This is a genomic window from Sphingomonas sp. NFR04 (assembly GCF_900114095.1).
GTDB lineage: Bacteria > Pseudomonadota > Alphaproteobacteria > Sphingomonadales > Sphingomonadaceae > Sphingomonas.
Map to the genome: position 1 here is coordinate 57,672 of NZ_FORV01000007.1, position 206,807 is coordinate 264,478.

197 protein-coding genes, 2 tRNA genes, 1 other RNA gene and 1 pseudogene (1 of these 201 only partly in view) are annotated in these 206,807 nt (G+C 67.0%); 89 read left to right on the plus strand and 112 right to left on the minus strand.

What is annotated here, in order from left to right; translation table 11 throughout:
* Positions 1 to 601 carry the 3' portion of an ATP-dependent chaperone ClpB gene (gene clpB / locus BM009_RS17935; protein ID WP_093298301.1) on the plus strand. 1,979 nt of this gene lie to the left of the window's left edge, so only the last 601 of its 2,580 coding nucleotides appear in the window; its start codon lies off the left edge, out of view; its stop codon occupies positions 599 to 601.
* On the opposite strand, the gene BM009_RS17940 is transcribed toward clpB, so the two are convergent.
* Positions 602 to 2,044 (minus strand): tetratricopeptide repeat-containing sulfotransferase family protein, encoded by a 1,443-nt coding sequence (locus tag BM009_RS17940; RefSeq protein WP_093298302.1) that lies wholly within the window; start codon positions 2,042 to 2,044, stop codon positions 602 to 604.
* Positions 2,045 to 2,113: 69 nt separating this feature from the next.
* Positions 2,114 to 5,269, minus strand: a complete 3,156-nt coding sequence (locus BM009_RS17945) for a TonB-dependent receptor (protein ID WP_093298304.1) — start codon at positions 5,267 to 5,269, stop codon at positions 2,114 to 2,116.
* 1,177 nt (positions 5,270 to 6,446) lie between these two features.
* Between BM009_RS17945 and BM009_RS17950 the strand changes: the two genes are divergently transcribed.
* Positions 6,447 to 9,338, plus strand: a complete 2,892-nt coding sequence (locus BM009_RS17950) for a TonB-dependent receptor domain-containing protein (RefSeq protein WP_254772347.1) — start codon at positions 6,447 to 6,449, stop codon at positions 9,336 to 9,338.
* 65 nt (positions 9,339 to 9,403) lie between these two features.
* Here BM009_RS17950 and BM009_RS17955 read toward each other — a convergent pair whose 3' ends face one another.
* The 3 genes from BM009_RS17955 to xseA are packed head-to-tail and all read right to left on the minus strand — an operon-like array spanning position 9,404 to position 11,989.
* Positions 9,404 to 10,243: a M23 family metallopeptidase gene (locus tag BM009_RS17955; protein WP_093298306.1), complete on the minus strand. Its 840-nt coding sequence runs from the start codon at positions 10,241 to 10,243 to the stop codon at positions 9,404 to 9,406.
* Positions 10,240 to 10,440, minus strand: a complete 201-nt coding sequence (locus BM009_RS17960) for a DUF2093 domain-containing protein (protein ID WP_066721469.1) — start codon at positions 10,438 to 10,440, stop codon at positions 10,240 to 10,242. The genes BM009_RS17955 and BM009_RS17960 overlap by 4 nt, the downstream gene beginning before the upstream one ends.
* A 40-nt stretch (positions 10,441 to 10,480) precedes the next feature.
* Positions 10,481 to 11,989 carry an exodeoxyribonuclease VII large subunit gene (xseA, locus tag BM009_RS17965; protein WP_093298308.1) on the minus strand — a complete coding sequence of 503 codons (1,509 nt, stop codon included), beginning with the start codon at positions 11,987 to 11,989 and terminating at the stop codon, positions 10,481 to 10,483.
* On the opposite strand from xseA, the gene purD reads away from it, so the two are divergent.
* On the plus strand, positions 11,988 to 13,253 hold the full coding sequence (gene purD / locus BM009_RS17970) for a phosphoribosylamine--glycine ligase (protein ID WP_093298310.1): 1,266 nt from the start codon (positions 11,988 to 11,990) through the stop codon (positions 13,251 to 13,253). The two genes, xseA and purD, sit on opposite strands and share 2 nt — an antisense overlap.
* A 55-nt stretch (positions 13,254 to 13,308) precedes the next feature.
* Here the strand turns inward: purD and BM009_RS17975 are convergent, their stop codons facing one another.
* The 9 genes from BM009_RS17975 to rpmI form a co-directional block, all read right to left on the minus strand.
* The gene (locus BM009_RS17975; RefSeq protein ID WP_093298312.1) at positions 13,309 to 15,015 is read right to left on the minus strand and encodes a hypothetical protein; all 1,707 of its coding nucleotides are present in this window, start codon (positions 15,013 to 15,015) and stop codon (positions 13,309 to 13,311) included.
* A 136-nt stretch (positions 15,016 to 15,151) separates the two neighbouring features.
* A tRNA-Arg gene (locus BM009_RS17980) sits at positions 15,152 to 15,228 on the minus strand.
* 63 nt (positions 15,229 to 15,291) lie between these two features.
* Positions 15,292 to 15,708 carry a hypothetical protein gene (locus BM009_RS17985; RefSeq protein ID WP_093298314.1) on the minus strand — a complete coding sequence of 139 codons (417 nt, stop codon included), beginning with the start codon at positions 15,706 to 15,708 and terminating at the stop codon, positions 15,292 to 15,294.
* 4 nt (positions 15,709 to 15,712) lie between these two features.
* Positions 15,713 to 18,136: a phenylalanine--tRNA ligase subunit beta gene (gene pheT, locus BM009_RS17990; protein ID WP_093298316.1), complete on the minus strand. Its 2,424-nt coding sequence runs from the start codon at positions 18,134 to 18,136 to the stop codon at positions 15,713 to 15,715.
* Entirely contained in the window at positions 18,133 to 19,209 is a 1,077-nt protein-coding gene (gene pheS / locus BM009_RS17995; RefSeq protein ID WP_093298563.1) for a phenylalanine--tRNA ligase subunit alpha, read from the minus strand. The genes pheT and pheS overlap by 4 nt, the downstream gene beginning before the upstream one ends.
* 12 nt (positions 19,210 to 19,221) lie before the next feature.
* A complete protein-coding gene (locus tag BM009_RS18000) occupies positions 19,222 to 19,569 on the minus strand; it encodes a GIY-YIG nuclease family protein (RefSeq protein ID WP_093298318.1) in 348 nt (115 codons plus the stop codon).
* Positions 19,570 to 19,705: 136 nt separating this feature from the next.
* Positions 19,706 to 20,329, minus strand: coding sequence for a LysE family translocator (locus BM009_RS18005; RefSeq protein WP_175488109.1), 624 nt, complete (start codon positions 20,327 to 20,329; stop codon positions 19,706 to 19,708).
* 86 nt (positions 20,330 to 20,415) lie between these two features.
* Positions 20,416 to 20,781, minus strand: coding sequence for a 50S ribosomal protein L20 (gene rplT, locus BM009_RS18010; RefSeq protein WP_093298322.1), 366 nt, complete (start codon positions 20,779 to 20,781; stop codon positions 20,416 to 20,418).
* Positions 20,782 to 20,795: 14 nt separating this feature from the next.
* The gene (gene rpmI, locus BM009_RS18015; RefSeq protein WP_093298324.1) at positions 20,796 to 20,999 is read right to left on the minus strand and encodes a 50S ribosomal protein L35; all 204 of its coding nucleotides are present in this window, start codon (positions 20,997 to 20,999) and stop codon (positions 20,796 to 20,798) included.
* 152 nt (positions 21,000 to 21,151) lie between these two features.
* Between rpmI and BM009_RS18020 the strand changes: the two genes are divergently transcribed.
* Both BM009_RS18020 and BM009_RS18025 read left to right on the plus strand, forming a co-directional pair.
* Positions 21,152 to 23,287: an AsmA family protein gene (locus BM009_RS18020; RefSeq protein ID WP_093298326.1), complete on the plus strand. Its 2,136-nt coding sequence runs from the start codon at positions 21,152 to 21,154 to the stop codon at positions 23,285 to 23,287.
* 44 nt (positions 23,288 to 23,331) lie between these two features.
* Complete coding sequence (locus BM009_RS18025) at positions 23,332 to 24,447, plus strand: SGNH/GDSL hydrolase family protein (RefSeq protein ID WP_093298328.1); 1,116 nt, start codon at positions 23,332 to 23,334, stop codon at positions 24,445 to 24,447.
* Between the two features lie 6 nt (positions 24,448 to 24,453).
* Here the strand turns inward: BM009_RS18025 and hisN are convergent, their stop codons facing one another.
* Positions 24,454 to 25,236, minus strand: coding sequence for a histidinol-phosphatase (gene hisN, locus BM009_RS18030; protein WP_093298330.1), 783 nt, complete (start codon positions 25,234 to 25,236; stop codon positions 24,454 to 24,456).
* A gap of 64 nt (positions 25,237 to 25,300) precedes the next feature.
* Here hisN and BM009_RS18035 point away from each other — a divergent pair, with 64 nt between their 5' ends.
* The 5 genes from BM009_RS18035 (at position 25,301) to BM009_RS18050 (ending at position 29,646) form a co-directional block, all read left to right on the plus strand.
* Positions 25,301 to 26,368 (plus strand): phospholipase A, encoded by a 1,068-nt coding sequence (locus tag BM009_RS18035; protein ID WP_254772349.1) that lies wholly within the window; start codon positions 25,301 to 25,303, stop codon positions 26,366 to 26,368.
* A 54-nt stretch (positions 26,369 to 26,422) separates the two neighbouring features.
* Positions 26,423 to 26,974, plus strand: coding sequence for a peroxiredoxin (locus BM009_RS18040; protein ID WP_093298331.1), 552 nt, complete (start codon positions 26,423 to 26,425; stop codon positions 26,972 to 26,974).
* A 257-nt stretch (positions 26,975 to 27,231) separates the two neighbouring features.
* Positions 27,232 to 28,293, plus strand: coding sequence for a GGDEF domain-containing protein (locus BM009_RS18045; RefSeq protein WP_093298333.1), 1,062 nt, complete (start codon positions 27,232 to 27,234; stop codon positions 28,291 to 28,293).
* A 270-nt stretch (positions 28,294 to 28,563) separates the two neighbouring features.
* Entirely contained in the window at positions 28,564 to 28,692 is a 129-nt protein-coding gene (locus BM009_RS23190) for a hypothetical protein (RefSeq protein ID WP_302847373.1), read from the plus strand.
* A gap of 96 nt (positions 28,693 to 28,788) precedes the next feature.
* Positions 28,789 to 29,646, plus strand: a complete 858-nt coding sequence (locus BM009_RS18050; RefSeq protein ID WP_093298566.1) for an SDR family oxidoreductase — start codon at positions 28,789 to 28,791, stop codon at positions 29,644 to 29,646.
* Positions 29,647 to 29,664: 18 nt separating this feature from the next.
* Here the strand turns inward: BM009_RS18050 and BM009_RS18055 are convergent, their stop codons facing one another.
* Entirely contained in the window at positions 29,665 to 30,276 is a 612-nt protein-coding gene (locus BM009_RS18055; protein ID WP_093298334.1) for a YbhB/YbcL family Raf kinase inhibitor-like protein, read from the minus strand.
* 56 nt (positions 30,277 to 30,332) lie between these two features.
* Positions 30,333 to 31,004 (minus strand): glutathione S-transferase family protein, encoded by a 672-nt coding sequence (locus tag BM009_RS18060; RefSeq protein WP_093298336.1) that lies wholly within the window; start codon positions 31,002 to 31,004, stop codon positions 30,333 to 30,335.
* Between the two features lie 99 nt (positions 31,005 to 31,103).
* Here BM009_RS18060 and BM009_RS18065 point away from each other — a divergent pair, with 99 nt between their 5' ends.
* Both BM009_RS18065 and BM009_RS18070 read left to right on the plus strand, forming a co-directional pair.
* Positions 31,104 to 31,376 (plus strand): type II toxin-antitoxin system VapB family antitoxin, encoded by a 273-nt coding sequence (locus BM009_RS18065; protein ID WP_093298337.1) that lies wholly within the window; start codon positions 31,104 to 31,106, stop codon positions 31,374 to 31,376.
* Complete coding sequence (locus BM009_RS18070; RefSeq protein WP_093298339.1) at positions 31,373 to 31,762, plus strand: type II toxin-antitoxin system VapC family toxin; 390 nt, start codon at positions 31,373 to 31,375, stop codon at positions 31,760 to 31,762. The genes BM009_RS18065 and BM009_RS18070 overlap by 4 nt, the downstream gene beginning before the upstream one ends.
* Positions 31,763 to 31,766: 4 nt before the next feature.
* Here the strand turns inward: BM009_RS18070 and gltB are convergent, their stop codons facing one another.
* The 5 genes from gltB to BM009_RS18095 form a co-directional block, all read right to left on the minus strand.
* Positions 31,767 to 36,284 carry a glutamate synthase large subunit gene (gene gltB, locus BM009_RS18075; protein ID WP_093298567.1) on the minus strand — a complete coding sequence of 1,506 codons (4,518 nt, stop codon included), beginning with the start codon at positions 36,282 to 36,284 and terminating at the stop codon, positions 31,767 to 31,769.
* Entirely contained in the window at positions 36,284 to 36,856 is a 573-nt protein-coding gene (locus BM009_RS18080) for a DUF2059 domain-containing protein (protein ID WP_093298340.1), read from the minus strand. The genes gltB and BM009_RS18080 overlap by 1 nt, the downstream gene beginning before the upstream one ends.
* The gene (locus tag BM009_RS18085; protein WP_093298342.1) at positions 36,853 to 38,313 is read right to left on the minus strand and encodes an NAD(P)-dependent oxidoreductase; all 1,461 of its coding nucleotides are present in this window, start codon (positions 38,311 to 38,313) and stop codon (positions 36,853 to 36,855) included. Before BM009_RS18085 ends, BM009_RS18080 begins: the two co-directional genes overlap by 4 nt.
* A gap of 122 nt (positions 38,314 to 38,435) precedes the next feature.
* Positions 38,436 to 39,242 (minus strand): undecaprenyl-diphosphate phosphatase, encoded by an 807-nt coding sequence (locus tag BM009_RS18090; protein WP_093298344.1) that lies wholly within the window; start codon positions 39,240 to 39,242, stop codon positions 38,436 to 38,438.
* A 68-nt stretch (positions 39,243 to 39,310) separates the two neighbouring features.
* Positions 39,311 to 40,246, minus strand: coding sequence for a complex I NDUFA9 subunit family protein (locus tag BM009_RS18095; RefSeq protein WP_093298345.1), 936 nt, complete (start codon positions 40,244 to 40,246; stop codon positions 39,311 to 39,313).
* Positions 40,247 to 40,393: 147 nt separating this feature from the next.
* Between BM009_RS18095 and BM009_RS18100 the strand changes: the two genes are divergently transcribed.
* Positions 40,394 to 40,480: transfer RNA gene (locus BM009_RS18100), tRNA-Leu, on the plus strand.
* A 147-nt stretch (positions 40,481 to 40,627) separates the two neighbouring features.
* Here the strand turns inward: BM009_RS18100 and BM009_RS22700 are convergent.
* Positions 40,628 to 41,272: a hypothetical protein gene (locus BM009_RS22700; protein WP_175488110.1), complete on the minus strand. Its 645-nt coding sequence runs from the start codon at positions 41,270 to 41,272 to the stop codon at positions 40,628 to 40,630.
* A gap of 111 nt (positions 41,273 to 41,383) precedes the next feature.
* Here BM009_RS22700 and BM009_RS18115 point away from each other — a divergent pair, with 111 nt between their 5' ends.
* Both BM009_RS18115 and BM009_RS18120 read left to right on the plus strand, forming a co-directional pair.
* Positions 41,384 to 42,055: a response regulator gene (locus BM009_RS18115; protein ID WP_093298348.1), complete on the plus strand. Its 672-nt coding sequence runs from the start codon at positions 41,384 to 41,386 to the stop codon at positions 42,053 to 42,055.
* Entirely contained in the window at positions 42,052 to 43,356 is a 1,305-nt protein-coding gene (locus BM009_RS18120) for a sensor histidine kinase (protein ID WP_093298350.1), read from the plus strand. The genes BM009_RS18115 and BM009_RS18120 overlap by 4 nt, the downstream gene beginning before the upstream one ends.
* Before the next feature lie 4 nt (positions 43,357 to 43,360).
* Here BM009_RS18120 and BM009_RS18125 read toward each other — a convergent pair whose 3' ends face one another.
* Positions 43,361 to 44,398 carry a LacI family DNA-binding transcriptional regulator gene (locus BM009_RS18125; RefSeq protein ID WP_093298351.1) on the minus strand — a complete coding sequence of 346 codons (1,038 nt, stop codon included), beginning with the start codon at positions 44,396 to 44,398 and terminating at the stop codon, positions 43,361 to 43,363.
* Positions 44,399 to 44,528: 130 nt separating this feature from the next.
* On the opposite strand from BM009_RS18125, the gene BM009_RS18130 reads away from it, so the two are divergent.
* The gene (locus BM009_RS18130) at positions 44,529 to 44,873 is read left to right on the plus strand and encodes an L-rhamnose mutarotase (protein ID WP_093298353.1); all 345 of its coding nucleotides are present in this window, start codon (positions 44,529 to 44,531) and stop codon (positions 44,871 to 44,873) included.
* Between the two features lie 19 nt (positions 44,874 to 44,892).
* Here BM009_RS18130 and BM009_RS18135 read toward each other — a convergent pair whose 3' ends face one another.
* Complete coding sequence (locus BM009_RS18135; protein ID WP_093298569.1) at positions 44,893 to 45,900, minus strand: zinc-binding alcohol dehydrogenase family protein; 1,008 nt, start codon at positions 45,898 to 45,900, stop codon at positions 44,893 to 44,895.
* Positions 45,901 to 45,960: 60 nt separating this feature from the next.
* Positions 45,961 to 46,791: an amidohydrolase family protein gene (locus BM009_RS18140; protein WP_093298570.1), complete on the minus strand. Its 831-nt coding sequence runs from the start codon at positions 46,789 to 46,791 to the stop codon at positions 45,961 to 45,963.
* Positions 46,792 to 46,940: 149 nt separating this feature from the next.
* Here BM009_RS18140 and BM009_RS18145 point away from each other — a divergent pair, with 149 nt between their 5' ends.
* Positions 46,941 to 47,927 carry an SDR family oxidoreductase gene (locus tag BM009_RS18145; RefSeq protein ID WP_093298354.1) on the plus strand — a complete coding sequence of 329 codons (987 nt, stop codon included), beginning with the start codon at positions 46,941 to 46,943 and terminating at the stop codon, positions 47,925 to 47,927.
* 32 nt (positions 47,928 to 47,959) lie between these two features.
* Entirely contained in the window at positions 47,960 to 48,184 is a 225-nt protein-coding gene (locus BM009_RS18150) for a hypothetical protein (protein WP_093298356.1), read from the plus strand.
* Between the two features lie 127 nt (positions 48,185 to 48,311).
* Here the strand turns inward: BM009_RS18150 and BM009_RS18155 are convergent, their stop codons facing one another.
* Both BM009_RS18155 and BM009_RS18160 read right to left on the minus strand, forming a co-directional pair.
* Complete coding sequence (locus tag BM009_RS18155) at positions 48,312 to 49,571, minus strand: DUF445 domain-containing protein (protein ID WP_093298357.1); 1,260 nt, start codon at positions 49,569 to 49,571, stop codon at positions 48,312 to 48,314.
* Between the two features lie 37 nt (positions 49,572 to 49,608).
* Positions 49,609 to 50,343, minus strand: coding sequence for an SDR family NAD(P)-dependent oxidoreductase (locus BM009_RS18160; RefSeq protein WP_093298359.1), 735 nt, complete (start codon positions 50,341 to 50,343; stop codon positions 49,609 to 49,611).
* Positions 50,344 to 50,505: 162 nt separating this feature from the next.
* On the opposite strand from BM009_RS18160, the gene BM009_RS18165 reads away from it, so the two are divergent.
* Together BM009_RS18165 and BM009_RS18170 are read left to right on the plus strand one after the other, a co-directional pair.
* Positions 50,506 to 50,793 carry a DUF1488 family protein gene (locus BM009_RS18165; RefSeq protein WP_093298360.1) on the plus strand — a complete coding sequence of 96 codons (288 nt, stop codon included), beginning with the start codon at positions 50,506 to 50,508 and terminating at the stop codon, positions 50,791 to 50,793.
* A complete protein-coding gene (locus BM009_RS18170) occupies positions 50,790 to 51,059 on the plus strand; it encodes a hypothetical protein (RefSeq protein ID WP_093298362.1) in 270 nt (89 codons plus the stop codon). Before BM009_RS18165 ends, BM009_RS18170 begins: the two co-directional genes overlap by 4 nt.
* Positions 51,060 to 51,265: 206 nt before the next feature.
* On the opposite strand, the gene gyrB is transcribed toward BM009_RS18170, so the two are convergent.
* The gene (gyrB, locus tag BM009_RS18175; RefSeq protein ID WP_093298572.1) at positions 51,266 to 53,758 is read right to left on the minus strand and encodes a DNA topoisomerase (ATP-hydrolyzing) subunit B; all 2,493 of its coding nucleotides are present in this window, start codon (positions 53,756 to 53,758) and stop codon (positions 51,266 to 51,268) included.
* 49 nt (positions 53,759 to 53,807) lie between these two features.
* The gene (locus BM009_RS22705) at positions 53,808 to 53,981 is read right to left on the minus strand and encodes a hypothetical protein (RefSeq protein ID WP_175488111.1); all 174 of its coding nucleotides are present in this window, start codon (positions 53,979 to 53,981) and stop codon (positions 53,808 to 53,810) included.
* 76 nt (positions 53,982 to 54,057) lie between these two features.
* Between BM009_RS22705 and BM009_RS18180 the strand changes: the two genes are divergently transcribed.
* The 3 genes from BM009_RS18180 (at position 54,058) to BM009_RS18190 (ending at position 56,328) form a co-directional block, all read left to right on the plus strand.
* A complete protein-coding gene (locus BM009_RS18180; protein ID WP_093298363.1) occupies positions 54,058 to 55,053 on the plus strand; it encodes a ligase-associated DNA damage response exonuclease in 996 nt (331 codons plus the stop codon).
* Between the two features lie 13 nt (positions 55,054 to 55,066).
* Entirely contained in the window at positions 55,067 to 55,672 is a 606-nt protein-coding gene (locus BM009_RS18185) for an SOUL family heme-binding protein (RefSeq protein WP_093298365.1), read from the plus strand.
* 188 nt (positions 55,673 to 55,860) lie between these two features.
* On the plus strand, positions 55,861 to 56,328 hold the full coding sequence (locus BM009_RS18190; protein ID WP_093298366.1) for a hypothetical protein: 468 nt from the start codon (positions 55,861 to 55,863) through the stop codon (positions 56,326 to 56,328).
* A 6-nt stretch (positions 56,329 to 56,334) separates the two neighbouring features.
* On the opposite strand, the gene BM009_RS18195 is transcribed toward BM009_RS18190, so the two are convergent.
* The 6 genes from BM009_RS18195 to BM009_RS18220 form a co-directional block, all read right to left on the minus strand.
* A complete protein-coding gene (locus BM009_RS18195; RefSeq protein ID WP_093298368.1) occupies positions 56,335 to 57,174 on the minus strand; it encodes an endonuclease/exonuclease/phosphatase family protein in 840 nt (279 codons plus the stop codon).
* 2 nt (positions 57,175 to 57,176) lie between these two features.
* Positions 57,177 to 58,685: an RNA polymerase factor sigma-54 gene (rpoN, locus tag BM009_RS18200; protein WP_093298369.1), complete on the minus strand. Its 1,509-nt coding sequence runs from the start codon at positions 58,683 to 58,685 to the stop codon at positions 57,177 to 57,179.
* A gap of 5 nt (positions 58,686 to 58,690) precedes the next feature.
* Positions 58,691 to 59,473 (minus strand): LPS export ABC transporter ATP-binding protein, encoded by a 783-nt coding sequence (lptB, locus tag BM009_RS18205; protein WP_093298371.1) that lies wholly within the window; start codon positions 59,471 to 59,473, stop codon positions 58,691 to 58,693.
* 125 nt (positions 59,474 to 59,598) lie between these two features.
* The gene (locus BM009_RS18210; RefSeq protein WP_093298372.1) at positions 59,599 to 60,141 is read right to left on the minus strand and encodes an LptA/OstA family protein; all 543 of its coding nucleotides are present in this window, start codon (positions 60,139 to 60,141) and stop codon (positions 59,599 to 59,601) included.
* The gene (gene lptC, locus BM009_RS18215) at positions 60,141 to 60,785 is read right to left on the minus strand and encodes an LPS export ABC transporter periplasmic protein LptC (RefSeq protein ID WP_093298374.1); all 645 of its coding nucleotides are present in this window, start codon (positions 60,783 to 60,785) and stop codon (positions 60,141 to 60,143) included. Before lptC ends, BM009_RS18210 begins: the two co-directional genes overlap by 1 nt.
* A 71-nt stretch (positions 60,786 to 60,856) precedes the next feature.
* Positions 60,857 to 61,477: a ribonuclease D gene (locus tag BM009_RS18220; RefSeq protein WP_093298376.1), complete on the minus strand. Its 621-nt coding sequence runs from the start codon at positions 61,475 to 61,477 to the stop codon at positions 60,857 to 60,859.
* Between the two features lie 344 nt (positions 61,478 to 61,821).
* Here BM009_RS18220 and BM009_RS23195 point away from each other — a divergent pair, with 344 nt between their 5' ends.
* Both BM009_RS23195 and BM009_RS18230 read left to right on the plus strand, forming a co-directional pair.
* Positions 61,822 to 62,646, plus strand: a complete 825-nt coding sequence (locus BM009_RS23195) for a cold-shock protein (RefSeq protein WP_093298377.1) — start codon at positions 61,822 to 61,824, stop codon at positions 62,644 to 62,646.
* Between the two features lie 87 nt (positions 62,647 to 62,733).
* Positions 62,734 to 63,369 (plus strand): DJ-1/PfpI family protein, encoded by a 636-nt coding sequence (locus BM009_RS18230; RefSeq protein WP_093298379.1) that lies wholly within the window; start codon positions 62,734 to 62,736, stop codon positions 63,367 to 63,369.
* Here the strand turns inward: BM009_RS18230 and BM009_RS18235 are convergent.
* The 4 genes from BM009_RS18235 to BM009_RS18250 form a co-directional block, all read right to left on the minus strand.
* The gene (locus BM009_RS18235) at positions 63,366 to 64,517 is read right to left on the minus strand and encodes a sensor histidine kinase (protein ID WP_093298380.1); all 1,152 of its coding nucleotides are present in this window, start codon (positions 64,515 to 64,517) and stop codon (positions 63,366 to 63,368) included. The genes BM009_RS18230 and BM009_RS18235 overlap by 4 nt on opposite strands.
* 114 nt (positions 64,518 to 64,631) lie before the next feature.
* Positions 64,632 to 65,420, minus strand: coding sequence for a helix-turn-helix domain-containing protein (locus tag BM009_RS18240; protein WP_093298573.1), 789 nt, complete (start codon positions 65,418 to 65,420; stop codon positions 64,632 to 64,634).
* Positions 65,421 to 65,494: 74 nt separating this feature from the next.
* Positions 65,495 to 67,072 carry a cisplatin damage response ATP-dependent DNA ligase gene (locus BM009_RS18245; RefSeq protein ID WP_093298382.1) on the minus strand — a complete coding sequence of 526 codons (1,578 nt, stop codon included), beginning with the start codon at positions 67,070 to 67,072 and terminating at the stop codon, positions 65,495 to 65,497.
* Between the two features lie 33 nt (positions 67,073 to 67,105).
* Positions 67,106 to 67,831: an aspartate/glutamate racemase family protein gene (locus BM009_RS18250; RefSeq protein WP_093298575.1), complete on the minus strand. Its 726-nt coding sequence runs from the start codon at positions 67,829 to 67,831 to the stop codon at positions 67,106 to 67,108.
* 94 nt (positions 67,832 to 67,925) lie between these two features.
* On the opposite strand from BM009_RS18250, the gene BM009_RS18255 reads away from it, so the two are divergent.
* Positions 67,926 to 68,762, plus strand: coding sequence for a metallophosphoesterase (locus tag BM009_RS18255; protein ID WP_093298383.1), 837 nt, complete (start codon positions 67,926 to 67,928; stop codon positions 68,760 to 68,762).
* A gap of 80 nt (positions 68,763 to 68,842) precedes the next feature.
* Positions 68,843 to 69,154 (plus strand): hypothetical protein, encoded by a 312-nt coding sequence (locus tag BM009_RS18260; protein ID WP_093298385.1) that lies wholly within the window; start codon positions 68,843 to 68,845, stop codon positions 69,152 to 69,154.
* A 48-nt stretch (positions 69,155 to 69,202) separates the two neighbouring features.
* On the opposite strand, the gene BM009_RS18265 is transcribed toward BM009_RS18260, so the two are convergent.
* Positions 69,203 to 69,697: a Dps family protein gene (locus tag BM009_RS18265; protein ID WP_093298386.1), complete on the minus strand. Its 495-nt coding sequence runs from the start codon at positions 69,695 to 69,697 to the stop codon at positions 69,203 to 69,205.
* A gap of 252 nt (positions 69,698 to 69,949) precedes the next feature.
* Here BM009_RS18265 and rpmG point away from each other — a divergent pair, with 252 nt between their 5' ends.
* Positions 69,950 to 70,117: a 50S ribosomal protein L33 gene (gene rpmG / locus BM009_RS18270; protein ID WP_010125625.1), complete on the plus strand. Its 168-nt coding sequence runs from the start codon at positions 69,950 to 69,952 to the stop codon at positions 70,115 to 70,117.
* An 88-nt stretch (positions 70,118 to 70,205) separates the two neighbouring features.
* Here the strand turns inward: rpmG and BM009_RS18275 are convergent, their stop codons facing one another.
* Positions 70,206 to 70,583, minus strand: coding sequence for a response regulator (locus tag BM009_RS18275; RefSeq protein ID WP_093298388.1), 378 nt, complete (start codon positions 70,581 to 70,583; stop codon positions 70,206 to 70,208).
* Positions 70,584 to 70,617: 34 nt separating this feature from the next.
* On the opposite strand from BM009_RS18275, the gene BM009_RS18280 reads away from it, so the two are divergent.
* The 4 genes from BM009_RS18280 (at position 70,618) to BM009_RS18295 (ending at position 73,020) form a co-directional block, all read left to right on the plus strand.
* Complete coding sequence (locus tag BM009_RS18280) at positions 70,618 to 70,884, plus strand: DUF3572 family protein (RefSeq protein WP_093298389.1); 267 nt, start codon at positions 70,618 to 70,620, stop codon at positions 70,882 to 70,884.
* Positions 70,881 to 71,492, plus strand: a complete 612-nt coding sequence (locus BM009_RS18285; RefSeq protein WP_093298391.1) for a hypothetical protein — start codon at positions 70,881 to 70,883, stop codon at positions 71,490 to 71,492. Before BM009_RS18280 ends, BM009_RS18285 begins: the two co-directional genes overlap by 4 nt.
* Before the next feature lie 42 nt (positions 71,493 to 71,534).
* Positions 71,535 to 71,999, plus strand: a complete 465-nt coding sequence (locus tag BM009_RS18290) for a RidA family protein (RefSeq protein WP_093298392.1) — start codon at positions 71,535 to 71,537, stop codon at positions 71,997 to 71,999.
* 232 nt (positions 72,000 to 72,231) lie between these two features.
* Positions 72,232 to 73,020 carry a TorF family putative porin gene (locus tag BM009_RS18295; RefSeq protein WP_093298394.1) on the plus strand — a complete coding sequence of 263 codons (789 nt, stop codon included), beginning with the start codon at positions 72,232 to 72,234 and terminating at the stop codon, positions 73,018 to 73,020.
* Positions 73,021 to 73,303: 283 nt separating this feature from the next.
* On the opposite strand, the gene BM009_RS18300 is transcribed toward BM009_RS18295, so the two are convergent.
* The 7 genes from BM009_RS18300 to BM009_RS18330 all read right to left on the minus strand — a co-directional run bounded on the left by BM009_RS18300 (position 73,304) and on the right by BM009_RS18330 (position 82,777).
* Entirely contained in the window at positions 73,304 to 73,717 is a 414-nt protein-coding gene (locus BM009_RS18300) for a DUF3035 domain-containing protein (protein ID WP_093298395.1), read from the minus strand.
* On the minus strand, positions 73,710 to 74,231 hold the full coding sequence (gene lspA, locus BM009_RS18305; RefSeq protein ID WP_093298397.1) for a signal peptidase II: 522 nt from the start codon (positions 74,229 to 74,231) through the stop codon (positions 73,710 to 73,712). The genes BM009_RS18300 and lspA overlap by 8 nt, the downstream gene beginning before the upstream one ends.
* The gene (gene ileS, locus BM009_RS18310) at positions 74,231 to 77,143 is read right to left on the minus strand and encodes an isoleucine--tRNA ligase (RefSeq protein WP_093298398.1); all 2,913 of its coding nucleotides are present in this window, start codon (positions 77,141 to 77,143) and stop codon (positions 74,231 to 74,233) included. Before ileS ends, lspA begins: the two co-directional genes overlap by 1 nt.
* A 194-nt stretch (positions 77,144 to 77,337) precedes the next feature.
* Entirely contained in the window at positions 77,338 to 78,105 is a 768-nt protein-coding gene (locus BM009_RS18315) for a class I SAM-dependent methyltransferase (RefSeq protein WP_093298400.1), read from the minus strand.
* A 2-nt stretch (positions 78,106 to 78,107) separates the two neighbouring features.
* On the minus strand, positions 78,108 to 79,235 hold the full coding sequence (gene prfB / locus BM009_RS18320) for a peptide chain release factor 2 (protein WP_093298401.1): 1,128 nt from the start codon (positions 79,233 to 79,235) through the stop codon (positions 78,108 to 78,110).
* A gap of 81 nt (positions 79,236 to 79,316) precedes the next feature.
* A complete protein-coding gene (locus BM009_RS18325) occupies positions 79,317 to 81,818 on the minus strand; it encodes a penicillin-binding protein 1A (RefSeq protein ID WP_093298403.1) in 2,502 nt (833 codons plus the stop codon).
* A 65-nt stretch (positions 81,819 to 81,883) separates the two neighbouring features.
* Positions 81,884 to 82,777 carry an N-acetylmuramoyl-L-alanine amidase family protein gene (locus tag BM009_RS18330; protein ID WP_254772356.1) on the minus strand — a complete coding sequence of 298 codons (894 nt, stop codon included), beginning with the start codon at positions 82,775 to 82,777 and terminating at the stop codon, positions 81,884 to 81,886.
* Positions 82,778 to 83,279: 502 nt separating this feature from the next.
* Here BM009_RS18330 and BM009_RS18335 point away from each other — a divergent pair.
* The 5 genes from BM009_RS18335 (at position 83,280) to BM009_RS18355 (ending at position 90,165) form a co-directional block, all read left to right on the plus strand.
* On the plus strand, positions 83,280 to 85,955 hold the full coding sequence (locus BM009_RS18335; RefSeq protein ID WP_217644218.1) for an Rne/Rng family ribonuclease: 2,676 nt from the start codon (positions 83,280 to 83,282) through the stop codon (positions 85,953 to 85,955).
* A gap of 105 nt (positions 85,956 to 86,060) precedes the next feature.
* Positions 86,061 to 87,440 (plus strand): M48 family metalloprotease, encoded by a 1,380-nt coding sequence (locus BM009_RS18340; RefSeq protein ID WP_093298406.1) that lies wholly within the window; start codon positions 86,061 to 86,063, stop codon positions 87,438 to 87,440.
* Positions 87,440 to 88,204, plus strand: a complete 765-nt coding sequence (locus BM009_RS18345; protein ID WP_093298407.1) for a DsbA family protein — start codon at positions 87,440 to 87,442, stop codon at positions 88,202 to 88,204. The genes BM009_RS18340 and BM009_RS18345 overlap by 1 nt, the downstream gene beginning before the upstream one ends.
* Positions 88,205 to 88,471: 267 nt before the next feature.
* Complete coding sequence (locus BM009_RS18350) at positions 88,472 to 89,398, plus strand: ABC transporter ATP-binding protein (RefSeq protein ID WP_093298408.1); 927 nt, start codon at positions 88,472 to 88,474, stop codon at positions 89,396 to 89,398.
* Positions 89,395 to 90,165, plus strand: coding sequence for an ABC transporter permease (locus BM009_RS18355; RefSeq protein ID WP_010543114.1), 771 nt, complete (start codon positions 89,395 to 89,397; stop codon positions 90,163 to 90,165). Before BM009_RS18350 ends, BM009_RS18355 begins: the two co-directional genes overlap by 4 nt.
* Before the next feature lie 134 nt (positions 90,166 to 90,299).
* Here BM009_RS18355 and BM009_RS18360 read toward each other — a convergent pair whose 3' ends face one another.
* On the minus strand, positions 90,300 to 92,147 hold the full coding sequence (locus tag BM009_RS18360; protein ID WP_093298410.1) for a CocE/NonD family hydrolase: 1,848 nt from the start codon (positions 92,145 to 92,147) through the stop codon (positions 90,300 to 90,302).
* A gap of 83 nt (positions 92,148 to 92,230) precedes the next feature.
* Positions 92,231 to 93,199, minus strand: coding sequence for a class II fructose-bisphosphatase (gene glpX / locus BM009_RS18365; protein ID WP_093298411.1), 969 nt, complete (start codon positions 93,197 to 93,199; stop codon positions 92,231 to 92,233).
* A 157-nt stretch (positions 93,200 to 93,356) separates the two neighbouring features.
* On the opposite strand from glpX, the gene BM009_RS18370 reads away from it, so the two are divergent.
* A complete protein-coding gene (locus BM009_RS18370) occupies positions 93,357 to 93,713 on the plus strand; it encodes a hypothetical protein (protein ID WP_254772350.1) in 357 nt (118 codons plus the stop codon).
* 79 nt (positions 93,714 to 93,792) lie between these two features.
* The gene (locus tag BM009_RS18375) at positions 93,793 to 94,122 is read left to right on the plus strand and encodes a hypothetical protein (RefSeq protein WP_093298413.1); all 330 of its coding nucleotides are present in this window, start codon (positions 93,793 to 93,795) and stop codon (positions 94,120 to 94,122) included.
* 16 nt (positions 94,123 to 94,138) lie between these two features.
* Here the strand turns inward: BM009_RS18375 and BM009_RS18380 are convergent, their stop codons facing one another.
* The 3 genes from BM009_RS18380 to BM009_RS18390 all read right to left on the minus strand — a co-directional run bounded on the left by BM009_RS18380 (position 94,139) and on the right by BM009_RS18390 (position 97,100).
* Positions 94,139 to 95,431 carry a homoserine dehydrogenase gene (locus BM009_RS18380; protein ID WP_093298414.1) on the minus strand — a complete coding sequence of 431 codons (1,293 nt, stop codon included), beginning with the start codon at positions 95,429 to 95,431 and terminating at the stop codon, positions 94,139 to 94,141.
* A 133-nt stretch (positions 95,432 to 95,564) separates the two neighbouring features.
* Positions 95,565 to 96,515, minus strand: a complete 951-nt coding sequence (locus BM009_RS18385; RefSeq protein ID WP_093298416.1) for an isopenicillin N synthase family dioxygenase — start codon at positions 96,513 to 96,515, stop codon at positions 95,565 to 95,567.
* Positions 96,516 to 96,614: 99 nt separating this feature from the next.
* On the minus strand, positions 96,615 to 97,100 hold the full coding sequence (locus BM009_RS18390; RefSeq protein WP_093298418.1) for a hypothetical protein: 486 nt from the start codon (positions 97,098 to 97,100) through the stop codon (positions 96,615 to 96,617).
* A gap of 104 nt (positions 97,101 to 97,204) precedes the next feature.
* Between BM009_RS18390 and BM009_RS18395 the strand changes: the two genes are divergently transcribed.
* The 4 genes from BM009_RS18395 to BM009_RS18410 all read left to right on the plus strand — a co-directional run bounded on the left by BM009_RS18395 (position 97,205) and on the right by BM009_RS18410 (position 100,064).
* On the plus strand, positions 97,205 to 98,440 hold the full coding sequence (locus BM009_RS18395) for a multidrug effflux MFS transporter (RefSeq protein WP_093298419.1): 1,236 nt from the start codon (positions 97,205 to 97,207) through the stop codon (positions 98,438 to 98,440).
* 79 nt (positions 98,441 to 98,519) lie between these two features.
* On the plus strand, positions 98,520 to 98,861 hold the full coding sequence (locus BM009_RS18400; RefSeq protein WP_093298421.1) for a DNA primase: 342 nt from the start codon (positions 98,520 to 98,522) through the stop codon (positions 98,859 to 98,861).
* A 110-nt stretch (positions 98,862 to 98,971) separates the two neighbouring features.
* On the plus strand, positions 98,972 to 99,376 hold the full coding sequence (locus BM009_RS18405; protein WP_093298422.1) for an ExbD/TolR family protein: 405 nt from the start codon (positions 98,972 to 98,974) through the stop codon (positions 99,374 to 99,376).
* A 55-nt stretch (positions 99,377 to 99,431) separates the two neighbouring features.
* Entirely contained in the window at positions 99,432 to 100,064 is a 633-nt protein-coding gene (locus BM009_RS18410; RefSeq protein WP_093298424.1) for a hypothetical protein, read from the plus strand.
* Here the strand turns inward: BM009_RS18410 and BM009_RS18415 are convergent, their stop codons facing one another.
* Positions 100,065 to 100,271 (minus strand): hypothetical protein, encoded by a 207-nt coding sequence (locus BM009_RS18415; protein WP_093298425.1) that lies wholly within the window; start codon positions 100,269 to 100,271, stop codon positions 100,065 to 100,067.
* A 69-nt stretch (positions 100,272 to 100,340) separates the two neighbouring features.
* Between BM009_RS18415 and BM009_RS18420 the strand changes: the two genes are divergently transcribed.
* The 5 genes from BM009_RS18420 to BM009_RS18440 all read left to right on the plus strand — a co-directional run bounded on the left by BM009_RS18420 (position 100,341) and on the right by BM009_RS18440 (position 104,412).
* Complete coding sequence (locus tag BM009_RS18420) at positions 100,341 to 100,742, plus strand: acyl-CoA thioesterase (RefSeq protein WP_093298427.1); 402 nt, start codon at positions 100,341 to 100,343, stop codon at positions 100,740 to 100,742.
* Positions 100,743 to 100,810: 68 nt separating this feature from the next.
* On the plus strand, positions 100,811 to 101,506 hold the full coding sequence (locus BM009_RS18425; protein WP_093298428.1) for an extensin family protein: 696 nt from the start codon (positions 100,811 to 100,813) through the stop codon (positions 101,504 to 101,506).
* A gap of 39 nt (positions 101,507 to 101,545) precedes the next feature.
* A complete protein-coding gene (locus tag BM009_RS18430; protein WP_093298430.1) occupies positions 101,546 to 102,418 on the plus strand; it encodes an LOG family protein in 873 nt (290 codons plus the stop codon).
* Positions 102,419 to 102,603: 185 nt separating this feature from the next.
* Positions 102,604 to 103,413: an ATP-binding protein gene (locus BM009_RS18435; RefSeq protein ID WP_093298431.1), complete on the plus strand. Its 810-nt coding sequence runs from the start codon at positions 102,604 to 102,606 to the stop codon at positions 103,411 to 103,413.
* Between the two features lie 372 nt (positions 103,414 to 103,785).
* Entirely contained in the window at positions 103,786 to 104,412 is a 627-nt protein-coding gene (locus BM009_RS18440) for a PEPxxWA-CTERM sorting domain-containing protein (RefSeq protein WP_139216674.1), read from the plus strand.
* Between the two features lie 90 nt (positions 104,413 to 104,502).
* Here the strand turns inward: BM009_RS18440 and BM009_RS18445 are convergent, their stop codons facing one another.
* Genes BM009_RS18445 through BM009_RS18465 form a run of 5 tightly spaced genes read right to left on the minus strand, consistent with a single transcriptional unit; the run spans position 104,503 to position 107,734 of the window.
* Complete coding sequence (locus tag BM009_RS18445) at positions 104,503 to 105,036, minus strand: NUDIX hydrolase (RefSeq protein ID WP_093298434.1); 534 nt, start codon at positions 105,034 to 105,036, stop codon at positions 104,503 to 104,505.
* A gap of 10 nt (positions 105,037 to 105,046) precedes the next feature.
* Entirely contained in the window at positions 105,047 to 105,718 is a 672-nt protein-coding gene (locus tag BM009_RS18450) for a TPM domain-containing protein (RefSeq protein WP_093298436.1), read from the minus strand.
* 2 nt (positions 105,719 to 105,720) lie between these two features.
* Positions 105,721 to 106,617, minus strand: a complete 897-nt coding sequence (locus BM009_RS18455) for a TPM domain-containing protein (protein WP_093298437.1) — start codon at positions 106,615 to 106,617, stop codon at positions 105,721 to 105,723.
* Positions 106,617 to 107,117, minus strand: coding sequence for a TPM domain-containing protein (locus BM009_RS18460; RefSeq protein WP_175488113.1), 501 nt, complete (start codon positions 107,115 to 107,117; stop codon positions 106,617 to 106,619). The genes BM009_RS18455 and BM009_RS18460 overlap by 1 nt, the downstream gene beginning before the upstream one ends.
* Positions 107,118 to 107,143: 26 nt before the next feature.
* Positions 107,144 to 107,734 carry a LemA family protein gene (locus tag BM009_RS18465; RefSeq protein ID WP_093298440.1) on the minus strand — a complete coding sequence of 197 codons (591 nt, stop codon included), beginning with the start codon at positions 107,732 to 107,734 and terminating at the stop codon, positions 107,144 to 107,146.
* 146 nt (positions 107,735 to 107,880) lie between these two features.
* Between BM009_RS18465 and mscL the strand changes: the two genes are divergently transcribed.
* Positions 107,881 to 108,339, plus strand: coding sequence for a large conductance mechanosensitive channel protein MscL (gene mscL / locus BM009_RS18470; protein WP_093298441.1), 459 nt, complete (start codon positions 107,881 to 107,883; stop codon positions 108,337 to 108,339).
* Positions 108,340 to 108,533: 194 nt separating this feature from the next.
* Here the strand turns inward: mscL and BM009_RS18475 are convergent, their stop codons facing one another.
* Positions 108,534 to 108,965, minus strand: coding sequence for an RrF2 family transcriptional regulator (locus BM009_RS18475; protein ID WP_066721336.1), 432 nt, complete (start codon positions 108,963 to 108,965; stop codon positions 108,534 to 108,536).
* 59 nt (positions 108,966 to 109,024) lie between these two features.
* On the opposite strand from BM009_RS18475, the gene ssrA reads away from it, so the two are divergent.
* Positions 109,025 to 109,372: a transfer-messenger RNA gene (ssrA, locus tag BM009_RS18480) on the plus strand.
* A 63-nt stretch (positions 109,373 to 109,435) separates the two neighbouring features.
* Here ssrA and mnmA read toward each other — a convergent pair.
* A complete protein-coding gene (gene mnmA, locus BM009_RS18485; protein WP_093298443.1) occupies positions 109,436 to 110,548 on the minus strand; it encodes a tRNA 2-thiouridine(34) synthase MnmA in 1,113 nt (370 codons plus the stop codon).
* A gap of 156 nt (positions 110,549 to 110,704) precedes the next feature.
* Here mnmA and BM009_RS18490 point away from each other — a divergent pair, with 156 nt between their 5' ends.
* The 3 genes from BM009_RS18490 to BM009_RS18500 all read left to right on the plus strand — a co-directional run bounded on the left by BM009_RS18490 (position 110,705) and on the right by BM009_RS18500 (position 111,717).
* The gene (locus BM009_RS18490; protein ID WP_254772351.1) at positions 110,705 to 110,932 is read left to right on the plus strand and encodes a hypothetical protein; all 228 of its coding nucleotides are present in this window, start codon (positions 110,705 to 110,707) and stop codon (positions 110,930 to 110,932) included.
* Between the two features lie 104 nt (positions 110,933 to 111,036).
* Positions 111,037 to 111,336: a CtrA inhibitor SciP gene (locus tag BM009_RS18495; RefSeq protein ID WP_066721323.1), complete on the plus strand. Its 300-nt coding sequence runs from the start codon at positions 111,037 to 111,039 to the stop codon at positions 111,334 to 111,336.
* Between the two features lie 123 nt (positions 111,337 to 111,459).
* Positions 111,460 to 111,717, plus strand: coding sequence for a GlsB/YeaQ/YmgE family stress response membrane protein (locus tag BM009_RS18500; protein ID WP_093298446.1), 258 nt, complete (start codon positions 111,460 to 111,462; stop codon positions 111,715 to 111,717).
* A gap of 70 nt (positions 111,718 to 111,787) precedes the next feature.
* Here BM009_RS18500 and BM009_RS18505 read toward each other — a convergent pair whose 3' ends face one another.
* Positions 111,788 to 112,513 (minus strand): SIMPL domain-containing protein, encoded by a 726-nt coding sequence (locus BM009_RS18505; RefSeq protein WP_093298447.1) that lies wholly within the window; start codon positions 112,511 to 112,513, stop codon positions 111,788 to 111,790.
* On the opposite strand from BM009_RS18505, the gene BM009_RS22710 reads away from it, so the two are divergent.
* From BM009_RS22710 to BM009_RS18520, 4 genes are all read left to right on the plus strand, one after another.
* Positions 112,512 to 112,736 (plus strand): hypothetical protein, encoded by a 225-nt coding sequence (locus BM009_RS22710; RefSeq protein WP_175488114.1) that lies wholly within the window; start codon positions 112,512 to 112,514, stop codon positions 112,734 to 112,736. The genes BM009_RS18505 and BM009_RS22710 overlap by 2 nt on opposite strands.
* Before the next feature lie 46 nt (positions 112,737 to 112,782).
* Positions 112,783 to 113,964: an efflux RND transporter periplasmic adaptor subunit gene (locus BM009_RS18510; protein ID WP_093298449.1), complete on the plus strand. Its 1,182-nt coding sequence runs from the start codon at positions 112,783 to 112,785 to the stop codon at positions 113,962 to 113,964.
* Between the two features lie 12 nt (positions 113,965 to 113,976).
* On the plus strand, positions 113,977 to 117,144 hold the full coding sequence (locus BM009_RS18515) for an efflux RND transporter permease subunit (protein WP_093298450.1): 3,168 nt from the start codon (positions 113,977 to 113,979) through the stop codon (positions 117,142 to 117,144).
* Between the two features lie 207 nt (positions 117,145 to 117,351).
* Positions 117,352 to 118,350: an LLM class flavin-dependent oxidoreductase gene (locus BM009_RS18520; protein WP_093298451.1), complete on the plus strand. Its 999-nt coding sequence runs from the start codon at positions 117,352 to 117,354 to the stop codon at positions 118,348 to 118,350.
* Between the two features lie 44 nt (positions 118,351 to 118,394).
* Here the strand turns inward: BM009_RS18520 and BM009_RS18525 are convergent, their stop codons facing one another.
* The 4 genes from BM009_RS18525 to BM009_RS18540 form a co-directional block, all read right to left on the minus strand.
* Positions 118,395 to 118,949, minus strand: a complete 555-nt coding sequence (locus BM009_RS18525) for a hypothetical protein (protein WP_093298453.1) — start codon at positions 118,947 to 118,949, stop codon at positions 118,395 to 118,397.
* 169 nt (positions 118,950 to 119,118) lie between these two features.
* Positions 119,119 to 120,492, minus strand: coding sequence for a sensor histidine kinase (locus BM009_RS18530; protein ID WP_093298579.1), 1,374 nt, complete (start codon positions 120,490 to 120,492; stop codon positions 119,119 to 119,121).
* 55 nt (positions 120,493 to 120,547) lie between these two features.
* The gene (locus tag BM009_RS18535) at positions 120,548 to 121,216 is read right to left on the minus strand and encodes a response regulator transcription factor (RefSeq protein WP_064310484.1); all 669 of its coding nucleotides are present in this window, start codon (positions 121,214 to 121,216) and stop codon (positions 120,548 to 120,550) included.
* Positions 121,217 to 121,244: 28 nt separating this feature from the next.
* The gene (locus BM009_RS18540) at positions 121,245 to 121,589 is read right to left on the minus strand and encodes a hypothetical protein (protein ID WP_093298581.1); all 345 of its coding nucleotides are present in this window, start codon (positions 121,587 to 121,589) and stop codon (positions 121,245 to 121,247) included.
* A gap of 117 nt (positions 121,590 to 121,706) precedes the next feature.
* On the opposite strand from BM009_RS18540, the gene BM009_RS18545 reads away from it, so the two are divergent.
* Entirely contained in the window at positions 121,707 to 123,491 is a 1,785-nt protein-coding gene (locus BM009_RS18545; protein WP_093298454.1) for an ABC-F family ATP-binding cassette domain-containing protein, read from the plus strand.
* A gap of 66 nt (positions 123,492 to 123,557) precedes the next feature.
* Here BM009_RS18545 and BM009_RS18550 read toward each other — a convergent pair whose 3' ends face one another.
* A complete protein-coding gene (locus tag BM009_RS18550) occupies positions 123,558 to 123,839 on the minus strand; it encodes an ETC complex I subunit (RefSeq protein ID WP_066721348.1) in 282 nt (93 codons plus the stop codon).
* Between the two features lie 11 nt (positions 123,840 to 123,850).
* On the minus strand, positions 123,851 to 126,412 hold the full coding sequence (gene hrpB, locus BM009_RS18555; RefSeq protein WP_093298456.1) for an ATP-dependent helicase HrpB: 2,562 nt from the start codon (positions 126,410 to 126,412) through the stop codon (positions 123,851 to 123,853).
* Between the two features lie 60 nt (positions 126,413 to 126,472).
* Here hrpB and BM009_RS18560 point away from each other — a divergent pair, with 60 nt between their 5' ends.
* A complete protein-coding gene (locus BM009_RS18560; RefSeq protein WP_093298457.1) occupies positions 126,473 to 126,691 on the plus strand; it encodes a hypothetical protein in 219 nt (72 codons plus the stop codon).
* A 16-nt stretch (positions 126,692 to 126,707) separates the two neighbouring features.
* Here BM009_RS18560 and BM009_RS18565 read toward each other — a convergent pair whose 3' ends face one another.
* Positions 126,708 to 127,721 carry a polyprenyl synthetase family protein gene (locus BM009_RS18565; protein WP_093298459.1) on the minus strand — a complete coding sequence of 338 codons (1,014 nt, stop codon included), beginning with the start codon at positions 127,719 to 127,721 and terminating at the stop codon, positions 126,708 to 126,710.
* 82 nt (positions 127,722 to 127,803) lie between these two features.
* Between BM009_RS18565 and BM009_RS18570 the strand changes: the two genes are divergently transcribed.
* The 4 genes from BM009_RS18570 to BM009_RS18585 all read left to right on the plus strand — a co-directional run bounded on the left by BM009_RS18570 (position 127,804) and on the right by BM009_RS18585 (position 132,243).
* A complete protein-coding gene (locus BM009_RS18570) occupies positions 127,804 to 128,100 on the plus strand; it encodes a chorismate mutase (protein ID WP_093298460.1) in 297 nt (98 codons plus the stop codon).
* A gap of 37 nt (positions 128,101 to 128,137) precedes the next feature.
* Positions 128,138 to 129,253 carry a glycoside hydrolase family 130 protein gene (locus BM009_RS18575; RefSeq protein WP_093298462.1) on the plus strand — a complete coding sequence of 372 codons (1,116 nt, stop codon included), beginning with the start codon at positions 128,138 to 128,140 and terminating at the stop codon, positions 129,251 to 129,253.
* 190 nt (positions 129,254 to 129,443) lie between these two features.
* A complete protein-coding gene (locus BM009_RS18580; protein WP_254772352.1) occupies positions 129,444 to 131,123 on the plus strand; it encodes an alpha-amylase family glycosyl hydrolase in 1,680 nt (559 codons plus the stop codon).
* A gap of 109 nt (positions 131,124 to 131,232) precedes the next feature.
* A complete protein-coding gene (locus BM009_RS18585) occupies positions 131,233 to 132,243 on the plus strand; it encodes a glycosyltransferase family 4 protein (RefSeq protein ID WP_093298463.1) in 1,011 nt (336 codons plus the stop codon).
* Here BM009_RS18585 and BM009_RS18590 read toward each other — a convergent pair.
* Entirely contained in the window at positions 132,229 to 133,116 is an 888-nt protein-coding gene (locus tag BM009_RS18590; RefSeq protein WP_093298464.1) for a helix-turn-helix domain-containing protein, read from the minus strand. The genes BM009_RS18585 and BM009_RS18590 overlap by 15 nt on opposite strands.
* 110 nt (positions 133,117 to 133,226) lie before the next feature.
* On the opposite strand from BM009_RS18590, the gene pobA reads away from it, so the two are divergent.
* Together pobA and BM009_RS18600 are read left to right on the plus strand one after the other, a co-directional pair.
* Positions 133,227 to 134,396: a 4-hydroxybenzoate 3-monooxygenase gene (pobA, locus tag BM009_RS18595; protein ID WP_093298466.1), complete on the plus strand. Its 1,170-nt coding sequence runs from the start codon at positions 133,227 to 133,229 to the stop codon at positions 134,394 to 134,396.
* Between the two features lie 2 nt (positions 134,397 to 134,398).
* Positions 134,399 to 135,409 carry an aldo/keto reductase gene (locus BM009_RS18600; protein WP_093298467.1) on the plus strand — a complete coding sequence of 337 codons (1,011 nt, stop codon included), beginning with the start codon at positions 134,399 to 134,401 and terminating at the stop codon, positions 135,407 to 135,409.
* A 187-nt stretch (positions 135,410 to 135,596) separates the two neighbouring features.
* On the opposite strand, the gene BM009_RS18605 is transcribed toward BM009_RS18600, so the two are convergent.
* On the minus strand, positions 135,597 to 136,286 hold the full coding sequence (locus BM009_RS18605) for a GntR family transcriptional regulator (RefSeq protein ID WP_093298469.1): 690 nt from the start codon (positions 136,284 to 136,286) through the stop codon (positions 135,597 to 135,599).
* A 41-nt stretch (positions 136,287 to 136,327) separates the two neighbouring features.
* Positions 136,328 to 137,425 (minus strand): aromatic ring-hydroxylating oxygenase subunit alpha, encoded by a 1,098-nt coding sequence (locus tag BM009_RS18610; RefSeq protein WP_093298470.1) that lies wholly within the window; start codon positions 137,423 to 137,425, stop codon positions 136,328 to 136,330.
* Between the two features lie 681 nt (positions 137,426 to 138,106).
* Here BM009_RS18610 and BM009_RS18615 point away from each other — a divergent pair.
* Positions 138,107 to 138,889, plus strand: coding sequence for an aldolase/citrate lyase family protein (locus BM009_RS18615; protein ID WP_093298471.1), 783 nt, complete (start codon positions 138,107 to 138,109; stop codon positions 138,887 to 138,889).
* A gap of 120 nt (positions 138,890 to 139,009) precedes the next feature.
* Here the strand turns inward: BM009_RS18615 and BM009_RS18620 are convergent, their stop codons facing one another.
* The 14 genes from BM009_RS18620 to BM009_RS18685 all read right to left on the minus strand — a co-directional run bounded on the left by BM009_RS18620 (position 139,010) and on the right by BM009_RS18685 (position 156,370).
* Positions 139,010 to 140,647 (minus strand): glycosyltransferase family 39 protein, encoded by a 1,638-nt coding sequence (locus BM009_RS18620; RefSeq protein ID WP_093298473.1) that lies wholly within the window; start codon positions 140,645 to 140,647, stop codon positions 139,010 to 139,012.
* Complete coding sequence (locus BM009_RS18625; protein WP_093298474.1) at positions 140,644 to 142,302, minus strand: hypothetical protein; 1,659 nt, start codon at positions 142,300 to 142,302, stop codon at positions 140,644 to 140,646. Before BM009_RS18625 ends, BM009_RS18620 begins: the two co-directional genes overlap by 4 nt.
* Complete coding sequence (locus tag BM009_RS18630; RefSeq protein WP_093298476.1) at positions 142,299 to 143,684, minus strand: hypothetical protein; 1,386 nt, start codon at positions 143,682 to 143,684, stop codon at positions 142,299 to 142,301. Before BM009_RS18630 ends, BM009_RS18625 begins: the two co-directional genes overlap by 4 nt.
* Positions 143,681 to 144,058 (minus strand): GtrA family protein, encoded by a 378-nt coding sequence (locus tag BM009_RS18635; protein WP_175488116.1) that lies wholly within the window; start codon positions 144,056 to 144,058, stop codon positions 143,681 to 143,683. The genes BM009_RS18630 and BM009_RS18635 overlap by 4 nt, the downstream gene beginning before the upstream one ends.
* An 8-nt stretch (positions 144,059 to 144,066) precedes the next feature.
* A complete protein-coding gene (locus BM009_RS18640) occupies positions 144,067 to 145,017 on the minus strand; it encodes a glycosyltransferase family 2 protein (RefSeq protein ID WP_093298479.1) in 951 nt (316 codons plus the stop codon).
* A 2-nt stretch (positions 145,018 to 145,019) separates the two neighbouring features.
* On the minus strand, positions 145,020 to 146,108 hold the full coding sequence (locus BM009_RS18645; RefSeq protein WP_175488117.1) for a GumC domain-containing protein: 1,089 nt from the start codon (positions 146,106 to 146,108) through the stop codon (positions 145,020 to 145,022).
* Complete coding sequence (locus BM009_RS18650) at positions 146,105 to 148,072, minus strand: SLBB domain-containing protein (RefSeq protein WP_093298482.1); 1,968 nt, start codon at positions 148,070 to 148,072, stop codon at positions 146,105 to 146,107. The genes BM009_RS18645 and BM009_RS18650 overlap by 4 nt, the downstream gene beginning before the upstream one ends.
* A 51-nt stretch (positions 148,073 to 148,123) precedes the next feature.
* The gene (locus BM009_RS18655) at positions 148,124 to 149,101 is read right to left on the minus strand and encodes an NAD-dependent epimerase/dehydratase family protein (protein ID WP_175488118.1); all 978 of its coding nucleotides are present in this window, start codon (positions 149,099 to 149,101) and stop codon (positions 148,124 to 148,126) included.
* Positions 149,094 to 149,756: an HAD family hydrolase gene (locus BM009_RS18660; RefSeq protein ID WP_175488119.1), complete on the minus strand. Its 663-nt coding sequence runs from the start codon at positions 149,754 to 149,756 to the stop codon at positions 149,094 to 149,096. The genes BM009_RS18655 and BM009_RS18660 overlap by 8 nt, the downstream gene beginning before the upstream one ends.
* Complete coding sequence (locus tag BM009_RS18665; protein WP_093298486.1) at positions 149,753 to 151,597, minus strand: thiamine pyrophosphate-binding protein; 1,845 nt, start codon at positions 151,595 to 151,597, stop codon at positions 149,753 to 149,755. Before BM009_RS18665 ends, BM009_RS18660 begins: the two co-directional genes overlap by 4 nt.
* A gap of 180 nt (positions 151,598 to 151,777) precedes the next feature.
* On the minus strand, positions 151,778 to 153,139 hold the full coding sequence (gene rfbH / locus BM009_RS18670) for a lipopolysaccharide biosynthesis protein RfbH (protein ID WP_093298488.1): 1,362 nt from the start codon (positions 153,137 to 153,139) through the stop codon (positions 151,778 to 151,780).
* Positions 153,140 to 153,143: 4 nt separating this feature from the next.
* Positions 153,144 to 154,214, minus strand: coding sequence for a CDP-glucose 4,6-dehydratase (gene rfbG, locus BM009_RS18675; RefSeq protein ID WP_254772353.1), 1,071 nt, complete (start codon positions 154,212 to 154,214; stop codon positions 153,144 to 153,146).
* Entirely contained in the window at positions 154,211 to 154,984 is a 774-nt protein-coding gene (rfbF, locus tag BM009_RS18680; RefSeq protein ID WP_093298491.1) for a glucose-1-phosphate cytidylyltransferase, read from the minus strand. Before rfbF ends, rfbG begins: the two co-directional genes overlap by 4 nt.
* Positions 154,985 to 155,290: 306 nt before the next feature.
* The gene (locus BM009_RS18685; protein WP_175488120.1) at positions 155,291 to 156,370 is read right to left on the minus strand and encodes a T6SS phospholipase effector Tle1-like catalytic domain-containing protein; all 1,080 of its coding nucleotides are present in this window, start codon (positions 156,368 to 156,370) and stop codon (positions 155,291 to 155,293) included.
* Positions 156,371 to 156,519: 149 nt separating this feature from the next.
* Between BM009_RS18685 and BM009_RS18690 the strand changes: the two genes are divergently transcribed.
* Together BM009_RS18690 and BM009_RS18695 are read left to right on the plus strand one after the other, a co-directional pair.
* Entirely contained in the window at positions 156,520 to 158,979 is a 2,460-nt protein-coding gene (locus BM009_RS18690; protein ID WP_093298494.1) for a hypothetical protein, read from the plus strand.
* Complete coding sequence (locus BM009_RS18695; RefSeq protein WP_093298496.1) at positions 158,976 to 160,769, plus strand: GMC family oxidoreductase; 1,794 nt, start codon at positions 158,976 to 158,978, stop codon at positions 160,767 to 160,769. The genes BM009_RS18690 and BM009_RS18695 overlap by 4 nt, the downstream gene beginning before the upstream one ends.
* A gap of 4 nt (positions 160,770 to 160,773) precedes the next feature.
* Here the strand turns inward: BM009_RS18695 and BM009_RS18700 are convergent, their stop codons facing one another.
* From BM009_RS18700 to BM009_RS18710, 3 genes are read right to left on the minus strand one after another with little or no spacing between them, the layout of a single operon-like run.
* Positions 160,774 to 162,201 (minus strand): Dyp-type peroxidase, encoded by a 1,428-nt coding sequence (locus BM009_RS18700; RefSeq protein WP_093298498.1) that lies wholly within the window; start codon positions 162,199 to 162,201, stop codon positions 160,774 to 160,776.
* Between the two features lie 4 nt (positions 162,202 to 162,205).
* On the minus strand, positions 162,206 to 163,474 hold the full coding sequence (locus tag BM009_RS18705; protein ID WP_093298499.1) for a hypothetical protein: 1,269 nt from the start codon (positions 163,472 to 163,474) through the stop codon (positions 162,206 to 162,208).
* Positions 163,475 to 163,484: 10 nt separating this feature from the next.
* Positions 163,485 to 163,916, minus strand: a complete 432-nt coding sequence (locus BM009_RS18710) for a hypothetical protein (protein ID WP_093298501.1) — start codon at positions 163,914 to 163,916, stop codon at positions 163,485 to 163,487.
* A 158-nt stretch (positions 163,917 to 164,074) separates the two neighbouring features.
* Between BM009_RS18710 and BM009_RS18715 the strand changes: the two genes are divergently transcribed.
* The 4 genes and pseudogenes from BM009_RS18715 to BM009_RS18730 all read left to right on the plus strand — a co-directional run bounded on the left by BM009_RS18715 (position 164,075) and on the right by BM009_RS18730 (position 167,888).
* Positions 164,075 to 165,253: a catalase family protein gene (locus BM009_RS18715; protein WP_217644219.1), complete on the plus strand. Its 1,179-nt coding sequence runs from the start codon at positions 164,075 to 164,077 to the stop codon at positions 165,251 to 165,253.
* Complete coding sequence (locus BM009_RS18720) at positions 165,250 to 165,717, plus strand: hypothetical protein (RefSeq protein WP_093298504.1); 468 nt, start codon at positions 165,250 to 165,252, stop codon at positions 165,715 to 165,717. The genes BM009_RS18715 and BM009_RS18720 overlap by 4 nt, the downstream gene beginning before the upstream one ends.
* Before the next feature lie 171 nt (positions 165,718 to 165,888).
* Positions 165,889 to 166,913: pseudogene (locus tag BM009_RS18725) on the plus strand (family 43 glycosylhydrolase); the annotation flags it as partial.
* Between the two features lie 84 nt (positions 166,914 to 166,997).
* A complete protein-coding gene (locus BM009_RS18730; RefSeq protein ID WP_368085943.1) occupies positions 166,998 to 167,888 on the plus strand; it encodes an arabinan endo-1,5-alpha-L-arabinosidase in 891 nt (296 codons plus the stop codon).
* Position 167,889: 1 nt separating this feature from the next.
* Here the strand turns inward: BM009_RS18730 and BM009_RS18735 are convergent, their stop codons facing one another.
* The 4 genes from BM009_RS18735 to BM009_RS18750 are packed head-to-tail and all read right to left on the minus strand — an operon-like array spanning position 167,890 to position 172,277.
* Positions 167,890 to 168,873 (minus strand): glycoside hydrolase family 43 protein, encoded by a 984-nt coding sequence (locus BM009_RS18735; RefSeq protein ID WP_093298507.1) that lies wholly within the window; start codon positions 168,871 to 168,873, stop codon positions 167,890 to 167,892.
* Positions 168,870 to 169,892: a glycoside hydrolase family protein gene (locus tag BM009_RS18740; protein ID WP_093298508.1), complete on the minus strand. Its 1,023-nt coding sequence runs from the start codon at positions 169,890 to 169,892 to the stop codon at positions 168,870 to 168,872. Before BM009_RS18740 ends, BM009_RS18735 begins: the two co-directional genes overlap by 4 nt.
* Before the next feature lie 58 nt (positions 169,893 to 169,950).
* Positions 169,951 to 171,093, minus strand: coding sequence for a cellulase family glycosylhydrolase (locus BM009_RS18745; protein WP_093298584.1), 1,143 nt, complete (start codon positions 171,091 to 171,093; stop codon positions 169,951 to 169,953).
* Between the two features lie 26 nt (positions 171,094 to 171,119).
* Positions 171,120 to 172,277 carry an aldose epimerase family protein gene (locus BM009_RS18750; RefSeq protein WP_217644222.1) on the minus strand — a complete coding sequence of 386 codons (1,158 nt, stop codon included), beginning with the start codon at positions 172,275 to 172,277 and terminating at the stop codon, positions 171,120 to 171,122.
* 160 nt (positions 172,278 to 172,437) lie between these two features.
* Between BM009_RS18750 and BM009_RS18755 the strand changes: the two genes are divergently transcribed.
* Positions 172,438 to 175,218, plus strand: a complete 2,781-nt coding sequence (locus BM009_RS18755; RefSeq protein WP_093298511.1) for a TonB-dependent receptor — start codon at positions 172,438 to 172,440, stop codon at positions 175,216 to 175,218.
* Between the two features lie 71 nt (positions 175,219 to 175,289).
* Entirely contained in the window at positions 175,290 to 176,255 is a 966-nt protein-coding gene (locus tag BM009_RS18760) for a family 43 glycosylhydrolase (protein ID WP_093298512.1), read from the plus strand.
* Between the two features lie 278 nt (positions 176,256 to 176,533).
* Here the strand turns inward: BM009_RS18760 and BM009_RS18765 are convergent, their stop codons facing one another.
* The gene (locus tag BM009_RS18765; RefSeq protein WP_093298514.1) at positions 176,534 to 178,012 is read right to left on the minus strand and encodes a lipopolysaccharide biosynthesis protein; all 1,479 of its coding nucleotides are present in this window, start codon (positions 178,010 to 178,012) and stop codon (positions 176,534 to 176,536) included.
* Positions 178,009 to 179,016 carry an MlaA family lipoprotein gene (locus BM009_RS18770; RefSeq protein WP_175488121.1) on the minus strand — a complete coding sequence of 336 codons (1,008 nt, stop codon included), beginning with the start codon at positions 179,014 to 179,016 and terminating at the stop codon, positions 178,009 to 178,011. Before BM009_RS18770 ends, BM009_RS18765 begins: the two co-directional genes overlap by 4 nt.
* Before the next feature lie 304 nt (positions 179,017 to 179,320).
* Here BM009_RS18770 and BM009_RS18775 point away from each other — a divergent pair, with 304 nt between their 5' ends.
* From BM009_RS18775 to BM009_RS18785, 3 genes are read left to right on the plus strand one after another with little or no spacing between them, the layout of a single operon-like run.
* On the plus strand, positions 179,321 to 180,169 hold the full coding sequence (locus tag BM009_RS18775) for a CDP-alcohol phosphatidyltransferase family protein (RefSeq protein ID WP_093298517.1): 849 nt from the start codon (positions 179,321 to 179,323) through the stop codon (positions 180,167 to 180,169).
* A 6-nt stretch (positions 180,170 to 180,175) separates the two neighbouring features.
* Positions 180,176 to 181,273: an inositol-3-phosphate synthase gene (locus BM009_RS18780; RefSeq protein WP_093298518.1), complete on the plus strand. Its 1,098-nt coding sequence runs from the start codon at positions 180,176 to 180,178 to the stop codon at positions 181,271 to 181,273.
* Positions 181,270 to 181,992 carry a phosphocholine cytidylyltransferase family protein gene (locus BM009_RS18785; protein WP_093298519.1) on the plus strand — a complete coding sequence of 241 codons (723 nt, stop codon included), beginning with the start codon at positions 181,270 to 181,272 and terminating at the stop codon, positions 181,990 to 181,992. Before BM009_RS18780 ends, BM009_RS18785 begins: the two co-directional genes overlap by 4 nt.
* 230 nt (positions 181,993 to 182,222) lie before the next feature.
* Here BM009_RS18785 and BM009_RS18790 read toward each other — a convergent pair whose 3' ends face one another.
* Complete coding sequence (locus BM009_RS18790) at positions 182,223 to 183,122, minus strand: LysR family transcriptional regulator (protein ID WP_093298521.1); 900 nt, start codon at positions 183,120 to 183,122, stop codon at positions 182,223 to 182,225.
* A 119-nt stretch (positions 183,123 to 183,241) separates the two neighbouring features.
* On the opposite strand from BM009_RS18790, the gene BM009_RS18795 reads away from it, so the two are divergent.
* Positions 183,242 to 184,036: a type 1 glutamine amidotransferase domain-containing protein gene (locus tag BM009_RS18795; RefSeq protein ID WP_093298522.1), complete on the plus strand. Its 795-nt coding sequence runs from the start codon at positions 183,242 to 183,244 to the stop codon at positions 184,034 to 184,036.
* A 71-nt stretch (positions 184,037 to 184,107) separates the two neighbouring features.
* Positions 184,108 to 184,404, plus strand: coding sequence for a putative quinol monooxygenase (locus BM009_RS18800; protein WP_093298523.1), 297 nt, complete (start codon positions 184,108 to 184,110; stop codon positions 184,402 to 184,404).
* A 90-nt stretch (positions 184,405 to 184,494) separates the two neighbouring features.
* Here the strand turns inward: BM009_RS18800 and BM009_RS18805 are convergent, their stop codons facing one another.
* A complete protein-coding gene (locus tag BM009_RS18805) occupies positions 184,495 to 185,220 on the minus strand; it encodes an SDR family oxidoreductase (RefSeq protein ID WP_093298585.1) in 726 nt (241 codons plus the stop codon).
* A gap of 118 nt (positions 185,221 to 185,338) precedes the next feature.
* On the opposite strand from BM009_RS18805, the gene BM009_RS18810 reads away from it, so the two are divergent.
* Complete coding sequence (locus tag BM009_RS18810; protein WP_093298524.1) at positions 185,339 to 186,262, plus strand: LysR family transcriptional regulator; 924 nt, start codon at positions 185,339 to 185,341, stop codon at positions 186,260 to 186,262.
* A 15-nt stretch (positions 186,263 to 186,277) separates the two neighbouring features.
* On the opposite strand, the gene BM009_RS18815 is transcribed toward BM009_RS18810, so the two are convergent.
* Together BM009_RS18815 and BM009_RS18820 are read right to left on the minus strand one after the other, a co-directional pair.
* Positions 186,278 to 187,102, minus strand: coding sequence for a SirB1 family protein (locus BM009_RS18815; RefSeq protein WP_254772354.1), 825 nt, complete (start codon positions 187,100 to 187,102; stop codon positions 186,278 to 186,280).
* A 43-nt stretch (positions 187,103 to 187,145) separates the two neighbouring features.
* Positions 187,146 to 187,811 carry an HAD family hydrolase gene (locus BM009_RS18820; protein WP_093298526.1) on the minus strand — a complete coding sequence of 222 codons (666 nt, stop codon included), beginning with the start codon at positions 187,809 to 187,811 and terminating at the stop codon, positions 187,146 to 187,148.
* A gap of 1,000 nt (positions 187,812 to 188,811) precedes the next feature.
* On the opposite strand from BM009_RS18820, the gene BM009_RS18825 reads away from it, so the two are divergent.
* From BM009_RS18825 to BM009_RS18835, 3 genes are all read left to right on the plus strand, one after another.
* Positions 188,812 to 189,183, plus strand: coding sequence for a hypothetical protein (locus BM009_RS18825; protein WP_093298528.1), 372 nt, complete (start codon positions 188,812 to 188,814; stop codon positions 189,181 to 189,183).
* 76 nt (positions 189,184 to 189,259) lie between these two features.
* On the plus strand, positions 189,260 to 189,589 hold the full coding sequence (locus BM009_RS18830; RefSeq protein WP_093298529.1) for a hypothetical protein: 330 nt from the start codon (positions 189,260 to 189,262) through the stop codon (positions 189,587 to 189,589).
* A complete protein-coding gene (locus tag BM009_RS18835) occupies positions 189,586 to 190,689 on the plus strand; it encodes an ImmA/IrrE family metallo-endopeptidase (RefSeq protein WP_093298531.1) in 1,104 nt (367 codons plus the stop codon). The genes BM009_RS18830 and BM009_RS18835 overlap by 4 nt, the downstream gene beginning before the upstream one ends.
* A gap of 17 nt (positions 190,690 to 190,706) precedes the next feature.
* On the opposite strand, the gene BM009_RS18840 is transcribed toward BM009_RS18835, so the two are convergent.
* Together BM009_RS18840 and BM009_RS18845 are read right to left on the minus strand one after the other, a co-directional pair.
* The gene (locus BM009_RS18840) at positions 190,707 to 191,621 is read right to left on the minus strand and encodes an alpha-glutamyl/putrescinyl thymine pyrophosphorylase clade 3 protein (RefSeq protein ID WP_093298532.1); all 915 of its coding nucleotides are present in this window, start codon (positions 191,619 to 191,621) and stop codon (positions 190,707 to 190,709) included.
* 14 nt (positions 191,622 to 191,635) lie between these two features.
* A complete protein-coding gene (locus BM009_RS18845) occupies positions 191,636 to 192,439 on the minus strand; it encodes a thymidylate synthase (protein ID WP_217644220.1) in 804 nt (267 codons plus the stop codon).
* A gap of 1,211 nt (positions 192,440 to 193,650) precedes the next feature.
* On the opposite strand from BM009_RS18845, the gene BM009_RS18850 reads away from it, so the two are divergent.
* Entirely contained in the window at positions 193,651 to 195,261 is a 1,611-nt protein-coding gene (locus BM009_RS18850) for a RelA/SpoT domain-containing protein (RefSeq protein WP_175488122.1), read from the plus strand.
* A gap of 219 nt (positions 195,262 to 195,480) precedes the next feature.
* Here the strand turns inward: BM009_RS18850 and BM009_RS23245 are convergent, their stop codons facing one another.
* From BM009_RS23245 to BM009_RS18865, 3 genes are all read right to left on the minus strand, one after another.
* Positions 195,481 to 195,621: a helix-turn-helix transcriptional regulator gene (locus tag BM009_RS23245; protein ID WP_093298537.1), complete on the minus strand. Its 141-nt coding sequence runs from the start codon at positions 195,619 to 195,621 to the stop codon at positions 195,481 to 195,483.
* A gap of 182 nt (positions 195,622 to 195,803) precedes the next feature.
* Positions 195,804 to 196,127, minus strand: coding sequence for a HigA family addiction module antitoxin (locus BM009_RS18860; RefSeq protein WP_093298538.1), 324 nt, complete (start codon positions 196,125 to 196,127; stop codon positions 195,804 to 195,806).
* 9 nt (positions 196,128 to 196,136) lie between these two features.
* Positions 196,137 to 196,361: a hypothetical protein gene (locus tag BM009_RS18865; RefSeq protein ID WP_139216677.1), complete on the minus strand. Its 225-nt coding sequence runs from the start codon at positions 196,359 to 196,361 to the stop codon at positions 196,137 to 196,139.
* Positions 196,362 to 196,509: 148 nt separating this feature from the next.
* Here BM009_RS18865 and BM009_RS18870 point away from each other — a divergent pair, with 148 nt between their 5' ends.
* The 3 genes from BM009_RS18870 to BM009_RS18890 all read left to right on the plus strand — a co-directional run bounded on the left by BM009_RS18870 (position 196,510) and on the right by BM009_RS18890 (position 199,520).
* Positions 196,510 to 196,809 carry a hypothetical protein gene (locus BM009_RS18870; RefSeq protein WP_175488123.1) on the plus strand — a complete coding sequence of 100 codons (300 nt, stop codon included), beginning with the start codon at positions 196,510 to 196,512 and terminating at the stop codon, positions 196,807 to 196,809.
* Between the two features lie 1,120 nt (positions 196,810 to 197,929).
* Positions 197,930 to 198,865 (plus strand): hypothetical protein, encoded by a 936-nt coding sequence (locus BM009_RS18885; RefSeq protein WP_093298544.1) that lies wholly within the window; start codon positions 197,930 to 197,932, stop codon positions 198,863 to 198,865.
* Positions 198,858 to 199,520, plus strand: coding sequence for a 30S ribosomal protein S6 (locus tag BM009_RS18890; protein WP_139216678.1), 663 nt, complete (start codon positions 198,858 to 198,860; stop codon positions 199,518 to 199,520). Before BM009_RS18885 ends, BM009_RS18890 begins: the two co-directional genes overlap by 8 nt.
* A gap of 94 nt (positions 199,521 to 199,614) precedes the next feature.
* On the opposite strand, the gene BM009_RS18895 is transcribed toward BM009_RS18890, so the two are convergent.
* Together BM009_RS18895 and traA are read right to left on the minus strand one after the other, a co-directional pair.
* A complete protein-coding gene (locus BM009_RS18895; protein ID WP_093298547.1) occupies positions 199,615 to 200,319 on the minus strand; it encodes a DUF6118 family protein in 705 nt (234 codons plus the stop codon).
* Positions 200,320 to 200,321: 2 nt separating this feature from the next.
* Positions 200,322 to 203,345 (minus strand): Ti-type conjugative transfer relaxase TraA, encoded by a 3,024-nt coding sequence (gene traA / locus BM009_RS18900; RefSeq protein WP_093298549.1) that lies wholly within the window; start codon positions 203,343 to 203,345, stop codon positions 200,322 to 200,324.
* 171 nt (positions 203,346 to 203,516) lie between these two features.
* Here traA and BM009_RS18905 point away from each other — a divergent pair, with 171 nt between their 5' ends.
* Both BM009_RS18905 and BM009_RS18910 read left to right on the plus strand, forming a co-directional pair.
* Entirely contained in the window at positions 203,517 to 203,840 is a 324-nt protein-coding gene (locus tag BM009_RS18905) for a conjugal transfer protein TraD (RefSeq protein WP_093298550.1), read from the plus strand.
* Between the two features lie 13 nt (positions 203,841 to 203,853).
* Positions 203,854 to 204,072 (plus strand): conjugal transfer protein TraD, encoded by a 219-nt coding sequence (locus BM009_RS18910; protein WP_254772355.1) that lies wholly within the window; start codon positions 203,854 to 203,856, stop codon positions 204,070 to 204,072.
* On the opposite strand, the gene BM009_RS18915 is transcribed toward BM009_RS18910, so the two are convergent.
* The 5 genes from BM009_RS18915 to BM009_RS18935 form a co-directional block, all read right to left on the minus strand.
* Positions 204,067 to 204,534, minus strand: coding sequence for a YbaK/EbsC family protein (locus BM009_RS18915; protein WP_093298552.1), 468 nt, complete (start codon positions 204,532 to 204,534; stop codon positions 204,067 to 204,069). The genes BM009_RS18910 and BM009_RS18915 overlap by 6 nt on opposite strands.
* Positions 204,534 to 204,809 (minus strand): HU family DNA-binding protein, encoded by a 276-nt coding sequence (locus BM009_RS18920; RefSeq protein ID WP_093298554.1) that lies wholly within the window; start codon positions 204,807 to 204,809, stop codon positions 204,534 to 204,536. Before BM009_RS18920 ends, BM009_RS18915 begins: the two co-directional genes overlap by 1 nt.
* A 73-nt stretch (positions 204,810 to 204,882) precedes the next feature.
* Positions 204,883 to 205,806: a HEPN domain-containing protein gene (locus tag BM009_RS18925; protein ID WP_093298555.1), complete on the minus strand. Its 924-nt coding sequence runs from the start codon at positions 205,804 to 205,806 to the stop codon at positions 204,883 to 204,885.
* Between the two features lie 75 nt (positions 205,807 to 205,881).
* Positions 205,882 to 206,085 carry a sigma factor-like helix-turn-helix DNA-binding protein gene (locus BM009_RS18930; RefSeq protein WP_093298557.1) on the minus strand — a complete coding sequence of 68 codons (204 nt, stop codon included), beginning with the start codon at positions 206,083 to 206,085 and terminating at the stop codon, positions 205,882 to 205,884.
* On the minus strand, positions 206,082 to 206,807 hold a 726-nt coding region (locus BM009_RS18935), incomplete at its 5' end, for an ArdC family protein (protein WP_139216679.1). The genes BM009_RS18935 and BM009_RS18930, both read right to left, overlap by 4 nt.

Here is a 206,807-nt window from a genome sequence, read left to right on the forward strand (position 1 = left end):
CGGCGTGCTCACCGAAGCGGTGCGTCGGCGCCCCTATCAGGTGGTGCTGTTCGACGAGGTGGAGAAGGCGCACAACGACGTGTTCAACATCCTCCTCCAGGCGCTCGACGACGGTCGCCTGACCGACGGCCAGGGTCGCACGGTGGACTTTTCGAACACGATCGTGATCCTCACCTCGAACCTGGGCAGCCAGTTCCTCACCAACCTGCCGGACGGCCATCCGGTGGAGGAAGTGGAGCCGCAGGTGATGGACGTGGTGCGGGCGCATTTCCGCCCCGAGTTCCTCAACCGGCTGGACGAGATCATCCTGTTCCATCGGCTTGCCGCGGATCACATGGCGCCGATCGTCGACATCCAGGTCGGCCGGGTGGCCAAGCTGCTCAAGGACCGCAAGGTGGCGATCGACCTCACCCCGGCGGCGCGCGACTGGCTGGGCCGGGTGGGCTATGACCCCGTGTACGGCGCGCGCCCGCTGAAGCGCGCGGTGCAGCGCTACCTGCAGGATCCGCTGGCCGACCTGATCCTGCGCGGCGCGGTGAAGGACGGGTCGACCGTGCATGTCGACGAGGGCGATGGCGCGCTGACGCTCAGCGTCGGCTGATCACAGGGCGGCGTCGCCGAGCCCGAGCGAGCGGCGCGCCGCCTGATAGGATCGAAGGAAGGGGTCGAGCACCGCCCGATGGGGGGCGCTCGACCCCAGCGCCCGCGTGTAGATGGGTTCGCGCACCTGGCGCACGCTCGAGGTCGTCACCGCACGCTTGACGGTATGCGATTGCGCCATCTGCGGCTCGAACGTCATCCCGCAATGGCTGGCGATCCGCGGGATCCAACTCGCCGGATCTTGGACCAGCGCGGCATAAGAGACCGACAGGATGCGATCCGGGTAGAGCTGCAGCCAATGGTCGCGCAGCATATCTTCCAGCGCGAAGTGGATGCCCATGTCCTCCAGGCTGAAGCTCCACCCCATCTCCACCGAGAATGGCGTCTTGAAGCAGGACCAGGCGACGTCCAGCACGTCGCGCTTCAGCCAGAGGATCGGTGCCTGGGGCAGCGCCGTCGCGACGATGCCGGTGAAGCGACTGGTATTGAGCGATTTGTCGATGACACGTCCTGCCGCTCCGTACCGCTCGGCAAGCAGGTGGTGATAGAGCGCCGCAAAGGCTGAAGCGGTCGTCGCATGCAGGTCGCCAGGCACCATCGGCCCGCCCACTGCGCGCGACGCGATCCCCAGCAGGTTGAGCTCGCCGCCGCCCGCTACGGTCGAGTGGCTCGCAAGGATCTGCTCGACGAGCGTCGTACCGGAGCGCGGGAGTCCGGTGACGAAGATCGAACGGCTCGGCGCCGTCTCGATCGTATCGCTCCTGCGCGGGAAGCGCTGGATCAAGGCGCGGGCAAAACGGCCGTCGTCGTCCGCCGAATAGCTGCGCGTCTCGCGCATCCGCGCCGCCGCTTCGACATAGAGCGATTCGGCAGCGTCGCCATCGCCGTCATCTTCGCGCGCCTTGGCCAACGCATAGAGCAAGGTCGCGAAATCCGACCTGTGGTCCCGCCTTGCGGCGTCGACTGCCCGAACCAGCCGCGCCACCGCCTCGGGGCGGCCGCGGCAGCCGCCGGCATGGACCCAGCTCAGCCAGGATGTGGCCGTCGCCTCGGGCATGGCGAGTACCCGGTCGAAACAGGCCAGCGCCGCTTCCGCCTCGTCGAGCTGGCTGAGCAGCGTGCCGAGAAAATGCCAAACCTCCGCCGATGCGGGATGTTCGGCGGCGATGCGCTCAACCCATTCCCGGGCTGCATCGAACCGCCCGGCGCGCACCAGGAGATCGGCAAGGAAAAGGCCGCTTTCCAGCCCCGGAGCCGCCGTGCAAAACCGCCGCGCCGCATCGAGCGCCAGCGACCATTCGGCGGTTGCCGCGCAGAAGCGTGCGACCGCCCCCCATTGGGTGCCGAGCGGGGCAGCCGAGACCAGCAGATCGCGCACGATCGTCAATGCCGTATCCGGCTTGCCCTGATTCAGCGCCGCCACGAAATCGCGTATCGAAGCCATCGTACCTGCTAGACCAATAAAAAGGGGGACCAGCACGCTGGTCCCCCAACCCTTTCCGAGGATGCAGGCTTAGAAGCCGACCGCCAACTGGAAACGGAAGTAGCGCGGCTGCTGATAGCCCCGTGGCGTGCCGTAGTCGCCACGCGGACGGCCATTGCCCTGCGTGCCGGTTTCGTTCAGGTCGGTGACGCCCTTCTGGTTGAACAGGTTGAACACGTCGACGCGGAAGCTGGCGTCGAAGGCCTTGGTCGGCACCTTCGCGGTCATCGTCACGTTGGTGAAGATCGTCCAGTCCGACTCGAGCTGGCTACCGCGCGGCGTGACGCTCAGCGAGGTGGTCGTGGTGTTGTTGGCGAAGCCCGCATAGGCCGGGTCGGTGATCACCTTCCCCGAACTGTCGAGGTTGCAGTAGAAGCCCGCCGCACCATAGGAGCCGGCAAAGGCATCGCGCTTCACCGGCACGCGGCCGATGCACCCGAACTTGCGCGGCGACAGCGCCTGGAACTGCGTGCCGAAGGTCAGCCATTCGGTGATCGCATAGGAGCCGAAGACCTTGATGTTGTGCCGCGCATGGCCCGGCAGATAGCCATAGGCACCGTCGGTGAGGCCGGGCTGGTCGAACGCGGTGGTGAGGCCCGAATCGTCCTGACCATTGTCCGAGCGGACGCCGCCTTCGATGTTCCCCTTGAGTTCGGACCAGGTGTAGGACCCGTCGAGGCTCCACTTGCCGTCAAAGTCGCGCGAGACCTTCGCCGTGATCGCCTTGTAGGTCCGCTTCGCCTTCGGGTAGCCGAGATCGCTCGCGCTGAAATCGACCGTCCGCAGCGTCGTTTCGCCGTTGATCGGCTCCGACAGCGTGATCCGCGACGCTGCACCCGGGTTGACCAGGGCATATTGGTGGAAGCCGGTCCACAGGTCGTCGCAGCCCGCGATCTTCTGCTGGCTGCAATAGTTGAGCACCGCGGCGTCGATCGCGACGTCTTCCAGCGATTCGTTCAGCTTGCGATACTGGCCGAACAGGCTGACCGTGATGCGGCCGCCCAGGCTGCGTTCAATGCCGAAGGTATATTCGTCGACCGACTGCGGCTTGAGGTTCTTCGCCACCGTCGCCTCGGTCGGCGTTGCCCGGCCGTCCGAAGTGATGTCGCAGTTGAGAACGCCCGTGTCGGGGCAGGCCTGCGCATCGGCGAAGCCGAGCACCGGCGCGCCGAGCTTCGGCGTATTGTCCGAGTTGACGCCCTGGACCAGGAAGTAGCGGGTATAATCGAGTTCCGCGCCGGCCAGGCGGATGTTCGTGTTCGCCACCACCGGGATGAAATAGCGGCCGAACGAACCCCAGATCTTCGTCTTGCTGTCACCCCAGGGATCGAGCGCGAACGCCAGACGCGGCCCCCACTGGTTGCCCGACTTGTAGAAGGTCTTGCCGTCGACGTTCTTGTTCTCGAAGCGATCGTTGCGGATGCCGAGGTTGAGGTTCAGGCGATCGTTGAGCAGCGACCACGAATCCTGCAGGTAGAAGGCATCGTTCTTCGACTTGAACGTACCGCCGTTCACGAACGTGCGGCCGGTGACGTAGAGCGTGTTCGGCGTGGTGACGTAAACGTCCCCGCCCACGCCCGAGTTGACGTAGGTCCAGGCGACGCCGCCGGTGTACGAGGTCGTGTTCCGGGTCGTCAGGTTTTCACGGTCATAGCCGAACTTGAAGTGATGCTTGCCGAAGAGGTTGGCATACACGTCCACGTCGCCGCGATAGAACTCCCGCTGGTCGGAGCTCGCATCGATCGTGTTCAGCGAGTTTCCGGAAAGGGCCGGCGAGAAGTTGCCGCTGGTATCCGAGATGAACGGATAGTCGTTGCGGGTCGAGCCCGAAATGTCCTTGCTGCGGTTCTTGCCATAGGCACCCGACACCGTCAGCCAGTTGGTGAACTGGCCGGTGTAGCGCCCGACATAATTCTCGCCGCCCTCTTCGAGCACCGACGTGCTCAGATAGGCGCCGGTACGCGGACCGTCCTTGTCGACGCGCGTATCATAGCCGCCGCCACTCGCATCGGTGATGCCATAGCTCGCGATGCTGGTGGTCTTGCTCGAATCGAAATAGGTGAATTCGAGTCGCTGACCGTCGAAGGGGATGACGTCGATCTTGCCGCCCCAATAGGGCGAGGTGCTGCTCCGCTCCTCGCGGCGCAGGCCGGTGCTGTAGGGTGCCACCGCGACCCCACCCACGATGGTGTTCGGGTTCACCGTCAGCAGCGTGTCACCCTGCTTGATGTTGTTGGTCTGGTAGAAGCCGTAGAAGAAGATGTGGTCCTTCATGATCGGACCGGACAGCGAGACCAGCGTCTGCGTCGTCTCGCGCGTATCCTGCGAATTCTCGTCGACCAGCGTGTTCGGGCGCGTCTCGTAGAGGCCGTTCGGGATATAGTTGAACAGCACCTTGCCGTGGAACTCGTTGCCGCCCGAGCGGGTGGTCGCATTCACGAAGCCGCCGGTGAATCGGCCGAACTCGGCCGGGATGCTGCCGGTCTTCACTTCGATGGTGTTGTAGAGTTCGAACGGCACCTCGACCGAGCCCAACCCCTTGCGGAAATCGGTGATGTTGAGGCCGTTGATGAAATAGGTGTTTTCGGAAACCGAACCGCCGGCGATCGCCGGCAGGCTGCCGAACGCGGAATCCCCCAGGGTCGTGCCCGGGGCAAGCAGCACCACCGACGTAAGGTCGCGCGCCACCGGCACGCGGTCTTCGATCTCGGCGATGTTGATCACGGCGCCGGTGGTGGTGCGGTCGAAGTCGGAGACGCGCACGCGGCTTCCGGTCACGATGATCTCGCTGCCCGCAGCCGCGATGTCCGCATTCGACACCAGCTGGAAGCTGTTGCCGCCGCTCGCCTGCGTCAGGTCGACATTGTCGTCGCGGAAGGAACCGAAGCCGGTGGCCGAGATTTCGAAGGTATAGGCGCCCTGCGGGAGCAGCGGGATCCGATAGCTGCCGCTGCCATCGGTCTCTACCGATCGTTTGAAGCCCTGTGTGTTCGAGGTCACGCTGACCGTGGCGCCGGGGATCGGCTTGCCGTTCTTGTCGACGACGCGACCGGACGCGGTCACGTTGGTGAAGTCTTGTGCCGCCGCGGGCGCCGAAACGGCCACGGATGCGCATACGGTACCACCCAGCAGGGCGAGCACCGACAAAGCGGAGCCGCCCCGCAGCTTGATCTGCGTCTTCTTCATCGATTTCCCTCGGTTTGCCCCGACCGAGTTCCCCAAGCCGGGGCCGTCTCCCAACTCCCTCCCGGCATAGCCCCATGCGCACCGGGAAGAGCTGCAACGAAGGAAGCAACGAACCCGGTCGGCTGTAAAGCTGTCATTCAGGTTCGGTATACACTTTCCCGAAGGTGTCTCCGCGCTGCAACACTACCGACGTAATATGTCTCAAACGCAACAATCTGCGATATTAAATGTTGGCGCACGGGGCATCCTGCCCAAACATGAGGCAGATTTCCACATATTGTCGCTTGCTATTCGAAGCCACGTGACAAGCTGCCGATGACCGCTGCCACCCCAGCAGACATGTCCAGCCGGATGATCCGAGCGTTCGAGCAGACCGCTGCCCCCGCAGAATTCGCGCGGTAGCTGTTTCCGCCGCAGCCGATCCGCGACGACGGGCGATGTTGCCTGCCGACTCGCCCACGCAGGGGAGCGACAAACACCCACGCGGCGCAAGCGGCTTGATCGGAGGCATATCGACCGCGTCCTGCGGGTCCCGCTTGTCGAGCGCCACCGCTCCACATCAACCATGTTGCCTTGCCACAACCAGACCGCCGCAACTCCTTGCAACGCTGTTGCGACAGTTCCGCGTCCTTCACGATTGGGGGGTTTCGCCGCCGCAAACCAGACACATGATGCTGCGCACGCGTAGCAGCAACGGGCAACGTGGTCGCAATTCTCATCACCTGTCGCCTCCATGTCACAGGTGCGTAACTATATTTCTCACCAATCGTCTCAAAAGACACTAAATTCGGCAGTTGCGATCAGCACTGCGCATCAAAGCAGCATCTGGGCCGAGAACGCCTTGTTGCGGTGCAACATTTATTCGCGTACCCCGCTCTTATCATTCTGTTTCGAACGCAAACTGTGTCCTTCGCGACACAGTTTGATACGAAATGGTAAGCATATACCTTGGCTTCCGCTTTACACCCCCACGTGAGAGCTTCATCCTTTTTGCAAGCTTCGCGACGGATTCAGGCAGCCGTTCGGCGAAGCGGGGAGACACCCCGCCCGGTCTTCGGGCTGCGCGGGTGAAACAAGGGAAAATCGACACGTGAGAATGACACGACTTGCAAGTGGTCTTCGCGCCGGTACCGCGTTGGCGGGCTTGGGTGCGGTTGCGCTGTTTGCCGCACCGGCCATGGCACAGGATCAGAATGCCGGCGCGCAGGCGCCCACCACGCAGCAGGAGCCGCAGGGCGAAATCGTCGTGACGGGGTCGCTCTTCCGCCGCACCGACACGGAAACCACTTCGCCGGTGACCACGCTCACCACCGAAACCCTGCAGCGCGCAGGCACGACGACGATCTCGGATGCGATCCGCAGCGTTTCGGCCGATGGCGCCGGCTCGATCCCGACCGGCTTCCAGGGCGGCTTCTCTGCCGGTGGCGCTGCGGTCTCGCTGCGCGGCCTCGGCGTTTCGTCGACGCTCGTCCTGATCGACGGCCTGCGCACCACCAACTTCCCGCTCAACGACGACGGCCACAACGCCTATGTCGATCTGAACTCGATCCCGTTCAGCTTCGTCGAGCGCGTCGACGTGCTGAAGGACGGCGCATCGTCGACCTATGGCGCCGAGGCAATCGGCGGCGTGGTCAACATCATCCTGAAGAAGCACATCACCGGTATCCAGGGCAGCGTCGAGGCCGGTGCGGCAGGGAAGGGCTATGGCTCGCGCGTCCGCAGCTACCTGACCGCAGGCTATGGCGACTATGAGTCGACCGGTTGGAACGTGTTCGTCAACGGCGAATATCAGCGCGATGGCCGCATCTCGGCGCACGACCTTGGCTTCCCGTTCAACACCACCGACCTGAGCTCGATCGGCCTGGCCGACCAGAACTCGGCCGACAACGCGCTGAACGTGAATACGCCGAACGCCATTGTCCGCCGCGTCACCGGCAGCGACCCGAACAATCCCTTCGCCGGCGGCGCGACCGGTGCGAGCACCTACCAGCTGCTCAACCCGGCGCTGTGCAGCCGCACCTTTACCGTGGCCGGCGCTGCCGGCGGCACCGGCTGCGCGCATGACCTGACCGATGAGTACACGCAGGTCCAGCCGTTCCAGGAGCGCTTCTCGGTCAATGGTCGTCTGAGCATCCGCCTCAACGACAATATCGAAGGCTATGTGACCGGCAGCTATTCGCACAGCCAGGTCAACATCCTCACTGCCCCGTCGGCAATCCGTCAGCGCCAGCCTTATGGCGCTTCGCCGACCACCGCGTCGAACAACCCGGGCATCGCGCTGCCGGTCTATATCTGCTCGTCCGGCACCAATTGCTCGACGGCAGCCGACCGCCAGCTCAACCCGAACAACCCCTATGCCGCCGCCTTCGCGGCCGATCCGGCCAACGGCGCGGCCCGCATCTTCTATTCGTTCGGCGACATCGCGACGGGCACCCAGCGCGGCAACGAAGTCATTCGCGGCACCTTCGGCCTGAACGGCCAGTTCGGCGATGACTGGAACTGGCGAGCCGAGGCGGTCGGCGCGCGCGACAACATCAAGATGGCATCGTTCGGCACCATCAGCATCGACGGCCTTCGCCAGGCGGTGGCGACCGGCGCCTATAACTTCGTCAACCCGAGCCAGAACACCGATGCGACCCGCCAGCTCGTCGCCCCGGACATCATCGCCCGCGGCTCCAGCTCGCTGGCCTCGCTCGATGCCTCGATCTCGCACTCCTTCCTCACCCTGCCGGGTGGTGACCTGCAGGTCGCGGTCGGTGGCCAGATCCGCCGCGAGACGCTCGACTATCCGGGCCTGAACCCGAACAAGACGAACTATGCCAATACCGCGGCGGCGTTCGGCAAGCGCACCGTGACCGCGGCCTATTTCGAAGTCAGCGCGCCGATCCTCAAGGAAGTCGAGCTCAGCGGTTCGGGCCGCTACGACCATTACTCCGAAGGCTTCAGCCGCTTCTCCCCGAAGGTCGGCATCAAGCTGAAGCCGGTCAAGGAGCTGATGCTCCGCGGCACCTATTCGGAAGGCTTCCGCGCTCCGACCTTCGCGGAAAGCAATCCGCGCTCCAGCTTCCCGGGCTTCGTGACCTATCAGCCGCCGTGCAGCTTCGTGCTGGCCCATGGCGGTACCGCGACGGCCACCGGCTGCACGACGACCAATCCGTATGCGCAGTCGTACAGCGTCGGTGGCGGCTTCTCGGGCAACCCGAACCTCAAGCCCGAAACTTCGCGCAGCTTCACCGGCGGCGCCGTGTTCCAGCCGATCCGCGAGCTGAGCTTCACGATCGACTATTACAATGTGAAGAAGAAGAACGTGATCGTTGCCGGTCCGAACGCCGGTACCGCGCGCGCCAACTACTTCGCCGGTCTGCCGCTGCCCGCCGGTTACTCGGTCGGCGCCGTCGACGCGCCCGATCCGCTGTACCCGAACGCGCTGCCGCGCGTGCTGGTGATCAACGGCCCGTACGTGAACGCCGGTTACTTCAAGACCCAGGGTCTCGATTTCGGCGCCTCGGCGGAGTTCGGCATCGCACCGGGCGTGAAGTTCTACAGCCGCCTCGACGTGAACAAGATCCTGAAGTTCGACGTCGACTTCGGTGATGGCGTGGTCCGCAAATATGTCGGCACCGTCGGTCCGTACGAACTGTCGTCGGGCGCGGGCACGCCGGAATGGCGCGGAAACTGGCAGAACACGCTCGAGGTCGGCAAGTTCTCGCTCTCTGCTACCGCCTATTACGTTTCGCGGATCAAGCAGGTGGCTGCGGACGAAGAATCGCCGAGCGCGAGCGGCAACATCGATCTGTCGTGCGGTGCGGCGGCCGGGAACCTGTATCCCTATCCGGATGACGCAGCGCTCAACAAGTTCTGCTACGTTCGTCGCTTCATCTATGCCGATCTGAATGCCCAGGTGCAGGTCAACGACGATTTCACCTTCTTCATGAACGTCGGCAACTTCACCAACGAACGCGCTCCGATTGCGACCTCGTCCTATTCGGGCACGAACTACCTGCCGACCTGGCACTGGGCCGGCGTCGTCGGCCGCACGTTCAGCGCCGGCGCACGGTTCAAGTTCTGATCCCATCCCTTACGGGGAAGATCGACCTGGGAGCGGCACTCTTCGGAGTGCCGCTCTTTTTTTGTCTAGTCTGCGGCACTCATTGCACCAGCAACCAGCAGCGGATCGATCCGCGCGCCGCGCCACATGATGCCCCAGTGCAGGTGCGGACCGGTTGCACGACCCGTCGCACCGACGGCGCCGATGGGTTGCCCTTGGCGCACCGCCTCGCCCTCATGCACGTCGATCCGCGAGAGGTGCAGGAACGCACTCGACAGGCCCATGCCATGGTCGAGCATCAGCAGATTGCCCTCCAGCGTGAAGGGCGCCTCGGCAGCGAGGATCACCACGCCGTCGGCCGGCGCGCGCACCGGGGTGCCGGTGGGCAGCGCGATGTCGATGCCCGAATGATAGGCCCCCGGCTCGCCGGCATAGATACGCTGCGAACCGAACAGCGTGGAGATGCGGCCGGTGGCCGGCCAGGCGAAGCGCTGGCGCCAGCCTTCCGCCGGGGTTTGCAGCGCACGCGCGGCCTTGATGCGCGCAAGCTCGGCCGGACGCCTCGCCTCGAACTCTGCGCTGGGCACCGGGTACTTCGGCAGCTGGTCGAGCCGCGAGATGTTCCACTCGCGGGGCGCGATCTGCAGGTCCTCGCGCACCGTTCGGCCGTCCTTGCCCTTCGCTTCCAGCGCGGCGGCCGGCACCGCATCGCGGTCGAAGGCGATCAGGAAGCGGCGATCGGCGGCGAAGGGGATCGGCTGGCCATTGAACTGCAGCTCGGTGGTGCCGGGCGGCACCTGCCCGCGGGCGATGCCGCCCTGCTCGAAGCTGCCGTCGAGCGCGAAGGCGTCCCCGCCCGCGCGTGCGGTCCGCGCCACCAGCGTCGTCGCCAGCATCGCCGCGGCGAAGCGCCGCCGGTCGATCATGCCTCGAGCAGCGCCTTGGTGGCCGCCTCGGGCGTGGCATAGGCTTCCTGCCGCGCCACGCTCCAGTAGCGGAGCGAATCCACGGGGATGCGCTCGCCGGTGACCGCGCACAGCACATGGTCGCCGGGCGAGAGGACGCGGAAGCCATTGGCCATATAATGCAGCTTGGCGACGCGGGCGGTGTTGGACATCAGCATGGGCGGCGCCATTCCTGCTCTTGAAGGTGGTGGGTGCGCCCTAGAGCAGCGTCGGCTGTTCGGGCTTGGGCGGAGCATAGGCCTTGCCCGCGCCGCGCTCAACCCGGGCATCCACCGAACCATCGGCGAAATGCAGCGTCACGGCCTGTGCCGCGCGCGCATTCTCGGCCGAGGCGACCACCTTGCCGGTGCCGCGCCCCTCCACCCAGGCATACCCCTTTTTCAACGGCAGTTCGGGATCCAGAAGTTCGAGATGCCGGCCCATCGCCGTCAGTCGCTCCGACGCGGTGGCGAAGCGGCGCTCCAGGCTTGCGAGCTTCAGCGCCTCGGCCGGGCGCGCGAAGCGCTGGCGGAGGGCTGCCAGCTCGCGATCGGCGGCGCGGTCGAGCGCGACGCCGCCCAGCCGCTGCCGCGCGGTCGCCAGTCGCTGTTCGAGTGTCGCCGGGCGCAGCGCCGCGCCCGCACGATCGAGCTGCCCGCGCGCCACCGTCACCCGGCGTTCGAGCGCGAGCCCAAGTCGAGCGCCGACATCGTCGAGCCGCTGGCGCTGGGGCCCGAGCAACGCATCGCGGCGCGGCAGCACGCGGACCAGCGCCGCCAGCCGCTCGCCGGCGCGCTCGTGATAGCGGCGGACACAGCGTTCGGTGCGGTGCGACAGCGTGGCGATGCCGTGACGGACTTCGGAGAGCACCGGCACCGCGATTTCCGCGGCAGCCGTGGGCGTGGGCGCACGGAGATCGGCGGCGAAATCGCACAGGGTCGTGTCGGTCTCGTGGCCGACCGCCGAGATGATCGGGATGGCGCATTCGGCCACGGCGCGGACAACGACTTCCTCGTTGAACGACCAGAGATCCTCGATCGAGCCGCCGCCGCGCGCGACGATCAGCAGGTCCGGGCGCGGCACCGCGCCGCCGGGGGCGATCGCGTCGAAGCCGCGCACCGCCCGCGCGATTTCCTGTGCCGAGCCGTCGCCCTGCACCTTGACCGGCCAGACGAGGACATGGGTGGGGAAGCGATCCTCCAGCCGGTGAAGGATGTCGCGGATCACCGCCCCGGTGGGCGAGGTGACCACGCCGATCACCCTGGGCATGAAGGGCAGCGGCTTCTTGGCGCGGGCGTCGAACAGCCCCTCCCCCGCCAGCTTGGCCTTGAGCTTTTCGAGCAGCGCCATCAGCGCGCCCTCGCCGGCCAGCTCCATCCGCTCGATGACGATCTGATATTTGGAGCGCCCCGCATAGATGGTGAGCTTGCCGGTGGCGATCACCTCCAGCCCGTCCTGCGGCTGGAAGGGCAGCGCCGAGGCGGCACCACGCCAGATGACTCCGTCGATCACCGCGTCCATGTCCTTGAGCGCGAGATAGGCGTGCCCCGAGGCGGCGCGCTTCCAGCCTGAAATCTCGCCGCGCAGGCGGACATGGCCGAACTCGCCCTCCACCATCCGCTTCAGCCGGCCGGAGAGTTCGCTGACGCTCATCGGCGCCGCGTTGTCCCCGGGCACCGCCTCGGCTACGAGCCGCGTCGATGAAGTCTCGAAAAGGGGGTCGGCCATGAACGTCCTGCTACTGGGTTCGGGGGGGCGCGAACATGCGCTTGCCTGGAAGCTCGCGCAATCGCCGCTGCTGACGCAGCTCTTCGCCGCACCGGGCAATCCGGGCATAGCGGCGCATGCCACGCTCGTCGACCTTGTGCCGACCGATCCGGCGGCGGTGCTTGCGTTTGCGCAGGCGAACGGCATCGGCTTGGTGATCGTCGGTCCCGAAGCGCCGCTGGTGGCGGGCGTCGGCGACATGCTGCGTGAGGCCGGCATTCCGGTGTTCGGGCCCAACCGCCTGCCGGCACAGCTGGAGGGATCGAAGGGCTTCACCAAGGATCTCTGCGCGCGGGCGAACATCCCCACGGCGGGCTATGTCCGCGTCCACGGGCTCGATGAGGCGCTGGCGGCGCTGGAGCCGTTCGGCCTGCCGGTGGTGGTGAAGGCCGACGGGCTCGCGGCCGGCAAGGGCGTCACCGTTGCGATGACCCGCGACGAGGCGATCGGCGCCCTCACCGCGATCTTCGCCGATGCGGGCGCCAGCGCGGTAATCGAGGAATTCCTCGACGGCGAGGAAGCCAGCCTGTTCGTCATCACCGACGGCACCGATGCCGTACTCTTCGGATCGGCGCAGGACCACAAGCGCGTCGGCGAAGGCGATGTCGGCCCCAATACCGGCGGCATGGGCGCCTATAGCCCCGCCCCGGTGCTCACCCCTGCGCTGGAGCGCGAGGCGATGGAGCGCATCGTCGCGCCGACCATTGCCGCGCTTGCGGCCGAGGACATCCCCTATTCGGGCGTGCTCTATGCCGGGCTGATGCTCACCAAGCATGGGCCCAAGCTGATCGAGTATAATGCCCGCTTCGGCGATCCCGAATGCCAGGTGCTGATGCTCCGGCTGGAGGACGACCTGCTCGACCTGCTGCTCGCGACCGCACGCGGCGAACTCGCCGGCCGCCCAGCGCCCCGCTTCCGCGCCGACACGGCGCTGACGGTGGTAATGGCGGCGCGCGGCTATCCCGGCACGCCGGAGATCGGCGGCAGCATCGAAGGGATCGACGCGGCCGAGGCCGGCGGGGTGCAGGTGTTCCACGCGGGTACCCGGCGCCAGGGCGATTCGCTGGTGGCGAGCGGCGGCCGCGTGCTCAACGTGACGGCCATGGGGCCGGACATCGCGACGGCGCAGGCCGCGGCCTATCGGGGCGTGGACGCGATCGACTTCCCCACCGGCTTCTGCCGGCGCGACATCGGCTGGCGCGAGTTGGCCCGCACGCGCGGCTGATCCTGGCGCGGCGCGGCTGCACCAGCAGCCGCGCCCTGCCTCCTACCACATGCACTCACGGCTTGGCGTTTGCGGTTTCGACCTCGTAGACGGGTGCCAATGCATCGATCACCTCGCGCGCTGCGATCGCTCGCGTGGCGAACGCCTCATAACCGGGCGGCGGGCCTTCCGGACCGAATCGGATCACGCGCAAATTGACGATATAACCGGATGCTATGGGACGGCCGAATCCCATATAGCCGTACATCGAGCTACGCCCGACGGCATCCTTGTCGAGCAGCGCAAATCGATCCTTTCCGGCGGCCAGCGCTTCTTCCGCGGCTTTGAGAAGCGCCAGTTCCTCCACCACAGCCTCTGACGCGTTCATCCCTTCGAAGCTTACCAGTTGAACGACGCCGTCCATGTCGAGGATGAAGCCGTTGCCGCTGTCACCCAGAAGCGCCTTGGACGACGCGTATTTGGGGACACGCCCCCGCGTTTCGGGCGCCGGCGCGATACGATATAGCTGGTCGACGGTGAGCGGAATCGGGTCGCGGTCATGCCGCGCCTTCGCTTCCGTCAGGGTAGCTTCGAGCGCATCGAGCGCAGCATTGCTGGCCTTGGCCTCTCGAAGGGCGCGCAGCATCGCCAGGCCGCGGCCGTTGTGCGGAACGGACCTCCGCTCGGCTTCCTTCAGGAAAGCCTGAGTGTCTCCCCGTCGGGCGAGCTCCATCAACGTGGCATCCGCGCGCGCGGCAGCAAGTTGCTGCTTCAGCTCATAGTGATACGCCTGAAGATAGCGGTGCGCATCGCGCTGGACGCGGGGCTGCTTGCTGCCGTTTGGCTGAAGGGGAAGATCCGCCTTCAGCGGCTCCAGGCGCTGCGCCAGTGCGTTCAGCAAGGCCCGGCTGTCTGCATCCCGCCCTTGCGCCGCGAGTGCGAAGCTCGTCAGCGTGTCGAACCGGAAGCGATCTACGAAAAGGCGTGCTAGAACCAGCGGATAGTCCTCCATCAGGAAGCCCGCCTGGTGCTGCTTGGGTGGGGTGAAATCGAGCTGCGCCCGGGTCTCGATTACCTTGGCCCAATCGAGCCGATCGGCAGCCGCTTCGAGCGGCACCCGGCGCATGTTCGGATTGAGCGTGGCATCGGCATCCAGCGCCGCATAGCGGGCGTCGGGGTTGCGCTCCGCATTGAACAGCATGACGTTTGCCAGCCGCTGGATGGCGCCGGAATAGGGACGCGCCTTGGCAGTCTCGCGGGTCAGCGTGGCAGCCCGCTCCGCCTGCCCTTCCGAAAGCACGAAATAGGCGCGGAGCAGCTGATTGCCGAGCCCCATCGAGCGCAGATAGAAGCGATCGCTCTCGATCGCACCCTCGGCATCGGCCGCGTCGAGATCCGCCTGCGCGCCCCGCTTGTCATTGGTTCCGAACCGATGAATCGCCCGCGCCCGCAACAGGCTCGCGCGCCGAATATGATATTGCGGCAGCAACCTCTCCGTGTTGGCGAGTGCATCGGTACAGGCCTCGATACCAAAGGCCGAGACCGTCATTCCGCGCAACCCGGTGTCGCCCGACTTCGGCTCCGGAATGAAAATTCCCAGAAACCCGGAAGCGGCCTTGGTGATGCCGTCCCCATTCCCGTTGGGCGCGCCATAGCCATCGCACGTCTGGAAATTCTGTGCTGCACCCGGCTTGAGAACGGGTCCCTGCGCCTGAGCGTACCCCGACGACGCGTGCAACACCGCGGCGGCGACGCCGCTCGCTTGAACGAACCATTTCAGCATTTTTTGGCAAGCCCCCCTGCGTGGGGGACAGGTCATAGCAAAACCGTGATCGCCGTCTACCCGGCGATCACGATGGATTGCGCGCGCGACCCGCGGCGGAGCAGCCGCGTACCTAGACAGCGAGGGTGAGAGAAATTGGCGCGCCCGGAACGATTCGAACGTCCGACCCTCAGATTCGTAGTCTGATGCTCTATCCAGCTGAGCTACGGGCGCGCGGTGAGGTGCGGCGCCTAACCGAGGTTTGCAGGTAGCGCAACCCCTTTTTGCATGCGTCCCTCAATTATCGCGATAGGGCAGCATGTCCTCGTCGAACGAGCGCGGCTCGCTGCAGTGCCAGGTCGCGCCGTCCCAGCGGTCCTCGCGGTCGTCATACTGGATCAGCGTGCCCACCGAGCAGCCCAGCGACGCCAGCTCGTCGCGACAGAAGGCAAGGCCACGCTCGAGATCGACGAGATCGACATCGAGGATCGCGCAGGCCGGGCGCCACTGGCCGGCATCGTCGAGTGTCTCGATCAGCGTGCCGCCGCCGCAGGTGCCGAGCCCGGCGATGCGCAGCTCGGCATCGAGGAACACGCCGTAGCGGCCCTCGCGCTCATGCGGATCCATGTCGCCGGGAAAGGCGACCGACACCGAATGCGTGTCGAGCGGCTCTGCCAGAAGGGCGTCGAGCCCGGGAAGGAACCGCTCGATCATCGCATCATCCTCGCAGGGTCGCCCCAAGCTTCGCCGCCGCCGCGACGACCTTGTCGGCCACTGCCTTGAGGTCCGCGTCGGTGAAGCTCTTTTCGCCCGGTTGGAGCGTGACTTCAATGGCCAACGACTTCTGCCCCTCCGGCACGCCCTGGCCGGTGAACCGGTCGAACAGCCGCGCGTCGACGATGGTCCCCTTGTCGGCCCCCTTCACGGCGCGGATGAGATCGCCGGCCGCCAGCGCGGTCGGCACCAGGAAGGCGAAGTCGCGGGTCACCGCCTGCAGCGCCGGCGGCGTGAAGGCCGGACGGGTGAAGCCGGCGGCCTTCTTGGCGGGCAGCGCGTCGAGGTGGATCTCCACCGCCGCCACCGCGCCGTCGAGGTCGAACGCCTTGAGCACGCTCGGGTGGACCATGCCGAAGCTGGCGAGCACGGTCTTGGGCCCCAGCCGCAGCGTCGCCGACTGGCCGGGATGATAGGCAGCACCCGCCTCGCCCATCACCTGCAGATTGGCGACCGGCGCGCCGGCGGCCTCGAGCAGTGCCAGCGCTTCGGCCTTGGCGTCGAACGCGTCGAAGGGCTGGGCCTTGCCGGCCTGCCAGCCGCGCGCCGTCTTGTGACCCGCCAGCACCACGCCAAGCGTCAGCCGCTCCTTGTCCGCCAGATAGCGGCGGCCGACCTCGAACAGGCGGACGCTGGTGGCGCCGCGCTTGAGGTTGCGCTCCGCCGCCGCCAGCAGCCCGGGCAGCAGCGAGGGGCGCATGACCTTCATGTCCTCGCTGATCGGGTTGGCGAGCGTCCAGGCGCCGCCGCCGAACACTTCGGCCTGCGACTCGGGGAGGAAGCTCCAGGTGATCGCCTCGTTCAGCCCGCGTGCGGCAGCGGTGCGGCGCATCCGGCGCTCGAGCTTCTGCTCGGGCGTGGCGGTGGGCGTCGCGACGCCGGGGGTGCGGGGCAGCGGGACCGACGGCACATTGTCGATACCGGCGATGCGGATCACTTCCTCGACGATGTCGGCCGGGCCGTCGATGTCGCGGCGCCAGCTCGGCGCGGTGACGCGGAACGCCTCAAAGCCGCCGTCGAGCGCCACGGGATCGCCATTGCCGTCGAGCGGCTGCACGACGAAGCCGAGGCTTTCGAGGATCTCGACCTGCTGCTCAGCAGGAACGGCGAGGCCACCCAGCGTTTCCGCCAGGTTCGGATCATAGCCGACGACCGCGCCCACCTTGGGCGGCGTGCCGCTGCGCGTAACCTCGCTGGGCGTACCGCCGCACAGCGCCAGCACCAGCCGGGTGGCGATCGTCAGCCCCTCGTCGAGGAACTCGGGATCGACACCGCGCTCGAAGCGGGTGCGGGCATCGCTGGTCAGCAGCAGCTTCTGGCCGGTGCGGGCGATATGCTCGGGATCGAAATAGGCGCATTCGATCAGCACGTCGGTGGTGTCGTCCGAACAGCCCGAATGCTCGCCGCCCATGATGCCGCCGATGTCGTGGACCGCCACGTCGTCGGCGATCACGGTCATGCTGTCGGTGAGCGTGTAGCTCTTGCCGTTCAGCGCCAGCACGGTCTCGCCGTCCTTCGCCTTGCGCGCGACCAGCCCGCCCGAGAGCTTGGCCATGTCATAGACATGGAGCGGACGCCCCAGCCCGAACATCACGAAGTTGGTGATGTCGACCAGCGCGGAAATGGGCTTCTGCCCCACCGCCTTCAGGCGCTGCTGCAGCCAGTCCGGCGACGGCCCGTTCTTCACGCCGCGCACCACCTGGCCGTAGAAGGCCGGGCAGCCTGCGGTGTCGTCGGTGCGCACGTCGGGGCCCGCGCCCTGCGGCGCAATCGTCGGCAGACCGGCGACCACGGCATCGAGCGACTTGAGCGTGCCAAGGCCCGCTGCGGCGAGGTCGCGCGCGATGCCGCGCACGCCCATGCAGTCCTGGCGGTTCGGCGTAATCGACACGTCGATGACGGGATCGTCGAGACCCGCATAATCGGCATAGGCCGTGCCCACCGGCGCGTCTTCGGGCAGCTCGATGATGCCGTCATGGTCCTCGCCGAGCTCCAGCTCCATCGTCGAGCACATCATGCCGTTCGATTCGACGCCGCGAATCGCCGAGACCTTGAGCTGCATGCCGTTGGCCGGCACCACCGCGCCGGGCAGGCCGAGCACGCCGACGAGGCCCGCCCGCGCGTTCGGCGCACCGCAGACGACCTGCAGCACGCCGTCGCCGGTCTCGACGCTCAGCACCTGCAGCTTGTCGGCCTGCGGATGGCGCTCGGCGGTCAGCACGCGGGCGACGCGGAAGCCGGACAATCGCTCGGCGGGATTCTCGACGTCCTCGACTTCGAGGCCGACACGCGTCAGCGCCTCGAGGATCTCGGGCAGCGAGGCCTCCGTCTCCAGATGCTCCTTGAGCCAGCTAAGGGTGAACTTCATGCGCCGACTCCCCCGCTCAGCGTGGGCACGTCGAGGGCCGAGAAGCCGTAATGCTTGAGCCAGCGCAGATCGCCGTCGAAGAAGGGGCGCAAGTCGTCCATCCCATATTTGAGCATCGCCAGCCGGTCGACGCCGGTGCCGAAGGCGAAGCCCTGCCATTCGTCCGGATCGAGCCCACAGGCCTCGATCACCCGCCGGTGCACCATGCCGCTGCCCAGCACTTCCATCCAGCCGCCGCCGGGCGCGTCGCCGCTGCCGCCAATCACGCGCTTGCCGTCCTTCCAGGTGAAGCCGACATCGACTTCGGCCGAAGGCTCGGTGAAGGGGAAATAGCTGGGACGCAGGCGCAGCACGATGTCGTCGCGCTCGAAGAACGCCTTGAGGAAGGTCTCCAGCGTCCATTTCAGGTGGCCGAGGGTGATGCCCTTGTCGATCACCAGGCCTTCGATCTGGTGGAACATCGGCGTGTGCGTCGCATCCGAATCCGAACGATAGACGCGGCCCGGCGCGATGATGCGGATCGGCGGCTTGCTGCTCGTCATCGTGCGGATCTGCACGGGGCTGGTGTGCGTGCGCAGCACCATCGGGCGCTCATGCTCGCCGGCGATGTAGAAAGTGTCGTGCATGGCGCGCGCCGGATGCGTCTCCGGAATGTTGAGCGCGGTGAAATTGTGCCAGTCGTCCTCGACCTCGGGGCCGGTGGCGACCGCGAAGCCCAGATCGGCGAAGATCTCGGCCAGCTCGTCCATCACCTGGCTGACCGGGTGGACCGAGCCCGGCGCGACGCCGTCGACCGGCAGCGTCATGTCCACCGTCTCGCTGGCAAGACGCGCATCGAGCACGGCCTGCTCGAGAGCGGCCTTGCGCGTGGCGATCGCTTCGGTGACCGCCTCCCGGCGCGCATGGATCGCCGGAGCGACGGCCTGTCGCTCCTCCGGACTCAGCTTGCCCAGCGTCTTCAGCTCGGCGGTGATGACGCCCGCCTTGCCGAGCATCTCGACGCGGATGTCTTCCAGCGCGGCAAGCGTGTCGCACTGCCGGATACGGTCCAGGATCGCTTCTTGCGGGTCCAGCTCTGCCACAGTCTACTCCGTCATCCCCGCGGAGGCGGGGATCCATTTTCCAGTCGGTTGCCGGGGCTCGAACCCTAGTCCGATCGCGAGGTCAACCCATTGCGGGTTGCTGCGCTCGATCAGGGAAAGCTTCCAGTCCCGATTCCACTTCTTGATCCGCTTTTCCCGAAGGATGGCGGCGCTCATGTCTTCATGCACTTCGAACCAGACGAGGCGGGCGATCTCGTGCTCGGCGGTGAAGCCTTGGGTGACCTTCTCGCGGTGCTGGTAGAGGCGGCCCAGCAGGTTGGAGGTTACCCCGGTGTAGAGGGTCCCGTGCCGACGACTGGCGAGGATGTATACACACGGTTGCTTGTCCACGCCCTCTCCCCCACCCCCTCGTCATCCTCGCGAAGGCGGGGATCCATTGCCCGTGCCGATCCAGCAGGAGCCGCACCCGCTGAGTCAATGGATTCCCGCCTTCGCGGGAATGACGACTGGGGGGTGTTGGGCTTGACTACACCCGGCTGCCTAGCAGCGCCGCACCGAACGCTACAAACACGCCGCCCGTCACCCGGTTGAACATCCGTTGCCGCGCCGCGGGTGCCAGCCAGGCTGCGAGCGAGCGACCGCCCAGCGCGTAAACCGAGAACCAGAAGGCCTCGATCACCGCGAAGGTCGCGATCAGGATCGCCAGCTGCGGCAGGAACGGGCGGTGCACGTCCAGGAACTGCGGGAACAGCGCCGCGGCGAAGACGATCAGCTTGGGGTTGGACAGCCCCGTGCCGAGTCCGGTCAGATAGCGCGCACGCGCCGACTGGCGCACCGGCACCGGTGCGTCGGCATGGGCCTCCTCCACCGGCGCGCGCCAGGCCTTGATGCCCAGCCACAGCAGATAGGCGACCCCGGCATAGCGCAGCACGTCGTACAGCCCCGGCGACGCCTTGAGCAGCGCCCCCAGCCCCGCCGCCGAGGCGATCAGGCAGAACATATTCGCGCTCATCAGCCCCGCGGTGGTCGGCAGCACGCTGCGTGCGCCCTCGCGGATGCTCTGCACCATCACGTGGAGCATGTTCGGCCCCGGCGTCATCGACACGAAAAACACGGCGGTGACGTAGAGCCACCAGGTCTTCATCGCCACGGGATCGCCTCCCCCCGGGTTGGAATGAAAAAGGGCGCCGAAGCCGCAGCCTCGACGCCCCTATATCAGCTTGCGCGCAGGTCCGCTCAGGCGGCCTGGGGCAGTGCCGCCTTCGCCTGCGCGATGATGGCGCTAAATGCGTCACCTTCGTGCATCGCGATGTCGGCCAGGACCTTCCGGTCCAGTTCGACACCCGCCAGCTTCAGGCCGTGCATGAACTGCGAATAGGTCAGGCCTTCGGCGCGCACACCAGCGTTGATGCGCTGGATCCACAGGGCGCGGAAGCTGCGCTTCTTTACCTTGCGATCGCGATAGGCGTACTGGCCGGCCTTTTCGACAGCCTGGCGCGCGATGCGGATGGTGTTCTTGCGACGGCCATAATAGCCCTTCGCCTGATCCAAAATCCGCTTATGCTTCGCCTTGGTGGTCGTGCCACGCTTCACTCGTGCCATTTTTCAGGACTCCCTTACTTCAGGCCGTACGGCGCCCACGCGACAACGCGCGCGACGTCTGCATCGGCCAGCACGGAAGTGCCGCGATTGGTACGGATATACTTGGAATTGTGCGAAATCAGGCGGTGGCGCTTGCCGGCGACGCCATGCTTCACCTTGCCGGTGGCGGTGAACTTGAAGCGCTTCTTCACACCGCTCTTGGTCTTGAGCTTGGGCATTTTCGTCTCCTTATGGTTCGACGATTGCAGACAGCCGCGGCAGCCCTATTAGCCGGACGGTCCCTCGATCGCGGAAAGCGGGGCCCTTAGCGGATGGTTCGGCGATATGCAACCACCGGGGAACCGCGGGAGCCCCGAGGATTTGGAAGATCATGGCCGATCTGGACACGCCCGTTCTCGCCGCCGAGCAGGCGCCCCCGCCGCCCCGGCCGGCGCGCGCGATGGGGACGCCGCTCGCCGCGACGATCGCCGTCGTCACCAGCTTCGTGGGCCTCGTGGTGCTGGCCTGGGCGATCCTGTTCGTCACCAAGGGTCGGTTCCTCAAGGGCACGTTCGAATCGATCGCCAGTTCGAGCACGCACCGCAAGGTGCGGGTGGCTGGCGACTTCCAGCTCTATTTCGCGCCGTTCAACCTGAAGTTCGTGGCCGAGGGGCTCAACGTCGAGAACCCCAACTGGGCCGGCACCAGCCCCTTCTTCAGCGCCGCCCGAATCGATGCGCGAATCGCCACCTTCTCGCTGCTGGCGGACCAGAAGCGCTTTCAGTGGCTCGGCCTCACCGACGGCCGAATCGACCTGCAATGGGATCGCGACGGCAAGCAGAACACATGGACCTTCGGCAGCGGCGGCGGAAAGCCCCTGACGATGCCGCTGATCCAGCGCGCGCGAATCGCCGGCACGCAGATCCGCTATCTCGATCCGCGCCACCAGCTCGATGCGGCGATTCGGGTCGACACCGTGGCGGCCGAGGACAATCGCTTCGCCGACACGATTCGGTTCGACGGCAACGGCACGGCGCGCGGCGCCCGCTTCACGCTGGCCGGCGCGCTGCTTTCCTCCAACAAAACGCTGGCGGGCGGCGAGAACCGGCTGAAGCTGCATGCCGAGGGCGTGCGCAGCGCGGTGGACATCGCCGGCACGCTGCCCGGCGCGACGGTGCTGGAGGGCGCCAAGCTCCACATGGACCTGCGCGGGCAGAACCTCGCCGACGTGTTCCTGCTCGCCGGGATCGCCGTGCCGGATACCCGCACCTATCGGCTGACCTCGGTCGTCACCAAAGCCGGCGACGAGTGGCGTTTCACCGGTATGAAGGGCCGGTTCGGCGACAGCGATCTCGCCGGCAAGTTCACCGTCGCGCTGCGCCAGCCGCGCATGCTGGTGACGGCGGACCTGTTCACCCATGTCCTCGACATCGTCGATGCCGGACCCTTCATCGGCTACAATCCCAATGCGCTCGCCGCGCAGGGCGCAACGGCGGCGGTGACGCAGGTTTCCGGCACGCCGCGCCTGCTGCCCGACGCGCCGCTGCGGATCGAGGCGCTCAAGAATTTCGACGCCAAGGTGCAGTGGCAGGTGCGCACGGTGCGCGCACCCAATCTGCCGGTGTCGAACATCGAGCTGGGGCTCGATCTGAACGACCGGCTGCTCAAGCTGAGCCCGCTCAACTTCAGCCTCGCGCGCGGCACGGTCACGTCCGACATCAGCATCGACGCGCGCAAGGCGCCGGTGTTCACCACCTACGACATCCGCCTGTCGCCGACGCCGATGGGCGTGCTGCTCGCCGGCTTCGGCGCGGAGCAGTCCGGCACCACCGGCATGCTCAAGGCGCGAATCCAGATGAGCGGCAGCGGCAACAGCGTGCGCGATTCGCTCGCCAGCGCCAATGGCCGCATCGCGGTGATCCTGCCCAAGGGCGATTTCTGGACGCGCAACACCGAACTCGCCGAGTTCGATATCGGCACCTTCGTCCAGAAGATGTTCGAGAAGAAGCTGAAGGAGCCGGTGCAGATCAATTGCGGGCTGATCGGCTTCACCGTGCGCGACGGCATCGCCGCGGCGGACCCGATCCTGATCGACACGCAGAAGAACGTGATGCTCGGCCGCGGCGGGTTCAGCTTCAAGAACGAGACGATCGACCTTGCCTTCCGCGCCGATTCGAAGCGGTTCAGCCTGTTCTCGGGCCAGTCGCCGGTGGGGATCGGCGGATATTTCGCCAAGCCGGGGATCAGCGTGATCAGCCCCGAGCTGGTCGGCCGCGCCGGCGTCGGACTGGGGCTGGGCGTCGCCGCCTCGCCGCTGGCCGCGGTGCTCGCGTTCGTCGACTTCGGCAATGCCAAGGCGGCGGATTGCGGGCCGGTGCTGTCGGGTGCCACCGCTGCGAGCCAGCGCGACGTGAAGGGCCGCCCGCGCGACGATGTCGGCCACGGCACCACCGCCAAGTCCGAAAGCGGCAAGACGAACGCCGGCGAAGCCAAGCGCCAGCGCAAGAAGTTCCTCGGCATCTTCTGATCCGCTTGCGCGGGAGGCCGGCGCGGGCGCAGGATCGGTGCGCGATGCTGCGCCTGCTGATCCTCTCCGCTGCGCTCGCCATGGCGGGCGATGTCCGGCCGCCGCAGCGGGTGACGATCGCGCCCGCCACATCGGATGCGGGGGAACGGTTGCCGGTCCATGTCGGCGGGCGGGTCGAGACCGGCCCAACTGGCTATCGCCATCAATGGCCCGGCATCTATTTCGAGGCTGCCTTTCGCGGACCCCGCGTGGTGCTGCGGTTCGAGGATGCGATCAACGAATGGCGCGCGAGCATCGACGGCGCGCCGCCGGTTGCGATCGATCGTCCGGGCAAGGCCGATGTGACGATCGACGGCCTCGTGCCCGGCACGCATCGCATCCGGCTCGACAAGGTCACCGAAAGCGCCGCGCCTGCGCGCTTCGGCGGCTTCTTCGTCGGCCGAGGGAACAGCCTGCCCGCTCCCCAGCCGCGCCGACGACAGATCGAGTTCATCGGCGATTCGTCCATGGCGGGCTATGGCGCGCGGGCCGATCGCATCGACTGCACCCAGGCGCAGGTCCGCGCCACCACCGACACGCCCGATGCTTTCTCGGCACTTGCTGCGCAGCATTTCGGGGCGGACTATCAAGTGAACGCGATCTCCGGTCGCGGGCTGATCCGCAATTTCGGCGGCACCGCGCCGCAGGGCACGATGGAGCAGCTATGGCCGCGCCGCCTGCCGGCCGAGCCCACGCCTTATGTCGATCCGCACTGGCAGCCGCAGATCGTGATGCTCAAGCTCCAGGCCGATTTCGTCGGCTTCCGCCCCGATGCGCGCTGGTCTACGCTCGATGCGCTCGTTGCCGACTATGCCAAGCAGTACGGCCAGTTCCTCGCGCAGCTGCACGGCCGCTATCCACGTGCCGTGTTCCTCCTGTGGTGGTTCGACACCAGCGGTGCGCCGCCCGAGCAGGTCGCGATGCTGCGTACCGCCGAGACGCAGATCAGCGCCGAAGCCCGAGCTGCCGGCGCGCGCGATGTGCTGTTCCTGCCCTTTCCGGCCGCGCAGTTCCGCGCAACCGCCTGCCACGGCCATTATGGCCTCGAAGCGCATCGGCAGATCGCCGATTGGCTGATCCGCGCGATCGATGCGCATCCGGGATTCTGGGACGGGCGCTAGCTCCGCTCAGTGCCCGCGGCAGTCCATCGCCTCGAGGATGTCGTCGATCCGTGCCGGGTCGCCTGCCGCGATCACCTCGCCGTTGCTGCCGGCGTGGAGCGGGTCGCCCTGCCAGTCGCACATCCGCCCGCCCGCGCCTTCGATCACCGGCACCAGCGCGGCGAAGTCGTGCAGCTTGAGCCCCGCCTCGACGACGATGTCGAGCCAGCCGCTCGCCACGCAGCCATAATTATAGCAGTCGCCGCCGAGCACCGTGCTCATCACCTTGGCGTCGAGATGCTCGAAGGCATGCAGCTGGCCGTCGTCGAACAGCGCCGGCGAGGTGGTGGCGAGGATCGCCTGGTTCAGCTCGCGGCAGATGCGGGTGGTAGCGGGCTTGCCGTTGAACAGGGTCTGGCGGCCGGTCACGCCCAGCCAGCGCTCGTTGATGATCGGCTGGTCGATCACCCCCAGCACCGGCCAGCCATTGTCGACCAGCGCGATCAGCGTGCCGAATACCGGCCGCCCGGCGATGAAGGCACGGGTGCCGTCGATCGGATCGAGCACCCATTGCCGACCGCTGGTGCCTTCGCGGACGCCGAATTCCTCGCCGATGATGCCGTCCATCGGCCGCTCGGCGATCAGCAGCTTGCGCATCGCCTCCTCGCCGGCGCGATCGGCGAGGGTGACGGGCGACTGGTCTTCCTTGGCCTCCACGCCGTGCTCGGCGCGGAAATAGGGGCGGATCGCGGCGCCGGCGGCGTCGGCGAGGCGGGCGGCAAGCGCGATGTCGGTTTGGGAAACGGCCATGCCCCAGCCCTACCGGGCCGAATTTGACTCGCCAAGGTCACAAACGCCTGCCACTTCGCTGAATATGCGTGGTATCGCCGCCCTTCCCCTGCTCGGCCTCAGCTTCGTCGCCCTGCCTGCGCTGGCGCAGGTGCGCGCGGTGCCGGCCCAGCCCGCCTCCGAACAGGCGGCGTTGCGCGGCGTGGAGGTGTTCCTGGTCAACGAGGGCGAGGCGCCGATCGCCGATGCCGGCCCGCGCCAGATCGAGATCACCGCCGCCGACGGCACCCGCCTGATGCTGGAGCGCACCCCCGGGCCCACCCCGACGATTGCCCCGAATGGCTTCGCCAAGGCACGCTACGTGCCGGTGGGCGTCGCCGGCGTCGCGGTGCCGCCGGCTGCGCAGCACAAGCCGGCGGAGATGCCCGAGCAGGAAACGGTGGTGCAGAGCTCCACCGGCAGTTCGAGCGGGCTGCTCGCCCGGTTCGAGCCGCACGAGCCGATCTACGGCGTCGCCGGGCTCAGCGACGCCGGGGCCAAGCTGCAGTTCAGCTTCGCGCTGCGCCCCTTCGCCGAGGATGCGCCGCTCCAGCTCGGCAACCTCCGCTTCGCCTATACCCAGACGATGTTCTGGGCGCTAAACGAACCCTCCGGCCCGTTCCGCTCGACCAATTACAGCCCCGAGCTCTATGCCGATGTCCCCGTCGACGAGACGGCGCGGGTCGCGCTCGGCTGGCGGCACGATTCGAACGGGCGCGGCGTCCGCGATTCGGTCGACATCAACCGCATCTTCGTGCGCGGCGAGAAGACCTTCGATCTGGGCGGCGACTGGCGGGTCGATGTCGCGCCGCAGGCCTGGTTCTATGTCGGCAGCAGCGGCACCTTCCACGACATGAAGGACTATTACGGCTATACCGCGCTCGCCGCCTCGATCGCGCAGAAGGACGGGATCAAGCTCGCCCTCACCGCGCGCGGCAATGTGAAGACCGGGCACGGCGCGGCCGAGGCGTTCGTCTCCTATCCGCTGCGCCGGCTGGGCGGGGGCTTGGGCATCTACCTCTTCGGACAGGCATTCACCGGCTATGGCGAAGCGCTAGACCGCTACAACGTCAACGACACGCACGCGCGGATCGGCATTGCCTTCACCCGCTAGCCGCCGCGTGTCGGGTGGCGTAGACACGGGACCAACCAGATCAGGGAGATCGATATGCGCCTGAAGCTCGCCCTTGCCGCCCTTGCCTTGCCCTTCGCCATGATGCCGGCGAACGCATCGCTCACCACCGGTGCCAAGGCGCCCGTGTTCACCGCAAAGGGCGCGGTGGCCGGCAAGCCGATCACCGTCGACCTCAAGGCCGCACTGAAGAAGGGCCCGGTCGTGCTCTACTTCTTCCCGGCCGCCTTCACCTCGGGCTGCAATGCCGAGGCGCATGCCTTTGCCGAGGCGCTGCCCGACTTCACCAAGGCGGGCGCCACCGTGATCGGCATGACCGCGGGCAATGTCGACCAGCTCGAGCAGTTCAGCAGCCAATATTGCGCGGGCAAGTTCGCCGTCGCCGCCGCCACGCCGGAAGTCGCTACGGGCTATGACGTGGCCGCCAAGAAGCCCGACGGCACCGTCGCCAAGTTCACCAGCCGCACCAGCTATGTGATCGCCCCCGACGGCAAGGTGCTGTTCGTCCATTCGGATCCGAACCCCGCCGACCATATCCGACTCACTCTCGCCGCCGTGGAAAAATACCGCGCGACTCACCGGAACTGAGCCGCCCGGCGCGTCCGCCCCGAGGCCCTTGTCCGTGCCGATCCAGAGGCGTTAATCCTCCGGATCGGTGCAGACTCGCTCAGCTTTTGCACCAAGCTTCTGAATTTTCGCTATAATGTGGGGGCGCTTCGCCGTCCCCTCTCTTTGGCTGCGTGCAGGGTGAACCGCGCGGCAACCCAATATTAGCACTCTCGGCTTATTCCTTGTGCGCAACATAGCGGCCGTCATGCCGTGATTTGCACGGGGGTTAGGAGCGTATGCGCATCGCGCGTGCCATTCGTTCAGAGATGGAGGGGGATGAAGGCCGGGCGCTCTTCGAGCGGATCGGCGCGTTCCTCCTCGACCAGCGGCTGGCACCGACGCCGACCAACTATGCCTTTGTCCACCGGCTGTTCACCGAACCCGACGATGCGCTCGCCCGCGCGGTCGAACTGATCACCGAGCGCGGCGTGCGGATCACCCCGCGCGACATCCAGACGCTCACTGCCGATCATGGCCCCGAAGACCCGCAGGACTGCCATATCGACCTCAAGGCGCGCACCGAAGGGCTGGTCGCGCGCACCCAGATGCAGGTCGAGGGCTTTGCCGACATGGTGACGGCGATGCGCGCCGAAACCGCCGATTTCGGCCGCGACTTGGCGGCGAGCGCCGAGGCGATGTCCACCGGCAGCGATGCGCCCCAGGCAAGCGACGACGTCGTCCGCATTACCGCCGCGATGCTCGACCGCATCCGCGTCGCCGAGGAGAAACTGGAGAGCACGACACGCGAGGCGAACGACCTGCGCGAGAAGCTGGAAGAAGCGCGCGACAATGCGCGCCGAGATCCGCTGACACAGTTCCCCAACCGCCGCGCCTTCGAGGAAGCCTTCGCCGCGCAGGAAGCGACCGGTGGCAGCATGTGCATCGCGGTTTGCGACATCGATCACTTCAAGTCGGTGAACGACCGCTTCGGCCATGCGGTGGGGGATCGCGTATTGCGGGTGATCGCCGATGCGCTGAGCCTGTGCTGCCGCGGGCACCTGGTCACCCGCTATGGCGGCGAGGAGTTCGCGATCCTCTTCACCAACGTGCCGTTGGAGCAGGCGCGCGCCGTACTCGAACATGCACGCGGCACGGTACAGGCCAAGCGCTACAAGCTGCGCGACAACGACGCGCCTTTGGGAGAAATCACCTTCTCGGCCGGACTGACTCCCGTGGAGTTGGGTGAGATGCATCAAACCGCGTTCCACCGCGCCGACCGCCTGCTGTATCTCGCAAAGCATGAGGGCCGCAATCAGGTGAAGATTGGCAGCGCCAGCTATAGCGAATTTCGCCGCTGAATGGCGGGATTTACCACCTCAATTCGCAAATCACACCGGTGCACTGAGGCCCATTTCCAAGATATCTCGATATGACAGCCACTTAGCGAAGTTGGCACGCTCCCTGCAAAACTGCTGGCATCGGCCGCCGGATGGTCCGCCAGCCGAACCACAGGGAGTAACTACCATGACCGCTCGTCTCGTTTCGCTGCACCAGACCGTTGCCGTCAGCGCCGCCGTCCTGCTCACCGCCGCGCTCGTCCTGTTCTCCACCCCCGTGATCCCGGTCGCATGATCGCGCTTGCACCCATGGAGAAGATCAGCATGTTCCGCAGCTTTCTCATCGGCGTCGCATCGTTCGGCATCACCAGCGTGATGATCCTCGGTAGCGGCCTGCAGGGCTCCAGCCTCCTCGGCTGACCCTGCCGGCCGCCCCGGCGGCCCTTTTCCCCGGAACTTGGAGCCCTTGCGCCCGGTTCTTTCGGCACCCCTCCCCAACACCCAGGAGCCGTGCCGATGTCCGAAACCCCTGTAATCGATCGAGTCCGTGAGGATGCGCTCCCCGGTGAGGAGCGCTCCCTCGATCCCAAGCCGGAATGGCAGCCGCGCTATCGCGGGTCGGATCGCCTGAAGGACAAGGTGGCCATCGTCACCGGCGCCGACAGCGGAATCGGCCGCGCGGTCGCCGCGCTCTATGCCCGCGAAGGCGCCGATGTCGCCATCGTCTATCTGAACGAGCACCAGGATGCCGAGGACACCGCGGAAGCGGTCCGCGCCGAGGGCCGCCGCGCGATCACGATTGCCGGCGATGTCGGCGACAAGGCGTTTTGCGAGCAGGCCGTTCAGAAGGTGATTGCCGAGTTCGGTCGGATCGACGTGCTGGTCAACAATGCCGGCGAGCAGCACCCGGACAAGGACATCACCGACATCACCGAGCAGCAGCTGCGCCGGACCTTCCAGACCAACATCTTCGGGATGTTCTTCATGGTGCAGGCCGCCTCGCCGCATCTGAAAGAAGGCGCCGCGATCGTGAACTGTACCTCGGTGACGATGTACCAGGGCGAGCCCGAGCTGCTCGACTATAGCGCCACCAAGGGCGCGATCACCGCCTTTACCCGCAGCCTGTCGATGAACCTGATCGAGAAGGGCATCCGCGTGAACGCGGTGGCACCGGGCCCGATCTGGACCCCGCTAAATCCCAGCGGTGGCGCGAGCCCGGAGAAGCTCGAGCATTTCGGCGAGGACGTGCCGATGGGCCGGCCGGGCCAGCCCAACGAAGTCGCGCCGGCCTTTCTGTTCCTCGCCTGCGAGGATTCGAGCTATATGTCGGGCCAGGTGCTCCACCCGAACGGCGGCACCGTCGTCAACGGCTGAAGGCGCGCCGCGCCGGTCTCAGACCGGCGCGGTCTCGCCCACCAGCCCGGTCGGCGCCTCCTCGCCGCGCGAATAGACGCCGGTGAGCAGCCCGGCGGCAAGCACATGCCCTGCCATCGCCTTGACTAGCGCGCTGCGGCCGGGATTTTCGCCGATCTCGCACCCGCCGCCGAGCGCGAACAGCTGGAAGGCATAGTTGTGGGGCCCATGGCCGGTCGGCGGATCGGGCGGCAGCCAGCCCTCGCCAAGATAGCTGTTGCGGCCGACATCCTTGCCTTCGGCGCCTGCGCCATCCGCACGGATCGCGCCTTCCTTGAGGTCGCCGTCTGCCGGCAGACCCCAGACGACAGCATGGACGAGCGGCTGCGGCGCCGGGGCGTCGGGATCCTCGACAATCAGCGCCAGGCATTGGGTACCCTCAGGCACGCCCGTCCAGAACAAGGGTGGGGAGACCCCCTCGCCATCCGCGGTGAAGCGCTCGGGCAACCGCCCGCCATTGGCAAAGGCAGGGCTGGCGAGGTGGAGCACCTCGAAGCTGCCAAGTTCGGGCTGGACGATCGCCAGCTTGTTGGCGCCGGCGCGCAGGCCTTTCAGCGCGCTTCCCAGCCAGTGGGGTATATGTTCGAGCATCGCGGACTCTCTCCCGTTTGGCAGCCAAACGCGCCGGGCCCCGCGATTATCCCGCGTTAGAGGTCCAGCTTCTCGTAATCGGCCGGCGGCGTGATTCCCTCCATCCGCTCGGCGAGCAGCTGGCGGAAGCTCGGGCGGCTCTTCATCCCGATATACCAGCGCTTGGCGAGTTCGTGGCTCTTCCAGTCGATCCCGCCCAAATAATCGGCGACCGAGATCTGCGCGGCAGCGGTGATGTCGGCAAGGCTCATCGTCGCGCCTGCCAGCCAGGTGCGGTGGTCGAGCAGGTAATCGATATAGTCGAGATGGCCGACCGCCGCCTTCATCGCGTCGCGCAGCACCTTGGCGTCAGGGGGCTGGCGATAGACGATGCGCTTGATCATCCGCTCGTGCAGCAGCGGCGCGGTGATGTCGCTGTAGAAATTGTTGTCGAACCACACGACCAGCCGGCGGATCTCGGCGCGATCGACCGCCGAGCCGTTGAGCAGCGCGTTCTTGCCGACCGTCTCTTCGAAGAACTCGCAGATCACGGTGGAGTCGATCAGCGTCACGTGGCGCTCCGCATCGATCATCACCGGGGTCTGGCCGGTGGGATTGAGATCGAGAAACTCGTCGCGCCGCAGCCAGGGCGATTCGCGCACCGGCTCATAGGCGATACCCTTCTCGCCCAGCAGGAGCCGGACCTTGCGCGAGAAGGGACAGAGCGGGAATTGAAGGAGCTGCCACATGCGCAAAGCCATAAGCGGCGGAAATAGGCCGGGGAAGACTCGTTGTGCCGCCGCCCGCATTTCTATATTTTAGGCGGCATTCTAGAACGGAGCCGCACCATGGCGCTCAGCATCAAGGACGAAGAGACCGACCGACTGGTGCGGCGCTACGCCCGCGCCAAGGGCGTGAGCTATACTGCGGCGATCAAGTTGGCCGTAAGCGAAGCGATGCGTCGCAGCGGCGATTCCGTGGCCGACCCGGACGTCGAGCAGCGTCTGGCCGACTATCGTTCGGTGGCCCGGGAGGTGCGCCAGGCGTACGCCGCCATGCCGACGCTGGACCCGCGGGACGCTGACGCCATCCTGTACGACGAGGATGGCCTGCCGAAGTGATCGCCGCCGATACCTCGGCACTGATGGCGATCCTGCAGGACGAAGCCGAGGCGGAAATCTTCCTCCGCGCGATCGCTACGCCAGACCGGGTGCTGCTCGGTGCGCCAACCGCGTTCGAGTTCCGGCTGGTGGTACTGCGGCAAAAGGGCCCTGCCTTTCTGCCGGCGGCAGAGCGGCTGCTGCACCTGCCAACGATCGAGATCGTGCCTTGGACGGAAGAGCATGCCCGGATTGCGATCGAGGCGCTCACCCGTTTTGGCGGACGGCCCGCGCGCCTGAACTATGGCGACTGCATGGCCTATGCGGTCGCCGCACTGGCCGACTGCCCGCTGCTCTTCAAGGGCGACGACTTCCGCCATACCGACGTCATCGCCGCCCTCGATTGAGCGATTACTCCGCCGCCACCGCCTCGACGGTGTCGTTCAGCGGATGCGGCAGCCGGGTGAGCATTTCCTTCGGCACCACCTGCCAGAACTTGCCCACTTCGCGGTCCCAATCCTCCAGCAGGCCCTTCGACCATTTGCTGTCGGTCTCCTCGGCATGCGCCTCGACCAGCGCGCGGAGCTTGGCCTCCCAGTGGCTGGAGGCCAGCCGAGCCCAGGTGATGTTCTCCGGGTTGGCGTGGCGCTCGAAGCTGCCGTCGACATCGTAGACGAACGCCATGCCGCCGGTCATGCCCGCGCCGAAGTTCATGCCGACGCGGCCCAGCACCACCGCGGTGCCGCCGGTCATATACTCGCAGCCATTCGCGCCGCAGCCCTCGACCACCACATCGGCGCCCGAATTGCGCACCGCGAAGCGCTCGCCCGCCTGGCCGGCGGCGAACAGCCGGCCCGAGGTCGCGCCATAGAGCACGGTGTTGCCGATGATCGTGTTGTTCCACGATTCGATCGGCGAGCTGACCATCGGCCGCACGACGATCACGCCGCCCGACAGGCCCTTGCCGACATAATCGTTGGCGTCACCGAACACCTCGAGCGTGATGCCCTTGCACAGAAATGCGCCGAGCGACTGGCCCGCCGAGCCGCGCAGCCGGACGTGGACGTGGCCATCCTGCAGCGCCGACATGCCGAACCGGTTGGTCACTTCGGACGAGAGCCGCGTGCCCACCGCGCGGTGAGTGTTGCGCACCGAATAGGTGAGCTGCATCTTCTCGCCGCGCGCGAACACCGGCGCCGCATCCTTGATCATCTGCGCATCGAGGCTGTCGGGCACGTCGTTGCGGAAGGTGCTGAGGCTGAAGCGCCGCTCGGCATCGTCCGCATCCACCTTCGCGAGGATCGGGTTGAGGTCGAGATCGTCGAGATGCTCGGCGCCGCGGCTGACCTGGCGGAGCAGCTCGGTGCGGCCGATCACTTCGTCCAGGCTCTTGAAGCCGAGCTTGGCCAGGATCTCGCGCACTTCCTCGGCGATGAAGGTCATAAGGTTGATGACCTTTTCCGGCGTGCCGACGAACTTGGCGCGCAGCTTCTCGTCCTGGGTGCAGACGCCCACCGGGCAGGTGTTCGAGTGGCACTGGCGGACCATTATGCAGCCCATCGCCACCAGGCTCAGCGTGCCGATGCCGAATTCCTCGGCGCCGAGGATCGCGGCGATGACGATGTCACGGCCGGTCTTGAGCCCGCCATCGGTGCGCAGCTTGATTCGGCCGCGCAGGCCGTTGAGCGTCAGCGTCTGGTTCACCTCGGACAGGCCCATTTCCCAGGGCGTGCCCGCGTACTTGATCGAGGTGAACGGCGACGCGCCGGTGCCGCCATTGTGGCCGGCGACCAGGATCACGTCGGCTTGCGCCTTGGCGACGCCCGCCGCGACCGTGCCGATGCCGGCCGAGCTGACCAGCTTCACGCACACCCGCGCGCGCGGATTGATCTGCTTCAGATCGTAGATCAGCTGCGCCAGATCCTCGATCGAATAGATGTCGTGGTGCGGCGGCGGCGAGATCAGCGTCACGCCCGGCGTCGCATGGCGCAGCCTGGCGATGAACTCGGTGACCTTGAAGCCGGGCAGCTGGCCGCCCTCGCCGGGCTTGGCGCCCTGCGCCACCTTGATCTCGATCTCGTCGCAGGCGTTCAGATATTCTGCCGTCACGCCGAACCGGCCCGACGCGACCTGCTTGATCGAGGAATTGGCGTTGTCGCCATTCTCGTAGGGCGTGTAGCGGGCCGAATCCTCGCCGCCCTCGCCCGACACGGCGCGCGCGCCGATCCGGTTCATCGCGATGGCCAGCGTCTCGTGCGCCTCGGGGCTGAGCGCGCCGAGCGACATGCCCGGCGTCACGAAGCGCTTGCGGATCTCGGTGATCGCCTCGACCTGGTCGATCGGCAGGCCGCTTTCGGGGAAGTTGAACTCGAGCAGATCGCGCAGATAGACCGGCGGCAGATCGCGCACCCCGCGCGAGAAGGCGAGGTAGCTCGAATAGCTGTCGTTCGAGACGGCCGTCTGCAGCTGGTGCATCAGCTGCGCCGAATAGGCATGCGCCTCGCCGCCCGCGCGCTGGCGGTAGAAGCCGCCGACCGGCAGCGTCGCCACGCCCGAGTCATAGGCCGCATCGTGGCGCATCATCGCCGAGAGGTGCAGCGAGGCATAGCCTTCGCCCGAGATCTTGGCTGGCATACCGGGAAACAGGTCGTTCACCAGCGCGCGGCTGAGGCCCACCGCCTCGAAATTATAGCCGCCGCGATAGGAGCTGATCACCGCGATGCCCATCTTGGACAGGATCTTGAGCAGCCCCTCGTCGATCGCCTTGCGGTGGCGCTTGAGGCAGTCGGTCAGGCTGATGTCGCCGAACAGGCCGCGAGCATGGCGATCGGCGATCGCGGCTTCGGCCAGATAGGCGTTCACCGTCGTCGCGCCGACGCCGATCAGCACCGCATAATAATGCGTGTCGAGGCATTCGGCGGTGCGGACGTTGACGCTGGCATAGGAGCGCAGCCCCCGGCGGACGAGGTGCGTGTGCACCGCCGCCGCCGCCAGCACGCCGGCGATGGCGGCCTTGTCCGGCCCGCTATGCTCGTCGGTGAGGAACAGCTCGGTGCAGCCGGCGCGGACCGCCTGCTCGGCCTCGTGCCGGATGCGCTTGATCGCCGTCTTGAGCGATTCGGGGTCGCCGTCCGCCGCGAAGGTGCAGTCGATCTCGGCGGCGTTGGTGCCGAAATGCGCGCGCAGCCGGTGCCAGTCGGCATTGGTGAGCACCGGGCTTTCCAGCACCAGCACCGGGCTGCCCGCGCCTTCGTTGTCGAGGATGTTGGACAGGTTGCCGAAACGCGTCTTGAGCGACATCACGTAGCGCTCGCGCAGCGGGTCGATCGGCGGGTTGGTGACCTGGCTGAAATTCTGCCGGAAGAACTGGCTGATCAGCCGTGATTTGTACGAGATCACCGCCAGCGGCGTATCGTCGCCCATCGAGCCGATCGCTTCCTTGGCGGTCTCCACCATCGGCGCGAGGATCAGCTCCATGTCCTCCAGCGTCTGCCCGGCGGCGACCTGGCGTCGCGACAGCTCGGCGCGCTCATAATAGGTCTCGGCCGGCGCGGCGGGCAGGTCGTCGATCGACAGGAAGCCCTGCACCATCGACGCATAATCGGCCTCGCTCGCGATCTGGTCCTTGATCGCGCGGTCGTGGAGCAACTTGCCCTCGTCGAGGTCGACGGCGATCATCTCGCCCGGCCCGAGCCGGCCCTTGGCGACGACGTTCGCCTCGGGCACCGGCACCATGCCGGTTTCCGAGCCAACGATCAGCAGCCCGTCCGAGGTCTGGGTATAGCGCAGCGGGCGGAGCGCATTGCGGTCCATGCCGGCAACCGCCCAGCGGCCATCGGTCATCGCCAGCGCGGCGGGGCCGTCCCACGGTTCCATCACCGAGGCGAGATACTGGTACATCGCGGCATGCGACGGCGGCGTGTCCTCGTCCTGCTGCCAGGCTTCGGGCACCAGCATCAGCTTGGCGGTGGGCGCGTCGCGGCCCGAGCGGCAGATCGCCTCGAACACCGCGTCGAGCGCCGCCGTGTCCGACGCGCCGGCCGGGATCACCGGCTTGATGTCCTCGCTCTGCTCGCCGAACGCGATGCTCGCCATCTTGATCTCGTGGCTGCGCATCCAGTTCTGGTTGCCGCGGATCGTGTTGATTTCACCGTTATGCGCCAGGCAGCGGAACGGCTGCGCCAGCCACCATTGCGGGAAGGTGTTGGTGGAATAGCGCTGGTGGAAGATCGCGACGCGGCTCTCGAAGCGCGAATCCTTGAGGTCCGGATAGAAGTCGGACAGCGATTCGGCGAGGAACAGGCCCTTGTAGATGATCGAGCGGCACGACAGCGAGCAGATGTAGAAACCGCCGACCTGGGCCGCGATCACGCGCTTTTCGATGCGGCGGCGGATCAGGTAGAGCTGGCGTTCGAACTCGGCGGCGTCCATCGCGTCGGGCATCGGGCCCGCGATCATGATTTGCTCGATCTCGGGGCGCGTCGCCTGCGCCTTCATGCCGATGACCGAGACGTCGACCGGCACCTGGCGCCAGCCATAGATGGTGTAGCCCGCCTCGATGATCTCGCTCTCGACGATGGTGCGGCAGGTCTCCTGCGCGCCAAGGTCGGTGCGCGGCAGGAAGATCATGCCGACGGCGAGGCGGTTCGGCAGCACGCGGTGGCCGCTGCCGACGATCTGCTCGTCGAAGAAGCGCAAGGGGAGATCTACATGCAGGCCGGCGCCGTCTCCGGTCTTGCCGTCGGCATCCACGGCGCCGCGGTGCCACACCGCCTTCAGCGCATCGATCGCCGACTGGACGACCCGGCGCGACACCTGGCCGTCGGTCGCCGCGACGAGCCCCACGCCGCAGGCATCGCCTTCATATTCGGGGCGGTACATGCCCTCGCGGGCGAGGCGTTCGCGCTCGGATTGCAAGGTCTTGGGCATCACTTCTTGTCCTGTTCTGCGGCGAGCTTCGCCACCATCGCCTGCGCACGCTCCATCGTGCCGCGGATCGACTTCTCCATCACGGCGCGCTGCGCGGCGAGGACGTCGGGATCCGCCATGATCGTCGGCGCCTGTTCGGCGTAGAGTTTGCCCGAAGGCGTATCGAAGAAGGTGCTGACATCGTTCAGCTGCGCAACGGTGAAGCGCCGCGCATAGGCCCGGGCCATCGCGTCCATCATGGTCGGCATCGACGATTTCGTCAGCGCCATCGAATGCCGGAGCTCCTCGTCGACGAAGGTGTCCAGCACCCCCTTGGCTTTCGGGTCCTTCGCGAACGCAGCCTGCAGCTGCGGCGCCTGCGCCATCGCGTTGCGGAGATTTTCCATCATCGGCCGCATCATCTGGTCGATCATCGCGTCGATCCGCTCGGGCGGCATGATCTTTGCGATCAGCGCCTTGGCGGCCGCGAGGCGTGCAGGCTCGGGAGCCTGGGTGACGGCGGGCGCGGCCTGCGCCATTGCGGCAGCCGGCGCTGCGAAGGCGATCAGCAGTGCGGTGGCAAGCGCCTTCATGCGACGCTCGCTTCGCGCTTCGCCGAAACCTTCGCCTTCGCATGCGCCTTCATCCACGCATGCATGTGCGCCGCCACGTCGCGGCCGTCGCGGATCGCCCAGACGACGAGGCTCGCGCCGCGGACGATGTCGCCGGCGGCGAACACGCCGTCCATGCTGGTCATCATCGTCTTGCCGTCGGTACGCAGCGTGCCCCAGCGGGTGACGCCCAGTTCCTCGGCGCCGAACAGCTTGGGCAGGTCCTCGGGCTCGAAGCCGAGCGCCTTAATGACGAGATCGGCCGGCATCTGCAGCGCCCCGCCCGGATCGACTTCCGGCGCGCGGCGGCCGGACGCGTCCGGCGCGCCGAGCCGCATCTTGGAGGCGCGGACGCCGCTTACCTGCTCGGTGCCCTCGAACGCCTCGGGCGCGGAGAGCCAGACGAACTCGACGCCTTCCTCCTCGGCATTGGCGACCTCGCGCTGCGAGCCCGGCATGTTCGCCCGGTCGCGGCGATAGAGGCACTTCACCGAGGCAGCACCCTGGCGGATCGCGGTGCGGACGCAGTCCATCGCGGTGTCGCCGCCGCCGACGACCACGACATGCTTGCCGAGCGCGTTGAGGCTGCCATCGTCATAGGCGGGCACCGCGTCGCCGAAATTCTTGCGGTTGGACGCGGTCAGATAGTCGAGCGCGTCGACCACGCCCCTGGCGCCGACGCCCGGCGCCTTGATCGCGCGCGCCTTGTAGACGCCGGTGGCGACCAGGATCGAATCGTGGCGCTGGCGCAGTTCGCCCAGCGTCGCGTCGCGACCGACCTCGAAATTGCGGTGGAAGACGATGCCCGCCTGCTCGAGCCGATCGACGCGGCGCATTACCACGTCCTTCTCCAGCTTGAAGCCGGGGATGCCATAGGTGAGCAACCCGCCCGAGCGATCATAGCGGTCATAGACGTGCACGGCATAGCCATAGCCGCGCAAATATTCGGCGGCGGCGAGGCCCGCCGGGCCCGCACCGATGATGCCGACCGACTGGCCGCGATCGCGCCCGACCTGCACCGGCTCCACCCAGCCCTCGGCCCAGGCGGTGTCGGTGATGAACTTTTCGACCGAGCCGATCGTCACCGATCCGTGGCCCGAGAATTCGATCACGCAATTGCCTTCGCATAGCCGGTCCTGCGGGCAGATGCGGCCGCAGATCTCGGGCATGGTCGAGGTGCTGTTGGAGAGCTGGTACGCCTCCTGCAGCCGCCCCTCGGCGGTCAGGCGCAGCCAGTCCGGGATGTGGTTGTGGAGCGGGCAGTGCACCGAACAATAGGGCACGCCGCACTGGCTGCAGCGGCCTGCCTGCGATTCCGCATCGGGCACCGCATAGCGCTCCGCGATCTCGCGAAAGTCTTCCGCGCGCAGCTGGGCGGGGCGCTTGGCCGGATACGCCTGCGGGCGCCCGACGAATTTGAGCATGGGATCGTCAGCCATGCCGCCCCCGTACAGGAGAGCGGCAGGACGATAAAGACAGCAATACTGACCTATAAGAGCTCAGGAGCCAAAAATCGGCAGCTTTAGGGCAAAATAGTCACCCATAAAGGTCCGAAGCGGTCTCATCGCATGGATAGCCAAATCAGGGCGGCGGTTCCCGCAACAATACGATAGAACGCGAAGGGCGTGAAGCCATGCTTGCTCACGATCCCGACAAACCATTTGATCACCGCGAGCGCGACGACGAACGCCACGACGAAGCCGACGCCGATCTCGCCCCAGCCCACGCCGCTGGTCGCCAGCATCTCGCGGTTCTTGAGCAGCTCGAGCGCGGTGGCGCCCAGCATGGTCGGGATGGCGAGGAAGAAGCTGAACTCGGCCGCCGTGCGCCGCTCGACGCCCAGCGACAGCGCACCCATGATCGTCGCGCCCGAGCGGCTGACGCCGGGCACCATCGCCAGGCACTGGACGAAGCCGATGCCGAGCACGCGCACCACCGGGATCTCAGCGATGCCGTGGATCGTCGCCGACTTCACCAGCCGCTCGATGACCAGGATCGCGACGCCGCCGACGATCAGCGCCCAGGCGACCACCTTGGGCGCGCCGAGCAGCGCCTCGATATGCTTGTGGAGCGCCAGCCCGATCACCGCAGCGGGGATGAAGGCGATCAGCAGGTTGCGGACGAAGCGGATCGACACCGGGTTGAGCTTGATCAGCCCGTCGAGCACCGCCCAGAAGGTGCGCCAGTAGAGCACCACCACCGCCAGGATCGCGCCCAGCTGGATGACGATGTTGAACATCGCCCAGCGCGCCGAATCATAGCCCATCAGCTCGCTGGCGAGGATCAGGTGCCCGGTCGAGGAGACCGGCAGAAATTCGGTAACGCCTTCGACGATGCCGAGCAGGATCGCCACCAGCAGCGTGGTCATGGAAAGGCTCCTTCAAGGGGTCGCGCCCGGCGACCCCCTGCAAGGCGCCGCCCGGCAGGGGGAATGGATCAGGCGGTCGCGCGGAAGCGGCTGAAGCGGCCGGCCTGGCGGAAGCGCACCAGCCAGCTCGGCGCCACCGTCGCCATCGGCGTCGGCTGCACGCTCAGCGCGGCGAGGCCCTCGGCACCCGCCGGCACGACATTGTCGGCCTGCAGCATCGCGAACTGGTCGCGCGTGATCGGCGTGCCCGGCAGCGACGCCACCAGGCTGGCCAGCGAATCGGGGAGTTCGACGAAGTGCGGCTTGCGGCCGATCGCGCCGGCGATCCAGTGGAGCAGCGCCGACATGCTCAGCACGTCCGGGCCGCCCAGCGAATAGGTCTTGCCGGCATGCGCGGCCGGATCGGCGAGCGCGGCGGTGATCGCCTGGGCGACGTCGGTCACGAACACCGGCTGGAACTTGGTCTCGCCGCGCACGACCGGCACGATGTTCAGCGGGGCACCCGCGATCATGCCGGCGAAGCGGTTCACGAACGCGTCCTCGCGACCGAACACGATCGAGGGCCGCAGGATCGTCGCACCCGGGAAGACGGCGAGCACGGCCTGCTCGCCGGCCGCCTTGCTGCGGCCATAGCCGGAAGGAGAATTCTGGTCGGCGCCAATTGCCGAGATGTGCACCAGCGCGCCGGCCCCGGCGGCCTTCGCAGCCTCGGCGACGTTGCGTGCGCCCTGAACATGCACCTTGTCGAAATCGCCGGCGAGGATGCCGACGAAGTTCACCACCGCGTCGCTGCCCTGCAGCGCGCGGGCGAGCGTCTCGGGCTTGGTGATGTCGCCGACGACGAGCTGGGTCTGGCCCAGATTGCCCTGGGTCTTGAGGAACCATGCGTCGCGCGGCTTGCGCTCGACGACGCGGACGCGCGCGCCGGCGGCGAGCAGCTCCTGCGCCACGTAGCGGCCGAGGAAGCCTCCACCGCCGATCAGGGTTACCAGCCTGTCCTTCATCTTCCGCCTCACTGCCTGCGCGAACCTTGCGGCCCCAATGCCGTGGGACGGGCTAAACGGCAAGCGCGACGCGAAGTCCAACATTTTTCGAAAAAAGGTCGTTGACAGGTCCGCCGATCCTCCCCTAGAGGCGCCGGCCTACCCCGTGCCCAGATGGCGGAATTGGTAGACGCACCAGCTTCAGGTGCTGGCGATCGCAAGGTCGTGGAGGTTCGAGTCCTCTTCTGGGCACCACTTCCCCCCGCCGGGGGCGAAGCGCAAAAATTCAGATCTACCAACGATGTGGCGCTGCGGTCTTTCGACTGACGGCGCTTCGTCGCGTTCTGCGTCCGCGCGACGAAGCGGCCCCCGCACCGCCGGGTGCGAGGGCCGAAGCGAGGCTCAGCGCCGGGGCGTGGCGCTGGGCGTCGGCGCCGGAGGCGGCGGGATGGCCGCACCGGGGGCCGGTGCAACGCCTGCCGCGGGCGGCGGCGCTACCGCCCCCTCGGGCGGCGGCGGGGGCACTGCGCCAGGGGCTGGCGGCACCGCTCCCGGCGGCGGGGGCGGCGGAGCGCCGGCACTCGGCGGAGGCGGCGGCGGGGCGCCCGGCCCACCCGGAGGGGGCGGCGGCGGCGGGCCGTGCGGACCCCCCGGCGGGGGCGGCGGGGCACCTACTGCCTGCACATTGCCCTGGCCGTCTACGAGGTAGGAGGCGTGCAGCTGGCCATCGAGATAGCGACCCTGCACCGTCAGCGCGGCGCCGGACTGCACATCGGCCGCACCCCGGCCGGCATCGACCAGCGTCCGTCCCGAACCATCCTGCAGCACGAAACGATCGCCATAGGTCTCGGCGACGCGTCCCTTCACGGTCACGATGCCGCTCGTCTGTGCGAGCTTTGCGACTGCGGTCGGCACCGTCGGCGCCATTTCCACGGTCGGGCGGGTGAGCTGCACCGCGCCGGCGCCGCCCGCGGCACCCAGCGCCAGCAGCGCCGCGGCGGCTACGGCAAGACGATTGCGCGGCAACGTATTCTTCCAATCGGTCATTCCATCAACTCCTCTTGGGTGTTCGATGGCATCGGTCTAGCGAGTCGCACCCGACCTCCGCTGAACCCCGCGGTTCAGTTTGGGTTTAAGCCGGGAGGCTAGGCGACACGCATGCGGATCCTGCTGGTAGAAGACGACCCCGATCTCGGCCCCGCCATCGCGCGGGCGCTGCGGGCGGAGCATTGCGCGGTCGATCTCGCCGCCGACGGCGTCGATGCACAGCATCTCGGCGAGACCGAGGCCTATGACGCGGCGGTGCTCGACCTGGGGATGCCGGGCCGGACCGGGGCCGAGATCCTCACCGCCTGGCGCGCGAACGGGCGGGCGCTGCCCGTGCTGGTGCTCACCGCGCGCGAGGCATGGGCGGACAAGGTGACGGCGTTCAAGGCTGGCGCCGACGACTATCTGACCAAGCCCTTCCGCGTCGAGGAACTGATGATGCGGCTGCGCGCGCTGGTTCGCCGCGCCGCCGGCCATGCCCAGACGCGGATCGAATGCGGCCCGCTCGCCTTCGAGAGCCAGACCGGCCAGTTCGAGCTGGACGGACTGCCGCTCAAGCTCACCGCGTTCGAGTGGCGCGTGCTCTCGCAGCTGATCCTGCGGCGCGAGGTGGTGATCGAGCGGCTCGAATTGCTCGAGCGCGTCTATGAAGGCGATGCCGATGTCGATTCGAACAGCCTCGAGGTCATCATCGGCCGGCTGCGCCGCAAGATCGGCGCCGAGCGGATCGAGACGGTACGCGGCCGCGGCTATCGGCTGACCTGCGGCGCGCAGCCCGCATGACGCGCGGGTCGCTACGCACGCGGATGGTGCTGCTGTCGGCGCTGGTCACGCTGGTGGCATTGGGGCTCGCGGGGTGGACCATGGCGGGCGTGCTCGGCCGGGTGGTGACCGGCGGTGTCGACCAGCGGCTCGACGCGCAGCTGGCGGTGCTGGCGAGCGCGGTGCGCGACGACGGCAGCGTCGATCGCGCGCGATTGGCGGCACGGCAAGGTGCCCTTGCGGCGGGGCCGGGCTGGCGATGGCGGATCGAAGCGCCTCGCGAGACGGTGGGCGATGCCGATTTCCCGGCGCTGCACCTGCCCTTGCCGGGCCCTGCCGAAATTGCCCCCGCAGCGCTGCCCACCCCCCTCGACGGCGAAGATGCCAAGGGCCGCGTTCATGCCCGGCGGCTGGTGCTGGCGAGCAGCGCCGGCCCGGTGACGCTCACCGCCGCCGCGCCCGGCCGGGTGATCGGCCGCCCCGTCCGCGACGCGCTGGTGCCACTCGCCAGCGTGATCGTGGCGCTGGCGGTGATCTTCGCGGCGGCCGCCTGGGTGCAGCTGCGCTTGGCATTGCGGCCGCTCGCGGCGCTGGTCGGGCAGATCGGCGCGATCCGCCGCGGCGAGCGCGCGGCCGTTGACGAGGATCAGCCTGCCGAGCTGCGGCCGCTTGCCACCGAGCTCAACGCCCTGGCGGCCGCCAATGCCGCGACCCTGGCGGCGGCGCGGCAGTCGGCGGCCAACCTCGCCCATGCACTGAAGACCCCCGTCGCGACGCTGGCGCTCACGGTGGCGCCGAACACGCCGGAGGCGGCGCAGGTGCGCCGCATCGAGGGCGTGATCCGGCATACGCTCGCGCGCGCCCGGGCTGTGGCCGTCAATCGGCGCGCCAGCACGGAGATCGCCCCCGTCGCCGCCGACGTCGCGGGCGTGCTGCGCACGCTCTACCCCGCTATCACGCCGCGCCTGGAGATTGGCGCGGGCGTGCGCATCGCGATGGACGCGCACGATCTCGCCGAGATCCTTGGCAATCTGCTCGACAATGCCGCGCGGCATGCGCGCAGCACCGTCGTCCTCACGGCGGCGGCGGCGGACGGCACCGTGCTGACGATCGACGATGACGGCCCCGGCATCGCTCCCGAACGACGCGAGCAGGTGCTGCAGCCTGGCGTACGGCTGGACGAAGGGCCGGCGGGCGACGGGTTCGGTCTCGCGATCGTCCGCGATCTGGTCACGCTCTATGGCGGCACGATGGCGCTGGAGCAGAGCCCGCTCGGCGGCCTGTGCGTCCGGCTCACCTGCCCCGATGGCGCGACTGCTTGAGCGATCAGTCCTTCGGCGGCACTGCCGTCGAGCTGCGCTTGACGATTTCGTGCTCGAGAACACGATCGCGGCGCGTGCGGGTCTTGGCCGAGGCGCCGCGCGCTTCGTCCGCCACCAGCGCCAGCGCCTCGGCGGCAAGGCGGCGGACCGGCTGGTGGATGGTCGTGAGCGGCGGCCACAGCGTCACCGCCGCCGTCGTGTCGTCGAAGCCCACCACGGTGAGCTGGCGCGGCACGTCGAGCTGGCGGCGGTGCGCGACCGAGACGATCGCCGCCGCCATGTCGTCGTTGCTGGCAAACACCGCGGTGGGCGGTGCGGGCCCGTCGAGCAGCGCCTCCCCCGCGGCGAGGCCCGAGGCATAGCTGAAATCGCCCTGCACCAGCTGCACGCCCGCATCGGGGAAATCGCGCATCGCATCCTCCACCCCGGCACGCCGCTCGGCGCTCGCCGCCTGGTCGGGATTGCCGACGACGAAGCCGAGCCGGCGATGGCCGAGATCGAGCAGGTGGCGCGTCATCTCATGCGCGGCACGGCGGTCGTCGATCCGCACGCAGGTGGCGCCGGGCACATGATAGGCGCCGATCGCGGCGATCGGCACGCCCGCCCCCTTCAGCGCCCGCAACACCACCGGCGCCTCGCCGAGCGGCGGCGCGAGCAGGATGCCCGAGAGCCCCGAGGCCGCAAAGCGCGCCAGCTCCGCCTCCGCGGGCGGGCGCCCGCCCTCGCCCTTGAGCAGCACCAGCCGCGCGCCCCAGGTCGAGGCTTCCTCGAACACGCCGGTGAGCAGCTCGCTCATGAAGGCGGCGCTGGGGTTGGAATAGACCACGCCGATGCGCAGCTCGGCCGAGGTGACCAGGCTGCGCGCGGCGACATTGGGGACATAGCTGAGCTCGGCGATCGCCCGCTCCACCGCCTCGCGCGTCGCGGCGCTCACCCCGCTGCGGCCGTTGATCACCCGCGACACGGTCATGGCGGAAACGCCCGCCTTCGCCGCCACGTCGATGATCGTCGCCCCCTGCACCGGCCTGCCCGCCTTCGCCACTTTGCTCTCCCTGCCCCGAATTCGGCAGGACGTACGCGATGCGGGCGGATCGGAAAAGACGCGATGCGGTGCCGGCTTGTGCCATCGCAGACCGCGGCTATGCAGACCACCATCAAGGAGAGAGTTTCCGATGCGCCACGTCCTGCTGCTCGACCTGAACGACGATCCCGAGGCGATCGCCGCCTATCGCCACTGGCACCGCCCCGGCGGGCCGCCCGCCGCGGTCACCCAGTCGATCCGCGATGCCGGCATCGACGCGATGGAAATCTGGCAGGCGGGCGACCGGCTGGTGATGGTGATGGAGACCGGCCCGAGCTTCGATCCGGAGGCCAAGCGCGCCCGCGACGCCGCCGATCCCGACGTGCAGGCCTGGGAGACGCTGATGGACGGCTTCCAGCGCCGGCTCGCCTTTGCCGAGCCGGGCGTGAAATGGGTGCCGACCGAGCAGATCTTCACGCTCGCCGATCAACCCTGACCGACGAGCGCTGCGTCCGTCAGAAGGCGACGATCGCCTTCAGCACATGATCGGCCTCCTCGATCAGCGCGGGCAGGCGCTGGGGGAGGTCGTCGGCATCGACGCTGTGGGTGTGGAGCCTGTCGGTAGGCACGTCGCCCGAGCGGATTGCCGCGATCACGCGCTGGAAATCGCTGGCGAGCGCGTTGCGGCTGGCGATCAGCACCGCCTCGCGCTTGTGGAATTCGGGATCGGCGAAGCTGAGGTCGCCGGGCGCCACGCCGACCAGCAGCAGCGCGCCGCCATGGCCGACGAAATCGAGGCTGCGGCGCATCGCCGGCAGCGAGCCGGTCGCGTCGATCACCACGTCGAACATGTCGCCTTGCGTCCGCGCCGCCAGCGCTTCGCCGAGCGCGTCGTCGACGACCAGCCCGTCGAAGCCGAGCTGCTCGCGCGCGAAGGCGAGCCGCTGGGCGCGCTGGTCGACCAGGGTCACCTGGAAGCCGTCGAGCCGCGCGAACAGCGCGCTGGCGATGCCGATCGGCCCGGCGCCGACCACCAGCATCCGCCCCTCGCCGTCCTTGGGTGCGCGCGACACGGCATGCGCGCCGATCGCGAGAAACTCGATCATCGCCGCCTGGTCGACGCTCAGCCCCTCGGCATCGATCACCGCGCTGGCGGGGACCGCCAGAAGATCCGCCATGCCGCCGTCGCTGTGGACGCCGAGCACGCGAATGTTGACGCAGGCATTGGGCTTGCCCTTGCGGCAGGCGACGCAGTGCCCGCAGGCGATGTACGGGTTGATCGCCACCGTCTGCCCGAGCGTGAGCGTCGTGCCCTCGCCCATCGCCACCACCTCGCCGCCCAGTTCATGCCCCATCACGCGCGGGTATTGCAGGAACGGGTGGCGGCCCGCGAAGATGTGATAATCGGTGCCGCAAAGGCCGACGCGGTGGATGCGGATCAGCACCTCGCCGGGGCCGGGCTCGGGCGCCTCCCGCTGGATCTGGGTCAGTTCGAACGGCGCGTTGCAGAGGATGGTACGCATGGCATGGGTCTCCTGCCGAAGCCCTGCCATGACCGTTCGCATATATGCAAGCCGGTTTTCTTATTCACTCGATTTCAGTGCATAGGCACGGGCCGCGTTGCCGCCGAACACCGCCGATTCCATCTCCGGACAGTGCCGCGCGACGTAGCGCGCGATAAGGTCGTGCGTGTCGGCATAACGGCCGGCGAGTTGGCACACCGGCCAGTCCGATCCCCAGAGGATGCGGTCGGCGCCGAAGCAGGCGAAGACGTGGTCGAGATAGCGTTCGAAGTCGTCCGGCTGCCAGTCGCGCGCGGCCTCGGTGATCAGGCCGGAGACCTTGCAGAACAGGTTTGGGTAGCGGGCGGCAGCAGCGATCTGCTCGGCCCAGGGCTGCCAGACGCCCGCGGCGATGTTCGGCTTGGCGGCATGATCGAGGATCAGCCGGCCTTCGCCGACCCGGTCGAAAAAGCGGGGAAGCGTGCCGAGCTGCGCGGCATTGACCAGCACGTCGTAGCTGAGCCCGGACGCGAGCACCGCGCGCACGCCGGCGACGAAGGCGTCGCCCAGCAGGAAATCGGCATCGAGTTCGTCCTGCACAACGTGCCGGTAGCCGACGATAGGCCCCGCCGGTCGCGTGGCGATCCGCTCGGCGATGTCGGGCGCGCGCAGGTCGATCCAGCCGACCACGCCCGCGATCCGCGGCTGATGCGCGACGCAGTCGAGGAGGAAGTCCGTCTCGGCCTCGCTCTGCCGCGCCTGTACCGCGACCGCACGATCGATGCCCGAAGCGGCCATCTCCTCGGCCAGATCGTCGGTGCCGAAGTCCCGCGCGATGGCGCTGCCGGATTCGATCCAGCCGAACGCTTCGGTAGTGTAGTGCCAGAGGTGGTGGTGGGCATCGATCCGCATGGCCCGTGCATAGCCGAACCCGTCGCGCTTCGGGAAGCGCCGCGACCGCACGAGCAAGGCTTTGTTTTGAAAGCCTTGCAACCCTTGCTCGTGCCTCCGGTTGATCGAGCGACACGGCGCCGTCCGCGCTGGCTGCTCGGAGACCCTGCTTGGCGACGACCCTATCCCCCCGCACCGCCGTGATCACCGGCGCCTCCAGCGGCATCGGCCGCGCCACCGCCCAGCTGTTCGCCGAACGCGGCTGGCGGCTGGTGCTCGCCGCGCGCGACGCCGACGCGCTGGACGCCCTTGCCGGCGATCTGCGCGGACGGGGGGCGGCGGTGCAGGTGGTGCCCACCGACATCGGCGACAACGCCGCCGTCGTGGCGCTGGCGGAAGCGGCGCAGACGTTCGGCGGCACGATCGACCTGTGGTTCGCCAATGTCGGCATCGGCGCGGTCGGTCGGTTCGAGGACGTGCCGATCGAGGCGCATGAACAGATATTGCGATCGAACCTGCTCGGCCACCTCTACGAAGCGCATGCGGTGCTGCCGATCTTCCAGCGTCAGGGCCGGGGCGTGTTCGTCAACATGATCTCGATGGTCGGCTTCGCCGCCGCGCCGCTGGCCGCCGCCTATTCGGCGAGCAAGTTCGGGCTAAAGGGCCTGTCCGAAGCGCTGCGTGCCGAACAGGCGGTGCACCCGCACATCCATATCTGCGACGTCTATCCGGCGCTGGTCGACACCCCCGCGCTCGACCATGCGGGCAACTATACCGGCAAGGCGATCCATCCGCCGACGCCGCTGCTCGATCCGCGCCGCGTAGCCGAAGCGGTGGTGCGCCTCGCCGATCATCCCCGGGCTACCACGCTGGTGGGCGCGCAGAACTGGGCGGCGCGGATCGGCCATGCGCTGGCGCCGACGCTCAGCCTGAAAATCATCGACCGCTGGTTCGAAGGCTATTTCGCCCAGGCGCAGCCGGCGGCCATCACGTCGGGCAACCTGTTTGCCCCGCCCGAGGACAGCCCGCGTGTCGCTGGCGGCTTCCGCAAGCCGCTGACCCGACGGCTGCCGCTGCTGCTGGCAGGCGGGACGTTGCTGGCGGTGGGGGGCGCCGCACTGCTCCGGCAGCGCGCATCGCGAACGGAACCAAGCTAGGCTATGTTCGTCGCCTCGACGTTGAGAGAGGAATGCAGATGACCACCAATCCGACGCGCGACCGTACCGAGACCGAACGCCACGCTCATGAAGTTGACGCGCAGGGCGCCCCGCCGCGCGACGGGCGCCTGGATGCGCTGGCCGGGGACGATCCGGACGGGATTCCGATGACGGGGGAGGAAGATCCTTGTGTGGAGGTGGAGCAGCTCGCCGACGACGCGGGTACCGACGCTGAGGCCGAAGCGCACCCGTCGTAACGCGCCTGAAGCCCCTCCTCCTTGGAGGAGGGGTTTGGGGGTGGAGGGATTCCAGAACGCCCGTTGGTCTCTGCGAGACACAGCCCCACCCCAACCCCTCCCCTAAAGGGGAGGGGCTTAAGATCGGCTACAGCACCACATCCACCGCGTGGATCGCCACGCCGACCAGCCCGCCGACCACGGTGCCGTTGATCCGGATATATTGCAGGTCGCGCCCGACCGCATTCTCCAGCCGCGAGGTGACCGTCTGCGCATCCCAGCCGCGGATCGTGTCCGAGACCAGCCGGACAATGCCGTCGCCATAGTCCGATGCCGCGCCCACCGCCGAGCGGCGCACGAAGCGGTTGATGGTTCGTGCCAGCTTCCGGTCCGTCTGCAGCGTGCCACCGAACTGGCGCAGCGCCTCGCCCATCCGGCCGCCCAGCGCGCGTTCGGGATCGCGCGCCAGCCGCAGCATCGCGCCGCGGCTCTGCTCCCAAAGCCCTTCCACCCAGCGCTGGAAGCCTTCATTCTCCAGCATCTCGAGCTTGAAGCTCTCCACCTTGGCCTGCAGCTCGGGATCGTGCTGCAGCCGGCCGGCGAGGCTCTCCAGCCCCTCCTCCACCTTGGCGCGGACGGGATGCTCCGGATCCTCGGCCATCTCGTCGATCAGCTTCTTCAGCCCCTCGATGATCTTGGTCGCCAGCGTCTCGTCGAGCCCGGTCCAGCGCATCACCGATCCGGCGCGGGCATGGACCATCTCGCGGATCAGATGCTCGTTCGCCTCCAGGATGCGCGCGCCGCCGCGGATCATCGAATCGAGCAGCGGCAAATGCCGCCCATTGGCGATCGCCGCCGCCAGCGCCTGGCCGAACAAGGGCGCGACGTCGATCGCGCGCAGCCGCGAGGCGATCGCGCCCTTCACCATGCCGCCCAGCCGCTCCTGGTCGAGCGATTCGAGGATGTTCGCCGCCAGCCGCGAAGCACCCGCGCCGATCCGCCCGGTGCCGTGCGACGGCGATGCCAGCCAGCGCCCCGCCGCGCCGGCCACGTCGAGCCGCTGCATCCGCCGCGCCACCACGCGGGGGATGAGGAAATTGGCGCGGAGGAACTGGCCCAGCGTGTCGGCAATGCGATCCTTGTTGCGCGGGATGATCGCGGTGTGCGGGATCGGCAAATGGAGCGGATGGCGGAACAGCGCGGTCACCGCGAACCAGTCGGCCAGCCCGCCCACCATCGCCGCCTCGGCAAAGGCGCGGACGAAGGGCAAGGCCGGGTGGAGGCCCTGGAAATGGCGCGCCGCAAGGAACAGCGCCGCCATCGCCAGCAACAGGCCGGTGGCGACCATCCGCATCCGGCGCAGGCCGGCGGGCGGAGGGTCGCTGCGGAGGCGGGGGGCAAGGCTCATGGCTGGTGCAACGCTGCGAGGGCCGCGTGCGCTCCGCTCAGCCTTCGCGCTGCACCGCGAACGGGCCGTTGGCCTGGTTCACCGGCATCAGCTCCAGCGTGTTGACCGCGAAGTGCGGCGGCAGCGTCGCTACCCACAGCATCGTCTCGGCAATGTCCTCGGCCGTCATCGGGTTCACGCCGGCATAGACCTTGTCCGAGGCCTCCTGGCTGCCGGTGCGGACCAGCGTGAACTCGGTCTCGACCATGCCCGGCTCGATCGAGGTGACGCGCACGCCGGTGCCGATCAGGTCGGCGCGCAGGTTGAGCGTGAACTGGCGGACGAACGCCTTGGTCGCGCCGTACACATTGCCGCCCGGATAGGGATAGGTCGCCGCCACCGACGACAGGTTGATGATCCCGCCCTTCCGCGCGACGAGGCCCGGCAGCAGCTTGTGGGTGATCGAAACCAGGGCGGTGATGTTGGTGTCGATCATCGTCCGCCAGTTATCGAGCGACGCCTGCTGCGCGGGCTCGAGGCCGAGTGCGAGGCCGGCATTGTTGATCAGCAGGTCGATGTCCGAAAAGGGCGCGGGCAGGCCGTCCAGCGCCGCTTCGCGCGCGGCATCGTCGCGGATGTCGAAGGCGAGGGTGTGGACGCGCTCGCCGGCGAGCTTCTCCAGCCGATCGGCGCGGCGACCGGTCGCCACGACATGCCAGCCGGCATCGGCAAAGGCGCGGACCGAAGCTTCGCCGATTCCGGCGGTGGCGCCGGTGATGAGTACGGTAGGCATGGCAACTCCTGAGCGTAACGGGTTTCCCCTCCTATACGCACGCCGAGGCGGTTTGGATCAGCTTTTTGCGCGGGGCACAGCGACCGCGGCGGAACGGCCAGCCGCTCGGAACCGCGCCCATGCTCGTGCCGTTTCGATCCCCAAGCGATGGAGTATTTTGGAATGGCCGCACCGCAGCTGGAAATCGACGACACCACCCTGTTCGACAATCTCGACGATCGCCAGCTCGAGTTCGATGGCGAGGTCGATGGCGACGCCTATCAGTTCGCGGTGCAGTATAGCGTGCTCGAGGCGCTGAGCGGCAGCCAGCCCGACGGCGATGCCGAGGAAAGCTTCCGCCGCTACCGCGACCCCATCCTGCAAGCCGCTCTCGCCGCGCTTGCCAAGGGTCCCGACCGGCCGATCATCGTGATCAGCGAGAACGATCTCGACCAGGAGGCACAGGCATGACCGAGGCACGCTGGGGCGACGACGCCAAAAACCCGCCGATCGACTGGACGATGAGCGCGGCGCTGGAAAATGTCGTGCGCGGCGGCGGGGACATCGCCGAGGTCACCAATCTGGGCGCGGCGGTGCGCGCCTGGCGCGACCTGGATCCCGACCACCGGGCGCACGCCGTCCTGATCCTCGACCATCCGGTGCACCTCGACGGCGCGGCAGTGAATCGCTTCGAAGGCGAAGGCATCGCGGCGCTGGCGGAGCGCCTTTCCGACTAAAGCGGCATCCGCCTCCCCTCTCCCGCTTGCGGGAGAGGGCCGGGGTGAGGGTGAGTCGGGCGAAGGAGAGGGCCGCATTGGCCCCACACACCCTCACCCTTCCGCCGCCTGCCAGCGGCTCCCTCCCTCTCCCGCAGGCGGGAGAGGGAAAGACCGATCCTCCTCCCGCCAAGGGGAGGATAAGGTGCTAGCCTCCGCGCTTTCGATCAGACGTCGAGATTCGCCACGCTGAGCGCATTCTCCTGGATGAAGTCGCGGCGCGGCTCGACCACGTCGCCCATCAGCTGGGTGAAGATCGCGTCGGCCACGTCGGCCTGGTCGATCGCCACCTGCAGCATCGAGCGGTTCTGCGGATCGAGCGTGGTCTCCCACAGCTGCTCCGCGTTCATCTCGCCCAGACCCTTGTAGCGCTGGATCGCCAGCCCCTTGCGCCCGAAGGCGAGGATCGCGTCGAGCAGCTGCGAGGGGCGCGACACCAAGCTCTCGCCCTTGCCGACCGCGACGGGGGCTTCTTCCTCCGGCACCGGTGCATCCACCTCGGTCGCCAGGCCCTTGTTCGAGACGAGCTTGGACGGCGTGAGATAGGCCGCCGCCTGCTCGCTCGCCAGCGTGTGCAGCTTGCGCGCCTCGGCCGAGACCAGGAAGCTCGCCTCGACGATGTGGTGATCGGTCACGCCGCGCCACAGCCGCTCGAAATGATAGCCGCCATCCTCGGTGATGCGCGCGCTCCACCGGGCTTCGGTGTCGGCGGCGTCGAGGCGGTGGACAACCGTCTTCAGTTCCTCGGCATGGCGCTCGCGGCTCACCGACGGATCGAGCGCGCCGCCCAGCGCCAGCGATTCGATGATCATCGGATCGTAGCGGCGCGGCACGTAGCGCATCAGCGTGCGCATGCGGCGGGCATGCTCGACCAGCGTGCGCAGGTCCTCGCCCGAGCGCTGGCTGCCATTGGTGTCGAGCACCGTGCCGCCCACGCCCGCATCGACCAGATACTGGTCGAGCGCCGCATCGTCCTTCAGATACACCTCGGAGCGGCCCTTGGTCGCCTTATAGAGCGGCGGCTGGGCGATATAGAGGTGCCCGTTGGTGATAATCTCGGGCATCTGGCGGTAGAAGAAGGTCAGCAGCAGCGTGCGGATGTGCGCGCCGTCCACGTCGGCGTCGGTCATGATGACGATCTTGTGGTAGCGCAGCTTCTCGATGTTGAAATCGTCGCGAATGCCGGTGCCCAGCGCCGTGATGATCGTGCCGATCTCGCGGCTGGCGAGCATCCGGTCGAAGCGGGCGCGCTCGACGTTGAGGATCTTGCCGCGCAACGGCAGGATCGCCTGGAAGTGGCGGTCGCGGCCCTGCTTGGCCGATCCGCCGGCCGAGTCACCCTCGACGAAGAACAGTTCGGACTTGGCGGGATCCCGCTCCTGGCAGTCGGCGAGCTTGCCGGGCAGGCTGGCGATGTCCATCACGCCCTTGCGCCGGGTGAGCTCGCGCGCGCGCTTGGCGGCCTCGCGCGCGGCGGCGGCGTCGATCACCTTCTGGATGATCTGCTTTGCGACGGCGGGATTCTCTTCCAGCCATTCGGCCAGCTTGTCGGCCATCAGGCTTTCGAGCGGCTGGCGGACTTCGGAGGAGACCAGCTTGTCCTTGGTCTGGCTGCTGAACTTGGGGTCCGGCAGCTTGACCGAGACGATTGCGGTCAGGCCCTCGCGCATGTCGTCGCCGGTGAGGGAGACCTTCTCCTTCTTCAGCATCCCCGACTTGTCGGCATAGTTGTTGAGCGTACGGGTCAGCGCCGCGCGGAACGCCGCGAGGTGGGTGCCGCCGTCGCGCTGCGGGATGTTGTTGGTGAAGGCGAGGACGTTCTCGTAATAGCTGTCGTTCCACTCCAGCGCGACGTCGATCGTCACGTCGTCGCGGGTGCCGCTGATCGCCACCGGCTCGGGCATCAGCGCAACCTTGTTGCGATCGAGATACTGGACGAACGCGGCGATGCCGCCTTCGTAGAACAGGTCGATTTCCTTCACTTCCTCGTGCCGCGCGTCGCGCAGCTTCAGGCGCACGCCCGAATTGAGGAAGGCGAGCTCGCGGTAGCGATGCTCGAGCTTCTCGAAGTCGTACTCGGTGATCTTGAACGTTTCCGGGCTGGCGAGGAAGGTGACTCGCGTTCCCTTCTTGCCGTTGGCCGGACCGATCACCTTGAGCGGCGCTTCGGCATCGCCGTGACGGAAGCGCATGTAATGCTCCTCGCCGTCGCGCCAGATGTTGAGGTCCAGCCACTCGCTGAGCGCGTTCACGACCGACACGCCCACGCCGTGCAGGCCGCCCGAGACCTTGTAGGCGTTGGTGTCCGAGGTGTTCTCGAACTTGCCGCCCGCGTGGAGCTGGGTCATGATCACTTCGGCGGCGGACACGCCCTCTTCGGAGTGGATGCCGGTGGGGATGCCGCGGCCGTTATCCTCGACCGAAACCGATCCGTCCGGATTGAGCGTGATCAGGATCAGGTCGCAATGCCCGGCCAGCGCCTCGTCGATCGCGTTGTCGGAAACCTCGAACACCATGTGGTGCAGGCCCGAGCCGTCGTCGGTGTCGCCGATATACATGCCGGGGCGCTTGCGGACCGCATCCAGGCCCTTGAGGACCTTGATGGAATCGGCGCCATACTCGTTCGCGTTGGGATCGTTCGTCTTGGGAGTGTCTGCCATGCCGAGGATATAGGGATTCAGGGCACGGAACGAAAGCAAAATGGGCGGTTCAGCGCTTCCGGTCGGCTTCGTCGTGCGCGTCGTAATTGCGGCGCGTTGCCGCCTCGGTCTCGTCCAGCTGGCGCTTCGAGGTGCGGTTGCGTGCGATCGCCCAGATCAGCGCCGCGGCGAGGACGATCGGGCCGACGATCACCAGCAGCCCCTGCATGCTCGACAAGTCCATGGCATCTCTCCGTTTTGCCAGGACCAACGAAGCCTGCGCCCCTTTCGATCCGTGCCCGCGCCCCCATATCGCCGCCATGACGCTCGGCAGCTGGCTCACCCCCGATCCTTGCGGGATCTACCTTCCGGCGGCGGACGCGTGGATCGACCCGTCCAAGCCGGTCGCGCGGGCGATCATTACCCACGGCCATGCCGATCACGCCCGCGGCGGTCATGGCGAGGTGTGGGCGACGCCGGGTACGCTGGCGATCATGGCGGCGCGCTACGGGCCGCAGAACGGCCGGTCGGTCGACTATGGCGAAAGCATCCAGCTGGGCCCCATCGAGGTAGGGTTCGTGCCCGCGGGGCATGTGCTCGGTTCGGCGCAGGTGGTGCTGGATCATGCCGGCGAGCGCATCGTCGTCTCGGGCGATTACAAGCGTCGGCCGGACCCGACCTGCACGCCCTTCCAGCCGGTGAAGTGCGACGTGTTCGTCACCGAGGCGACCTTCGGCCTGCCGGTGTTCCGCCACCCCGAGACCACCGACGAGATCGACAAGCTGCTGTCCGCGCTCCGCACCGAGCCCGAGCGCTGCGTGCTGGTCGGCGCCTATGCGCTCGGCAAGGCGCAGCGGGTGATCGCCGAGCTGCGCGCGATGGGATTCGACGATCCGATCTACATCCACGGCGCGCTCCAGGCGCTGTGCGACCTCTATGTCGAGCACGGCGTGGCGTTGGGCGAGCTGCGCCCCGCCACCGGCGTCGCGAAGAAGGAATTGGAGGGACGGATCATCCTCTGCCCGCCGGGCGCGCTCAACGATCGCTGGTCGCGGCGGCTGCCCGATCCGATCACCGCGATGGCGAGCGGCTGGATGCGGGTGCGCCAGCGCGCCCGCCAGCGCAATGTCGAGCTGCCGCTGATCCTCTCCGACCATGCCGATTGGGACGAGCTGACCCGCACCATCGAGGAACTGGCCCCGCGCGAAGTGTGGGTGACACATGGCCGCGAGGATGCGCTGGTACATTGGTGCAGGCTGCGGCAGATACGCGCCCGAGCGCTCGATCTCGCCGGGTTCGAGGACGAAGACGATTAAGGGAGTTTTGGTGATGGCGAAGGGCAAGACCTGGGCCTGGGTTGGCGGCCTGCTGGGCGGCACGGTGATCGTGGGTGCGGCGGCCTATTATGCGTTCGAGAAGGCGAGCGAACAGCCGCCCTTCACGCTGGTGGAAAAGGACGGCGCCTTCGAGATCCGCGACTATCCCGAGCTGGTGGTGGCGGAAACGCGCGCGATCGGCACGCGCGAGGCGGCGCTCAACGCAGGTTTCTCGCGTCTCGCCGACTATATCTTTGCCAAGCGCCGCGGCGATAATGGCGGCAGCGGCGGCGAGAAGATTTCGATGACCGCGCCGGTGCTCAGCACCAAGCAGGATGCCAGTTGGCGGACGCAGTTCGTGATGCCGTCGAAGTTCACCCTGGCGACGCTGCCCAAGCCCTCGGACAATGTCGATCTGGCGACCCGCCCTGCGCGGCGCGTCGCGGTGCTGCGCTTCTCGGGTTCGCCCGACGACGCTGCGCTGGAGAAGCGCGAGGCCGAGCTGCGCAGCTGGCTGGCAGCGAAGGGGATCAACGGCGGCGCGGTGGAATATGCCTTCTACAACTCGCCCTTCATTCCCGGCCCGCTGCGGCGGAACGAAGTGCTGATCGCGCTCTGACTCCAGATCCTCCCCTGATAGGGGAGGTGGCGCGCGCAGCGCGACGGAGGGGTGTCAGCGCTGGTGCGTCGTACGCCGCTTCGACGGGGACACCCCTCCACCACCGCCTTCGGCGGCGGTCCCCCTCCCCTTCCAGGGGAGGATCTTTTTGCCGCGATCTTGCCGCGGAGCTTTCCTACTGGAGCCCCATGACGATTCGCCCGCTCTTCGCCGCCGCTGCGGCCTTCGCTTCCTTCCTCGCCCCCGCCGCTGCGCAGGCACAGGCGCGCGACCCGTTCGGCGAGTGCCTCCGCGCGCGCACCAGCCGCGCCGATCGCGACGTGCTGATCCGCTGGGTGTTCGCCGCCGTCGCGCAGAGCGCCGCGGTGCGCGACATGGTGAAGGTCGACGAGGGCCGCCGCGTCGAGGCCAGCCAGCAGGCGGGCCAGCTGATCACCCGCCTCGTCACCCGCGATTGCCGCGCCCAGGCGATGGACCGGATGAAAAGCGATCCAGGCGCGCTGCAGAACAGCTTCACCGCGCTCGGCCGCGTCGCGCTGATGGACCTGGCGCAGGACCCCAACGTGGTCGGCACGCTCGCCGGCGTGCTCCAGTACACCGACATGGGCAGCATCACGATGATGCTGATGGAAGGCGGCCTGCGCCCCGGCGGCTGAGCCGGCTCAGCGCGCGAACCGCACCCGGGCGACGACCGGATAATGGTCGCTCGGGTAGACCTCGCCCCGATGGCTGTCCACGGTGGTGACCCGCTCGACCGCGAAGCCGCGCGTCAGGATCCAGTCGATGCGGCGGTCGCCCTTGCCGGTGAAGCCGTGGAAGGTGAAGTCGGGGCCCTGACGGTCCGGCCGCGACGCCCAGGCATCCGCGAGCGTCTTGGTCAGCACCGCATGGGCGGGCTTGTCGGCCGTGGTGTTGAAGTCGCCGGTTAGAATGACCGGCATATCCTTGGGGCCCGCCGCGATCCGATCGGACAGCAGCTGCGCACCCCGGGTGCGCGCATCCTCGTCCTCGTCGCGATAGGGGAAATGCGTGTCGTAGAAGCGGAAGCGGTGCCCGTCGCGGGTCTCGAAGGTCGCCCAGTTCACCATCCGCGGCAGCGGGTGGCCCCAGCTGATGCTGGCCGGCACCTCGGGCGTGTCCGAGAGCCAGAACTGGCCCTGCTCGACGATTCGCAGCCGGTCGCGCCGGTAGAAGATGCCCATATGCTCGTTGGCGTGCCCGCCATAGCGGTCGGTGCCGAACCAGGCATATTGCGGCAGCGCCTTGACGACGTCGTCCCCCTGGCGCTGGAACAGCTCCTGCGTGCCGATCAGATCCGGATCCGCTGCGCGGATCGTCGCGAAGGTGAGCTCGCGGCGCTTCTCCCACAGGTTCGCGCCGTCGCCATCGCTCGGCATGCGGATGTTGAGGCTCATCACCGTCAGCTCGGGCGCGCCTTGCGCCAGCGCCGGCGCGCACGCCAGCATCGCGGCAAGCGCCGCCACCATACCCCAAACACGCATGATCAACCCGCTCCTTCGAGTGCCTTCTGGCGCCGGCGTTGCACCGAGCTGCCAATGCCCATCGCCTCGCGATATTTCGCGACCGTGCGCCGGGCGATATCGAAGCCCTTCGCATTGAGCATTTCCACGAGCGTATCGTCCGAAAGAATTTTCTTCGGGTCCTCGGCAGCGATCAGCGTTTTGATCGCGCTCTTCACCGCCTCCGCCGACACCGCCTCGCCGCCATCCGCCGACTGGATCGCGCTGGTGAAGAAATATTTCAGTTCGAAGAGGCCGCGCGCGCAGCTGAGATATTTGTTGCTGGTGACCCGGCTGACCGTCGATTCGTGCATCTCGATCGCGTCGGCCACCTGGCGCAGGGTCAGTGGGCGGAGATGCGCGACGCCTTTCAGGAAGAAGCCTTCCTGCTGCTTCACGATCTCGCTCGCCACCTTGATGATCGTGCGCTGGCGCTGATCGAGCGCCTTGACCAGCCAATTGGCGCTGGCGAGCATGTCGGTGAGCCAAGCCTTGCTCGCCTTGTCCTGCTTGCCCCCCGAGACCTCGGCATAATAGGCCCGGTTGACCAGCAGCCGCGGCAGCGTCGCCGCGTTGATCTCCACCGCCCAGCCAGTGCCGCGCCGCGCGACGAAGATGTCGGGGGTCACCGCCGGCACCGGATCGCCGCCATAGCGGCAGCCGGGCTTGGGATCGTAGTTGCGCAGCTCGCGGATCATGTCGGCGAGATCCTCGTCGTCGACATTGCAGATCCGCCGCAGCCGGGCGAGATCGCCGCGCGCGACCAGTTCGAGATTGTCGATCAGCCGCGCCATGCGCGGATCGTAGCGATCCGCCTCCTTGGCCTGGAGCGCGAGGCATTCGGCGAGGTCGCGCGCGCCGACGCCGGTGGGATCGAAGGTCTGGATCACTGCCAGCACCCCCTCGACCCGCGCGAGCGGCACGCCCAGCCGCTCGGCGATCTCGCGCAGCGGCACGGTAAGGTAGCCGCATTCGTCGATCTGGTCGATCAGATGCTGGGCGATGAACAGGTCGGGGCCCGAGACGCTCGAGCCCGCCTGGGCGAGCAGATGGTCGGCAAGGCTGAGGTCGCCGCTCCCGAGGCTGTCGAGATCGGAGCCCTCCTCCGATCCGCCGCCGCCGGCGCCGGTCATCCCGAGCCCGCCGTCGAGCCCGCCGATCGAGTCGCTGGCCGAATCATGGTGGAAGGCTTCGGTGGCGAGATCGACGTCGAGCGCCGCCTCCCCGCTCGCCTCGCCGCCGCCGAGGATCAGCTCGCTCGCATCGGCCGGGCCGTCGCGCGGCTCGAAATCGTCAGCGCTGTCGGCAGGCTCCGGCGGGCCGCCGTCGTCGCTGCCCTGCGCGTCGAGCAGCGGGTTGCGCTCGACTTCCTCGGCGATGAAGGTCTCGATCTCGAGGTTGGACAGCGCCAGCAGCTTGATCGCCTGCTGGAGCTGCGGCGTCATCACCAGCGATTGCGACTGGCGCAGATCGAGGCGAGGCGCGAGACTCATGCGGCTTAGAGCGAGAAGCTTTCGCCGAGATAGAGGCGGCGGACATTCTCGTCGCGCACCAGATCGTCGGGCGAGCCCGCGAACAGCACGCGGCCATCATAGATGATATAGCCGCGATCGACGATTTCGAGCGTCTCGCGGACATTATGGTCGGTGATCAGCACGCCGATGCCGCGCTGCTTGAGCTGCTTCACCAGGTCGCGAATGTCGGAGATCGAGATCGGATCGATGCCCGCGAACGGCTCGTCGAGCAGGATGATCGTCGGATTCGCGGCCAGCGCGCGGGCGATTTCGGCGCGGCGCCGCTCGCCGCCCGAAAGCGCCATCGCCGGCGAGGTGCGCAGGCGGGTGAGGCCGAACTCGTCGAGTAGTTCCTCGAGCCGCGCCTGACGCGCATCGCGGTCCGGCTCGGCGAGTTCGAGCACCGCGGCGATGTTCTTTTCGACGCTGAGGCCGCGGAAGATCGAGGTTTCCTGCGGCAGATAGCCGAGGCCCAGGATCGCGCGGCGGTACATCGGCAGACGGGTGATGTCCTCGCCGTCCAGCATGATGCGGCCGCTGTCGGGCTTCACCAGTCCCATCACCGAATAGAAGCAGGTCGTCTTGCCCGCACCGTTCGGGCCGAGCAGGCCGACCACTTCGCCACGGCCCACCGATACGGAAACGTCGGTGAGCACCGTGCGCTTGTCGTAGGACTTGGCGATCGAGACGACCGCAAGGCCGCGATCGGGCAGCGGCACGGGATCCGGGGCGGAGCTTTCGGGGGCGGCGATGGCGACGTCGGTCATGACGGGTCCTGCAAGGGTAACGCTGTTCTGGTCCCCGCCAAGCGCGTGGCCGCTTGGCAAGGTTCCTGCATGATAACGCGCACAAAGGGAAGACAGTGCACGGCGTGCCGTGGCATTGCCCCGTCTTACTGCTTCGACGCGTCGCGATTGGGCACGGAGAAGCGGCCGGTCACGCGACCGCCCGAATTCTGCGTGCTCGGGCCCGCCGGTGCGCCGCCGAAGGTGGCTCGGCTGGTGTCGAGGTTGATCGTCAGCCGCGGACCCGCCGCATTGGCGACGTTCGACCCGGCCTGCTGCAGCGTGACGTTGCCGATCATCGTGATGATCCGCCGGTCGACATCGTACACGGCATAGCTGGAGCGCGCGGTCTGGTTGGGCCGGGTAACGGTGACGCCGCCGGTCGCGTCGAGGCGTGAGGCCTGGGGCGAGCCGTTGAGTGCGCTGCCGCTATACGCGACGGTCACCCGTGCGGCGCGGAGCGTCATGTCCGACTGCTTGATGACGACGCCGCCGCTCAGGATCGCGCGGTTGGCCTTGTCGTCGAGCTGGATGTTCTTCGCATCGAAATCGATCGGAGCGTTCGAATCGTGCCGCGCCTGCGCCACCGCGGGAACAGCGGCGAGCAGCAGCGGCAGCCCGAGGGCGAGCGGAGCGAGAGCGCGGGTCATCAGGGCCTCCTTGCCGGCTTCGGCGTCATCCGCAAGTGCGCATTGCCTTCGAGCGAGATCAGACGCTTGTCGAGATCGGCACGCAGGCGATCGGCGCGGAAAGTGCCGGTGGGCGTATCGCCGGTCACCGCCCCGCCGCTTTCCAGCTGCCGCGTCTTCAGGTCGATCGTCGCGTCATGGGTGTTGAGCAGATAGCCGTCGCTCGTCTGGAAGCGAATCGGCCCGTCGATCATCATCTGATCGGTATTGAGATTGTAGCGGCCGTGATTCGCCACCAGCGTGGCGGGGCCGTCGGTGAGGCTCAGCCGCGCGTTGAGCTGGTTGAGCTGCACCACCGGTTCCGCCGAACTCTTCTGCACCGCGGAGCCCGCATGCAGCTCGAACTGGCGGCCCTTGGAATCCTCGCCGCGATAATCGGCAGCGACGATCTTCAGCCGCTCGGGCGACATCGCCACCTTGTTCTTGTCGAGCACGAAGCTAACGTCGCCGCCCATGAACAAGGGCGCGCTGACCAGAAACGCGGCGAGCGCGCCGATCAGGACCGGCAGCAGCACCAGCGCGATGCGCACGGCACGATCGTGGCTGCTCCCGGGATGGGCCCAGGCGCGGTTCTGCGTGGTCAATCGGGCGGCGATCTCAGACATAGGCTCCCTTGTGGGGAGCCGAAACGGCCGAGACAACTACTCGATCCCTGCCGTCAAGAATGGCCGTGCGCTCACGCATGGGCGAAGATATCCACCTCGGGCCAGCCGGCGATATCGAGCTCGGCGCGCCAGGGCAGGAAGTCGAAACAGGCCTGCGCCATTTCGGTGCGACCCTCGCGCTCGAGTCGCTTGTCCAGCTCGACCTTCATCGCGTGGAGGAAGCGCACGTCGGACGCGGCATAATCGCGCTGAGCATCAGACAGATCCGGGCCGCCCCAGTCCGAAGACTGCTGCTGCTTGGAAATCTCCGCACCAACCAGATCGCGCGCCAGGTCCTTGAGGCCATGGCGATCGGTATAGGTGCGCACCAGCCGCGAGGCGATCTTGGTGCAATAGACCGGTCCGGCGGTGACGCCGAGATAGAAGCGAATCGCCGCCAGATCGAATCGGGCGAAGTGATAGAGCTTCAGCCGCTCCGGATCGGCCAGCACCGCGCGCAGGTTCGGCGCGGCATAGTTGGACTGCGGGCCAAAGCGCACCAGGTGCTCGTCGCCCGACCCGTCGGACAGCTGGACCAGGCACAGCCGGTCGCGCGGCGTGATCAGGCCCATCGTCTCCGTATCGACGGCGATGGCGGCGCCGGGCGCGAACACGCCTTCCGGCAGGTCTTCTTCGTGGAAATGGACGGTCATCGGGTTCGCGTAGCGGGGTTGGCGCCGCACCTCAATGCTTTGCCGTGCCTGCACGGCTTTGCATTTTGCGATTCGAAGGGATAGAGGGCGCATCCGACCGGCTGGCCGGGTCCAACTGGTCGCGAAAATGGCACGGTTCACGCGCGGCCAACCCTGAAAGCGTGGCACGGCGGACACTTTCCTGCCGCAAAGCGGCCATGCGCGCGATTTTCGTTCGCGCACCCGATTTTTTTGGGTTATGACATGCAGTGTGGCGCTACGTTAGTGCCGTAAGACCTGCGTTTTTCGTCCGGCGCTCGGTTTTGATTGGTAGTTTGAGGGCGAACCGGGAAGACGAACAGGGCATGAGTTTCGATAGAGGACGTCGCGGCGAGCGCGGTGGGCGCGGCAGAGACAAGCGCGATGGTTTCGGCGACGATAACTTCGGCGGCGGCAGCAGCTTCGGCGGCGGCGGCTTCGAAGATCGTGGCGGCTTCGGTGGCGGCAATCGTGGCGGCTTCGGCGGCGGCGGTGGCGGTGGCTTCCGCAGCGGCGGCGGCTTCGGCGGCGGCGGCGGTGGTGGCGGCTTCGGCGGCGGCGGCGGCGGCGGTGGTTTCCGCGGCGGCGGCGGCGGTGGCGGCGGCATGCCCCCCCAGGTGATCGGCGAAGGCACCGGCGTGGTGAAGTTCTTCAACGCGCAAAAGGGCTTCGGCTTCATCGTTCGCGATGACGGTGGCGAAGACGTGTTCGTGCACATCTCGGCCGTCGAGCAGGCGGGCCTGACCGCGCTGGCCGAAGGCCAGCCGCTCGGCTTCACGCTCGTCGATCGCGGGGGCCGCATCTCGGCGACCACGCTGAAGATCGATGGCGAGCCGATGGCGGTTACCGAGCGCGCCCCGCGCGAGGATTCGCAGGGTGGCGGCTTCGGCGGCGACCGCGGTGCTCCGCGTGGCGGCCCGCAGCGCCAGCTGACCGGCGAGAAGGCGACCGGCACGGTCAAGTTCTTCAACGCGATGAAGGGCTTCGGCTTCATCCAGCGCGATGACGGACAGCCCGATGCGTTCGTGCACATCTCGGCCGTCGAGCGCGCCGGCATGCCGACGCTCAACGAAGGCGACCGGCTCGAGTTCGAGCTGGAGGTTGATCGTCGCGGCAAGTACGCAGCGGTGAACCTGTCGCCGCAGCAGTAACCCGAACGGGCTACTGACGGATCGAAGAGGCCGGGCGGCAACGTCCGGCCTTTTCTGTGTTTGGAGACACTCGCTGGAGAGACGCCCGTGCAGATCGCCGTTCTGACCTTTGATGGGTTCAACGAGCTGGACAGCTTCGTGGCGGCGGCGATCCTCAACCGGATGCGCGCGCGAGGCTGGGCCGCGCACATCACCTGCCCGACCGAGGAGGTGACCTCGCTCAACGGCGTGACGGTGCGCCGGCAGCGGCCGCTGTCCTTCGCCGCGGAAGCCGACGCGGTGATCATCGGCAGCGGCAGCAAGACCCGCGAGATCGCGGCCGACGCCGATCTGCTCGCACAGATCCGGCTCGATCCGGCGCGCCAGCTGATCGGCGCACAATGTTCGGGCACGCTGTTGCTCGCCAGGCTCGGCCTGATCGGCACCCTGCCCGCCTGCACCGATCTTACCACCAAGCCCTGGGTGGTCGAGGCCGGGGTCGAGGTGCTGGACGCGCCCTTCGTGGCGCATGGCAATGTCGCGACCGCGGGCGGCTGCCTGGCTTCGCAATATCTCGCCGCCTGGATGCTCGCGCGCGGGGGTTCGCTCGAAGCGGCGCGAGAGGCGATCCATTATGTCGCGCCGGTCGGCGAAAAGGAGGCGACGGTCACTCGCATTCTCGGCGTCATCGCGCCGTTCCTCGCCGGGGCGGACAGCACGGCATCGGATCGCGTCGACGCTTAGGCAGTCCCGTCGCCGGGCGCGACCCGCTCTTCGAACAGCGCCGGTGCCGCCGCCTCGATCGAACATACCAGCCCGTCCGGCGCGAAATCGAGCCGCACCTGTGCCTTGAGATCGCCGGCCAAAGCGCGTTCGAGCATGCGCGTGCCGAAACCGCGACGCGTAGGCGGAGTCACCGCAGGGCCGCCCCGCTCGCGCCACTCCAGCAGCAGCCTGGGTGGCCCCTCCTCCAACCGCCAGCTGAAATCGACTCGGCCCGCCTCGGTCGAGAGTGCGCCATATTGGATCGCATTGGTGGAAAGCTCGTGCAGTGCCATCGCCACGGTCACTGCGACGCGCGATTCGAGCCAGATCGTCGGGCCGCCCGTCCGCACCCGATCGGCGACGCCGCTCGAATCGAGCGCGCCTTCGGCCACATCGGCCAGCTCGGCCTTTCCCCAGTGGACGCGCGTCAACGTGTCATGGGCGCGCGCAAGTGCCGCCAGCCTCCCCTCGAACGCCAGTTGCGCGGCGGCGGGATCGGGGTTGCGGCCGATCGTCTGCCGCGCAAGCGATTGCACAACGGAAAGCATGTTCTTCACGCGATGGTTGAGCTCGTCGATCAGCAGGCGCTGCCGCCGCTCGGCCTCGACCAGGGCCCGTTCCGCCGCGCGCAGCGCGGTAGAGGCGAAATCGTAGCAGATCACGCCCTGTCGCCCTTCGGGCAAGCGTGCGCGGTGGAGTTCCCACGCATAGCCGTCGACCTGCTCCCCACCGGCACGCGGCTCGACGAACGCGTCCGAGCGATAGGGCTCGCCGGTCTCCAGCGTATGACGGAATTGACCGACAATCTCCTGCGCGACCGCTTCCGGCCACAGGATGCGCATCGCTTCCTCGAACGGTCGGCCGATCACCGGACGCACATTCTGGAACGCTCCTTCCTGGCTGCGCGCGTTCATCGCCACGATCGTCAGCGAATCGTCGACGAGATAGATGCCGAACGGGCATTTGTTGATCAGCTCGACGAAGATCTCGCCCTGCCGCGCGCTATGCTCGGCGACCTCGCGGACCCAGGCTTCGGGCGCATCGCCGGCGACGCGCCGTAGCAGCGCATCCCGCCCGCTGAAGCGTTCCGACAATGCCGCGGATTCGAAGCCCGATCTGGTCGGCATTGCATCTCCTCGGGGGAACGGCCCCGCCGAAGCGCGGACACGGAACGTGCAAGCGGTTCCCCGAGGGTCTTACCGTTGCGGGCGAGCGCTTGTCCAATCGCGCCCGCGCGCCGGTCAGCGGATGAAGTACCCGATCACGCGCCAGCCGCTGCCTTCCCGCACGAGCATGACCGTCTCGACCGAATTGGGGCGGTCCGCGAACGCGGTCTGGAACTTCAGGATTTCATAGTCGCCGTCGGGCGCCCCGGGCAGCGTCTTGCTCTTGAGCACCGATTCGAACGTGCGCGACACCACCGCGCCCAGCGGCTTCCGGACCGGCGTCACCATCTCGGCCCAGCGCGCGTCGGAAACCTGGGCGCGGAACATGCCGGCAGCGGCCTGCCAGCTCTCCTGCCATTTGCCCTGATCGACCAGCGCCACCCAGGCCAAGGCGGCATCGAGGCTGGCGGGCGTGTTCTCGGCGGCAGGTGCGGTGACAGGCGCCTGCGGGGCCGGGGCGGACGGGGCGTGCAGCGCGATCGCGGCGACGGCGGCGATGAACAGCGACATGATGAGCATTCCTCCACTCAGCCAGGCGAGCCGGGGCAATCGTTGCGGCCGGACCGCTGGCAGATCGGGAGAAGCCATGAATACCGGCGCCGGCGACACCCCGAACGGCGCGTCCCCAGGTTTTTGGGGGTCCGCCGCTTCGCTTTCGGCCAGTCTCCGCGCGGCTTCGCGGCTGCTGGCCACGCCCAGCTTCCGCCGCGCATCGCGCAGCCGCTCGTTGACGGTGTGGACGGAGAGGCCGAGTTCGCGCGCGATCGACTTGGCGTCGTGCCCGGCGAGCAGCAGGCGAAGCGTCGTCTTCTCGCGCTCGGTCAGCGCCCTGTCGTCGCGCAGATGCGGCGATGCGTCCCCCATGCCCATGCCCGCTTGTACGAAGCGGCGCAGGGGCCCGCCAGCCTCCCCCGCGCGGACCCCAAGAAATTTGTCCCTCAGGTCACCATCCGGCGCAGACCCGCAATGGTGTCCGCCTCGGCGACGGGCTTGTCGGTGCGGATACGAGCGATTCGCGGGAAGCGCATCGCCAGCCCCGATTTGTGCCGCTTCGATTCGTGGATCGAATCGAACGCCACTTCCAGCACCAGCGACTTGTCGGTCTCGCGCACCGGGCCGAAGCGATTGACCGTGTGGGTGCGGACATGGCGGTCGAGCCATTTCAGCTCCTCGTCGGTGAAGCCGAAATAGGCCTTGCCGACAGGGAGCAGTTCGCCGCTCTCGGTCCAGGCCCCGAAAGTGAAGTCCGAATAGAAGCTGCTGCGCTTGCCCGAGCCGCGCTGGGCATACATCAGCACGCAATCGGCGGTGAGCGGATCGCGCTTCCACTTGTACCACAGCCCGACCCGGCGTCCGGTGACGTAGGGGGAATCGCGGCGCTTGAGCATCACGCCTTCGATCGCCGCATCGCGCGCGCCGGCGCGGATTTCCTCGAGCGCGGCGAAATCGGCGGCATCGATCACGGCGGAAAGGTCGAAGCGTTCGGCATCGAGGCCGGGGACGAACGCCTCCAGCCGCGCGCGGCGCGCATGCCAGGGCAGCTCGCGGACGTCCTCGGTCCCGTCGAAGAGGATGTCGTAGAGGCGGACGAAGGCGGGAAACTCGGCCAGCGTCTTGGCGGAGACGATTTTGCGCCCCAGCCGCTGCTGGAGCGCGTTGAAGCTGCCCGCCTCGCCCCCCTGCACCTCGCCGCGGACCAGCAGCTCGCCGTCGAGCACGCCTGGCGTGGCGAACGCCGCGGCTACTTCGGGGAAGCTGCGGGTGATGTCGTCGCCCGCCCGGCTGTAGAGCCGGGTCTCGCCGCCGGCATGGACGAGCTGGACGCGGATGCCGTCCCACTTCCACTCCGCCGCATAGTCGGAGAGGCTGACCTGCGTCTCCTCCAGCGGGTGCGCGAGCATGAAGGGGCGGAACACCGGCACGTCCTGCACGCGCGGCTGCGCCGCACGGCCTTCGGCCCAGTCGAACAGCCGGTCATAGGGCGGGTGCAGCCCGTGCCACACTTCCTCCACCGCATCGACGTCGAGCCCGAAGGCCTGGGCGAGCGCGGTCTTGGCCAGCCGTGCGGAGATGCCGACGCGCAGGGCGCCGGTCGCCAGCTTGAGCAACGCATAGCGCTCGTCCGATTCGAGCCGGTCGAGCATCGCCGCCAGCACGCCCGGTGCATCGGAGCGCGACAGGGCACCCAGCGTCGACACCACTTGCGACAGTGTGAGCGGCGCGCTTTCGGGCGGCGGGACGTGCGGCTCGGGCCAGAGCAGCGCGATGGTCTCGGCCGAGTCGCCGACGAAATCGCGGCTCATGCCGTACAGCACCGGATCGACCCGCGATTCGATCATCGCGCGGAGCAGCGCCGGCTTCACCGCCGGCAGGTCGAGCGCGCCGGTCAGCGCCGCCATCGCCCAGCCGCGATCCGGATCGGGCGTCACGCGCAGATAGTCGCCGATCAGGCGGAGCTTGGCATTGCGCGAGCGGGTGTAGATCAGCCGGTCGAGCAGGTCGGCAAAAGCGCGCATGGTCAAGTAGATGGGTGCGCGGGGCGGAGGGCGCTAGACCTTGGCCTTGCCATGCGAGTCGTTTGGCGCCGCCAGGATCCAGTCCACCGCCGCAGCGGCGTGGAGCGCGGTCGTGTCGAAAACCGGCACGGGGCTGTCTTCGGCACCGATCAGCAGCATGATCTCCGTGCAGCCCAGGATCACCGCCTCGGCCCCGGCGGCGACCAGCCGTTGGATGATCGCGCGATACGCCGCCCGCGAGTCGGCGATGACCTTGCCGGCGACCAGCTCCTCGTAGATCACGCGGTGCACGACGGCGCGATCCGCGATGTCGGGAACGAGCACGCGCAACCCGTGCCGTTCTGCCAAGCGATCCTTGTAGAAGGCCTGTTCCATGGTGAAGGCGGTGCCGAGCAGGCCGACCGTGGTGAAGCCGGCCGCCTTGATTCGTTCGGCGGTCGGATCGGCGATGTGCAGCAGCGGCATCTCCACGGCAGCCTCCACCTGCGCCGCCAGCCGGTGCATCGTGTTGGTGCAGATCAGCAGGCCCTCGGCACCGCCGGCCTCGAGCCGCTGCGCCGCATCGACGAGCCGGTTGCCCAGCGCGTCCCAGTCGCCGAGGTGCTGCAGCGCCTCGATCTCGGCGAAGTCGAACGACCAGAGCAGGCAGCGTGCCGAGGCGGTCGGTCCCAGTCGGTCGCGTACGCCCTGATTGAGGATGCGATAATATTCCGCCGAGCTTTCCCAGCTCATCCCGCCGATCAGTCCGATCATCCGCATGCCGGCAGCGTGCCACGACCGGCCGCCGACATCCACCGCCGGATTGCCGCCGACCGGGGTACGAAAATCGCGCGCCTTGTTCTAGGGCCGGCACATGAAGCGTTTCCTCCTGTGCCTGCTCGCGCTGATCCTGCTGCTCGGCGGCATTCTCGGCTTCGGCCTCTCGACGGCGATGCGCGACCCCGTCGTGCGCCGGCTGACCATCCACATGCGCGACTGGCCGAAGGGCGCGGCGCCGATGCGCGTGGTGCTGATCAGCGACCTGCACGTCGCCGGCCCCGAAACGCCGCCGTCCCGGCTCGCGCGCATCGTCGGCCAGGTCAACGCGCTGCGGCCGGACCTGGTGCTGATCGCCGGCGACATCGAGCAGTATCGGCGGGTGACGACGCGCGTCTATGACGCGGAAGAGGCGACCGCGCCGCTCGCCGCACTGCGCGCGCGCCATGGCGTGGTCGCGGTGCTCGGCAACCATGATTATGGGCGATTCGACAAGACCGATCTGCTGCCGTGGCTGAAGAAGCAGCACATCACCCTGCTGCGCAATGATGCGGTGCGCCGGGGTGTGCTGACGATCGCCGGCGCCGACGATCTCTACCATGGCAAATATCGGGAAAGCCGCATGGATCGCGCCGCGCGGGCGCTGCCCGGCCCCACCGTGGTGCTGAGCCACACGCCCGACATCGCGCCCACGCTCCCCGCGCGCTATCCGCTGGTGCTGGCGGGACATACCCATTGCGGCCAGATCGTGCCGCCGCTGATCGGGCCGATCACCGCCTCGTCCAACTATGGCCTGCGCTATGTCTGCGGGCTGATTCGCGAGCCTGGCCGCGACGTGCTGGTCACCGCGGGAATCGGCACCAGTGGCGTGCCGCTGCGGATCGGCGCGGTGCCCGATTTCTGGCTGCTGACCTTCGACGGGCCGGCGCGCTGAGGATTCGCAAAGCTGCCTTATTTCGCCCCTAGCGTCTCGCTCGGGCGCGCGTTGCGCCCGTCCAGGGAGGGCTTTTTCCGATGAAGTTTCTTGTCGCAGGCGCGATCGCCGCTGCCATGCTGAGCCCCGCCGCCATGGCGCAGCAGACCCCCGCACCGGCGGCCGCCCCGGCAGCCGCAACCAAGTTCAGCCTCGATACGCCGATCGAGACGCTGCTCGCCGACGAAAAGGCCAAGGCGGTGCTCGACACCGATATTCCCGGCCTGTCGTCGCACCCGGCGCTCGACCAGTTCAAGGCGATGAGCCTGAAGGCGGTGCAGCCCTTCTCGAACGGCGCATTGACCGACGAGATGCTGAAGAAGGTCGAGACCGACCTCGCCGCCCTCAAATAAGCGGCAGACGGCCGGCGCTCCCGGAGGGGGCGCCGGCCGCTGTCAGGCTCAGCCCTTGCGGCTGGCCTCGAACAGGAACCAGGCGCGCTCTTCGGCCTGGTCGGTCCATTCGTCGACGATGCCGCTGGTGGCATTGTCCTTGGCCTCTTCGGCCGCTTCCTTCACCGCGCGGAAGCTCTCGACCAGCTTGAGATTGTCGTCGCGCAGCTCGGCCAGCATGTCGCCGGGTGCGACGAACTCGGCGTCATTGTCCGAGATGGTCTGGCGGCGCGCGATGTCGCCGATCGAGCGCAGCGTGGTGTTGCCGGTCTTGCGGACGCGCTCGGCGATCGCATCGGTCACCCCCAGGATCTGCGCGGCCTGGTCGTCGAGCATCAGGTGATAGTCGCGGAAGTGCGGGCCCGAGACGTGCCAGTGGAAGTTCTTGGTCTTGAAATACAGCGTGAAACAGTCCGCCAGCGCGCTGTTCAGGGCATCGGCAACGCTCTTGGTGTCGTTGCGGTTGAGGTCGGTCGGCGTCGCGAGTGCGGGGTTTTCGGCCATGGTGTATCCTCCTGAAGGCGGTCGATTCGTTGCCCTAACGATCGGGATATAGAGTCGGGTTCCGCCGAGGAAACAGCCATACCCTAGGATAAACCCGATCAAGCTGATCGATAGATTCGATGCGGCGCACAGGCGCTTCGGCGCCAACACACTTGACTTTCCCAGACGATTCGCGCATCCGCTCCCCCCTGTCAGCGGTGTGCCACAAGCGCGCCGCTCTTTTCTTTTCGCACGAATCAAGGGTTCCGGGTCATGGCAAAGCCGACCACCGTAAAGATCAAGCTCGTCAGCACGGCGGATACGGGCTTCTTCTATGTCACCAAGAAGAATCCGCGCACCCAGACCGAGAAGCTCAGCTTCCGCAAGTACGATCCGGTCGTGCGCAAGCATGTCGACTTCAAGGAAGCGAAGATCAAGTAAGGCTGCCGGGCGCGCAGGCCGCGCCCGCGCTGTTTGATCGCATCGCGCCGGATCCTCACGGGTCCGGCGTTTTCGCTGCATCGATCGTCTATTCCTCGATCGCGGCCATCAGCTTTTCGACCTGGTCGACGAACCGCGCCAGCGAGATCGGCTTGGCGACATAGGAGCGCGCGCCCGCCGCGCGAATCCGTTCCTCGTCCTCATGGCTCGAATAGGCGGTCACCGCCATGATCGGGATGCGGCCGAGCACCGGATCGGCCTGCATCTGGCCGATCAGCTCGAAGCCGGTGACGTGCGGCAGCTGCACGTCCATGATCACCAGATGCGGCTTGAACCGGCGCGCGGTGGGCACGGCTTCCCGCCCGTCGCGGACCGGCTCGGCTTCATAGCCATGCGCGCGCAACAGGTCGCAGAACAGCTTCAGGTTCAATTCGTTGTCCTCGACAACGAGCACTCTTTTTGGCACGCGCTACCCCTACTCTGCGGGGCGGTGTTAGGCGATGGCGGGCGACGTGACAAATCCCGAAACGGTAGCGCTGCAGGCACTCGTCTGGATTCTAAGTGATTCTGGCCGAGCCGCGCGCCTGCTGGACCTGACGGGGCTCGATCCCGCGACGCTGCGCGCCCGCGCCGGCGAACCTGCGCTGCTCGCCGCCGCGCTCGGCTTTCTCGAATCCTACGAGCCAGATCTGATCGCCTGCGCCGACGCGCTCGATCTTTCCCCCGCGGTGCTGGTCGATGCCCGCCGCCAGCTGGAACGTGCATGAAACCGCTGCTGATCACCGATTGCGACGAAGTCCTGCTGCACATGGTCCGCCACTTCGGCGAATGGCTGGGCGACAACCACGACATCGATTTCGCGCTCAACGGCAGCGAGTTCGAGGGCGCGATGCGGCGCCGCGGCGACGGCAGCACGCTGGAAGGCCCGGAGATGTGGGCGCTGCTCGACGGCTTCTTCCCCAATGAAATGGATCGCCAGACGCTGGTGCCCCACGCCCGCGAGGCTTTGGCGCGCATCGCCGAGGTGGCGGACATCGTCGTGCTCACCAATTTGCAGGACCATTGCCGCGACCACCGCATCACCCAGCTGGCGAATCACGGCATCGTCCACCGGGTAGAGTGCAACCAGGGCGGCAAGGGCACGCCCGTGGCGCGGCTGGTCGAGGAGCATGGCGCATCGGTGGCGGTGTTCGTCGACGATCTAGCCACCCATCACGAATCGGTCGCCAAGCATGCGCCTGACGTGTTCCGGCTGCACATGGTCGCCGAGCCGAGCCTCGCGCCCAAGGTGCCCCCTGCCCCGCATGCCCATGCCCGCATCGACGACTGGCGGGAGGCGCAGGACTGGATCCTAGAGCGCTTCGCCCGGGCCTGAGCGGGCCTTGACCCTGCCCGCGCCCGGTGGTTGGGTCGCGCCATGACCACTGCCATCGATCACAAGCTCGCCGAGCTCGGCCTCGCCCTTCCCGAGGCCGCTGCTCCCGTCGCCGCCTATGTTCCGGTCGTCGAAGCCGGCGGGCTGCTCCACGTCTCGGGCCAGCTGCCGTTCAAGGACGGCGCGCTGATGACCGGCCGCCTCGGCGAGGACCGCGACATCGCCTTCGGCACCGAAGCGGCGCAGCGCTGCGGCCTGATGCTGATCGCCCAGATCAAGAAGGCGCTCGACGGCGACCTGTCGCGGGTCAAGCGCGTGGTGAAGCTCGGCGTGTTCGTGAACTCCACTGCCGACTTCACCGATCAGCCCAAGGTCGCCAATGGCGCGTCGGAGCTGATGCAGGCGCTGTTCGGCGAGGCCGGCCGCCACGCCCGCAGCGCCGTGGGCGTCGCCGCCTTGCCGCTGGGTGCCGCCGTCGAAGTCGACGCGATCCTCGAACTCGCCTGATTTTCCACCGCTTCTTCGGTCCCTTCGCGGCCGACGAAGCGGCACGCCTGTGGCGGACCAGCAACAGTCCGTTACAATCGGCGCTAGGAAAACTATAAACTATTGTGCGCTACCGCCCGGTTCGGGCAATCTTTTGTTGCAATTCGGAAGTCGCCGGGACGTAGAGCCCAGCACGATGCGATGCCGATTGCAGCAGGTGAGGGACCCTTTAGTTTCAAATGAAAGGGATTCCATGCGCTTCTCCTCGATCAGCCTCGGCGTGCTGCTGCTCGCCACGACCGCGCCCGCATTCGCGCAGGAAACGGCCCCGGCCCCGGCGATCACGCTGAACGGCACCGCGACGGTGATCAGCGACTACAAGTTCCGCGGCATCTCGCAGACCGATCGCAACTTCGCCGTGCAGGGCGGCCTGACGGTCACCCACGAAACGGGCTTCTACGTCTCCGCCTGGGGCTCCTCGATCGACGACTATGTCACCGTCCATGGCAGCGCGCACCAGGAGCTCGATCTGATCGCGGGCTACAAGCACAGCTTCAAGAACGGCGTGACCGTCGATGTCGGCGCGCTCTATTATGTCTATCCGGGCACACGCCCGGGCTTCACCGGCGACAAGAGCTCGTCGGACTTCATCGAGCCCTATGCCTCGGTTTCCTATGCGATCGGCCCGGTCACCGCGAAGGGCACGGTCAACTATGCGCCCAAGCAGAAGGCGCTGGCGATCGACCAAGGCCAGAGCGGGCTGCTGAAGAACGAGGACAATGTCTATATCGCCGGCGACGTCTCCGCCGCGATCCCGAAGACGCCGTTCAGCCTCACCGGACACCTCGGCCACACCTTCGGGCCGAGCTGGCTGTCGGGCCCGACCTCCGAATATACTGACTGGGCGCTCGGCGCGGCGGTTACCTGGAAGAACCTGACGCTCGGCGTGTCCTATGTCGACACCGACACCACTTTCATCACGCCGACCGGCAAGGATGCGGCCAAGGGCAGCGTGCTGGGATCGATCGGCGTCAGCTTCTGATCGCACGCCTTGAGGCTGGGGCGCGGGAGTGGCGGGGGCCGCTCCCGATTGCCTCTCCAGAGCTAGCAGCCCGCGCTCCCCTCCCGCTTGCGGGAGGGGGCGGGGGAGGGGCTGACGCGGACGCTCAGGGTTGAGGGCGTCGCCAGGCGATCGCCATCCCCTCCCCTGGCCCCTCCCGCAAGCGGGAGGGGAACGCACATCTCAGGCGTAGCCTGCCCCCAAACGAAAAGCGCCGGCCCGCATCGTGCGGACCGGCGCTTTTTCTTGCGCGAAACGGCAGCGGTTACTGCGGCGTCTTGACGCTCGCATCCTTGTTATCGCCCTGGGGCGACTTGAGGATGTCCTGCGTCGTGCGGCCCTTGTCGACCACGGTGGTCGACGGGCTGCCGGCATTGCTGCGCACGCCGGCATCGGCGCTGGCGGCACCGGCCTGATCGAGCGTCGCGGTCTCGGCCGGGCTGCGTGCCGCGGTGCCGCCGAACAGCGCCTCCAGCGCCTGGTCGGAGGGGTTGGTATCCTGCGGGCGCGCCGCACCCGGCTGGGGCGGACGCAGCGAGAAATCGGGCGGGATCACCAGCGGCGCCTGGCGGGCCACCGCGAACTCGTCCGGACGCGCCCGATCATACCCCTTCTTGCCGCACGCCGAGAGCGAGGCCACCAGGGCGACGCCGGTCGCGACGAGGATCAACTTACGCATTGAATTTCTTCTCCACAGGGGCAGGCGACTTGGGGTTCTTGTCGCGAACGAGCAGGGCACGAAGCAGCAGGATCACCACGCCGATGGTAATCGCGGCATCGGCCACGTTGAAGACCAAAAAGGGGCGCCACTCGCCGAAATGCAGATCGGCGAAATCGACGACATAGCCGAGGCGGCTGCGATCGAGGATATTGCCGCACGCCCCGCCCAGCACCAGGCCGAGCGCGACGACATCGCCGGTCTTCTTCTCGCGCAGCATCCACACGCACACGCCGATGGCGATGCACGCGGTCATCAGCACCAGCAGCCAGCGCATCGTCGGGCTGTTGGCCGAGAGCAGGCCCAGCGACACGCCGATATTCTTGACGAAACGCAGGTCGAAGATCGGCAGCAGCGTCATCGAGTCATTCTGCACCACCAGCCCCAGCGGGCCGGTGACGATGTACTTGGTCAGCTGGTCGAGCACGAACACGGCCAGCGCCGCGGCGAAGCCATAGAGGCGAACCTGCTTCATCACGACACCACCTCTGCGCAACGGTCGCACAATGCCCCATCCTGCGTCACTTCGGGAAGATGGCGCCAGCACCGGCCGCATTTGTGGCGATCGGTGGGCGTGACCGTGACATCGGCCGCCTGATCCACCTTCGACACGATGAACAGCTCGGTGAGCTCCTCGGCCGGCATCGGCAGCGTCGGCACGGTCACTTCGGCCTCGAGGCTGGAGCGAACCTTCTTCTCGCGGCGATAGGGCTCGATCGCCTCGGTGACGGTCTGGCGCAGCGCGCGGATCGCCGTCCAGTCATGCTCGACCGAGGCGCCCTCCGGCAGCACCGGCCATTCCAGCTCGTGGACCGACCCGTCCTCGCTCGGATAGCGGCTCTGCCACACTTCCTCGGCGGTGAAGGCGAGGATCGGCGCGGCGTAGCGGACCAGCGCGTGGAACAGCACGTCCAGCACGGTGCGATAGGCGCGGCGCTTGGGGTCGCTCTCCGCATCGCAATAGAGGCAGTCCTTGCGGATATCGAAGAAGAAGGCCGAGAGGTCCTCGTTCATGAAGTCGCCGAGCGCGCGCGCATAGCGATTGAACTCGAACGCCTCCGCCGCCGACCGCAGCTCGGCATCCAGCGCCGCCAGCTTGTGGAGCACATAGCGCTCCAGCTCGGGCATGTCGGCCACCGCCACCTTCTCACCCTCGTCGAACCCGTCGAGCGCGCCGAGCAGATAGCGGAAGGTGTTGCGGATCTTGCGGTACGCGTCGCCGGTGCCGGCCAGCACTTCTTTGCCGATGCGGACGTCGTCGAAATAATCGGTCTGCGAGACCCAGAGGCGCAGGATGTCCGCGCCGCTCTCGCCGATGATCTTCAAGGGATCGACCACGTTGCCGAGCGACTTGGACATCTTCTTGCCCTGGCCGTCGAGCGCGAAGCCATGGGTGAGCACCGCGTCATAGGGCGCCCGGCCGCGCGTGCCCGAGGATTCGAGCAGCGACGACTGGAACCAGCCGCGATGCTGGTCCGAGCCTTCGAGATAGAGGTTGGCGCGAACGCCCTCGCCGTAGCGCGCCTCGATCACGAAGCTGTGGGTCGAGCCGCTGTCGAACCACACGTCGAGAATGTCGGTGACGACCTCATAGTCCTCGGCCGCATAGTCGGGGCCGAGCAGCGCCTGGTGGTCGGCCTGGAACCAGGCATCGGCCCCGCCGGCGCGGAAGGCATCGAGAATGCGGGCGTTGACCGCGGGATCGCGGAGATAGTCGCCGGTGGCGCGGTTGACGTAGAGCGCGATCGGCACGCCCCAGGCGCGCTGGCGGCTGATCACCCAGTCCGGGCGCCCCTCCACCATCGCGCGGATGCGGTTGATCGAGCGCTCGGGCACCCAGCGGGTGCGTTCGATCGAATCGAGCGCGATTTCGCGGAGCGTGGGGGCGTTGCTTTCCGCTCCCCCTCCCGCCCGCGGGAGGGGGCTGGGGGGTGGGCCCCCGGCATCCGCGAGCGCATCACCGGTGGAGAGCGAGGGCCCACCCCCGGCCCCTCCCGCAAGCGGGAGGGGAGTGGGACGGTCCATCGGGATGAACCACTGCGGGGTCGCCCGGAAGATGATCTTCGCCTTGCTCCGCCAGCTGTGCGGATAGCTGTGCTGGAAGTCGTCCGAGGCGGCGAGCAGCGCGCCCGCCGCGCGCAGGTCCGAACAGATCGGGCCTTCGGCGCTGGTGAACTTCTTGTTGATCACCGATCCCTGGCCGCCGAGCCACAGCCAATCGGCGCGGTACATGCCGGCGCCGTCGACCGCGAACACCGGATCGATGCCGTGCGCCTTGCACAGCAGGAAGTCGTCCTCGCCATGATCCGGCGCCATATGGACGAGGCCGGTACCCGCATCGGTGGTGACGAAGTCGCCGGGCAGGAACGGCCGCGGCTTGGCGAAGAACCCGCCGAGCGCGTGCATCGGGTGGCGGGCGACGGCGCCTTCCAGCTTCGAACCCTGGATGGAGGCGAGCGCGGTCACCGTGCCCGGCGTGTCGCCGATCCTGACGACCACCGGGTGCCCGATCCGGGCGCCGAAGCTGTCCAGCAGATCCTTCGCGATCAGCAGCGTGTTGGTTCCGCCCGCCATCTCATCAAAGCGGACGAGGAGATATTCCACCTCCGGCCCATACGCCAACGCCTGGTTCACCGGGATCGTCCACGGCGTGGTCGTCCAGATTACCGCATGCGCACCGACCAGCTCGGGCGCGTTCGGCGCCTCGGTGATCTCGAATGCCACGTCGATCTGGGTCGAGGTGATGTCCTCGTACTCGACCTCGGCCTCGGCCAGCGCGGTCTTCTCCACCGGGGACCACATCACCGGCTTGGCGCCGCGATAGAGCTGGCCGCTCTCGGCGAACTTCAAGAGCTCGCCGGCGATCCGCGCCTCGGCGTCGAACTTCATGGTGAGATAGGGATCGTCCCAGTCGCCCAGGATGCCGAGCCGCTCGAACTGGCCGCGCTGCACCGCCACCCATTTCTCGGCATAGGCGCGGCATTCGGCGCGGAAGGCGACGGGGTCGACCTCGTCCTTGTTGAGCTTCTTGGCGCGGTACGCTTCCTCGACCTTCCACTCGATCGGCAGGCCGTGGCAGTCCCAGCCGGGGACGTAGGGCGCGTCCTTGCCCATCAGGCTCTGCGAGCGGACGACGATGTCCTTCAGGATCTTGTTGAGCGCATGGCCCATGTGAATGTCGCCATTCGCATAGGGGGGGCCGTCGTGCAGGATGAACCGCTCGCGGCCGGCGCGGGCCTCGCGCAGCTTCTGGTAGAGGCTAATCTTCGCCCAGCGCTCGAGGATGGCGGGTTCCTTGGCGGCAAGCCCGGCCTTCATCGGAAAATCGGTCTTCGGCAGGAAGACGGTGTCGCGCCAGTCGCGCTGGGTGTCGGTTGCGTCAGTCATGGGTCGCGCGGGATTAGCCGGTGTGCGCGGGGAAGTCATCCCTGCTGTTAGATTGCTCTCAGGGAGGCCTCTTAAGCCCCTCCCCTTCAGGGGAGGGGTTGGGGTGGGGCTGTGTCTCACCGAGACCAACCAGCGTTCTGGAATCCCTCCACCCCCAAACCCCTCCTCCCAAGAGGAGGGGCTAAGAAGATGAGTTACTCGTGCGCGCCGTTGGGCTTCGGCGTCACCGCCTTGGCGTGCGCGCCGGACTTGCAGGCGCGGATCGTCTCCGGCTCGGGCCGTTCGCCGCGTGCCTCGAACACCGCCATGTATCCGCCCGCCGAGGGCATCGGCAGCATCGAGACCTGCGCATAGCCCACCGCGGCGAACTCGCACTTGAGCAGCGTCGGCGGCGTCCCGTGATTCTCGGTCGGGCGATCGGCGTCGACCACAATCACCTGCCCGCCCGGCGCCAGCGACGGGCGCAGCCGCCAGAGGAATTCGTAGGGCGATTCGATCTCGTGGTACATGTGCACCATCAGCACGCGGTCGAAGCTGTTCTCGGGCAGCCGCGGATCGGCGGGCAGGCCCAGCCGCACGCTGACATTATCCAGCTTCTCGCGCACCACGCGGGTGGCGAGCGCGCTGATATAGTCGGGAACGATGTCCTCGGCGACCACCCGCCCCTTGGCGCCGACGCGCTGGCCGAGGCGGATCGTGTAATAGCCCTCGCCCGCGCCGATATCCGCCACGGTCATGCCGGGCTTGATGCCGGCCAGGTCCATCACCTTGCCGGCCTCGTTCAGCCGGTCGCGCTCTTCCTCGCTCGACCAGCGCGACGAGACGATCGTCGCCACCGGCCGGTCCGCCGCCGGGAAACCCGAATTGGCCGGATCATGGCTCTCGTTGCGCACCGCCCGCGGACTGCCGTCGCACGCCGCCAGCAGCAGCGTCACGCCGAGCAGCAGGGGCCGCGCGCGCAAGCTCAATCGACATCCTCCACTGCGACGGCCTCGCCCGTCACGCGCTGTGCTAGCGCGGCGGCCATGAAGCTGTCGAGATCGCCGTCGAGCACGTCGCTCGGCGCGGTGGAGGTGACGCCGGTGCGCAGGTCCTTTACCAGCTGGTACGGCTGGAGCACGTAGGAGCGGATCTGGTGCCCCCAGCCGATATCGGTCTTGGTGGCGTTCTGCGCGTCGGCCACCGCCTCGCGCTCGGCCAGCTCGCGCTCGTACAGGCGGGCGCGGAGCTGGTTGAACGCCTCGGCGCGGTTCTTGTGCTGCGAACGCTGATTCTGGCACTGCACCACAATACCGGTCGGCAAGTGGGTGATGCGCACCGCCGAATCGGTGGTGTTGATGTGCTGCCCGCCCGCGCCCGAGGCGCGATAGGTGTCGATCCGCAGCTCGCTCTCGTTGATCTCGATCTCGATATTGTCGTCGATCACCGGATAGACCCAGACCGAGGCGAAGCTGGTCTGGCGGCGCGCGTTCGAATCGAACGGGCTGATGCGGACCAGGCGGTGCACGCCGCTCTCTGTCTTGGCATAGCCGTACGCGTTCTCGCCCTTGAACAGCAACGTCGCGGACTTGATGCCCGCCTGTTCACCGGCGTGGTAATCGACCAGCTCGACCTTGTAGCCGTGGCGCTCGGCCCAGCGCGTGTACATGCGCTGGAGCATTTCGGCCCAGTCGTTCGATTCGGTGCCGCCGGCGCCGGCATTGATCTCGACATAGGTGTCGTTGGGATCGGCCTCGCCCGAGAGCAGCGCCTTGACCTTGTCGGCGTCGGAGCGCTCGGCCAGCTGGCGCAGGCTCTCGGTGCCGTCGACCGCCATTTCCTCGTCGCCCTCGGCCTCGGCCATCTCGATCAGCTCGACCGTGTCGCTCAGCTCGCTCTCGATCGCGCGGGTGGCGCTGATCGATTCGTCGAGGCGGCGACGCTCGCGCATCACATCCTGCGCCTTCTTGGCGTCGTTCCACAGCGTCGGATCCTCGACGCGCGCGTTCAGCTCGTCGAGACGGCGCAGCGCGCGGTCCCAGTCGAGCGAGCGGCGGAGCAGCGCAAGCGCGCTGTTGATCTTGTCGACATATGCCTGCGCTTCAGCGCGCATGTTCCAAACCTTCCGAAGTAACCGCTGGCCGCATCCCAGACGATGCGGCGATCTCATGCCATATAGGGTGCGGCGGCCTCGCTAGTAGATTCCGCCCTGTTGTTGCAAGAAGTCGCTATCGCCCTGGCGATCGGCTTTGCGCTGTACCGGCGCTGCCGCGGCGGGTGCCGCTTCGGTATTGGCGGTACGGCGGGTGCGGCGCGGATCGCTGTCCGGGCGGAAGGCCTCCCAGATGATCGAGGAGAGCGGATCGTCGGTCGGCCAGCCGCCCTGCACCGGCCGCCCGCTGCCGCGATCGATGCGCACCATGCGGATCCCCGGCGGCGCGACGAAGGGCAACGGATCCAGCCCTTCATAGGCGGGCACCGCGAACTCCTTGAAGATCGGCGCGGCGATCGAGCCGCCCTGCGCATAGCCACCGAGGTTCGAGGGCGTGTCGTAGCCGAGATAGAGGCCGCCGATCATCTGCGGGGTGCCGCCGACGAACCACACGTCGGTGGGGCCCGTCGTCGTGCCGGTCTTGCCCATCATCGGGCGGTTCAGGTCACGCAGCACCGTCGCGGTGCCGCGCTGGACCACGCCCTCGGTGATATGGACCATCTGATAGGCGACCATCGGATCGATCACCTGCCGCGCGCGGACGATCGGGCGCGGCATGGCCTTGCCGTCCCAGTCGCGCGCGTTGCAGCCGGAGCAGGCGCGCCAGCCGGCGGGGAAGATCACTCGGCCGCGGCGATCCTGGACGAAGTCGATCAGCGTCGGGTTGAGCGCGCGGCCCTGGTTCACCAGGATCGAATAGGCGTTGACCATGCGCAGCACCGTCGTCTCGCCCGCGCCCAGCGCATAGGAGAGATAGGGCGGCAGCCGGTTCTTGGAGACGCCGAGCCGCTGGATCGTGTCGACCACCTTGTCCATGCCGGTGGCGTTGGCGATCTGCACCGTCATCAGGTTGCGCGACTGTTCGATGCCCCAGCGCAGCGTGTGCGGGCCGGCGCCGCGGGCATTGCCGAAGTTGCGGAAGCACTTCTGGCCGAGCCCCGCGCCCTGCCAGACGCAGAAGGGCCCGTCGACGACGATCGAGGCGGGCGTCATCCCGTTCTCGAGCGCGGAAGCATAGACGATCGGCTTGATCGTCGATCCCGGCTGGCGGGTCGCCTGCGTCGCGCGGTTGAACGCCTGGAGGCGCGAGTCGAAACCGCCCTGCATCGCAAGGATGCGGCCGGTGGAGGGATCCTCGACGACCATGCCGCCCGACACCCTGGGCACGCTGCGCAGGCTCCAGTTGCCACCCTCCGGCGCAACAGCGAGGATGTCGCCGACCTTGATCGCGTCGAAGGCGTGGCCGCCCTTGCCGCGGATCGGCATCTGCGCGGCGCTTTCCGGCAGCGTGCCGGTGTCGCCATCGTCGAAGCCGAGCTGGACGCTGCGCGAATCGCGCGCGATCACTACGGCGGCGCGCCAATTGTCGTAGTCGACGCCGATGTTCCTGGAGACGAAGGCCGAATACCAGCCATCGCCTTCGAACGGCACCTTGCCGAGCGGGCCGGACCAACCGCGCCCGCGCTCATAGCGCAGCAGCCCGTCGCGCAACGCCCGCTGCGCATAGGCCTGGAGCTTCGGGTCGAGCGAGCTGCGGATCCACAGGCCACCGTCATAGACGCTGTATGGCCCGTCCTCGCGCTTCTCGCCGAACTGGCGGGCGAGCTGGCGGCGGACTTCCTCGACGAAATAGCCGCCGACCCGCTCGAAGCGCGGGGTCTGGCGCGGCACGGTGCCGAGCGGCGCGGCAACCGCCTCGTCATGCTGCGCCTGGTTGATGAAGCCGTTGCGCAGCATTTCGCCGAGCACCCAGTTTCGGCGATCGAGCGCGCGCTGGGTGTTGCGGTCGGGGTCGTAATTGGCCGGGCCCTTGGGCAGGATCGCCAGGTAGGCCATCTGGGCAAGGCTCAGCTTGTCGAGGGGCTTGCCGAAATAGGCATCGCTCGCCGCCGCCACGCCGCCCGAATTACGCCCCAGCTCGATGGCGTTGAGGTACAATTCCATGATCTGCGGCTTGGACAGCGTGTCCTCGATCCGCCAAGCGAGGATCGCTTCCTTGAGCTTGCGGGTGTAGCTCGCCTCGTTGCCCACCGCGAGATTCTTGGCGACCTGCTGGGTGATGGTGGAGGTGCCGCGCGGCGTCTTGCCGCGGATGATCCCCTCGCCCGCCGCGCGCACCAGGCCCGGGAAATCGAGCCCGTGGTGCGAGAAGAAGGTGCGGTCCTCGGCCGCCATGAACGCGCGGACCAGCAGCGGCGGGAACTCGTTGTAGCTCAGCTGCACGCGGCGCATCTGGGCATAAGCGTGGATCGGCGCGCCGTCGGCGGAGCGTACATAGCTCGGCAACTGCGGCTCGTAGCTGCGCAGCTTGTTGACCGAGGGCAGGTCGCGCGCGACGAGCAGCCAGACGGCGAACACCAGCAGCCCGGCGAGCAGCGCCAGGATCGCAAGGGTGCGGAACCACCAGCGCCGCCGCAGCCGCGCCCAGCGGCCGGGCGTGCGTTCGTTGGGCTGGGGAATTGGGGGAGTGTCGCCGTCGGCCATGCGGCGCGCGGTGTAGCACCTTTTCGGGCGGAAGAAAGGGAGCCGCGCCCGGGCCTTGTCCCGCGTCAGCGCGTGGCGAGGTAGATTTCGGTCGCCCGGCGCACCGCTGCGGCGAGCCGTGCACGCCCCTCGGCCGAACCGAGCGCCTGCGCATCCTCGGCATTGGAGACATAGCCGAGCTCGAACAGCACCGAGGGCATGTCCGGCGCCTTGAGCACCATCAGCGCCGCCATCCGCCGCGGTCGCGCATGCAGCCGCATCGCCGGCGCGACCTCGCGGGCGAGCAGGTCGGCATAGCGGGCAGACACGCCCATGGTGCGGCGCTGCGCGAGGTCGATCAGCAGCGAGGCGATATCGGCGCGCTCGCTCCCCAGGTCGACGCCGGCGAGCAGATCGGCGCGATTCTCGCGTGCCGCCATCCGCGCCGCTTCCTTGTCGGATGCGACGTCGGACAGGGTGTAGAGCGTGCCGCCCGACGCCAGCGGATCGGCCGCGCTGTCGCAGTGGAGCGAGAGGAACAGCGCTGCGCCCAGCCGGCGGCCGATTTCGGTGCGCTGCTGCAGCGGCACATACGAATCATCGTCGCGCGTCATCGCCACCCGCACCCGGCCAGAAGCGAGCAGTGCGTCGCGGATCGCGCGCGCGGCTTCCAGCGTCAGCGCCTTTTCGGTGATGCCGTCGATGCCCGGCGCGCCGGGGTCGCGTCCGCCATGGCCGGGGTCGAGCACTACCAGCGGGAGCCCGGCAGCGCCCTGCACGCGCGGCAGCGGCGCGCCCTTTGCCGCCACCGGCTCGGGCATGGCGAGGCTGACGCTATAGTCCTCGGCGCGCCAGGCGAAGCGCGGCCCCGCATCGTTCTCGAGAGGGACGACCAGCGCGCCCGCGTCCAACCGGACATGCTCGGCGAGGCCGGTCCAGCCGGGCAGACCGGTCAGCCAGCCGGCGATCAGGAACAACATCCAGGACACGCCGCCGCTATGCCGCGCCGCCCCGCGGCCGGTCCAGCCTCCAAATCGAACCGGAGGACTTGGTTAACCGGATGCGAAGAACCATTTGCTAGGGGGAGGGATCGAAATCCTCCCAAATGCTTTGTGGCGCGCGGGGGAACCAAATCTTCCAAAGCCGAGCCGGTTGCCGCAACGACATAGCGGTGCTAGGCAGGATATGCTTCCGGCACTGCGCCGGATCAGGCACGCGACGCTTCTTTTGTCGCGACAGTTCAGGTTGACGTTCGCATGAGGCAATTTCCCCACCGTCCGCATCGCCAGGCCTTCGCGGCCGGCAGCGTGGCGATGGTGGAGCAAGGGGACCGCTGGTCCGCTCGTGCCCGTGCAGCAACAGCAGTTTTTGAAACCCGCGCCACCCGGATCGGCCTCGCCGATCGTCTGGGGCGCTTCTTGTATCGCGCGCTCGCGCCCCATTCCCTCGAGGAACTGTGCCGGCGCGCCCGGAGAATCATCAATGACCATGCGTATGCTGATCGACGCACGCCACCGGGAAGAAACCCGCGTGGCCGTCGTCAAAGGGAATCGAATCGAGGAATTTGACTTCGAGTCCGCTGAGCGCAAGCAGCTCAAGGGCAATATCTATCTCGCGAAGGTGACCCGCGTCGAACCGTCGCTGCAGGCGGCCTTCGTCGATTACGGCGGCAACCGCCACGGTTTCCTCGCCTTCTCGGAAATCCATCCCGACTATTACCAGATCCCCAAGGAAGACCGCGAAGCCCTGCTGCGCGAAGAGGCCGAGCATGCCGCGCAGGAAGCCGCGCTGCGCGAAGCCGATGGGGATGACGACGACGATCACCACGATCACGACCATGATCACGACGACCATGAAGACGGCGTCGAGATGGTCGAGCGTGGCCATGACGAAGAGGAAGCCGCGGAAGGCGAGGAAGCCCCGCAGGGCGGCCGCCGCCGTCGCGGTCGTGGCGGCAATGGCGACGAAGCCGAGGCGCTCCGCCAGCGCCGCATGAACCTGCGTCGCCGCTACAAGATCCAGGACGTGATCCGGCGTCGCCAGGTGCTGCTGGTCCAGGTCGTCAAGGAAGAGCGCGGCAACAAGGGCGCGGCGCTGACCACCTATCTCAGCCTCGCCGGCCGCTATTGCGTGCTGATGCCGAACACCGCGCATGGCGGCGGCATCTCGCGCAAGATCAACTCGGCCGCCGATCGCAAGCGCCTCAAGGGCATCATGGCGGACCTCAAGCTGCCCGCCTCGATGGGCTGCATCGTCCGCACCGCCGGCCTCCAGCGCACCAAGACCGAGATCAAGCGCGACTTCGACTATCTCGCCCGGCTGTGGGACGAGATTCGCGAACGCACCCTCACCTCGTCGGCACCCGCGCTCGTCTATGGCGACAGCGACCTGATGAAGCGGGCGATCCGCGACATCTACAATCGCGACATCGACGAGGTGATCGTCGAGGGCGAGGAAGGCTATCGCCAGGCCAAGGACTTCATGAAGCTCCTGATGCCCAGCCATGCCCGCAAGGTGAAGCAATATGCCGATGCGGTGCCGCTGTTCCAGCGCGCGGGCGTCGAGGAGCAGCTGTCGGCGATGTACCACCCGGTGGTGCAGCTGAAGTCCGGCGGCTATCTGGTGATCAACCCGACCGAGGCGCTGGTCTCGATCGACATCAACTCGGGCCGTTCGACGCGCGAGCACAATATCGAGCAGACCGCGACGGCGACCAACCTCGAAGCCGCCCAGGAAATCGCCCGCCAGCTCCGCCTGCGCGACATGGCGGGCCTGGTCGTGATCGACTTCATCGACATGGATCATTCGTCCAACGTCCGTAAGGTCGAGAAGGCGATGAAGGAGGCGCTGAAGAACGATCGCGCCCGCATCCAGGTCGGCCGCATCTCGCCCTTCGGCCTGATGGAAATGAGCCGCCAGCGCCTGCGCACCGGCGTGCTCGAAGCCTCCACCCGCACCTGCCCGCATTGCGAAGGCACCGGCCTGGTCCGCACGGCCTCGTCGGCGGGCCTGTCGGCGCTGCGCATGATCGAGGACGAGGCCGCCCGCGGCCGCGGTTCGCAGATCCTGCTGCGCGCCAGCCAGGAAGCCGCCTTCTACGTGCTCAACAAGAAGCGCGGCGAGCTGGCCGAGATCGAGGATCGCTACGGCGTGCTGGTCGAGGTCGAAGCGGACGGCGAGCTGGAAGGCGCGCGGATGACGGTGGAGGCCTCGGGCCCGCCGCCGGCCTATGCGCCCAAGATCGAGCCGCTGATCGAGGAGCCGGAAGAGGACTTCGTCGAGGAGATCGAGGAAGAGGAAGAAGAGTTCGAGGCCGAGGCGGAAGCAACCGAAGCCGCCGAGCCGCGCGAGCGTGGCGAACGCCCGGAGCGTGGCGAGCGTGACGGCGAAGGCCGCGGCAAGCGCCGTCGTCGTCGCCGTGGCCGCGGGCGCCGTCGCGAGGAAGGCGAAGGCCAGGACGAGCAGGTCGAGGCCGACGGCATTGAAGGCGATGTTGAGGGCGAGGCCGACGAGGCCGAGCCGGCCGAGGTTGAGGCAACTGCCGAAACCGAGGAAACCGCAGCTCAGCGCGAGGAAGGTGAGCGCAACCGCAAGCGCCGTCGTCGCGGCCGTCGCGGCGGTCGTCGCGGTGCCGGTGAAGAGGGTGCCGAGCAGGCAACCGACGACGCCGGTGAGGCGGCCGAGGCGGAAGCCGAAGCGCCCGTCGCCGCGCCCGAGCCGGTCGCCGAAGCAGCCCCTGCACCCGCAGCGGTAGAGGCCGAGGCGGAAGCGCCGGCCAAGCCGAAGCGCACGCGTCGCAAGAAGGCCGACGTCGAGGCGGAGGCCGCCCCGGCCGCCGTCGAGGCACCCGCCGAGGAAGCCCCGGCCAAGCCGAAGCGCACCCGTCGCAAGAAGGCGGACGTCGAGGCGGAAGCCGCACCGGCCGTCGTCGAGGCACCCGCCGAGGAGGCGCCGGCCAAGCCGAAGCGCACCCGTCGCAAGAAGGCGGACGTCGCAGCCGAAGCTGCCCCCGAGGCACCCGCCGTCGAGGCGCCGGTTGCGCAGGACGCACCCGCGGCCGTCGAGGATGCGGCTGCCGAGGAAGGCTCCACCGGCGAAGGCTCCAACGAGGAAGGCCAGCCCCGTCGCGGATGGTGGCAGCGGACGTTCGGCGCCTGAGGAAGATCCCCGGCGCGGCCGCTCACGCCGCGCCGGGGCTTTCAGTATAGGTTCAGGGCCTCATTGCCAGGGCAGCCCTTTGAACGAGTCCCCGGGAGTAGGATCATGGCGCGCATCCACCGACTGGCCACGCTGCTCGCGATGCTCTGCCTCGCCGCCTTCGCCTCGCGCCCGGCGATGGCGCAATCGGTGCTCCGCGACGCCGAGACCGAGGCCTTGCTGGCCGACATGGCCAAGCCGCTGTTCACCGCCGCCGGGCTCAACCCCGCCAACGGGAAGGTGGTGCTGATCGGCGATCCGTCGATCAACGCCTTCGTCGCGGGCGGGCAGATCGTCTATGTCAATGCCGGCCTGATCGACGCGGCGGATACCGCCAATCAGGTCCAGGGCGTCGTCGCCCACGAAATCGGCCATATCGTCGGTGGGCACGCGGTGTTCCAGCGCGACGGCGGCTATGGCAACATCTCGATCCTCAGCCTCCTGCTCGGCGCCGCGGCGATGGCCGCCGGCTCGGCCGAAGCGGGTACCGGCATCCTGATGGCCGGCCAGCGCGCCGCGATCGGCAAGTATCTCGCCTATAGCCGCGTGCAGGAATCCTCGGCCGACGCGGCCGGGGTGCGCTTCCTCAACACCGCGGGCATCACCGGCAAGGGCATGCTCAGCTTCTTCGACAAGCTGACGCAGGAAATGCATCGCTACGGCTATTACAGCACCGATCCCGAAGTCGATCCCTTCGCGCAGACCCACCCGATGTCGCAGGATCGCGTGCAGACGCTGAAGGCCGATCTCGAAAACTCGCCGAACTGGACCAAGCCGCTCGACCCCGATCTCGAACGCCGCTTCAAGCGCGTCCAGGCCAAGCTCCGCGGCTATACCAACGATCCCAAGAAGACGCTGCGCATCTATCCGCAGAGCGACCAGTCGATCCCCGCGCATTATGCCCGCGCCTATGCCTATCACCAGTCGGGCTATCCCGAGCAGGCGGCGGCCGAGACGGCGGCGCTGGTGAAGCTGGCGCCGAACGATCCCTATTTTCTCGAGCTGCAGGGCCAGATCCTGCTCGAATCGGGCCAGCCCCAGGCCTCGCTGGAGCCGCTGCGCAAGGCGACCCAGCTCTCGAACAACGCGCCGCTGATCGCCAGCACCTTCGGCCACGCGCTGGTTGCGACCGAGGACAAGGCGAACCTCAAGGAAGCCGAGCAGGTGCTGCGCGATTCGCTCACCCGCGACCGCGACAACCCCTTCGCCTGGATCAACCTGGGCACGGTCTATGATCGCAAGGGCGACGAGCCGCGCACCGCGCTCGCCACCGCCGAGCGGGCGAATCTGATCGGCGATGCGCGCACCGCGATGGTCAGCGCGCGGCGGGCGATGGGGGGCCTGCCGCAGGGCTCGCCCGAATGGATCCGCGCGCAGGACATCGCGATGGTCTCCGAACAGGCGATGAAGGACGACAAGCGCAACAAGGGACGCAATCTCCAATAATGACGCGATCGAGGCTCTTTTTTGCCAGCGCGCTGCTGCTGGCCGCGGTCCTCGGTGGCCTGGTGGTGCTCGGGTTGCAGGCGATGCTGCCGGGAATCGGCGGCAACAAGGCGCAGGTGGAGCGGATCGTCCATAGCTATCTGCTCGAGAATCCGTCGATCCTGCGCGACATGATGGAGAAGCTCCAGCAGCAGGAAGCTGCCGAGGCGCAAAAGGCGCAGGACGGCGCGCAGGCGGCCGTCCCCGCCGCGCTGCCGGCGCTGACCACCCCCTTCGCCAGCGCCTGGGCGGGCAACCCCAACGGCGACGTCACCGTCACCGTGTTTATGGACTATGCCTGCGGCTATTGCCGGGCGAGCCTGCCGGGTCTTGCCGAGCTGATCGCCAAGGATTCGAACGTCCGCGTGGTCTACCGCGAATATCCGGTGCTGGGCGAGGCGAGCGTCGTCGCCGCGCGCTTCGCGCTGGCCGCCGCGCAGCAGGGCAAGTTCCGCGCCTTCCACGACGCGCTGTTCGCCAGCGACGGGCCGAGCAATGCCTCGATCAGCGACGCGCTGACCAAGGCGGGTCTCGATTTGGCCGCGACACAAAGGCTGGCCAACAGCGACGCGATCGCCAGGGAAATCGACGCCAACCACCGGCTTGGCGTCAAGCTGGCGATGAACGGCACGCCCGCCTGGGTGGTCGGCAAGCAGATCCTGTACGGCGCGCGCGACTATCAGGCGCTGGTCGACGCCGTCGCGATCGCGCGCAAGGCGAAGTAAGGGCCCCGCCCAAAGCTGAAAGCGTATCCTCCCCCGCCAGGGGGAGGTGGGCCGCGAAGCGGGTCGGAGGGGGAGGATGCCAGAACGATAGCGGCGTGCTTCCTCCCCCTCCGTCAGGCCTTCGGCCTGCCACCTCCCCCTGGCGGGGGAGGAAACCCTTGTGGGCGGAGGAGGAAGCGCTTGAAACGAAAGCGATTGGCGACACACCTTGCCCCAGGATGAACGCCACCCTAGCTATCGAGCTCCTTCCGGCCGGGGCCACCATCCATGCAACCCATCCTGTCGCTACGCCAGGTCAGCAAGACCTACGCGTCGGGCCATACCGCGCTCGACCATGTCGACCTCGACATCCACAAGGGCGAGATCTTCGCCCTGCTCGGGCCGAACGGCGCGGGCAAGACCACGCTCATCTCGATCATCTGTGGCATCGTCACGCCCAGCACCGGCACCATCCTGGTCGACGGGCATGACGCGATCCGCCAGCCGCGCGCGGCGCGCTCCAAGATCGGCCTGGTGCCGCAGGAAATCGCGGTCGACATGTTCTCGCGCGTCGGCTCGGCTGCCCGCTATTCGCGCGGGCTGTTCGGCAAGGCGCCCGACAACGCTTATTGCGACCAGCTCCTCAAGGACCTGTCGCTGTGGGACAAGCGCGACGCCAAGATCATGGAGCTTTCCGGCGGCATGAAGCGCCGGGTGATGATCGCCAAGGCGCTGAGCCACGAGCCCGACATCCTGTTCCTCGACGAGCCGACCGCCGGCGTCGACGTCGAGCTGCGCCGCGACATGTGGAAGCTGATCGGCCGCCTGCGCGACCGCGGCACCACCATCATCCTGACCACCCACTATATCGAGGAGGCCGAGGAAATGGCCGACCGGGTGGGCGTGATCAACAAGGGCAAGCTGCTGCTGGTCGAGGAAAAGACCGCGCTGATGAAGAAGCTCGGCAAGCGCGAGCTGGACCTCAGCCTGGTCGAGCCGCTCGCCGCCATCCCCGCCGAACTCGGCGAATGGCAGCTGAGCCTGGCCGACGAGGGCCACAAGCTGCGCTACACCTTCGACGCGCAGGCCGAGCGCACCGGCATCCCGTCGCTGCTGCGCAAGCTGCACGACCTGAACATCGCCTTCAAGGATCTCGACACGTCCAAGTCGAGCCTGGAGGACATCTTCGTCGACCTGGTGGGGGCACAGGCATGAACGGCATCAATTTTCCCGGCATCTGGGCGATCTACAAGTTCGAGATGGCCCGCACGATCCGCACGCTCTGGCAGTCGATCGCGACGCCGGTGATCACCACCTCGCTCTATTTCGTCGTGTTCGGCGGGGCGATCGGCAGCCGGATCGATGCGATCCACGGGGTGAATTACGGCAGCTTCCTGGTGCCGGGCCTGATCATGCTGTCGCTGCTGATGCAAAGCATCGCCAATGCCTCGATCGGCATCTACTTCCCCAAATTCACCGGCACGGTGTTCGAGCTGCTCTCCGCGCCGATCTCGGCGATCGAGCTGGTGGTGGGGTTCGTGGGGGCTGCTGCGACCAAGTCGGTCGTGATCGGGCTGATCATCCTCGCCACCTCGGCGCTGTTCGTGCCGCTGCGGGTGGACCATCCGGCGGCGATGCTCGCCTTCCTGGTGCTGACCGCGGTGACGTTCAGCATGTTCGGCTTCATCATCGGCATCTGGGCGAAGAGCTTCGAGCAGCTCAACATCGTGCCCTCGCTGCTGGTGACCCCGCTGACCTTTCTCGGCGGCGCCTTCTACTCGATCGACATGCTGCCCGAGCCCTGGCACACGGTGAGCCTGTTCAACCCGGTCGTGTATCTGGTGAGCGGCTTCCGCTGGAGCTTCTTCGGGCACGGCGATGTCGGCATCGCCTGGAGCCTGGGCTTTACGGGGGTGTTCCTGCTGCTGTGCCTGGGGCTGATCGTGTGGATCTTCCGCACCGGGTACCGGCTGAAGAACTAAAAGATCAAACTTAAGCCCCTCCTCCTTGGAGGAGGGGTTTGGGGGTGGAGGGATTCCAGAACGCCTGTTGATCTCGGTGAGACTCTGCCCCACCCCAACCCCTCCCCTGAAGGGGAGGGGCTTAGAACGTCAGCCTACTTCACCACCGGCAGCGTCACCACCGATCCCGTGCACACCCGCTGCGTCGCCTTGCGATAGTCCTCCGCCTTCGCCTTGTAGATGTTCGGCACGAAGGTTTGCGGGTTGCGGTCGATCACCGGGAACCAGCTCGACTGGACCTGCACCATGATGCGGTGGCCCTTCTTGAACACATGGTCGTGGTCGCGCAGCGGGAAGTCCCAGGCGGTCACCTGGTCGGGCACCAGCGGCGTCGCCTGCTCGAAGCTCTTGAGATAGCGGCCGCGGCGGATCTCCATCGCGATCGGCAGCTCATAGCCGTTGAGGCCCTTGGCGTACGCGCCCAGCGCGGTCGGGGCCTTCTCATAATCTTCCGGGAACACGTCGATCAGCTTGACGACAAAGTCGCTGTCGGTGCCGCTGGTCGAGGCCATCAGCTTGGCGGTGACCTCGCCCGTCACCGTCAGGTCATTCTCCAGCGGCGCGGAGACATAGCTGAGCACGTCGGGCCGGTCGTCGACGAAGCGCTGGTCCTCGGCTTCCCACCAGCGCCAGTCGGGCGTGGCATAGGTGGCGGACATCGGCCGCGGGCGGAACGGCACGGGTCGCGCCGGATCGCTGACATAATCGCGGCACCCCTCGCCTGCCGCCGGGGCGGTGAAGCTGAGTGCACCATCGGCATGCAGGTACAAGTTCGTCGCCTGGGCATTGGCGAGCGGGTAGGTCTGGTACGTCTTCCACTGCCACGAGCCCGACTGGAAGCTCTTGAGCGCGAAGTCGGGCCTGGTGCCGGTGCCGTGCAGCCAATAGGCGAAGAACGGCGCCTCGACCTGCTCGATGAACTGGGTGCCGCTGTCGACGCCAAACGGGATGCGGCCCAGGCTGTTGGCCGGCGACTGCCACACGCCGTGCGCCCAGGGGCCCGCGACCATATGCGACAGCTTGTTCGGATCGTTGGCGCGCTGCTTTTCCCAGATCTTCCAGCTGCCCCAGGGATCCTCCTGGTCCCAATAGCCGGCGACGTTGAGCGTCGGCACGGTGGTCTTGCCAAGCGTGTTCGACCAGACCTGCTTCTTCCAGTGATCGTCATAATCGGGATGCTCGATCATCTCGCGGAAGCGCGGCACCCGGCCCTTGAAATACTTTTTCTCGATCTCGTCGGGCGAGCCGGCGTGGAGGAACCAGTCATAGGTGTCGTAACGGTCGTACAGGTCGATGCCGGCATTGGTCTTGTCGGCCTGGAGGCTGTTCACCCAGTCGCTGGCATAGGTGAGCCGCATCGCGCCCCAGCGGTGAAGATCGTCGTTCTTCCAATAGTCGATCCACGCCGCCTGAGGGCTGGTCGCCTTGAGCGCTGGATGCGGCTTGGCGAGCGCGATCGCGGCGGTGAAGCCGGGATAGGAAACGCCCCACATGCCGACCTTGCCGTTGTTTGGGCGGACGTTCTTCACCAGCCAGTCGATCGAATCATAAGCGTCGGTCGCCTCGTCGACGGCGCCCTTGCCGGTCTTCACTTCGGTGGAGAGGGTGAAGGGGCCGCCTTCGGACTTGAAGCGGCCGCGCATGTCCTGGAACACGAAGATATAGCCGTCGCGCACCAGCGGCGCCCAGCTGTTCGGCACGCGCCCAGGCGCGGCGTCGGGCGAACCATAGGGGCTGCGCTGGAACAGGATCGGCAGCGGGCCGGTGACGCCCTTGGGCCGCAGGATGACGGTGTGGAGCTTCACCCCGTCGCGCATCGGGATCATCGCCTCTTCGAAGGTGAAGGGCGCGTCGGCTGCAGTGGGAGCGCTCTGGGGGGGCGCAGCGACCGCGAGAGGGGCGGCAAGCGCCGCAAGTGCTACCGTAACCAGCCAGTGCCGCATGTTCGTCGATCCCCCTTGAAGCGAGGGTGACTTGGTGCGGCAAGACGCCGCCGGGATCAAGCCGGCGGCGCCGCTCTTACCGGTTAGTCGATGCGGTGTTCGCCCTTCACCCAGCGCACCGTGCCCGAGCTGGCGCGCATCACCACGCTCTCGGTGGTCATCTTGCCCTTCACCCGCTTCACGCCGGCGAGCAGCGAGCCGTCGGTGACGCCGGTCGCCGCGAAGATGCAGTCGCCCTTGGCGAGTTCCTCGAGCACATAGACCTTGTCGAGATCCTCGATGCCCCACTTCGCCGCGCGGGCGCGCTCGTCGTCGTTGCGAAAGACGAGACGGCCCTGGAACTGGCCGCCGACGCAGCGCAGCGCCGCACAGGCGAGCACGCCCTCGGGTGCACCGCCCTGCCCCATGTACACATCGATGGTGGTCGTCGGATCGGTGGTGGCGATCACGCCCGCCACGTCGCCGTCGGGGATCAGCATGATGCCGCAGCCGATGCCGCGCAGTTCGGCGATCAGCTTCTCGTGGCGCGGGCGATCGAGCACGCAGGCGATGATCTCGCTCGGCTTCACGCCCTTGGCGGCGGCGATCGCCTCGACATTCTCGGTCGGGGTCTTGGTGAGGTCGATCACGCCCTGCGGATAGCCCGGGCCGACCGCGATCTTGTCCATGTACACGTCGGGCGCGTTGAGCAGGTTGCCCTCCTCCGCCACCGCCAGCACCGCCAGCGCGTTCGGGCCGGCCTTGGCGGTGATCGTGGTGCCTTCCAGCGGATCGAGCGCGATGTCGATCTTCGGGCCCTTGCCGATCGCGGAGCCCACCTTCTCGCCGATATAGAGCATCGGCGCCTCGTCGCGCTCGCCCTCGCCGATCACCACGGTGCCGTCCATGTAGAGCTGATTGAGCGCCTCGCGCATCGCCTCGACGGCGGCGGCATCGGCGGCCTTCTCGTCGCCGCGGCCTACCAGGCTGGAGGCGGAGATCGCCGCCGCTTCGGTGACGCGCACCATTTCGAGCACGAGGACACGGTCGAGAACATGGCTTGCGTTCGGCATCGGCTGGGGATTCCCTTTACGATTTGTGCACCGCGATAGGGGGCCGGTTCCGCCCTGTCGAGCGGTGCTAGCGTTGTCAGGCCTTACGCCAAAGACCTTTAGTGATTCACGCCGAGCTTTGGGTTATGATTGCGTGGAATGGCGGGGGATTGACACGATGTTGCTGCCCATATTGCTGCTGGTTGCCCAACAAGATGCCGTGTCAACGCTGCTGGCGGACTATCGCGCGCGGACGCAGGCAGAAATTCCATGTCGAACGCCCGCGGACCAGAGCGAGATCGTCGTCTGTTCGCGTCGCGAAGCAGACCGGTATCGGGTTTCCTTCGTCACCCCCGATCTTGGCAAGGATTCCGATGCGGCGCGGCTCAACCGGCTGATCGGCGATCCCGTCCAGCAGGGCATCACGCCCTGCGGCGAAGGCGCATTCACGGTGAAATGTGGCGCGGTGGGGCTCACCGCCACCATGGGCATGGACGGCACGGCCAAGGTGCAGCGGCGCGAACTCGCGCCCTGAACGCGGCAAACAGAATGCAGGGCTGCGCAACCAGCCACGCAACGGCGCGTTGCTTTGTCGGAACACGACAGGAGGGCGTATGTTGTTGATTGCATTGGCGCTTCATAGCGCCACCATGGCCGGCAAGATGCGTACGGTGGCAGTGGCACCGCCGCGCGTGGTGCGTGCGACGCTCAAACGGTCGGCGCGGCCGCACCCGCACCTTTCGCCGCTGATCAGCGCATGCGACATCGATCGCGACTGCGGGGCCCGCCAGGCGCGTAGCCACTTTCGCCTGACGGGCACGCAGGAGCCGCTGGTCGACCGCAAGCTCGAGATGGTCCGCGCCGCGCAAGGACCGAGTTGCAACCGCACCGGCATGCCGGTGTGCCCCGGCAGCGGGCAGCAGTTGCTCAAGCTGAGCTACTGAGCCGCCGCCACGCAGCTCATGCGTCGAGAATGTGCATCCACATCGGCTCGCCGGTGAGGCTCTGCGATCCCCGCAGCTTTTCCAGTGCCTGGGCGATGCTCCGCTCCGGCGCCTCGTGCGTGACGATCGCGACCAATGCGCTGCCGTCCGGGCTCACGCCGCGCTGGATCAGGCTCTCGATCGAGACACCCGCATCGCGCATCGCCGCCGCAATCTCCGCCAGCACGCCGACGCGGTCCGCGACGGTAAACCGCACATAGGAACGCCCGCGCCGCTCGCCGCTGTCCGCCGCAGGCTGGGATACCAGCGCCGTCGCCGGCATCGCATAAGGCGGGCCGAATTCGCCGCGGGCGATATCGATCAGGTCGGCAACCACTGCGCTTGCCGTCGGGCCGTCGCCGGCACCCGCGCCCTGGAACAGCAGCCGGCCGACGAAATTGCCTTCCGCCACCACCGCATTGGTCGATCCGGTGACATGCGCCAGCGGATGGCCGAGCGGCACGAGATGGGCATGGACGCGCTGGAACAGCCCATGCGCACCCGCATCGGCGATGCCGAGCAGCCGCACGCGATAGCCGAGCGTCGCCGCCTCGGCGATGTCCGCCGCCAGGATGTGGCGAATGCCGCTTGCCTTGAGGTCAGCGAAGGCCGGCTGGGTACCGAAGGCGATGCTGGCGAGGATCGACAGCTTGTGCGCCGCGTCGATGCCGTCGATGTCGAAGGTGGGGTCGGCCTCGGCATAGCCCAGCGCCTGCGCCTCGGCGAGGATCTCGGCGAAGTCGCGGCCCTCGGCTTCCATCTTCGACAGGATGAAATTGCAGGTGCCGTTGAGGATGCCGTAGACACGGGCAATCTCGTTCGCAGCAGCGCCTTCGCGCAGCCCCTTGATCACCGGCACGCCGCCCGCCACCGCAGCTTCGAACTTGAGCGCGACCTGCGCGCCTTCCGCGGCTTCCGCCAGTTCGAGCCCGTGATGCGCGATCATCGCCTTGTTGGCGGTGACGAAGCTCTTGTTGGCGCCCAGCGCCGCGCGGGCGAGCGCCAGCGCCGGGCCGTCCGACCCGCCGACCAGCTCCACCACCACATCGGCCTTGGCATGGCGCGCCAGTTCGACGGGATCGTCGACCCAGTCGAAGCGCGACAGATCGATGCCGCGATCCTTGGTGCGATCACGGGCGGAAACGGCGACCACCTCAATGGGGCGCCCCGCGCGACGGCTGATCAGCTCGGCATTGGCGTCGAGCAGGCGAATCACGCCGCCGCCCACCGTACCGAGCCCCGCCAGTGCCACGCGCAACGCTTCCGCCATTCCTCGTTCCTTTAAAACTCTACAGCAAGACGGCGGCAGAGCCTTCGCTCGACCGCCGCCTGCCGTCCCTAGCGCCTCTCCTTCCTAGAAGGAAAGACAGATTTTGTCGCGCGCGAGCACCACCACGCGCTGTTTATTTCTTGATCAGCCCGATCTCGACCAGCCGCTCGTGCAGATAATCATGCGCGGTGATCGGCTCCGGGTACCGGTTCGGGTTCTCCGCGCTCACGCAGCCGGGCAGCGTCTTGATCAGGAAATCGGGTGCCGGATGCAGGAAGAACGGCATCGAATAGCGCGAATGGCCGCGGCGCTCGGCCGGAGGGTTGACCACGCGGTGCGTGGTCGAGGGCAGCACATGGTTGGTCAGCCGCTGCAGCATGTCGCCGACGTTGATCACCATCGCACCTTCGGGAGGCTTCACCGCCAGCCACTTGCCGTCGCGGTCGAGCAGTTCCAGCCCGGCTTCCTCGGCACCGAGCAGCAGCGTGATCAGGTTGATGTCCTCATGCGCGCCCGCGCGGACCTCGGGCGCGTCGGCGGCGACCGGCGGATAGTGGAGCAGGCGCAGCACCGAATTGCCGTCCTTCACCGCCGGGTCGAACCAGTCGGGCGCGAGGCCAAGATAGCGCGCCACGGCCGAGAGCAGCTTGTCGCCCGCCGTGTCGAAGGCGGCGAACAGCTCGATGAAGGTCTCGCGGAATCCTTCGGGCTGGTTCGGCCAGACGTTCGGCGCCATCACGTCGCCGAAGCGATGCCCGGCGGCCAGCTCGCGGCCGATATGCCAGAATTCCTTGAGGTCGACATGGGTCGCGCCCTTGGCGATCTCGGTCTTGAACGGGGTATAGCCGCGCGCGCCGCCGCCGCCGGGCAGGAAATAGCTACGCTTCTCCTCCTCGGGCAGCTCGAAGAACGCCTTGGTCAGCGCCCAGGCGCGCGCGATGAGCTCCTGCGGCACGCCGTGATCGCGCACCACGGCGAAGCCGAAGCGCTGGAACGAGCCGCCGAACGCCTGGGCAAAGCCCTCCGGATCGCTGGCCTGGTCCTTCAGCGAAAGCGCCGGGATTTCGGCGAGGGTATCCAACATCACAGTCTCCGAACGCAAAAACCGGCGGTTAGTCCCGCCACCACCGGCCCCACAAGCCTGGGAAGATTCCCAATGGCCGGCGCCCTGTCCCGATCGGGATCAGCGGCCGACCTGCATCAGCCCCTTGGTCTTGGCATCGCCGCTCGCGCTGAGCTGGAGCGCGAAGGGCTGGCCGTCATCGGTGGTGCCGATCAGGTTATCGTCCTTGGTCGTCACCTTGAAGCCCTGCTTGGTCATGTTGTCGCGAAACCAGTCGCGCACCACCGTGGGTGCTGCCGGGCTCTCGAACTCGACGATGACCTGGCCATCCTTGTCGCCCTGGTTGTCGTTGACCTTCAGGTTCTTCAGCGTCGAACCAGGATAGAGCGTCACCCCGTCGATGTCGAAATTCTTCGCGTCGAGCGGCATCTTCGGCAGCGTGATCGAGCCCTGGATGCCCGGCGCCTTGATCTGGATCCGGCCGTTGGCGTCGGTGGAGATGACGCTGTTGCCGTCGCTGTCGTTGCCGTCGAAGTTGATGTTCGCGCTGCCATGACACGCGGCGAGTGCGATCGGCAGCAACAGGGGTGCGAAACGGCGATTCATGCGGATACTCCTGCGGCGGTTGCACATCGCAATGTTGTTGCGCGGGCATCCACGTCAACCGGAAAAAGGGTGACGTTGGGGAAGGCTTGGGCCATGAGCCGGGCATGAACGCCCCGCACCTGAGCACCGCCGCCACCGGCCAGGCGCCGCTGCGCTTCGCCGAGTTCGTCGCCCTTGCCGCGGCGCTGATGGCGCTGACCGCGATCGGCATCGATTCGATGCTCCCCGCCCTCCCGGCGATCGGCACCAGCCTGGGCGTGGAATCGGCCAATCATCGCCAGTTCGTGATTACCGCCTTTCTGGTCGGCTTCGGCACGGCGCAGCTGCTCTACGGGCCGCTCTCGGATCGATTCGGCCGCCGCCCGGTGCTGATGATCGCGCTGGCCAGCTATGTGCTGACCAGCGGCGTCGCGGCGATCTCGGGCAGCTTCACGCTGCTGCTGGTCGCCCGCGTGGCGATGGGCACGGCGGCGGCGGGATCGCGGGTCATCACCGTCGCGCTGGTGCGCGATTGCTATGCCGGGCGGGCAATGGCGCGGGTGATGAGCCTGGTGTTCATCATCTTCATGGCCGCGCCGATCTTCGCGCCGACGCTGGGGCAGATCGTCCTCGCCGCGGGCGGATCGTGGCGGACGATCTTCTGGGGCATCGGCGGGGTCGGCGGGCTGGCGCTGCTGTGGTTCGCCACGCGCATGCCGGAAACGCTCGCCGCCGATGCCCGCCAGTCGCTGGTGCCCGCCCGGGTGCTCGCCGACTATGGGGTGATGCTGCGCGACCGCGCGGCGGTCGGCTACACCATCGCCACCGCGCTGCTCTCCGGCGCGCTGTTCGGCTTTATCGGATCGGTGCAGCAGGTGATGGCCGACGTCTTCCACCGGCCCGATCTGCTGACCACCATCTTCGCCGGGGTGGCGGGGACGATGGCGGTGGGATCGTTCCTCAACGCACGGATCGTGATGCGGCTGGGCATGCGGATGATCTCGCACACCGCCGTCAGCCTGCTCACGCTGATCGCGGCCCTGCACCTCGCCGTGACGGTGCTGGGGCTGGAGACGCTTTGGAGCTTCGCCGCGCTGCAGGCGCTGATGATGGCGTGCTTCGGCCTCGCCACGTCCAACTTCTCGGCGATGGCGATGGAGAAGATGGGCGCAATCGCCGGCACCGCCTCCAGCCTGCAGGGCTTCGTCACCACCATCGTCGGCGCGCTGATCGGGGCGGCGATCGGCCAGGCCTTCGATGGCACCACCATCCCCCTGTATAGTGGTTTTCTGCTGATGGGTGCGCTCTCGCTCGTGGTAGTAGCGGTGACGGAACGCGGACGGATGTTCCGCCCGAGCTGAGTCGGAACGCAGCCGGGGCCAGCGCCGTTGCGCATTCGAACCCCGGCGATCCCCGCCGGGCCAGTGATGAGGTTTGGCGATGAGCGGCACCCAGGGTCCCAGCGACGACGTGTATGACGCGGAAGGCTATGACGAGAGCCAGCGCGCCGAAATTCTCGAAGTGACGGGCGACGGGCCGGACGACGGCGCGCTGCTGACCGACCTCAACCCCGATCTCGGCGGCAGCGAGGACGACGACGACGATCTCGACGAACTGTCGATGGCGGACGACGAGATCGGCGAGGAAGACGACGACGCCGACGAGGATGAGGACGACCTCGACGAGGACGACATCCAGGACGATTTCGACGACGACGATGTCGACGAGGACGATCTCGACGAAGAACTCGACGATCCGGACGACGTCGCGCTGCGCCCCTGACCTTCGGCCGAGGGCGCGCGGCCGATGCTGCGCGCCCTCGGCCGCCTCTTGCGAATGCCTCCCGGCTATGAAATGGTACGTTATACCATTGCAGTGAAGGAGGAGAGGTCATGCCCAAGTTCGTGTCCACCGCCGAGCCCCAGCCGTTCGGCGCGATCAACGTCACGCCGTTCATCGACGTGATGCTGGTGCTGCTGATCGTGATGATCCTCAGCATGCCGATGGCGACCCACAAGGTGCCGGTCGACCTGCCGCAGGGCGGGCCCGCCGCCACCGACGACGCGACGCACCGGCTGGCGATCGACAAGGCCGGCGCGCTGTTCTGGGACGGCACCCGCCTCGCCGACGCCGCGCTGCCGGCCAAGCTGGCGGGGCTGCGTAGCGATGCCGCGGTGCTCCAGCTGCAGACCGATCCGGAAGCCCGCTACGAACGCTTCGACGCCGTCCTCGCCGCGATCAAGCGCGCCAACATCGTGAAGCTCGGTTTCGTCGGCAACCAGCCGCTGGCCGATTGAGGAACCGGCGCATCCGGTGGCTCGTTCGCATGTTCCCGTTTTGGAAGAGACCCGGATGCGCCTGACTTCTGCCCTGCTTGCCGCCTGTTCGCTCGCCGCCTGTTCCTCGGGACTTCCGCCCGCGGCCGACAACACGACCAACGTCGCGAGCACCGCCGAGATCAACCAGACCGCGCCGGCAGCGACCGAGCTCGCGCCCGGCAACGAGCAGCTCGAACCGCTCGACCCGCCCGCCCCCGGCCAGCCGGGCGGCCTGCCCGACGACCGCACGCCGGTCAGCGAGGCCAAGTTCACCCCCGACAGCGCGCAGGGCGCGGCCAATGTTGTTCAGACCTATTATGCGCTGATCGAAAGCGGGCGGTACGACCAGGCCTGGGCGCTGTGGAGCGACGGCGGCAAGGCTTCGGGCGGCGATGCCAAGGCGTTTGCGGCGCGTTTCGCCCCCTATTCCGAATATCACGCCAATGTCGGCGCGCCGGGGCAGATCGAGGCGGGCGCGGGCCAGCGCTACGTCACCGTGCCGGTGCAGGTCTATGCGCGCATCAAGGCGACGGGCAAACCCTTCTACCAGCTCGGCGAGGTCACGCTGCATCGCGCCGGCGACATCGACGGCGCCACGCCCGAGCAAAAGGCCTGGCACATCCGGGCGATCAAGTTCCAGGACGATCCGGGCAAGCCGGCCCAATAATCAGCCGCCGATCACGTTTCGGAGCAGCGCCAGATCCTCGTTGTCGACCGGCTGCCCCAGTACATCGGTGGCATTGTCGGTCGGCACGGCAGGTATATGCGACGTGCCGACGCCGGCGACGCTCACCGCCGTCCACAGCACCCCCGCCGCCCAGAGCAGTGCCGCCCAGCGGCTGCGAAACAGGGCGGAGGGGCGGCGCGGCAACATGGCGCGGACCCTGCTCCCCTTTGGGTGAAGGTCGCGCTACGCTCCATGGTTACCGCCTGAGGATTCGTGATGCCCCGCTTCTCCCGCCAGATCACCGCGACGCCTGCCGACATCGACGTGCTCGGCCACGTCAACAATGCCGTGTGGGTGGTGTGGATCCAGGACATTGCGGTGGCGCATTGGGACAGCCTCGCCACGCCCGAGGAGCAGGCCGCCTATGTCTGGGTGATCACCCGGCACGAGATCGACTATCGCGGCAATGTCCGCGCGGGCGAGACGGTGACCGGCGAGACCTGGGTGCCCGAGCCGCCGCGCGGTGCCCGCTTCAACCGCCATGTCCGCTTCCTCGGGCAAGACGGCAAGGTGCGGGTGGAGGCGGTGACCAGCTGGGCGCTGCTCGACCGCGCTACCGGCCGGCTGCTGCGCGTCCCTGCCGAGCTCGGCGAGCGCTTCATCGAAGCGACGCGCTGACAAAACGAGTCGCCCGAGCGACGAACGGTGGTTCGCGCCGCCACCGAAGTCGCGTAGGGTGCACCGCCATGGCGTTCTCGCGTGTGTTTCCGCTGGCAGTGCTGGCCCTGCCCCTGCTGCTTTCGGCTTGTATCTTCGGCAGCGGCGGTGGCGACAAACGACCGGCTCCGGCCCCCACCCGCCCCCGCGGCAGCCCGCCGATCACGCTAAACCGGCCGACGCCGCGCGACACCCAGCAATGCTTCACCGACCTCTCCCGCGCCGGCGTGCGGTTCAGCGCAATGCCGGATCGCGACTATGGCGGCGGCTGCATCGTCGAGGGCGCGGTGCAGCTGATCGACATCGGCGTGCCGGTGGGCGGCGTCAAGGGCATGCGCTGCCCGCTCGCCCGTGCCTTCACCGGCTGGGTGCAATATGCCGTGGCGCCTGCGGCGCGGCAAATCCTGGGCAGCGACCTCGTCCGGGTGGATACGTTCGGCACCTATGTCTGCCGCGCCATTGTCGGCAGCGCGCAGGCGTCCACCAAGCTGTCCGAGCATGGGCGGGCCAATGCGGTCGACGTCTCGGGCTTCGTGCTCAAGGACGGGCGGCGGATCACCATCCTCAAGGACTGGCAGAACCAGGACCCGGCGGTCCGCAAGTTCCTCGAGACCGTCCATGGATCCGCCTGCAGGCGCTTCGCTACCGTGCTGAGCCCCAACTACAATTACGTCCACCGCGACCATTTCCATCTCGATATGGGGCGCGGGCCCTTCTGCGCCTGAGGCTTTCCAAGCGGGGCGGATGCGCCTAATCCGCGGTCAATGAGCGATACGAGAGTCCCGTCGCGCGTCTTCCGCCCTGCCCAGCAGGAAGCCGAAGCCGCCAACACCGCCACCGGCACCCCGCAGACCGAGCATCCCGCCTACCGGCTCGCCTTCCAGGACATGGACTTCCTGCTGCGCGAGGACCTGCGGCCGATCCGCTTCCAGCTGGAGCTGCTCAAGCCGCAGCTATTGCTGGACGAGGCGAACATCGCCTCCACCTTCGTGATCTACGGCTCGGCGCGCATCCCCGAGCCGGCCAAGGCGGAGGCGGTGCTGGCGCTGGCCGAAACCGAGCAGCAGAAGCGCATCGCCGAGAGCTTGGTAGCCAAGTCCAAATATTATGACGTGGCGCGCGAACTCGGCCGGCTGGCGAGCAACTTCCCGGTCGACGCGGCCGGCAAGCGCCACTTCGTCGTCACCTCGGGCGGCGGCCCCTCGATCATGGAAGCGGCGAACCGCGGCGCGCGCGACGTGGGCGCGGAGACCATCGGGCTCAACATCGTGCTGCCGCACGAGCAGGCGCCGAACCCGTATGTCACGCCGGGCCTGAGCATGCAGTTCCACTATTTCGCGCTGCGTAAAATGCACTTCCTGCTGCATGCGCGCGCGGTCGCGGTGTTCCCGGGCGGCTTCGGCACCTTCGACGAGAGCTTCGAGCTGCTGACGCTGATCCAGACCGGCAAGGTGGATCCGATCCCGGTGCTGTTCTACGGCAAGGAGTTCTGGAACCGCGTCGTCAATTTCGAGGCGCTGTGCGACGAAGGCGTGATCTCGCCGCGCGATCTGAACCTGTTCCGCTTCTGCGAAACCGCCGAAGAAGGCTGGGAAATCGTCCAGGACTTCTGGCGGAACAAGGAAACGGCGGGCTGATCCCGATCCTCCCCCGGAGGGGGAGGGGGACCGCCGCCGAAGGCGGTGGTGGAGGGGTGTCCCGCTCGTGGCGGAAGGGCGCCCACCAGCGTCGACACCCCTCCGTCGCGCTGCGCGCGCCACCTCCCCTTCCACGGGAGGATGGATGGGCTCGCACCCGCGCTGCATTGCGCTATAGCCGCGCCATGACCGATCCGCTGATCCGCATCGCCGAGGCGCTCGAACGGCTGGCGCCGCCCCCCGCCCCGCCCGCCGATCTGGAGGCGCATCCCGCCTATGTCTGGCGCGGGCGCGACATCGTGCCGGCGCGCGCCTTCGCCCCCACCCCGCTCACGCTGCTCCAGGGCGTGGAGAAGCAGCGGATCGCGCTGCTCGCCAATCTCGAACGGCTCGCCGCCGGCCATGCCGCGCAGGACGTGCTGCTGTGGGGCGCGCGCGGCACCGGCAAGTCCGCGCTGGTCAAGGGCGCGGTGGCCGAGGTCCAGGCGCAGGGCGGCCGGCTGGCGCTGGTCGAGGCGGCGACCACGCATCTGGAAACGCTGCCCGACCTGTTCGCGCTGCTCGCCACCACCGATCGCCCCTTCGCGATTTTCCTCGACGATCTCGGCTTCGATGCCGCAGCCGATGCGCGCGCGCTGCGCTCGCTGCTCGAGGGCGGCGCCGAAGCGCGACCGGCGAACTGCCGCCTGCTGGTCACCTCCAACCGTCGCCACCTGCTCCCCCGCGACATCGACGCGCAGGCGAGCGCGATCAACCCGCGCGACTCGATCGACGACGATCTGGCACTGGCCGATCGCTTCGGCCTGTCGCTGGGCTTCCACGTCGTCGACCAGGACACCTATGTGGCGATCGTACGCGGCTATGCCGAGGCGAACGGCCTCCGCTTCGACCCGCAGGACGCCATCCAATGGGCGACGCGACGCGGCAGCCGGTCAGGCCGGGTCGCCTGGCAATATGTCGTCGAGCTGGCAGGGCGGCAGGGCAAGCGGCTCTGAACGTCGCACCCAGGCACGTTTTTCGACTAGATTGTCTCGAAAAAGCACAGATTTGTTCGCTTTGCAGGACGAGCGGAAAAGCGACATCGCGGTTGCAGCAACGTTGCGATAACGTTTCGATTGAGTGGCTGGGAAGAGGTTTTCTCCACCCACATCGTGATTAGCGAGCGATCGTTTGCACACGCAGCATGGCCTGAATGTACCGGAAACCAAGCCAGGTAGGGCTCGCTTGCTCGGCGCCGCACAATGCAAACCTTCGCACCTTCATTGATGAGAACGTTATTGTTGTTCCCTTTCATAAACTTAACGTCGGGTTAACGGCCGCAGAGCCGAGTCGCTCACATCGCCGTTAACAAAGGAAAGGGTGCGCCAATGCGTATTCATACGAAGATTGCTGCCGCGGCAGCCTTGTTGTGCGCGGCCGTCCCCGCGCAGGCCGCGCAGATCCTGGGACAGATCAGCTTCAACGGGTTCGTTCGCCCGGTCGGCGCCACCAACATGGGCGCCGCCACCGGCCTCGACTTCTACAACTTCGGCATGCCCGGCACGTCCACGGGCGATGGCGGTGCACCGGGCACCATCTTCGCTGCGCTGGGCACGACCGGCGTGTTCTCGGGCATCACCTGCATCGGGCCGTGCGGCACGATCAAGGACCTGCCGACCTTCACCGGCGGGCCGATCGCGTCGTTCTTCGACATTGGGTCGTCGATCTTCTTCGACCTGAGCTCGATCCAGTCGGTCACCTACTCGGCGGACAGCGCCGGCGGCAGCCTCAAGCTGATCGCATCGGGGACCTTCCGCATCGCCGGCTATGACGACACGGCGGCCATGCTGACCCTGACCACGCAGGGCAACGGCGCAACCAGCTTCTCGGCAACCGCGCTCTCGGCAGTGCCGGAGCCGGCGAGCTGGGGCCTGATGATCGCCGGGTTCGGGATGATGGGCGGCATGCTCCGCGCCTCGCGCCGCTCGGTGAAGGTGCGCTACGCGAGCAACTGAGCTCCCAGCCTCCCTGGTAGCGCGAACCCCGCCGGAGCGATCCGGCGGGGTTCGTCGTTTCATGGCGAGTAGATGCCGATCGATACGCTCTCAGCCGTTGCCGCGCCCCAGCAGCGCGCCGCTGAGCACCAGCAGCATCTTCACGTCGACGCCCATGCCCTGCGCGCGGCACTCGGCGATGAACGCCGGCAGCCCGGCCATCGGCACATGGTGGACCTTGATGTCCTCGCCGTCGACGCCGCCGCCGTCGCCGATGCGGGTGAGGCCGTGGACGCGGACCAGCGTGAAGCTCTCGCTGACCATGCCGGGCGACGCGAAATACTCGCCGAGTTCCTCGACGCGGTCGCAGGCATAGCCTGCTTCTTCCTCAAGCTCGCGGCGGGCGGCCGCCTCGATCGTGTCACCTGCCTCGGTGTCGCCGACCAGCCCGGCGGGCAGCTCGATACAACGGCGGCCAAGCGGCACGCGATATTGCTCGACCAGGATCACCCGGTCCTCATCGTCGATCGCGACGATCACGACGGCGCGGATGCCGCCGGTGCGCCCGACATATTCCCATTTGCCCTGGCGGAACACGGTGATCCACTTGCCCGCCCAGGGGGTCTCGATCGGTTCGTCGGTCATGGGGACGCCCTTAAAGCTCGATCAGCCGATCGGGAAGCTCGTTCACGTCATCGTCGGCGCGGGGGAAATGCGGCGCCAGGATGATGCCGATCTGCGCCACCGCCGCGGCCATGCCGTCCGCCGGTCGGCCGTCCTTCACCTCGGCGAGCAGGGCGGCCATCGCCGCACCCCAGACTTCGGGCGCCACTTTCGAATGGATCGCCGAATCGGCGATGATCTCGGCACGGTGCTCGGCAAGGCTCAGGTACAGCAACACGCCGGTCGACCCCGTCGTCCGCTTCTCGGCGGCGGTGCGGAACAGCGCGAGCGCCCGGGCATGAACCCGGCGCGTCTTGGTCGATCCCGGCGCGAGCGCGATCCGCAGCGCGTCCCTGGCGAGCGCGACGCGCACGAGCAGGAAGGTAAGCGCAATCACCACCAGTGCGGCGGTGAGGTACCAGTGCGCCGGCACGGTCTGCGCCCAGGGATCGATCAGCCGGGTGTGCAGCCATTCGATTGGCCAGGGCTGCCAGGCGAGCAGTGCCAGCACCAGCAGCATGGCCAGCACCGCCCAGTGGAGCGCGACATCGGCATAATCATCCGAGCGCCGGGCGAGCACTGTGACGATCTCGCCGCTGGTGCCGGACTCGGCTAGTTTCACGGCCGCGGCGACCTTGGCGCGGTCCTGATCGGTCAATCGCATTGTCACCAGCTCCCCGAAGCGCCGCCGCCGCCGAACGACCCGCCGCCGCCGGAGAAGTCGTCGCCGCCGCTGTCGCTACCGCCGCCGCCCCAGCTGCCGCCGTCGCCGCCGCCTCCCCAGCCGCCACCGCCGCCCCAGCCGTCGTTGCGGCGCCCGGCCTCCCGCCCGATTTCGTTGGCGATGGTCCACAGCACGATCGGCAGCATGCCGCTGCCATGGTCGCGATCGCGATAGGCCTGGCCGTCCCACGGCCCGGGCCGGCGCCGCCCACCGAAGCGCGCGAGCATCGGTACCAGGATGACGACCAGGATGATGAACCAGAACAGCAGTCCGATCGGCAGTCCGCCGCCCTGCTTGTGCCGGCTCCGCGCCTTGGTGGCTGCGTCCTGTGCTTCCTTGGCCTTCTGCTCGGCAGCCTCGAGCGGCTGCTTCAGCTGTTCGCCGATCGCCTGTGCGCCGGCGACGATGCCGCCCGCCATGTCCCCGGCCTTGAACCGGGGCAAGATGATGCCGTTGATGATCCGGCTCGACAGCGCGTCGGTCATGACCGGTTCGAGGCCGTAGCCGACCTGGATCGTCACCCGACGCTCGTTCGGCGCAACGAGCAGGATGATGCCGTTGTCGGCCCCCTTCTGGCCAGCGCCCCAGGCACGGCCGAGCTGATAGCCGTAATCGGCAATCTCATAGCCCTGCAGGTCCGGAATCGTCACGACGTAGAACTGCCGGCTGGAGGCCTGCTGCACCTCCTGTGAAAGCTGGGTGAGCTGCGCCACCTGCTCGGGTGAAAGCAGGTGCGCATCGTCGACCACGCGGCCGGTCAGCTTGGGGAAAGTCGGGTCGGCGAGGGCCGGAAGCGGGGCCAGCACGAGCAGGGCCAGCAGGAAACGCAACAGGATCATTAGCTGATCTCACGAAGAATGGAGGTGACGGCGGCATCGATGCCGCCGTTCCAGTCCCCGGCACGGAAGCGGGGAATGACGTCGCGATGGAGGATCATTACCGCTTCCGCATCGGTGAGGCTGTTCTCTAAGCCGAAACCAACCTCGATCCGCGCCCGGCGCTCGTTCGGGGCGATGAGCAGCAGTACCCCGTCATCGTAAAAGCGCCGCCCAATTCCCCAGCCATTCAAAAGGCGGAGGCCCAAGGATTCGATGCTCTCACCGACGAGGCTGGGCACGGTGACGACCACAAGCTGATGGCAGGTGCGGGCTTCTGCCACTGCCAATCGTTGCGAAAGGGCCGTTATGGCCTCTGCGGAGAGAAGGTGCGCGTTATCTACAACGCGCCCCGTCAACTCGGGGAGCGGTCGTACATCCCTTGTCGCTACGACCACGGGCGGCGCAGGCTGCACCTCCGCTTGGGAGTGCACCTTTGCCGCCGCGCAGCCGTGCAGCAGCACGGCGCTCGCAAGGAGCGCCGCGTGGATCAGCTGCCGTTCCCGAAGTTCACCGTCGGCGCGACGTCGGCGCCCGCCTTGGCCTGGAACGGCGTCATCGGCTTGGCGCCGTAGAAGACCTTGGCGCCCACCGCGTCGGGGAAGGTGCGGATGCGGGTGTTATAGTCCTGCACCGCCTGGTTGTAATCGCGGATCGAGATGGTGATCCGGTTCTCGGTGCCTTCCAGCTGGCTCATCAGCGTGGTGAAGTTGCCCTGGCTCTTGAGGTCCGGATAGGCCTCCACCGTCGCGAGCAGCCGCGAGAGCGAGCCGCCGAGCTGCTGCTGTGCCTGCTGGAACTGCTGGACCTTGGCCGCATCGGTCAAGTCGTTGGCGGTGACCTGTACCGAGGTCGCCTTGGCGCGCGCATTCATCACGTCGGTCAGGATCTTGCCTTCGGACGCGGCGGCGCCCTTCACCGTCGCGACCAGGTTCGGCACCAGGTCGGCGCGGCGCTGATACTGCGCCTGCACGTCCGCCCACTTCGCCTTGGCATTCTCCTCGGCGGTGGGCACGCTGTTGAGTCCGCAGGCCGAGAGCGACAGGGCTGCGATCGGCACGAGTGCGGTACGAAACTTCATGGGGAAGCAACCTCCAAATCCCATCAACGGGGTGTCTTATACGACGCCTACACCGGCGGGAGGAAGCGAAATCGGACGTTCGGGGGTTGGCCTCTGTCCCTGACTTCGGCAAGGTCGCGAAGCCTTCGCTATGGGAGAGATTGCGAATGTTGAAGGAATTCAGATCGTTCATCGCGCGCGGCAACGTGCTCGATCTGGCGGTGGGCGTGATCATCGGCGCGGCGTTCGGCAACATCACCAAATCGCTGACCGACGACATGATCATGCCGCTGGTCGGCTGGATCTTCGGCGGGGTGGACTTTTCCGGCTATTTCCTCCGGCTCGGCGCGATCCCGCCCAGCTATACCGGCTCGCCGTCCAACTATGCCGCGCTCAAGGCGGCGGGCGTGCCGCTGATCGGCTTCGGCCAGTTCATCACGGTGGTGATCAACTTCCTGATCCTCGCCTTCATCGTCTTCCTGCTGGTGCGCACGGTGAACAAGATCATCACCGCCGCCGAGCGCGAGAAGGCGACCGGTGCCGCGCCGCCTGCCGCCGATCCGGCCGATGTCGTGCTGCTGCGCGAGATTCGCGACGAGCTGAAGAAGCGCAACGCGGGGGCTTGAGGGTTTGGCGGGGCCTCGCCCCTCAAGTTCGTCATTCCCGCGCAGGCGGGGATCCATTCGCCTGTGCGCTCGAGGAAAGAACCGCGACGTCAGCGCCAATGGATCCCCGCCTGCGCGGGGATGACAGTGGCTTGGTGCGCAGGGCATCCGGCCTTCCCGCGGCAGCAAGGCCGCGGCGCGACGCATCCAGCGGCTCAGGCCGCCGCCAGTTCCTCCGCCGCGGCATCGGCCAGGCTGGTGCCGTCGAGGATGCGGGCGGTTTCGTCGCGCACCCGGGCCATCGCGCGGCGGATCGCGCAGGCGGCCTCGTCCTTGCAGTCGTTGCACGGGCGATAGGCGGTGCGGCTGACGCAGGGGACCAGCGCCAGCGGCCCTTCGATGACCCGGATGATCTCGCCCAGCGAGATTAAGTGCGCGGGCCGCGCCAGGCGATACCCGCCCATCTTGCCGCGAGTCGAGACGAGGAAGCTCGCCTCGCGCAGGTCGGCGAGGATCAGCTCGAGGAATTTGCGGGGTACGTTCGCCTCGGCGGCGATGCGGTTCATCGGCACGGGCGCGCCGGCGATCGGCTGTTCTGCGAGGAAGAGCATTGCGCGGAGCGCGTAGCGGGAACGCTGCGTCAACATGATGCATTCTCCATGCCAACCGAATGGGGCGGTGTGAAGGCGCTTAATCCGTGCAACCTGACCTTTTCATTAAGCGCAAACGCCCTATATAGGGTTTTGCCGGGTTCGCCCGGCTATGGCGATAAACAATGGCGTATAATAGATGCAGCGGACCCGGGGGCAGTACCCGGCGGCTCCACCATAAAAGGTGGTGTATCTGGACACCGTTTCTGACGGGGCCGAACCAGGATCGACGTGTATTGAAAAGCGCTGTCTTCGCTCGGAATGGGACCACCGCAACGGCCCATTACACAAGTGCCAACGATAACGAAGCACTCGCTATTGCGGCGTAACCTCACGGCTTAACGGCCTAAGGTTATTCTAAAATGCGCGGTTCGGGCCACACCGGGCAACAGAAGTGGATTCCAGCGGCCGCCAGGGGGGCCGGGCAACAGAACCCCCTGGACCTTAGCGTCCAGCATCGAACGAGGTCAGGCCGCAAGCGCCGCCTGTGCCCGCTCGGTTTCCGCGATCCAGCCGCCACCCAGCACGCGATCCCCCGCATAGAGCACCGCGGCCTGCCCCGGCGCCACGCCATATTCGGGCGTCTCGAACACCACCCGGTCGCCCTCCATCCGCGCCGGCACCGGCTTGGCGAGGCTGCGCACCTTGGCGGTCATCGGCCCAGCATAGTCGCCCGCCAGCCAGTTGATATTCTCCAGCCGCGCCGCGCCCACCGCCAGCGCCCGGCGCGGGCCGACGACGACCCGCCGCGTCTCGGGCTCCAGCCGCAGGACATAATAGGGTTCCGGCGCACCGCCGATCTCCAGCCCGCGGCGCTGGCCGACGGTGAAGTGGATCAGGCCGCGATGCTCGCCCAGCCGCACGCCGCGCTCGTCGACGATCTCGCCGCCCGCCTCGGCCTCGGGACGCAGCTTCTTGACCAGGGTCGCATAGTCGCCGTCTGGGACGAAGCAGATGTCCTGGCTGTCGGGCTTGCCGGCGACGCCCAGCCCCAGCTCGGCGGCGAGCGCGCGCACCTCGGGCTTGGGCAGCCCGCCCAGCGGAAAGCGCAGATAGTCGAGCTGGGCCTGCGTCGTCGCGAACAGGAAATAGCTCTGGTCGCGCGCGGGGTCGGCCGCGCGGTGCAGCTCGGCACCCTGTGCACCCACCACCCGGCGAACATAATGGCCGGTGGCGAGGCAGTCCGCACCCAGGTCGCGGGCGAGCGCGAACAGATCGGTGAACTTGGGCCCCATGTTGCACTTCACGCACGGGATCGGGGTGCGGCCCGCCATATATTCGTCGGCGAAGTCGTCGATCACCTGGGTCTGGAAGCTGCTCGCATGGTCGAACACGTAGTGCGCGATGCCGAGCTTGTCGCACACCGCGCGCGCGTCGCGGATGTCGCGGCCGGCGCAGCAGCTGCCTGCGCGGCCCACCGCCTCGCCATGATCGTAGAGCTGGAGCGTGATGCCGATCGTCTCCGCCCCGCTGCGCGCGGCGAGCGCGGCGACGACGGAGGAATCGACGCCGCCCGACATGGCGACGACGATGCGCCGCCCCGAAAGCGGCTCGGCTAGCTGGAAATCACCGGCGTTCATGGCCGCCCAGATAGGGCAGCCCCGCTCCGGATGCCACCCGGGGCGCTCGGAAACCTGCCAGACATGGAAGTTAAGCCGAGGTTTTCGGCGCCTTTACGGCCCTTTCAGCACTCGCCGCTTATACTGCGCGCTCGAAGGACGACTGGAAACGCATTGGTGGACTTGAGTTTTGCCCATCCGAACCGCGACTTGGGCGCTGCGATACTCCCGACGGGACTCGCGGTGCTGATGGCGATGGTGACGAGCCGGCAGGCCGCCAGCCTCACCGCGCGAATCCAGACCCGGCTTTCGATGCCGCTTCCCGTGGCAGCGCTGCTTGCGCCGGCCGATGGCTGTTTCCATCGCGCCGCCGCAACCGCGCTGCACCAGTGGGGAGAGGCGTGAAGCGCGCGTTTACCTTGCCATTTTAGCCGATGTTCAAGGCAGGCCGGTAAAAGTCGTTTCACGGTTGCGTAACAGGGGCGGCCGGCCCCGAAGAGGTTTGGTAGATGATTGAGAACCAGAAGATCCGTCCTGCCAAGGTGATCGGTCCGCTCGGCGAGCCGCTGACCCTGGACAGCCTGCCGCCGCCGAACACCACCCGCTGGGTCGTGCGGCGCAAGGCCGAGGTCGTGGCCGCCGTCAATGGCGGGCTGCTGACCGTGGACGAGGTGTGCGATCGCTACGGCCTCACCGTCGAGGAATTCGCCGGCTGGCAGCGCGCGATCGATCGCTCGGGCATGCCGGGCCTGCGCGTCACGCGCATCCAGCACTATCGTTCGTTGTACGAGCGCCAGCAGAAATTCTGATATTTTCGTTTTTCGGCACGAAAGTTCCCTTGACAACGCAAAATATCGCCACGGAACCAAATACGCACGTCGCGGATTTTCCTTTACGTTGCCCGGGTCGCCGGGCTTGTAAAGGAGGGACCAATGGTAGGATTTATCGTTTGGCTCGTCATCGGCGGCGTCGTCGGCTGGCTTGCTAGCATCATCATGCGTACCGATGCCCAGCAGGGCGTCTTCCTCAACATCGTCGTCGGCATCGTCGGCGCCTTCGTCGGCGGCCTGCTGTTCGGCGGCAACATCAACAGCGGCGTGATCACCCCGATGACCTTCCTGGTCTCGCTGGTGGGTGCGGTCATCCTGCTGGCGATCGTCAACCTGGTGCGTCGCGGCGCGGTGCGTTAAGCATCCCGCTTCCACCAGACCAACAAAAAGGGCCGTCCCAGCCGGGGCGGCCCTTTTTTTCATGTCCGGATCATTTCAGCAGGAAACGGACCGAGATGCTGGCGGTGACCTTCTGCTCGCCGGGCACGATCGCGGTATCGGCTTCGGCCATCATCGCCTTGCCGCGCATCAGCATCGGCACCGGCTGCGGCATCTGCGGCATGCCCGCTTCCGAGATCAGCAGGATGCGATCGACCTTGAGCCCCGCTGCCTGCGCATAAAGCGTCGCGCGCGCCTTGGCCTTGGCGATCGCGTCGCGCCGCGCCTCGTCGAGCGCACCATCCTCGTCGGCGAGCGTCAGGTTCGGGCCGGAAATGTTGTTGGCGCCCTGGGCGACCAGCGCGTCGAGAATCGTGCCGCTCTTCGCGACGTCGCGGAAGCGCACGGTGAGCTGGTTCGACGCCTGATAGCCGGTGATCACCGGCGGCTTGTTCTCCTGATAGCGATATTGCGGCGCGAGATTGACCGAACTGGTCTGCAGGTCGCGCTCGGCGATGCCGGCCTTGCGCAGCGCGCCCAGCACCGCGGCCATCCGCGCGGCATTCTGCTGCATCGCCTCGCCGGCAGTGCCGGCGGTGGTGACCACCCCGGCCTGGATCAGCGCGAGATCGGGCACGCGGGTGCTGGTGCCCTCGGCCACGATGTCGAGCACGGTGCCGTCGGCCGGGATCGGCTGGGCGGCCGGCTGCACCTGCGCGAAGGCCTGGGGCGAAGCGGCCAGCGCGAGCAGCGCGGCGAGCGGCAGAGAGCGGATCATGGGAATGTTCCTCCTGTTGTTTGTCGTCATCCTGCACCGGCTTGTCGACGCCTGCACACGAACGCAGGCTGAACGAAGCGGCGACGACAAACGATTGGCATTACTTGCAAGCCCCCGCAGATCGGGCGCTTTTTCTTTGGTGTCACTTGCGTGCGTGCATGCAACCGGGCATGCCGCCGCGCGTTGCTACGCCGGCCTTGCCGCCGGTGATATATTCCTATAATACAGTGCGACGAGGGGCGTGTACGCGCTCCGGACGAGGTGGGCGCATGAATTACGAGGCAGGGATGTTGGATCGGCAGGAGCAGCTCGGGTTCGAGGGGGAACCGGCGCGGCGCGGGCGGCGGTGGCTGTGGATCGGCCTTGGCGCCTTTGTGCTGGTCGTGATCGCCGGCTTCCTGCTGATGGGGCGCTCGGCGAACAAGCCCGTCCCCGCCGCCAAGGGCGGCAAGGACCAGAGCCAGCTGCTCACCGTCACCGTCTCCGCACCGGGACAGCAGACCGCGTCGACGATCGTCACCGGCACCGGCAGCCTAGCGGCCAAGCGCGAGATGCCGGTCGGCGTCGCGGGCGAGGGCGGCATCGTCACCCGCGTGCTGGTCGATGCCGGCAGCTGGGTGCAGAAGGGCCAGGTGCTCGCCGTGGTCGACCGCTCGGTGCAGGCGCAGACCGCCGAGTCGCTCGCCGCGCAGATCCGCGTTGCCGAGGCCGACGCCAAGCTCGCCCAGGCAAATCTGGAACGCGCCGAGAAGCTGGTCGGAAACGGGTTCATTTCTCGCGCCGATATCGATCAGAAAACCGCGGCGCGCGACCAGGCGCTCGCCCGCGTCCGCGTCGCCAAGGCGCAGCTGGCCGAAACCCAGGCGCGCAACCGCCGGCTCGACATCCGCGCGCCGGAGGCGGGCCTGGTGCTCGCCCGCCAGATTGAGCCGGGCCAGATCGTGAGCTCGGGCTCGGGCACGCTGTTCCGCATGGCGATGGACGGCCAGCTCGAGCTGCGCACCCAGCTTGCCGAGGCCGATATCCAGAAGCTCCACGTCGGCGCGCCGGCGGAAGTGACGCCGGTGGGCACGCAGACCAGCTTCCAGGGCCAGGTGTGGCAGGTTTCGCCGGTGATCGATCCGACCAGCCGGCTCGGCATCGCGCGCATCGCCCTGCCCTACAACCCGGCGCTGCGCCCCGGCGGCTTCGCCAGCGCGCGGATCGTCGCGGGATCGGTCACCTCGGTGATCCTGCCGCAATCGGCGGTGCAGAGCGACCAGCTGGGCACCTATGTCTATATCCTCAACGACAAGGACGAGGCGGTGCGCCGGGACGTGAAGACCGGCGACGTATCGGATCAGGGCGTGCGGATCAGCAGCGGCCTCACCGGTAGCGAGCGCGTGGTAATGACCGCGGGCGCTTTCCTCAATCCGGGCCAGAAGGTCATCCCCCAGCTCCAGAAGAAGTAAGGGATCGGCGCGATGAGCTTTCGCAACATCTCGGCCTGGGCCATCCGCAACCCGGTCCCGCCGATCGTCCTCTTCCTGTTCCTCACCATCGCGGGGCTGGTCAGCTTCTCGCGCATGGACGTGAACAACAGCCCGGATATCGACTTCCCGATCGTGTGGATCTCGATCAGCCAGCCCGGCGCCGCGCCGAGCGAGCTGGAAACGCAGATCACCCAGAAGGTCGAGAGCGCCGTCCGCAGCCTGCAGGGCATCGACGAGATCAACTCGACGGTGTCCGAAGGCAACAGCCAGACGGTGGTGCAGCTGGCGATCGGCACACCCATCGACCGCGCGGTGGAAGACGTGCGCAGCGCGATCCAGCAGATCCGCGGCAACCTGCCCGACGGCATTCTGGAACCGCAGGTCGGCCGCGTCGACAGCGCCAGCAGCAACGACATCGCCAGCTTCACCGTCACCGCGACCGACATGACGGTCGAGCAGCTTTCCTGGTACATCGATAACAGCGTGTCGAAGGAACTGCTGTCGATTTCCGGCATGGCGGCGGTGCAGCGCAACGGCGGCGTCAACCGCGAGGTGAGCGTCGTACTCGATCCGGTGAAGCTCGCCAGCTTCGGCCTCACCGCCAGCCAGGTGAACCAGCAGCTCCGCCAGGTGAACCTCAACGCCGCGGGCGGCCGCGCCGAGATTTCGGGCTTCGAACAGTCGCTGCGCGTCGTCGGCAACGCCAAGGACGCCTATACGCTGGGCCAGACCCAGATCGCCACCGGCACCGGCCGCACCGTGCGCCTTGCCGACATCGCCACCGTGAAGGACGGCTATGCCGAGCGCCGCAACTTCGCGCGCTATGACGGCCATCCGGTAATCTCGTTCGACATCCAGCGCGCCAAGGGCGCCTCGGACGTCACCATCTACGAGGAAACGCAGAAGAAGCTGCAGGCGCTCGAGAAGAACAATCCCAAGGTCCATTTCGAGCTGCTCGACAACTACAGCAAATACGCCAAGGAGCAGTTCGATTCCGCGATGGAGGCGATGATCGAAGGCGCGGTGCTCGCCGTCATCGTCGTGTTCCTCTTCCTGCGCGACTGGCGCGCGACCGTGATCTCGGCGCTGGCGATCCCGCTCTCGGCGATTCCCAGCTTCTGGTTCATGGACATGATGGGCTTCACGCTCAACCAGATGACACTGCTCGCGCTCAGCCTGGTGGCTGGCGTGCTGGTCGACGACGCGATCGTGGAGATCGAGAACATCGTCCGTCACATGCGGATGGGCAAATCGGCGTACCAGGCCTCGATCGACGCGGCGGACGAGATCGGCATCGCCGTGCTCGCCACCACCATGTCGATCGTCGCGGTGTTCCTGCCGGTGGGCCTGATGCCGGGCATCTCGGGCCAGTTCTTCAAGAATTTCGGCCTCACGGTCGTCGCCGCGGTGCTGATGTCGCTGGCCGTTGCCCGCATGCTCACGCCGATGATCGCGGCCTATTTCCTCAAGGCGCACGGCCATGTCGAACATGGCGGCGGGCCGGTGATGCGGGTCTATGTCCGGCTGCTCGAATGGACGCTGATGCACCGCTGGGTGGCGATCCTCGCCTATGTGCTGTCGCTCGGCGGCACGATCGGCTTGCTGGTCGGCATGCCCCAGACCTTCCAGCCCGCGCAGGACGAGGACACGGTGACCGCGACCATCGAGATGGTGCCGGGCACCACGCTGGAGCAGACCGATCGGGTCGTCCAGCAGGTGGCGGGCATCCTGCGCACCGAGCCGGCGGTGCAGCACACCTATGCCCGCACCTCGGTGGGCAATGGCCGCGTCACCGCGACGCTTGCTGAGAAGCACACGCCCGCGCGCACCGAGACCAGCACCGAGTTCGAGAAGCGCCTGGCGCCCAAGCTGCTCGCCATCCCCGACGCGCGGGTGAATTTCCGCTCGCAGTTCGGCTGGGGCTCGTCGGGGCGTGACCTGACGATCACGCTGGGCGGCGAGGATCCCGATCTGCTCAACAAGACCGCGCTGACGCTGATGAAGCAGATGGAGGGCCTCAAGTCCGTCGTCGCGCCGCGCATCTCGGGCGATCTGCAGCGGCCCGAGATCGTGATCTCGCCGCGGCTCGACCTCGCCGCCGATCTCGGCGTGACCACGGCGGCGCTGTCCAACGCGATCCGCGTCGCGACGCTGGGCGATATCGAGCAGAACAGCGCCAAATTCTCGCTGTCGGATCGCCAGATCCCGATCCGCGTCGCGATCGACCAGGACTCGCGCACCCGCCTCGACACGCTCCGCGACATGCGGGTGCAGACCCAGTCCGGCGGCTCGGTGCCGCTCTCGTCGGTGGCGGACATCCGCTTCGCCGCGGGCCCGACCAAGGTCGAGCGGCTCAACCTCCAGCGCCGCCTGGTGGTGGGGGCCGACCTCGCGATGAACCCGGCAACGGGCAAGACCTATGTCTCGGGCGACGTGATGAAGGAGATCCACAACCTCCCCGTGATGAAGCGACTGCCGGTGGGCGTGGCCGAGATGACCGTGGGCCAGGCCAAGTGGCAGGGCGAGATGATCCAGAACTTCATCGTCGCGCTGGCCTCGGGCATCTTCCTTGTCTTCGCGGTGATGGTGCTGCTCTACCGCCGCTTCGTGTCGCCGATCGTCAACATGGGTTCGCTGCTCAACGCGCCGCTGGGCGGGCTGATCATGCTGGCGATCCTGGGGATGCCGGTGAGCCTGCCCGTCTATATCGGCATGCTGATGCTGTTCGGCATCGTCGCCAAGAACTCGATCCTGCTCGTCGACTTCGCGCTGGAGGAGATGGCGAAGGGCGTGTCCAAGATGGAGGCGATCGTCGATGCCGGACGCAAGCGCGCCCAGCCGATCGTGATGACCACCATCGCGATGGTCGCGGGCATGGTGCCGACCGCGCTGTCGCTCAACGGCGACTCGTCGTTCCGCGCGCCGATGGGCGTGGTGGTGATCGGCGGCCTGATCGTCTCGACTCTGCTCACGCTGGTGATCGTGCCCGCGCTGTTCAGCCTCGCGGTGGGCTTAGAAGGCTGGCTGGGGCCGCGGCTCTCGCGGCGCCTGCTCACCTACAAGCCGGGCGACGACGGCAGCCGCGTGCTCGGGCCGGCAGGTCCGCACGGCGCGATCGACCACAAGCCGGGTGGTGACGAGGTACAGCCGGCGGAGTGAGAAAATTCCCCTCCCGCTTGCGGGAGGGGTTAGGGGAGGGTGTGAGAGGGTAGCAGGCGACACGGTGCAAAGGTGGTCCTTAGCCCCAGCATTCCTTCTTCAACGCCAGCCCTTGCCTCCCTCACTCAACCTCCCCCTGCCCCTCCCGCAATCGGGAGGGGAGTTAAGCCTCTGGCAACGCTGCCCCGGCGTCCCCACATCCTTTCCATGACCGCATATTCCCTGCTCGATCTGGTGCCCGTCGTCCAAGGCGGCACCGTGGGCCAGGCGCTCGCCAACGCCGCCGACCTTGCCGCCCATGCCGAGAAGCTCGGCTTCCAGCGCTACTGGATGGCGGAGCATCACGGCATGGAGGGCATCGCCAGCGCCGCCACCGCGGTGGTGATCGCGCATGTCGGCCAGGCGACCAGCACGATCCGCATCGGCGCGGGCGGCATCATGCTGCCCAACCACTCGCCGCTGCAGGTGGCCGAAGCCTTCGGTACGCTCGACGCGCTCTTCCCCGGCCGCATCGACTTGGGGCTGGGCCGCGCACCGGGTTCGGACCAGCGGGTATCGGCCGCGATCCGCCGCAACCTCGAGAGCGACGGCAACGACTTCCCGCAGGACGTGATGGAGCTGCAAAGCTATTTCGCCGATGATGGCCGCACCGGCATTCGCGCAACGCCGGGCGCGGGCGCGAACGTCAAGCTGTGGATCCTCGGCTCCAGCACCTTCGGCGCGCAGCTCGCCGCCGCGCTCGGCCTGCCCTATGCCTTCGCCTCGCACTTCGCGCCGGGGCTGCTCGACGAGGCGATCGCGGTCTATCGCCGCAACTTTCGCCCGTCCGAGGCGCTGGCCAAGCCGCATGTGATGCTGGGCTTCAACGTGTTCGGTGCCGACAGCGATGAGGAGGCCGAATATCTTGCCAGCTCGCAGCAACAGGCCTTCGTCGCGATCCGCACCACCGGGCGCGGCATCCAGCTGCCGCCGCCGGTGCGCGGCTATCGCGAGAGCCTGGGCACGCAGGGCAATGCCGTGCTCGACCATGTGCTGTCGGCCTCGGCGATCGGCGGTCCGGCCAAGGTGCGGCGCGAGATCGAGGCCTTTATCGAACGCACCCAGGCCGACGAACTGATGCTCACCAGCGCGATGTTCGATCACCAGGCGCGCAAGCGCAGCCTGGAGATCGCGGCGGAGGCGATGCGCGCGGTCGAGCCTGCCTGAGGAATTGGGGCGGCGCATGCCCCCGCAGCGCCGCCCCTCGCCGGTCAGGCCAGGGTATCGAGGACCAGACCGGTCGATTTGGTGCTGCTGCTCTTGCTGGTATCGCCCGACGCCGAATAGCTGGTCGTGTCCTCGGCCTGGTCACGCAGCTGCTTGAGGAACTGCGAGACCGCATCGCTCGTGGCGTCTGCGGTAGTTGTGGCGGTGTCCGTATCCGTATCGGCGTCCGCATCCTGCGCAGGCGGCGGGCCTTCCGGGCCCTTGCCGCCATGGGCGCCGTGCGGACTATGCTTGCCGTCCGCGCCTTTGGCGAACATGCTCTTCAGCTCGGTCGCCTGGTCCTCGGTCAGCGTGCCGTTGTCGACCTGTCCCTGGATCAGCGACTCCATCTTCGCCTTCATGTCGCCCGACGGCTTGGTGCCGCTGCTACGCTCGGAGGCGAGACTCGAATCGATCGAGTCGAGCGCGGTCGACAGCGCGCTCTGGTCGGTGGCGCTGATCTCGCCCGACGAGACGGCAGCGGAAATCCGGTCGTTGATGCGGTCGCGCGGCGACGGCATCGCGGTGCTGGCGGTGGAAAGTGCAGAGATACTGCTCATGGTTGCCCTCCAATGGGGAACATTCCCCACCACAGTTTACACCATTTGGGTTAAGCAATCGTTGCCCTGCCGCGACTTTCTTGGTGCAATGCCGCGCAGGCGCAGCCCAACGATCGCCGTATGAACGGCGTGCATCACAGCGGAATTTCACGATGTTGCGGCGGCGAAATCAGCCGGCGGCGGGCAGGCGGAGGCGGACGAGCAGGCCGCCCAGATCCTCGCTTTCCTCCAGGCTGACGGTGCCGCCATAGATCTCGGCGACGTCGCGGACGATCGCCATGCCGAGGCCGGTGCCGGGCTTGCCGGTATCGAGCCGAACGCCGCGATCGAAGATGCGGATGCGATCGGCTTCCGGGATTCCCATGCCGTCATCCTCGACCAGGATCTCGACGAACCCCGATTCGAGCCGCGCGGTGACGAACACGCTGCCGCCGCCATATTTGGCCGCGTTCTCGACGAGGTTGCCGAGGATCTCGTCGAGATCCTGCCGCTCGATATGCGCCACCGCGTCCTTCACCCCGTCCACGTCGATGCGGACATTGGGGTAGAGCCGCGCCACCGCGCGCTCCACCGCCTCGATCGACGGCCATACCTCGGCGCGGCTGTGCGCGCTGCCGCGGCGGCCGACGGCGCGGGCGCGGGCAAGGTGGTGGTCGATCTGCCGCCGCATCGTCCGCGCCTCGCGGATCACGGTATCGGGTAGGTCCTCTTGCCCGGCGGCGGCGGCGTTCATGATCACACTCAGCGGCGTCTTGAGCGCATGGGCGAGGTTCCCGGCATGGCGCCGCGCCTCCTCGGCCTGGCGGTCGTTATGCTCGACCAAGGCGTTCAGTTCGTCGACCATCGGCCCGACCTCGGCCGGCATTGGGCCGCCGACGCGCTGGGTGCGCCCCGCGCGCAGGCTGGCGATCTCGCGCCGCACCTTGCGCAGGGGGCGGAGGCCGTACCAGGTCTGCAGCGCCGCCATCGCCACCAGTCCCAGGCCGAGCAGCGCGAAGCTGCGCACCAGCGTGCGGCGCACGGTGGCGATCTGTGCGTCCAGCACGTCGCGGCTCTCCGCCACCTGGAAGCGCCAGCGGACCGGCGATCCCGGAAGCTTCAGGTCGCGCTCGGCAATCCGCAGCTTCTGGTCCGGGAACTGGTTGCTGTCGTAGAAGTGCATCTCGCGATCATTGTGGACCTGATCGACCTTGAGGCGCCGGTCCCAGAGCGAACGCGAGTAGAAGGGCTCGAACCCTTGACCGCTGATCTGCCAATAGGCCCCCGAATTGGGCTCGAGGAAGCGCTGGTCGGCAAGCTCACGATTGAGCACCACCTCGCCGTTCGAGCCCAGTTCGGCCGAGACGATCATCGACGAGACGAGATAGTCGAGCTGGTCGTCGAAATTGCGGGTGATCGCGGAGGTCAGCACCCGATCGAGCGCATAGCCGCCGCCGACGAGCAGCAGCAGGATCCACGCCGTCGCCACCAGCAGCATGCGCCGGCTGACCGAGCCGGTGACGCGCACCGGCCGGCGCTCGCGCGGATCGACCTCGGCGGGCATGGGCGCGGCGTCTTGTTCCTCGCCGGAGATCAGCGTCGCGTCCACCCGCCCGGCCTCAGGTGAAGCTGGCTTCGTCGAGGCTGTAGCCGAGACCGCGAATGGTGGTGATCACGTCGGCGCCCAGCTTCTTGCGGATGCGCGTCACGAACACTTCGATCGTGTTCGAATCGCGATCGAAATCCTGGTCGTAGATATGCTCGATCAGCTCGGTGCGGCTGACCACCTTGCCCTTGTGGTGAAGCAGGTAGCTGAGCAGCTTGTATTCCTGCGCGGTCAGCTTCACCGGCTCGCCCGCCTTGGTGACCTTGCCCGATCGGGTGTCGAGCCGGATATCGCCTGCGGTCAGCTCGGCCGAGGCGTTGCCCGAGGCGCGGCGGATCAGCGCGCGCAGGCGGGCGATCAGCTCCTCGGTCTGGAACGGCTTGGCGACATAATCGTCGGCACCCGCATCGAGACCCGCGACCTTGTCCGACCAGCTGTCGCGCGCGGTGAGCACCAGCACCGGCATGGTGCGGCCTTCCTTGCGCCAGCGATCGAGCACGGTCAGCCCGTCGATCTCGGGCAGGCCGAGGTCGAGGATGATCGCGTCATATTGCTCGGTCGAACCGAGGAAATGGCCTTCCTCGCCATCGGTCGCGAGGTCGACGGCATAGCCCGCGCCCTCGAGCGCGGTGCGCAGCTGGATCCCGAGATTGGGTTCGTCCTCGACGATCAGAAGTCGCATTCGCTGTCCCGTCCTTTTCTATGCTGCTCTAGCTGCCCATGCGCCGGAGGATCTGGCCGGTATGGCCGTCCACCTCCACCCAGATCACCGATCCATTGCGCAGGAACTTGAGCGTGTAAACGTCGTGCTCGGGATCATAGTCGAACCCGAGATATTGCGCGCCCGGCATGCGGGGTATCACCCGCCGCTCGATCTCGCGCGCGGGCAGATTCTGGCCGCGAAGCCGCCGCTCGCGCGCCGCACGCTGGCCGTCATCCTGCTCGGCGCCGATCGGGCGCGCGATGACCGGGCTCGTGAGCGCGAGGCTCGCAAGACACGCGATCAGAACGGGTTTGACCAACATCGGCATGGGAATGGCATAGGGTCCGGGCATTGAATAGCCCCTGAACATGAACGACAGCCGCGGTTCGGCAATTGTGGCATTGGTGCATCGCCGCACCCCATGCCTCGCCGCTTGCGGGGAGGCGCGACGCCTCCTAGGTGCTGCACCATGGCTGCTCCGGTGCTTTCCTATGAAGGGCTGGGTCTCGTTCAGGGATCCGGCTGGCTTTTCCGCAATCTCGACCTGCATGTCGGCGAGCGCGATCGGCTCGCGCTGATCGGCCGCAACGGTGCGGGCAAGACGACGCTGCTCAAGCTGATCGCCGGCGCGATCGACAGCGACGAGGGCCGCCGCACGATCGTGCCCGGCACCCGCGTGATCCTGCTGGAGCAGGAACCGCGGATGCTCGGCTGCACCACGCTGATGGACTATGTCCTCTCCGGCGACGATGCCCCGGCCCAGCACGAGGCGGAGGCGATCGCCGACCAGCTCGGCATCGACCTGTCGCGCGAGGCGGCCACCGCTTCGGGCGGCGAGCGGCGCCGCGCCGCCATCGCTCGCGCGCTGGCGCAGGATCCCGACGTGCTGCTGCTCGACGAGCCGACCAACCATCTCGATCTCGGCGCGATCGAATGGCTGGAAGACTGGCTGACGCGCTACAAGGGCGCCTTCGTCGTCATCAGCCACGATCGTACCTTCCTCACCCGCCTGACCCGCCAGACGCTGTGGCTCGATCGCGGTTCCATCCGCCGCGCCGAGATCGGCTTCGGCGGGTTCGAGGCGTGGACCGAGCAGGTCTATGCCGAGGAGGAGCGCAACGCCCAGCGGCTCGACGCCAAGCTGAAGATCGAGGAGCATTGGCTCCAGCGCGGCGTTACCGGCCGCCGCCGCCGCAACCAGGGCCGTCTCGCCAAGCTCAAGGACATGCGCGCGGAGCGCGCCGCGATGCAGGGCCCGCAGGGCACCGCCGCGCTTGCCACCGCCGCGGACGGCAACCAGACCAAGGTGGTGATCGACGCCAAGCACGTCACCAAGCGCTTCGGCGAGCGGACGATCATCAAGGACCTGACCTTCCGCGTCACCAAGGGCGACCGGATCGGCATCGTCGGATCGAACGGCGCGGGCAAGTCGACGCTGCTCAAGATGCTGACCGGCGAGCTGGAGCCCGACGAAGGCACGGTGAAGCTGTCGCAGACGCTGGATGCGATCATCATCGACCAGCAGCGCAGCCTGATGGCGCCCGACAAGCGCGTCCGCGACGTGCTGGCGGACGGCGGCGACTGGATCGACGTGCAGGGCGCGCGCAAGCACGTCCACGGCTATCTCAAGGAATTCCTGTTCGATCCCAGCATCGCCGAGGCGCGGATAGGCACGCTCTCGGGCGGCGAGCGTTCGCGCCTGCTGCTCGCGCGCGAATTCGCCCGGCCATCCAACCTGCTGGTGCTCGACGAGCCGACCAACGATCTCGACCTCGAGACGCTCGACCTGCTCCAGGAAGTGATTGCCGATTATGCCGGCACGGTGCTGATCGTCAGCCACGACCGCGACTTCCTCGACCGCACCGTCACGGTGACGCTCGGGCTCGACGGCAGCGGCACGGTGGACGTGGTGGTCGGCGGCTATGCCGATTGGGAGGCCAAGCGCCGTCCCCGGAACGAGGCGAAGAAGGCGAGCAAGCCGGCGGCCGCTGCGCCGGCGGTGGAAGCCCCCAAGGCGCGCACCAAGCTCAGCTACAAGGACCAGCGCGATTACGAGCTGCTGCCCAAGCGCATCGAGGAGATCGACCAGACGATCGCCCGCGACGAGGCGGCAATGGCCGATCCGGCGCTCTACACCAAGGACCCGGCGAAGTTCGCCAAGCTGAGCGAGGGCATCGCCAGGCTCCGCGAGGAGAAGGACGCCGCCGAGATGCGCTGGCTGGAGCTGGCGGAAATGGTGGAAGGGCTGGCGTAAGCGCCGGCCCCCTGCCCGTGCCTTCAGGCGTTCGCTTCCCCCGCCGGGCGGAGGAAGCAGCAGCGATCAGCGGAAATTGTCGGCGTAGGCCTGCAGCTTGAGCTTGCGCTGCGGCGCCGGCACGACGTGATAGGCATAGCCCTCGCGCTCGGCATATTCCTTCGCCGCTTCCAGCGTCGGGAAGGCAATGCGGACCTGGTTCGCGGTCTCGCCGCCGCCGGCCCAGCCGGTCAGCGGGTCGGGCCGCTGCGGCGTGTGCGGCTCGAACTCGAGGACCCAATTGTCGGTCCGGGCGCGGCCGGACTGCATCGCGTTCTTGACGCGCTGATAGATGCGAGCGGACTTCATGGGGCCATCCTTTAGCGCGCCCCGCGCGCCCTTGCATCAGCGTTTTTCGTCCGTAGCGTTGCGGAGGCCGCCGCCGGGTCCTCGGGCCAGGGATGGCGGGGATAGCGGCCGCGCATTTCCTTGGCGACCGCCGCCCAGCTGCCCTTCCAGAAACCGGGCAGGTCGCGCGTGGTCTGAATCGGCCTGCCCGCGGGCGAGGTGAGGCTGAGCACGAGCGGCACATCGCCCCCGATCACCGGATGCTCGGCGAGGCCAAACAGCGCCTGGACGCGGACCTCCACGGTGGGGCCGGCCTCGGCGGCATAATCGATCGCGTGGGAGGAGCCGGCGGGGGTTTCGAAGCGCGCGGGCGCGAGTCGGTCGAGCGTCTTCTGCCCGTCCCAGCCGAGCAGGTTCTGCAGCGCCTGGGTGAGCGATTCGGGCGCCACCGCGTCGAGCCGCCGCTTGCCCGCCAGCGCGGCGGGCAGCCAGTCGTCGAGCGTGGCGAGCAGCGCCTCGTCGCTCAGCGCGTCGATGCCGGCATAGGCGGCGCGGGTGCGGAGCGCCTGCGCGGTGTCGGACCAGGGGAGCAGGTGCAAGCCATGGGTCCGCACGCCTTCGAGCAGCGCTGATTCAATCTCCGCCGGGATTGCGGCCGAATCGCTGCCGCCGGAGAGGCGGACGGCGCCGAGCCGGCGTTCGCGGAGCGCCTCGATCCGGCCGGTGGCGGGATCGAAGCTGACGGTGCGGCGGGTCTCGATACGGTCGGCGAACAGCGATTCGACCGCGGCGGCGTCGATCGACGCGGCGGAAAGGATACGCGCGCCGGCGGCCATGCCCTGCGTCTCCGCCACGGCGAGCCACTCGGCGCGGGCGAGCGGCGAGGTGGGGTCGAGCTTGAACCCGCGCCCGCCCACCGAGGCCCAGGTCTCGCCGGATCCGTCGCGGCGCTTCGCCACCCGGTCCGGGAAGGCGAGCGCGACGCAGAGCGCGACGTCTTCTCCCTGCGCTCCCCCTCCCGCGTGCGGGAGGGGGCTGGGGGGTGGGCCCCCGGCCGCCGCGCCAGAATCCCGTGTGGAGAGCGAGGGCCCACCCCCAGCCCCTCCCGCAAGCGGGAGGGGAGCGATTATCCCGCGCGGAAGGACGAGCTTGCTCCACCGCTCGGCCAGCCTGCGCCCATTCTCCGCCCGCTGGCCGCGTTCGCCCTTCCACCGACGCAGGCGCAGTTCCAGATCGGCATCATTGCCGCCCAGCCCCCGCTCGCCGAGCAGCACCGCCACCTCCGCCGCCGTCCGCGCCATGCCGCGCTCGCTCGCGCGCACCAGCATATGCCCCAGCCGCGGCGGCAGCGGCAGGCGGGCGATTGCCTTGCCGTGCTCGGTCGGGCGGCCATCGCTATCGATCGCCTCCAGCGCCCCCAGCCGCGTCCGCGCCTCGGCGATCGCAGCCTCGGGCGGCGGATCGAGCCAGGCGAGCTGGCGGGGATCGGTCACGCCCCACAGCGCACAGTCAAGCATCAGCGCCGACAGATCGGCCTCGAGGATCTCCGGCGGGTCGAAGCGCGGCAGTCCCGCGGTCGCCGCCTCTTCCCACAGGCGATAGGCGCTCCCCGGCCCCTGCCGCGCCGCGCGCCCCGCGCGCTGGGTCACCGCCGCCTGGCTGGCACGCTCGGTGACCAGCCGCGTCATCCCCGCCGCACGATCATAGCGCGGCCGCCGCGCCAGTCCCGAATCGACCACCACCCGGATGCCGTCGAGCGTCAGCGAGGTCTCGGCGATCGAGGTCGCCAGCACGATCTTGCGCCGCCCCTCCGGATCGGGGGCGATCGCCGCGCGCTGGGCGGCGGGATCGAGGCTGCCGTGCAGCCGGTGCAGCACCGCGCCGCCGATGTCGCCCAGCCGCTCCGCCGTCCGCTCGATCTCCGCCACGCCGGGCAGGAAGGCAAGGATACCCCCCGCCTCCTCGCGCAGCGCCTGCCGCACCGCGCCCGCGACGCTGTCCTCGATCCGCGCTTCCGCCGCGCGACCGAGATGGCGCAGCGTCAGCGGATAGCTGCGCCCTTCGCTCTCCACCACCGGCGCGTCGCCCATCAGCCCGGAGAAGCGGCTGCCGTCGAGCGTCGCCGACATCGCGACCAGCCGCAGGTCGGGCCGCAGCGCCCCCTGCGCGTCGAGCGCCAGCGCCAGGCCGAAATCGCTGTCGAGGCTGCGCTCATGCACTTCGTCGAACAGCACCGCCGAGACGCCCGCCAGCTCGGGATCGGCCTGGATGCGGTTGACGAAGATGCCTTCGGTCACGACCGTCACCCGCGTCGCCGCCGAGCGCTTGCTGTCCATCCGCGTGGCATAGCCGAAGGTCTTGCCGACACCCTCGCCCGCCAGCGCCGCCATCCGCTCCGCCGCCGCCCGCGCCGCGAGCCTGCGCGGCGAGAGCAGCAGGATTTCGCCGGTGCACCAGGCCTCGCCGAGCAGCGCCGGCGCGACCGCCGTGGTCTTGCCCGCCCCCGGCGGCGCGACCAGCACCGCGTTGCTCGCTCCCCGCAGCGCGTCGAGCAGCGCCGGCAAAACAGCGTGGATCGGCAGGGAGGGCGTCATCGGGCTGCAACCAATCGGGACAAGCGTGGTTAGGCGGACTCACCGCCAGAGGAGCGCGACATGGCACGAATCCTTTCCCAGTTCACCATCACCCCGGACAGCGACGGCGATTACACCCTCCACCTCGAGGACGAGGACGGTGAGACCATCGAAATGACGGCGAGCTACGAGCAGCTCGACCTGATCGTCGAAGGCATCGAAGAGGTGCTCGACATGGACGAGGAAGACGCGCTCGAAGTCGACGAGGATGACGGCGAAGAGAAGTCGACCGAAGAATGATTCCGGTCGGCGCGCGTCAGTAGGCGCGCGCCACCGCGAATTCCACGGCTTCCACCATCGCGTCCTTGGCTTCGCAGGCGCGGAAGCCGCCCAGCGCATCGATCGCGCGCTGGCCGTAATGGCGGGCACGCGCCAGCGTATCGTCCACCGCGCGGCAGCTCTGCACCAGCCGGATCGCCTCGGCGAAATCCTCGTCCGCGATGCGACGGCCCGAAATCGCTTCCTTCCAGAAGCCGCGTTCCGCCTCGTTGCCGCGCGCGTATGCCAGGATCACCGGCAGCGTCATCTTGCCTTCGCGGAAGTCATCGCCGGCATCCTTGCCCATGGTCGATGCGTCCGAGACGTAATCGATCGCGTCGTCGACCAGCTGGAAAGCGATGCCCAGGTTGCGGCCATAAGCGTCGAGCGCCAGCTCCTCCGCTTCGGGACGCTCGGCCACCACCGCGGATACACGGCAGGCGGCGGCGAACAGCGCGGCGGTCTTGGCGCCGATGATGTCGAGATAGCGATCCTCGGACAGGTCGATCCGGCGCACCGCGGTGAGCTGGTTCACTTCCCCTTCCGCGATCACCGCGCTGGCGTTCGACAGGATGTGGAGCGCCTTGAGGCTCTCCGCCTCGACCATCAGCTCGAAGGATCGGCTAAACAGGAAATCGCCGACCAGCACGCTGGCGGGATTGCCCCAGATGATGTTGGCGGTGCGGCGGCCGCGGCGCAGGTCCGAACTGTCGACCACGTCGTCATGGAGCAACGTCGCGGTGTGGATGAACTCCACGGCGGCGGCCAGCTTGTGGTGGCGCGTACCCGCATAGCCGAGCAGGCGGGCGCTGGCGAGCGTCAGCATCGGCCGCATCCGCTTGCCGCCGCCGGCGATCAGATGGCCGGCGAGTTCGGGAATCAGCGGGATCTCGGACTGCATGCGATCGAGGATCACCGCGTTCACCAGGTTCATGTCCTGGGCGACCAGCGCCATGATCGGATCGAGCGAAGGCTGGGTTCGCGAGCCCAGGCGGTGGACGGTTGCGCTCATATGCAACGAGCCTCTGGCCTTTGTGCATTGCAAAGGCAAGAGGTGCTTGCATGGCCGTGCCGCAGCGGCAAAAGAGATTTCCATGACCGACGCGACGCTGACCCGCTTCCGCCAGAGCATCGACAATATCGATGCGGCGCTCGTCTTCATGCTCGCCGAGCGGTTCAAGGTGACCCAGGCGGTGGGGCGCTACAAGGCCGAGTCCGGGCTGCCGCCCGCCGATCCCGGCCGCGAGGAAGCGCAGATCGCCCGGCTGCGCGCGCTGGCGCAGGACGCCGATCTCGACCCCGAATTTTCCGAGAAATTCCTGCGCTTCATCATCGACGAGGTGATCCGGCATCACCGCCAGGCCCAGGAAGCCGGAACCGCCGGGGCCTGACTCCGTTGCTGGGCGTGAAACCCATGGGGGCAAGCGCTTGAGCGACGATTATCTGATCTTCCGGCCCGACGATGTCGACCTGACCCGCTCGCCGCTGCGCGAGGGGGTGGAGGACGCGACCTATGTGCTCGGCGCGTTCAACCCCGGCTTTGCCCGGCTGCCGAACGGCAATCTGCTGCTGATGGTGCGCGTGGCGGAGGCGCTGCGCGATCCGGTGGTGGACGGACACGCCCGGGCGATTCGCTGGACGCCCTCGGGCTATGTGCTCGACGCGCATCCCGTGGCGGGGCTCGACATGGCCGATCCGCGCCAGTTCGCACTCAAGGACCGCAACCCCCGGCTGCTCGGGCTCACCTCGCTCTCCTGGCTGCTGCCGGTGGAGCTGGACGCCGACGCCCGCACGGTGGTGGCGGTGCATTACGACAAGGCGATCGCGCCCAGCGCCTCCTACATGGACTATGGCGTCGAGGATGCGCGGATCACATGCATCGACGGCACCTACTGGATGACGGTGTGCGGCGTCTCGGCGGAGCGGCACTGCACCGCCATGTACCGCTCAACCGACGGCTTGGATTGGGAGCTGCTCGGGGTGGTGCTCGACCACCAGAACAAGGACATGCTGCTGTTCGAGGGGCGGATCGGCGGGTTCTTCCACGCGCTGACTCGGCCGCTGGGCGAGGTCTATTTCGCCTATCCGGACGACTCGCCGTGGCTGGGCGGCCCGTCGATCAACCTCGCCCGCTCGCCCGACGGGCTGCACTGGAAGCCGCTCGACCAGCCCGGCATCCGCGCCCGCAAGGGCTCGACCTCGAACCAGCGGATCGGCGGCGGCAGTCAGCCGGTGCTCACCGATGCGGGCTGGCTGCTGATCTACCACGGGGTGGAGAAGCGCGACGCGGTCGGCATCTATCGCAGCTTCTGGGCACTGCTCGACCGCGACGATCCCAGCATCCTCCTGCGGCAGGAGGACAATGTGCCGCTACTCGAAGCGAACCCGGCGCTGACCGCGGATATCGCCCACCAGCTATACCTGCCGACGCCGGTGGTGTTTACCACCGGGCTGGTTGATGCCGGCGAGCGCTACATCGTCGCCAGCGGCGAGGCGGACCTGGCATGCCGGATCACGCATATCCCGAAGGCGCGATTCCGGTGATTGGTCCTAAAAATCCTCCCCGGCACGGGGAGGGGGACCGCCGCCGAAGGCGGTGGTGGAGGGGCCGCGCCGCAGGCGCGGTGCGGGTGCAGCGCGCCGGACCACCGCCGCGTGCCGCGGCGGCCCCTCCACCATGCTGCGCATGGTCCCCCTCCCCGTGCCGGGGAGGAATTTTCGCGAGGACGCACCTATGACCGACCCCCTTTGGTGGCAATCGGGCGTGATCTACCAGGTCTATCCGCGCTCGTTCAACGACTCGAACGGCGACGGCATCGGTGACCTCGCCGGCGTTACCGCGCGGCTCGACTATCTGGTCGATCTCGGCGTGGACGCGGTGTGGCTCTCGCCGATCTTTCCCTCGCCCATGGCCGATTTCGGCTATGACGTGGTGGACTATTGCGGGATCGATCCGCGCTTCGGCACCCTCGCCGACTTCGACGCCTTGCGCGACGCAGCCCATGCCCGTGGCCTCAAGCTGCTGCTCGATTTCGTGCCCAACCACAGCTCGAGCGAACATCCCTGGTTCCTTGAAAGCCGGTCGTCGCGCAACAACCCCAAGCGCGACTGGTATATCTGGCGCGACCCCGCCCCCGATGGCGGCCCGCCCAACAACTGGCAGAGCTATTTCGGCGGCAGCGCCTGGGAATGGGACGCGGCCACCGGACAATATTATCTCCACCAGTTCCTCAAGGAGCAGCCCGAGCTCAACTGGCGCAACCCGGACCTGCGCGCGGCGATGCTGGAGGCGATGCGCTTCTGGTTCGATCGGGGGGTCGACGGATTCCGCATCGACGTGCTGTGGCTGGCGATCAAGCATCCCGACTTCCCCGACAACCCCGCCAACCCCGACTGGCACGACGGCATGCAGGACATCGAGCGGCTGCTGCCGGTCCACTCGGCCGACCAGCCCGAGATGATGGAGATCATCGCCGCGATGCGCGAGGTGGCGGAGGACTATACCGACCGCGTGCTGATCGGCGAGATCTACCTGCCGATCCCGCGCCTGGTCGCCTATTATGGCGAGGGCGCCAACGGCGTGCACCTGCCCTTCAACTTCCACCTGCTCGATGCGAAGTGGGACGCTGCGGCGCTGGCGCAGTTGATCGCCGATTACGAAGGCGCCCTGCCCGCCGATGGTTGGCCTAACTGGGTGCTCGGCAACCACGACAAGCCGCGCGTTGCGTCGCGAGTAGGGCCCGAACAGGCGGCCGTCGCGATGCTGCTGCTGCTCACGCTGCGCGGCACCCCGACATTGTACCAGGGCGACGAACTCGGCATGCCCAACGTCGCCATCCCGCCCGACCGGGTGCGCGACCCGCAGGCGCTGCGCGAACCCGACACCGCGTTCAATCGCGACGAGGTCCGCACGCCGATGCCCTGGGACGCCAGCGCGCATGCCGGGTTCAGCACGGTCGAGCCCTGGCTGCCGCTCAACCCCGACTGGGCCGAGCGCAACGTGATGGCGCAGCGGGACGAAGCTGGGTCGATGCTGACCTTCACCCGTGCGCTGCTCCAGCTGCGGCGGGCGCATCCGGCGCTGTCGGTGGGCAGCTGGCACGCGGTGTCGAGCGACGGCGCGGTGCTGGCGTACGAACGCCGGCATGGCGACGCGCGCGTGCTGGTGGCGCTCAACCTGTCGGATGCGCCGCAGACGCTGGACTTGCCCGACTGGGCGCAGGCACTGGCGCCGGTGCTGACCACGCCCCCCACCCGTCATCCCCGCGAAGGCGGGGATCCATTTGCCAGTGCGGCCGGGGATGACTCCGACGCGTTCCCACCAATGGATCCCCGCCTTAGCGGGGATGACGGCGGGATTGTGGATGGCGCTGTCCTCTCCCTCGCCCCCAACCAAGGCATTTTGCTCGCATGATCAACCCACCCGCGCCCCTGCGAAAGCAGGGGCCCAGTGCCACGCGCGATTCGCTCTCCAACCCTGGGCCCCTGCTTTCGCAGGGGCACGGCGCAGCGCAGGGCGCCGCATGAAGATCGCCATGCTCGCGCCGATCGCCTGGCGCACCCCGCCGCGGCACTATGGTCCCTGGGAGCTGGTGACGAGCCTGCTCACCGAGGCGCTGGTCGCCAAGGGCGTCGACGTCACCCTGTTCGCCACGCAGGATTCGGTCACCACCGCGCGCCTCGCCGGGGTGGTGCCGCGCGGCTACGAGGAAGACCCGGCGATCGATGCGAAGGTGTGGGAATATGCCCACCAGTCGCACCTCTTCGCCCGTGCCGGCGAGTTCGACCTGATCCACAACCAGGCAGATTTCCCCGCCCATGCCTATGCCCCGCTGATCGACACGCCGATGGTGACGACGATCCACGGCTTCTCCTCCGAGCGCATCCTGCCGATGTACAAGCCGTTCGAGGACCGCGTGCACTATGTCGCGATCTCGGATGCCGACCGGCACCCGGCGCTGCGCTATGCCGCGACGATCCACCACGGCATCCGCCTCGACGATTTTGCCCATGACGCGGACGGGAGCGACGACCTGCTGTTCTTCGGCCGGATGCATCCAGACAAGGGCGCGGCCGAGGCGATCGCCGTCGCCCAGGCGACCGGCCGCCGGCTGAACCTCTACGGCATCGTCCAGGACCAGGGCTATTTCGAGCGCGCGGTCCAGCCGCACCTGGGTGACCGCATCGTCTATCACGGCCCCGTCGGCGGCGAGGCCCGGATCAAGGCACTCGGCAGCGCCCGCGCGCTCCTCCACCTGATCAACTTCGACGAGCCTTTCGGCCTGTCGGTGATCGAGGCGATGGCGTGCGGCACGCCGGTGATCGCTGTGCGTCGCGGATCGATGCCAGAGCTGATCGACGATGGCCAAACCGGGCTGCTCGTCGCCTCGGCCGACGACGCGGTGGAAGCGGTAGACCGCGTCGGCGCGATCGACCGCGCAGCCTGCCGCCGCGCGATCGAGGCGCGCTTCTCGGTGGAGGCGATGGCTGATCGCTACATCGCGCTCTATCACCAGATCCTAGACCGCGGCTGAGGCACCGCTCCGTTCGCGAAAGGCGCGCGGCGGGGTACCCACATGCCGCGCGAAGAAGCGCGAGAAATAGGCCGGGTCCTCGAACCCCACCGCGTCGGCGACCTCGCCGACCGACAGGTTCGAATAGAGCAGCAGCCGCCGCGCCTCGAGCAGCGCGCGTGCATCGAGCATCGCCGCGGGGCTGCTCCCCGCGACCCGGCTGCAGGCGAGGCGCAGCGCGGTGACACTTACCCCCAGCGCGCGGGCATGGGCGCCGACGGATTCGCGCAGGCGAAAGCGCGCCTCGATCCGCGCGCGCAGCCGGGCGACCACCTCCGCCTCGCGCCGACTGCCTGCGCCGAGGGCCGGCGCCGCGCCGCCGCAGCGAAGGCAGCGCACCAGGATCGCGAGCAGCGCCGCTTCCACCGCCGCGCGCTGCCCGGGCGCCGCCCAGCTCAGCTCGCGCTGCACCTCGCCCAACGAAGCGGCGATAGACTCCCCCTCGCCTTCGGTCAGCGGCAACGCTCGCGGCACCCGGAACAGCCCGTCGAGCGCCGGATCGCGCATCGCCAGCTGCGCGAGATAGGCGTCGGCTATGGTGCACACCCAGCCGCGCGACTCCCGATGCCAGCCGAAACCATGGACGATGGCCGCCGGCACCAGCAGCAGCGCGGGCGCCGCGAACGTCGCCGTCTCGGCCTCGGCGGTCATGGTGCCGCCGCCCTCGGCGATCAGGATGACATGGTGGAGATCGCGGTGCAGATGCGGGCGTATCGTCCATTCGCTCGGCCGCGAGCGATCGTCGAGATCCTCGACATGGACGAACCCTTCGGCGACGCCCCGCTGCGGCTCGCCATAGAGATAGAAGGCCGGGACCGGGCTCCGTTCGCGCATGACAGCAGTCTGGCAGCGTCGGGCGAATCGTCCAAGTAAAAGGTTGACCCGTCCCTCGCCCGCGCGCCGCCGCTGCCGCATCATGCTGCGCAACAAGATTGGAGAGGCGCATGCGGACGCAGGTAGCTATCATCGGTGCCGGCCCGGCAGGGCTGCTGCTCGGCCACTTGCTGCGGGCAGAAGGCATCGACGTGGTCGTCGTCGAACGCGCCACGCCCGACTATGTGCTCGGCCGCGTCCGCGCGGGCGTGCTGGAGCGCACCGCGACGATGCTGATGGAGCGGATAGGCCTCGCCGAGCGCATGCACCGCGAGGGCCTGCCGCACGACGGCTTCGCGCTCGCCGATGGCGATCGGCTGATCCGAATTCCGGTGACCGAGCTCACCGGCCACCATGTGCTGGTCTATGGCCAGACCGAGCTGACCCGCGACCTGATGGAAGCCGCACCCGAGCGCGGGCTGCAGGTGGCGTACGGCGCCGCCGACGTCGCACTGCACGACCTCGAAAGCGATGCGCCCTATCTCACCTACACCCGGGATGGCCGGGCCGAACGGATCGATGCGGACTTCATCTGTGGCTGCGACGGCTTCCACGGTCCGTCGCGCAAGGCAATTCCGGCGAGCGTCGGCGCCGCCTACGAGAAGGTCTATCCGTTCGGCTGGCTCGGCATCCTCGCCGATGTGCCGCCCTGCCACCACGAGCTGATCTACGCCAATCACGATCGCGGCTTTGCGCTCGCCTCGATGCGCTCGGCGACGCGCAGCCGCTATTACATCCAGGTGCCGCTCGACGCGGATCTCGGCGACTGGCCCGACGACCGGCTGTGGGACGAGCTGGCGGTGCGCCTTGGGCCGGAGGCGGCAGCCAACCTCACCCGCGGGCCCTCGCTCGAAAAGTCGATCGCGCCGCTGCGCTCCTTCGTGTTCGAGCCGATGCGCCATGGCCGGCTGCTGCTCGCCGGCGACAGCGCGCACATCGTGCCGCCCACCGGCGCCAAGGGCCTCAACCTCGCCGCCTCGGACGTGCATTATCTCTCCGAGGCGCTGGTCCGTCACTATCGGCATGGCGACCGGGAGGCGATCGGCGGCTATTCGCACAAGGCGCTAGCGCGGGTCTGGAAATCCGAGCGCTTCTCGTGGCAACTGACCCGGCTGATGCATCGTTTCCCCGAAAGCGATGCGTTCGATCGCCGGATGCAGCTGGCCGACCTGGACTATATCGCCACGTCGCGTGCGGCGCAGACGACGATCGCCGAAAACTATGTAGGACTGCCCCTCTGACCATGATGACGCTGCCCACCCGCACCATCGGCCCGTTCACCGTCTCGGCGATCGGATTGGGCTGCATGAACCTCAGCCACGCCTATCTGCCGCGCCCCGACGCGGCCGATGCCGAGCGGCTGCTGCTCCATGCGCTGGATGCGGGCGTGACCTTCCTCGACACCGCCGCGCTCTACGGCTTCGGCGCCAACGAGGAACTGCTCGGGCGCACGGTGATGCACCGCCGCCGCGACTTCACGCTGGCGAGCAAATGCGTGCTCGGCGGATCGGACGGCAAGCGCGGCATCGACGGCAGCCCGGAAGCGATCACCCGCACGCTGGAGGATTCGCTCCGCCGGCTGAACACCGACCATATCGACCTCTATTACATGCATCGCCTCGATCCGACCGTGCCGGTGGAGGAATCGGTCGGCGCGCTCGTCCGCGCGGTGGAGGCGGGCAAGATCGGCGCGATCGGGCTATCGGAGATGTCCGCGGCGACGCTGCGGCGCGCGCATGCCGTCCATCCGATCGCGGCGATGCAGACCGAATATTCGCCCTGGACGCGCAATCCGGAGATCGCGGTGCTCGATGCCTGCGCCGAGCTCGATACCGGTTTCGTCGCCTTTTCGCCGGTCGCGCGCGGGCTGCTAGCCGGCGGGATCGCGGCCGAGGGCGTGCCCGAGGGCGACCTGCGCCGCGGCATGCCGCGCTTCCAAGGCGACAATCTCGTCCGCAACCTCGCCATGGCCGCGCGCTTCCGTGCGATCGCCGAGGCGGCGGGCTGCTCGATGGCGCAATTGTGCATGGCGTGGCTGCTGTCGCGGCGCAGCTTCATCGTGCCGATCCCCGGCACCACGCGGATCGATCATCTCGACGACCTGCTCGGCACCTTCGCGCATCCGGTGGCGCCCGAGCTGCTCGTCCAGGTCGACGCGCTGTTCCCGCCCGATGCCGCCGCCGGCCCACGCTACGCACGGGAAGCGCAGGCGCAGGTCGACACCGAGACCTGGCCGGACGAGCAGCTCGCCTGAGGGTTTCTCGAACGTAGCTATACGCTATCGTTTTCACCAAATACGTCGTCATCCCCGCGAAGGCGGGGATCCATTGGCGCTGACGCCATGGCGCTTACCCCAGCGTCCTGGCAAATGGATTCCCGCCTTCGCGGGAATGACGATGGTTGTTCAGCGCCGGGACCACGCCACGCCGATGCTGGGTCGGCTACTCCGCCAGCATGCGGAAGGCCCTGCGATTGGCGACCGCCACCGCCGCGTGCCCGCGCATCAGCCGCTCGGCACGCCCGGCATCGCCGCTGCGGATCGCGTCGAACACCGCGCGGTGCTCGCGGTGGGCCGCCAGCAGGTGGCGATACTCGCCTTCCAGATCGTCCCAGTCGAGCGCCAGCGCCGCGGCGGAGGCGAAGGGCAGATGGTTGTTGCGACCGAGCGCCAGCGCGATCGAGGGGTTGTTACTCGCCGCGATCAGCAGGTCGTGAAAGGCGAGGTTGTAGCGGTAGAAGCCATCGAGATCGCCGTCTGCGAGGTGCCCCTTGGCGAACAGCGCGTCGCCTTCCGCCAGGATCGCCTCCAGTTGCGCCAGTTCCGCCTCGCCCAGCCCGCGCTCAGCGACCCGACGCGCCGCCAGCCCTTCGAGCACGCCGCGCACCTCGATCGCCCCGCTGATCGCCGCGGCGTCCACCGCGCGCGGGGTATAGCCGCGCGCGCCGAGCTTCTCGACCAACCCCTCATGCTCCAGCGCCCGCAGCGCGGTGCGCACCGGCATGCGCGAAACGCCCAGCGCCGCGGCGGTGGGAATCTCGGCGATCCGTGCGCCCGGCTTGATCGTGCCGTCGGCGATCATGCGGCGGAGCGCGACCAGCACCTGCTGGCCCGGCTTTGCAGGCTTGTCCATCGCCGGCGCTTAAAGCATCGGCGCGGTGCCCCGCCAAGGGCCTAGGCCGCGGCGTCGACCGGGGCGGCCTGCTCGGCGGCGATCGCCCGCTCGATCATCAGCCGCGAGCGCACCCCGCCGGCATCGATATTGAGCTTCATCAGCCGGCGCTCGGGGTAGCGCAGCAGATTGGCCTGCTGACGTTCGAGCATCTCGAGATCCTCGCCGAAGATTGTGCCCTGGCCGGCGCGGATCGTATCGGTCAGTGCCGCGTCCGCCACCGCGAAGCGCCGCGCCATGCCCCAGAAATAATGGTGCGAGGTCTCGGTCTCGGGGGTGATGAAGTCGACGACGATGCTCGCCGCCTTCCAGCGATCCTCGGCATGATAGCCGCCCTTGCCGGCGAGCGCGACGCCCACCTCGATCAGCACGTGACTCGGCAAGGTGAAGCGGCAGATCTGCCAGCGATCGACCGGCTGGTCGTCGGGCAGCCCGGCGCCGCGCAGCGCCATCTTCCAGAAAGGGGGCGCCTCGATCCCTTCCATGAAGCGACGGGTAACCACCTGCTCGCCCTCGATCAGCGTCTCTACCGGCGCCTCGTCGATCTCCTTCTGGCCGATGCTGGTGCTGTGGACATAGGTTTCGTGGGTGAGATCCATCAGATTGTCGACCATCAGCCGATAGTCGCAGGCGATGTGGTAATAGCCGCCGCCATAGGCCCAGTCCGGGCTTTCGGCCCAGGCGAGGTGGTGGAGCTTGGCCGGGTCGGCGGTCTCCGCGTCGCCGGGCCATACCCAGAGGAAACCATAGCGCTCGATCACCGCGAAACGGCGGATTCCGGCGAATTTATCGACGCGCTGGCCGGGCATCGCCGTGGCGCGCCCGGCGCAGCCCATCACCAGCCCGTGATAGCCGCATACCAGTTCGCCGTCGCGCACGAAGCCAAGCGACAGCGGCGCGCCGCGATGCGGGCAGAAGTCCTCGAGCGCGACCGCCTGTCTCCCAGCGCCGCGGAAGAACACCATGGGCTGCCCGCAGATCGTGCGGCCGAGCGGGCGCTCGGCAAGCTCGTCGGCCGCTGCCGCGACATACCAGGCGTGTAGCGGCCAAGGCGGCGCGGCATCCCGGGCCTGCCCCGGCAGCTGCGGGGATCGACTCATGTTCCTCTCCTCGTGTCGCGCACGCTATTGGATCCAATAGGCGCATGCGCTATCGGGTTTGTCAATCTCGCGCGCGGCCTCTCCGGCCACCCAGGCATGGCGACCTTTGGCGCGCGTCCGTCTGACGGTTGGATCGATGAATCCCCGGATCTGGTATGAAAGCGGGATTAAACGAGCATGAAGCATGGCTAACTGTTCGACGACAGGCCCATGCCGTAGCGGCACTGCTGCGACGGACGCACCAACAGAGCGCCGATGCGCGCACCGTTATTGCAGCCGCAACTATGATGCGTTGCGGCATCTTCTCCCTCGCGCCCTGTGTTGTCGGGCGGGATGGTGCGGGGCCGAAACGGAACCGCGTCGCGCGCCAACAACTACTCCGCCATCGCCACAGACGGGCGCAAATTCAGCCGCGCGCGCTGTTTTCTGCATTGACCAACGGCGAAACGGGGTCCAACGAATATCACCAAATAATGTTGCAATGTGAAGGCGCGGCACGTGCAACGGTATTTGGGTTTGGTTTGATCGGCCGCGGGGCACGGCCTGGTCGGTGCTTGCGAAGCGCGGCTAGGGGTTTGTTAACCATGTTCCACCACGATCGATCCGATGCCCCGGGTTCCACCCCGGCTTTCGTTTGTTGACTGCTAAAGGAAAATCCTTGTGACTCCGAATGAGCGTAAGATGCTTGATTGCCTCAAGAAGGGGCGCGACCATTACGGTGTCGTTGCCGTCAAGGCAGAGTTCGAAGCGGAGGGCACGCGGCCGGACGAGTTCCTCCGACTCCTCGAACTCGCGCAGCGCGCGGACCTCAAGGTTGCGCTGAAGATCGGTGGTTGCGAAGCGGTTTCCGACCTCCTGTCGACCAAGATCTACGGCATCGACTATGTCATCGCGCCGATGGTCGAGACGCGCTACGCGCTGTCGAAGTTCATCGATGCGAAGAACAAGACCCATGGCCCGAACGAGGAGCGTACCGAGTTCCTGTTCAACCTGGAAACCCAGACCACGCTCGACAATCTCGAAGACATCGTGCCGCTGGCGAAGGGCAATGTCGACGGCATCGTGTTCGGCCGGGTCGACTTCACCCTGTCGCGCGGCATGGCCCGCACCGCAGTGAACGAGCCGACCATTACCGAGGCCGTGCTGCGCGTCGCCCAGGAATGCGTCAACAACGACCTGGAGCTGGTCGTCGGCGGTTCGGTATCGATGGAAGCAATCGACGCGCTGCGCGAGTTCCGCGCGGTGCGCCTCGACCGGTTCGAGACCCGCAAGGTGATCTTCGACGGTGAAGCCGCGACCAGCAAGTCGCTCGCCGACGGTATCGCCAACGCGGTCGAGTTCGAGCTGCTCTGGCTCAAGAACAAGCGCGACTACTACAGCAAGATCGCCGCGGAAGACGCATCGCGCATCGAGATGATGGAGCGCCGCATCGCGGTCACCGCAGACACCGCTGCCGCTGCCTGATACGGCCCGGCCCGTCGGCGACGGCGGGCAGGACCTGCAAGAAAGGCCGCAACCTCCCGTGCGAGGTTGCGGCCTTTCTTTTGTCCATAGCAGATAGGCCGCGCTACGGCGCCAACCGCCTCAGCGCGGCGCGTCGTGCGCGCCCCGGAAGTCCACGATCGTCACGATGCGGCCGCCGGTCTCGCCGGGCTGCGGCACGAACCGCGCCACCGTCTTCCCGCGTGCGACATAGTCGCGATAGGCGGCATATTCCTCGGGGAAGGCGCTGCGTTCGGCCTTGTAACGCTCATATTGGGTGAGGATCGCAAAGTCGGCCCGGCAGGTGTCGCGCTTCGCCGCAGCCACGGTGCCATAGTCGACATTGGCGCGCGTGCCCCGCGCCTGATCGATCGAGCCATAGCCGATCTTGCCGTGCAGCTTGGCCGCCGCATCCACGCAGCCGGCCTCGGCCATCGGGAACAGGAAGTGCCAGGGTTGCGGCAGCAGGTCGAAGGCGAAGTGCTCGACCAGCACGCTGCTGCCGGGCGGGATGTGCGCGATCGCCCAGGCCGAGGCACGCTGCCGCGTATCGTGCATCCGCTCGCGCGCCTGTGCCAGCGACGTCGTCGCCAGCGGCACGGCGACCGCGGCGGCCGCGAGCACGCCCGCGGCGATCCGCCAGCGTGCGCCGACCGGGGCGACGACGCGGCACAGCCCCAGGGCGACCAGGATCGCGCAGATCGGCAGGATCGGCATCGCCCAGCGCTCCCACACCATGGTCTGGGTGCAAAGCAGGACGAAGAAGCTGGCGAGCAGCGGCAGCAGCAGCGCCGCCATCCGCGGCCTGCGCCCGGCAACCGCGATGCCGGGCGCCAGCAGCAGCAACCCCGCGATGCTCAACCCGGTCGAGAGCGGGCCCGTGAGATACCAGCGGGCATTGAACCAGAGCGACCCGCCGGTCGATCCCAGGTGCCGCGCCTGGCTCTCGCCGGTCAGGTTGCGCACCACCGTCGCATGGTCGAGCACGAGATAGGGCGAGAGCAGCGCGCAGAAGAGCAGCGCGGCCAGCCCCGTGGCGATCGTCCGCGCCAGCGCCGCCCGCAGGGAAATCGCCCCCGTGTGTCGATACAGCCAGATACCGCCCGCGACCGGCAGAAAGCTGAGCGCGAACGGCCATTTGGTGGTGATCGCGCAGCCGAGCCAGAACGCCGCCAGCACATGGTCGCGCCACCGCCCGCGCTCGGCGATATTCAACGCCGCCAGCATCACGAGCAGCATGAAGAAACACGCCATCATGTCCGATCGGATGATCTGCGAATAGGTGATGTGGACCGGGCTGAGCGTCAGCACCGCCGCCGCGATCAGGGCAACCTCCGCCCCCGCAAGCCGCCGGGCAAGGCGATAGGTCAGCAGGATCGTGCCCAGCGCGAAGGCCGTCATCGCCAGCCTTCCCGGCAGGATGATCCAGCTCGGATCGGCATAGACCGCTGTCCCGAACGCGTCGAGCGAGGCAAAGCGGCCGCAGAGCCAGCCGCCGAGGCCCACCAGCACGTTGACCACGGCGAGCACATACATCGTCGTCGTGGCAGGATGGCCGAACCACCCGGGATTGAGCGTGTGCCCGCGCAGCATGCGGATCGCGCCGAGCTCGAACATCAGTTCGTCGGGATCGTTGAGCGCCGGCAGGCCGAACCCGATCGAGGGCAAGCGCAGCCAGAGCGCGACGACCACCAGGATCGCCAGCACCCAGCTCGGCTTCCACCGCAGGGCTTCGCTCACGCGCCTTCGATCACGATGTCGGCGACCCGCGCCTGCGCCGCCGATCGGTTGCCGATCCGGACGCGGCTGTCGGCACCGCCGCCGAGCGCGGCATCGTCGATGCCGGTAGTGTCGATGCGCAGGCGGCGGCTTTCGCTATCGAGCTGCACCCCGGCCGAATATGCGGCGGTTTCGCAGCCCAGCAGCAGCGCCACCGACCCGCGGCTGCACTGGCGCAGCGATGCCGCCGGACCGCGCATGTCGCGCGACGCACCGACCCAGGCCTGTACCGCGAAGCCGCGGCAGCGATCGAGCTGGAGGGGCGCGACATGCTCCAGGATCTTCAGCCCGTTCACCTGCACGCCGGCGCTGTCGCGGGCGAGAAGGCCCACCGCGCCGCCGCCGGCACGGCTGTTGGTTCCGCCCACCATCTGCCCGCCCTGGATGCTGATCGCCCCCCGCTGCGCGACGCACTGGATCGCCGCCTTGGCGGAAGGCGCCGCCGCGATATAGGGATCGGTGATGTCGATCAGCGCCTGCGGGCTGGTATCGCGAATGTCGATGCCGACAGCGCCGCACTGGTCGAGCACCGGCATGTGCAGGTGCAGATTGACATGGCCATCGCGCGCGCGCCCGCCGATCTCCGCGGTCTTGCCGTCGACGCGAATGCCCGTTGCGGGGCCCGCCGTCTCGAAGTTGGTGATGAAGCTGTCGGCGAACGCGCCTTCGAGAAGGAGGCCGACATTGTCGCCCAGTGCCGGATCGCCGCCGATCGTGGCATTGCAGTCGGTGAGGAACAGCGAGGCGTTGCCGCCGGCCAGCCCGATCGCCTGTGTGCCGTCGAGGAAGAAGCCGCGCCACGGCGCCCCGCGCTGCGTGCCCGGAATGGCGCGGAACGCGACGCAGTTGATCATTTGCGACCGCACCAGCCCGCGCGCGACGAAGCCGATGCCGTGTTCGGCGGCGCTGATCTCCTCGAAGCGGGCGAACAGCAGGAATTCGGCGCGCAGGCCCGCGGGCGCGCGCGCAGGGTCGCCGCCCACCGGCGCCGCGCGGCACAGGGCGATGCCCGTCACCACGATGTTCTGCGGATAGTCGTTGACCGAGCGCGGGCGCTTGGCGGGCCCCACGCGCAGCACGTCGGCGGTACCGTTGGTCACCACCAGCCGCGTGCCGGCGCCTGCTGCGGTGCCGCGAAAGCCCGCCCCGACGACGCGGACGAACGGACGCTCGATCACCCAGGTGTCGGACAGGAAATAGTCGGCGGGCAGGAGGTGCAGCACCGGGTGCGCCGCGAGGCATGCAGTCAGCGCAGGCAGGCTGTCGACCCCGCCATTGCCGGGCGCCGCGCCCCACCATTCGGGATGCGCGTGCGGCGTCCGGCCCTGGTTGAGGTCGACGCGCCCTGCCCCGGTGAACACCCGCGCGACCGGCGCCGCGAATTCACCCAGCACCCGCAGCGTCGCACCGGCGGCGATGTCGAGCACCGCGCCAGGCTGCAGCTGGAGGTCGCCCTCGATCGTCTGGTCGGCGGCGATGCGGTGGATCCCGGCGGGCAGGATTCGCGGCGGCGGGGTGTTCTCCGCCGGTGCGGGTGCGGCCCGCGCCTCGACCAGGCCGCCCAGCAGCATCGCCGAGGCCGGCAAGATCGCGCGACGCGAGAAGGTGGCGGTCATGGCTGCGCGCCGGCCTCGGCGACGGGCGGCCGGGGCCGCGCGACACCCGGGAGCAGCGGATAGTCACGCCGATAGCGCCACCGGCGGCTCCAGCCCTGGTGCCGGATGTCGCGCCACACCGCGGCGATCGTGGCGGCAGACATGCTGACCCCGACGAGGATCAGCAGCCCCGGGCGCAGGAACATTCCGAGCGCGACGCCGAGATGCACTTCCACCTGCGCGCCACCGGCGAGATAACTGATCCGCTGCAGCGGCGGGATATAGCCGACAATGATGTCGCTCGGCAGCGCGAGGATGTAGCAGAGGATGATCGCGATCGGCCGGGCGATGCCGCGCCACGACTCCATGAACACGAACATCAGCACCAGCGCTTCGGTATAGCCGCCGGCCTCCGAGCTGATCAGGGCGAGGCAAACGCCGAAAAAGGCGACCCGGTGCGGCGGCACCGCTTCGGGACGGAGCCAGGTCGCCACCGCCGCCAGCACGATCGATAGCTGGCCCAGCCGGGTTACGGTGGGCAGGAACACCAGACCGAAATCGGCAACCCGCGATCCAACGATGGTACTGACCGGGAAACTGGTGCCCTGCAGCATCGAGATGAGCGGCTGGTAGGTTACCGAATACCAGACGTCGAGCACCTGTGCCGCGATGAAGCCGGTCGAGTAGGTGAAGATGTTGTCGAACAGCTCGATCGGGGTACCGACCCCGAGAATGCCGTAGGTGATCGCGTAGATCAGCACGGTGGCGATCAGCGCCCCTTCCGCCCACAGCCATTTGCGCCGAAGGAGCTGGGCGAAAATGGTGGCGATCAGGTAGATCTTGAAGTTCACCGCGATGCCGGCGAAGAACCAGCGGGCGCGCGCCGATTTGATGATCGGCCCGAACGCCAACAACATCGCGGTGAAGCACAGCAGGATGATGTTGCCGCGCTCCAGCGCGAACATCATCGGCATGCCCGTGGACACGGCGATGGCGCGCGGAATCGCGGTGCGGCGGTCGATCTTGCTGAACGCGATCGCAGTAAGGATGATGTTCATCACGAAGATCGCGTGGATGGCGACCAGGCCTACCCAGTCGCAGTCCCGGACCTCCTGCCCTTCCGCACCGAGATAGCAGCTGCCCTTGCCCAGCAGCCGCATCACGACGAACGACAGCGGCGGGTAGATCGTCCCCCATTTGTCGTAGGTGCCGCGGTCGTGCGCCCAATAGGCGGTATTGAACCAGTCCATGAAGGTGTCGGACGGTTCGTAGAAGAAGGGCTGCTGCAGATAGCCCTCGAAATACAGCACCCACATCACCCGGCCGATCAGGGCCAGGACGAAGAAGCCCATCGCATATTCGAACCACAGCCAGAACCGGCCGCCGTCGCGTGCCCGGATCATGCCGCGCGCCTGCGGAACACAAGGCTTTTCAGCGCGAAGTAGTTGACGACCGACACGATCACCGCGGACATCAGCCCGGCGATATAGGGCGACGCGACGAAGCGCGAGATCAGCGCCAGCGTCGCCAGCCCCAGCAGGTAATTGACGCCGTAGGACAGCGCGAACCGCAGCTTTGCCGGCCCCGCGTCACGGAACACGTGGCGGCTATAGGTCAGGTAGTTGAACGCCATGCCGAGCAGGTGCGCGGTCAGCTGCGCAACGAACATGTTCATGCCCAGCCACACCAGCGCCGCATACATGCCAAGCCCGAAGGCGGTGTTGAGCACCCCCATCTGGTAGTAGCGCCACAGCTCCTGCAGGCGTGCGCGGGTCATTACCATGATCAATAATCCGGCGGGAAGTTCACGCGCTCACGCTCGAGAACCAGGGGGGTACGCCGGGTACGCTCGGAGATGATCCGGACATTGTCGCCGAGAAGGCCGATGAAACCGAACAGCGCGGCGAATTCGGCTTGGACGACCGAGGCGATGAACCAGCCCGCGATCGGCTTGCCGAGGACGAACGCCACCATGCCGCCGATCAGCATGACCAGGGTGAGCAGCGCGCCGAGCGCGCCGATATAAAGCGGCATGCGCAGCAGCTTCTTCGACGATCCCGCCAGTGCCGACATCGCGAAATCGAACAGCGCGAAGAAATTGTTCTTCGACTTGCCGGCCGCACGCGGCGCGCGGGGATAGCTGATCGTCTCGAGGCGATAGCCGGTCTCGACCAGCATCGCCCGGAAAAAGGGTTCGGGCTCGGCAAGCCGACGCGTCGCCTCGACGACGCGCGCGGTGTACAGGCCGAAGCCGGTGGCGTTCGGCACCACCGGATAATCGCCGAAGTTGCGCGCCAGCCAATAGGACAGGCGCCGCATCACCGTGAGGACCGGCCCCGTCTTCTCCGTCTCGCGCACGCCCAGCACGATATCCACCCCGGCGCGCCAGCGCTGGACGAAATGCGGGATCAGCGTCGGCGGATCCTGGAAATCGGCGCACATGCCGATCACCGCCCGGCCGCGCGCCTGGTAGATGCCGTAGGTCGGCGAGCGCATCTGGCCATAGTTGCGGCTGTTGACGATCAGCCGCACCCGCGGATCCTGCGCGCAGATCGCGCGCAGGATGTCGACGGTGCGATCCGTCGAGTCATTGTCGATGAAGATGATCTCGAAGCTTATCGCCAGCGGCTCCAGCTCCGCGATCGTCGCCGCACAGATGGCGGCGGCATTCTCTTCCTCGTTGTAGCACGGGATGACGACCGAAATGTCGGGGTGCGTATCGGCCCGGGTCGACATGGTCAGGCCAGGCCCTTTTCGAGCAGCGGCGGCCGCGCCGAATAGAATTCGATCGCCACGCCGATCACGACCAGGCAGATCAGGATTGCCAGCGGGAAGATGTTGAGCTGCCGCGTCGTATCGATATAGGCCGGCTCCAGCACGCGGACGTTGGCGCTGGACGTCAGGTCTTCGACCGAGGTACCCTGCAGGAACTTCTTGTAGTTGTCGTACAGGCTCTGCGCGAAGGTCAGTTCACGGCGCAGGCGGTCGACCTCGGTCGACTGCTGCACGACCTGCCCGACCGAGCTCTGGTCACCCGGCTTGAGCGACTTCGCGGAGGCAAGCTGCGTCTGCAGCGCCTCGACTTCGGCGATCACCTGGCGGATGCGCATGTTGTCGTCGGTCGCGAACTGGCGCATCTGCGCGAGCTGCACCTGCTTCGAGCGGATCATCGCTTCCATTTCCGGGATGCGATCGCCGGCAGCATAGATCGCCGCCTGCGGGCTCGAATAGCGCGTCTTCAGTCGGAAGGTGTCATAGGCGCTCTGCGCCTTCGCCAGACGGTCGCTCGCATTTTCGACCAGCTCGAACAGGATCCTGCGCTTATAGGCGGTCTGATCGAGCGCGATCGACGCCAGCTGGGTACGTACCGCGTCCGTGTAGGCGGAGATGATGTTGCGGGCCAGATCGGGATCGCGGTTCTGGATCGAGAACTGGATGATCCCGCCCTTGAGCGAGCGGATGTCCATGTGCCGGTCGAGCCAGCGATGCGTGGCAACCTCGTCGCGGCCCAGCACCTGCTGGAGCTTGAGCTGCTTGGACACCTTGCTGCGGACATAGTCGCTGCGCGCGATCTTCAGCGCGACTTCGATCGCCGCCTGGTTGCCGAAGACGCTGTTCATCGCACCCAGCTGGCCCAGCGCCCCGCTGAGGCCGAGGCTGCTGGGCTCGCTGGTGGTCAGGCTGGTCGCCGCGCGATATTTCTGCGGGAACAGCGTGAGCAGCGCGAAGATGATGATCAGCACCAGCAGCGCTACGCGCCGCCAGAGCGGGTTCCGCACGACGGGCGCGTTGGCGATGGTGCCGGTGATGGTGCGAGGGGGGGTCAATTGCTGATCGCCGCTACTGCGGCCGCAGAGAGGCCGAATTGGAAGATGATGGCCGAGATGTCGCGGATCTTCGCCCAGACCGACGAAGACTGCGTCTTGAGCGGCACGAAGACGGTGTCGCCCGGCAGCACCTTGGCCTTCAGCGCACCCCGCTTCTGCGTCAGCACCGAGCCGTTGGCACGAACGACGAAGATGCGGGCCTTGTCGGCGCCGCGGATCGGACCGCCGGCGCGTTCGAGATACTGGCCGACCGATCCGGCCATGCCTTCGAGCAGGAACGATGCCGGACGATACACCGCGCCGAACACGCCCACCGTCGCCACGCGCGGCGGTACGACGATATGGTCGTTATTCTCCACCGCCAGGTCGTCCGGCAGCGGGGTGGTCACGTCCGAGATGTTCAGCACCAGCCGCCCATCGGGCTGCTTGGTGCGCATCTGATCGAGGAAGCTGCGGGCCGCCGCGATCTGTGCCTGGCGCTGGCCCGCATCCTGCAGCGAATCGCCGGTGAGCGGTGCCGCGGCGAGCGACACTTCCATCTGGTCCACGGCCTCCGAGAAGCTGCGGCGCTGCTGCGCCCGCACCGATTCGCGATAGTATCGCGTGCCGTACACATAGGCGCGCGGCGTCAGCCCTCCGGCCATTTCGAGGATCTTCGACAGCGGCGTATTGGGCGGCACATAATAGTTGCCCGGCCGGTTCACTTCGCCCTCGATGCGGACGACCGCCTGCTGGCGCTCGAGCGGCCGCGTGAGCGAGCCCTGCGGCAGCAGCTGGATGATGTCGCCGCCCTCGGCGCGTTCGGCACCGGCGAGGCTGCGGTCGATCATCCGGCTGCCCACGGTATCCTGATCGGCCTGGCGATACAGGATGAGGCGCGACGGATCGGCGATGGTGGTCGGTCCGCCGGCCAGCGCCAGCACGTCCGCCAGGCTCTCGCCCTCGCGCGTTTCGTAGATCGCCTCGTCGTTGACGCTGCCGACCACGGCGACCTGCTTGCCCACCGCCGGGATGAACAGCACGTCCTCGTTCTGCAGCACCGGATCACGCGAGCGATCGCCCTTGCGGAGCAGCTGATACAGGTCGAAGTCGGTGACTTCGCGGCCGTTGCGGTAGAGCTTGACCGAGCGGAAGCTACCTCCCGAGGACGGGCCGCCCGCGGCGAGCACGGCATTGACCAGCGTCGACAGGCTGGTCACCGAATAGGCGCCCGGATTGTTCGCGAAGCCGGTGACGTAGACGCGTACGCCGCGCAGCCGCTTGACGCTGACCGAGACGTCGTAGCCGCGGAACTGGCGGCCGATGGCGGCGGAGACGCGATCCTTCAGATCGCGGTAGCGCACGCCGATCAGGCTGATCGAGCCGACATTGGGCAGGAAGATGCGGCCGTCGCGATCGATCTCGCGGTCGACACTGCCGTCGACGGAGCCGGTCATCGAGATCGACACCACGTCGCCGACGTTCAGCGCATAATCGGGCGGAATCGTCGTGGTCGCAGGTACCGTGAAGTCGCGTGCGCTTGCCGTCAGCAGATCGGCGCCATAGCGCTTCAGGTCACGGCCGGTGACCTCGCGTGCCCAGCGTTCGAACTCGCCCGGCGCGGCCGGCTTCTTGAGGTCGACGCTGTTCAGGTCGAGCAGGCCGTTGTTGCCGCGCTGCGGCCCCGATGCGGGGCTGTTCTGCGGCTCGTAGCTGGTGACCTCCGACCCGCTGATCGACACCGGCTCATAGGGGCGCGTGGTGATCTGGCTGCCGTAGGAGCCGCGCTCGCCCTGTCCCGCGCCGCTGCTGCTGTCCATGCCGGATTGCTGCGCATTGGCCTCGCGGGCTGCCTCGGCGAGTTCGCTGGGATCGACAAGCTGCGCGAGCGCGGGAAGCGGTGCAAGCATCAGCGCGCCCACCGAAACCGATCCAGACAGGCGAAGGATCGCCCTGGTCGCGCTGGACTTGATGGTTACCGTCATGAAAATCTCATTTCCTTCGCTTGTCGTCTGGCGCCGCCGTGCGGGCCACTATCATGCGGCTGGCGGAGAGGCCAGCACCGGCGCCGACGCAACCGCGCCGCGCAAAAAATCGGCCGTTTCGCGAATTTGCTGATCCAGCGGAACAGTTGCGATGCCGTGCTGCGCAAGGAGCGCTGCATAGCTCGCGTCGTCACCCGCATAGCGATCCGCCGATCCTTCCGTGATCAACGCTCGTTCGACCCCCACGCCTCCCAAGGTTTCCGCCACCGTCGCGGCGACGGCGCCCAACTCCATCACGGCCCCCCCGGAATCGAATTGGACGACGCCCGACGTATTTTCGCGCATCAGGGACAAAATCAAGGAGATAAGTTCGCGAATGGCCACATAGGCGCGGAATACCTCGCGCGGCGCCCGCACGGTGATCGGCCGCTGCGCCAGCGCGTCGAGGATGAAGTTGGCGATCGCATAGGCCGCGTGCTTGTTGATATATGGCCCGGTGATGTTGAAGATCCGGCCGATCACCGCGCGCCGGCCGGACTCTTCCGCCCAGGCGGCGAAGCGGCGTTCGTCCTCCAGCTTCATCGCGCCGTACAGCCGCATCGCCCGGCTCGCCTGCAAGTCATCGACCTTGGTCACCGCCCCCGAGGAGGCGACGAACAATGCCTCGACCGGCAAGCTCCGCGCCGCCGCGAGCACCGTCGCGCTGATCGTCTCGTTGGCGGCGCGATAGTCTTCCTCGCTGAGCGTCTCGGCGCGATCCTTGGTGAGGAACGCGAAATGGAACAGCCAGATGCGCTGCGCCTGCAGCTGCAGCAGCTCCGCCAGCGGCTTTTGCCGCACCTGGCGGCCGCTCTGCAGCGTCAGCGTGCGTGCAGCGCTGCCGTAACAGGAGACGCGCGTCTCCAGCGCGTCGCCCAGCGTCTTTTCCAGCAGGTCGAGCGTCGCCAGCCCCAGCCACCCCCCGGCTCCGGCAAGGACGATATGCTGGTCGCCCTCTGCCAGATGGCGGGCGACGGCGGGTTCAAGCATGGACCGAACCGATGCGTTCCGACAGCGCATCGGTGAAGGTGGCGAAGCAGTCGAAACAGGCGGACTGGCCGGGATCCCATTCGGGGTCGGCATAGCCATAGGTCATCAGGTAGAACGCCATGCCCGCATCCCGCGCGACCGCGTGATCGAGTTCGCTGTCGCCGACGAATACCGCCTCGTGCGGCGCACAGCCGAGACGATCGGTAACCGCACGCAGCAGATCGGGCTCGGGCTTGGGCCGCAGCCCCGGCTGGCCGCCGACGACGACTTCGAAATACTGGGCCAGCCCGGTGTCCGCGAGCACCTTCTCGCACAGATTCTGCGGCTTGTTCGAGCAGATGGCGAGGCGGAGCCCGGCGCGGTGCAGCCGCTCCAGCCCGGCCGCAACCCCCGGGAACAGGCTATCGCGCTTGGTGACGTGGCGCGCATAGCGGGCGCGGAAGTCGACCAGGTCGTTCGCGAAGTGGCGCCGCGCCGGCCCGAGCAACGCCGAGACCATCTCCGCGCCGCCGCTGCTCATGTGCAGCCGCGCCTCGACCGGATCGATCGCGTGCTTCACCCCCCGATCGCCGATCATGCCCGTCAGGATCGACACGCAGACCTCGCAGCTGTCGACCAGCGTGCCGTCGAGATCGAAGATGACGTGCCGGATCACGGGCGCATCGCCTCGGCCAGATCCTCGCGCGAGAGGAAGGGCGAGAGGTCCTCGAGCGTCGGCGACACCATCGTGCCGTCCTCCAGGCGCCGCGAGCTGAGCTTGGGGGCGAATTCCTGGCGCTTGTCGATCATCACTTCGCACAGCTGCGGCCCCTCGCCGTCCAGCGTGGCGCGGATCGCCGCCGACAGATCGGCATGGCCCGCGACGTTGGACGAGGGCAGGCCGAAGCCCGCCGCCAGCTTGGCGAAATTGGGGAAGGACAGGCCGCTGTCCGGGCCGCAGCCGACGATGTTGTCCGGGAAGTGGTTCTGCTGCGACTGGCGGATCGAATGATAGCCGTCATTGTTCAGCACGAAGATCTTCACCGGCAGATTCTGGCCGACGATCGTCTGCAGTTCCTGCAGGTTCATCATGATGCTGCCGTCCCCGGCAAGGCAGATGATCCGCCGTCCGCCGCCCGCCTGATAGGCGCCGATCGCGGCCGGCAGGTCATAGCCCATCGAGGCGCAGCCCGAATTGGTGAAGAGGCGCTGGCCCTGTTTCAGATCGGCCGCCTGGAACATGGTGACGCAGGCGGTGCCGTCGCCGGAGACGATGATGTCGCCTTCCTCCAGTTCGCGGAACAGCAGCTCGCCGAACACATAGGGGTTGATCAGCCCGTCGGTCTCCCAATAGTCGGGCAGGACCACCGGATATTGCGCCGCGCGCCCGCGACTGCGCGCCAGGAAGGCGGCGCGCGCCTCGGCCTTGTCGCCTTCCGGCAGCGGCAGGGCCGCGGCGACCGCGAAGAAGGCGCGCAGGTCGGCGTGGATCGGGCGGTGGAGGCTGAGCGTCGGCTTGGCGAGCTCGGCGCCGTCGATCTCGACCATCGCGATGCGGGCGTTGCGGGCGAAGCTCTGCCAATTGTAGCTGATCTGGCGAATGTTGAGGCGCGAGCCGAGCACCAGCACGTAATCGGCGGTCTGCACCGCGAAATTGCCGCCGCGATCGCCGACCGTGCCGGGCCGGCCGACATAGAGCGGGTGGGCGTTGGGCATCGTGTCGTGCGCGTTCCAGCCGGTCACCACCGGCACGCCCAGCCGCTCGACGAAGCGCAGGAATTCGGCATGCTGGCCCGCAATGCGGACGCCGGCGCCGACCAGCACGACCGGACGCTCGGCGGCGCAGAGTTCGCCCAGCATCGCCGCGACTTCCGCCTCGAGCGCTGCGCCTTCGAGCAGGCCGAGTTCGGCACGGTTGTTCGGCACCTCGCCGGCCTCGTCGGCGCTGGCGGGGTCGAACGGCTCGAGCGCGTCGAAATCGACCGGCGCGGCCTGGACGTCGATCGGAACATCGATCCACACCGGGCCCGGGCGGCCGCGGCGGCACAGATACAGCGCCTTCTCCACGACCTTGCGCGTGTCGAGCGGATCGTTGAGCACCACGGCATATTTGGTGATGCCGCGTACCATCGAGACGATGTCGACTTCCTGATCGCCCAGCTGGCGCAGCGGGATGGCCGGATAATTGCCGGCATAGGTCTCGCGCTTCACCTGGCCGGACACGACCACCATGCCGATCGAATCGACATAGGCGCCATATACGCCATTGAGCGCATTGACGCCGCCCGGCCCGGTGGTGACGTTAACCACCGCCGGCGTGCCGGAAAGACGGCAATAGGCCTCGGCGGCGATCGCCGCGGCCTGCTCGTGATGGGTGAAGACCTTGTTCAGGCCCTTCTCTCGGCCGAATGCATCGTTCAGATGCATGGCACCGCCGCCGGTGAGCATGAAGCAGTCGGTGATCCCGTGCTCCACCAGCATGCGGGCAATGAGATCGGCTACGCGCGTTTTTGCCATGCTATTCGAACCAGCTCACTTTTTGCCGAGAAGATCTCCATCATTGTAGATGCGACTTCCTTAACCGGCTCGATATCGTTGATGATTGTCTACGGGGTTCGACGGATCGTAGCGGCCCTTGTTCCCGCCAGTGCCTGCCGGGGGCGCCCGCCTGCGCCGCCCGGCACACCAAGTTTCGCGTCAGGCGCCCTGACGGAGGAAGAGCGCGATCTGCTCGACGATATAGTCGAGATGATCGGCGGTCAGCCCCGGATAGACGCCGATCCAGAAGGTGTTGGTGGTAACCAGATCCGCATTGGTCAGATCGCCGACCACGCGGTAGTTGCGACCCTTCATATAGGGCTGGCGCAGCAGGTTGCCGCCGAACAGCAGGCGCGTGCCGATCTTCTTCTCGTTGAGATACTGGACCAGCGCCTCGCGATCGATGCCCGCTTCCGGACGGATCGTGATCGGGAAGCCGAACCAGGACGGCTCGCTGTTCGGAGTCGCCTCCGGCAGGATGAACACGTCCTCATGCGCACGCAGGCGCTCGGTCAGCCCGGCGAAGTTGCGCGCACGGGCGGCGATGAAGCCGTCGAGATGGCCGAGCTGCGAGAGGCCGACGGCCGCCTGCATGTCGGTGATCTTCAGGTTATAGCCGGCGTGGCCATAGGTATATTTGTGGTCGTAGCCCATCGGCAGCGTGCCGAGCTTGCGGGCGAAGCGCTTGCCGCAGGTATTGTCCTGGCCCGGCGCGCACCAGCAATCGCGGCCCCAGTCGCGCATCGACTCGATCACGCGCTTGAGGCGCGGCTTGTCGGTGAACACCGCGCCGCCCTCACCCATGGTGATGTGGTGCGCCGGATAGAAGCTCAGCGTGCCGATATGGCCGAAGGTGCCGACGCCCTGACCGTTATAGGTGGCGCCCAGCGCGTCGCAGCAATCCTCGACGACCCAGAGATTATACTTCTCGGCGACGCGCATCACCTCGGCGAGGTCGAACGGGTTGCCCAGCGTGTGCGCGATCATGATCGCACGGGTCTTGTCGCTGACCGCCGCCTCGATCATCTCGGGCTTGATGTTGTAGGTGGGGATGTCGACGTCGACGAACACCGGGGTCAGGCCGTATTGCAGCGACGGGTTGACCGTGGTCGGGAAGCCGGTGGCGACGGTGATGACCTCGTCGCCCGCCTTCAGCGCGTCGCCGCGGAAATAGTGCGAGGTCAGCGTCGACAGCGCCAGCAGGTTCGCCGACGAGCCGCTGTTGGTGGTCAGCGCGTGCGCGACGCCGAGACGCTTGGCCAGCTTAGCCTCGAACGCGTCGTTGAAGCGACCGGTGGTGAGCCAGAAGTCGAGCGAGGAATCGACGAGATTCCGCATGTCGCTCGAATCATAGACCTTACCCGAGACCGGCACGACGCTTTCGCCGGGCACGAAGGTCTTGGGCGCGTGGAAGCGCCGGGCATATTCCTCGGTCAGGTTGAGGATCAGCGAGCGAAGCTGGCCCTCGTCGCAATCTTCGGCCAGCGCGGCCGGGTTCGCAGCCAGTTCCTGAACAGTCATGATCCTACTTTCTCCCCGCCAGCACGCGGTCTAGCTGCTGGCGATATGCATCCAATTGGGCAATTGATGTTTCAAGCGCATTTCCGCCATCGGCGACGGCGCGGTGCCAGTCGACGATGTAGCGCAGGGCGTCTTCGAGCCGAAGCGCCGGGCGCCAGCCGAGTTCGGTGCGCGCCTTCGAGCAATCGAGCTTGAGGATCTTGGCCTCGTGCAGCTGCGCCTGCTCCTCGGTGCGCCAGGAGGCACCGCCCCAGGCGGCGCACATGCGATCGGCGATCCAGCGCACCGGCTGGGTGTCGTCGTCGGCCGGGCCGAAGTTCCAGCCGGTCGCCGCCCAGGCATCGCCCGCGGCGAGGTGCTGCGCGATCATCAGATAGCCGCCCAGCGCTTCGAGCACGTGCTGCCATGGCCGGATCGAGCCCGGCGAGCGGATGAACGGCGCTTCGCCGGCGATCAGCGCGCGGACGATGTCCGGGATCAACCGGTCCGCCGCCCAGTCGCCGCCGCCGATCACGTTGCCCGCACGGACCGAGGCGAGCTGCGGCCCGTTGGCGAAGAAGCTGCGGCGATAGGCCGCGATGATCAGCTCCGCCGCGCCCTTGCTGGCGCTGTACGGATCATAGCCGCCCATCGGATCGCTCTCGCGATAGGGCCAGACCCATTCGCGGTTCTCGTAGCATTTGTCGCTGGTGACGCAGACGATCGCCTTCAGCCCGTCGACGCGGCGGCAGGCATCGAGCACGTGCGCGGTGCCCTGGACGTTGGTGGCGAAGGTCTCGACCGGCGTCTCGTAGGACAGGCGGACCAGCGGCTGCGCGGCGAGGTGGAACACCACCTCCGGCTGCGCGGCGGCCATCGCCGCCTCCACCGCCGCCATGTCGCGGATATCGCCTTCGACATGGGTGACCATGTCGGCGATTCCGGCCTGGCGGAACAGGCTGACCGGCTCCGCCTCGAGCGAGAAGCCGGTCACCTCGGCGCCCATGCGGGTCAGCCACAAGGCCAGCCAGCTGCCCTTGAACCCGGTGTGGCCGGTCAGGAACACCCTGCGGCCACGCCAGAAATCTTCGTTCACCATGACTTCCAGGGAGCTCCCTGCGCCCACAGGGCTTCGAGATGCTGCTTGTCGCGCAGCGTATCCATCGGCTGCCAGAATCCGTCGTGGCGATAGCCCATCAGCTCGCCCGAGGACGCCAGACGCTCCAGCGGCTCGCGCTCCCAGATCGTTTCCGGTCCATCGATCAGGTCGACAACGGATGGATCGAGCACGAAGAACCCGCCGTTGATCAGCCCGCCGTCACCGGCCGGCTTCTCGACGAAGCTGCGCACGCTGTCGCCCTGGAACTCGAGCGCGCCGAAGCGTCCCGGCGGTGCGACGGCGGTGATCGTCGCCTTGCGGCCATGCGCGCGATGGAAAGCAAGCTGCGCCGTCACGTCGATATCGGCGACTCCGTCGCCATAGGTGAAGCAGAAGGGCGTGCCCGGCTCCAGATACTGGCGCACGGCGCGCAGACGGCCGCCGGTCATCGCGTCCGTGCCGGTCTCCACGAGCGTGATCCGCCACGGCTCGCTCCAGTTCTGGTGAACCTCCATGCTGTTCTTGGAGAGGTCCAAAGTCACGTCGGCAGTATGCAAGAAGTAATTCGCAAAATACTCCTTGATCATGTACCCCTTATATCCGAGGCAGATCACGAAGTCATTGATCCCATGACTGGAATAGATCTTCATGATGTGCCACAGAATCGGCATCCCGCCAACTTCCACCATCGGCTTGGGACGCACGGACGTCTCTTCGCCTAGGCGGGTTCCCAGCCCCCCGGCTAGGATAACTGCTTTGACCGACATGATATTCCAGTAATTGAGATGACTTTGCCCGCGCCTCCGTGGAAGCTTCCGGTTGGCCTGTCAAGTTCTCTCTCAGACAGCTGGTCGCAGGGAGGAAGCGCAACTAGGCGACCGCCCGCGCGCACGAAGAAGAAGCTGCGGGCGCCAGAGGCTGCCCGGGTTTTTCGATAGCAGCGGTTGCCGAAAGCATCAGTTGCGCGTCCGGGCGCGTGTTAACAATACGCTCCAACTATTCGCCCTTCGGACAGATTGCGCCGATGGGCCGGCATCGCGGCGTGGCGCCTCCCCCTTGGATCGCCGGCCGGGCTATACTTTGATCGCGTCGGGAGGCCGCCGCTCGGCATAGCCCGGTATCTCCCAGGCGATGTGGTGGACCAGCGGCGCAGGCGGCAGGGTACGGCGGCGGAACAGGTTCGCCCGCCACTCCCAGCGTTGCTTGGCGAAGCTGTAGCGTTTCTTGGGCACGAATTCGGCCAGCGACCAGAAGAAGGTCATCGTACGGTCGTGCAGCGTCGCGGTGGGGGATGCCGGGGCGTAGCGGGGATTGGTCTTGCCGAGCACTTCGTCGAGCCGCCCCTGGTCGAGCAGCAGCCCCGCCGCGCGCGCCTCGTCCGCCATCCAGGCGAGCGGATATTTGGACAGGCCGCTGTCCGCCTCGGGCCAGCCGCCGCCGACATCGCCGTGCCAGCCGGGAAACCATACCTGCCGGATGTCGCGGCCGGGCTCCTCCTCGAACCAGTTGACCCGGAAGAAGCCGCGACGCTCGTCGAGCGCCATGGCATGGCGGATGATCGCCGTGCCGGGAACCTTGCGCGTATAGGGCAGCGCCAGCGGGTCGCCGATCCAGCCGACCGAGTTGACCGTATCCCACACGCCGAGGAAATGGACGGGGCAGTCGCGCCAGGAGATGGTCGTCTTGAAGTCGGCGGCGAGCTGGAAATAGTCGCGCTTGTCGGACTCGCGCCTGGCGCGCCGGATCGCCCACATCATCTCCACCGCGAACGGCACCAGGGCGTCGTTGCCCGGCGCCGCGAGGCCGTACATCGACAGCATCGCCGCCACCACCCGCGCGGTATAGGCACCGCGGCTGAAGCCGAACAGGAACACCTGGTCGCCCGGCTGATAGGCGTTCATCAGGAAGCGATAGGCGTCGACGATGTCGTCCTGCAGCCGGTAGCCGAAGGCGAGCCCCAGCCACTTGCCGACAGTGCCGCCCACCTTGGTGCCGATGCCGGTCGGCGCCCGCGTGCCGATGCCCGGATGGTAATAGACCGCTTGCCGCGCAGGATCCTTTTCCAGCGCGTGGAAGAGCTTGATCACGCTGGTGCGATCTTTTGCGAACTCGTTCGAAGTACCGTCGCAGCACAGCACAAGATTGCGCGCCATTTCTTTCGCCTCCCCCGACGTTCCCACCTGCATCCCATCTTGCCCGTTTCGCGCAAAGCTGTCACCATCCCAAGCAAAGAATGTACCCGGGTCCGTGCGTGCGACGAGTCTTAGCGTTTCGTTACTGCTCTGGAGGGGGAAAAGACATTATGAGGATCGCCCGCTCGGTGGCGTTCATCCTGCCGCTGCTCGTGCTGGGGGCGTGCAGCGGCGGCAACAAGGACGCGGCCGCGCTGGCCGGTCTCGACGCGGACCATTTCAAGCACGCCGACGAGGATTATTTCCGCGCCATGGACAATGGCCTGCCGCTCACCCGGGAGGAAGTGCAGGGCCGCAACATGTGGCTGGTCTGGACCGGCGGCAACGATCGCTTCTGGGACTATATGAACAAGCCGACCTTGGGCGGGTTCGACCTGCTCAAGATCGTCGCGCCCGATCCCAATGGCCCCAATCGCCGCGACCATCGCTGGCACCAGCTCGGCATCGTCAACGAACCCTGTTTCGACGCGCCGAGGCAGCCCGACAAGTTCGGCCTGTGGCGCGACGTGCGGCGCAGCGGCCCGGACTGCCCGGCCGACCCCTTCGCCAACGCGCAGAAATATCCTGGCGTCGTCCAGGGCGCGCTCGGCAAGGTCCAGCCGGCGGGCTCCTATTATGGCGAGCCGACCGGCATCCTGGGGCTGCGGCTCTTCCCCAACCCCGCGTTCGACGAGAAGGCGCGCGCCGCGTGGAACGCCGAGCGCTACTACCGCGACCCCAATTACTATAACCGCAAGGATCTGGTCCGGCCGTACCGCGTCGGCATGAGCTGCGGCTTCTGCCATGTCGGCCCCAGCCCGATCCACCCGCCCGCCGACCCCGAGCATCCCAGCTTCGCCGAGCTCAATTCGACGGTGGGCGCGCAATATATGTGGGTCGACCGGATCTTCTTCCCCGATCCCAACCCGCGCAACTTCATGTACCAGCTGGTGATGACCTATCGGCCGGGGGCGATGGACACCTCGCTCGTCTCCACCGACAACATCAACAATCCGCGGACGATGAACGCGATCTACAGCCTCGGCGCGCGGCTGGGAATCGCCAAGCGCTTCGCACACGAGAAGCTGAAGGGCGGCAGCGCCGACAACACCCAGTTCAACCAGTTCACCAACGATCCCGCGCTCACCCAGTTCTTCCACGCGCCCGACGATGTGTGGACGCCGCACGTGCTGAAGGACGGATCGGATTCGGTCGGCGCGCTGGGGGCGCTCAACCGCGTCTATCTCAATATCGGGCTGTTCAGCGAAGACTGGCTGACCCATTTCAACCCCGTCGTCGGCGGCAAGCCGATCACCCCGATCACCATTGCGACGGCACGCCGCAACTCGGTGTTCTGGCGCGCGACCGAGGCGGGCACGCCGAACATGGCGCGCTTCTTCCTCAAGGCCGCCCAGCCCGACCGGCTGCGCGCGGCGCCCGGCGGGGGCGCCTACCTCGCCAAAGACGCGGCGCTGGTCGGCAGCGGCCGCACCGTCTTCGCCGAGACCTGCGCGCGCTGCCATTCGAGCAAGCAGCCCCAGGCACCCGCGGGGATCGACCTGAGTGCGGCGATCACCAAGGACTACAAGGCCGGCTTCCTCGCCTGGTGGCGCTGGACGCAGACCGCCGACTTCAAGGCGAAGATGCGCGCGATCGTCGAGCGGCCCGATTTCCTCGACGGCAATTATCTGAGCAACGAGGCGCGGATTCCGCAGACTCTGCTACGCACCAACCAGTGCAGCCCGCTCGCCACCAACGCGCTGCGCGGCAATATCTGGGACAATTTCTCCTCGGAGAGCTACAAGACGCTCGGCTCGATCGGCCAGTCTTCCTATCAGGACCCGTTCACCGGCCAGACGCTCGCCTATCCGATGCCGGGCGGCGGGCGCGGCTTCACCCGGCCGCCGTCGCTGATCGCGCTGTGGTCGACCGCGCCCTTCCTGCTCAACAACAGCGTCGGGCCGTTCAACGGCGACCCCTCGGTGGCGGGGCGCATGGCCGCGTTCGATGCGGCCATCGCCCAGATGCTCCGGCCCGAGCGCCGCGACCGCGATCCGCTCCAGCCGGGCATTCGCGGCCGGATCGATCGCACCACCCAGACCAGCTATATCTTCGTCCCCGAAAGCTGGGTGCCGCAGCTGCCCGGCATGCCCAAGGCCGATCGGGACCTGCTGGCCAAGCTCACCGACGCGCAGGGCAATATCGCGCTGGGGCCGATCCCCAAGGGCATGCCGGTCAACCTGCTCGCCTCGCTCCAGCCGCTGGCGGAGAGCGACGATCCGCGGGTGATCGTCCAGCATTACCATGCGGTGCTCGAGACGCTGGTGACGCTGAAGCGCCTGCTGCTCACCTTGCCGCGCAATGCCGACGACAAGACGCTGCTCGCGCATTTCGCACCGATGCGGGGCGATCTGATGAAGCTCAGCAAGTGCCGCGACTTCGTGGTCAATCGCGGCCATTATTTCGGCACCGCCCAGTTCAACGACGCCACCGGCCTCACCGCCGACGAGCGCGCCTTCGTCCAGACACCCGAACCGGTGCTGAGCGATGCCCAGAAGACCGCGCTGGTCGCCTATCTGAAGACCCTGTGAGCCAGGTCTACGACTATGTCGTGGTCGGTTCGGGCGCGGGCGGCGGCACGATCGCCGCCCGGCTGGCCGAGGCCGGTTACAGCGTCGCGGTGATCGAAGGCGGCAGCGATCCGCTGCACTGTGGCAAGGATCGCGCCGGCGTCGACTATCGCGTGCCCGCCTTCCACCCGATGGCATCGGAAAATCCGGGCTTCGACTGGCCCTATTATGTCCGCCATTTCGACGACGAGGCGCGCTGCGAACGCGACGGCAATTGGGCCCCGCGCGGCATCTATTATCCCCGCGCCGCCGCGCTCGGCGGCTGCACCGCGCACCATGCGATGATCTTCCTGACCCCGCCCGATTCGGACTGGGACACGCTGGCGGCGGCGACCGGCGATTCCGGCTGGTCGGCCGCCGCGATGCGCCGCCATCGCCGCGCGCTCGAGGCGTGCCGGCACCGCCCGTTGCGCCGCCTGCTCGCGCGGTTGGGCATCGATCCCACCGGCCATGGCTGGCGCGGCTGGCTGCGGGTGGAACGGGCGATGCCGCTCAAGGCGCTCGCCGACCTGCCGCTGTTGTGGATGCTGGTACGGCTCGCGCTCGAAGACCTCGGCCGCGATCGCGGCTGGCTGCGGCGGCTGGGGCTGTTCCTCACCGATTTCGGCGACCCCAATGACGTGCGGCGCGCGGGCGGCGAGCAGCTCTGCTATCTGCCACTGGCGACGTACCGCCATGCCCGCGGCGGCACCCGCGAGCGGCTGCTCGACGTGGCGCGGCGCCACCCCGATCGGCTCCACCTGCGCACCGAAAGCTGGGCGAGCGCGATCCAGTTCGACGGCGACCGCGCCACCGGCGTGCGGGTCGAACGTTGCCCCGGCCGCCAGCACGATCCCTCTCGCCCGGCCGAGCAGGTCGAGATCGTCGCGGCACGGCGCGAGGTGATCGTCGCCGCGGGCGCATTCGAGACGCCCAAGCTGCTGATGCTTTCCGGCATCGGCGATCCTGCCGCCCTCGCCGCCTGCGGCATCGCGCCGCGCATCGCCCTGCCCGCGGTCGGCCGCAACCTGCAGGACCGCTACGAGATCGGCATCGTCCATCGCATGGCGAGACCCTGGGCATCGCTGCGCGGCGCGCGGTTCGACGTGCACGACCCGCTCTATCGGCGGTGGCGCTGGTGGCGCGGCGGCATGTACACCTCCAATGGCTGCGCGATCGCGGCGCTGCGCCGCTCGTCCCGTGCGGATGGGGCCAATCCGGACCTGGTGCTGATGGGGCTGCTCGGGCGATTCAGCGGCTATCGGGAGGGCTATGCGGCGGCGATCTGGCCCGGGCTGAACGGTTTCACCTGGGCGATCCTCAAGGGCGGTACGCGCAACCGGGCGGGCAGCGTGACACTAAATCCCGCCAATCCGCGCGGCGCGCCGATCATCAACTTCCGCAACTTCGCGGAAGGCGGCGCGGCCGATCTCGATGCGCTGGTCGAGGGCGTCACAATGGCGCGGAGTCTCGCCGCGCCGCTGATCGCAGCGGGGCTGATCGCCGAGGAGGAAATCCCCGGCTCCGGCCTTACCGGTCCGGCACTGCGCGACTGGGTCGCCGATCACGCCTGGGGGCATCACGCCTGCGGGACGGCCGCGATCGGTCCGGTGCTCGACGGCCAGTGCCGGGTGCACGGCGTCACCGGCCTGCGGGTGGTCGACGCTTCGATCTTCCCGCATATCCCGGGGCTGTTCCTCGCCGCGCCGATCATGCTCGCGGCCGAGAAGATCGCCGCCGACATCCTGCCCGGGGCGCCCGCTACCGCCTGAGACGTCAGCGCGCCGCGATCGATGCCAGCCCCGCGAGGCCGGGCAGGAAGAAATAGGCTCCGCCGCGCACGGTGACGAAGCGCGGCAACGCCCGGGCGATGCGCGGCAGCCCCTCGGCATCGTGATAGCGGAACAGATCGGTGCGGCGCGCATCCGGGAAGGGCAGGCGGTTGCCGAGCAATGGATCGCTCTCCTGGCACAGCCCGGCAAAGGTGGGGCTGGCCAGCCACGCGCCCTGGACGAACTCGAACTGCCGGGCGAGATTGGCGTTGAGGCACAGGAAGTGGAGTCCGGCTTCGGGCGCGGGCCCATCCAGCCCCAACGCCGCTTCGGGCGACAGCAGGGTGCCATAGGGCCGTCCGCGGCGGAGCAGCCGGTGGAAGCGCGCGCTCGCCACCGCATCCTCCTGCGCCGGCCCCGCGAAACCGAGCGTCGCGATCAGGTCCCGGACGAAGCCGCGCCGGCCCAGCGGATCGTCGCCGACGCGCGGATTGGCGCGGCGGACATGCGCGCCCAGCGGACAGGCGAGGCCGTGCGGGTCGTCCTTGAACAGGAAGTCGTTCGCCCCGGCGCCCTCTCCGGCAAGTCCCGGCAGCGCGTCGCCGTCGATCCCCCGCCCCACCAGCCGCTCGGCAAGCCAGCGCGCCTGGCCAGGGCCCGCCGCCTCGGCGGTCCAGCGCCAGAAGCCGGCCACGTCCTGCTCGAGCTGGCGGTACACGAGATAGCTGCCGTTGCGCTGGACCAGCGGCCCGCCGGGATCCCCCGCCACCGCGCCATATTCGTTGGTGTGGCCCAGCAGCACCTCGCCGAGCGCGATGCCCGGCCGATAATCGCGATTGACCGCGCCGGTCAGCGCGAGCCTGGCTTCCCAGTCGAGATCGGGCTGCGACAGGCCGTCGGCAAAGCCGAAGGGTTCGCGCGAGGGCCGGCCGTCCTCGTCCCCCGGGCAGCTGTCGAGCGCCGCCACACGGGTGAAGCCGCTTGCGAGCGCATCCTGCTCGATTGCCGACGCCCAGCCGCCGAACGCGTCCCGCCGCGCGATCAGCACGAGGAGCATGTGCGGCTCGTTCGCGCCCACGCCCCAGTGCCAGCGATCGGGGGCGTTCTCCCCGACATCGCCGAGCCGGTGCGATCGGCGCTCGCTGCCCGCCATGCCGTCGAGAAATTCGGGGGCCAGCGTCTCCAGCTCCGCCGCTTCGAACCCGGCCGCGATCAGCCCGGCGGGGGTGAAGGCGATCTGGAGCACCCGGTCGAGCGTGGTGCCGCCGCCGCCCACCGCGCCGGCGGGGGTCGGCACCTGCCGGGCCAGCCAGGCCTTCGCCGCTGCCGCATCGCCGATCCGCAGCAACAGGTAGCGTGCGGCGCCGAGCGAGCCGAAGCCGGATCGCACCAGCGCCTGGACGTCGTGCAGATCGGCGCGCGGTGCGGGCATCGGCTCAGATCTCCGCCACGAAGCGGTGCAGCGCCGTGCCGGTCGGCCGCGCTTCGAACGCCGCGCGCAGCCGGGCATTGCGCGCCATGTCGTAGGCAGTCAGCCCGCGAAAGGCATTGTACCAGAGCTGGGTCGGGATCTGGTGGTGGAACAGATACCATTTGAAGTCCTGCTCGTGGCGCGCCCCGCCCAGGATCAGCCAGTCGGTGCGCGGATAGCCCAGCCCGTTCGAGAAGGAGAGATTGAGGCCATAGGCGACCTTGTTGATGAAGTCGTCATTATAGGCCTCGCGGCTGCCGTCGTAATTGCTCGCGAAGAACACGCGGCGCTTGTCGTCGAGGAAGGTCCAGCTGGCAAAGTGGATCGTGTTCACCCGCCCCAGCCGCCCGCGCCGGAAGAGGTGGTGCGCGCCCCAGCCGATCGCGGCGAGGATCGCGATGGTGAGCCAGCGGCGGAACCGGCCCGGCTTGAGCGTGCCGATCGCGCTATACTGGTTGGCGACATCATGATCCTCGATTGCCGAGAGCATCGCGTTGCGCGCGCGGACGGGCCGCGGCGCGATCACCGGATCGGTCGTCTCGCGCCGCCGCAGCATCACGATCAGCACCGGCGCGGCGAGCAGCAGCAGCGGCAGGAAGGCCAGCAGCAGCAGCGGCGGCAGGAGCAGCCCGGCCAGGCCTGCGAGCCGCGCCAGCAGGCCGGGCGCGGGGACAGGCGTCAGCGGGACCGCCGCCGCCGCGGCCTCCAGGTGCGGCCACAGCGCTTCGGGTGTCGCGGCCGGATAGGCAAGCCGCGCCGCCAGCAGCGCATCGTGCAGCGCAGCTTCCTCGCGGATCTGCCGGCTCGCGCGATCGGGGCGATTGGCATAGGTGGCGGCCGGACGGATCTGGTGGCGGCGCATCCAGGCCGCCAGCGCATCCTCGGCAAGCCCGGGATCGCAATGGCGGAAGATGCGGGTGAGGCCCGGCGCGGCCGCCGCCACGAAGCGGTCGATCAGCTCCTCCGGCGAGCCGTCGCCGTCGACGAGCAGCGCGAGCCTGGTCGGCTCATGGGGCGGAAACGGGCTGTGCCCGATGCGATCGGGCAGCGACGGGTCCTCGAGCACCACGAACCGCGCGACCTGCACCCCGGCGATCGCGCCGAACGGGACGAGCGGATTGGCCGGGTCTGCCTGGCCCGGCGCGCAGGCCATCGACCGCAGCAATTCGTCGAGCGGCGCGATTGCATCCTGCGCCACTTCCGCCGCGACGAAGAGGGTCGACAGCCGCGGCATGGTGCCCGCCCTACACTTCCAGCACGAAGTGGATCAGCGGCTTCTTGCCCCAATAGACCTTGCCGAGGAACAGCCCCGGCGCGACCAGCCGGATCTCGTCGCGCACCCGCTCGGCGACGAGCGAGGTCTGCGAATAGTCGATGACGATGCAATCCTTCTGATCATACCAGCTCTCGCCATAATAAACCCTGGCGACGATCGCCTTGAGGCCGAATGGCAGGATGTGGTTGCGCAGAAAGCCATGTTCGGCGTCGAACACCTTGCCCTGCCACGCAAAAAGATTGACGAGCTGCGCCAGTTCATGTGTGAAGACGGTGCCCGGCGCGATGATCGCGGTGCCCTTTGCCTCGCCATCGGGAATATCACCGCGTTCGGCACCGGCGAACAGATCGTCGAGTTCCTGATTCGATTTCGCCAAAAGATCGGCAACGGTGACCGTCATGGCATCCCCTCTCCCGATTCTCTTCGCAAATCATCCCGCACTTCCTCGCTCCTGGCAAGTCATGCTTGGATTCTATTTGCGGCGCGACAGTATTCGCCGATGACAGCAATCGCATTTTCCTGCACAATCGCGCGCAGATGGGGGAGTGGATGCGCGCAATGGAATTGCGTTGGCTGCACGATGTTCTGCAGGGCACGCTGTATGCGGAGCGGCGGATCGATCCCTGGATCCGTCCGGCGCTGGACGCGCTGCTGCAGCGACCCGGCACCGCGCTGGTGCAGGCGCTGATCCGCGCCGGTCGCAAGGACGAAGGGCTGTCGCTCGCCGAGGAACGCATCGAGCCCGACGAGGCGGCGATCCTCGACCAGATCCTCACCCGGATGCGCGCGCACATGGCGCAGGACTTCGCGCCGGCGACGATGGAACGCGGCGGCAACACCAAGACGCACGGCGTCGTGCGCGGCGAGCTGACGGTGCATCCCGGGCTGCCCGAGGCACTGCGCAAGGGCATCTTCGCAGTCGAGCGCAGCTACCCCGCCTGGGTGCGGTTCGGCGGGCCGGGCCCGCACACGCCGCCCGATATCGACGATGTCGGGGTGCTCAGCATCGGCGTGAAGCTGATGGACGTGCCCGGCCCCAAGCTGCTCGACGACGAGGCGCATACCCAGGACCTGACCGGAATCAGCTGCCCTACCTTCACCACGCCGACGGCGCGCGAAAACGCCTATCTGCAATATTGGAGCCGGCGCGAGCTGCCGCTCTGGTACTTCCTCAATCCCGGGCGGCCGCACCTGCTCGACCTGCTGATGCAGGGCTTGTGGAGCAAGACCCAGGGCAACCCGCTCGGCACCCCCTATTACAGCTGCGTGCCCTATCTGCTGGGGGAAGGAACGGCGATGCACTATGCCTTCTTCCCCGAAGCCGCCGTGGACATGCGGGTCGACCGGCTGCCGCGGCGCCCCTCGGACAACTATTTGCGCGAGAACATGGCGAAGACGCTGGCGGCGCACGCGGCCCGCTTCACCATGACCGTGCAGCTGCAGACCGATCCGCGCCGGATGCCGATCGAGCATGCCGGGGTGCTGTGGCCCGAACGCCTCTCGCCGCGCGTGCCGGTGGCGACACTGCACCTTCCCCCGCAGCGCTTCGACAGCCCGGCGCAGCTCGCCTTCGCTCGCAACCTTGCGTACAATCCGTGGCATTGCATCGCCGAGCACCGCCCGCTCGGCAATCTCAACCGCGCCCGCCGCCGGCTCTATGCCGAGCTGTCGCGCTTCCGTCAGGCCGCCAATGGCGTCGGCCATGTCGAGCCGACCGGCGCGGAGACGTTCGAATGAGCCGCTCCGGCAACCGGCTGCTCCTCGCCGCCACGCTGGTCTATCTCTGGGGGGGGCTAGCGCTGGACCTGGTCATCGCGGTGCTCGCCTGGATGCATCCGCAGCTCTGGTTCGGCTTCTTCCATGCCGGTACGCCGCAGGGCCTGGAGATCGCGCTGCTGCGGCGCGCCGCCGGGCAATGGGCAGCCTTCGCGCTGGCACAGGCCGCCGCGCTGCTATGGTTCCGGCGGGCGCCGGTCTGGCTGGCGATCATGGCCGGGATCCGCTTCTCGGACCTGTTCACCGACCTGTTCTACCTGCTCGCCGCGCGGCCGCTGACGCCGCACGGCTGGTGGGTACTCGCACCGCTGCCGCTGATGAACCTGGGCGGGGTCTGGCTGCTGCTGCGCTGCCACGCGATGATGGCGCGCACGCCTCGCCGTGGGCCGAAGCGGAAGCGTGTGCTCGCTGTCGCATCGGGTTGACGGTCGATCGAATTTGTCTGACTAAAGCCGAGGACGGCGTGCCGATGGCAGGGGCGCTGCGGGTATAGGGCGGATGTCATGATCGAAGGCCGTGATTCTAACAGGTGCGGCGACGCGGAAACGGAGCGCGCGCCTTCGTTGCGCCTGGGCCGGCGCAGCCTGATCGGCGGCATGGCGGCGCTGTCGGTCGCGCCGGCGGCGGCATGGGCGCGCGATACGGCGACGATCGTCAATCCGGTGGTGCGCCAGCGCGCCGATGCGCAGGTCTTCCGCCACACCGACAGCTGGTATTACCTGACCGGATCGGTGCCCGAATATGACCGGCTCGTGCTGCGTCGCTCGAAGACGCTGGCAGGCCTCGCCACCGCGCCCGAGCGGGTGCTGTGGCGGCACGCGGCGCGCGGGCCGATGTCCGGCTTCCTTTGGGCGCCCGAACTGCACCTGGTCGACGGCAAATGGGTGATGTACTTCGCCGCCGGCCCCAGTGGCGGCGGCGAGGACGTGTTCCGCATCCGCACCTATGCCGTGGCGTGCGACGGGCCCGATCCGATGACGGGCAGCTGGTCCGTGCTGGGGCAGCTCCAGACGCCATGGGACAGCTTCAACCTCGATTCCACCAGCTTCGTCCACAAGGGGCGGCGCTATCTCGCCTGGGCGCAGCGCGAGCCCGGCATCGAGACCAACTCGAACCTGTATCTGGCGCCGCTCGCCTCGCCGCTGACGCTGGCCGCCAAGCCGGTGCGGCTGTCGGTGCCGACGCTCGACTGGGAGATACGGGGCTTCAAGGTCAACGAGGCGCCTGCCGTGCTGATCCGCAACGGCAAGCTGTTCATGACCTATTCGGCGAGCGCCACCGATGCGCGCTACTGCCTGGGCATGCTCACCGCCCGCGCCGATGCGGACCTCATGGACGCGGCCAGCTGGACCAAGTCGCCGGTGCCGGTGTTCCAGACTTCCGCCGCGCACAAGATCTACGGGCCCGGGCACAACAGCTTCACGGTAGACGAGCGCGGGCGCGACGTGCTGGTCTACCATGCGCGCGACTATGCCGAGATCCAGGGCGACCCGCTGTTCGATCCCAACCGCCACACCCGCATGCAGTATTTCCGCTACCGCGCCGACGGCACGCCGGACTTCGGCGAACCGGTCGCCAACGGCCCGTTGCCAAGGCGTTGAGGCGCTCCGCGTCGCTTGCACTGGCCCTGCTCGCGGCGGCGGGCGGGGCGGCGGCCAGTGCACCGCGCCCTGCGCCGCTGGTGCTGGAGGGTGCGGTCGCCGGGGTGCATGATCCGGCGATCCTGCAGGACGGCGATACCTATTATCTGTTCGCCACCGGCCATCTCGGCAGCGCGCAGGGACTGCTGCCGCTGCGCACCTCGACCGACCTGCGCCACTGGACGCTGCGCGGACCGAGCGTTGCGAAGTTGCCGGACTGGGTGCGCACCGCCGTGCCGGGCGCGACGGGGATATGGGCGCCGGACATCTCCAAGGCCGGCGGCGAATATCGGTTGTATTACGCGGTCTCCACCTTCGGGAAGAATCGCTCTGCCATCGGTCTCGCCACGGCGACACGGATCGACCCGGCGGCGCCGGCGGCGCATTGGACCGACCGCGGCCCCGTCGTGACCTCGGGGCCCGGCGACGTCTTCAACGCGATCGACCCGATGCCGTTCGGCGATGCGGAGGGCCGCGCCTGGCTGGTGTTCGGCAGCTTCTGGTCGGGCATCAAGCTGATCCGCATCGATCCCGCGACCGGGCTGCGGCTGGCAGGCGACGCGCCGCCCCGCGCGCTGGCGGCGCGGCCGGCCCCAGGCGCGGTGGAGGCGCCATATGTGATCCGCCATGCCGGGCGCTATTATCTGTTCGTGTCGTTCGACTTTTGCTGCCGCGGCACCGCGAGCAGCTATCACACCGTGGTCGGACGCGCCTCGGCGCCGGACGGGCCCTATGTCGATCGTGCGGGGCGGCCGATGCTCGCGGGCGGCGGCACGATAGTGCTCGGCAACGGACGAGGGACCCGCTTTGTCGGGCGCGGCGGCGCCTCGATCCTGCAGCGGCGCGACGGCGATGTCATCGTCTATCATGCCTATGACACGCAGCGCGGCGGCACCCCGACGCTGCGGATCCAGCGGCTGAGCTGGACGCCCGACGGCTGGCCGGTGGCGCGCTAGATCAGCGCGGCGAGGCCAGCGGCGCGATCACCCCGGCGGGCCCGGTGAAGTCCGGCACCGCGCCCCGCCAGCGGACGCGCTGGATGCGCGGCGAGCGCCTGGCGGTGCAGCCCATGCCTGCGTCCGGATTGGCGTGGTAGACGATCCAGGTCTCGCCTCCAGGCGTCGTGAAGAAGCCGTTGTGCCCGGGGGCGAAGATGCGCTGTTCGGGGTTGGTCGCGAGGATCGGATCGGGTGCCTTGCGCCATGCCGCGGCGTCGAGCGGGTCGGTGCCGGCCGGCGCGCGCAGCAGGCCGATCGCATAGCCGTCGGACCAGCAGGCGCTGCCCGAATAGGTCAGGTACAAGGTCCCGCGCGGGCCCTGGAGGAACTCCGGCCCCTCGACGATCTGGCGACCGCCCTGGCGCTCCCAAGCGCGGTCGGGCCGCGCGATCGTCGTCTCCGCGCCGGTCAAGGTCCAGGGGTTGGCCATTGCGACGATCCGCAGCGCGCTGTCCGGCCCGTCATAGGCGGAATAGACAAAATAGCGGCGGCCTCGATAGGCGAAGGTCGTGCCGTCGATGCCTGTCAGCTGCGTCTTCAGCTTGCCGCGATCAACCCAAGGACCGCGCATGGGGTCTCGTCCGCTATTCTCGAGCACGAAGATGCCGCGATGCGCGTCGTCATCATGCCCCGCCGCAGCGGCGGTATAGTAGAGGTACCAGCGGCCGCCGATCCGGTGGAGCTCGGGCGCCCAGATCGATTGCGCATTCGGTCCCGAGGTTGGCGGCGTCCACACCGTCACTTCGGGCGCATCGGCGAGGCGGGTGAGGTCGCGGGTCTTGCGGATCGCCAGCCGATTGCCCTGCGTGTTCATGTAGTAATAGGTCTTGCCGTCGCGGACGATCCAGGGATCGGGACCGGACTCCAGCAGCGGGTTATGAACCTGCGCCGCAACGGGCGCAGCAAGGGCCAGCAAGGCGAGCGGAAGAATCGCGCGGATCATGGGTTCGGGAAGGCCTTCAACAGGGCGTCATATTGGCGGCGGCTGATCGCGAGCATCGATCCGTGGCGGATGCCCGCGGGCATCTCGTAGCGGTTCCACGCGGGGACGCCGGTGTTGCCCGAGACCTGGAACCAGGGGCCCTGCAGCGTCGGCGCCTTGGACAGGCCATAGCTGGTGCCGGCATATTGCTCGTAATAGAGCAGCCAGTCGGTGCCGTCGGGCGAGCGGATCAGCGTCGGCGCCTCGCGGAAATTGGGGCTGAGCGGCGCACTCGGCAGCGGATAGGGGCCGAGAAGGCTGGCGGCGCAGCTGATCCGGATCGTCTTGCCGGTGGTCCAGGCATAGCTCGGATAGCGCTCGTCCTTGAGGATCGCGCAATAGCCGCCGCGGTCGCCCGGCTGCAGGATGGTATCGATCGTCGCCATATCCCAGGAGAACAGGCGGCGCGGCGGATCGGCGAAGGTCCGCAGGTCCTTCGACAGCACGTAAAGCGTGCGCTGGCTGGCCCAATAGCGTTCCGGGTCCTGCGCGTCGCCGTCCTCGTTGGGCGTGTGCCAGCTAAGCAGGAAGCGGCCGGAGGCGCTGTCGAAGAACAGCTTAGGCGCACCGATCCGCTGCAGCGCGTGCGGGTGGCCGGGAATGCCGGTCAGGTTGGGCCGATAGGTGCCGAACGGCGTCCAGCGGATCAGGTCGTCCGAGACCCAGAAGCGGATCAGCGGATCCTCGTCGCTGCGATTGCCGACCAGATAATAGCGCCCGTCCGGCCCCCGCGCTATCGAGGCATGGCCGTGATAGTCGCTGGAGACCGGCTGCCCGCCATTGAGCGGGGTCCAGTGCAGCCCGTCGATGCTGACCGAATAATGGAGGACGCCGTAGCGCTCCTTGGTCATGTGCGCGAACAGATAGGCCTTGGCCGGATCGACGGCCGGCGTCTCGGGGCCGCCGGGCGCGGTCTGCGCGGCGGCCGGAAGCGCGATCGCGAACAGGGCCAGCCGACAGAGCGATCGAAGCAGATCCATCCTGCTCTCCTCCAGGGGAGCGGCTGCACCGCCATGCTTGGGCAGTGCAGCCTGCCGGTCAGCGGGCGGCCGGCACCACGCCCTTGGGCGCGGCGGACAGGCGCCGGATCAGGTCGACCTCGGCCTGGCGATAGGGCTTGCCGTCGCCGTGGAAGACCTCGTGGAACCAGATGGTCGGCTCCTCATAGGTATAGGGCTTCTTCCAGCTGTCCCAGGGCAGCCGGGTCTGCGACTTGCCGTCGACGAAACCCCAGTTGAACATGGCGATGTTCAGCCGCTTGCCGATCGGCAGCGTGCCGTCGAAAGTCGATCCGTTGCCGCGCGCCATATATTCGGTGCACAGCACCGGGCGGCCATAGCCGAGCATCTGGTTGGCGCGCCGCTCGAACGTCTCGGGCCAGCTGTAATCGTGGAAGCTCAGCACGTCGGACTGGGCGATCTGGATCTTCTCGACCGCGTCGAGCGTGCTCTGGTCGTCCCAATGGTCCCCGATCCACACGCCCGAGGTGAGCGGCTGGATCGGATCGGCCGAACGCGCCGCGGCGAACACGCGCGGCAGCAGCAGCGCCACATAGTTGTTCTTTTCCGGCGTCGACGCATAATTGCCGCCGCCGGGGTTGTTAGGCTCGTTCCACACGTCCCAGCCGAGCACGCGCTGATCCTTGGCGAAGGTGGTGACGATATCCTTCACATAGGCTTCGAGCTTGCCGTATTGCGCCGCGTCCTTGAGCCGCGCGGCACCCGGCGATTGGGCCGAGCCCGAATTGTGGACGCCGGGGATCGGCGGGCGCTGCGGGCCGGCATGGGGATCGGGATCCCAGCAGCTGTCGAAGAAGATCCACAGCGTCTTGATGTGGTGCCGGGCCGCGATCGTCATGAACTCGTCCATGCGCCGCTTGAGCCCTGCCGCGTCGGTTTCCCACAGCAGGTGGTGCAGGTTCACCCGCATCACGTTCATGCCGATCTTCTCGGCCCAGCCGAGTTCGAGATCGATGCGCTTGGGGTCCCAGGTCTCGGCCTGGAACATCTCGAGCTGGTTGATCGCGGTGGCGGGCGTGAAGTTGGCGCCGACCATCCAGGGCTGCTGGGCATACCAGCCATTGGCCTGCGCCTTGGTCCATTGGTCGCGCGCCTCGGCCGACGGCATGGTGGCGGCGATCGCCAGCGCGGCGCCGGCGAGAAGAAAGCTGCGGCGGATCATCATATGGTCTGCTCCCCTGGTGTCGTTCAGCGCTTCTTCGGCGCCGCGGCCCGGCCGGTGGTCAGGCGATAGGTTATCACGTTGCGATAGGTCTGGCCGGGATCGAGCCGGGCGTCGGGGAAGCCCTTCTGGTTGGGCGCATCCGGGAAGATCTGCGGCTCCATCACGATCGCGTCGCCCTCGCGGTAGATGCGCCCGGCCTTGCCGTGGGTGGTGCCGTCGAGGAAATTGCCCGAATAGAATTGCAGCCCCGGCTGGTTCGACCAGAGCTCGAAGCCGCGGCCCGAGGCGGGATCATAGACCTTCGCCATCAGATGCTGGTCGCGCGTCACTTCGCGGCCGATCACCCAATTGTGATCATAGCCGCGGCCGAAGACGATCTGCTGGTCGCGCGCATCGCGGACCCGGTCGCCCACTGCCTGGGGCGTGCGGAAGTCGAACACCGTGCCGGCGACGCTCTTGAAGGCGCCCGTGGGGATCGCGCCGGCATCGGTGGGCAGATAGGTCTGCGCCGGGATGGTAACACGGTGGCCCATCGCCCCGCCCGTCGAGCCCTCGCCCGAGAGGTTCCAGTAGCTGTGGTTGGTGATGTTGGCGATCGTCGGCGCGTCGGTGGTCGCGGTATAGGTGATCGTCAGGTTGTTCTGCTCGTCGAGGGCATAGGTGGCGTCGACGGTCATCGTGCCGGGATAGCCCTGGTCGCCGTCGCGGCTGACATAGCGCAGCGTCACCAAGGCGGTGGGGCCGTCCTTCGCCGAGATGACCTCCCACAGCACCTTGTCGAAGCCGACGGTGCCGCCGTGCAGCGCGTTCTTGCCGTCGTTGACCGGCGTCTGGAAGCTGCGGCCGTCGAGCCGGAAGCGGCCCTCGGCCAGACGATTGGCAAAGCGGCCGACGGTGGCGCCGAAATACTGCCCCTTGGCGAGATAGTCTGCCATGTTGTCATAGCCGAGGATCACGTCCGCCTTGCGGCCGGCGCGATCGGGCATCACCAGCGACTGGAGCATCGCGCCATAGGCGACGACGGTCGCCGATACGCCGCGCCCGTTGCTGAGCGTGACCGACGCGACGGCGCGGCCGTCCGCCATCTTGCCGAAGGTGCCGCGCTTGGCAGTCGCCGCTTCGGCATGGCTCGACAGCGCGACCAGCGCGGCGATGCCGCAGATCGCCATTGCACCCTTCATCATCCTTCTCCTCCCAAGCGCTTTTTTTCGATTCTCAGCCCGTGCATGGCCGCTCTGCAAAAATATGATAAATATGTTGCTTGCGATGTCAGGCTTATATAATCTCCGCATCACGAACAAGCCCGCCACATGAGCGGCGCAAAAAAAGGGGAGGAATAGCATGAAGGTGAAGCCATTCTTGTGCGCGTCCGTTTCGGCCGTTGTCGGCCTGAGCCTGGCGCCCGCCGCAACTGCCCAGACCGCGCTGGAGTCGCCGAAGCCGCAGACGTCGAGCGCCGACAGCATCAACCCGGCATCGCCCGCCGCTGCCGTGCAGGAAACGGGTGCGAGCGCCGAGGACACGATCGTCGTCACCGGCCTGCGCCGCAGCCTCCAGTCCGCTCAGTCGATCAAGCGCAATTCGGACGGCATCGTCGATGCGATCGTCGCCGAGGATATCGGCAAGCTGCCCGATACCTTCGCCTCCTCGGCGCTGCAGCGCGTTGCCGGCGTCAACGTCACCCGCGGCGGCGGGGAATCGGCCGGCGTCACCGTGCGCGGCCTGCCCGACCTCACCACCACTTATAACGGCCGCCAGATCTTCACCGCCGAGGGGCGCTATGTGCAGATCCAGGACTTCCCCGCCGGCACCGTCGCCGCGCTGGAGGTGTTCAAGTCAGGGCTCGCCAACCAGATCGAAGGCGGCATCGCCGGCGAGATCAACGTCCGCGGCCGCCGCCCGTTCGACTTCAAGGGCTTCGAGCTGTCCGGCTCGGTCAACGGCGTGCTCTCGCAGCAGTCGAAGGGCACGACCTGGAACGGCAATCTGCTGGTCAGCGATCGCTGGAACACCGGCATCGGCGAGATGGGCCTGCTGGTCAACGCCTCCTATGTCGGGATCAACTTCCTCGATTCGACCCGCGAACAGTCGCTGGTGATCCAGACGACCAACGCCACCAACGCCCCTGCCGGCCAGGCAGGGCTGCGCTATCCCGACGCGCAGGGCCTGTTCCTCGGCTATGGCGATCGCTGGCGCCCCTCCGCCAACGCCGCCTTCCAGTGGAAGCCGACGCCGGAGCTGGAAATCTACGCCGACGGCCTGTTCCAGGGGTTCCGCTCGCGCGATTACAACCGCTACATGTTCATCCCGATCTTCGGGGACAATCTGCAGCTGTCGAACATCACGACGCAGGCGAACGGCAGGAACATCGCCAGCATGACGGTGAGCGGTGCGACCCGCCCCGACGGGTATAGCGGCTCGTTCAACGGCCATACCGACACCTATCAGGGCGGCGGCGGCGCGATCTGGACACGCGACCGGCTGCGCATCTCGGCCGACGTCGCCTATACCGACAGCACCTACACCGCGAACAACGTCAATATCGACTATGCCGCTGCCAGTTCGCCGGTGCGCAACGTCCAGTTCGAAGCGCCGATCGACGGCGGCCCGAGCCAGCAGTTCGTCAATTTCGCCGTCACCGATCCGGCCAACTTCATCAGCCGCGGGCTGTGGCAGGAGCTGCTGGTGGTGAGCGGCACCGACTGGCAGGCGCGCACCGACCTTTCCTATGATTTCGACGGCGGCTTCCTCAAGCGCATCGATGTCGGCCTGCGCTATGCCGACCGCAAGGCCGCGCGCGACCTCGGCAATCTGTACATCAACAACGAGCTTGCGGGCGTTCCGCTGGCCTCGCTGCCCGGTGCCGATGTGCGCCCGACACGGCCGGGCTTCGCGTACAACTTCGTCGAGCCCAACGTCTTCTACGCCGCGAGCACCCGCGACAGCATCCGCAACAACCTGCCGGCGCTGCGCAGCTTCTTCGGCGCCCCCGCCGGCATCCCGCCGTTCAACCCGGCAGAGACCTTCCGCGCCAACGAGAAATCCTACGCCGCTTATGCGCAGGTGAAATACGGCTTCGACCTGGGCGGCACCAACATCGATGGCGTGATCGGCCTGCGCGCGGTGAAGACCAAGACCAGCATCAACGGCTTTTCGCGCGTCGAGGATGTCGGCGGCGTCGTCACCAACCCGCCGGTCAGCGCCAAGAACGACTATACCGACTATCTGCCCAATGCGAGCGCCCGCATCGGCTTCACCGACAAGCTGCAGCTGCGCCTGGCCTTCACCCAGACGCGCACCCGGCCGAATTTCTTCGACCTGCGGCCGAACACCTCGCTGAATCAGCCGGTGATCCTCGCGCCCGGCGATCCGTGCCTGACCAACGCGACTACGCCGGAATGCGTCGAGCGCCTGCGTCGCGGCGGATCGGCCGGCAATCCATACCTCAAGCCGCTGACCTCGGACAATTACGACGTCAGCCTGGAATGGTATTTCTCGCGGACGGGCTCCTTCACCGCCGCGCTGTTCCGGCACGACGCGAACGGCTTCCTCGCCACCGTCGACGATCGCACCCAGCCGGGGCTGCGGCTCGCCTCGCCGGTCAACCTCGGGAAGACCAAGCTCCAGGGCGCGGAGGTGACCTTCACCAGCTTCCTCGACATCGATGGGCTGCCGGACTGGGCCAAGGGATTCGGCGTTCAGGCCAACGGCACCTATATCGACGCCAAGGGCGACCTGATCCCCAATTTCGCCGCAACCTATGGCGAGCAGCAGCAGGCCTTCCCGGGCGTGTCGAAATGGTCGGGCAACCTCGTCGCGCTGTACGAGAAGCCGCAATTCTCGGCGCGCGTGGCGTATAACTACCGCTCGAAGTTCGTGTCCTTCTACAGCCTCGAGGCGCTCGACCCGATCGCCCACCCCGTAATCGAGAAGGGCCGCGGCCAGCTCGACATGTCGGCAACGGTGACCCCGGTCGAGAACATCACCATCGCCTTCGACGTGGTCAATGTGCTCGGCAACCCGCTGAAGCGCTACCGCCAGTTCGACACCGGCGACAGCTATACCCGGCAGGTGCTGTACCTCGAGCGGGCCTATTCGCTGGGCGTCCGCTTCCGCTTCTGACCGGAAGCACGAAAGTGCGCGGGGCGCGGCCAGGATGCCGCGCCCTGCTTTGACACATGCAAGGAGCTGGCATGCGACGCTTCATCTGGGGATGCGGGCTGGCCGCCCTCCTTGCGGGCACCGCGCTCGCCGACAATCCGCAGTTCACCGGCGCGGACCCGCACGCGGTGTTCATCGGCAAGGAGCTGTGGGTGTTCCCCACCGGCGGCCCGGGCGGCAGCTGGGCGGCGGACCGTTTCGGCGCCTTCTCGTCGCGCGACCTGCGGCATTGGCGGACGCGCGGCGAACTGATCCGTCGCGACCAGATTCCCTGGATCCAAGACGACGAGGCGCCTGCCCACTTCCTCTGGGCGCCCGCGATCGCGCAGCGGCACGGCCGCCATTATCTCTACTTCTCGGTGGGGCCCCAGAACCCTACGCCCAGCCGCATCGGGGTCGCCGTCGCTGACCGGCCGGAGGGTCCCTATCGCGACATCGGCCATCCGCTGATCGCCGATGGCGGCCACGGCTTCGAAGCGATCGATCCGATGGTGTTCGTCGATCCCCGGTCGGGCAAGGCCTACCTCTACGCGGGCGGCAGCGCCGGTGCCAGGCTGCGGGTGTGGGAACTCCGCGCGGACATGACCAGCATCGCGCGCGAGATCCCCGTCGCTACCCCGCGCAACTTCACCGAGGGCGCCTTCCTGCACCTGCGCGGCGGCACCTATTATCTGTCGTACAGCCACGGCCGCTGGAACGGCCCCGACTATTCGGTCCACTATGCGACCGCCACATCGCCGACGGGACCCTGGACCTATCGCGGCGCGATCCTGACCGGCGATGCCCGCCACCAGGGCCCCGGCCACCACAGCGTCGTACGCACCCCCGCGGGCAACTGGCTGATCGTCTACCACCGCTGGGAAGGCGCGCGCGGCCCGGGCCCCTATCGCGGCGAGCGCGAGGTCGCGATCGACCGGCTGCGCTATGCGAGGGACGGCCGCATCCTGCCGGTGACGATGACCGACGGCGCCGCGGCACCGACGCTGACGGGGAAGTAACTATGGCGGAAGGGTAGCTAGCGGAGCCGCAGCAAAATTGAGGTCAACCTCGAAGCATTCCTTCCACAGGCAAAGGCGCCAGGGCCGGCAAGTCGCTGCACGCTATCAAGATATCGAACGCCTCGATCGACCGCTCGGTATGACCCTCGCAATCTCGACGGCCACGACTTCTGCCGCTCGCCAGGCTCGGGCGGCCGACTATCGAGCGAAAAGCGGGCGAAGATCGCAAGGGTCTCGCTCGCCGACCTCAAGGGAAAGCGGGCGCGTTCGCCCACGCGTCAATTCGGTTGAAGATGGAAACTGCGATCAGCCAGTCTTCTGGCTGCGAAGAAGATGGCTCCCGCAACAACCGTGGCGGCGACAGCAGGCACCATTGAGGTCAGATCGAGGTTGCCAACCGCCGCCAGGATCACGCCGCCGCCAGCAGCGAAGGCGATGGCTGTCGGGATCAGCGGTCGCAGGGGAGTGGAGACGGCGAATTGTGCATGGATCATCCTCCGCCGGATCAAGGCCCTGGCGAGATACCCCAACAACAGTCCCGAGGCGATGCCGACCATGCCGAAACGTGCGAGGAGGAAGGACGCCACCACGCCGATTGCCGTGCCCGCTACCGTGATGACAAGCCCGTATCCCGGCGCACGATACGCGAAGAGCAGATCGGCGATGCCGAAGCTGGCCTGCAGGATCTCGGCAAGGCACAGGATCAGCATCGGCGCATAAGCGGCGGGATAATGGCCGCCCAGCAGGTGCAGGATCGCCGCTCCCATGCCGGCGATGAGCAGGAAGGTCGGCAACTGCAGATCCAATATCTTCCTGCTCACGCCGGCGATGGTACGCCGCGCCGCATCGACACCGGAAAGCCTCAGTTCCCGCGCGACGATGGGCGTCAACAGGGCGTCGAAGGACTGGCGCACCTGCCGGAGCGGCGTGCAAACCTGCCGGGCCACACCATAAATGCCTGCCGGAGCATCGCCCAACATCAGACCAACGATGTAAAGATCCACCCGCTCCGCAAGCGCGGTGACGCAGTCCGTCCCCGTCACCCAGCTGTTGTGGCGCATCGTGCTGAACAGCTGCCGAAAACCGGAGGACCTCATGGTCACGCCGCGCATGTCAAAGCTCCGCAGCACTGCCGACAGGGCAAAGACAATTGCCGCAAGCGTGCCGGCGGCATAGCCTATCACGAGGCCGAATTGCGGGGCGCCGAACAAGAAGGCTGCGACAGATACGAGGACAGCCACATAGGGTTCGATGATGCTTCTGCAGAGCACCTCGTAGCGAACAAGTCCCTGCCAGCGTGTGGCCGCGAGCAGGAGATCCAGCAACGCCTGCCCGGTGATGAGCGGCGCCATCCACAGCAGCGTCCAGCCGACCAGTCCGAGCCCTGGCAAGAGCAAGATGCAGGAAACAATCAGCACCGTGACCAGCGCACTGGCACCGACGACGATCAGACCCATTTCGAGCAGACGCTCACCCGGCGACGTCGAACGCTCCGCATTTTCCAGGATCTGGAAAAGCATGGTCTTCATACCCGCACCGCCGATGGTGACGGAAACCTCGACCACGGCGAGCGCGACGCTGTAGGCGCCATAGAGCGTCGGGCCATACAAGATGGCGGCCACCAGCAAGAACGAAATGCGCGCCCCGAACTTGATCGCGAATCCGCCGCCTACAGCCAGCGCTCCGCGCTGGAGGCGTTCATTTCCGTCGGAACTCTGTGCGTCGGGTGTCGAAGGCAACGACCCGCCAACGGTCATTTGGCGCCTTCCGGGGGAGGGGGCGGTGCAGGCGTGTCCGGCTGCACCTCGGGCTTGCGCCGGCGATGGCCATGCACATGCAAGGCGTCAATTTCCGCCTGCCTGGACCGGAGGTAGGATGCGCGCGAGGCCGCATAAGGATCCGGCGAATCGCGGAACGACTGCAGCTTGTCGGCGAATTCAACCCGGTCGTCCAACGTGCCGATGATGGTCGCAGGCAATGTATACCAGACGCGGTTGAACGGCTTTCCGACGGTCGAGGGTAGCAAGAGCTTGTCCACGGAAAGGCCGACAAGGTCACGCACCGTCGTCGGACCGACGAGCGGAAGGAAAAGAAAGGGTCCCGACTTTACGCCATAGAAGCCCAGCGTGTTGGCGAAACTGTTGCGCCTTTTAGGAAGCTTGAAGGGCGCCTTCTTCGCCACGTCAACCACGCCCGCAACGCCAAGTGTAGAGTTGACTCCAAAGCGCCCGACCGTCTCGAACGCTTTCCCGATCTTGTGCTGCAAAAGATAGTTTACGAAGACGATCGGCTCGTTCAGATTGTTGAAGAAATGACGCAAGCCTGCGCGGAAAAACGATGGGAGTATCTTGGAATAAGCCTTGGCTGCGGGTGCGACGATCACCTTGTCGGCCGTCTGCACGACGGCATATGTCTTCAGGTTTATTTCCTGAAGAGGATCCTCGCGGGGCGGACGTGGCCTGGCGCTAACGACGATCTCATCATCTTGCGCAGTTTCCGGTTGGGCTTGCTCGGTCGGGCCGCTGGCAGCCTGAGGAACGGGCGGGGTAGCCTCGGGTGCAGGCGCAGTAGCCTGGACAGCCGGCGGTGTAGCCTGCGCAGCAGGCGGAGTCGGCGCAACCGTGTCCTGCCCCGGCGGGAATGTGGACTCGGCATCTGGCGCGGGCACTACAACGCTAACGATCGGCACCGCGATCAGCTCGTCAGGCGTGCCTGCCGCGTCCGCCGCCGCAGGGCCGCTCATCAGGAGCATCGCCGCCATCAAGGTAGAACCACCCATTATTTGGCATTCATGGCAGTGTGTCTCGCTGCGTTGGGCACGGATATGGGTACATCAGGACCGACATTCCGATCGTCCGGAGAGGTCAGAAGGACGGGTGTATGGCGGGCGCAAATCGTCCCTTATCAGCAAAGTTCGACGAGTGTCACCGCCAATTCATTTGCCTGAGGGCGCCGGGTGCGGGCCATCGCCGCGATCGCCCTGCGCACCCCCCCTGCACCGGCGAGCGAAACGCTGCTGCAAATCGCTTGCTGAACGGGCACCTGAACCCGTAGATTACGGATCAATGACGCTTGCCATCATCGACCTGTCACGAGACCGCCGGATAGAAGATCCGACAAACCTGTGGATCATACATCCGGCAGCGCGCCGCCTGCTGCCCTGGTTCCTCGATCGCGGGATCTCCGCCAATGCCGTTTCCCTGGCCGGCCTGGCCCTGGGAACGGCAGCGGCGCTCGCCTACGCCCAGTGGAAGATCTGGCCTTTTGCCCTTGCCGGTTTGCTGCTGTCCGTCGGCTGGCTGGTTGCCGATGGCTTGGACGGGATGATCGCGCGCGCCACGGGCACCGCCAGTCCGCTGGGGCGGGTACTGGACGGGCTGTGTGACCATGGCGTTTTCACCCTGATCTATGTTTCGCTGGCCTTGTCGATCGGCACATTGGAAGGCTGGGCATGGGCGGTTGCCGCTGGCGTTGCCCATATGGTCCAATCCAACCTGTACGAGAGCGAACGGGCCCGCTTCCACCGTCGTTGCAAGGCGATGGCGCTGATTGCCCTTCCAGCGCCCAGCCGCAATCCGCTCGTTCGCCTGTACGATTATGGCTGGGGAATGTTGGACCGCGTCGCCGCGCGGTTCGACGACGTGCTGCAGCATCACCCTGCTCCCACCGATCTTGCGGCGCGATATGGAGCCCTGGCCGCCAGGCCCATGCGGCTGATGAGCCTGTTGTCCGCCAATGTTCGGGTCTATGCGATTTTCTTTGCTTGCCTTTTCGGCAATCCACGCCTGTTCTGGTGGTTTGAGCTTGTCCCGCTGAACATCATCCTCATCTTCGGACTATTCCAGCATCGCATGGTCGAAAACAACCTCGGAACCGTGTCGATGAATCATTCTCTGACAAATCAAAGGAAGTAAAAACTAATGCCCGCCATTAACATCGCCATCGTAGGGGTGGGGAACTGTGCCAGCTCTCTCGTGCAGGGGCTTTCCTATTACCGCGAAGGTGCGAATGAGACCGTCGGTCTCATGCATTGGGACCTGGGCGGTTACAGGCCGAACGACATCAGCGTCGTCGCGGCGTGGGACATCGATCGACGCAAGGTCGGCAAGGATGTGTCAGAGGCCATTTTTGCGAAGCCCAATTGCACCGCCATCTTTTGCGAGACCGTGCCTCCCACGGGCACGAAGGTGCAGATGGGGCATATCCTCGACGGCGTAGCCGAACATATGGCGGACTATGGCGACGATCGGACCTTCCTGCTCTCGAGCGAGCGCGAAGCGTCCAAGGCGGAAGTGGTCGCCGCCCTGCGCGAGACCAAGACCGACGTGCTGATGAACTATCTGCCGGTAGGCTCGCAGGCCGCCAGCGAGTTCTACGCCGAATGCGCGCTCGAGGCGGGCGTTGCGTTCGTCAACAACATCCCCGTGTTCATCGCCAGTGACCCGGTGTGGGCGGAGCGTTTCACCAAGGCTGGCGTGCCGATTATCGGCGACGACATCAAGGCGCAGCTCGGTGCCACCATCGTTCATCGCGTGCTGACCGATCTGTTCGCCAAGCGGGGCGTCAAGCTGGAGCGGACCTATCAGCTCAACACCGGCGGCAACACCGACTTCCTGAACATGTCCAATCATCGCCGTCTCGCCTCCAAGAAGATCTCGAAGACCGAGGCGGTGCAGTCGGTCGCGGCCGAGCGTCTGGAAGACGAAAATGTGCATATCGGCCCGTCCGACTATGTGCCGTGGCAGAACGACAACAAGGTGTGCTTCCTGCGGATGGAAGGGACGATGTTCGGCGGCGTGCCGATGAACCTCGAGCTGCGCCTTTCCGTCGAGGACAGCCCCAACAGCGCCGGCGTCGCCATCGATATGATCCGCTGCGCCAAGCTGGCAAAGGATCGCGGTCTGGCGGGGCCGATCGATGCGGCATCGGCCTATTTCTGCAAGCACCCGCGGTTTCAGATGACCGATGATCTCGCGGCGCGCGCGGTCGACGAGTTCATTGCCGTTGCGGCGGAATGATCGACACCGGCATTGTTCTCGCGGCAGGCGAAGGCTCGCGCCTTCGCGACGTCGCCCCGCTCAAGCCGCTTTGCCTCGTTGACGGGCGGACCCTGCTTGCGCATGCCGTGTTCGGCATGGCGCAGGCGGGGCTCGCGCGAACGATCGTGGTCGTCGGCTATGAAGCGGAGACGCTCGAATCCTATGTTGCGGCGAACGACTGGCCGATCCCTGTCGAGACCGTGCGGGTAGAGGATCACCGGCATCCCAACGGCTCGTCGCTGCTCGCAGCAGAGCCGCTGCTGGGCGACGAGGAGGCGATCCTTGCGATGTGCGACCATCTGGTCGAACCGCAATTCTACCGGCGAATGGCCGGCACCACGACGGGCGGCGGTGCATCGCTCGGGATCGACCGGCGGATCGACAGCGACTGGATCGATCGTGACGACGTGACGTGCGTGCAGACCGAGGGCGACCGCCTGGTCGGCATCGGCAAGGGCCTCGCGTCCTATGACTGCTTCGATACGGGCGTCTTCACCGTCGGCAGGGGCCTCTTCGATGCACTCCGCGGGTTGGAAACGCCATCCCTCACCGAAGGGATGCGGCGCCTGGCTTCCGACCGGGCCGCGGTCGTCAAAGATTGCAGCGATCTTCAATGGATCGATGTGGACGATGAACGGGCGTGGCGCATTGCAGAAACCTGGCTGGCATCTCGTCGCCAAAGCGCCGTTCCACGCTAGGCGGACGGGCGAGCGGATGCGGTGGCGGTTCTGGGCGCGAAATGGCAGATCGTCGCACATGCCTGACGGGACGAGGGCTACGGCGCTAGCCAGTTCGGCCCCCGGTTTCAGCCTTTCCGCAGCTATCCCGTTCCCGCCGCTCAAGGCAGCGGCGGGAACTGCCTGACCCAGGCGCTCTGGCGCCGTTGCGCCCTCCCCCCGCCCGTCGTTTCTGAACGCGGCGTCCAGAGCTAGCGGAGCGCTGCTGCGACCTCGGTGATAAGGTTGCGCAGCCAGCGATGCGCCGGGTCATGGCGGTACCGGACATGCCAGGCCATTTCGACGGGGAAGGTCCCCAGGTCGACCGGCGCATCGAGCACCTTCAGCCGAGGATCGTGCGCCAGCCTGCGGCAGATCAGCGACGGCAGCGTCGCGCAATAATCGGTGACCGCGACCATCTCCGCCACCGCGAAGAAATTGGTGACCGAGATCGCCACGTCGCGCTTGAGCTGCTGCTGCGCCAGCGCCTGGAACAGCCCGGCGCGCATCCGCCCCGGCGGCACGATGTTGACGTGCTTCATGCCCTCGAACTGCTCCCGGGTGATGCTGTCCCCCACCTCGGGATGGCCGGCCCGCACCACGCAGGCCAGCCCCTCGTCCATCACATGCTGGACGACGAGATTGTCGGGCGGATCGATCACCCGGCCGAGCACCAGCGCCGTCGTGCCCGAGACGACGCCGGTCTCCACCAGATCGTTGCCATAGGGGGTCAGCCGCAGCTTGATGCCCGGCGCCACCTGCTGGAGCCGCGCCACCACCGCGGGCACCAGCACGAACTCGACATAGCCGTTGGGCGCGATGGTCAGCAGGCGTTCGGCGGTGGCGGGATCGAACTCCTGCTGGCCGAGCACCGCATCGTCGAGCCGGGCCAGCGCCTCGGCGATCGAAGGCGCCAATTCCAGCGCGATCGGGGTCGGCTGGATGCCGTAGCGCTCGCGGATGAACAGCTGGTCCTGCAGCATCAGCCTTAGCCTGGCGAGCGCGTTGGACAGTGCCGGCTGCGTCATCCCCATCCGGTCCGCGGCGCGGGTGACGCTGCGCTCTTCCATCAGCGCCACGAAGATCGGCAGCAGGTTCAGGTCGTAGCGCATGCAGTCATATCGCTGGCAGTATATCTGAAATCAAGAAGATAAACTTCTGGAATATGTCGGATGGGGCCATGTTGCACCTGCCGCAGCGGTTGCGGCGCACCGCATGAAAGGCTTCCACCATGACCAAGGGCACCATCCTCATCCTCGGCTCCAACGCGACGCAGATCGAGCTGCGCGGCGGCGGCAGCGCCACGATCGGCCAGTATCTGAACGAAACCGTGGTCCCCACGCTGGCGCTGATCGACGCCGGCTACGACGTCGTGCTCGCCACGCCCAACGGCACCAAGCCGATCATCGACGCGGTATCGGACACGGTCGACCATTTCGGCGGCGACCAGGCCGCCTATGATCGGGCCCGCGCCTTCTTCGCCGATTCGCCCGAGATGAACAGCGTGCAGACGCTGCGCGCGGTGATCGAGGGCGGGCTGGACCGGTTCGCCGGCGTGTTCGTGCCCGGCGGCCATGCCCCCGCGGTCGACCTGATGCAGGATCCCGATGCCGGCACCATCCTGCGCCACTTCCACCAGGCCAGAAAGCCGACGGCGCTGCTCTGCCACGGCCCGGTCGCCGTCCTGGCCGCGCTCCCCGAGGCCGCTGCCTATCGCGCGGCACTGGCCGCCGGCGACAGCGAGAAGGCCGCGGCGCTGGGGCAGGACTGGGTCTATGCCGGCTATGGCATGACCGTGTTCTCGGCGAGCGAAGAGAAGATCGCCGAGCAGCACCTGCTGGGCGGCGAGCTGCTGTTCGACATGGAACGCGCGCTGCGCACGGCGGGCGGCAACGTCTCGGTCACCGCAACCAACTTCGCGCCGAACGTGGTCGTGGACCGCGAGCTGATCACCGGGCAGAATCCCGCCTCGGACCACCAGCTCGCCGCCGCGCTGGTCGACGCGCTCGACCGCGCCCAGGGGTGAGCACCCGCATGACCGGTGGAGCACTGCGCCTGCGCTCCACCCCCCTTCCCCGACCGAAAAGGAACTCCATCATGTCCACCAACGTGAAAACCGTCGCGATCCTCACCGCCCATGCCGGCAAGGTGGCGGAACTCCGCCAGCTGCTCGATGCCATGCCCGCGCCCAGCCGCGCCGAGCCGGGCAACCTCCGCTACGATCTCTGGCAGGACCGCGACGACCCCGCCCGCTTCGTGCTCGACGAACTCTATGTCGATGCGGATGCCGTCACCGCCCACCGCGCGAGCCCACACTTCCAGGCCTATGCCGCGAAGATCGCCGACCTCGCCGAGCGGACCGCGATCCCGCTCACCCCCGTCGCCGTCGCCTGATCATCGGCATCGAACGCGCCGACGGCGCCAAGCGCTGAAGCAGGAATGCTCCGCGCCGTCGGCCCTCCCGGTCGGCGGCGCGGACGCGGCTTACCAGGGCACCTGCTGCTGCTCGAAATAGAAGCGGCCGGTCACTTCCGGTGCCGCCTGGGTGGCCAACCAGACGATGCCTCCCGCGGCCTGCTCGACGGTGCGATAGCCCGTATGATCGTTGAAGTCGGTCGCGGTATAGCCCGGGTCCGCCGCGTTCACCGCGATGCCGAAGGCGGCCAGTTCCTTGGCGAAGGCGAGCGTCACCGCGTTGAGCGCCGTCTTGGAGCTGTTGTACCCGAGGATGTTGACCGGGTGGTGCGGATTGGCCGGATCGGACAGCCAGCCGAGCGAGCCGAGCCCGCTGCTCACCATCACCACGCGGGCATCGTCCCCCGCCTTCAGCAGCGGCAGGAAGGCCTGGGTCATCCGGATCTGCGCGAAGACGTTGGTTTCGTAGACCGTCTTGATGTTGTCGAGCGGCTGCTCGCTGGGCAGGATGGGCTGCAGGCCGGGAATGCCGGCATTGTTGATCAGAATGTCGAGCTTGCCGTCTTCGGCCTCGACCCGCGCGACCGCGGATCGAACGCTCTCGTCGCTGGTCACGTCGAGATGCAGCAGGCGAACGTCGATGCCTTCCGCGGCAAGTTGCTCGGCCGCTTGACCGCCGCGATCGGCGTCGCGGCTGCCCAGCCAGATGCGCAGCCCCTGCCCACCCAGCTGGCGTGCGGTTTCGTAGCCGATGCTCTTGTTGGCACCGGTGATGAGAACGGTCCGGTCGGTCATGTCCTGCTCCTGCGCCGCGCCCGGTGGCGGTCTGCCGCCGGAGCCGCGCGGCTCGACCGGCAATATCGGCGTTCGCCAAGCTTTGATAAATGGCCCAGAACCGAATAGGCTGATCGCCATGCCGAACAATGCCGATGTGCCGAGCCTCGACAGCCTGCGGGTCTTCCTGTCCGTCGTCGACGCACGTGGCTTCCGGTCGGCGTCCAAGCAGCTCGGTCTCTCCCCCTCCACCGTCAGCGAAAAGATCGCCGATCTGGAGCAGCAGCTGGGCGTTCCCCTGCTCACCCGCACCACCCGCAGCGTCGTGCCGACCGAAGCGGGGCGCGCGCTGGCCACGCGCATGGCGCCGCTGCTGGCCGAGGCACGGGCTGCGCTGCAGGACGCCGCCAATTCGCAAGCCGAGGTTCGCGGGCTGCTCCGGCTGAACGTCACCGGCGCGGTGATGGTCGACATCCTCCCGCCGCTGCTCGATCGCTTCCTCATCCTGCACCCGCAAGTTCGCGTCGAGATCGTGGTGGAGGACCGGCTGGTCGACATCGTGGCGGCCGGGTGCGACGCGGGCATTCGCTATGGCGAGCATCTGGCGAAGGACATGATTGCCGTGCCGATCGGGCCGAAGCAGCAGGCGCTCGCCTATGCCGCCGCGCCGTCCTATCTGGCCCGTCGCCCCGCGCCGCAAGCGCCGCGGGACCTGATGGCGCATGACGCGATCCGCCTCCGCTTCTCGAGCGGCGCGCTGGTCGCCTGGGAGTTCGAGCGAGACCAGGAGTCGATCACGATCGACCCGCCCGGCAGGCTGATCATCGGGGTGGATGCGGCGCCGGCAGCCATCGCCGCGGCGTGCGCCGGGCATGGTGTGGTCGGAACCTTCGGGAACTGGCTCGCGCCCCATCTGGAGGACGGATCGCTGCTGCCCGTGCTGCCCCAATGGTGGCCGGTGTTCGAAGGGCCGCGATTATACTTCTCCAGCCGCTTCGTCCCCGCGCCGCTGCGGGCGTTTATCGACCTGATCGCTGCCGATCGACGAAAAGACGGGACGTGAACGGAAAGGGCGGCTTCAGTCGCGCCCGCTGAGCGAGTCCAGCGCCGAGCAGATGTGCGTGCGGAGCGCCTGGTCACGGGTGATTTCCAGCATGGCGCTGAGGCTGGAGCGGGCGCCGCCAATCTCTCCCGCCCGCAGCAGCAGGCGGGCGCGTTCCCACCAGCCTTGCCCGTGATCCGGCGCGATCACGGTCATCCGCTCGTACAGCGTCAAGGCGCGTGCGGCGTCACCCGCGGCTTCCGCTCGGCTCGCCTGGTTCATCAGCAGCCGCACCAGGACCGAGCGGTTCGACATGGGCGTGACATGCTCGATCGTGGGCACCACCGCCGGTCCCAGCACCCCGCGCAGCAGCGTGGCAAGATCGTCCGCCGCGACGATGCGCCCATCGTTGAACGGATCGATCAGCACGGCTTGGGTCTCGGAGCCCAGCCGGGCGAGCACATGGCCGGGGGTGTTCAGCGCATCCACGCGCCAGCCGAGCCGCCGGGCAGCGGCGACATACAGAATGGTGAGGCTCACCGGCAGCCCGCGCCTGCGATCGATGACGCGGATGAGGTCGGCATTGGCGGGGTCGTCATAGCGGGACCGGTCACCGCTGAACCCGAAGGTCTGCGCCATCACCTCGGCCAGCACCTGCGCGCGCTCCTCGACGGTCTCCGCATCTCCGCCGACCGTCGCCAGCTGTTCGGTGAAGTCGTTGAGTTGACCGACATAGGGGCCGAGATCCACGTCGGGATGGTCGAGCGCTGCCAGTTGGAGCGCGGCCGCGTCGAGGTCGATCGCCTCGTCCTCCATCAGGCCGAGCTGGAGGATCGCGTCGGTGGGTGCGGAGGTGGCCAAGATCAAATCTTCCTTCTGCCTTCAGCGGCGCCGACGTCGCCGATCAGCGGGCGAGCGGCGACTGCGCATAGTCGCGCAGGAGGTGCGCCACGTCGTCATACAGCGCCACCGCGCCCGCATCGGTCAGCGCCTCGTCGGCAAAGCCGCCCGAGCGTACGCCGATGGCGGCGATCCCGCACTTGCGGGCCGCCTCGATGTCATAGGGTGTGTCCCCCACGACCATCACCTCGTCCGGCGCGAGCGGCGCGACCTTTTCGAGCGCGGTCGCGAAGATGTCCGGGGCGGGTTTGGTACGCTCGACATCGTCGGCGCTGGTCGTCTCGGAGACGATCTCCTGCGCATCGAGCAGATCGATATAATGGTCGAGTTCTTGCTTCGAAGCCGACGAGGCAAGCACCACGCGCAGACCGTCCGCTTGCACGCGCGCAAGGATCGCGCGCCCATCGGCAAACGGCTGGACCCTGTCGAGAAACTTGGCCTTGAAGATCTCCCCATGCGTCTCGCCGAGCTTTTCCTGGGCATCCGCATCGATGCCCGGCAGCAGCGTCGGGACCAGCATGTCTGTTCCCTTGCCGATCTGATCGTGGATCGTGCCCGCATCGAAGCTTTTGCCGATCGTCGCGAATGCCTCCTGCCAGGCGGTCACGTGGAAGGCGTTGCTGTCGACGAGCGTACCGTCGATGTCGAACAGAACGGCTTTGATCGGCATGCGTCACCTCGGCGCCAGGAGAACAGGGTCGGCGATCCGGTGATCGCGGTGGGTAGACGAACCGAGCGCATCGCCTCCCCCAAGGTTCCACCTGGGCCGCGCCGGAGGGTGGCGGCACAAGCTGGTACGGACTGCCAGCGCCGCATCCGCCGGTCGTGCAGCAACGGACAACATGGAGCGGCCGCCCCTTCCATCGCCTGCCCCTGAAGACCGGGAAGTCCGCAGCGGCAAGCCTAGGCGAGGTTCACCCTGCGCAATCTTCCGGCGAGTAGCGAAAGCGGAAACCGCTGATTTCTGCGGTTGTCTAGCGGGCTTAGCGGGTTTGAGAGGCCCAGAAACGGCGCAGGTGGCGGAGCGGGAGGAAGCCTGAGGCCGATCTCAAAGCATTGAATTTAAAGTTGAATGTGCAAGGGCGCGCAAGGGGCCCCCACATTTTTCCCCACACTTTTGCTGAGATCGCCAGATACAATCTGACACGACTGCCGACCGCTACTCGCCCAATCCCAGTCATCCCGAACCCGTCCGGTAAAACCTGAAGGCCGCCGTTCGCTGATGCGACGGGGCATGGCTGAGTTTGGGACATTGCAGTCATTCCCAGGCCGGCGTCGAAATGGCGGCTTTCAGCCAAACATCGGACGTTTTGAGAGACTGCACATAGCTGCAGGGGACGGGCAACGCTGGCCGATAGGCGACTGTTCCTTGAGGATGAAGCTGCGGGGATAGCTGACACCCACTCGACGACGGCTGCACCAGTCGGCACATCCAAGACATCCATCGGCAAAATTTCGCTCACTAGGAGCAGACTGTCAGTTAATGAGACAGAATTCTTGAGGTCTGGCTCGTAACGGGATGTTCGGTTGCCTATGTATAATTCCGACATGCTGGTCATTCGAAATAGGATCACTGCAGCGAGCTTCGACCTCTTCCAGATGGAAAAGCGCTTCCCGTCAAAGCGATTACATCTAGCCAGAGTCTTATGAGAGCGTCAGGAAGGGTAGGAATGGCAGCTGACCTCACATCCTATCAGCAGCGGGTCGAGGAGTGGCTCGAAGCATGCTTCCCTCCATCAGTGCGATCGGATCGGGCGGAACGTACACATCGTTTTCTGGAAGAAGCCTTGGAACTCGCCCAGGCGAATGGCTGCAGCCATGACGATGCGGTCGCGCTGGTCCATTACGTCTTCGGTCGTCAGAAGGGAGAGCCTACACAGGAAGTCGGAGGCGTGATGGTTACGCTAGCCAGCCTTTGCAGCGCCACGGGAATCCATATGGGCGAAGCCGGCGATGTCGAGCTGGCACGCAATTGGGATCGTATCGACGCGATCCGCGCCAAGCAGCAGGCAAAACCTCACGGATCGCCGCTGCCGCAATGAAAGGTGCCGCCGTCGACCTCTCGCTTGCCGGGGGCAAGCCGGTAGATTTGCCTGATCGCCGATCTGGGGCTCAGCCTTGATCACGATTTCCTTTAAGGATGAGCCACTGCACGACACGTGCGTCGATCTTAGCCGAGCGGAAGCCGCGTACGGTAGTTTGCACGCGGCTGCGTTGGTGACGTTCATATCGGATGCCCGTGCCTTCGAGAATGTGCAGGAGCTGATCGACTTCCCCGGCCACGAAATAAAAATTTTGGAGGACGATTCACTTTCCGTCGCGATTGGTTCAGGGTATTGCGCGGCGCTTGTCGTGGTCGCCAAGCGTTTCGATCGCGACGCAATGGGCCGTGTGATTTGGTCGAGCGTGACGAGGTTAAAGCTAGTGACAATGTCGAGGGTGCCTTGAAGCAAGGACAGGAATTCACTCCTGACTGGTTCTCAAAGCCTGGCGACTCGTTGCGCGCACTGATGCTTCGACAAAACCTTTCCGCCCTTGAAGTTGCCAGCCATCTGGTCGGCGGGATGATCACGCTGCGCGGCCTTCTCGATGGATCCAGCGCGGTCGATAGAGAGCATGCTACCGCACTCGCTGGGGCGGTCGGCGGCACCATGTCATTCTGGCTCAAGCGGCAAGAGCAGTACGAATCAGCGCTGGAACGAGCCGTTGATCGCGCCACGGCAGTGGAAGCCGACGATTGGCTCCTTCTTCCCGTCCCCGGCGAAAAGCCCAGAGGTCGTCTGACATCTGAAAAGCGCCGAGACGAAGTGCGTCGGCGCCTGCGATTCTTCAACGTCGGCACCATGGATGCGTGGCAGGCCCGTTACGGGAAGATCTGCACCAGCACGCTGTTCCGCACGTCTGCGGCTTTTGATTCGGCCGATGGCGCTGTGCTCATGTGGCTGCGCGATGGCGAATTGAGTTCTGATCTCGTATCCACTAAGCCGTGGAATGCTGGCAACTTGCAGGATCGTCTTGATACGATCCGCAAGCTCTCAAAGCTGAAGCGCCCCGAAGCGTTCTTGCCCAAGCTCAAGGAGTTGTGCGGCGAAGCTGGCGTGGCTGTCGTCGCGAAGAAAGCGCCGTCAGGATGTCGGGCTTCCGGCGCAAGTCGATTTGTTGCCCCTGACAAGGCGATGATCCTACTCAGCTTCCGCGGCCGTTCCGATGATACGTTCTGGTTCACGGTGTTCCACGAGATCGGCCATCTAATTCTGCACGGCGCCAAGACGTTCGTCGATTCGGAAATGGGCAATAACGACGTGGACGAGAGCGAACGCGAAGCAAATGAGTTCGCGTCTGACCTCATCGTGCCTCCGGCGCGTAAGGAAGAATTTCGGGAGCTGCCGGCCGAAAAGTACGATGTCACGCGTTTTAGCGTGTCAATTGGTGTATCACCTGGACTGACCGTTGGTCAGATGCAGCACCGCGCTATGATCAAACCCGATCAGCTCAATTATCTGAAGCGCCGCTGGCAATGGGACGAACTGGCAGAGGTGATGGACTGAGCCTCCCTTAGGATGTCTCAGCCCAAGTAGTGCACAAAACTTCTCGGGCTCTTTTGCCAGTTACACAGCGCGTCTTCCATGACCGCCATCCCGACCTTCAATCGGACGTCCAGTACGTCCAGCACCTGCTGTACTGCCTGATGACGAGTACCGCTGGTTCGCGACCCGTCGATGAGGAGGCGCGCGCCATTTCCCGGACCGGTCGCGCCCTGGATATATGCTGAGCCCGCTTTGATCGGCGCAAGCCCGTAACGGCCGATCAGCGAGAGGTAGTCGAACTTTGCCAGGCGGCCGAACGAATTAATCGCGAGGCGCTGGTACAGATAGTCGAAGATGGTGTGCGGGTTGTTGCCTGCGGCAACGACAGCCTCCGCGAAGAAGGCCGCATGTCCTGCCGGCCCGATCCATGCCAGATAGTCTGAAACAGCACGTTGCATCGGCCGTTTCGCCGTCGGACGCAGGCTCTCGTACTTGCGGTGATTCCCGAAGTTGCCGCCGACGTTCATCCAGTTGGCAGTGAGCCAGTCGTTGAAGGCGGTGGGATTGGCGGAGACGGTTGGCCAGTCCCAGATACCTGCACCAAGCTGACCGTAGACGTCCTGAAGGCGACGCCATCGGGAGTCGGGCCGGCGGGCAAAGTGCGTCATCAGGAAGATGAGCCAGCCGGCCTCATCAACATTGCCTTGCTGCATGTGAAAGGCGACCGCCCGTTCGGCATCGAAGGAGGCGTGGTTTGGATCGGCCCGATTTGCTGCAATCCCGCCGCGCTGGACCATCCGATAGTAATCCTCACGCCGCAGGCTGGCGATGAACTGATAGGCCAGCGTTTCTATAGTCTTGTCGTCCGGCAGACCCTTAAGTCCTTGGGCAGCTTTGGCAGCTTTGAGTTCAGCGACGAGGCGTTGATGTTCTGCATTCCGTGACGGCCACATTGGTAATTCGATCCTCAGGCTGCTTGGGGCTCGCCGGCGTCGGGCGCGCGGCTCTTAAGATGAAGTCGGCCATCCAGATATGGGCCATAGGAATTGCAGGCGAGTTCAGCCTTCAGCTCTTTCAAACGATTGGGATAGTCGGCTACCCATTCCCGCGCCCAAAAAGCCTGGAGTAGACGAACGATATCCGCCCAGTACGGGTCGTCGATCTCGTCTGCTGCCATGAGATTTTCACCAGCCCGCAGCCGACGCTCGATATCTAGGAAGCGAGCGACCATGTCGAACGGATTGCCCGCTGGCATCGGCGGCATTTCGCGGGTCTGCTGGAAGCCCTCAACGACGTAGGCGTTCATGTCATCCAGCTTGTCTTCGTAAACATGCATGCTGCCGACATACTGGTGGTATTCACCCATCTCGACGCCCAGCCGCCTCGCCATCATCTCCTGCAACATGGTGAAGCAAAACACGTCGTGGGGCAGGCCAAAAAAGGCATCGTTCGAGCGCAGTGTGGCGGACATATGCAAGTGGTTATCACGCAGGTGGAACTGCATTGTGGTCGTGCAGGGGATTTCCTTATGCCGTGTGGTGATGTCCTCGGCGTTGAACAGTTGGATTACTGCTCGCCGGGATCCGGGCTTGTCGGTCAGCAGCTTGTGGATGCTGTCGAACTGGTTAATGCCTTCACGCAGAGAGAGAAGCCGGGGGCCGTAAGCGCCCTCCAAGATCCCATCGACAGCATCTTTGGCATAACGACTAACATATGGCTCGATGAATTCGAGAGTGTCGGAGCCAGAAAGGTACCAGAGCAATTCGCCCAATGCGCTGAAAGGCTTTCCCCGATTCTCGGAGATGCTAATCCGCGCGCGCGGTTTGGTAATATGGAGAGTTACGCTAAGCAATTCACGGGTATCACCTCTCGTACCCGTGTGCTTTTGGCCATCCCTCGCCAGCGTACTGTAAAGTTTATGCAAGACTGCATCAAGACTGTCGCCAGTGAATCGCATGATCGATCGTCAGCAAAGCCGACGCTCCAAGCCGTTATACGTCATGCATTTTTCAGCGAACGAAGATCTACGTCAACAGGATATTTAGCCATCACTAACGATAGGTCTCCCTCCTTATGTCGGTCCGAAAGCCGCGCTTCGCCTCCCCAAAATGTCGGCAACTTTCTCAGCTGTCGCCACCTATAGCGGACGGCCTGGGATGTCTCAGCCTCGAGCATATGCAGAAAGTCCGCTCGGCGTTGGGCTGATTTCTCAGTTGAGCGGCTTGGATGGGGGGGGGGCGTTGCGACCGGGCAGGGTGCTGTCCGCTGGTTGGCGGGTTTTGGCAAAAGCCGACATCCCCGCACCTCCCGACGAATCGCGTATGTTGGTCGACTGCCGCCGCAAGCGGGATCGACGTGTCTTGGGACAAAGCCGTCATTTCCCAGCCCACTGGTTTAACGACAGCTCTTGTCGGAAACGGACGTTCAGCGTTGGCCCGAGTGGCGTCCTACCAAGACCGCAGCCGAGCCGATTGCGCTTCGGGGTCGTAAATATCAGCCTCGACGCTCAGCATGTCACCACGAAGGCGATGGAGCCCGCGTCCGGCGTCGGTCCTCTGCCGCGCGATGTGGTCGGATAACACCTCGTCCGCGACCTCGGTGCATGCTGGTCGTCGGGCTGGGTCAACTCGACGAGCCCGACCGCGGGCGTCACCGCCAGTCCCGGGTGTCTACGGCAGCTCCGCGAACTGCAGGCTTTCACGCTCGGTCCAGATCGACAGGCTTTGTCCGCCCGCAGAGTTCCAGCGCTTCCTCAGCGAGCATTTCGTCGACTTCTTCGTATTCGACGGTGATGTGGCCGCGCACCTGCTAGACGACAAGTAAATCGATGGGACCGCACCGAGGAATGCGCTGAGCTCGCGTGCAACGGCCTCATCTGGCGACATTTTGCCGGATCCTCTGACGGCCAAACCGCATCGGAGTGATTCAAGATGGACAGGCGTGGCTGATCCGGGAATCATGTCCGGCTCAGGGGGTGGATCCATGGCCAACAAGAAGGGCGTCGTCCCGGTTCCAGCGGGCGCTAGCGACGTGCGGGCGTTCCTCGAAGCAAATCGCGATCGGTTCAAGTCCGATCTGCATGCCGTGCGCAAGCTAGTCGAAGAGCTCAGCCAGAACGAGCCGGGCCTTCGTTCGATCTACAAGATCTACAGCAGGGGCGACGTTCAGGGATTCGATGAGCTCAAGACGGCGCGCAAGGTGCGTCTGAAATTCAATGAGTTCAACGAGGGCCGCGGTTTGTCCGAGGCGTCGCTCTTCGATGTGCCTGACATCGTGGGGTTCACGATCGTAGTGCCTTATCCGAGCGGGATCTCCGCGGTGGCGGAGGCGCTCGACCGTGCGATTGACGCCAAGCGGCTGAAGCCGGTTTCGATGGGCAAGAGCGAAGACGTCGGGATCAGGACGAAGCACGGGCGCGCGCTCGGCTCCAAGGGGTATTATGCCTGCCATTACAATGTTCGCACGGTTGGCGCTGGCACCGCAAGGCCTGTCATCGAGATACAGATCAAAACGCTCCTGCACGACGCCTGGGGGGCGAAGACGCACGACCTCACCTACAAGCCTTCCGGTCGCATCGGTGAGGAACTGCTGACGAGTTTTGACCTGCTGGGCTCGAATCTCGCAAACCTCGATCAGCAGAGCGACGCGTTGCGCACCAGCATAGTCCGCTCGTCGGAGGTGAGGGAGAGGAAGCGACGCGCCGTACAGGTCGCAGTGCTTGGAGAGATCGCAGTGTCCACCGTCCAGATAGTGCCCGACACCGCTCTGAGAGCGGCTTTAGAAGGCATCCAGACGCGCGTGATGGCGATGAACGAGGACACGCGGCCGGAAATCAGCGAACAAGCCTCCCGCGACCTTCTAGGCATCTTCGACGACGGTGGGGGCGCGCCGGGATCCAGTCTGGCCGCCTCTACCCTCCTCTGCCTGCTCGCCGCCGTCACTAGGCGCTCGGTCTTCTTCGAGCAGGCGCAGGATACGCTTGATATTCGCGAGAGCGCCGCGACGGATCAGATCGAGAAGCTGCAGATCAAGCTCAACGGCATGCTGGCGCCTTTCGCAGGCGGCGACACGGCTGAGGCGATTGAGTTCGGCGAGGTGATGGAGGCGGAAATCGCCGCCATCGACGCGGGAGACGCCAAGTTGAGCGATCCGGGGAAGTTCGAGCGCATGCGGCTGAGCGTGTATTCCAACCTCGCCTACTTCCACGCGGAAATCATCGGATCCCACGAGGGCGACAAGCGCGGGTCGGCGAAGTGCGCAAAGGACTACCTAACACGGTCGCTGGCGCTCTACGCAGCGGTCGGGCTGCCAGCGAAGGGCTTGGACTCCGACGACAAAGATATCGTCGATGCGATCTCAGGTGCCGCGCCGGGTGTCGCGGAGGAGGTGTTCTTCGCGCTCGACAACGAGGCTTATGTCCGCATTCAGAGTGCGGAGACCGAAGAGGAGCTCAGGGCCGTCCGGAAACGCCTTGAGTTCCTCCACGGGCTCACGCCACCAGCTGCGGCGGACCTCGCCCGGCTAGCGATCGATTATCACGATTACTGCGCGCGGGTGCGCTTAGGCGAGTTGGAGACCTTCTTGTCCCGCTGACCGTCTTGCCAGCCATATGGAAAGCGCATGATCATCTCCCTATCAAGAATCCCGAGTCGAGCCGGAGAATCCGGCGGATGGTATACCTATCCGTTCGGATGTCGGTGCCATGCCGCACTGCCTCGGCGCCGACCGGAGATTCAACAACACGTCTACAACTTGGGTGGAATCGCGTCCAGCGCAATAGCTGGCGAGAACGCGATTCTCAGGTCTGATGGGTCAGCGCGCAACTCGCCCGCCCTTGCCGCTCGTCCATTCTTGAACCTCGGACTCCCACCAGACGATGATGCCCCCGCCGAGGTCGTGGCTAGCGGGAAACATACTGCGCCGCACGCGGTCGTCGAACGTGCTACGCGGCATCGGCACGAGCTTCGGATTCCGGCCAGTCCGCCTGAGGTATGGTCGTAGGGTCGCAGGGCCTCGGTATTGTCCATTGCCCCTCCTTATAGAACCGCGGTTTCGCGAAGCCTAACCACCACCTCAGTTTTGATCCGCCTGCTTTTCTCCGCCGACCGCAGTGCGCGAAAAGGCAGTCTCGTCGATCAGCCAGCGGTCTTGCTGGACTCGCTCTTACGCAGAGCTGGCAGCTTGCTCAGGTCGTCCCCGATCTTCTGCCGAGCGTCGTGGAGGTCGACCTGCGCCTGCAAGTTCAGCCACATGTCAGCCGACGTATCGAGCACGCGCTCTAGCCTGAGCGCCATTTCCGGTGTGACCGCCCGGCGGCTGTTCAGCAGCTGATTCACGCTGTGGCGCGATACGCCGAGGGCTTCGGCGAGTTGATCCTGCGTGATGTCCATGTCGCCGAGCACGCGCTTGCGCAGCACGTCGCCAGGCTTCGGCGGCATGGTGTTGTCAGTATGGGCCATGGGCCTCCCTTACTCCAGACGGATGTTGATCGCCCCCAGTTCCTCCACGAACTCGAAGCGGAGCGCTCGGAAGGTGTCCACCGGGACGCGCCAAGTGCTCCCCTGCACGTGGGAGAGTTCGGGGAACATGAAGTCGAGATCGCGCGCCTGGGCACACGGGCGGAGCAGATCGATGATGAGTGCCAGCGCCGGGTCGGGCGCGAGCAGCTTGGGATCGGCTAAACGGGAAACCACTGAAACCTCCTGACTGAACCACTGCGAATGCAGGTGCGGGCGCATCGGGGCGCGCCGCAGCGTCAGGAGGAGGGCAACCGGTTCGAAGGTAGTAGGTGAGCACCGCGTCTCGGGTGGCGCACGGCGCCATCGCCGCGCGTGCGTGACGGTGGCGAAACCGGACGAGAACCCGCGATCGCAGTTCGCGACGGAACATCTGGACGATCGCCGTCGCGTCGAACTCGTCCCAGCGGCCGGCGACGAGATGATCGAGGTCGATGCGCTCGATCAGTCGCTCGAACACCCGCTCGCGCTTGCGGCTGGACATGACCAACTCGATCGCAAGACGCCGGTGGTGGCCGTCGAACGGCACGTGCCCAACGTCAGTCGAGATGAACAAGGGGTCGATGTCGAACTCGGCGTCGAGCAGGATGACCGGCTCGACCGGGCGATCGGCGAGGCGGGTTGAGTAGGACTTTAGGTAGTTGACTACGAACGAGCGCTTGGCGTCGCGCTCCAGTTCGACCAGTTCCGTCCAGACGTTCAGGTCGATCAACAACTTCGAGCCCGGCTCGGCCGGTTTCTCGATCTCGGAGGCGAAGTCTAGCCAATGCGAGCGAAGTTGCTTCAGCAGCCGGACGGAGCGCTGCGTCGAGCGAGGCGAATGCTGCTTGGTCGCCATCGCAAGGGCGACGGCGCTGTGGGTCTCGGCCCAGCTCAGGACCAGGGGCGTTCTGCCCTTTTGGCAGCGGAGCGAGACCGACATCCCGCCACCAATCTCGCAGTTCGAGGTAGCCTCCGCGTCGATGACAGACGCTTGAAGCGTTTTCAACAGAGCCGAACAAGTGGTTTCAGCGGCATCCTCGCGCGCCCGCGAAATGCTGTTCCAAGCCGGTCGGCGGCGAACCAATGCGCCGTCACCGCCCATCATTCCGATCGACGGAGCGCAACAGGCGCGCTCGATGGCGTGCGCGCTGGCGCTCGTCCACCCGTCTGTAGGAATTTCGTCCATGTGTTGGGATGTAGGTATCAGCCCTACATTTTCAAGGGAGTCCGTTTTTCCGTTTCAGATTAGCCCCAACTCCTTCCTCAGCGCGGCGACTTTCCGCTTCACCCATGGTTCGTTGGCGCGGATCATCTCGATCAGTGCGTCGGGGAAGCAGCGTCCTGGAAAGCGATTGCGTTGTCGAAGGTGCCGTTGAGCCAGCGGTCGTGCTCGGCGAGCATTCAATCACGCTCGTCTTCGCCTCGCGCATCCAGCACGGCCGCCAGATCCATCTCCTCTCCCCCGGCCCACCTCGCTCGTGGGTCCCGGCGGCAAATGCCGGGGGCGGGCGCACCTCACGCTCGTCTCGAAGCCGCCGCTCGATCTGCGGTTCGGTGCCGAGTTCGTGCGGACCAACATCGATGCGGAGCTTCAGCAATAACAGGCCGATGCGCCTTGGAAGGGGCGGCTGCAACGCCAGCGATGCGCCGTCTCATTGTGAGAGTCCATCACATCCGCCGGACACATCATCAGTGACCAAAACTTAATTCTTGAATACAACACTCTGCGATCATGACAACGACTAGCATTAGAGGCAAGCGTGATGGATTTGAACGACTTACTCAGTCGGCGCTTTGCCAGACGATGGATGTTTGGCTCGATCGGGTTGCTGCTGCTCCTGCTCCTTGCGACACGGTTTGCTGTGCTCCCACATATCTGGACGCCGCGTGAACCGCTCGGTCCGTTCAAAAGCACCTATCCCAACGCTATCCTTGCAGTGATCGACGCTGCGGTCGGCACGCTGCTGACGGTCGGCCTGACCGGGGCGTTCCTAGTCTTGCTAATCCCAAAGGAGGTCCGCGAGGCCAAGCTGGTGACTGTCCACCCCAAGGACCTTGCCGCCGAGCTGATCGCGTCCGTCAGCACGTCTCGAGAGTATTTCTTTCGTGGCCGCTCCGCGCGCTATTTTCGTTCGACTATCCTGCCCCTCATCGAGGCGGGATCGCGTACAGGTTCCGCAGCCCGTGTGATCTGGATGTTGCTTCCCGATCCGACAGATCATGCGTTGATGGAGAGCTACGCGCGCTTCCGCAACGCGTCTGCTTTTCGCGGCCGTCAAACGCAATGGACAGCATGGGATATTCAGATGGAGATACTGGCGGCTACAATCGCCGTTGCTGCCAAAGCGCGTAAGAACCCGTATCTCGAATTCCACCTTGGACTGGCTCGGTCCTTCTCCATTCTGCGTATCAACATGACTGATAACGCGGCGATCATGACCCGAGAGGACCCCAAGCTGCCGGCATTCAAGGCGATCCGCGGCACCGTGTTCTATGACAGCTACCGCGAAGACATACAGCAAAGCGTCCGTCAGGCTGGCGAAGTCGATCTATCCTTGGTTTGGCCACAGGACATTCCGGTCGACGACACTGCGGTCAGCGCCGCGATGGGCATGCTAGGACTTCCAAGCGTTACCGATCCCGTGAAGATCGCAGCAGTGACAAAGGCAGTAAACACTGTGGACAACCCCTATGCTTGAAGCGAGTGCGCTTGCAGAAATGGATCGTGCATTTCGTAATGATCCACGAATAATTCGTGATCTCGTGATCGCGCTTCAAGACAAAATTCAGGCATGTGAAGCCCGACAACATCCTTATGGCTTTACCGTAGTCACTCTCGGCATTATACCCGGGCGCCACCGCATCGTCTATCGATTGCACATCTGGCCAATTGGTTTTGCGCTTCCCGGCTCGGAAGATTTGATGATCCATGACCATGTCTATGACATCCAAAGCCACATCTTGGCCGGGCAGATAGTTCAGCATGAATATGTTGAGTCCGCGCTGGGTGCTGAATTCGCGAGCTATCGAGGACTATACGACGGGCCGCACAGCGTGCTTGAACGAAAGCCCGGAGCAGTGCGTGTCTTCGAGACAGCGGTCAGCACGTTCGTGACCGGTCATACCTACGCGCTGCCGGCGGGCGCGCTGCACATGGCCAAGGTCGATCCGAGCGTTTTCACGGCTACCATACTGCGTACCGACTACCGCGAGAGGGAGGGGGATCCGGTAATTCTCGCGCCGATCGATGCGCCGCCTAGCTTCCGGTTCGAACGCGATCTTGTCGGGGACGATGCGATTGCCGCTACGATCAGCGCGCTGTTTCGCGAGCTGACTTGCGCGCGTTCGATCTAGGCGGGCACCTACGCTAAAACGCCGCATCCGTTTCCGCCGCGACGCCGATGAAAGCCGCCGGTCAGCTGCCGGTCCAGAACCAGCTCTACGCGCATCAATCGATCTTCGCTTGGTGGATCTTGATGGAGCACTTTACCGGTGCACTGAGCTGCTCCGCACGTTTCCGGCATTCTGTAAGCACGTCCGCATTGTCTTTCGCGAGCTGAGCGGCGTCGGCTACGGTCCGCACCTGCTGCGGGTTGGCAATCTGCATTAGCCGCACGCCCGCGTCCCAAGGCGTCCGCCTGAGTATTGCTGCAGCCCGCTCCTCTGGCCGATGCCAACTCTCGGGCGCGAGCTGAGCGATAACCGTTGGAACAGCAGCGCCTGAAGCGAAACCCACCAATAGTGCCAAAGCCGCTGCCCCCGCGATCCACAGCTGCTGGGTCTCCGCGGAATGCGCCGATGCAACCATCCCCTTCAGCTCCTGCAGCGTGCCGGCAAGGGCATGACTGGCGCCGGTCCACGCCCGATGGTCGTCCGCTCGTCCCTGCGTGCCAGCCGCCTCAATCTGCTTGGCGACGTCCTGCGGCGTTAACGTCATCGCCGGGCGCTTGGCCAGGATGTTGATAGCACCGCACACCTTGTCGTAGCCGTCGCGGATCTTCTCCAGGTCCGGTCCATAGTCGCGCGCATGCAGTTCCTGCTGACGCGCGGCGAAGCCATCGATCGCAGCAGTCAACCCCGCGAGCTTGCGCGACATGTCGTTGAACGCCTGAACGGTTTGGTCCGCTTCGGCGGGAGGTTCTTGGCTACCCATGGCTACATTCCAATCCCAAGGCCCCGATCGCGATCGATCGAGAAGGTGAGCTGGCGAATGACCGAGCGCGTGCGGGCATCATCGCCGAGCGCCCGGCTGAGACCGCCATCGCGGCTACCCGGCGTCCATTCCGGCGACCACTGCCGGCCGAACAACTGACTACCCCTCCGGCTGAGTGCTGCACCCAGCGCCGGGTCTTTCTCCAGCCCCTTCGCCATCGATCGCATGGCGCTTTCGACACCAGCCCGCTTCTCTTCATTCTCCCACCCGCTCAGCTTGCCCCGACGCGCCTGAAGCTGCTGCCAAGCCTGGACAAACCGGTCGGCGCGCAGCTCGGGATTGGCGCGGACCTCGGCTTCGAGCTGCATCTGGCGAATGGCGTGGGCGGTCCGGCCATTGGCAGCCTCGCTAACAAGGCCCGGCGTCCGCTCGAACGCCATATCGAGATCGTGTGCGCCGTGGGGATGCAGGGCGTTGACCGTCTCGGCAGTGCGCGCAAGTGCCGCCTTCTGAACTTCGAGCGGCGCACGGCCCTGTCCTGTCATGCGACTGGCATCCTCCACGGCCCGTGCATAGCCTTCGACCGCCCGCTCCAGCTTCTGCGTAGCGGACACCTCCGACGCCGCCGCTGGCACCGATAGTTTGAGCCCGTCGAAGCGCAGTTTGGTCGGTGGTCGCTCGGGCTCGGGGACGGACAGCCGCAACCCGTCGAACATGCCGCGACGTGGTGCCGGTGCAGGTGCGCTGCGCTCGGGTTCGGCGAGCGGCTCTTTGGCAAGCGTATCGAGGATGCGCGACCGCTCGACGCCGCGCCGTGCGGCGAAGCGCTCGGCGGCAGTATCATAGTCGAGGACATTGTCCTTGGGCCGGTCGCGCGACAGCGTGCGGGCAAGCTTGCCCTGGTCGGCGAAGTCGTCCCGACCATAGTGGAGCTGCACGGCGTCGCGGTGCCGCGATAGCGCGACATAGGCAGCGTGCCGGTCGAGCCCCGGCGTCGCCAGCACGTGCACCCGGTCGACGGTGACGCCCTGCGCCTTGTGGATCGTGGCGGCATAGCCATGGGTGATGTCGCCATAGTCCTTGTGGTCGAAGCCGACCTGGCGGCCATCGTCGAGCCGCACGGCCATGCGGGCGTGGTCGACCTGTTCGATGGTGCCGAGACTACCATTCTTCACACCGAGGCTGCGTTCGTTGCGTAGGAACATGACCCTGTCGCCGGCACCGAACAAGCGTTCTCCACGGGTGGTTTCGACAGCAATATCAGCATCTAATGCCCCACTGCGTTTCATCGCATCCCGGACCAGCGCATTCAGTTCATCGCATTCTTGATTGGTGTGGGTCAGAATCATGCGCGAGGCCGCCGGATCAGCGATCCGCTCGCGGTCCCAGCGGACAATCAGCGCCGATCGCGCCTCGACTCGGGTCTCCGAGTCGACGACCATCCCGGCTTCGGCATAGGCCTCCAGCGCCTCGGCGGTGCGGCCGGTGGCAAGCTGGCGCGTCGCCAGCCGCTGCCAGTCGTCACGCTGCCGACGAATGTCGGTTATCTCTATCGCACCATGCCGCTCGGCCACCGACCGAAACGCCGCCCCCGCTTCGATCGCCTGCAACTGCTCGGGGTCGCCGAGCAGCACCACCTTGACGTGGCGCTTCTCGGCTTCGGCAATCACCCGCTCCATCTGGCGAGTGCCGATCATGCCGGCTTCGTCGATCACGAGGATCGACCTGTCGGTCAGCAGCTCGCGTCCCTGCCCCCATTGATGCTCGATGCTGGCGATGGTGCGCGACGCGATGCCCGAGCCGCTTTCGAGATTCTCGGCAGCAATGCCGGACAGCGCCAGCCCCTGCACCTGATAGCCGGCGCTCTCCCATGCTTCGCGCGCGACGCCGAGCATCGCCGATTTGCCGGTACCCGCATAGCCGACAACGACGCCCAGATCCTTGCTGCTGGTGACATGATCGAAGGCGCTGCGCTGTTCGCTCGACAGGACCAGCCCGCGCATTTCGGCGCGTGCCAGCGCGAGCTTGCGGTGCTGCTCGTCCATGCCGTGGCGACGACTGGCGTCGAGCTTCAAGGTCGAGCGCTCCAGCCGCGATTCGGTCTCGATCATGTCACGGCTGGTGAAGCGCTCTTCGCCGCGTCCATCCTTGCCGAGCTTCACCAGCTCGGGCGCAGCGCGCACCACCGCCATCACCTGGTCGAACTGCTCCTTCCCTTCGCTGTGGCGATGCACGAACATCGCCAGATCGCGGATGGTGAACGTCGCCTGGGTATGGGTGATCGCATCCAGCGCGAGCGCCGGACTGGCCAGCAGCTTTTCGCCATTGGCGCGCGCGATCTTGTGATGCTCTTCCAGCCGCTCGGACGTCAGACCCTGCTCGGCCATCCGCGCCGCCGCCGGGCCGATCTTGTGCTGCGGGTCGAGATCGATGCCCTGCGCTTCCAAGGAGCGATGATCGACACGCGCATCGATATCCAATTCGGCCAGCCGTGCATTGACGTGCCCAGCCCAGCGCTCGCGCCATTTCTCCAGAAGGTCGGTGCGGTTCCAGTCGCGGTTCTTCTTGCCGAAGCCATCGGCATCCACCTCGCGCAACGCAAGCATGACATGCGCATGCGGCTTGGCCTCGCCGTCCGCACCAATATCCCAGTGCACGTTGAGATCGGCAACCATGCCGCGGTTTACGAACTCGGCCTGGACGAACTCCCGCGCGAGCCGAATGCCCTCGGCCTGGTTCAGTTCGCGTGGGATCGCGAATTCGATCTCGCGGGCGAGCTGCGCGTCCTTGCGTAGCTCCGCGTCTTCGACCGCGTTCCACAGCTTCTCCCGATCGGCGAGATGCTCGGGCGCGCCGTCCGGGAGCAGCACTTCGGAATGGACGACGCCCGTCTTGTTCGAGAAGTCGTGATGCCGATCGAGCCGCTGGTCGTGCAGCCGCGAGGCGGAGCGATAGGCGGCAGCGGCAAGCGCCGACGATCCGCTGGCGCGGCTGATGATCTTGGCCGAGAAATGGTAGATCGGCATAGCGGCAATCAATTTACACCAAACAAGCGACGTCGGCACGACGTATAAGCGCGCCCTCAAAAGATTTCATCTTTTTCGCGACATGGTCATCCCAAGATGTTTCACGACATTTGCACTGATCGATACAGTTCCTAGATCATCGACCATCACCCATCAACTGCGGAGGTTTCGATGCGCAAACCGCGTGACTTTGATTCGGAGCTTAAGGCGCTCGACAGCAAGGCGCGACAGCTCAAACAAGCCAAGCTCCAGCAGTTCGGCGAACTGGTGGTCGCGACCGGTGCCGATGCGCTATCGGTCGAGCAACTGGCGGGCGCGCTGCTCGCCGCGGTCAGCGCGTCCGACATGATCACACGGGAGGACTGGCGCCAGCGTGGCGCGGCCTTCTTTCAGCGGCAGGGCAAAGCTCGCGGCGGCGCTCGTTCGCGTGCAGCATCGGCTGCGGCAGCTCACGGCAGCGCGGCACCGGCTGGAAGCGCAACAAGCGCGGAATGACACGCGGGACTGGATGGTGAAGCGCCGCGAGCGAACGCGTCAGCTGATCGAGCTAGGCGGACTGGTCGCGAAGGCCGGACTGGTCGAACTTACCGACGATGATCGCGCCGTGCTGCTGGGGCTGATGATCGAAGCCGCAGCGACCTTGCAGGGCGATGATCGCGAGCGTGCGCTGACGCTGTGGCGACGGCGCGGGCGGCGTACATTCGCCGACAGCGACGCCAAGCTATAACGGCGGCGAACAGAGATCGGCCCAGGTCGCGCCCACCAAATCCGCAAGCCGCTCGAGCGTGATCCGCACCGATGCAGTGCGCGATCCAGCGGCGGGATACACGCTGTCGAATTGGCGAAGCGAAATGTCGCAATAGATCGGCAGCGGCGCGGGCAATCCGAACGGGCAAACGCCGCCAACGGGATGGCCGGTCAGCTGCTCGACTTCCTCGGAGGAAAGCATGCGCGGACGACTGCCTAGCGCGTCCTTCACTTTGCGATTGTCGAGCCGGTAATCACCGGCTGCGACGACCAGCACCACCGCATCGCCGACGCGCAGCGAGAGCGTCTTGGCGATCTGCCCCGGCAGCACGCCAAGCGTGGCGGCAGCTTCGAGCACCGTGGCGGTGCTCGAAGCCTGTTCGATGATCGGAATGTCGGGTGCCCGCGCCTCAAGAAAGACGCGAACGGCCTCGATCCCCATCAGCCGTTGAGCTTGTCCTTCACGGCCTTGGCGGGCGTGAAGGCGAGCTTCTTCGACGCTGCAATCTGGATCGCCGCGCCGGTGGACGGATTGCGGCCCTCGCGTGCGGCGCTTTCCTTGACCTTGAACTTGCCGAAGCCGTTCAGCGACACTTCCTCGCCGGCCGCTGCTGCTTCGGTGATAGCGGCGAAAATGCCGTCGACCAGCTTGCGCGCATCGGCCTTGGTTAGGCCGTACGATTCGGAAACGCGGTCGGCGAGATCGGCATTGTTCATGGACGTGTTCTCCGTATGAAAAGGGGCGTGCCCTCTAGGTGCAGCATAGCAACCTGTCCAGCGACGGGCGCCATCATGCGGCAGCGGCACGCTCCAGCGCGGCAATGCGTTCTTCGCAGATCACCTGCACCGCCTGCCCCAGCACTTCGACGCGTTCGCCCAGCCACGCCAGTTCCTCGGCGCTGATCCGATAGTGCTTCGAATAGCGCGCCTTCACATAGGCTTCCTTGAGCTTCTCGAACCGCGAGCGGTCGACACGCTGGTCACGAGGCCAGGCGTCGATCAGGCGCGGATCGATGCGTTCGGCCTGCGTACGCAGAAAACCCAAATTGTGAACATGCGGGGTGTAAAAGGTGCAGACCAGCAGCACGCAGTGGTAGAGACGCTCCGTCGTCTGATGCAGGAGAAATGCCGCATCGTTCACCTCGCCTTGCGAAAGGTAGAAGTGGAAGCCTTTGAAGCCGCTTTGGGCCTTCTGAAGCCATTCCTGAAAATACTCCCGCGCCATCGCCAGTGCCTGCGGAGGCGTCTTCGGCTTGGGTTGGTGCAGTTCCGTGGGCTCGCTCTCGTACAGCGCGATGCCATCACGGGCGACGTCCATGAAGAAATAGCGGCCATGCGCCAGCCCATCGTTCACCTCCTGCAGGGTGTGCACAATGAAATTGACCGGCGTGCGCAGCGTCTTGGTGATCGCCAGTTCGCGGTTCAATCGGTCCTCGGCGGTGGCCCAGAACTCCACCCGATCGGTAAGCTTGTCGCTGTTGACGATCACCAGCAGGTCGAAGTCCGACTGATAGCCCTTCGCGGTGTGCGGCTCGTCGACCCAGCCGCCGCGCGCATAGCTGCCATACAGGATGACCTTGAGAATGCGCGCCTGCTTCTTCCAGTCCGAGGTGGCGATGGCGATCGCGTCGCCAAACTCCTCGAACAGGATCTGGACAACACGCTCCAGCTCGCGCTGCTTGGCTGGCGGCAGATGGTCGAGGCTGGTCCTCATGGATCGATCCTAACGCGCTGATGCTGCGGCGTACACCTCGCCCGGTTCCCGGGCGAGGTGAGGCCTCGGTCATGGTCATTTGCCCCGCAGGGCGCGGTCCAGCGCAATGATTACGCGGGTGATAGTCTCTTCCACCTCCGCTACCGTGCAGCCATGCCGCCTGGCCGCTTCAATGTAGTCCAAGTCGTCGAACCGCACCGATCCGAAGATTGCCCGGTCCCGCTCGGGTAGTGCCCGAAACGCACGGCGCATCCGCCGCAGGCGAAGCCAGCGCATCATTGCCCCGCCTCCTCGTCCGAGACGAACCCGAGCAGGTAATCGGCCGCCTTGCTGGCAGCACTCGCCGCACGGAAGATCGCCTTTTCGTCCTCGCGCAGCACCGCCAGCCAGCTGCCGACATAGTCGGCGTGCCGCACGGTCGGCCGGATCGCAAGCGACGCGCAGGTGAACGCGCTAGCCATCTCTGCAACCAGCTCCTCACGGGCGTAGGCGGCGCTGCCAAATGCCCCGGATTGGTCGCGGCCGAGCCGGGAGCCATGCCCAGTCCAGTGCCCAAGCTCGTGCAGCACGGTGCGATACCAGTTGATGCGGTTGTAGAAGGCCAGCTGCGGCGGCACCGCGACATAGTCGCCGGCCGGGCTGTAATAGGCCTCCCCTCCCCCGATCCGGATATCGGCGCCGCACGCTTCCATAAGCGCATGCGCAGCCGGGATCCGGTCGGCCTCGGTCACCGGCCCGGCATACTCCACCGCCGTGAGCCGCTCGGGCAGCCCCTCGCACTGGTCGACGTTGAACACGGTGAAGCGCTTGAGGAACGCCAGCTGCCGCGCCTCGCGGTCCTCGTCGCGCGCCCGCTCGGCCTCATCCTTCGGCGTGAAGCGATCCGCATAGCAGATCGTCGTCCCACGCTCGCCACGCCGCACGTTCCCGCCCGCCGCCAGCGCCTGCCGAAAGGTCAGCCAGCGCTGCGAGGCATAGCGTCCCTCGATCACCGCCGCCCA

Coding starts and splice junctions, on each gene's coding strand:
- BM009_RS18420 (WP_093298427.1), top strand. CDS start 100,341: ATGCCCCGCTTCTCCCGCCAGATCACCGCGACGCCTGCCGACATCGAC.
- BM009_RS18750 (WP_217644222.1), bottom strand. CDS start 172,277: ATGAAGGGTGCAATGGCGATCTGCGGCATCGCCGCGCTGGTCGCGCTG.
- BM009_RS23245 (WP_093298537.1), bottom strand. CDS start 195,621: ATGCCGCGTAGCACGTTCGACGACCGCGTGCGGCGCAGTATGTTTCCC.
- BM009_RS18300 (WP_093298395.1), bottom strand. CDS start 73,717: ATGCGTAAGTTGATCCTCGTCGCGACCGGCGTCGCCCTGGTGGCCTCG.
- BM009_RS18860 (WP_093298538.1), bottom strand. CDS start 196,127: ATGGCCCATACTGACAACACCATGCCGCCGAAGCCTGGCGACGTGCTG.
- BM009_RS17940 (WP_093298302.1), bottom strand. CDS start 2,044: ATGGCTTCGATACGCGATTTCGTGGCGGCGCTGAATCAGGGCAAGCCG.
- BM009_RS18445 (WP_093298434.1), bottom strand. CDS start 105,036: ATGACCGACGAACCGATCGAGACCCCCTGGGCGGGCAAGTGGATCACC.
- rpmI (WP_093298324.1), bottom strand. CDS start 20,999: ATGCCCAAGCTCAAGACCAAGAGCGGTGTGAAGAAGCGCTTCAAGTTC.
- BM009_RS18540 (WP_093298581.1), bottom strand. CDS start 121,589: ATGCCCGGACCCTATGCCATTCCCATGCCGATGTTGGTCAAACCCGTT.
- BM009_RS18895 (WP_093298547.1), bottom strand. CDS start 200,319: ATGGGTAGCCAAGAACCTCCCGCCGAAGCGGACCAAACCGTTCAGGCG.
- BM009_RS18530 (WP_093298579.1), bottom strand. CDS start 120,492: ATGCCCGCCGAGGTCGATCCGCGCGAGCGCCGGCCGGTGCGCGTCACC.
- BM009_RS18520 (WP_093298451.1), top strand. CDS start 117,352: ATGACCGCATATTCCCTGCTCGATCTGGTGCCCGTCGTCCAAGGCGGC.
- BM009_RS18760 (WP_093298512.1), top strand. CDS start 175,290: ATGCGACGCTTCATCTGGGGATGCGGGCTGGCCGCCCTCCTTGCGGGC.
- BM009_RS18605 (WP_093298469.1), bottom strand. CDS start 136,286: ATGGACAAGCCTGCAAAGCCGGGCCAGCAGGTGCTGGTCGCGCTCCGC.
- BM009_RS18115 (WP_093298348.1), top strand. CDS start 41,384: ATGCGGATCCTGCTGGTAGAAGACGACCCCGATCTCGGCCCCGCCATC.
- BM009_RS17960 (WP_066721469.1), bottom strand. CDS start 10,440: ATGCTGATGTCCAACACCGCCCGCGTCGCCAAGCTGCATTATATGGCC.
- BM009_RS18235 (WP_093298380.1), bottom strand. CDS start 64,517: ATGCCGACCAGATCGGGCTTCGAATCCGCGGCATTGTCGGAACGCTTC.
- hrpB (WP_093298456.1), bottom strand. CDS start 126,412: ATGACGCCCTCCCTGCCGATCCACGCTGTTTTGCCGGCGCTGCTCGAC.
- BM009_RS18330 (WP_254772356.1), bottom strand. CDS start 82,777: ATGTTGTTCCTGATCGCCGGCTGGCTGACCGGTCTGCCCGGCTGGACC.
- BM009_RS18160 (WP_093298359.1), bottom strand. CDS start 50,343: ATGCCTACCGTACTCATCACCGGCGCCACCGCCGGAATCGGCGAAGCT.
- BM009_RS18795 (WP_093298522.1), top strand. CDS start 183,242: ATGACCAAGGGCACCATCCTCATCCTCGGCTCCAACGCGACGCAGATC.
- BM009_RS18810 (WP_093298524.1), top strand. CDS start 185,339: ATGCCGAACAATGCCGATGTGCCGAGCCTCGACAGCCTGCGGGTCTTC.
- BM009_RS17955 (WP_093298306.1), bottom strand. CDS start 10,243: ATGATCGACCGGCGGCGCTTCGCCGCGGCGATGCTGGCGACGACGCTG.
- mscL (WP_093298441.1), top strand. CDS start 107,881: ATGTTGAAGGAATTCAGATCGTTCATCGCGCGCGGCAACGTGCTCGAT.
- rpoN (WP_093298369.1), bottom strand. CDS start 58,685: ATGAGTCTCGCGCCTCGCCTCGATCTGCGCCAGTCGCAATCGCTGGTG.
- BM009_RS18255 (WP_093298383.1), top strand. CDS start 67,926: ATGAAGCGTTTCCTCCTGTGCCTGCTCGCGCTGATCCTGCTGCTCGGC.
- BM009_RS18155 (WP_093298357.1), bottom strand. CDS start 49,571: ATGAGCCTTGCCCCCCGCCTCCGCAGCGACCCTCCGCCCGCCGGCCTG.
- BM009_RS17985 (WP_093298314.1), bottom strand. CDS start 15,708: ATGATCGAGCGGTTCCTTCCCGGGCTCGACGCCCTTCTGGCAGAGCCG.
- BM009_RS18785 (WP_093298519.1), top strand. CDS start 181,270: ATGATCGACACCGGCATTGTTCTCGCGGCAGGCGAAGGCTCGCGCCTT.
- BM009_RS18500 (WP_093298446.1), top strand. CDS start 111,460: ATGGTAGGATTTATCGTTTGGCTCGTCATCGGCGGCGTCGTCGGCTGG.
- BM009_RS18385 (WP_093298416.1), bottom strand. CDS start 96,515: ATGTTGGATACCCTCGCCGAAATCCCGGCGCTTTCGCTGAAGGACCAG.
- BM009_RS18325 (WP_093298403.1), bottom strand. CDS start 81,818: ATGGCCGACGGCGACACTCCCCCAATTCCCCAGCCCAACGAACGCACG.
- BM009_RS18825 (WP_093298528.1), top strand. CDS start 188,812: ATGGCAGCTGACCTCACATCCTATCAGCAGCGGGTCGAGGAGTGGCTC.
- BM009_RS18430 (WP_093298430.1), top strand. CDS start 101,546: ATGAGCGATACGAGAGTCCCGTCGCGCGTCTTCCGCCCTGCCCAGCAG.
- BM009_RS18375 (WP_093298413.1), top strand. CDS start 93,793: ATGTTGTTGATTGCATTGGCGCTTCATAGCGCCACCATGGCCGGCAAG.
- BM009_RS23195 (WP_093298377.1), top strand. CDS start 61,822: ATGAGTTTCGATAGAGGACGTCGCGGCGAGCGCGGTGGGCGCGGCAGA.
- BM009_RS18705 (WP_093298499.1), bottom strand. CDS start 163,474: ATGCCGCGGCTGTCGACCCTCTTCGTCGCGGCGGAAGTGGCGCAGGAT.
- BM009_RS18525 (WP_093298453.1), bottom strand. CDS start 118,949: ATGAGCAGTATCTCTGCACTTTCCACCGCCAGCACCGCGATGCCGTCG.
- BM009_RS18280 (WP_093298389.1), top strand. CDS start 70,618: ATGGCGGGCGACGTGACAAATCCCGAAACGGTAGCGCTGCAGGCACTC.
- purD (WP_093298310.1), top strand. CDS start 11,988: ATGAACGTCCTGCTACTGGGTTCGGGGGGGCGCGAACATGCGCTTGCC.
- BM009_RS18510 (WP_093298449.1), top strand. CDS start 112,783: ATGAATTACGAGGCAGGGATGTTGGATCGGCAGGAGCAGCTCGGGTTC.
- BM009_RS18400 (WP_093298421.1), top strand. CDS start 98,520: ATGAGCGGCACCCAGGGTCCCAGCGACGACGTGTATGACGCGGAAGGC.
- BM009_RS22700 (WP_175488110.1), bottom strand. CDS start 41,272: ATGACCGATTGGAAGAATACGTTGCCGCGCAATCGTCTTGCCGTAGCC.
- BM009_RS18475 (WP_066721336.1), bottom strand. CDS start 108,965: ATGTTGACGCAGCGTTCCCGCTACGCGCTCCGCGCAATGCTCTTCCTC.
- BM009_RS18590 (WP_093298464.1), bottom strand. CDS start 133,116: ATGCGCGAACGGAGCCCGGTCCCGGCCTTCTATCTCTATGGCGAGCCG.
- BM009_RS18545 (WP_093298454.1), top strand. CDS start 121,707: ATGGCTGCTCCGGTGCTTTCCTATGAAGGGCTGGGTCTCGTTCAGGGA.
- BM009_RS18050 (WP_093298566.1), top strand. CDS start 28,789: ATGTCCGAAACCCCTGTAATCGATCGAGTCCGTGAGGATGCGCTCCCC.
- BM009_RS18415 (WP_093298425.1), bottom strand. CDS start 100,271: ATGTTGCCGCGCCGCCCCTCCGCCCTGTTTCGCAGCCGCTGGGCGGCA.
- BM009_RS18625 (WP_093298474.1), bottom strand. CDS start 142,302: ATGACCGCCACCTTCTCGCGTCGCGCGATCTTGCCGGCCTCGGCGATG.
- BM009_RS18285 (WP_093298391.1), top strand. CDS start 70,881: ATGAAACCGCTGCTGATCACCGATTGCGACGAAGTCCTGCTGCACATG.
- BM009_RS18355 (WP_010543114.1), top strand. CDS start 89,395: ATGAACGGCATCAATTTTCCCGGCATCTGGGCGATCTACAAGTTCGAG.
- BM009_RS17950 (WP_254772347.1), top strand. CDS start 6,447: ATGGCACAGGATCAGAATGCCGGCGCGCAGGCGCCCACCACGCAGCAG.
- prfB (WP_093298401.1), bottom strand. CDS start 79,235: ATGCGCGCTGAAGCGCAGGCATATGTCGACAAGATCAACAGCGCGCTT.
- gltB (WP_093298567.1), bottom strand. CDS start 36,284: ATGCCCAAGACCTTGCAATCCGAGCGCGAACGCCTCGCCCGCGAGGGC.
- BM009_RS18505 (WP_093298447.1), bottom strand. CDS start 112,513: ATGATCCGCTCTCTGCCGCTCGCCGCGCTGCTCGCGCTGGCCGCTTCG.
- BM009_RS18630 (WP_093298476.1), bottom strand. CDS start 143,684: ATGATCCGGGCACGCGACGGCGGCCGGTTCTGGCTGTGGTTCGAATAT.
- BM009_RS18410 (WP_093298424.1), top strand. CDS start 99,432: ATGCGCCTGACTTCTGCCCTGCTTGCCGCCTGTTCGCTCGCCGCCTGT.
- BM009_RS18885 (WP_093298544.1), top strand. CDS start 197,930: ATGGATTTGAACGACTTACTCAGTCGGCGCTTTGCCAGACGATGGATG.
- BM009_RS23190 (WP_302847373.1), top strand. CDS start 28,564: ATGATCGCGCTTGCACCCATGGAGAAGATCAGCATGTTCCGCAGCTTT.
- BM009_RS17945 (WP_093298304.1), bottom strand. CDS start 5,269: ATGAAGAAGACGCAGATCAAGCTGCGGGGCGGCTCCGCTTTGTCGGTG.
- BM009_RS18735 (WP_093298507.1), bottom strand. CDS start 168,873: ATGATCCGCGCGATTCTTCCGCTCGCCTTGCTGGCCCTTGCTGCGCCC.
- BM009_RS18065 (WP_093298337.1), top strand. CDS start 31,104: ATGGCGCTCAGCATCAAGGACGAAGAGACCGACCGACTGGTGCGGCGC.
- BM009_RS18580 (WP_254772352.1), top strand. CDS start 129,444: ATGACCGACCCCCTTTGGTGGCAATCGGGCGTGATCTACCAGGTCTAT.
- BM009_RS18055 (WP_093298334.1), bottom strand. CDS start 30,276: ATGCTCGAACATATACCCCACTGGCTGGGAAGCGCGCTGAAAGGCCTG.
- BM009_RS18295 (WP_093298394.1), top strand. CDS start 72,232: ATGCGCTTCTCCTCGATCAGCCTCGGCGTGCTGCTGCTCGCCACGACC.
- BM009_RS18600 (WP_093298467.1), top strand. CDS start 134,399: ATGATGACGCTGCCCACCCGCACCATCGGCCCGTTCACCGTCTCGGCG.
- BM009_RS18570 (WP_093298460.1), top strand. CDS start 127,804: ATGACCGACGCGACGCTGACCCGCTTCCGCCAGAGCATCGACAATATC.
- BM009_RS18905 (WP_093298550.1), top strand. CDS start 203,517: ATGCGCAAACCGCGTGACTTTGATTCGGAGCTTAAGGCGCTCGACAGC.
- BM009_RS18340 (WP_093298406.1), top strand. CDS start 86,061: ATGGCGCGCATCCACCGACTGGCCACGCTGCTCGCGATGCTCTGCCTC.
- BM009_RS18450 (WP_093298436.1), bottom strand. CDS start 105,718: ATGCGATTGACCGATCAGGACCGCGCCAAGGTCGCCGCGGCCGTGAAA.
- BM009_RS18210 (WP_093298372.1), bottom strand. CDS start 60,141: ATGACCCGCGCTCTCGCTCCGCTCGCCCTCGGGCTGCCGCTGCTGCTC.
- BM009_RS18040 (WP_093298331.1), top strand. CDS start 26,423: ATGCGCCTGAAGCTCGCCCTTGCCGCCCTTGCCTTGCCCTTCGCCATG.
- BM009_RS18080 (WP_093298340.1), bottom strand. CDS start 36,856: ATGAAGGCGCTTGCCACCGCACTGCTGATCGCCTTCGCAGCGCCGGCT.
- BM009_RS18910 (WP_254772355.1), top strand. CDS start 203,854: ATGGTGAAGCGCCGCGAGCGAACGCGTCAGCTGATCGAGCTAGGCGGA.
- BM009_RS18915 (WP_093298552.1), bottom strand. CDS start 204,534: ATGGGGATCGAGGCCGTTCGCGTCTTTCTTGAGGCGCGGGCACCCGAC.
- BM009_RS18135 (WP_093298569.1), bottom strand. CDS start 45,900: ATGCGTACCATCCTCTGCAACGCGCCGTTCGAACTGACCCAGATCCAG.
- BM009_RS18650 (WP_093298482.1), bottom strand. CDS start 148,072: ATGACGGTAACCATCAAGTCCAGCGCGACCAGGGCGATCCTTCGCCTG.
- lspA (WP_093298397.1), bottom strand. CDS start 74,231: ATGAAGCAGGTTCGCCTCTATGGCTTCGCCGCGGCGCTGGCCGTGTTC.
- BM009_RS18700 (WP_093298498.1), bottom strand. CDS start 162,201: ATGCCCGCACCGCGCGCCGATCTGCACGACGTCCAGGCGCTGGTGCGA.
- BM009_RS18360 (WP_093298410.1), bottom strand. CDS start 92,147: ATGCGGCACTGGCTGGTTACGGTAGCACTTGCGGCGCTTGCCGCCCCT.
- BM009_RS18130 (WP_093298353.1), top strand. CDS start 44,529: ATGCGCCACGTCCTGCTGCTCGACCTGAACGACGATCCCGAGGCGATC.
- BM009_RS18770 (WP_175488121.1), bottom strand. CDS start 179,016: ATGGCGGCGATGCTCCTGATGAGCGGCCCTGCGGCGGCGGACGCGGCA.
- BM009_RS18740 (WP_093298508.1), bottom strand. CDS start 169,892: ATGGATCTGCTTCGATCGCTCTGTCGGCTGGCCCTGTTCGCGATCGCG.
- BM009_RS18775 (WP_093298517.1), top strand. CDS start 179,321: ATGACGCTTGCCATCATCGACCTGTCACGAGACCGCCGGATAGAAGAT.
- BM009_RS18925 (WP_093298555.1), bottom strand. CDS start 205,806: ATGAGGACCAGCCTCGACCATCTGCCGCCAGCCAAGCAGCGCGAGCTG.
- BM009_RS18805 (WP_093298585.1), bottom strand. CDS start 185,220: ATGACCGACCGGACCGTTCTCATCACCGGTGCCAACAAGAGCATCGGC.
- pobA (WP_093298466.1), top strand. CDS start 133,227: ATGCGGACGCAGGTAGCTATCATCGGTGCCGGCCCGGCAGGGCTGCTG.
- BM009_RS18165 (WP_093298360.1), top strand. CDS start 50,506: ATGGCCGCACCGCAGCTGGAAATCGACGACACCACCCTGTTCGACAAT.
- BM009_RS18240 (WP_093298573.1), bottom strand. CDS start 65,420: ATGGGGGACGCATCGCCGCATCTGCGCGACGACAGGGCGCTGACCGAG.
- ileS (WP_093298398.1), bottom strand. CDS start 77,143: ATGACTGACGCAACCGACACCCAGCGCGACTGGCGCGACACCGTCTTC.
- BM009_RS18405 (WP_093298422.1), top strand. CDS start 98,972: ATGCCCAAGTTCGTGTCCACCGCCGAGCCCCAGCCGTTCGGCGCGATC.
- BM009_RS18690 (WP_093298494.1), top strand. CDS start 156,520: ATGAGGATCGCCCGCTCGGTGGCGTTCATCCTGCCGCTGCTCGTGCTG.
- BM009_RS18710 (WP_093298501.1), bottom strand. CDS start 163,916: ATGACGGTCACCGTTGCCGATCTTTTGGCGAAATCGAATCAGGAACTC.
- BM009_RS18610 (WP_093298470.1), bottom strand. CDS start 137,425: ATGAGTCGATCCCCGCAGCTGCCGGGGCAGGCCCGGGATGCCGCGCCG.
- mnmA (WP_093298443.1), bottom strand. CDS start 110,548: ATGAACGCCGGTGATTTCCAGCTAGCCGAGCCGCTTTCGGGGCGGCGC.
- pheT (WP_093298316.1), bottom strand. CDS start 18,136: ATGAAGTTCACCCTTAGCTGGCTCAAGGAGCATCTGGAGACGGAGGCC.
- BM009_RS18220 (WP_093298376.1), bottom strand. CDS start 61,477: ATGACCGTCCATTTCCACGAAGAAGACCTGCCGGAAGGCGTGTTCGCG.
- BM009_RS18120 (WP_093298350.1), top strand. CDS start 42,052: ATGACGCGCGGGTCGCTACGCACGCGGATGGTGCTGCTGTCGGCGCTG.
- rpmG (WP_010125625.1), top strand. CDS start 69,950: ATGGCAAAGCCGACCACCGTAAAGATCAAGCTCGTCAGCACGGCGGAT.
- BM009_RS18820 (WP_093298526.1), bottom strand. CDS start 187,811: ATGCCGATCAAAGCCGTTCTGTTCGACATCGACGGTACGCTCGTCGAC.
- BM009_RS18025 (WP_093298328.1), top strand. CDS start 23,332: ATGCTGCGCCTGCTGATCCTCTCCGCTGCGCTCGCCATGGCGGGCGAT.
- BM009_RS18265 (WP_093298386.1), bottom strand. CDS start 69,697: ATGGCCGAAAACCCCGCACTCGCGACGCCGACCGACCTCAACCGCAAC.
- BM009_RS18455 (WP_093298437.1), bottom strand. CDS start 106,617: ATGATCCTGTTGCGTTTCCTGCTGGCCCTGCTCGTGCTGGCCCCGCTT.
- BM009_RS18425 (WP_093298428.1), top strand. CDS start 100,811: ATGGCGTTCTCGCGTGTGTTTCCGCTGGCAGTGCTGGCCCTGCCCCTG.
- BM009_RS18090 (WP_093298344.1), bottom strand. CDS start 39,242: ATGACCACGCTGCTGGTGGCGATCCTGCTCGGCATCGTCGAAGGCGTT.
- BM009_RS18250 (WP_093298575.1), bottom strand. CDS start 67,831: ATGCGGATGATCGGACTGATCGGCGGGATGAGCTGGGAAAGCTCGGCG.
- BM009_RS18495 (WP_066721323.1), top strand. CDS start 111,037: ATGATTGAGAACCAGAAGATCCGTCCTGCCAAGGTGATCGGTCCGCTC.
- BM009_RS17975 (WP_093298312.1), bottom strand. CDS start 15,015: ATGCTGAAATGGTTCGTTCAAGCGAGCGGCGTCGCCGCCGCGGTGTTG.
- BM009_RS18930 (WP_093298557.1), bottom strand. CDS start 206,085: ATGATGCGCTGGCTTCGCCTGCGGCGGATGCGCCGTGCGTTTCGGGCA.
- lptB (WP_093298371.1), bottom strand. CDS start 59,473: ATGACCGACGTCGCCATCGCCGCCCCCGAAAGCTCCGCCCCGGATCCC.
- BM009_RS18085 (WP_093298342.1), bottom strand. CDS start 38,313: ATGGCTGACGATCCCATGCTCAAATTCGTCGGGCGCCCGCAGGCGTAT.
- BM009_RS18790 (WP_093298521.1), bottom strand. CDS start 183,122: ATGCGCTACGACCTGAACCTGCTGCCGATCTTCGTGGCGCTGATGGAA.
- BM009_RS22710 (WP_175488114.1), top strand. CDS start 112,512: ATGGGAATGTTCCTCCTGTTGTTTGTCGTCATCCTGCACCGGCTTGTC.
- BM009_RS18245 (WP_093298382.1), bottom strand. CDS start 67,072: ATGCGCGCTTTTGCCGACCTGCTCGACCGGCTGATCTACACCCGCTCG.
- BM009_RS18920 (WP_093298554.1), bottom strand. CDS start 204,809: ATGAACAATGCCGATCTCGCCGACCGCGTTTCCGAATCGTACGGCCTA.
- BM009_RS18850 (WP_175488122.1), top strand. CDS start 193,651: ATGGCCAACAAGAAGGGCGTCGTCCCGGTTCCAGCGGGCGCTAGCGAC.
- BM009_RS18780 (WP_093298518.1), top strand. CDS start 180,176: ATGCCCGCCATTAACATCGCCATCGTAGGGGTGGGGAACTGTGCCAGC.
- BM009_RS18655 (WP_175488118.1), bottom strand. CDS start 149,101: ATGCTTGAACCCGCCGTCGCCCGCCATCTGGCAGAGGGCGACCAGCAT.
- BM009_RS18060 (WP_093298336.1), bottom strand. CDS start 31,004: ATGTGGCAGCTCCTTCAATTCCCGCTCTGTCCCTTCTCGCGCAAGGTC.
- BM009_RS18380 (WP_093298414.1), bottom strand. CDS start 95,431: ATGGCGGAAGCGTTGCGCGTGGCACTGGCGGGGCTCGGTACGGTGGGC.
- BM009_RS18515 (WP_093298450.1), top strand. CDS start 113,977: ATGAGCTTTCGCAACATCTCGGCCTGGGCCATCCGCAACCCGGTCCCG.
- BM009_RS18140 (WP_093298570.1), bottom strand. CDS start 46,791: ATGCGGATCGATGCCCACCACCACCTCTGGCACTACACTACCGAAGCG.
- BM009_RS18260 (WP_093298385.1), top strand. CDS start 68,843: ATGAAGTTTCTTGTCGCAGGCGCGATCGCCGCTGCCATGCTGAGCCCC.
- BM009_RS18150 (WP_093298356.1), top strand. CDS start 47,960: ATGCAGATGACCACCAATCCGACGCGCGACCGTACCGAGACCGAACGC.
- traA (WP_093298549.1), bottom strand. CDS start 203,345: ATGCCGATCTACCATTTCTCGGCCAAGATCATCAGCCGCGCCAGCGGA.
- BM009_RS18640 (WP_093298479.1), bottom strand. CDS start 145,017: ATGTCGACCCGGGCCGATACGCACCCCGACATTTCGGTCGTCATCCCG.
- BM009_RS18665 (WP_093298486.1), bottom strand. CDS start 151,597: ATGGCAAAAACGCGCGTAGCCGATCTCATTGCCCGCATGCTGGTGGAG.
- BM009_RS18395 (WP_093298419.1), top strand. CDS start 97,205: ATGAACGCCCCGCACCTGAGCACCGCCGCCACCGGCCAGGCGCCGCTG.
- BM009_RS18560 (WP_093298457.1), top strand. CDS start 126,473: ATGGCACGAATCCTTTCCCAGTTCACCATCACCCCGGACAGCGACGGC.
- BM009_RS18585 (WP_093298463.1), top strand. CDS start 131,233: ATGAAGATCGCCATGCTCGCGCCGATCGCCTGGCGCACCCCGCCGCGG.
- BM009_RS18755 (WP_093298511.1), top strand. CDS start 172,438: ATGAAGGTGAAGCCATTCTTGTGCGCGTCCGTTTCGGCCGTTGTCGGC.
- BM009_RS18335 (WP_217644218.1), top strand. CDS start 83,280: ATGACCATGCGTATGCTGATCGACGCACGCCACCGGGAAGAAACCCGC.
- BM009_RS18020 (WP_093298326.1), top strand. CDS start 21,152: ATGGCCGATCTGGACACGCCCGTTCTCGCCGCCGAGCAGGCGCCCCCG.
- rfbH (WP_093298488.1), bottom strand. CDS start 153,139: ATGACTGTTCAGGAACTGGCTGCGAACCCGGCCGCGCTGGCCGAAGAT.
- BM009_RS18550 (WP_066721348.1), bottom strand. CDS start 123,839: ATGAAGTCCGCTCGCATCTATCAGCGCGTCAAGAACGCGATGCAGTCC.
- BM009_RS18195 (WP_093298368.1), bottom strand. CDS start 57,174: ATGCGTGTTTGGGGTATGGTGGCGGCGCTTGCCGCGATGCTGGCGTGC.
- BM009_RS18170 (WP_093298362.1), top strand. CDS start 50,790: ATGACCGAGGCACGCTGGGGCGACGACGCCAAAAACCCGCCGATCGAC.
- BM009_RS18535 (WP_064310484.1), bottom strand. CDS start 121,216: ATGCGACTTCTGATCGTCGAGGACGAACCCAATCTCGGGATCCAGCTG.
- BM009_RS18615 (WP_093298471.1), top strand. CDS start 138,107: ATGCTTGATTGCCTCAAGAAGGGGCGCGACCATTACGGTGTCGTTGCC.
- BM009_RS18890 (WP_139216678.1), top strand. CDS start 198,858: ATGCTTGAAGCGAGTGCGCTTGCAGAAATGGATCGTGCATTTCGTAAT.
- BM009_RS18370 (WP_254772350.1), top strand. CDS start 93,357: ATGTTGCTGCCCATATTGCTGCTGGTTGCCCAACAAGATGCCGTGTCA.
- BM009_RS18345 (WP_093298407.1), top strand. CDS start 87,440: ATGACGCGATCGAGGCTCTTTTTTGCCAGCGCGCTGCTGCTGGCCGCG.
- glpX (WP_093298411.1), bottom strand. CDS start 93,199: ATGCCGAACGCAAGCCATGTTCTCGACCGTGTCCTCGTGCTCGAAATG.
- BM009_RS18035 (WP_254772349.1), top strand. CDS start 25,301: ATGCGTGGTATCGCCGCCCTTCCCCTGCTCGGCCTCAGCTTCGTCGCC.
- BM009_RS18190 (WP_093298366.1), top strand. CDS start 55,861: ATGACGATTCGCCCGCTCTTCGCCGCCGCTGCGGCCTTCGCTTCCTTC.
- BM009_RS18685 (WP_175488120.1), bottom strand. CDS start 156,370: ATGGCGCGCAATCTTGTGCTGTGCTGCGACGGTACTTCGAACGAGTTC.
- BM009_RS18390 (WP_093298418.1), bottom strand. CDS start 97,100: ATGAATCGCCGTTTCGCACCCCTGTTGCTGCCGATCGCACTCGCCGCG.
- BM009_RS18715 (WP_217644219.1), top strand. CDS start 164,075: ATGGAATTGCGTTGGCTGCACGATGTTCTGCAGGGCACGCTGTATGCG.
- BM009_RS18635 (WP_175488116.1), bottom strand. CDS start 144,058: ATGACCCGCGCACGCCTGCAGGAGCTGTGGCGCTACTACCAGATGGGG.
- xseA (WP_093298308.1), bottom strand. CDS start 11,989: ATGGCCGACCCCCTTTTCGAGACTTCATCGACGCGGCTCGTAGCCGAG.
- BM009_RS18720 (WP_093298504.1), top strand. CDS start 165,250: ATGAGCCGCTCCGGCAACCGGCTGCTCCTCGCCGCCACGCTGGTCTAT.
- BM009_RS18440 (WP_139216674.1), top strand. CDS start 103,786: ATGCGTATTCATACGAAGATTGCTGCCGCGGCAGCCTTGTTGTGCGCG.
- BM009_RS18565 (WP_093298459.1), bottom strand. CDS start 127,721: ATGAGCGCAACCGTCCACCGCCTGGGCTCGCGAACCCAGCCTTCGCTC.
- BM009_RS18350 (WP_093298408.1), top strand. CDS start 88,472: ATGCAACCCATCCTGTCGCTACGCCAGGTCAGCAAGACCTACGCGTCG.
- BM009_RS18095 (WP_093298345.1), bottom strand. CDS start 40,246: ATGAAGGACAGGCTGGTAACCCTGATCGGCGGTGGAGGCTTCCTCGGC.
- lptC (WP_093298374.1), bottom strand. CDS start 60,785: ATGTCTGAGATCGCCGCCCGATTGACCACGCAGAACCGCGCCTGGGCC.
- BM009_RS18840 (WP_093298532.1), bottom strand. CDS start 191,621: ATGTGGCCGTCACGGAATGCAGAACATCAACGCCTCGTCGCTGAACTC.
- BM009_RS18745 (WP_093298584.1), bottom strand. CDS start 171,093: ATGATCCGCCGCAGCTTTCTTCTCGCCGGCGCCGCGCTGGCGATCGCC.
- BM009_RS18185 (WP_093298365.1), top strand. CDS start 55,067: ATGGCGAAGGGCAAGACCTGGGCCTGGGTTGGCGGCCTGCTGGGCGGC.
- gyrB (WP_093298572.1), bottom strand. CDS start 53,758: ATGGCAGACACTCCCAAGACGAACGATCCCAACGCGAACGAGTATGGC.
- BM009_RS18180 (WP_093298363.1), top strand. CDS start 54,058: ATGACGCTCGGCAGCTGGCTCACCCCCGATCCTTGCGGGATCTACCTT.
- BM009_RS18800 (WP_093298523.1), top strand. CDS start 184,108: ATGTCCACCAACGTGAAAACCGTCGCGATCCTCACCGCCCATGCCGGC.
- rfbF (WP_093298491.1), bottom strand. CDS start 154,984: ATGTCGGTCAAAGCAGTTATCCTAGCCGGGGGGCTGGGAACCCGCCTA.
- BM009_RS18465 (WP_093298440.1), bottom strand. CDS start 107,734: ATGAAGTTTCGTACCGCACTCGTGCCGATCGCAGCCCTGTCGCTCTCG.
- BM009_RS18435 (WP_093298431.1), top strand. CDS start 102,604: ATGACCGATCCGCTGATCCGCATCGCCGAGGCGCTCGAACGGCTGGCG.
- BM009_RS22705 (WP_175488111.1), bottom strand. CDS start 53,981: ATGGACTTGTCGAGCATGCAGGGGCTGCTGGTGATCGTCGGCCCGATC.
- BM009_RS18765 (WP_093298514.1), bottom strand. CDS start 178,012: ATGACCGTTGGCGGGTCGTTGCCTTCGACACCCGACGCACAGAGTTCC.
- BM009_RS18290 (WP_093298392.1), top strand. CDS start 71,535: ATGACCACTGCCATCGATCACAAGCTCGCCGAGCTCGGCCTCGCCCTT.
- BM009_RS18045 (WP_093298333.1), top strand. CDS start 27,232: ATGCGCATCGCGCGTGCCATTCGTTCAGAGATGGAGGGGGATGAAGGC.
- rplT (WP_093298322.1), bottom strand. CDS start 20,781: ATGGCACGAGTGAAGCGTGGCACGACCACCAAGGCGAAGCATAAGCGG.
- hisN (WP_093298330.1), bottom strand. CDS start 25,236: ATGGCCGTTTCCCAAACCGACATCGCGCTTGCCGCCCGCCTCGCCGAC.